The sequence below is a fragment of the Pseudoclavibacter soli DSM 23366 genome (assembly GCF_000423505.1).
In the GTDB taxonomy this organism is placed as follows: domain Bacteria; phylum Actinomycetota; class Actinomycetes; order Actinomycetales; family Microbacteriaceae; genus Pseudoclavibacter_A; species Pseudoclavibacter_A soli.
Map to the genome: position 1 here is coordinate 297,117 of NZ_KE384027.1, position 230,686 is coordinate 527,802.

The window sequence follows — 230,686 nt, forward strand, 5'->3', positions numbered from 1 at the left end:
TGCAGCTCACGGAGTAGTCCTTCCCCCCACCGGAGGGCGCCGCATTTCGTGTGCGGCGCCCTCCACCCCCATTCTTTTGTTCTTCTTGACTCATGAGGAGCCGCACCGTGAACGCGCAACTCGAAGTGGACGTGGTCGAGGCCTCGATCGCGACCCTGCGTGACTGGCTCGATACCGGCCGCACCACGAGCACTGAGCTCGTCGCGCAGTATTTGAACCGCATCTTTCGGTATGACATGGCCGGCATTCGGCTGAACTCACTGCCGTTGATCGCGGCAGATGCACTTGCCGAGGCCGCGCGCCTCGACCGTCTGCGCGAACAGGGGCGACTGATCGGCTCGTTGCACGGCATTCCGTTCACAGTCAAAGACAGCTACTTGGTGCGCGGCATGAGCATGGCCGCCGGCTCGCCGGTGTTCGCCGAGACTGAGGCCTATGAAGACAGCGCCACTGTCGAGCGTCTGCGCGAGGCCGGAGCGATCGTGCTCGGGCGCACGAACATGCCGCCGATGGCTGCTGGCGGCATGCAGCGCGGGCTCTATGGGCGCGCCGAGAGCCCGTACAGCCGTGACTGGTTGGCTGCGGCGTGGGACTCTGGCTCTTCGAACGGCTCCGGTGTGTCGACCGCGGCGAGCTTCGCCGCCTTCGGCATGGCCGAAGAGACCGTCTCTTCGGGCCGCTCACCGGCGTCGAACAATGGCCTGGCTGCCTATACCCCATCGCGCGGCGTGCTTTCGCTGCGCGGCAACTGGCCGTTGCACGCCACCAAAGACGTGGTGGTGCCGCATGCGCGCACCGTCGCCGATCTGCGTGAAGTGGTCGACGTGCTGGCCACCCCCGACGACGATGTGCGCGGTGACTTCTGGCGGCAGCAGTCAGCGGTGGCTCTGCCCGATGTCGACACTCGTGCTGGGCGCGGGCTGGCCGGCCTGCGCATCGGCGTGCTGAGCCCCTACGCAGGGGTCACCTCGGGCGAGTTGGCTGCAGTGCATGTGCGCCCGAGCATTCGACGGCTCATGGATGCGGCGCTCGCCGACCTGCGCAGCGCCGGCGCCGAGGTGGCCTGGGTCGATTTCCCACTGCGCGATCGCTATGAGGCCGCGCCTCGCAGTCTTGACCGCTTCGTGGCGGAGGGGCTGCTGCCGGCCGAGTGGATGCGCACCGAGTGGGAGGTGCTCAACCCGCTGATCACCGAGCGCTTCATGGGCGACTTCGACTTTTCCGGGCCGCATTCGCTCACCGAGGTCGATCCCGAGCTGGTCTTTCCCACGCGCCCCGATTCAGTAGATCGCGCACAGGGCCGCGAATACGGCTTCTATCGTGAGGCCGTCCCGCGACTGCGCGAGCAGGGTGTCGCCGGTCTTGACCGTGTGCCGCTGTTGGCTGAGGGGCTGCAAGGGCTGGAGCGCATCCGCCACCGCTGGCTCGAACAGTGGATGGACGAACTCGGGCTCGATCTGCTGGTCTTTCCGGCGAACTCTGACATCGGCGCCGCCGACACTGATGTTGACGCCGCCGAAGACGCCGTCGCCAGGCAAGACGGCACGGGCTTCTCGAACGGCAATCGGATGATTCGCCATCTCGGCATTCCCACGGTGTCGGTGTGCATGGGGGTGATGCCCGACACCGATATGCCGGTAAACCTCACGTTTGCCGGCCGTTCCGGCAGCGATGGCACTCTGCTTGCCGCGGCTGCCGAATACGAGCTGGCTTCGGTGCGGCGTCAGGCCCCCGGGCGCACGCCGGCGCTGCCCGCACTCACCCGGGTCGCCTCATCGCGCGCTCGCGGCGGGCTTGAGATCGAGCTCGATGCCGTGCTCTCGGCAGACGAACAGAGCCTCGAATACCGCATTCGCTGCGCCGAACCGCTCGATCGACTGCGCCTGAGCATCAACGGGCAGGTCGTGGTCGATCAGGTGGGCGATCAGCGTTCTGGCGGATGCTCGGTGGCCGACCAGCTCGACGAACGCACGCTCGGCGTGGTGCTCGTGGCGGCCAGTGGCGACCGGGTGGGCGCTGCGGTGGCGATCTGTGATCGGCGTCGCAGCGGTGGAGCCGGTGCTCTGTGAGCGAAACACTTGGGGTGCGTGGCGACCGCGACGTGCCCACCCTGCTGACCCGGGCATCCTGCCCGAGCCGATGAACTGGAGGAACTCATGTCGATTGTCGTGGCCTATCGCGATTCCACATCAGGGCGAGATGCGCTCATGCTGGGTGCACGCCTGGCCCGCACCACCGCAGACGAATTGCATTTGGTGACGGTGCTGCCCCCGGCAGAAGACGCGAAGAGCGCGAGCGGGTTCGACGCCCGTCGGAGTGCCGCGCAGCAGGCGCTCGACCGTGCGCGGGCATCGGTGGAGGCACCGACTGCAGCACATGGGCACGTGGTCATCGACCCATCGGTGCCCGCTGGTCTGCTCACCGCGGCGCACCAGCTCGACGGGCGCATCTTGGTGATCGGCACCGCACGCAATGGTCTGCTCAGCCGGTTCTCGCTTGGCAGTGTGAGTAACGTGCTGCTGCACAGCTCTGATGTGGCGCTCGCTCTGGCGCCCGACAATGCGCGCGAGATCGGCGCTGAGGTGCCCTTTGTGCGGGTGACCGTCGCCGTCGGCGATCTGGGCGGCAACCGCTCGATGTTCGACACGGCGACCCTGCTGGCCGAGCCCCAGGAGACTCCGGTGCGCCTGCTGACGTTCAAGACTGTGCCGGGGCTCGGCGATGACGCGCTGCAGCGAGCGCGCCATGCCCTCGACACTGCGGCCATCGAGCGCCTGCCAGAGAATCTGCGGGTGACCACGCAGGTGGAGGTGGCCGGACAGGTCGATCGAGCGGTCGATCAGGTCGAGTGGGATCCGGGGGAGATCGCGCTGATCGGCTCGTCGCGCTTGGCGCAGACGCGGCGCACCTTCTTGGGCAGCACCGCGGGCAAGCTCGTGCGCACGCTGCCGATTCCGATGATCATCGTGCCGCGTGACGAGCAGATTCGACAGTCGTGAGCGCGCATGAGACTTGTGAGTTGTCGACTCGGTCTCGTTGAGGTGTCGCGAACTGCGAGTTTGAGAGGTCTTTTTCGCTTTTTGTGACACCGGGAGCGCGAGAGGGCGCCTCAGCGCTGGGCAACGGTGTCGACGCACGCCAGAAACGCCTCGATCGCCGGGCTCATGCGCTCGGGCACGGTGACCACACTCAGCGTGGTCTTCGGCGCCCCGATCAGCGGCACGGCGGTCACCGTCGGCGGCTGCAGCACCGCCACCGACTCGGGCAGAATCGTGAACGCGTCGCCCGCCGCCACGAAGCTCAGCGCCGTCTCTTGATGAATCACCTGCTGAGCCGCGCGCAGATCGCTCACCTGGGCTCCGAAGAGCTCGCGAATGCGCTCGACGTAGCCGGGCATCAGGCTGTGCGGAAACCCCACCATCGGCAGCGCCACCAGATCGGCGGCGGCCACCTCGTCGCGCTCGGCGAGCGGGTGGCTCGAGGGCACACAGGCCACCAACCGCTCGGTGAGCACGTCGACGGTGTGCAAGGTCGCGGTGGGCTGCACGTCACGCAGGATGCCCAAATCGATTGTGCCGTCGAACAGCGCGTCGATCTGTTGCGCGCTGGTCAGCGGCTGCAGACGCAGGGTCACGTGCGGGCGCAGCTCGCGGAATCGCTGCGCGACAGCCGGCAGCAGCGTGTAGTTCGCCGAGCTGACGAACCCCACGGTGAGCCGACCGCGCAACCCAGCCTGCACATCCTGCAGGTCGACGAAACACGCATCGAGCTCGGGCAGCACCGCGGCCAGACGTGAGGCCAGCTCGGCCCCGGCCGCGGTGAGTTCGACATGTCGGGTGGAGCGGTGCAGCAGCGTGACCCCGAGCTCGGCCTCGAGGCGGCGGATCTGCACGCTCAGCGGCGGTTGCGAGATGTGCAGGCGCTGGGCGGCGCGGCCAAAGTGCAGCTCTTCGGCGACTACCTGAAAGTAGCGCAGCTGTCGCAGTTCCATGGGCCCTCCGTTGATTATTCGCGATTCGAGAATAATCATACGCAAACAAGTATTGGACACGGAACAATCCAACCGATGTACTGGATTCAGTCCCACACAAACGGGGACGGGAGGCGTACATCATGACCACATCGACCGCATCAACAGAATCTGCTCGCATCGTCATCGTCGGCGCAGGCCTCGCCGGCGCATCCGCCGCTTGGCGCCTGGCTCAGCAGGGCGAGCAGGTGCTGCTGCTGGAGCGCACTGCACCGGCCAACGCTCAGGGCAGCTCGCACGGGTCGGCGCGCATCTTCCGCTACCCCTACCTCGACCCGTTCTACACGCACCTGGTCAGCCTCGCCCGCACCGGTTGGGATGAGCTCGAAGCCGCCGGCGGTCAGCGCCTGATCACCCCCTCCGGCTCGCTCGACTCAGGTGAGATTCGCAACCCGCAGCGCCTGGCCGAGATTCTCGAGGCCGAGGGCGTCGAGCATGAACTGCTCAGCGCGGCCCAGGCCACCGAGCGCTGGCCGCAGTTCGACTTCACCACTGATGTGCTGTGGCACCCGGGCGCGGGCGTGATCGACGCCGAGACCACGGTCAACACGATGCTCTCGCTGGCCGAATCGCTGGGCGCGAAGGTGCTGCGCGACTGGGAGGTCGCCAAGGTGACACACGCCGACGGAGGCTACCGCATCACCTCGACGACCGGGGTCAGCGTCGACGCCGAGCAGGTCGTGGTCACCGCCGGTGGGTGGCTGCCGGCGCTGCTCGGCGAGCTGGGTCTGCCCGCCGAGTTCATCGAGCGGGTGCCCGAGTTCCAGGTGCGTCAAGAGAACGCCTACCATTTTCCGTACGCTGACGCCGCTGACGCTGGCGAGACCCCGGCTGACGGTGCGACCTCTTGGCCGACTTTCATTTACAAGGGGCACGACATTCAGACCTACGGCCTGCCGGGCGGCCGTGACGCCGATTTCCGCGGGCAGAAGGTTGCCGAATACAACGGTGGCCGGGTGCTGCCCTCGGCCCGCGACCAAGACGGCCTGATCGACCCGGTCAACCGCGCCCGGGTCACCGAGTTCGTCAAGGGCTTCGCCCCCGGCTTGGTGCCAGAGTCATACGCCGAGACCACTTGCTTGTTCACCAACGTGCCGGGTGAAGACATGCTCTTCGACCGTGTCGAGGGCATCACCATTGTTTCGCCCTGCTCGGGCCAGGGCGCGAAGTTCGCCCCGCTGCTGGGCGAGTTCGTCGCCGATCTGGTCACCGGCACCGGCGAGGTGCCCGAGCAGTTCCGGGCCCGCGGTCAGAAGTTCTGAACATGAGCACCCAGCCCACTGCCGCCCAGCTGCTCGCCGAGCTCGCCGAGATCGGTCGCGACCCCGTGCGCGGCGGCTACACCCGCCCGGTGTTCTCGGCTGCTGAGCGACAGCTGCGCGACTGGTTCATCGACCAGGCGCAGGCGCGTGGCCTCGACGTCGAGATCGACGGCAACGGCATTGTGTGGGCTTGGTGGGATGCCGTGGGCACCTCGCGTGCGCAGGCCATCGCCACGGGCAGCCACCTCGACTCCGTGCCGGGCGGTGGGGCATATGACGGGCCCTTGGGCGTGGTCTCGGCACTCGCGGCCATCGACGAACTGCGCGCTCGCGGTGTGCAGCCGAAGCGCGCAATCGCAGCTGTGGTCTTTCCCGAAGAAGAGAGGTCACGCTTTGGGTTGGCCTGCCTCGGGTCGCGACTGGCCTCGGGGGCATCCACCCCGCAGCAGGTGCGCGAGCTGCGCGACGCCGACGGGCACACTTATGCCGAGCTGGCGGTCGCCGCGGGCGAAGACCCTGCGCTGATCGGCCCTGACCCAGAGCGGTTGGGGCAACTCGCCGCCTTCGTCGAGCTGCACGTCGAGCAGGGCCGCGGGCTGGCCGATCTCGATCAGCCGGTGGCGATCGGTCGGGCCATCTTGGGGCACGGTCGCTGGCACTTCAGCATCACTGGGCGCGGCGACCACGCCGGCACCACTGTCATGGCCGACCGGCACGACCCGGTGGTGGTTGCGGCGCAGATCATTCTGGCCGCGCGCACCGAGGCGCTGGCCGCGGAAGGGGCCCGCGCGACGGTCGGCCGCGTCGAGGTGATTCCCGGCGGCACCAACGTGATCGCCTCGCGCGTCGAGCTGCGGCTCGACGTGCGCCACCGTGACGAAGCCGTGTGCGCATCCATCGTCGCCGCGGTCACCCGGGCGGCTGAGGCGGCGGCGGATGCCGAAGGCTGTCAGGTGCAGGTGGTCACCGAGTCGGAGAGCCCCACGGTGGTCTTCGATGAGGCGCTGCGCACCGAGCTCGAGGCGGTGCTGCCCCAGGCCCCGGTGCTTGACACCGGTGCCGGCCATGACGCCGGCGTGCTCTCGGCAGTGCTGCCGACGGCGATGCTCTTTGTGCGCAACCCCACCGGCACTTCGCACTCTCCGCTCGAGTCGGCAGTCGATGCCGACGTCGACGCCGGGGCACGGGCTTTGGCCGATGTGCTGCAACGACTGGTCACCCAGGAGGCGCCACCGCAGAGCATCTGAACCCGCACGCCCGATCAGCCGCGCAACCGAAACAGGTTCCGCGGCTGATCGGGCGCGTATTTTAGTCGCAATCGGCATGTCAGATCGAAACGGTCACGCAACGGTGACGCCACCGATACACGGTGGAAACATCCGCTCTTTCTAATGGAATGCAAGGCAGTCGCGTCAGTGGCTGTCACCGCAGATTCGCAGAGGAAGTGGAGCAGGAATGTCCCAGAACACGAAGATCGACATGCTGTATCTCAGTGAGCCAGACATGATCGAGGCCGGCGTCAAGAACATTGACGAGTGCATCGACATTATGGAGGAGGTGCTGATCCTGGTGGCCAAGGGGCAGTACCGCATGGCCGGTAACAGCGCCAACTCGCACGGCGCCATGGTCACCTTCCCCGAACACTCACCGTTCCCCGAGTTTCCCAAAGACACCGAAGACCGCCGCTTCATGGCCATGGCCGCCTACCTGGGCGGGCGTTTCGACACCGCCGGGGTCAAGTGGTACGGCTCGAACATCGAGAACCGTGAGAAGGGGCTGCCCCGCTCGATCCACCTGATCGTGCTCAACGACAAAGACACCGGCGCACCTTTCGCCATCATGTCGGGCAACCTCGAGAGCGCCTACCGCACTGCCGCGGTGCCCGGTGCTGCCGCCCGCAAGCTGGCCCCGGCCGACGCCAAGTCAATCGGCCTGATCGGCCCCGGCGCCATGAACAAGAGCGCGCTCGACACCTTCGTGCGGCTGCGCCCCACCCTCGACACCGTGCGCATCAACGGGCGTCGTCGCGCAACCTCAGAAAAGTACGCCGAGTGGGTGCGCGAGAACTTCCCGCAGTTCACCACCATCGAGATCGTCGACAGTGCCGAAGGTGCGGTGCGCGACTCTGACATCGTCAGCGTCGCAGTGACCGGCCTGGTCGGCTCTGAGAACTACCCGTACATCAACGGCGACTGGATCAAGCCCGGCGCGTTCTTGAGCCTGCCGGCCAACCTGAAGATGGACAAAGAGTACACGCTGAGCGGCAAGGCCCGCCTGGTGGCCGACGCAAAGGCGATCTACGAAGCTTGGGCCGAGGAATACCCGGCGCCCTCGCACGAGACCGCCTTCGGCATGATCGGCCTCTACTGGCAGGATCTCATCGAGCTGGGCGAGCTGCCGAGCGAGCGCGTCGTCAACATCGGCGACGTGTTCGAGGGCAACGTGCCCGGTCGCGAATTCGACGAGCAGCCGGTGCTGTTCAGCGTCGGCGGCATGGGCGTCGAAGACGTCGCCTGGGGCAAGACCGTCTACGAGCACGCGGTGGAGAAGGGGCTCGGCGTCAAGCTGAACCTCTGGGACACCCCGGCACTGTCCTGAGCATCGCGACCTAAGGAGACAACAACATGGACATCACATCACAGGTGAACACCGCGTGGATGCTCGCGGCCACGGTCGCGGTCACACTCATGCTGCCGGGTCTGGCGCTGTACTACGGTGGCCTCTCGCGCACTAAGAACATTCTGAACACCATCATGCTGGTCTTCGGCGGCTTCGCCGTGACCGCGCTGCTGTGGGTGCTCTTCGGTTACGGCCTCACCCTCGGCAACTCGGCCGGCGGGCTGGGCATCATCGGCGACCCGAGCGGCCTGTTCGGCCTCAGCTCGCTGATCGGTGCCGAGACGCCTGAAGGCGCGGTTCCGGCCATCCTGATCGCCGGATTCCAGCTCATCTTCGCGGGCCTGACCGTCGGCATCATCGCGGGTGCGGTCGAAGGTCGCATGAAGTTCTCGGCATGGCTGGTCTTTGCCGGGCTCTGGGCGACGCTGGTGTACTTCCCGGTTGCGCACTGGGTGTTCGCCTTCGACTCAGAAGACGGCAGCACGGTCGGCGGCTGGATCGCCAACCAGCTCGGTGCCCTCGACTTCGCCGGTGGCACCGCGGTGCACATGAACGCTGGCGTGGCGGCTCTGGTGCTCGCGCTGTTCCTCGGCAAGCGCAAGGGCTTCCCCGAAGTGGGGCGCCCCGGCAACCTGCCGATCGCAGTGCTCGGCGGCGGTCTGCTGCTCGTCGGCTGGTACGGCTTCAATGGAGGCTCGGCCGGCGGCATCAACGAAAGCGCCGGCGTCTCGATCACGAACACCTTGGTCGCCGCCTGCGTGGGGCTGATCGGCTGGCTGCTCGTCGAGCGTCTGGTCGGCGGACACGCCACCTCGCTGGGCGCAATCTCGGGTGTGCTGGCTGGCTTGGTCGGCATCACCCCGGCCGCCAACTCGGTGTCGGCCATCGGCGCCGTGATCATCGGTCTGCTCTCGGGTGCGCTGGCCTACTGGGCGCTGTCGCTCAAAGAGAAACTCGGCTATGACGACGCGCTCGATGCAGTGGCCATCCACATGTTCCCCGGCATCTTCGGCACGATCGCCATCGCGTTTCTCGCTGACCCGGCCACCCCGGCCGGTGCGGCCGGTCTGTTCTACGGCGGCGGCTTCAGCCTCTTCGCCGCGCAGATCATCGGCGTGGTCTCGGTGTTCGCCTACACCTTCGTGGTCACTGCGCTGATCGCTTGGGTGATCAAGGTCACCATCGGACTGCGCGTTCCCGACCAGGTCGAGACCACCGGTCTCGACGCAACCCTCCACGTCGAGACGGCCTACGATCTCGAAGAGGCGTGAGCCCGGCGGCCGGTCTCACTGTTCACGAAAGGACAATGACATGAAACTCATCACCGCAGTGCTGCAGCCAGGCACCCTGGAGCCGGTCAAGACCGCCTTGAACGCGGTCGGCGTCAAGGGCCTCACCGTCGTCGACGCCCGCGGCCATGGGTCGCAGATCGGCAAAGTCGAGGTCTATCGGGCCCGCGAGGTGCGCGTCGACTTCGTTCCCAAGATCCGCATCGAGACGGTTGTCGCCGACGAACAGCTCGATGCCGCTATTGAAGCGATCAGCGAGACGGTTCGCACCGGCTCCATCGGTGACGGCAAGATCTGGGTGACCGACGTGCTCGATGTCGTGCGAGTGCGCACCGGCGAGACTGGTGACGCAGCCGTGAACTGAGTCACCATTCGTCAGTAACTTTTGCTGACGAATACCTGGGCGCTGTAAACGTGGCCTGCGCACGTTTACAGCGCCCTTTCTTTGTCTAAAAAACAAATGTTTCAGAATCTCTCAGTGATTAAACGATCGAGAAACACGTTCGTTAATTGAGCCTCCTAAAGTGAATGACATGAAGTCGAACAGATGAGGAACATCCTCACAATCGACCGACAGGAGGAGAAGACATGACTGAGACACTGCCGAAGCCGTTCCGGGTGACCGAGGGATTCTGGAAGGATCTGCCGCAGATGCCGGTGAGCGAGTATCCCGGCACTGAGGGCTATATCGCCGACGTCTACCCCAACCCCGACGGGTCTGAGCTCGCCTCGGGCTACTTCCGCCTGGACCACACCGATGCGCCGCTCGACTACTTCTACGAATACGACGAGATGAAGGTCGTGCTCGACGGCGAGTTCCGTCTCGAGAACCCGGATACCGGGCAGGTGCTGATTGCCAAGAAATGGGATGCGATCTTCTTTCCGAAGGGCTCACGCATCATCTTCTCGACGCCCACCTCGGCATTGGCCTTCTACACCGGCCTGCGTTCGTTCGAGCCGTGATCTGACCGAACCGCTGAAGGAGCCATCATGCCAGTCAATCAGCTCACCACCTCGGTGCCGGCCTGGGAAGCGGTCGACACCGGAGATTTCTCTGAAGTGGTCGCCGAACTGCATGGCGACAGCGCCGCAACGGTGCTGGTGATCGCTCTCGATCATGGTGCTGAGCAGCTCACCGACGAGCTGACCCGGGCGTTGGAGAAACCGGGGCGCACGGTGCTGGCGACGTCGCTGTACGTCTCGGGCGTCGATGCCGAAGTGCAGCTTGATGACTGGCTTTCGAGGGCTTCGACAACCTGGCGGTTCGTACTCACCGGGGCTCCGGCTGCGATCATGTGGGCTCGCGCCCGCCTGTTCGCGGCCGGGGCAATGTCCGAAGAGGTGCACTCGATCAGCACCGCTGCCGAACGTGTCCGACGCGTCTTCTGTGCCCACTGCGGCAGCGTGCAGACGCTGCCGGTCTCGGTGGGCGACACCTACCGCTGCACCTGTGGAGTGCAGGTTTCGGTTTACTACCACTACTCCGTGCGCCAAGGAGGCTATCTCGCCTTCGAAGCGGAGTGAGCGCGTCAGCCGCACGCGCTGAAAGGGGGTGCACATGCCCGTGCAGACCATCACCGCCCGATCGCTGGCCAGGCCACCGGTCGAGCCCGACCAGCACCTGCGTCTGCGTGTCGCCGAAGTCAGTGCGCTCGGAGCGCGCACTCGGCACGTGGTGCTCGTCGCCGAAGACGGCGCCGCACTGCCAACCTTCGCACCGGGTGCCAGCATCGGCATTCAATGCGGAGCCGTTTGGAACTCCTACTCGCTGACCAACGACGGTCGCCTGCCCGAGACCTACGAGATCTCGGTGCAGCTGGCCGAGGCCGGGCACGGCGGATCGCGCTGGGTGCATCAGCTCGCCGTCGGCGACATGGTCGAGGCGACCACCCCGCGTGGCCGCTTCGCGGTGCCCAACGCCGCCCGTGCGATGCTGCTGGTAGCCGGCGGCATCGGGGTCACCGCAGTGCTCTCGCATGCGCGGGCCGGGGCCGCTCGTGGGCTGCCGACCACCGTGCTCTACGCGCATCGCGCCGGCGACGACGTGCACGAGCGCGAGCTCGCCGCGCTGCCCGGCGTCACCCTCAAAATCGCTGGCTCGCGCCGCCAGCTGTGGTCATGGCTGCCGGCGGCACTGCGCAGCCAGCCGATCGGCGCGCATCTGGCGGTGTGCGGCCCCGCAGAGATGATCGATCAGGTGCGCCAGGCCGCCCTCGAGGCCGGCTGGCTTGAGGCCCGCGTGCACTCAGAGAATTTCACCCCCGCAGAACTGCCCGCGGGAGACCCCTTCGCGGTGGTCGTCGCCGGTCGGCCAGAGCCCATCGCGGTGCCCTCTGGAGTGACCATGCTCGAGGCGCTGCTGGCCGCCGAGGTGCCGGTGCCCAACCTGTGCCGCCAGGGCGTCTGCGGCGAATGTCGACTTGCCGTGACCTGCGGCGAGCTCGAACATCACGATCTTTATCTCAGCGACGACGAGCACGACCAGGGGCGCAGCGTGATGCCCTGCGTCTCGCGCGGCGTCGGAACCATCACTGTGGAGGTGCGCTCATGACGATCACGATCTCACCTAGTCGACGTCCGGCCGACGTCACCGGCTACCCCTTTCCCTTTCCGCATGAGCGCTATCGCTACAGTGCCAACGTCGAACCGGCCGCGCGCGGTCGTGACACCGACGGCGGGCACTGGGGCGAGCACGTGCTCACCGTCGACGGGCAGTACGAATGGATGCTGGCCGAGCGCTCGAGCATCCTTGCGGTCGACCCCAGCCGGGCACAGTCGCTGCCGCACATGCACGATGCGACGTGGGATGCGCTGCTCTGGCTGCTCGGCACGCTCGCCTATGAGCAGCCCGAGACAATGACGCTCGAGGCGCTCGACGACGGATGGCTGCACTGGCGCAACGACCGGCTGGGCATTGACCACCGCTTTCGGCTGGGCCACGACGAAGATCTCGGCACCACGCCGCTCGAGTTCGCGGCGCGCAACGTGACCGAAGACATCCTGCTGCTCGACCAGCGCGACGGCCAGCTCTGGATCGACGCCGGAGTGGTGTCGTTCGCTGCCGACTGGTCGTTCGGGTTCGACGTGGGCATGAGCTTTCGGCAGATTCACGGCCCGGTGCCCCGGGTGCACGACGAGGGCATTGTCGACCGTGCGCAGCAGTTCATCATGCGGCTGCAAGAGGGGCACCCGTATCGGCGCACTAACTGGACGCTGTCGATCGACGCTCGCCTCGACCAGGCCACGGAGACTAGCCCGATCTGGCGCCCCGGCCGCGATGCGGTGGCCGGCGGTGAGCTTGACGAGGTCGGTGACCGACTGTTTCTGCGCACCGAGGTGCAGCACCTCATTCGTCTGCCCGGCAGTGGTGCGGTCATGTTCTTGATCGGCACGCACCTGCTCTCGTTTCGCGAGGTGGCGAGCGTGCCCGAATGGGGTGCTCGCCTGCACGACGTGCTCGCCGAACTGCCGGCCGACATGGCCGAGTACAAGGGCGTCACGCACACCAAAGAGGCCGGTGTGGCATGGCTCGAATCACAGGGGGTGGGCGCATGAGCACTACGACAACGCCGGCTCCGCCGGCCACGAGTCTGCCGATCTGGCCGGGTACACCGCCCGAGTACGATGACTCGTCGCGTGAGCAGATGGTCGTCGCCTGCGACGGCGGCGAACAGGTCGCCGAGGCCTGGGTGGCGCAGATTCGCACCCGGGGCTTGGAGCCGTTGCAGATTCATGTGCGCGCCCGCCCGGCTGCCGAGACGCACCTGTACGAGGCTGATCGCGACTTGATCGGGCTGCCTCAGCTGCGCCGCGTGCTGCAGACGGCCAACGTCGGGCTGCGGCTGCTGGTGGCCGGCTGCGAGTGGCAGGTGCTCACCGTGCTGCGGGTGGCCATCGAGTGCGGCATGATTCACGACGAGATTCGCGCGCACGCCACCGGCGACCCACAGCGCATCGTGGTGTTCTGCGTGCACTGCGAGGCAGAGTTTCTCTCGCCCAACGTGCTGGGCGGCGACCCCACCACATGCCCCAGGTGCAGACGGCACCTCGAAGTGCATCCGCACGTCAACAGCTCGGCAGCCCGATACCTGGGCAGCGACGCAGATGCGGGGGTGCTGCTGTGAACACGCTCACCAGAGTCGACCGGCTCATCGTCACCCGCATCGAGCGCCCCACCACGCGAGTGTGCGAAATTCACCTGCAGGCCGCAGACGGCGGCGAGCTGCCGGCGTTCGCTCCGGGCAGCAATCTGCAGATCAATGCCGGCGGCAAGTGGAACGCCTATTCACTGACCGGGCTGGGCGTGCGACCGCGCGAATACGTCATCAGTGTGCTGCGCCAGGGCACCGGCTCGTCATGGCTGCACGAGCACCTCGGCATCGGCACCAGTGTCGAAGTCGCCGGCCCTGAGAACGCGTTCGCCCCGGATCTCCGCGCACGCCGTGTGCTGCTGGTAGCCGGCGGAATCGGTGTGACGCCCATCCTGTCGTATGCCCGCGCAGCGCGCTTCTGGGGCTGGGAGGCGGAGGCCATCTACAGCCACAGCGCGGCCGAGGGAGCCTACGCCGACGAGCTGCGTGAGCTGACCGACGGCGCGCTGATCGAGGTGGAGCATCGCGACCAGCTGACCGCTGCGATGACCGATCGCTTTCAGAACCAGCCGCTGGGCACCAGCGCCTACGCCTGCGGGCCCGAGGGCATGATCGACCTGTTCACCAGCGTGGCGGTGGCGCAGGGATGGCCCACACAGCGACTGCATTCTGAACGTTTCAGCGCTGCCGAGCTCGACCCCGGCGATCCGTTCGACTTCAGAGTCGCCGGTGACGACACCCTGCACCATGTGCCGGCTGGCACGAGCCTGCTCGACCGCCTGATCGAACTCGGCCACGACGTGCCCTACATGTGCCGCCAGGGGGTGTGTGGTCGATGCCTCATCTCGGTCGAGGGTGGTGCGGTGACGCATCGCGACTTCGTGCTTGACGAACGAGAGCGGGCGGCCAATGACTGCATGATCAGCTGCGTGTCGCGCGGCTCAGGAGACGGACTGGAGGTGGTGGTGTGATGAACAGCAGCAGCGCACAGCGACGGATTGAGGGATTTCCCTGGCCGTTCGACCCCGATGAGCGCACGTTCAGATACTCGGTGAACGTGGCCGACGCCAAAGTGCCCAGGCAGACGGCCACCGGCAGCTGGGGCGCCAACATCATCGACATCGACGACGACTATTTGGCCATCGTGCAGGCCCGCGACAACGTGCTGCGAGCCGACCCCGGGCGCTGCGCGGTGCTGCCGCACATGCTGCCGGCCACCTGGGATCTGATGCTCACGCTGATGCGCGAGCTGGTTGACGGCTATCCCGAGGTGATGCACCTCGACGAGGTCGGCACCGACGGGTGGCGCTGGCGCAACGATCTGCTCGGCATTGACCGCACCTTTGTGTTTGGCGACCTGGCCACGCTGCCCGAGGGCCCGCTTGAGTTCATCGGGCGGCAGGTGCCCGATGACCTGCTGCTGGTCAGCGAGCGAGAGGGGCAGCTGTGGCTCGACGCCGGGCTGGTCACCTTCGCCAACGCGTGGTCGGTGAAGTTCGACGTGGGCATGAACTTCCACGAGATTCACGGGCCGGTGCCGCGACTCACCGGTGAGGGCACCACCAAGCGTGCGCAGCGTTTCATGATGATGATGACCGGCGACCGCATGTTCCGCCGAGTCAACTGGACCTTCTCGAGCATCGGCTCGCGCCGCATGGATGCGAGCCTCGAGACGTACGACCGCTGGGGCTGGGAGAAGACCCGCATCGTCAACGACGAAGACTGGGGTCGCGTACAGCTGCGGGTCGAACTCGAACATTTCATCCGCCTGCCGCTGACCGGTGCGCTGGTGTTCAACATCCGCACCTACATGCTCTCGCTGGCCGAGATCGCCACCGTGCCCGAATGGGCCGACCAGCTCGCCGACATCGTCGAAGAGCTGCCGGCCGACATCGGCACATACAAGGGGTTCGCCGATTGGGGAACTGACGCCATGCGCTGGCTTCGCGCACAGTCACACACAGATGCGGCCGCGCCAGCGGTCGCCGGATGAACGGAGACAGAACATGGAAGCTGCAGATCTCGCCTGGCTGCTGGCCGCGTTCGGATTGGTGTCCCTGATGTTCCCGGGGCTCGCCATCTACTACGCCGGCATGCTGGGAACAAAGAGCGCCCTGAACGCCATCGTCATGGTGATGAGTTCGCTGGGCGTCGCCGCCGTGCTCTACGTGCTGTTCGGGCAGGGCATGGTCTCGGGCAACTCGCTCGGCGGCCTCGGCATCATCGGCGACCCCTTCGAGCAGCCGCTGCTGTCGGCAGCACAAACCGATGAGGGCACCGGGGGAGCGGAGCTCGCCTACTGGGCGGCCTTCTTCATTCTCTTCGCCGCGATCACCATCGCCATCGTCTCGAGTGGTGCCGCCGGGCGCATGAAGCTCAGCGCCTGGTTGGTGTTCTCGGCGATCTGGCTGACCTTGGTCTACTTTCCGGTGGCGCACTGGGTCTTCGCAGTCAGCGACGAAGAGACCGGCCTAGTCGGCGGCTGGCTGCGCAACGTCGTCGAGCTGCACGACTTCGCCGGCGGCACCGCGGTGCACATGAACGCCGGCGTTGCCGCACTGGCGCTGGCCTGGGTGCTCGGGCCCCGTCGTGATCAGAGCGAGCGGCCGCACAACCTGCCGCTGGTGGTGCTCGGTGCGAGCATCCTCTGGTTCGGCTGGTTCGGGTTCAATGGCGGCTCGGCCGGCGGCGCGAACTTCCTGGCACAGTACGTGGTGCTCAACACCCTGCTCGCCGGCTGCACCGGCATGATCGGCTACCTGATCGTCGAGCGGCTGTGGCGCGGCCACGCGACCGCCCTGGGCCTGGTCACCGGTGTGCTGGCCGGCTTGGTGGGCATCACCCCCGCGGCGGATGCGGTGAGCCCGCTGGGTGCCTCGTTGCTGGGTGCGGCGGCTGGTGGCGTGGTGTGCTGGGCGCTGAGCTGGAAGAACAAACTGCATATCGACGACACGCTCGACGCCTTCGCCGTGCACGGTGTCGGTGGTGTTGTGGGCACCGGGTTCGTGGTGCTCTTCGGCTCGGCACTCGCCCCTGCCGGGGTCACCGGGGTGTTCTTGGGCGGCGACCCGTCGATCATCTGGCGTGAGGCACTCGCGGTGGCCGTCACCTGTGTCTACTCGTTCGTGATGACCGCACTGATCGCCTGGGTGCTCAAGAAGACCATGGGCATCCGGGTCACTGAGGCCGAGGAAGACGCGGGGCTCGACGAGTCACTGCAGGCCGAGACGGCCTACGTGCTCTGAGCCCGCAGAAAAAGACCTGCTGCCGGTGCAGCTCGAACGTCAGTGCTCGGGGGAAGCTGACGAGACGGGCCGCGCCGGCAGCAGCATGGCCGCGATCAGTGCGGCGATGCCGCACAGCGCGATGATGCCTACGCCGACACCCGGCCAGTCGAATACCTCGAAGGCGCGGCCGAGCAGCCAGCCGAACACACTGTTGCCGATGTAGAAGACGAGCTGGTAGATCGCGGTGGCCTGTGAGCGTGCCGGGCCAGCCAGCAGCGAGGTCATCGCTGAGGTGACCGGGCTGGTCACGAAGTACCCGGCGGTGAACACGGCCACGCCGATGACGATGATCACCAGCGGCGAGCTGAGTGTGAGGGCAGCACCTGCGGCCATCAGCGTGATGCCGATCATCAGCAGACGGCGATGGCCGATGCGGCCGGCGGCCGAGCCTGACCAGCGCGAAGTGAAGGTGCCCACGAGGTAGACCGTGAAAATCATGCTGGTGATCGCCGTGCTCAGACCGTAAGGCGCGGCCTGCAGGTGGTAGCCCAAAAAGCTGAACAGCGAGATGAACGAGCCCATCAGCAGAAATGGCTGTGCATAGGTGCCCCAGAGCGCGGGGGTGGTCAGCGCCATGCTGAAGCGGCGCCAGGCGGTGGGGGTGTCGTCGGAGGGCTCACCGCGCGTGCGCAGGCGAGACGGCAGGTAGCCGTGCGGGGCGGGCACGATGATCACGAACATGGTGCATGCGATCACGCAGAGCACTGCGACGGTCATCATGCCGATCTGCCAGCCGAAGTGTTCGCCGACCAGCCCCGATACCAAGCGGCCGATCAGGCCGCCAATGCTGTTGCCTGAAACGAACGCACCCGCGGCCGCGGTGACGCGGCGGGCGGGCAGCTCATCGGTGATGTAGGTCACGGCGATGGCTGGAATCGCAGCCAGGGCGAGCCCCTCGACCAGGCGAGAGCCGAGCACCAGCGGCAGCGAGTGCAGAAATGGGGTGATCAACCCGATCACGGCTGCCGTCACGGCAGACACCTTCATGATGCGCACGCGGCCCCAGCGATCGGCGGCAAAAGCCCAGGGCAGCACCCCGACGGCGATGCCGATGGTGGCCATCGAGATGGTCAGTGCCGCATGCGACGGGTCGATGCCGAAGTCGGCCGAGATCTCGGGCAGCAGTGACTGCACCCCGTAGAGCTGGGCGAATGTGGCGAAGCCGGCCGCGAACAGTGCGGCGACGATGCGGCGGAACAGGGCAGTGCTGGCGTCATCTGCTGAAGTGCCTGACATGAGCGGGGGTCTCCTTGAGATAGCGGATGTCGACGTGCGCGACCCGTTTACTGTACTCACCCCATGTTTCAGGCGATCGCACGCTGCTCAGTCAACCACCGCGATGCGTGCCCCGCCAGTGATCAGTGCGCCGTCGACAGACACCTCGTGGTGCAGCACGCCGTCGCAGGGGGCCGCGACCTGTGTTTCCATCTTCATGGCCTCCATTACGGCGACCACATCGCCCGCGGCAACGGCCGCACCGTCTTCGGCCTTCCAAGCGACCAAGGTGCCGCTGATGGGGGCCAGCACTGCGCCAGCGCTGGGCTCGGCGGATGCGCCAGTCGCCTCGGCGGCCATCGCTCTGTCGGCAGCCGGGGCGCTGAGCGATCCCAGCAGCCGCTGTGGGAGGCCAAGCGTCACCCGCCGGCCGTCGACCTCAACCCAGGTGCGGGTGAGCGGTTCGGCGGGCACTGGGTCTGAGACTGGCTGGTGCAGCTGGTCGAGCCAGGCGCACTCCGTCTCGATCCAGCGAGTGTGCACCTGAAAGTCAGCTGCGGTCTCGGCGGTGAACGCGGGATCGGTGACGATGCGACGATCGAAGTCGAGCAGGGTCGGCACCCCTTCGATCTCGAACTCTCGCAGGGCTTGGGCAGCTTTGCGCACGGCCTCGGCCCGGTCTCGCCCCCACACCACGAGCTTCGCCAGCAGCGAGTCGTACAATCCGCTGACCGTGCTGCCGGCCACCACTCCGGAGTCGAGGCGAACGCCTTCGCCGCCGGGTGCGTCGAAGCGAGTGATGCGGCCGGGGGAGGGCAGGAAGCCGCGACCGGCATCCTCAGCGTTGATGCGAAACTCGATAGCGTGCCCGTGCGCGGCTGGCGTCTGGTCGATTTCGAGGGGCAGACCGTCGGCGACGCGCAGCTGCTGGCGCACCAGATCGACGCCGCTGGTCAGCTCGGTGATCGGGTGCTCCACCTGCAGGCGGGTGTTGACCTCGAGAAACGAGACTGTGCCGTTGCGACCGACCAGAAACTCGACCGTGCCGGCGCTGACATAGTCGGCCGCCTCACAGATGCGTTTGGCGGCAGACTCGATCGAGGTGCGCTGTTCGTCAGTGAGAAATGGCGCGGGAGCCTCTTCGACGACTTTTTGATTGCGTCGCTGCAGCGAGCAGTCTCGCGTGCCCACGACCACGACTTTGCCGTTGGCATCGCCGATCACCTGAGCCTCGACGTGGCGCGGATGCGGCACATACTGTTCGATGAAGCACTCGCCGCGACCGAATGCGGCGACTGCCTCGCGCTCGGCAGAGGCGAACTGATCGACGACTTCGTCGAGACGCCAGGCCACCTTGAGACCGCGCCCGCCGCCGCCGAAGGCTGCTTTAATCGCGATGGGCAGGCCATGCTCTTCAGCGAAGGCCAGGGCCTCGGCGCCGTCGGCGACCGGGCCGGGAGTGCCCTGCACCAAGGGCGCGCCGACCTGCGCCGCAAGGCGTCGTGCAGTCACTTTGTCGCCGAGAGCGCGAATCGTCTCGGGCCGCGGGCCGATCCAGACCATGCCCGCATCGATGACCGCCTGGGCGAAGTCGGCGTTCTCTGAGAGAAAGCCGTAGCCGGGATGCACGGCATCCGCGTTGGCCCGGCGCGCAGCGGCAATGATCGCCTCGATGCTTAAGTACGTCTCGGCCGCGGTGGTGCCGGGCAGGGCATACGCCTCGTCGGCCACCCGCACATGCAGCGCGTCGGCGTCGGCGTCGGCGTACACGGCGATGGAGGCGACTCCATACGCGGCGCAACCTCGCGCGATACGTACGGCGATCTCGCCGCGATTGGCGATGAGCACTCTGCTGATCATGTCAGTTCTCCTTGCTGTCAGACGTCGGTGCGTCGGTCACCTGGCGGAATCGGATACGGGCACCGATGGGCACCTGACCGGCGAGATTGAGGTGGTACGACGCGACTGATCCGATCACCGGATAGCCGCCGGTCAACGGGTGATCGGCCATGAACAGCACCGGCTGGCCGCTTGGCGGCACTTGCAGAGCACCCGAGGCAGTGCCCTCAGACGCCAGCTCGCGGTGGTCACTGCGCACCAGGGGAGTTTCGCCGTGCAGGCGCAGACCCACGCGATTCGACTGGGGAGTAACCGACCATTCCTGAGCGAACAGGGTCGCCAGCGCATCCGCCGCGAACATCTCAGTGCGGGGCCCGAGCACGACGTCAAGAGTGACGGTCTCGTTGGGTGCAGGTAGCGCGGCGGCTGCGTCGCCCCCGGCTTCGCCCGGCCAGACCTGTGCGACCGCGGCGACGGCGCTGCGATGCACCGGCAGCACGGTGCCGGTGGCCAGCGGCTCGGGGCCGAGCCCAGAGAGTACGTCGGTCGACAGGCTGTCGAGCACGGGGGCGACGGCGAACCCACCGCGCACGCCCACGTAGGCCACACTGCCGCGCGTGGGGAAACCCACTTCGAGGGTTTCGCCATCGCGCAGGGCGAAGGCCTGCCCGAGCACAGCCGTTCGGCGACTGGCTCCGGCGTGGCCGGCGGCTGCGTGCACGGTGAGGGTGACCTCGGCGCCGGTCACCGCGAGCACCTGTTCGCCAGCGGCGCGCAGCTGCAGCCCGCCATGCGTCTCGATGCTGGCCACATCAGAGGCATTGCCGACCAAGCGGGAGGCCAGGCGTGCGGCATCATGATCGAGTGCGCCAGAGCGAGACACTCCCAGATCGGCGTGGCCGGCGCGGCCGAGGTCTTGCAGAGTTCCGCCGAGCCCCGGTTGCACCACGGTCAGCGCGTGGTCGAGCCTCGTCGAGGCGACCGCTGGGGCATCCACCGTGACTGTCGTGGGCTGCGGTGCGGCGTCGCTCGCGTCGACAAAGCGCACCCGCATGCCGGGGCGCAGGGTAGCCGGCGGGTCGAGTCGAAGATCGAACATGGGGAGATCGGTGGTGCCGATGATCTGCCACCCGCCCGGACTCACCCGGGGGTAGACGCCGCTATAGGTGCCGGCCAGGCCCACGGCACCGGCTGGGATGGCCGTGCGTGGTGTGGTGCGACGGGGCACGTCGAGACGCGGGTCGCCGCCGACCAGATAGCTGAAGCCCGGGGCGAAGCCGGTGAATGCGACGGTGTAGATCGATCCTGTGTGTCTGACGATCACCTCGTCGACGGTCATTTCGAGCAACTGCGCGACCTCTGCCAGATCGTCGCCGTCGTAGCGCACGGGCACGTCGACCAACGCGCCGTCGCTGCCCAGGGGCGCGCTCACGTCGCGCGCGAGCAGCAGGCGCGAGAGCTCCTCGGCATCGATGCGCGTGGGGCGAAAGCGCACCATGACGGTTCGCGCGGCCGGCACCAGTTCGAACACCCCCTCGATGGGGTCGTCGATCAGCGACTGGTTGAGCGCGACCGCCTGAGCGAGCTCGTCGACCTCGACCAACAGCACATCGGTGTTCACCGGAAGCACGCGCATGCTCAGACCTCGTACCGGGTGTCGGAGACGTCTGAAATGAACATGTAGCCGGGTGCGTGGGTGATGGCGAAGGGAATGCGCGAGGCCATCACCGCGGCCTGCGGAGTCACGCCGCAGGCCCAGAACACCGGCACCTCGCCGGGTCGAATCTCGACCGGATCACCGAAGTCGGGGTGTGCGACATCGATGATGCCGAGACCGGCTGGATCGCCCACATGCACGGGCGCGCCGTGCACCGACGGAAAGCGCCCCGAGATCGTAGCCGCCTCGGCCACGCGATCGGCGGGAATGGGGCGCATCGAGACCACCATCTCGCCGTGGAATGCGCCAGCCGGGCGACACTGCCGGTTGGTGCGATACATCGGCACGTTGCTGCCCGCGGTGATGTGGCGCACCTCGATGCCGGCGCGCTGCAGCGGCGTCTCGAAGGTGAAGCTGCATCCGATCAGAAACGCGACGAGGTCGGCATGCTCTGCCCAGGCAGCCGTTGCATCGGTCGGCTCGTCAACCAGCTCGCCGTCGCGCCAGACGCGATACTTCGGAATGTCGGTGCGTAGATCGGCCTCAGGGGCCAAAGCGGTGCGCCACGAACCGGCATCGGTCACGTCGAGCACCGGGCAGGGCTTTGGGTTGCGCTGCGCGTAGAGCAGAAAGTCGTAGGCATACTCGCGTGGCACGGCGAGCAGGTTGGCCTGCGTCATTCCGGCGGCGATGCCTGCCGTGGGGCGGCACTCCCCGGCGCGAAAGCGAGCGCGTGCTGCGGTGGCCTCGGCTTGAGCCTCGAATCGGGCGCTCATCGCGTGCCCTCGCCGTCAAGCGACGAACGTATCGCGATGTCGGCCTGCTGCAGACGGTCGCGCACCGCGCCGGCCATTGCCAGAGCACCAGGTGAGTCGCTGTGCACGCACACCGAGTCTGCGTTCAAGTGCAGCACCGAGCCGTCAATGGCGACCAGCGTGCCGTCTTGGGCGAGCCGAACGATGCGCTCGCCCACCGCATCTGCATCGCTGAGCACCGCACCGGCATCGCGTCGCGAGACCAGCGTGCCGTCTGGCTGATAGCCGCGATCGGCGAATGCCTCGGCAATCACGCGCAGCCCGGCCTGCTCGGCCACTTGTGCAAAGACCGATCCGGCGAGAGCCATCACCGCGAGGCTGTCGTCGTATTCACGCACTGCCTCGACGACAGCGGCCGACTGCACCGGATCGACGGCGATGCGATTGTAGAGGCCGCCATGCGGCTTGACATAGCGCATTCGCGTGCCAGCAGAACGAGCGATGCCGTCGAGTGCGGCGATCTGATAGAGCACGTCGGCGGTCAGCTCTGGCGAGGCGACGTCCATAGCCCGACGGCCGAAGCCGGCTAGGTCACGGTATGCAGGATGCGCGCCCACGACGACACCACGAGCCGCCGCAGCTTTTACCGTGTGCACCAGTCCGATGGGGTCGCCGGCGTGAAAACCGCAGGCGATGTTCGCACTGGTGACGATATCGAGCATGGCGTCGTCATCGCCGAGTGACCAGCGGCCAAAGCTTTCACCCATGTCGCTGTTGAGATCGATTGCCGTCATGATGACTCAATTCTGCCCCGAACGGGCGTGAGAGATGAGGTGGGCTCGGCAGGTGGTTGGGGGAGATGACCTGCCGAGCCCGGTCGGAGTCGCGTGCTGCCAGGTCAGAGACCCAGCAGGGCGAAGATCGGTTTGACAGACGAGATGCCCATCCACCAGGTGAAAGCGCAGACCAGCGCGCCGAGCACGAGCAGCCATTTGGGGTAGCGGTAATTGTCGAGCAGGTCGCGTCGGGCGAAGCCGATGTAGATCATCAGGGTGAGCCCGATCGGCAGGATCAGCCCGTTGAAACCGCCGGCGAACACCAGCAGCGCGGCAGGTGCCGTGCCCAGCAGCAGGTAGACGATCAGCGAGACGGCGATGAACACCACGGTGGTCAGGTTGCGGCGACGCGGTTCGAGGTACTTCTTGCTGAACACGCTGAAGAACGACACCGAGGTGTAGGCGGCGCCGATCGTCGAGGTGGTTCCGGCTGCCCAGAAGATCACGCCGAAGATGCGGAAGCCCCATTCGCCCAGGGCGACTTGGAATGCCTGAGCTGCGGGGTTCGCCGTCTGACTTGCCAGATCGATGGTCACGCCGCTGGCGGCAACGCCCAGGATGGCCAAAAACAGCAGGTACCGGATGATGCCGGTGATCGTCACGCCCCAGAACGAGGCCTGGCTGACCGCCTTGATGTTCTCTCGGCCGGTGATACCCGAATCGAGCAGTCGGTGGGCGCCGGCATACGTGATGTAACCGCCGACAGTGCCGCCGACGATCGTGGTCAGTGAGGCCAGATTGACGTTGTCGGGCATCACCGTCTCGGTGAGAGCGTGGCCGATCGGCGGATGCACCACGAAGAGCACGATCAAGACGATCGCGACTTTGACCACGGCGAGGCCGATGACCACGCGGTCCATCACTTTGCCGGCGCGCTTGTACAAGAAGATCGCGATGGCCAGCAGCGCACCAATCAGGCCGCCGATTTTGGTGTTGAGACCGATGGCCGCATTCAGGCCGAGGCCAATGCCGGCGATGTTGCCGATGTTGAAGACCAAGCCACCGAAGATGACGAGCACGGCCAGCAGGTAGCCGGTGCCGGGGATCGCCTCGTTGGCCAGCTCGCCAGCGGTTTTGCCCGAGACGCCGACGATGCGCCAGACGTTGAGCTGCACGATGAAGTCGATGATGATCGACAGCAGAATGCCGAATCCGAAAGCCGCACCCAATTGCACGGTAAAGGTTGCGGTCTGCGTGATGAACCCGGGACCGACCGCCGACATAGCCATCAAGAAGACGGCCCCCAGCAGTGAAGTGCGACGGTCTTTGACAAACTGGGCGGCGCTGCCGGCCGGTTGGGCTGGCACGTCTGCGGAGTGCTCTGCGCTCATTTTGCTCCATTCAATGGGGCGGGGGAGTGCCCCGCGGTCATCTTTGACTGTGCGATATCGTACAGGTTGTTCAACACTTGAGCATGAAACCTTGAGGTATTTATCGTATTTCGTTCATGTTACGAACAGATCACATGGTGTGCGGGAGCCCGACGGCGCGGCCACGACCGCACGGTCTCGGTAGAATGACGAGGTGACTGGAACGCTCTCGCCCTCCGTGCCGGAACGCGCTGCGCAGCAACTGCGCCGCATGATCACCGAGGGCGAGGTGGCGCCGGGCGACAAGCTTCCTGAGGCCGAGATCGCCGAGCAACTCGGCATCTCGCGCAACTCGCTGCGAGAGGTGTTTCGCCTGCTGGCTCGCGAGCGTCTGGTCGAGCACGAGCCCAATCGTGGCGTGTTCGTGAGCCGACCCGGTCTGCCAGAGGTCATCGACGTGTTTCGCGTGCGCGAGCTCATCGAAACCGACGCCATCGCTGGGGCGAACGTGGGGCATCCGGCATTCGAACGCATGCAAGAGTGCGTGCAGCGCGCCCAAGAGGCTGCTGCGGCACACGACTGGCGTGCAGTGGGCACGGCAGACGTGGCCTTCCACGAGGCCGTCGTGGCACTGTCAGACAGTCCGATTCTCGAAGACCTCTATCGGTCTCTGGCTGCGCAGCTGCGCTTGATGTTCGGGCTCATCGGCAGCCCGCAGTACATGCACGAGGCGTACATCGGTCGCAATGCACGCCTGGTCGAATTGGTGCAGGCGGGTGAGGGCGCGCAGGCCGCCGACGAGATGCGCGCCTACCTGCGTGATGCGCAACAGCAGATCGTCAGCGCCTACGTCTCAGGGCGAATCGCGACCCGGTGAGCCTGCCCCGAGCAGGGGCGGCCCGACCGGGGGCAACGAGGCTCAGCGCAGGTGCGCGAGCTGCTCGGCCAGGCCCGTGTAGGTCTCGGGGCGCAGGGCGAGCAGACGCTGTTTCGCCTCGTCGCCGATGTCGAGGCCCTCGACAAACTCGACCAGCTCGGCCTGACCGATGCGGCGACCGCGCGTAAGACCTTTCAGCAGGGTGTAGGGGTCGTCGATCTGCGAGCGACCGGCGGCCACCTCGGCGCGAATCACCGTCTGGATGGGCTCAGCGAGCACCTCCCAGTTCTCGTCGAGGTCGTCGAGCAGCACCTGGTCGGCCAGCTCGACCGAGTCGAGACCCTTGGCGATGTTGTCGAGCGCCAGCAGTGAGTGTCCGAAGCCCACGCCGATGTTGCGCTGCGTGGTGGAGTCGGTGAGGTCGCGCTGCATGCGGCTGGTGATCAGGGTGCTGGCCAGCGAGCCGAGCACGGCGTTCGACAGCTCGAGGTTGGCCTCGGCGTTCTCGAAGCGGATCGGGTTGACCTTGTGTGGCATGGTCGACGAGCCGACCTCGCCGGCCACTGGAATCTGGTGGAAGTACCCCATCGAGATGTAGGTCCAGAAGTCGGTGGCGAGGTTGTGCAGCACGCCGTTGAAGTGCTCAACCGTCGAGTAGAGCTCGGCCTGCCAGTCGTGCGACTCGATCTGAGTGGTCAGGGGGTTCCAGGTGAGCCCCAGACCTTCGACGAAGCGGCGTGACACGTCGGGCCAGTCAGCGTTGGGGTCGGCGACCACATGCGCCGAGTAGGTGCCGGTGGCGCCGTTGAACTTGCCTAAGTATTCCTGCCCTTCGACACGGGCGATCTGGCGGCGCAGACGGTGGGCGAATACGGCCAGTTCTTTGCCGGCGGTGGATGGCGTGGCCGGCTGGCCGTGCGTGTGCGAGAGCAGCGGCACGTCGGCGTAGCGCTCGGCGAGTTCGGTGATCTGGTCGACGACGGCACGCGCCTTGGGCAGCCACACCTGCGTCACCGCATCGCGCACGATCACGGCGTATGAAAGGTTGTTGATGTCTTCGCTGGTGCAGGCGATGTGCACGAGCTCGGCGCGGTCGGCCAGGCCGAGCGCCGGCAGATGCTCGCGGATGAACACCTCGACGCTCTTCACGTCATGCTTTTTGACGGCCTCGAGGGCGGCCAACTCGCGCACGCTGGTCTCGTCGAAGTCGGTGACCAGCGCACGCAGGGCATCCTGCTGCTCACTGGTGAGCGGCGAGGTGCCGAACAAGCCGTTGTCGGTCAGAAAGATCAGCCACTCGACCTCGATGTGCACACGCGCACGGTTGAGGCCGGCCTCGCTGAGGTACTCGCCCAGGGGTGCGACCACTCGCTGGTAGCGTCCGTCGAGGGGGCTGAGCGGCTGGTGGTCGAGTGTGCTCACGGTGAGACTCCTGTGTGTCTGTGCGGTGTGTGGGCGGGCGGTCGCCCAGACCAGTCTACGGCGGTGGGCGGGCATGCGAGACTTGGCAGATGAACGCGTCCCTCGTGATCCGACAGCAGCAGCTGACCACCACGCCCTGGCTCAACGGGCTGGGGTCAACGGCGACTGTGGTGCAGCATCCCTCGCACGCTGCGGCCAACGCCGTTGACTGGCGGGTGAGCCTCGCCACGATCGTCGATGCTGCGCCCTTCTCTGACTTCGCCGCATTCGATCGCTGGTTCGCCACTCTGGCGCCGGCGGGTCTCGACCTCGACGTCGATGGCGTGCGCCACGAGCTGCGAGCCGGCCAGCCGATTGCGTTCGCCGGCGAGGCTCAGGTGCGCGCGCATCCACACGGCGGCGCCGCGCTCAATCTCAACCTGATGGTTCGGCGGGATGCCCTGGGCGCCACCCTGCGTGAGCTGCAGCTCGACGCCGAGGCTGCACCGCACGAGGTGGCCGTTGCCCCGGGCGAGATGGTGGTGCTCGTCGCGGTGGCGGGGTCGGTGTCGATCGATGCGGGCGAGCGGGTCACTCTGCATGCGCATGACGCGCTCGTGGTGAGCGATCCCGCGGTGGCTGTGCGCGTACTCGGGCCGGCGCACCTGCTTGAGGCGCGAGTCACCCCGGTCGGCTAGCCGGTGGGCTGGCTCACGCGCCAGCCGCTATCGAGTGTGCAGAAAAGCTGCCTACGCCAGGCCGGATAACCCGCTTTTCTGCACACTCGGTGGCGCCGGTGGCCGGTGGTGCCGGTGACCGGCGCAGCTCAGAGCTTCGGCCGCCGAATTACGGGAATGGCCGTGGTGTCGAGCCTCGGGCCCGACGAAATCGCCAGGTCGGGCAGCACCCGCACCCCGAGTGCCGGCAGAATCACGGCGCACACCGCAAGCAACCCCGAGACCAACAGCGCGATCACTGGGCCCGCCACATCGATCACCGACCCGGCGATCGCCGACCCCACCGCGATGCCGCCGAGCAGCCCGCTGCCGAGCCAGCCGAAAGCCTCGGCCGCGTCGGCGGCCTTCAGCGACGACGACACCACGTTGTAGACCACCGCCAGCGACGAAGCGGTGCCGAACCCGGCCAGAAACAGGCAGGCGCCCATCCACCAGACCGTCGGAATGGCCGCCGCCGCGATGGTGCCCAGCGCCAGAATGACCTGGCGGCTGGCCATCGACCAGGGGCGCATCGGCAGGCGTGCGGTGAGCAGACCGCCGCTCATCGAGCCGAGCGCGAACACCGCGAGCACCAAGCCGGCCTCGAGCTCGTCGCCATGGAACACACCGACCACCGCGGTCTCGGCCGCGCCGTAGCTCATGTTCTGCAGCGTGGCGGTGAGCACGGCGATCAGCACGGGCCACTTCAGCAGCACGCCGCCGAGTCGCTTGTCTGAAGCGGCAAACCGGGCCGTGCGCATCTCGCCCGCGGTGAACAGCAGCACGCCGCCGAGTGCGCCGATGCCGGCGATCAGCACCAGGGTGAACAGCGACCCCATCAGCGGCACGCACAGGGTCACCAGCACTGGGCCCACCACCCAGATGAACTCTTGGGCCACCGAGTCGAGTGAGAACACCTGCGAGCTCATGCCCGCCGGCACCAGTGTCGGGTAGATCGACCGCACGATTGGCAGGATGGGCGGGTTGGTCAGCCCCATGGCCGCGGCGATGGGCAGATAGGCCCAGAGCGTCGCGGGAGCCATACCCAGAGCGATCGTGCCGAGTGCGTTGACGAGCACCGTGAAGCCGAGCATGCGGCGCGCACCCAGCGTGACCATCCATCGGCCCAACAGTGGCCCGGAGACGGCCGCACCCAGCGAGAACGCGGCGACCGTGAGCCCGGCTGCAGTGTAGTTGCCCACACGAGACTGCACATGCATGATCACGGCGATGCTGAGCATGCCCTGGGGCAGGCGTGCGAGCACTTGGGAGCCCATGAGGCGGGCGACTCCGGGCATGCGAAGAACATCGGCGAGGGAGGGCATGGGCATGATTGTCGCACAACAAAGCAGACGGGAATAGACTGGCAAGATGGATGACCCGCGAAAACAGGCGCCCAGCGCGTCGGCCACTGTCAGATTCCGTCCCGAGATCGTCTCCGCAGCCGCATATCGGCAGGGGCGGCCCGCTCCCGAGGGGGGCTTCAAACTCTCCTCCAATGAGAACCCGTTTCCACCGCTGCCCTCGGTGGTCGCTGCCATCGAGGGGGCCGCGCAGGAGGTCAACCGCTACCCTGATGCATCGGCGGCAGGCCTCGTCGCCCGGCTCGCCCGGCTCAATCACGTTGCCGATGAGCAGATCGCCGTGGGCCCAGGTTCGATCGCGGTGCTGCACCAGCTGGTCACCGCTGTGGCCGGCGCCGGCGACGAGATCGTCTACGCCTGGCGCTCGTTCGAGGGCTACCCGTCGGTGGTCACGCTCACCGGTGCCACCGCGGTGCAGGTGCCGCTCACCGCTGAGGGGGTACACGATCTCGACGCGATGCTCGCGGCCATCACCGATCGCACCCGCGCGGTGCTGCTGTGCAGCCCTAACAACCCCACCGGGCTCACCCTCGGGCATGACGACGTCGAGCGATTCGTGGCCTCGGCACCCCGCGACGTGCTCATCGTGATCGACGAGGCGTACGTCGAGTTCGTACGAGATGACGAGGCCGTCAACGGGCTCGCCATCATCGCCGACCACCCCAACGTGGTGACGCTGCGCACCCTGTCGAAGGCCTACGGGCTCGCGGGCCTGCGCGTCGGCTATGCCGTCGGGCACCCCGAGGTTATCGCCGCGGTGCGCGCCAGCGGGCTGCCCTTCGAGCTCAGCTCGATCGCCATCGAGGCTGCCAAGGCTGCGCTCGATGCCCGCGAAGACCTCACCGATCAGATCGACGAGATCGTTGCCCGCCGTCACCAGATCGAGGCAGGGCTCACCGACCAGGGATGGGCGCTGCCCGACTCGCAGGGCAACTTCGTGTGGCTGCCGATCGGTGCGCGCACCGAGTGGGCCGCCGACGTGCTCGAAGCGCAGGGCATCATCGCCCGCGTGTTCCCCGAGGGCATCCGCGTCACTGTGGGTGAGCGCGAATCTATAGAACCCCTCCTAACTGCCACGGCTGAAATTGTGCGTGGTTTGTCAGAAAGCGCCGAAACCGCCTCCTAAATTGGAGGTATGACCACACCTCTCGAGCCATTCGACGCCCGTGTCGGAGTGCAGTTCATCGACCCCGATGGTGCTTGGCATGACAACGACGTCAATGCCCCGTACCGCGAGCTGGTTGATGCGCTGAGCCTCGACGAGCTGCAACAGCTCTATCGCGATATGGCCGTGCAGCGTCGCCTCGACGCCGAGGCCACCGCACTGCAGCGCACCGGACAGCTCGCGCTGTGGGTGCCCTCGGCAGGGCAGGAGGGTGTGCAGGTCGGCGCTGGCAGGGCCACCCGACCTCAAGACTGGGTGGTGCCCTCATACCGCGAGCACGTGGTCGGCACCATCCGCGGCGTCGACTTCGTGCGCATTCTCAACATGCTGCGCGGCAACAGCCACGGTGGATGGGATTGGCAGACGACCCACTTCCACCTCTACACGCTCGTAATCGGCACGCAGTCATTGCACGGCACCGGGTATGCGCAGGGTGTGGCACTCGACGGGCTGGTCGGCACCGGCGACGTGACTCGTGATACCGCGGTGCTCACCTTCTTCGGCGACGGCGCCACCAGCGAGGGCGACGTCTCTGAGTCGTTCGTGTTCGCCGAGAGCCTGCAGGTGCCTGAAGTGTTCTTGTGCCAGAACAATCAGTGGGCCATCTCGGTACCGGTGAGCGTGCAGGCGAAGACCTCGCTCGCCACTCGCGCCGCCGGGTTCGGGCTGCGCTCCACGCTGATCGACGGCAACGACGTGCTCGCCGGCTACGCAGTCACACGTGCACAGCTCGACGAGGCTCGCGCGGGTCACGGGCCTGGGTTCATCGAGGCCGTGACCTTTCGCGCCGGGCCGCATACGACATCCGACGACCCCACCAAATACCGCACCCGAGAGATCGAGCAGGCGTGGGCGCTGCGCGACCCGATCACGCGCTACGCCACGTGGCTGCGCACGGCGCGCGATGTGAGCGATGCCTTCTTCGCCAAGGTTGACGAGGCTGCCGCAGACGAGGCCGCGCGCGTGCGTCAGGCCGTGCGCGAGCTGCCTGAGCCCGAGCCCGCGAGCATGTTCGCGCATGTGTACAGCGAGCCGCATCCGCTGGTCGAGGCTGAGGCGGCGTGGCTGGCCGACTACGAGGCGGGGTTCGCCGACCCGCAGGAGGGCGCCCGATGAGCGACGCACAGACTTCGAATGACCCGCAGCCGCGCGTGCGCGAGCTGCCGATGGCCAAGGCCATCAACGCCGGGCTGAAGGCGGCGCTCGCCGCAGACGATCGCACTCTGCTGTTCGGCGAGGACGTTGCCCGGCTGGGCGGTGTGTTCACGGTTACGGCCGGGCTGCAGCAGCAGTTCGGGCCGCGGCGCGTCTACGACACTCCGCTGTCTGAGGCTGGCATCGTCGGCACCGCGATCGGGCTGGCCATGCGCGGGTATCGGCCGATTGTCGAGATTCAGTTCGACGGGTTCATCTTTCCCGGGTTCGATCAGATCACTAGTCAGCTGGCCAAGCAGACCAACCGCCACGAGGGCACGATGTCGATGCCGGTGGTCATTCGGGTGCCCTACGGAGGCGGGGTTGGGGCCATCGAGCACCACCAAGAGAGCCCTGAGGCGTATTTCGCGCACACCCCCGGGCTGCGCGTGGTGGCGCCGTCGAACGCCAACGACGCCTACTGGATGATTCAGCAGGCCGTGGCCAGCGACGACCCAGTGCTGTTCTTCGAGCCCAAGCGTCGCTATTGGCAGAAGGGGCCGGTGTCGCTCGATGCCGCTGTGGCCGACCTGCACCGTTCGCGCGTGGTGCGTGCGGGCGACGACGTGACGCTGATCGGGTACGGGTCGATGCTACCGGTGCTGCTCGATGCCGCCGAGATCGCGGCCAGCGAAGGGGTGAGCGCCGAGGTGATCGACGTGCGCTCGATCTCGCCGATTGACTATGCCCCGCTGGTCGAGTCGGTGGAGCGCACCGGCCGCGCCGTCGTGGTGGCCGAGGCCCAGGGGTCGGTGTCGGTGGCCAGTGAGATCGCCGCGCAGCTCACCGAGCGGGCGTTCTATTCGCTTGAGGCGCCGGTGGCGCGGGTGACGGGCTTTGACGTGCCGTTTCCGCCCGCCAAGCTCGAGCACCTGTATGTGCCCGACGCCGATCGGGTGCTCGAGGCCGTCGATCGGGTGCTGGGGTACTGATGCGGATCGGGGCTGCAAACAGCCGATGGCCGCGTGCGCCGCGCGTTGAAGCTGCGTGCGAGAGAGATGACGTGCAACAAGAGATGAGGCAGTGACATGATCGAGAACTTCACCCTGCCCGATGTTGGCGAGGGGTTGACCGAGGCCGAGATCGTCTCGTGGCTGGTGGCTCCGGGCGACCGGGTCGAGGTCAATCAGTCAGTCGTTGAGATTGAGACGGCCAAGTCTGTGGTCGAGCTGCCCGTTCCCTTTTCGGGTGTGGTGACGCGGCTGCATGCCGAACCCGGCGAGACCGTTGAACTCGGCGATGTCCTGCTCGAGGTCGAGACTGCTGGTGCTCCTGGTGCCGGTGCTCCCGAAGCGGCCGCCGCTGCCGCGGCCGCCGCTGCCGCTCCCGCTGCCGCAGCTCCCGCTTCGTGCAGTAGGGGTGAAGAATCTGCCAAATCGACCGTAGGGGTGAATCAGGCTCACCCCCACAACACCTTTTCACCCCTACGGAGCGGCCCAGCCGACACGCCGCCGAATCTGGTGGGCTATGGCGCCAGCGACCGGCCCAAGTCGCGCCGCGCGCACCGGCAGGCGAGCAGTCTGGCGGCTCAGGCCCAGACCCAAGCCCCGGCTCAACTAGCTGGCAGTGCTGCGGCCCAAACACAAGCCCACGCCGAGGCCTCGGCCCCGGGGCAGGCAGACTCCGATGCATCTGCTCAGAACCACGCCCACACCCTGGCCCAGGCATTACGGCAGGCATCAGCCCAGACTGAGCCACACGCCGCTGGCCAGCGGCCCGAGCAGCTCCCGGCCCAAGCGCCAGCCCAGACTCACGCAGCCCAAGCCCCCGGGGCCCGCAGTGCAGACCGCCCCGCGGCCACCGTGCGCCCACCGCGCCGCGGCGGCATCCCGGTGATTGCGCGCCCGCCCATCCGCAAGCTCGCCAAAGATCTCGGCGTGCACCTGAGCGACGTCGCGGGCACAGGCCCAGCCGGCGAGGTCACCCGCCAAGACGTGATCGACCACGCCCAGCAGGCCAGCGTCTTCCGCAACATCGAGACCCCCGCGTGGCCGGCCGAGCGCGAACAGATCGTGCCGGTGGTGCCGGCATCAGGCGGCACCGCAGCCGACGATCGTGAAGAGATCGTGAAAGTGCACGGCGTGCGCCGCTCCATCGCCAAGGCGATGACCTCGTCGGCATTCACCGCGCCACATGTGACCGTGTTCGTCGAGGTCGACGCCACCCACACCATGGAGTACGTCAAGCGCCTGAAGTCGTCACCGCGTTTCGCCGACGTGAAGGTCTCGCCGCTGCTGATCATGGCGCGCGCGGTGATCTGGGCGGCGCAGCGCAGCCCCGAGGTGAACTCGAGCTTCGACGAAGAGCAGATCACCATCCACCACTACGTGAACCTGGGCATCGCGGCGGCCACCCCGCGCGGCCTGCTCGTGCCCAACATCAAAGAGGCTCAGCGGCTGAGTCTGCGCGAGCTCGCACAGGCGCTCGCTGATCTCACCGCCACGGCCCGCGCCGGCCGCACGCAGCCTGCCGAGATGTCGGGCGGCACCATCACGATCACCAATATCGGCGTGTTCGGCATGGATGCCGGAACCCCCATCTTGAATCCCGGCGAGGTCGCCATTGTCGCGATGGGGGCCATCCGTCAGAAACCATGGGTGGTCGACGGCGAGGTGCGTCCGCGCTACGTGACCACGGTGTCGGCGTCGTTCGATCACCGCGTGGTCGATGGCGATGTGGCGAGTCGGTTCACGGCCGACGTGGCCTCGGTGCTCGAAGAGCCTGCGCTGCTGCTCGACGAGTAACAGCCGGGCCGCGCCCCGGCTCAGCGCCCGAGATGCACGCCGCGCAGCTGGGTACCGTTCTTCGTCTGCCACACGGCCACCAACGGTCCGCGCTCGAGCGCTTTGCTGCGGCTGATCTTCAGCAGCGCGCCCTGCGGTGCAGTGGGGTCGAGCGCCTGCGCACTCACGACTTTCTCGTTGTCGCCGAACTTCGTGGTCGATGCGAGCAGCTTGAACGCCTGTTTCGAGAACGCTTTGAGGGCCTCGGGCGAAGCGGTCAGTGACTGTTCGATGTGCGCGCTCCACTGGGCGAATGCGGTCGGGTCAACGCCGGGTGCGGCGATCAGCACCGGAGTGGCGGGCTCATCATTGGTTCGGGTGACCTGAACCGGCAGCACGCGCCCCTCTGCCACGAATCCGGTCTGTCGAAAGGCCTCGTGATCGCCGCGGCTTCGGCTGGATGCGGTGGTCAGGTCGATGACCAAAGCGACCAGTGCCAGCCCGGCCAGAATGAGCGCCCCCCACGAGTAGATCCAGAGGAGAGCGGAGAACTCGCCCGTTTTCGCATCCGTCGTTTCAAAGAACAGTGACGAGAACGAGGCGCCGCTGGCTTTGTTGCTGGGCAAATTCAGCGAGCGCACCACCGAGATCACATTGCGTGCGGTGAATATCAAGGCGATGAGCAGCACTGCCAACGACACCAGGCGCCACGGCGATTTGCGGCGGGCGACCCCCGCGAAGAACGCGGGGTCATCTTTCAGCCGCTTCTGCAGTGCGGCGATTTCATCGGAGGCCGGTGTGGGAGTGACTGCTGCCGGCGAGGGCGCTGGTGGCTGCGCTGCAGCCATGTGGTCGGCAGGATGCTGCAGTGCGGCAGGCGGCTGTGTTGCGGCGGGTGGAGTGGCTGGCGTTGGCGCGGCTGGGTCTGTGCGACGGATGCGAGGTGGAATCTGTGACATGGGGGGCATTGCTTTCTGGGGGAGCTCTGCGGAGTGATGATCTGACGCAATGTCTACACTAGCGACACATGCGAAACGCCCCGCACATCCGAAGACATGCGGGGCGTTCTGTGAAAGAACCTGAGGCTCAGCCCTGACGGCCGTTCCAGCGGGGGTTCTTCTTGTTGATCACGTAGGTGTGGCCGCGGCGGCGAACGATCTTCGAGCCGGGCTTGTTCTTCAGTGACTTGAGCGATGCACGAACCTTCATGGTCACTCCTCTCATCTCGGTGTCTTGGCGCCCACCGAGGTCGGTGAACATGACAAAGCTTCTCGGGCAGACAACCCGACACACCACAATACCGTATTTTCCTGGCCACGTGCACCTTTGGTGTATATGCGCCGGCAGGATGCGCGCGCGACACCCACCCCCGCCGCTAATTGACACTGAGAATCACTAGTGATTGTCTGGATCGCAGGTGCGGATCAGCCGCGCCCCAAACGAAGGCGTGTGTGATGCAGACGAGTGTGCAGCATCCATCGGCCGCTGCCGGTGCGCGCCCCAGCACATCGCCCGCCGGGCACCGGTGGATGCCCACTGCACTCGCGCTGTCGGCCGTCGTCGCGCTCGCCGCGGTTCGACTGCTCGACCCGATGCGCGGGTTCGATGCGAGCGATGCGCTCAGCGACTGGGTCACCCTCTCGCTGAGTGTGTTGGTCGAGTCGCTGCCGTTTGTGGTGCTCGGCATTGTGGTGGCGATTGCGCTGCGCGTCTGGCTGCCGCAGGGATTGTTGCTCGAGCGGCTGCCGCGTTCTGGTGTCGCGCGCCGCCTGGTCATCTCGCTGATGGGCGTGCTGCTGCCGGTGTGCGAGTGCGGCAACGTGCCGGTCAGCCGCGGGTTTCTGCTGCGCGGGCTCGGTGTGGGCGACGCGCTCACGTTTCTGGTGGCGGCGCCCGTGGTCAACCCCGTGACCATCATCACCACCTACCAGGCGTTCGGGTTCGACGACGGTGTGCTGGTGACCCGCGGGCTCGGGGCACTCGCGATCGCGAATCTGGTGGGCTGGCTGTTCAGCCTGCACCCGCAGCCCGAGCGGCTGCTCGCCCCGGGGTTCGCCGCGCAGTGTCGCGTGGCCGGCGCCGAGCGCGTCTCGAACTCGTTGATCGGGCGGCTGCGCGCCAGCGGCGGTATCTTTCGCCACGAGACCGCAGACATGATGGCCGCCCTCGTGATGGGCGCCGCGATCGCCGGCGGCATTCAGGTGTTCGTGCCGCGCTCGACGCTGATCGCTCTCGGCGGCGACCCCCTGTGGAGCGTGCTCGCGCTCATGGCCCTCGCCTTCATCGTGTCGATCTGTTCGAACGTCGACGCATTCTTTGTGCTCGCCTTCGCCTCGGTGGCCCTGCCCGGCGGCATCGTCGCTTTCTTGATCTTCGGCGCGATTGTCGATGTGAAGATGCTCGCGCTGCTGCGCACCACGCTGAGCGGGCGCGCGCTCGCCCTGCTCACCACGGTGGTCACGCTGGCGACTCTGCTGATCGGGCTGGGGGTGAATGCCCTTGTCTGAGCGCTATGTGCCCTGGGTGCCCGTTGACGGTGCGCCGGATGCCACCCCACCAACGACCCCTGACCGCCAGCCGACCCCGGGCCGGGTCGAGGCCCCAGCCGAGGTTGACTCTCGGCACACGCACCTCGCCGAGCCTGATGCGTCTGGGCGCGGATGGCGGCACTGGCAGGGCATGGCCGTGGCCGTCGCGGGTGCCGGCTTCGTGCTCTGGCTGGCCGGCACCGGGCAGCTCGCGCTCTATATCCATCGGCGGTACGTGGTGTTCTCGGTGATCATGTGCGTGATCGCGCTGGCGTTGGCCGTGCTCGCCGTGGCACTGCCCGACCACGACCACGACCACGAGCACGAGCACACCCCGCGGGGCCGTCACCCGTCACGGCGACGCGTCGGGCGCGCCGTGACCGCCGCTGTGTCGATCGCAGCCATCGCCCTGTTCGTCACCGCCTCACCGCGAACCCTTTCGGCAACCAGCGCGGCGCAGCGGCAGGTCGGCACCGATGCATCCACCGTGGCCCTCGCCCTTGCACTGGCTGGGCAGGCCGACGACACTGCGGCGGCGACCGACTCGTTCACTATGCGCGACTGGGCGGCCACGCTCGCCGTGCGCACCGACATCGCGCACTTCGCTGGGCACACCGCGACCATCACCGGGTTTGTGGTGGCCGATGCCGACGACCCTGACATGTTCGAGATCACCCGCTTCGTGATCACCTGCTGCGCTCTCGATGCCCAGCCGGTGAGCGTTCCCGTGCGCGAGGAAGGCTGGCGCGACCGCTTTAGCGAGGGCGACTGGGTGTCGGGCACCGGCGGGTTCGCTGAGAACGCCAGCACCACCAGCACACAGGCCATCGTGTTCGCGCCCGATGACCTGCACCGCATCGAGGAGCCCAGTGACCCGTACCTCAGCTAACCGGCGCTCGCCGTGGCCGTGGCGCGTCGCCGTGGCGGCGGTGCTCGTGGCACTCGTCGCCGCCATCGCGGTGGTGCAGACTCGCGCGTGGGCCCGTACCGTGCTGCCCAGTGATCAGGTGGTGGCGGCGCTCACCGGCACCTCAGACGGCTACTTGTTGGTGCGCGGCGGCGCGTTCGATGGGCAGCACGGTACACGCCCCGACGACACCATCGTGACCGACGCCAGCGACGCCGGCCGAGAGCACGCCGTGTTCACCGCCGCGCGCATTCAACAGTTCGCCGCTGCCGACGGCTGGCTCGCCGTGGTCACGCTCGACAGCGCGGGCAGCGCCACACTCCTTGCCGTAGAGCCAGCCACCGGCCGCCAGGTGGCGCTGCCGCTGCCGTCGGTCGGCGTGGTTGACGGCCTGGCCATCGGCGGCAGCGCTGTGGCTGCCACGTTCACCGCCACCGACAACGCGGCGGGTGACGGCGTGGCCGAGGGCGGGCGCTTGCTCGTCTGGCAGGTGCCGGCAACCGGCGACCAGGCCGCGCTCGTGGTCGGGGCGGCCAGCACAACCAGCGCCACCGATGCCCGCTTCGGCGACGAGGTGGCCGTGACCGCTGACGGGCACTACGCCGTGCTGCGCCAGTTCGACGACACCCTGCTGCGCGTCGACCTCACCGGTGCCGAGCCCGACCTGGTGCTCGGGGTGTTCGCCGAGATGCAGAGCCTCACCGCTGACGGCCGGCTCGTGGTCGCCGATGCCGCGGGTGCGTTCAGCATGGTCGACGTGGGCAGCGGTGATCGACAGCGGCTGGTCACCGCGGTGCCGGCAGACCTTGACTCGTCGGCGAGGCTGCTGCGCCTGTCGGCCGCAGACTGGGGCGGGGCGGCGGTCTACGACACCGGCGCCGGCTACTCGGTGCAGGCGCTCACCGCAGACGGGTCGCGCCAGCTCGCCACCGTCGACCAGGTGGCAACGCAGCTGGTCTCGGTTTGCGCTGCGCCCGGCTCGCAGCTGGTGGCCGTGACCACTGCGCCCACCAATGCGCGCGACGATGAGTATCCGCGCGCCTCGGCCACCGATCGCACCAGCACCACGATCTACGACGCCGACACCGGGGCGCAGGTGACAGCCATCGATGCCTGGTCGGTGGGATGGTGTCAGCGCTACCAGCCGATCGCCGCCGGTTGAGTGGCGGGCCGTGGTCAGCATCCCTAATTGACAATGAGAATCAATAGTGATTGAGTGGTGGCACGAGTCAGAGCGCATCGGGCGCTCTGCGAGCCTCTAGAGAGTCACCATCAATGTCGCACGTACCCCTCTTCCGCGCCCTCAGCACCGCAGCGCTTGCCGCGGTCACCGGTCTCAGCCTGGTCGGCTGCGCCGCCTTCGACGAAGGGGGCTCGGCTTCGTCGAGCGGCGACGCGATCTCGGTGGTGGCCTCAACCACGCAGGTGGCTGACTTCACCCGTGAAGTGGTCGGCGACACCGGCGTCGCCGTCACACAGATCGTGCAGCCGAACCAGAGCGCGCACGACATCGAGCTCGATGCCAGTCAGGTTGCGGCCATCGACTCGGCCGATGCCGTGATCGTCAACGGTCTCGACCTCGATCATGTGGTCACCGATGCGGCCGCGGCCGACCGGGTGATCGATACCAGCACCGGGGTGACGCTGCGCACCGCAGCCGAAGACGAGCACGAGCACGAGGGCGAAGAGGCCGAGAGTGACGAGCACGACCACGGCGAGTACGATCCGCACATCTGGACAGACCCGGCCAATGCTGAGGTTCAGGTGCGCAACATCGCCAACGGGCTGGCGGCCATCGACTCGGCCAACGCCGACACGTACCAGGCCAACGCCGACGCCTACATCGCCAAGCTCGACACCCTGCAGACCTGGATCACCGACACCTTCGCACCCGTCGACCCGTCGCAGCGACTGTTCGTATCGACCCACGACGCCTTCGGTTACTTCGTGGCGGCCTACGACATCACCCAAGACGATTCGGTGCTCGGCAGCCTCGACGACAACGCTGAACCCAGCGAGGCCGCACTCACCACGTTGATCGACAGCATCAAGGCCACCGGCGTCAAAGCGGTCTTCGCCGAGGCGTCGATAAACCCTGCGCTGGCAGAGCGCATCGCCGACGGTGCCGGCGTCGAGCTCTACAGCGGCGACGACGCACTCTATGGCGACTCGCTGGGTGAGGCCGGCTCTGACGGCGACACCTATATTAAGGCGACCGTGCACAATGTGCGGCTGATCGCCCAGTCGTGGGGAGTGACGGCTACTGATCCAACCGGGCTGTGAGGCCTGGCAGCGACACGCCCCTCGCGCAAGGTGCGAGCGGTTCGCGATAATGGAAGATGTGTCCCATGATGAACCGACCATCGCCCTGCGCTTCAACAACGCCTCCTTCTCTTATGGCGGCCGCGCGCCGGCGCTGACCGGGGTGCAGGGCAGCCTTGCCGCAGGCGAGGCGTTGGCGCTGATCGGCCCCAACGGCTCGGGCAAGTCGACGCTGCTCAAAGGCATTCTGGGGCTGGTGCGCGCCAGCTCGGGCTCGGTCGAGGTGCTCGGCACCACACCCGTCGAGGCGCGCCCGCAGGTGGGCTATCTGCCGCAGTCGAGTGAGATCGACCCGGGGTTTCCGATCACCGTGCGCCAAGTGGTGGCCATGGGGCGGTTTCGCGCCGCAGACCGCCGCCCGCTCGGGTGGTTGCGCGGGCTGGGCCGAGCCGACCGCGCCGCCGCCGCAGACGCGCTGGCCCGGGTCGGCCTTGAGCAGCTCGGCTCGCGACGCTTCGGTGAACTTTCGGGCGGCCAACGGCAGCGGGTGCTGCTGGCGCGGGCGCTGGCGGCCGACCCGCGCATCCTGCTGCTCGACGAGCCGTTCAACGGCCTGGACGAGGCCAGCCGCGAATCGCTGGTGTCGACCCTGCGGCAGCTGCGCGGGCAGGGCGTGGCCATTGTGGTCTCGACGCACGACGTGAGCCTGGCGCGCGACGTGTGCGATCAAGTGTTCATCGCGGCCGGGCGGCAGATCGCGTTCGGCCCCATCGCAGACACTCTCACGATGGCCAACCTCGAACTCGCCTACAGCGGCGCCAGGTCGGCCTGATGTACGACCTGCTGATCATGCCGTTCGCAGAATATGGGTTCATGGCCCGCGCTCTGCTCGTGCTGCTCGCTCTGTCGGTCGGGGCCGGGGCGGTAGGCGTGCTGGTGAACCTGCGCGACCTCGAGTTCATCTCTGACGGCCTGGTGCATGCGGTCTTTCCCGGCGTAGCCGTGGGGGCCGTGTTCTTCTCAAACGACGGCATCACCCTGGGCGCGGCCATCGCCGGCACTGTGGCGGCCGTGGTGCTCACGGTGGCTGCCACACGATTCGGCACGGCGGATGCCCCGGTCGCGGTGGTGCTCACCGCCGCGTTCAGCCTGGGTGTGGTGGTGGTCTCGACCAGCAGCTACCCCGGACAGCTCGAGTCACTGCTGTTCGGCCAGCTGCTCGGCGTGCATCTCGACCAGGTGCGCGACACCGCAGTCATCGCAGTCGTCGTGCTCGTGATGCTGGGGCTCACCCGCCGCGCGCAGCTGTTTCGAGCCTTCGACCCCGACGGAGCACAGGCAGCGGGCTATCGACCACTGGCCACCGATCTCGTGCTGAACCTCGCCATCGCGCTGGTGATCGTCGCGGGCTCGCGCGTGATGGGCAACCTGCTGGTGTTGGCCATCCTGATTGTGCCGGCCGCGGCCGCGCGCAATCTCACCCGCACGCTCGCACCCATGGCCCTCGGTGCCATGGTGATCGCGGGGCTCGGCTCGTGGCTGGGGCTGTCGGTGGCCTTCGATGCTTCGATGCGGCGCGATCTCAGCCTCTCGCCGAGTGGCACGGTCGTGCTCAGCTTCATTGCGCTCTATGCCCTGTCGCTGGTCTGGCGCGGTGCCATGTGGGTGCTGGGGCGCAGGCGCGCCGGGCGGATGCCCCAACCTCACCCCGATGCCCCACGCCCCGCAGCCGCGGTGACTCATATTCCCGAGGAGGCATAGTGTTCGGCTACTTCGGCCTGGCCTATGTCGAGGCGGCTCTCGTGGGTGCGCTCGGCGGCCTTGTTGGGCTGCTCGTGGTGCTGCGACGGCGCACGTTCTTCGCAACGGCGCTCACTCACGCGACGTTTCCGGGCGCGATCGTCGCGGTGCTCGTCGGCTGGAATGTGCTGGTGGGCAACGCCCTGTTCGCCGTGGTGCTGACGCTGCTCATGCTGCTGCTGGCGCGCATCCCCAACCAAGGTGCGCAGGTGGCCAGCGGGGTGGTGCTCACCGGCGGATTCGCGCTGGGCACGGTGCTCGAGGGGCTCAACCCATCGCTGCCGGTCAAGGCACAGTCGTTTCTGGTCGGGTCGATTTTGTCAGTCGATGCCTCGGATGTCGCGGTCGCGGCCGGTCTGCTGGCCGTGGTGGCTGTGGTGATGTGGGCGCTGCGCCGCCGCCTGCTGTTCTCGAGTTTCGACGTGCAGGGGTATCGAGCGGCGGGCTACCAGCCTTGGGCCGTTGACGCGGTGGTGCTCGTCATCATCACGGTGACCGTGGTGGTGCTGATGCCGGCTGTGGGGGCAATTCTGGCCATCGCGATCCTTGCAGCCCCGCCACTGGCCGCACAGATGATCAGTGCCGATGTCACTCGCATGGTGTGGCTGTCGCCCACGATCGGGGCGATCTCGGGGGTGGCTGGGCTGCGGGTGTCGGCAACGTGGCCCGTATCTGCGGGTGCCGCGATCGTGCTGGTGGCCAGCGCGCTGCTGCTGCTGGCGGTACTCGGGCGGTGGGTGGTGCGCACGGAGCGGCGTTATTGGGCACGCAAACACAGCTGATTCGGGGTGTCGGCTGCTGTGACAAGGTGCGACAATGGAGGCCGTCGGGCCTGACGGCCAGCCACAGCAGTAGGGAGAAGCAGCCATGAACACCGAGACCAAGCGCCGATCCACCTGGCAGCAGGCCGCGATTCGCGAAGCCCTCGGCGAGGTCGGTACCTTCATCAGTGCACAGCAGCTGTTTCACCGCATGGCAGATGAGGGCTCGTCAGTCAGTGTCGCGACGATCTATCGCTCGCTGGCGCGCCTAGCCGAAGACGGGCAGGCCGATGTACACCTCGACCCTGACGGCCAGCAGCTGTTTCGCGCCTGCGACACCGCGCATCACCATCACCATCTGATCTGCCGCGAATGCGGTGCCACGGTCGAGATCTCAGCCGACCCTGTCGAGCGCTGGGCGCGCGAGACGGCCGCCGAGCATGGCTACGTCGCCGAGTCGCACGTGATCGACATCATCGGGCTGTGCCCCGACTGCGCTCGCTGAGCTGAGTGCTGGGGCTGGTGTGGGCGCGCATGATTTCAACGGCGCGCGCATGATTTCACCATTGAGAGAGTGATGGGGGTGAAATGCAGCGCATCCTGTCGAGATCGTGCGCGGGCGACAGGGCGCGCAGGCGAGCGAACGCTCGCATTGCGCGCAGGCGGGCGGATCCCATAGACTAACAAGGTTGCAGATCTTCCACGTCTGCATCGTGCACCGCGGAACCCCACGGTGCGCCGACAAGAGATCTTGGGCAGTCACCCCGCCAGGGTGGCTGCGGTACAGGAGGAAACCATGGCAGCAGTGTGCCAGGTGACCGGCGCCACTCCCGGCTTCGGTCACTCAATTTCACACTCACACCGGCGCAACAAGCGTCGGTTCGATCCCAACGTGCAGAAGAAGACTTACTTCGTGCCTTCACTGCGCCGCAAAGTGACGCTGAACGTCTCGGCCAAGGGCATCAAGGTAATTGACTCCCGCGGCATCGATGCCGTTGTGCAGGAGCTCATCGCGAACGGGGTGAAGCTCTGATGGCCAAGAAGTCAGATATCCGTCCTATCATCAAGCTGCGTTCGACCGCCGGCACCGGGTACACCTACGTGACCAAGAAGAACCGCCGCAACAACCCTGATCGCATCGTGCTCAAGAAGTACGACCCGGTCGTCCGCAAGCATGTCGAGTTTCGCGAGGAGCGCTAAGTAATGGCTAAGAAGAGCAAGATTGCGCGCAACGAGCAGCGCAAAGAGATTGTGGCGCGTTACGCCGAGAAGCGTGCAGCCCTCAAGAAGCAGCTGATCGACCCCAACTCGACCGACGAGCAGCGCGAAGAGGCTCGCGTGGGCCTGCAGAAGCTGCCCCGCAACGCCTCGCCCGTGCGTGTGCGTGGTCGCGATGCCATCGATGGCCGTCCCCGGGGCTTCCTGAGCTCCTACGGCATCTCCCGTGTGCGCTTCCGCGAGGCCGCACACCGCGGCGAGTTGCCCGGCATCACCAAGTCCAGCTGGTAGCGTGAATGGCGCTCAGATGATTAGTCTGGGCACCAGCCGCCTACGGCAAGCCAACAATTGAACCGAAATCTAGGGAGACCAAATGGCTGACAAGACTCTGAACCGCAGCGAGCTCGTTGCCGAGGTTGCAAAGAAGACCGGCGAAACCCAGACCGCCGTCAACGGCGTGCTCGACGCCGTCTTCGAGACCGTCGCAGCGAACATCGCCGAGGGTGTCAAGGTGACCGTGCCCGGCTGGATCGCTTTCGAGCGCACCGACCGCGCCGCACGCACCGGCCGCAACCCGCAGACCGGCGAGACCCTCAACATCCCCGCCAGCAAGGGCGTGAAGGTGTCGGCGGGCAGCAAGCTCAAGGCCGCGGTCAAGAAGTAATCTCTGACCTCGTTCAAACGAAACGGGGCGTGCCTTCGGGTGCGCCCCGTTTTCGTGTCTGTCGGCGGGTTTTCGGGGTCGTGCGCGGGCCCGACTGGTTCTACACAGGCGCAGGATGGGGTACAGAACGTCCACAGCCCGTGCCAGCGTCAGCTGCCTGTGGCCGAGGCGGGTAGGCTGGTGTGGTGCAGCGCAGAACCCTCCTCTCTCTGATCGTCGGCGTCATCGCCACCGGAATCGGTCTGGTACTCGCACTCGTGCACGGCGGTGCCGCCGCGCCCAACCTGCTGCTCGACCCGGGGCCTCTGGTGCGCTGGGGGCTGCCCGCGGTCAAGGCCGTGCACAACATCGCCATGGCAGTCACCATCGGCGCGTTGAGTCTCGCAGTGTGGGCGCTGTCACCACGCTGGAAGGCCGCGTACGAACGCGCCTTTTCGATCGCAGCCATCTCGGCCTCCATCTGGACGATCAGTGCGCTGCTGACGGCCATCCTCACGTATATCTCGATTGACGTCGATGCCTGGGGCAGCGACACATTCGGGCAGCGCCTGTGGCTGTTTCTCACTCAGGTCAACCTCGGCGAGTCGTGGCTGGTCGTCATCATCATCGCCGCAGTCGTCACCGTGCTCGCGGCCTTCGTGCGTGGCCCGGTCGGTGTGCTCTTCGTGGCGCTGGCGGCCTACATCGGCATCATCCCGCTCGCAGCCAGCGGCCATGCGAGCGGCACTGCCGGCCACAACCTCGCGGTCAGTGGCATGTTGCTGCACCTGGCCGGCTCATCGATGTGGCTCGGCGGGCTCGTCGCACTAGCGTTGATCGGGCCCAAGCTCGGTGACAACCTGCAGGCGGTCACCCAGCGCTACTCATCGATGGCGCTGCCCTCATTCATCGTCGTGGTGTTCTCGGGCGTGGTCAACGCGTGGCTGCGCGTCGGCAGCCTCGACAACCTCTTCGGCACCTCATACGGTCAGATCATCATCTGGAAGACGATCGGTCTGCTGCTGCTCGGCACCGCGGGTGCTATAAACCGGCTGCGTCTGGTCAACCGCCTGGCCGACTCCACCCGTGCGCGCTCCACCTTCGGCTGGATCGTCGCCTGCGAGTTTGCGGTCATGGGGCTGGTCTCTGGCTTCTCAGCGGCATTGGCTCGCACGGCCACACCCGTGCCACAAGAACTCACCAGCGACCCCACGCCCGCTGAGATTCTCACGGGTGAGCCCGTGCCCCCGGCGCCGCATTGGTACACGTGGTTCACCGACTGGAGCATCGACCCGCTGTGGCTGACCGTCGGCGTGTTCGCCATCTTCTTCTACCTCGCCGGTGCTTGGCGACTGCACCGCCGCGGCGACCGCTGGCCGTGGCATCGCACGCTGCTCTGGATCATCGGCATGCTGATTCTGATTCTGGTCACCAACGGCGGCACCAACCTCTACCAGACCTACCTGTTCAGCGTGCACATGACCATGCACATGGTGCTCACCATGGTGATTCCGCTGTTCCTCGTGCTCGGTGCCCCGGTGACCCTCTCCATGCGTGCGATCACCGCGCGCACCGATGGCTCGAAGGGCGGCCGCGAATGGATTCTCTGGGCAGTTCACTGCCCATGGGGGCAGTTCGTCGCGCGCCCGGTGGTGGCTGCCTTCATCTTCGCCTTCTCGCTGATCGTGTTCTACTACACGCCGCTGTTCGGCTGGGCCACCCGTGATCACTTGGGACACGAGTGGATGGTGCTGCACTTCTTGATGGCCGGCTACCTGTTCGTGCAGTCGCTGATCGGTATCGACCCGGGGCCCAAACGCCCGCCATACGCCGTGCGTCTGTTGTTCTTGGTGGTCACCATGGCTTTCCACGCCTTCTTCGGGGTGTTCATGATGATGGGCACCGGTCTGCTCGAGGCTGACTGGTACGGTGCCACCGGCCGCACTTGGGGGCAGAGTGCGCTGCTCGACCAACAAGAGGGCGGTGCAATCGCTTGGGGCATCGGCGAGTTCCCGACCCTGATTCTCGCCGTGGTGGTGGGCATTCTGTGGGCGCGCAGCGATGACCGCGAGAAGAAGCGCATCGACCGCAACGCCGACCGCACCGACGACGCCGAGCTCAACGCATACAACGAGATGCTCGCCCGCATGCAAAAGCGCGATACCGAGACGCAGCCCGAGCCCACGCCACGCGATGAGTGACGGTCTCGAGGCGCCCGCCGCCGGCGCTGCCGAGCCAGGCGAGATCACACTCACCAGCGAGCAGCAGGCGGTCATCGACGCCGCCCTGCGCGGGCAGAGCCTGTTCGTTACCGGTCGCGCCGGCACCGGTAAATCCACCCTGCTAACCCGCATGCTCGACGAACTGCCCGGCAAAACGGTGGTGTGCGCGCCCACCGGGGTGGCCGCACTCAACGTGGGCGGGCAGACCATCCACTCGCTGTTCGGGCTGCGCGTCGGCATTCAAGACGTCTCACGCATCTCGCGCTACCTGCGCGACGAGACCCGCGAGGTGCTCGCCGCGGTCGACACTGTGATCATCGACGAGGTCTCGATGGTGTCGGCCGACCTGCTCGACGGCATCGATCGCACGCTGCGCCTGGCCAAGCGCCGCAACCGCACACCCTTCGGCGGGGTACAGCTGATCATGTTCGGCGACCCCTACCAGCTCGCGCCCGTGCCACCGCGCTCGCCCGACGAGAAGGCCTTCTACCGCGAGCACTACGCCAGCCAGTGGTTCTTCGACGCGCACGTGTGGGCCGAGGCCACAGTCAGCGTCTACGAGCTGACCAGCATCCATCGGCAGCGTCACGACGGATTCAAGCAGCTGCTCAACGCTGTGCGCGAGGGCACCGTGCCCGACCACTGGCTCGCCCGACTCAACCAGATCGGCCACCGCACCCCGGCCGAGGGCGAGCCCATCATCACCCTGGCGACCACCAACCGCATCGTCGACGAGCGCAACCGTGCCGAGCTCGCGCGACTGCCCGGCAAAGCCAAGACCGTGCGGGCACAGGTCGAGGGCGACTTCGGCAACGCGTTTCCGGCTGATCCCGAGCTCGAACTCAAAGTCGACGCGCAGGTGATGTTTCTGCGCAACGACCCCGACGGGCGCTGGGTCAATGGCTCCATCGGCACGGTGGTGAGCATCCGCCCCGACAAAGTGGTGGTCGAGCTCGACGGCCAAGACGTCGAAGTCGAGCCCGTGGTGTGGGAGCGTTACGAATACACCTTCGACCCCGACGCCAAGACCATCGAGCAAGACCAGATCGGTGAGTTCACCCAGCTGCCGCTGCGCCTGGCGTGGGCAGTGACCGTACACAAGTCGCAGGGGCAGACCTACGATCGAGCCGTGGTCGACCTCGGCTCCCGCGCCTTCAGCCCCGGCCAAACCTATGTGGCGCTCAGCCGACTGACCACGCTCGACGGGCTGTACCTCGCCCGGCCGATTCGCCAGGGTGACATCATCGTTGACGAGCGGGTGCTCGAGTTTATGAAGACCGCCTCAGCCCCGATGTTCTAGCCGCTTCGCAGGCTGGTGGGTCGACGGCGCGGGGTGAGTGGGCATCCATGCATGGGGCCGCCGGATACCCACTCACCAGGGCTCAAAACCGCACCTTGGTACAATGGGTAACGAGCTGCACCTGAGCGGGTCGTCCGACACGGCCGATTTCGGGGCCCGAACACCGGGCACCGCGCCTGCAGCTGGCGGAAGTCGAACCGCGGGAAAGCCCCGCGGTCGCCCGCGGCACTGTTGCCGAAGTGTGATCCCGCGCCCGATGCGCCTGGTGATCGCCCGGCGATTTTCACCGTCCATGTTGCCCCCGTCATGGAAATTCCTGACGAGACTCTGCAACGTCGACGCAGCCGTTCCGTCCCGAGTTCAGCGAACAGAGGTCAGAATGAGTCAGCAAGACAAGTCATCGCACAGCGCGCCCAAAGCGGCGCGACCCCCACGTGCGCGCAAAACCCAGCAGCAGCGCCAGCCGCGACTGCGCCAAGACGACGTGCTCGTCGTCGAAAAGCGCCCGATGCGCCAGGCCATTTCGGGCACCGTGGTCGGCAACTTCATGGAGTGGTTCGACTTCGGCATCTACGGCTACCTCGCCGTGGTCATGACGAGCGTGTTCACCGAGGGGCTGCCCAAAGAAACCGGTCTGCTGATCATGCTGCTGGGTTTCGCGGTGAGCTTCGTGGTGCGCCCGCTGGGCGGCATGGTGCTCGGGCCACTCGGCGACCGCATTGGTCGGCAGAAGGTGCTGTTCATCACGATGGGCATGATGGCCGTCGCAACTGCGCTGATCGGTGTGCTGCCCACCGCCGCACAGATCGGGCTGTGGGCCACGCTGCCGCTGTACGCGCTCAAGATGGTGCAGGGCTTCTCGACCGGCGGCGAGTACGCCGGTGCCACCACCTATGTCTCAGAGTTCTCGCCCGACAAGCGACGCGGCTACTACAGCTCGTGGCTCGATGTGGGCTCGTACACCGGCTTTGCGGCAGGCGCGGCCACCGTCGCACTGACTACGGTGATCGTCGAGTCGAATTGGGGGCCGACCGCGATGCTCGACTTCGGCTGGCGCATCCCGTATCTGATCGCCATTCCGCTGGGCGCACTGGCGATCTTCCTGCGCACGCGCATTCCTGAGACCCCGCACTTCGACACCCCCGGCGATGAGGATGCGGTGGCCGCGCTGGCCGAGCGCGACGAGCGTTTCGCCCGCCACGGCTTGGGTGGCATCTTGAAGCACCACTGGAAAGAGGTGCTCATCGCGATGGCTCTGGTGGCCGCGCAGAACACGGCAGGCTACGCGTTGACCAGCTACATGCCGACGTACCTTGAGTCGGAGGTGGGCACGACGCCGACCATGGCCGCTGCGGCCACCGTGCCGGTGCTCGTGCTGATGGCTGCCGCGATGCCGTTCATCGGGCGGCTCTCCGACCGCATTGGGCGCCGACCCGTCTACGGCATCGCCGTGATCGGCACGCTGGTGCTGATGCTGCCAGCGTTCGCGGTGATGCACATCGGCACGTTCTGGGCGATCCAGGGCGCTCTGGTGATGGTGGCCATCCCGGTGGCCTTCTACGCTGCGATCGGTGCGAGTACGCTGCCGGCGCTGTTCCCGACGGCCTCGCGTTTCGGAGCGATGGCGCTGTCGTACAACTTGTCTGTGGCGCTGTTCGGCGGCACCACGCCGCTGTTCTCGCAGGCACTGATTCAGCTGACGGGTAACCACTACATGCCCGCGATCTACATCATGGTGTTCGCTGCACTCGGCGGTGTGGGCATCTTGGCGATGCGCGAGTCGGCCAAGCGCCCGCTGATTGGGTCGATGCCGACGGTGGCGACCGAGGCCGAGGCGTCGCGCCTCGTGGCGGGGCAGGAGCAGAATCCCTACCTCGACCTGTCAACGATGCCCATCGCCGTGGTGACCCCCGAGCAGGCCGCCGCCGATGCGGCTGGGCGCGCCGCGAGTGAGCCTGGTGCAGATCAGCCTGGTGCAGATCAGGGTGGCGCAGATCAGGGTGGCGCAGATCAGCCTGGTGCAGATCAGCATGGCGCAGATCGGGGTGGCGCAGATCAGCCTGGTGCAGATCAGCATGGCGCAGATCGGGGTGGCGCAGTGAAGTAGCCGCCGCGGTGCGCGTGAGCCTGCACAGGTGACACCTGTTCTCGGGGGCGACCTCGCGAGCAGGTGTCGCGGGCTCTGATGCTCACACTGGTGTCGCGAAGTGCGGGTTTGTCGTGGCTGAGTGGTGTTTCGTGACACCTGTGTGTGCGATGGGCGCGAGTGCGCTCTGCGGCTGGCGCAGGTGTAGGGAAACGGGGTTATTCGTGGCTGAGTGGAGCGGCTGACGGGAATCGAACCCGCGTATCAGGCTTGGGAAGCGTGCGCTCTACCATTGAGCTACAGCCGCGCGGCGTGTTGACGCGCCCTCAAGCGTAGCAGATGGGTGCGCGCGCTCGTTGGTCCCTGGGTTCTGGTCGGAAGCGCAACACCTCGTAGGGTGTGGTTGTTCAGATCACATCGTGAGGGGTTGCGCTTCCGTGGGTACAGGGTATCGGCATTTGGTGTTGGATGATCGGGTTCAGATCGAGAAGTGGTTGGATGCGGGGGTGTCTCAGGCGGAGATCGCTCGCCGGTTGGGGGTGCATCGTTCGAGTGTGTTCCGGGAGGTTCGGCGTAGGTCGTGGACGCCGTCGGACATGGCGGCCGCGTATGCGCCGTACCGGTACGCGCGCGGGTCGGCCGGTCCGTGGAATCAGCGCCAGTATCGGGCCTCGCGCGCGCAGGCGCACGCGGATCGGGCCAGGGCCTGCTCGCATCAGCCGTGGCGAATGCGAGACGACCGGCTGGTGGACTGGGTGGTCAAACGGTTGGAGAAGGGGTGGACGCCCCAGGAGATCTCGGGTCGTCTGCCTGTGGAGTTCGATGACGCGAAGATGCGGGTGAGCACGGAGACCCTGTATCAGTGGATCTACGCCCCAGCCCAGACGCATCGCGGTCTGTGGCAGTACCTGCCCCGCGGGCTGCGCAGGCGTCGGCGTCACGGTGGCCGGCGGGTGCATCACGAGCGCATCCGGTGGCGGGTCTCGATCCATGCGCGTCCGTGCGTGATCGAGGACCGTGCCCAGTTCGGGCACTGGGAGGCTGACAGCGTGCTGGGGTTGCGAGGCACCGGGGTGATACACACCGAGGTCGAGCGCACCTCCCGATTCCTGATCGCCGTGAAGCTGGCAGCCGGCACCGCCGACGCTACCGTGACCGCCCAGCGGAACATCTTCGCCGCCCTGCCCGCCCACGCGGGCCGCTCGATCACCTGTGACAACGGCACCGAGTTCGCCAGGCACTACGAGCTGGCCGACACCCTCGGGATCCCGAGCTATTTCGCCGACCCGTACTCGGCGTGGCAGCGCGGCACCAACGAGCACTTCAACGGCCGGATCCGCAAATACCTGCCCAAAGGCACCAACCTGACCGACCTCACACAAACCGAACTCGACGACATCATCACCGAGATCAACAACCGCCCCCGCAAAATCCTCAACTGGGCAACACCAGCCGAAATCTTCCAGCAGCTATCATCAGACCCAGACCACACACGTTGCGCTTCCAACTAGAACCCGGCGTCAGGGTGCATGATCGCTGGTCATTTGGCAGCGGTGCAGTGGCAAGCGACGGTACGCGATGGCGAACGACGGCGCGGCGCTGAGTGATAGTGTGGCAGCGCGCTTCGTTACGGGAGCAACAGGGGAGCGAATGAGCGAACAGCAGCAAGAACAAGAGCAAGAGTCATCGGGCCGCGCCCGGCCATACTGGATCTTCACATCGATCGTGGGCGGCATCACCGCTCTCGCTGCAGCGACGGCGTTCATCGTGCTGCCGATGCTCAATCGTGAGGCCGTTCCTGCTCCAGCGGCTGAAGCCTCGGCTTCGCAGGTGCCCGGGGTGCCGGCCAGCGCTGAGCCCAGCGCCTCGGCGAAAGCCAGCCCATCAGCGAGCGCCGCTGTTCACGAAATCGGCTCCACCTGCGCTCAGCTGGCTTCAGGCATCGGCACGCTCACAACGGATGCCGGGGTCGGCTTAACAGCCACGAACACCGGCAGCGATGATCGTGAGTCGACGGGCATCGCCAATGTGCGATTCAACGAGAACGCACTGCGCGACAGCGCCCGCCTGAGCTGCACCTGGACCACCGGTGGAGGGCAGGCGACGATCAACGTATCGGTTTATCGAGCCGCTGATCTCGACCTGTCACTGTTCTCAGCATGCCCGGCGCAGAGCAGCCTCAACTCAAGCACCGAGTGCCACGTCAAGCAGACCACCTATGCGACTGACGGGGCGAGCAAATTCTTGGTGGTGACCGCGTGGAGCGGTGAGGCCACTGCTGTGCCCAACGCGGTGGCGTCGAACATCGCCGCCGAGCTGGTGCGCACCAACGCGTGAGTGATCTGAGAGGGAGGACGAACATGAGCGAATCGCAGTGGAGGCCGAACGCGGCTGATGCAGGTGCCACGCCAGATCTCGCCGAGGAGACCACGGTCATCAACGATGTGCCCGAATCGATCACACAGCTGAACCAGGCGTTCGAGGCCACCACGATGATCAACTCGGGGCAGGATGCAGCATCCACCACCATCATCAACTCGACCAGCGACGCGGTGACTGCGATCAACGGGGCCGACGGCGTCGATACAGTGAGTGCCGGTTCGGCTGGGAGCACTGACGATGAGACCGTCGTGGTGCGCGTCACCCAGCACACCGTGCCGGCTCAGCCCGCAGCCTCGCAGGTGCCTGCGGCTGCGGTGCCTGCACCGCCGGTGTCTGCTCTGGCACCGGCAGCTGAGGTCGACCCGACCACGGCCGCTGCGGCAGCACTCGCAGCCAACCCGGCAGCCACACCCGAGCAGTTGCGCTGGGTCGCGCAGTACTTTCCGCAGTTTCACGCACAGCTCGCCGCCAATCCGACGCTCGACCAGCCCCTGCGCGACTGGCTCACCGCTCAAGGCGTAGCCCCGGCACTGCCTCAGCTGCCGGTCATCGGCCAGGTGCCGCAGCAGCCACATCGGGTGCCGCTGGCCTCGGTTGGCACGGTGGGGGCAGTGCATCCATCAGTCGTGGCCGCGCAGAGCGCACCTCGCAAACGCCCGTGGCTGGCGATTGTCGTGGCCACGCTGGTGGCGCTCGCTGCCGGTTTCGTGCTGCCGCTCGCCGCCTTCGCGATCATTGCGCAGCTGAACGGGCGCTAGGCGGAACGTCACAAAGGGTACAACTGGGACGCGGCCCAAGCCGCTTCACTAGACTGGAGCGCTGATGAACCATCACCTGCCGACTCATCCGACCGCCAGCGCTCCGACCCGTTCTCTCGAGGTCTTTCCGGCGCGCGGTCTTGAGCAGCTGCGCGCCAACGTTGTGTCGGTGCGCAAGCTGCTCAAACTCGACCCCGATTTCGTGACGGTCACCTATGGTGCTGCGGGCGGGCGTCAAGACGGCACGCGTGAGCTGGTCACCTGGATCGCCGAGACCGGGGTGCCCGTGTATGCGCACCTCACCTGCCAGGCCGAGAGCCTCGGCCAGCTCGACGAGACCATAGACGAACTGCTCGAGACCGGCGTCACCGGCATTCTCGCGCTGCGCGGCGATGCCCGCACCGACGGCACCGGGCTGGTGCTGCCCCATGCCACTGACCTGATCGCCAGGGTGCGTCAGCGTGCAGAGGCCGCCGGTCGCGAGGTGCAGATCGTGGTCGCGGCTTTTCCTACAGGGCACCCCGAGAGCCGCGATCTCGCCGAAGATGCGGCGACGCTCGCCCGCAAAGAGCAGGCCGGGGCAGACTTCGCGATCACGCAGCACTTCTTCGAGGTGGCTGACTATGAGCGCTTTCGTGAGCTCGCCGACCGCGCCGGAGCAACGCTGCCTGTGGTGCCCGGGCTCACTCCCACCACCACCGTTCGCCGGCTTGAGCGCATCGCGGAGCTCGCCGGACTCACCCCTCCGCCAGCGCTTCACGCTAGGCTGGAGCAAGCGCAAGATGCGCAGACTCGCCGCGACATCGCGGTGCAGACAACAGTGGAGCTGGCCGAACGGCTGGCGCGTGCCGGAGCCCCGGGCATCCAACTGTTCACAATGAATGACGAGCCGACGACCGCTCGCGTGTTCGACGCGTTGAACGGGCTGTTCGGCCACGACACCAAGAAGGAACCATGGCAGATCGACACACCGGGGCCGGCCTTGAGGGCGGCACCGCACTCGGATATCCACGCATCGGCAGACACCGCGAGCTGAAGAAGGCGCTCGAGCAGCACTGGTCGGGCAAGATCAGCGCCGACGAGCTCGGCGCCGTCGCACAGCAGATTCGCGCCACCACGTGGCAGCGCCTGCACGAACTGGGCCTCGAGGCGCACAACGCCTCGATCCCCTCCGACTTCTCGTACTACGACCAGGTGCTCGACGCCGCTGTGCTCGTGGGCGCCATTCCGCCGCGCTTCGCGCAATGGCAGGATGCTGACGGTCGTCTCAGCCTCGAGGGCTACTTCGCCGTCGCGCGGGGCGTGGGCAAGATCGCCCCGCTTGAGATGACCAAGTGGTTCGACACCAACTACCACTACCTTGTGCCCGAGATCGGGCCCGACACCGAGTTCAAGCTCTCGGGCGATCAGCCGGCCCTGCACTTCGCCGAGGCGCTGTCGCACGGGTTTGTCACCCGCCCGGTGATTGTCGGCCCGGTGACGCTGCTCGCGCTGGCCAAGCCGGCCGAGGGCGCACCCGAGGGGTTTGAGCCGCTCGATCGCCTCGACGACCTGCTGCCCGTCTACGCCCAGGTGCTCGCCGGCCTGGCCGAGCTCGACGCCCCGTGGGTGCAGCTCGACGAGTCGGCGCTGGTCAGCGAGCTGCTGCCGGTCGACCGCACCAAGCTCATCGCGGCGGCCAAGAAGGCTTACGAGGTGCTCGGTTCGCTCGAAAAGCGCCCGCAGATTCTGGCGCAGGCGTCATACGCCGCACTCGACGACGCACTGCCCGCACTCGCCGAGGCACCCATCGAGGGCATCGCGCTCGATCTGGTCGAGGGTGACGTGCCCACTGCGGGGGCTCCCGGCGTGACCGGCCTTGCCGATAAGGTCGTGGTCGCCGGTGTGATCGACGGTCACAACATCTGGCGCGCCGACCTGGCCAAAGCACTCGAGACTTTGCGTGCGATCGAGCCGCTGGCCGGCCGCGTCGTGCCCTCGAGCTCGACCTCTCTGTTCCACGTGCCGCACACCCTCGACGACGAGTCGAAGCTGCCCGATCACGTGCGCTCCTGGCTGGCTTTTGCCGCCGAGAAGGTCGTCGAGATCGTCTCGCTCGCTCGCGCCCTCGATGGTGACCAAGCCGGCGTGGCACAGGTGTTCGCCGACGCGGCCGAGGCGCTGGCCACTCGCGAGGCGCATGCCGGCGTGCACCGCGCCGAGGTGGGCAGCCGAGTCGCGGCCCTCACCGAGGCCGACTTCACCCGTGCGCCGTATGCCGAGCGTGCATCCGTTCAGGCCGCCGAACTCGAGCTGCCGCTGCTGCCGACGACCACCATCGGGTCGTTCCCGCAGACACCCGAGATTCGCCGCACCCGTTCACAGTTCACCAAGGGTGAAATCACTGAGGCCGAGTACGTGGAGCAGATCCGCGGGCACATTCGCGAAGTCATCGAGCTGCAGGAGCGCATCGGGCTCGACGTGCTGGTGCACGGTGAGGCAGAGCGCAACGATATGGTGCAGTACTTCGCCGAGAACCTCGACGGTTTCGACGTCACCGAGAACGGCTGGGTGCAGTCGTACGGCTCACGCTGCACGCGCCCGAGCATTCTCTGGGGCGATGTGGCCCGCCGCGGCCCCATCACGGTTGACTGGTCGGCCTACGCGCAGTCGCTGACCACCAAGCAGGTCAAAGGGATGCTCACCGGCCCGGTCACGATTCTCGCGTGGTCGTTCGTGCGCAACGACCAGCCCAAAGAGGTCACTGCCAACCAGGTCGCTCTCGCACTGCGTGATGAGATCGCTGACCTTGAGGGCGCTGGAATCGACATTGTGCAGGTCGACGAGCCGGCCATCCGTGAGCTGCTGCCGCTGAAGAAGGCCGATCACGCCGACTACCTGAGATGGTCGGTGGGGTCGTTCCGTCTGGCGACGGGTGGGGCGAAGACCCGCACCCAGGTGCACACGCACTTGTGCTACTCAGAGTTCGGGCAGATCATCGACGCGGTCGACGGCCTTGACGCCGACGTGACCTCGGTCGAGGCCGAGCGCTCGAAGATGGACATCGTTGCCGACATCAAGGCCGCCGGGTTCTCCCGTGGCATCGGCCCGGGTGTCTACGACATTCATTCGCCGCGCGTGCCCGATGTGAACGATGTCGAGAACCTGCTCGACATTGCCCTCGAGTCGATTCCGGCGCAGCAGCTGTGGGTCAACCCGGACTGCGGCCTGAAGACTCGCAAGTACGACGAGGTTGTGCCGGCCCTGACTCATCTGGTCGAGGCGGCACAAGCCGAGCGCGAGCGGCTGGCCAAGGCCGAGTAATCGCCTGACGCATTTGAGGGCGGGGTTCGGGGTTTCCCGGGCCCCGCTTTCGTGTGCCTAGAGGGTGTGGCGTGGTGTCTGGTGCGTGATGTCTGCAGGTGTGACGTGACGTCTGCAGCGGTGGGGTTTGTGGTGCCGACTTTGTGTTTGTGCTGCGGACTTTGCGTTGGTTGCACAGGTTGCGGTGGTTGCACTTGGTGGGTCGGTGGACCATGTGGGCCGGGCGCGGCAGCGGAGGCCGAGCGAGTATTCGGCAGACAAAAAGGGGCTCGGGAGAATCGCGCCCTCCCGAGCCCCTTCGAGGTCGGAATCAGTAGTCCGTGTCGACGTCGTTGATGCGCCAGGCCCCGTCTTCTTGAATCAGTGAGTACGTCTCTTTGATGTCGTACTCGTTCGAGCTGCCGGAATAGCTCGAAGAAGCCGTGTACTCATAAACCACAGTTGCGGAGTCACCGTTGATTGTCTCGCTGGTGATGTGGGCGTTGGTGATTTCGACGGCCGAAGACGGCGAGTCATCCGAAGACTTGCTCGACTCGCAGTTCTCGACGAATTGATCGCGGTATTCAGCAGAGACCAGCTGCCCGTAAGAGTTGCAATCGGTGGTCGACAGGTTCAGCCGAGCCGCGGTGTAGCGCTCGACGATATCGCTCGGCGACGACTTGCTCCAGACCAGCGCCCACAGCAGAATCAGCACGATCAGCAGCACTGCGACGCCCGCACCGATGCCGATGATCAGGCCTTTCTTGCGGCGGTTGCCTGTCGGTGCCTGACCGCCAGGTGCGGTGTTGGCCGTCCACTGGGCGCCATCCCAGTAGCGCTGCAGCCCGGGAGTGCCCTGCGGGTCGGGGTACCAACCGGCCGCCGGTGCGCCAACTTGTGCCGCGCCAGCTTGTGCTGCGCCGGCGCTCTGTGACTGCTGCCCCGGCACCCGAGCAGCAGGGATGCCCGGGTTCGGCTGGTCTGCCGGCCCCGGTTGCTGCGGTTGCACCGGTGGAATCGGTGGGATGGGTGGGACGGTCGACATCAGGCCTCCTGAGCTTCGGCGAGGCCGGGCGCCGTCGCGGTGCTACGAGTCTATGACTCAGCTATGAAGGCCTCAAGCAGCTCGCGGGCATGTTCATCAGGATGCTGCACCGCGGGCGACTTCATCAGGTAGGCGCTCGCTGCCTCGATGCTGCCGCCGACACCCCGGTCGAGGGCGATCTTGGCTGCGCGCACGGCGTCGATGATCACGCCAGCCGAGTTGGGGGAATCCCACACCTCGAGCTTGTACTCCAGGCTGACCGGAATGTCGCCGAACTCGCGTCCCTCGATGCGCACGAACGCGAACTTGCGATCATCGAGCCACGGCACCCAGTCGCTTGGGCCGATATGCACGTCGCGCTCGGGCAGCTGCTCGTGAATGTTGCTGGTCACGGCTCGGGTCTTCGAGATTTTCTTCGACTCAAGGCGCTTGCGCTCGAGCATGTTCTTGAAGTCCATGTTGCCGCCGACGTTCAGCTGATAGGTGTGGTCGATGGCCAGCCCGCGCTCCTCGAACAGGCGGGCCAGCACGCGGTGGCTGATGGTCGCACCCAGCTGGCTCTTCACATCGTCGCCGACGATCGGCACACCCGCAGCCTCGAACTTCGCGGCCCATTCGGGGTCGCTGGCAATGAACACCGGGATGGCGTTGACGAACGCGACCTTCGCGTCGAGTGCGGCCTGCGCGTAGAAGCGGTCGGCCTCTTCTGAGCCCACCGGCAGGTAGCTCACGAGCACGTCGACCTCGCGGTCACGCAGCACCTGGGCGACGTCGACCGGGGTCGCCGTCGACTCGGTCACGGTGTCGCGGTAGTATTCGCCGAGCCCGTCGAGAGTGGGGCCACGGTCGACGGTGACGCCGGTGGCAGCCACATCGGCGAACTTGATGGTGTTGTTCTCACTGGCCCAAATCGCGTCGGCCAGATCGAGGCCGACTTTTGCAGCATCGACATCGAAGGCTGCCACGAACTCGAGATCGCGCACTCGGTATTCGCCGAAGACGGTGTGCATGAGCCCCGGCACCGTGGCGTCGTCGGCGACGTCGTGGTAGTAGGTCACCCCCTGCACCAGTGAGTTTGCGCAGTTGCCGACGCCCGCGATCGCGACGCGAATAGTCATAGAGAAATCCTCCTGAGTGGATCGAGACAGCAGCATCACCGAAAACGTGCTGCAGCGGCGCCCTTGCGCGCTGCCTTCAGCAGTCTACAAGCGTGCTCTCTGGTCAGCTCAGTGCGGTGGATGCGGCAGTAACGATCCAGCGAACCTGCTTGCCGAGCCATCAGGGCAGATACGGCACAATGGATGGCGTGCCTTCCTCATCGCCCGCCGTCGCGCTCGAGCGCCCGACCGGCCAGCGTCGACTGGTTAGGCGTATCTTCTCGGCCCCGGCGCTCATCGTGCCCACCTTTATTGCAGTGCACATCTGGCTCGGCGTCTGGGGGCTCACTCACTACGGCTGGCCGTTCGGCGACGTCACGAGCGTGTATCACTGGTGGTCGTATCAGGCGGTGCGCGAAGGCACCTGGTTCGGGCTGACCGACCAGTGGGTCTACCCGCTGCTCGCGATGATCCCGATGCTGCTCACGCTGCTATTCTCGACCAGCTTCGGCCTTGACTACACCGTGACCTGGCTCGGTCTGGTGACGGTGCTCGATGTCGCCGCACTGCTCGTGTTCACCGAGGGGTTGCGCAATCGCCATCGGCTGCGTTTGGTGTGGTGGTGGATGGCCGCCCTACTTGCCCTCGGACCGGTCGCCATCGGTCGCATCGACGTGGTGGCGCTCGCGCTCGCGATCATGGGGCTGAGCCTGCTCGAACATCGCCCTCGCGCGGCAGGACTGCTGCTGGCTGTCGGAACCTGGGTGAAGATCTGGCCCGCGGCCTTACTGCTGGCTGGGCTCGCCGCCTTTCGGCGTGCTCGCCGCAGGCTCGTCATGCCCGGCGTGTGGCTGACCGCTGGGCTTGCCGCACTGGCGATGCTCGTCTCGGCCGTGCGCGGGCAGGGGCTCTCTGGGCTCGCCACGCTCTTCGGCTTCGTTCGTGGCCAGACCTCGCGCAACCTGCAGGTCGAGGCCGTGGGAGCGACTTGGGGGCTCTGGCAGGCACGTGCTGGCGATGGCTCGGTCGTCTACAACACCGAGATTTACACCAACGAGCTCATCAGTGACTCCTCAGTGGCCATCACTCAGGGCGTGACCGTGGCGATGGGGCTCATCGCTGCAGCGGTGGCTCTGTTGGCCCTCGTGCAGGTGCGCCGGTCGCGTGAGCCGAGGCTGGTGGCCGCGTGGGCATCCCTCGCGCTGGTGACCGCGCTGATCGTGTGTAACAAAGTGGGGTCGCCCCAATTCGAGGTGTGGCTGATCGCTCCGGTGCTGCTGCTCGGCGCGATGCGTGCACCGCACTGGTGGCGCCCCGCGGTGCTGGTCACGCTCATTGGTGTGCTCACCCAGGTGATCTATCCGTATTGGTACGGCTATCTGCTCAACCTCAGCGAATGGATGCTGTGGGTCATTACGGTGCGCAACCTCGCCTTGGTGGCGCTCATGGTGTGGGGCGTGGTCGGTCTGATGCGGTTGCCTCGCGTGCGGCGCTGAGGCACGTCACCCGTAGAGCTGCGCGTGTGTGCCGACCATCTGAAAGATGACGATCTCATCGCCGATGAGCTCGTAGAGCACGCGCAGATCGCCAGTCACGCTGAGGCTGTAGAGGTGTTGCAGGCGACCCGAGAGGCGGTGTACGCGCAGCAGTGAATTCATCGGGTCTTCTTGCCACAGCTCGAGTCGGCGCCGGGTGGTCTGCTGCAGCGGTTTCGGCAGCCGCTGATACTGCTTGCGAAACTGTTTCGAGAATCTAATCTGCATCGTCGTCGAGCCAGTCGAACGCCTCGGCGACAGAAGTGAAGGCTGGTGACACCTCGTCGCCTGCATGCGCCTGTGCCGAGAGCAGCAGCAGCTGAGCCTCAACCTCGGGGCGCAGGTGCGGCGGATCGCTGATGGTGATGCTGCGCGACCGCACGAATTCGCGCAGACCCGCACTAACGACCGTGCTGATAGGCAGCCCCAGTGACTTCGCGGTCTCTTGGGCCTGACGTTTCAGCTCGGGATCGATCTTGACGTTCAGCACAGTGCTCATAACCCAAGTGTAGATATTGGTTATCTTGCTGTGAAGTGCTGCGGCGGCGCTGAGGCGCGCTACGCGTCGAGAATGCGGCTCAGCTGTTCGCCCACCGCCTCAACCTCGATCAAGAACGAGTCGTGGCCGTAGGGGGAGTGCACCCGCACCGCCCGGTCGCCCGCGATATGCGTGTGCAGCCCGGCCACGATCGCGTCTTGCTCTTCGATGCCGTAGAGCCGGTCAGAGTCGATGCCCACGACCAGTGCCTTCGCGGTGATGCGAGACAGTGCCTGTGTCACGCCGCCGCGGTCGCGCCCGATGTCATGTGAATTCATCGCCTCGAGCAGCGTGATGTACGAGTTGGCGTCGAAGCGCCGGGTGAACTTGTTGCCGTGGAAGTCGAGATATGACTCGATGGCGAAGCGACCGCCGCGGCCCAACGGCGACACCCCAGACTGCGCCTTGCGGCCGAAACGCGTGTTGAACTCCTCGGCGCTGCGATAGCTGGTGACCGCCACGCGTCGGGCGAGCGCCAGCGCATGCCACGGGCCGCGGCCGGCTGGCAGATCGTAGTAGTCGCCACCCTCGAAGTCGGGGTCGGAGCGAATCATGTCGACCTGCACGGTGTTGACCGCGATGCGGTCGGCGCTGGTCACCGATGGCGCGGCGAGCACGGCGACGCGCTCGAGGCGCTCGGGAAACATGATCGCGAACTCGAGCGCCTGCATGCCGCCCATCGACGGGCCGATCACGGTGTGCCAGCGGTCAATGCCCAAGGTGTCGGTGAGGTTGCGCGCGGTGGTTACGACATCACGGATGCTGATGTACGGAAACTGCGAACCCCACGGTCGGCCGTTGGGCCGCGTGGTCGACGGGCCGGTGGTGCCCTGGCAGCCACCCAGGATGTTGGCACACACGACATGAAAGCGATCGGTGTCGATGGGCAGCCCGGGGCCGATCTGGGCATCCCACCAGCCGGCGGTTTTATGGCCCAGCTCGCGCACCCCAGCGGCATGCGAGTCGCCGGTGAGCGCGTGCAGCACCAGCACGGCGTTTGAGCGGTCGGCGTTGAGCTCGCCCCAGGTCTCGTAGGCCACGCGCACGTTGTCGAACGCGCCGCCGAACTCGAGCTGCTGGCCGCCGACGTGAACGAACTGACGGCGACCGGGTGGGTCGCCCACGAGCCACGCACCGGTGACCGGCGGTTTGCCCAGCGAGTGCTGCAGCACACGATCGGTGATCGGGGAGTACAGAGAGTTGTCGGCCTCGCCGCGCCACCCGCCGTACTGCTGCATCATCATGTGCTCGCCTCTGGATTTGGGGTAAATGGGGTCTCGCGAAGTCACCGTATTCTACCAGCCCGCGGTTCGGCATAGAGTAATTGCATGACTGATCAGACTCCCCCCGTACAGACCTTTGATCCCGCCGTCAGAACCGCCGTCGTCACCGGCGCGAGCTCTGGCATCGGCCGCGCCACCGCAGAGCTGCTGCGAGCCCACGGCTGGCAGGTGGTCGCCGTCGCGCGCCGCGCCGATCGGCTCGACGAGCTGGCCGCGGCAACCGGGGCCATCCCGTTCGTCGCCGATCTCACCGAGCAGTCTGAGGTCGACGACCTTGCGGCCTTGGTCGGTCAGCTCGGCCGCATCGACGCGCTGTTCAACATCGCCGGCGGCGCCATCGGCACCGAGACAGTTGAAGACGCCATCATCGACGACTGGGTGCGCACCTACGAGATCAACACCATCGCCACAGTGCGCGTCACCCGAGCCCTGCTGCCGGTGCTGCGCACGACAGCCGCCGAGCACGGCTGGGCGAGCATCCTCACCCTCACCTCGACCGCCGGGCTCATCTCCTACGAAGGCGGCGGCGCATACACCGCGGCCAAGCACGCCGAGCAGGCGTTCGTCGAGACGCTGCGCCTCGAGCTCAGCGGCGAGCCGATTCGCGTGATCGCGATCGCGCCGGGGCTCGTGCACACCCCGGAGTTCTCACTCAACCGCCTGCATGGCGACCAGGCCAAGGCCGACGCGGTCTACGCCGGGGTCGACCACCCACTCACCGCAGAAGATGTGGCGTTGGTCAACGTGCAGACAGTCGAGCTGCCGCCGCACATCAACCTCGACCTAGTAGTGGTGCGCCCGGTTGCGCAGTCTGCCCAGCACAAGCTGCACCGCGGCCCGCTCACTCCCCGCATCGAGCAGTGACGCAGGCGCGGCCGATCACAGAACTGGTGCACCCGAGCTGGGCGCCGGTGCTGGCACCCGAGGCTGAGCGCATCGCGCACATTGGCGAGTTTCTGCGCGCCGAAGCTGCTGCGGGGCGTCGGCATGCGCCTGACGGGCCCCACATTTTTCGCGCGTTTCAGCAGCCGCTGGGCGACGTGCGTGTGCTCATCGTGGGGCAAGATCCGTACCCCACGCCGGGGCATGCCATGGGGCTGTCGTTCTCGGTGCGCCCCGAGGTGCGGCCGCTGCCGAAGTCGCTGAACAACATCTTCACCGAGCTGCACGACGATGTCGGTGTGCCTCGGCCGGTCAGCGGCGATCTGAGCCCCTGGGAGCGCCAGGGCGTCATGCTGCTCAACCGAGTGCTCACCGTCGAGGTTGGCCGGGCCGGCTCGCACCGCGGCATCGGTTGGGAGGCAGTGACCGAGCGAGCCATCACGGCGCTTGCCGATCGCCGGCAGCCGCTGGTGGCCATCCTTTGGGGCAAGGATGCCGAAACCGCGCGCCCGTTGCTCGGCGACGCGCACGTGATCGCGTCACCGCATCCGAGCCCGCTGTCGGCCTACCGCGGCTTCTTCGGGTCGAAGCCGTTCAGCCGTGCATCGGCCTGGCTCGAGCAGCAGACCGGTCGTGGTATCGACTGGGCGCTGCCGGGTTGATCGTGCGCCCTCGCGCTGGTTTGGCGCACAGTGCGTCAGTGTTACGAAATGTGTTGACGAGAGCGTCATCGTGTCTGTGGTCACGTCTAGACTGCGTTCGCGGTATATCACCGCGACACGCGACTTCGGAAGGCGACACCCCACATGGCTGAGATTCACGACAGCATCCTTGAGACGATCGGCAACACCCCGCTCGTACGACTGGGGAGGCTGGCTGCCGAGACCGACGCAGATGTGCTGGCCAAGGTCGAGTTCACCAATCCAGCCGGAAGCGTCAAAGACCGTCTGGCCGCGGCCATCATCGAGGCCGCCGAGCGCAGCGGCGAGTTGAAGCCCGGCGGCACCATCGTCGAGGGCACCAGTGGCAACACCGGTATCGGGCTGGCGTTCGTCGGAGCGGCCAAGGGGTACCACGTCATCCTCACCATGCCCGAGACCATGTCGGTCGAGCGCCGCGTGCTGGCACGCGCCTACGGTGCCGAGATCGTTCTCACCCCCGGGGGCGAGGGTATGAAGGGGGCGGTGGCGAAGGCCGAGGAGATCGTTGAGAACAGCGACAACGCCATCCTCGCCAGCCAGTTCACGAACCCGGCGAATGCGGCCATCCACCGGGCCACCACGGGCCCCGAGATCGTGGACGCCACTCAGGGCCGCGTCGACTACTTCATCGCGGGCATCGGCACAGGTGGCACGCTGACCGGCGCCGGTCAGATTATCAAGGCTGCCAACCCCGATGCGATCATCATCGGCGTCGAGCCCAGCGATTCGCCGATCCTCAACGGCGGTGCTCCGGGCCCGCACAAGATCCAGGGCATCGGAGCCAACTTCGTGCCCGATGTGCTCGACACCGAGCTCTACGACGAGATCATCGATGTGGCATTCCCCGACGCTACGGCCACGGCACGAGCCCTCGCCAGCGCGGAGGGCATCCTCGCAGGCATCTCGGCGGGTGCGGCCACTTGGGCTGCACTCGAGGTGGCCAGGCGTCCCGAGGCCGCAGGCAAGACCATCGTGGTGATCATCCCGGATTCGGGCGAGCGCTACCTGTCGACGTCGTTGTACGCCGATCTGCTCGACTGAGCAGGCCCGGCCTCGAGCCGGCGACGGAGAGACCGGAGGGCGTTCATGGTGCGTGAAGACGATAGAGTCGTAGGAATGTTTCGCACAATCCGAGAAGACATCGAGAACGCGCGCGCCCACGACCCGGCCGCGCGCAGCTCCGCCGGCATCTTCTTTCTGTACTCGGGCCTGCACGCGATCTGGTGGCACCGCCTCTCGCACTGGCTGTGGCACCATCACGCCAAGGGGCTGGCGCGCACGCTTTCGCAGTTCTCGCGGTTTCTGACCGGCGTTGAGATCCATCCCGGGGCCACGATCGGCCGACGGTTCTTCATCGATCACGGCATGGGCGTGGTGATCGGCGAGACCACCGAGATCGGCGATGACGTGATGATCTATCACGGGGTCACCCTGGGCGGCACCAGCCTCGAGGCCGAGAAGAGACACCCCACCATCGGCGACCACGTGCTCATCGGCGCCGGGGCCAAGGTGCTCGGGCCGGTAGTCATCGGTGCGCACAGCTCGATCGGGGCCAACGCCGTGGTCGTGCGGTCAGCGCCCGAGCACTCGCTGCTCGTGGGCATCCCCGCGAAGCCGAGGCCGCGACGCAGCGAGCCGGCCGAACCTGCACCGGCAGACACCGCCGACGAAGGCGACGAGCTGCAAGACCCGGCGCTGTACCTCTAGCGCTGCTTAGTCGCGCTCGGGCAGGCGCGAGCTTTCGCCCAAGCGCAGGGCGTCTTCGCTCGAGGTCAGGCACGCGGGGCGTCGGTGCGCAGCTGGGCACCCGCCTGCAAGATGGTCTCTTCAGCCAGCACCTCGAGGGCGTCAACCGAGTCGAAGTCGTGGGCGAACTGGTGCTCTGGCACGCTCAGCTCGGTGCAGCCGATCACAGCCACGTCGGCGTGCTCGGCCAGAGTGCGGCGCAGGATGCTCAGGTACAGCTCGCGGTCGAGCGGCCGGTTGGCTTTCACCTGGTCGAAGATCACGGCATCGACATCGACCTGCACCTGCTCGGTGGGGTTGACCGCCACGAGCCCCACACGTTCGAACGCCTGCTGGTAGAGCCCAGACGAGACGGTGCCGCGAGTGCCCAGCACACCGACACGGGTGCCGGCGGGGTGCGTGGCTGCAATGCGCTCGGCGGTGAGCGTGATCATGTTGAGCACGGGCACGTCGCTGGCCGCGGCGATCTCGTCGTAGAAGAAGTGTGCGGTGTTGCACGGGATCGAGATGACGCGCACGCCGCGTCGGTTGAGCTCACGGATGTCGTCGAGGATGGGGGGCAGCGGGCTCGGCTGGCTGTGGTCGAGAATGTACGCCGTGCGATCGGGAATGCTGCAGTGCTGCAGCAGCTCGATGTCGAGATGGTCTTGGTCGGTGCTGACTGCGGTCTTGGCCGTCACTCGGTGCAGAAACAGAATGGCCGCATCTGGGCCCATGCCCCCGATCACTCCTACTGCTGGCTTCACCGTTCACTCCTCAGATCGCATCAAGTCTACGGGTGCCGCGTATTCGGGCGGGTTATGCCGTAGGGGTGAAAAGGTGTTGTAGGGGTGACTGTGCTTCACCCCTGCTGCACATTTGTCGATTTCTTCACCCCTGCGGTACGTCTCTGGGGTTCTTCACCGCAGCGGCTGGTCGCGGGGTGGGAAATGACCCGGGCGCTTTACAATGGCACGGGAAACGGCACGAGCCTCAGAACGGCCGACGCCAGTGAGGAACACATGACGCGAAGCGCACACCCGGATTTTCAGCCGGTGCTGCTCGGTACCGGAGCCAACGCCTACGGCCTGGCCAGAGGGTTCTTTGACGAGTTCGGCGTCACTTCGCTGGCAGTGGGATCGTTCCCACTGACCCCGACGCGCCATTCGCGGCTGGTCGAGGTGCGCACGGTCGACGACTTCACCTCTGACAGTGGTTTTCTGCGCGCGCTGGAGCAGGTTGCCGCAGAGCAGCGTGCGGCGCACCCCGATCGTCCGCTGCTGCTGATCGCGACCGGCGACACTTCGGCTGCGCTGCTGGCCAGGCACCGTGACGTGCTGCGCCAGTGGTATCTGACCTCGACCATCGACGGTGATCTGCTGCAGCGTGTCGTCGAGAAGTCATCGTTTTACGAGCTGTGCGCAGAGTATGGCATTGACCACCCGATCACCTCGGTATACACACACGAACAGTTCGAAGCGGGTGCTCCAGTCGAACCTCCCGCGGCGTTCCCCATTGCACTGAAAGCCTCGGACAGCGTGGCCTACCTCGATTGCCAGTTCGAAGGTCGCCGCAAAGCATACGTGTTGGAGTCACAGGCAGAGCTCGACGACGTTGTCGAGCGCATTTACACAGCCGGGTACCCGGGGGCGCTCATCCTGCAAGACTTCATCCCGGGAGACGACTCGAACATGCGAGTGCTGAACGCGTATGTGAACAGTGACGGCAGCGTCGCGATGATGAGCTTGGGCCGGCCGCTGATGGAGGAGTGGGCACCCGACCGGGTCGGCAACTATGCAGCGATCGTCTCAGGGGGTGAACCCGAGATCTATGCGCAGGCGGCCCACCTGCTGACGGCTTTGGGATACACGGGTTACGTGAATCTCGACGTCAAGCGCGATCCCCGTGACGGAAGTTTCAAGTTCTTCGAGATCAATCCACGGCCCGGAGGCAGCAGCTATTTCACTACCGTGGCCGGGCTCAATATGGCGCGATGGATCGTGCTCGATCTCATCGAACACCGGTATGCGCCCACAGTGCTGGGCGAGCGGCACCGTGTCTGGCTCGGGGTACCCCGCTCGATCGTGCGACGATACGCCCCCGCAGGCGCGCTCAGAGACGAGGCTCTGGCGCTTATCCGTCGAGGCGAGGTCGGCACCACGGTCTTCTGCCGGCATGATCCGAGCCCGCGGCGCACCCTAGACATGCTGCGCTACTGGCTGTCATTCCATCGCACCTATCGTCGGTGGGCGAAGTGACCGGGAAGGATGCGCCGTTCACGGCATGAACTGCGAAAGGCGCAGGAGGGGCTGAGGAGTGCCGTTGACTGTCTCGGCAGTGGCTGTCACACGAGTTGGTTCAGCGGCCGACCAGTGAGCGTAGTCGGCGCAGCGCGGCGTTCGCCGTGGGCAGCAGGCGCGTCCAGAGTGAGTAGCGCCACGAGAAGGGCACGTCGACGCCGGAGTGCAGCAGGTCTTCGTGTTTTGAGAACCCGCGTTTGAACGTCGAGATGCCGTCGTTGAGCAGTCCGTTGAGATCGTAGCGGGTCACGCCTTGCTGCTGCAGATCGGTGATGGCCGTCCACTTCAGCGCATAGTTCGCACGGAGGTGCTGGCCGACTTCGGTGACCCCACCGTAGAGTTCGAATGACGTGGATGCGCTCACGGCGTTCCAGAGGAAGGCCACGGGCTCGTCGCCCTGCCACGCGGCCCAGATGGGCGAATGCTCGCCGAGCTGCTCCTGCACCGCAAAATAGTAGGCGCGATCGTGCAGAGGGAACCCAGCACGCTGCGCTGTCTCATCGTAGACGTCGAGCAGCTTCGCAATCTCGTCGTGGTCGCGCACCCTGCGGTAGACGAGATCTTCGCGCTGCGACTTGTGCACGTACTGCCGGGTCTTTTTGGCCATGCCTGCCAGCAACTCTTCGGGGGTGAGGCGCAGATCGAGGATCAGCGTGCTGGGAATGAGCACATGACCGGCCTGGGCGCGGCCACCCTGCACCTCGAAGGGAACGTCGGCATTGATGTCTGGTTCAAACGTGATGCCGATGCCGCCGATCTCACGGCGCACATGAGCGGCCACGGCCGTGGCGATCTCACCGAGCCGGTCGGCGTCGCCGAACGGGCCGCGGGGCACATAGGCGATACGCGCAAAAGGCAGAGGCAGCCGTCGAATGAGCACCTGGGCCCCACCGATCGTGCGGTCTGCGGCTGCGTCACGCACCTCAAGATGCACGGCCTTCCAGCTGCCGCTGTGCGCCTTTGCTGCACCCCAGCCCCAGAGCTGCAGAGGGTGCCCCGCATGCTCGTCGACCAGAGCATCCCAATGGTCGCGGTCGGGCACCGCACGGACGACAAGGGAGGTATTGGAGGCAGTCGCGTTCACGCCAACGAGTCTAGTCGGGGAGTGTCGCGCCAGCCGATCAGCGTGCGTTCTGAGAGTCGATATCGACTGACGTGGCCTCGTCGGGGTGCACGATGGGCACCACCTGCGTGATGGGAGCACGAGGGATGGGCTCACCCACGCGCTTGGGAATGCGGTCGCGCAGATAAGTGATCTCGGTGAACCCGTGAGGCGCAGGTTTGCCGTCGGGGCCGAGGTTGACGAACACGATCTCGTTGATAGTGAGGATCGTCTTGCGGGTGATCATGTTGCGCACGATGCAGCTCATGGTCAGTGACGTGCGGCCGAACTTGGTGGCGACGAGCCCCATCTCGATGAGGTCGCCCTGCCACGCGCTCGAGACGAAGTTGATCTCAGAATAGAACTTGGTGACGCAGCGCTCGTTGCCGAGCTGTACGATCGCGTAGATCGCCGCCTCTTCGTCGATCCACTTGAGCAGGCTGCCGCCGAAGAGCGTGCCGTTGGCATTCAGGTCTTCTGGGCGCACCCAGCGGCGCGTGTAGAAGTTCATGTGGTGCTTGTTGCCCAGCGGACGATCTTCGTAGTGATCGGCCCCCTGGTCGGGGAATCCCTGTGCGTCATTGCTCATGCACAACAATGTAGCGCACTGGCGGTGGATGCGAACGCCAGATTCGCGCATCCACCCATGCCGCTTTCGTCATATATCATCACCCCGCGAATGTGCCCCGCGTCGCCAGGTCGTGCTTAGATCGTGGTCATGAGCCCGACGACGAATCCTCCGCTTCCACTGCTGGCGACCGTGCGCGGTCATGTCGGAGAGATCGTGCTCAACCGAGAACGGTCGATCAACGCAATTACCGGCGAGATGGTGGCGCTGCTGCATACGGCACTCGACGACTGGGCAGACGACCCCGAAGTGCAGTCAGTGGTGATTCGCGGCGCTGGCGCTCGCGGTCTGTGCTCGGGAGCTGACATTCGGCATCTGGCGCAGGCCTCGGCCTTCGATCGCCACGACTTCTTCTCGGCTGAATACGAGCTCGATCTGGCCATCGCCGAGTACGCCAAACCCGTGGTCACGTTTATGGATGGCATCACGATGGGCGCTGGGGTGGGTGTGAGCGCGCACGCGGCCTTTCCCGTGGTCACCGAGCAGTCGCGGGTGGCCATGCCCGAAGTGCGCATTGGCCTGGTGCCCGACGTGGGCGCCAACTGGATTCTCTCGCGTGCGCCCGGCCGACTGGGCTTTCTGCTGGCCTACACCGCCAGCGACTTCACCGGGGCCGACGCCATCGCGCTGGGGTTCGCCAAGCACTTTGTGCCGAGCGATTTTCTCGAGCAGATTGTCGAAGAGCTCTCGGCCGGGGTAGGCGAGGGCGAGGCAGCACGAGAACGTACCGCAGAGATCATCAGCCATGCCGAGGTGGCTGCGCCCAGCTCACCGCTGCTGGCACAGCAGCCCCTCATCGACGAACTGTTCGCCGACCCCGAACCGCTGACGGTCATTGAACGACTGCGCGCGCACGGAGGCTCCGACACCGCGGCGATCGCCGACCAGATCGAATCGATGTGCCCGTTCTCTGTGGCCGTTGCGCGCCACTCGCTTGAGCTCGCAGCCACGCAGACACTGGCCGAGGTGTTCGCCACCGATCTGCGGGTCTGCTCGGCGCTGACTGCCCGCCCCGACTTTCGCGAGGGTGTGCGGGCGCAGGTCATCGACAAAGACCGCAACCCCGTCTGGAACCCGGCGCATCTGACCCAGGTCACCCCCGAATCAGCGGCGGCATTCCCCGCCTGACCCAGATTCATCACATGAAGGTTGCGACATGCTGAATGTGCTGCAACCATATGAGGCATGGCCTCAAGACTGCGCACCACACTGTGAGCGTGCAGGTCGACCACCTCAGCATTCAGCGTGAGGGGCAGGCGCACCCGGCGCCACAACAGGTCAGTCTCGAGCTGCACCCCGGCGAGGTCACTCTGCTGCTGGGCCCCTCAGGTGCGGGCAAGTCGACGCTCGCCCTCGCCCTCGACGGGTTGATTCCCCACGAGATTCCCGCCGATCTCACCGGCAGCGTGCGCGTCGACGGCCTCGATGCCGGCACCACACGAGTGGCTGAGCTCGCCCGCCACGTGGCCATGGTCTTTCAAGACGCTGACGCGCAGATCGTCACGGCCACCGTCTACGAAGAGGTCTGCTTCGGCGCCGAGAATCTCTGTCTCGATCGCGAGACCATCGCACAGCGGGCCGACCACGCGCTGCGTCTCGTGGGGTTGTGGTCTCGTCGGCGGGATGACCCGGTCACCCTCTCAGGCGGCGGTCGCGCCAGGCTCGCCATCGCTTGTGCACTCGTGCTGGGGTCGCCCACCATCGTGCTCGATGAGCCTACGGCGAACCTCGACCCGGTGGGGCGGGCAGATGTGTTCGCGCTGCTCGGCAAGCTCGCTGACGAAGGGCGCCACTCGATTCTGCTGATCGAGCACAACCTGGATGCGGCGGCGGCGATCGTCGACCGCGTGGTGGTGCTCGACCACGCCGGATCAGTTGCCCTGGATGGTACGGTCGACCAGATGCTGCGCGGGCAGGCCGCCCAGCTCGAAGCCCTCGGCGTCTGGCTGCCCGTCTCGGCGCAAGCCGGCCGGCTGCTCGGCTTTGACCCGCTGCCGCTGACCCCAACAGAGCTCGCCGCCTCGATCGGCGACGCCATCGACAGTGGGCGTCTGCCGAGGCGCGAGGCGAGTGGGACGGTGGGTGAGGTGGCGGCGTTGGGCAAGCCGGCCATCCATGCGCAGCATCTGAACGTGCATGCTGGTCGCGACCGCACACCACTGCTCACCGATGTGTCGCTGGCGGTGCCGCCCGCGTCGCTCACCGCGATCGTCGGGCACAACGGCGCCGGCAAGACCACGCTTGCGCAGCGCCTGGCCGGCGTGGTCGACCCCGGGCGCGGTGCCGTCGAGGTGTTCGGACGCGATGTCTCGCGCATGCCGGCACGCGAGCTGGCCGCCACGGTCGGGTTCGTGTTTCAGAACCCCGAGCACCAGTTCATCACCGAGTCGGTTGCGGCAGAGCTCGCGCATGGGCTGCGGCTGCAAGGGCTCGCCGATGACGAGGTGCGCCAGCGCGTTGACGCGATGCTCGATCGGTTGCAGCTGCGTGAGCTGCGTGACGTGCACCCCTACCTGCTCTCGGGCGGGCAGAAGCGTCGCCTGTCTGTGGGCACGGCGCTGATCACCGGGGCGCGCGTGCTGGTGCTCGACGAACCGACGTATGGGCAAGACCAGGCGCGAGCGGCCGAGCTGGTGCGCCTGCTCGAGCAACTCGTGGCCGAGGGCACCACCGTGGTGATTGTCACCCATGACATGCAGCTCGTGGCAGAGTCGGCCACACATGTGGCCGTCGTCGACGACGGCAGACTGACTGCGTTCGGGCGCACCGCGCAGGTGCTGGCCTCGCCGCAGTTCGCCGCCGCCGGGCTGCTGCCCCCTCCGCTCGGGCAGGCCACCGCACTGCTCGACGCCGACACCGGATGGCGCGGCATCACCCGGCTCGCCGATCTGCGGCAGCTGCTGGCCGACCCCGGGGCACCAAGTGAGCCCGCAAGCGAGGCGGGGGCTGCGGCGCAGGGTGAGCCGCGCATCCACCGTGACAAGGCAGACGCGGCTCTGACAACCGCGCGCCTGCGCGACCCTCGCGTGGCGAGCGCCTTCGACCCCATGCAGCCGGTGCCCCCTCGTGGGCTGCTCGCCCGGCTCAACCCGGTGGCGAAGCTGCTGGCCGCAGCACCGCTGATGCTCGGCGCCCTGACGCTCGGCAGCGTGCCGGCGCTGATCGCGCTCGTGTGCCTGGCCTGGCTCGTGCTCGCGGCGGGGTCGGGGGCCGGGTGGCGCAGACTCGCAGGCATCCTGACGACCACGGCTGTTGCGGTCACCGTTTTCGCCGTCAGCGTCGGCGCCTGGATCGCGCCCGAGCGGGTGAGCGACCATACGGTGCTCTGGCAGATTGGGGGCTGGGCATTCGAGCGCGGCCAATGGATGTTCGGCCTCGTCGTCACCCTGAAGGTCGCCATGATTGCCATGGCCAGTCTCATTCCCGGGCTCACCACCACCGGAAGCGACACGGTGCGCGGCCTGGTGCGCTGGGCTCACCTGCCCTATCGGTTTGGGTATACGGCGCTCGCGGCGATGCGGTTTGTGCCTCGCATCGGGCACTCGCTCGAGCAGATTCGCAAGGCGCATCGGGTGCGCGGCATTTCGGCCGGGCGGGGCCCTGTGGCCGCGCTGCGTCGTGGGGTAGGGTACGCGCTGCCGCTGCTGGCCGACGGCATCAGGCATGCTGAGCGGGTCGCACTGTCGATGGATGCCCGCGCGTTCGGCGCCGAACCCTCGCGCACCGAGCGCTACGACCTACCGTGGCGCTGGTTCGACTGGGCGTTCGTGCTGGGGTTGTGGGGTGTGGCTGTTGCGCTGTTGCTGGTGCTGCACTGAGGCGAGTGTGGGTAGGCGCGTGATTTGTGCGTCGATCTCGGCGGCATATGGCGCGCATGCCTGCGTTTACGACGCAGAGACTTCGGCTGGGGCGCGTCTCGCCGCCCACTAGACTGAAACCTATGCTGCTTTCTGATCGCGACATCCGTCAACAACTGTCTGCCGGGCGAATCGTGCTCGAGCCCAGCGAGGCGCACTTGGTGCAGCCGGCCAGCGTCGACGTGCGGCTCGACCGCTACTTTCGGCTGTTCGACAACCACAAATACCCCGTGATTGACCCGGCCGAGGAGCAGTCTGAGCTGACCCGCCTGATCGAGGTCGACAAAGACGAGCCGTTCGTGCTGCACCCCGGCGAGTTCGTGCTGGGCTCCACGTTCGAGCACATCACCCTGCCCGACGATATCGCGGCCAGGCTTGAGGGCAAGAGTTCGCTCGGGCGGCTCGGCCTGCTCACGCACTCGACTGCCGGGTTCGTCGACCCCGGGTTCTCGGGGCACGTGACTCTCGAACTGTCGAACATGGCGACGTTGCCGATCAAGCTGTGGCCGGGCATGCGGGTGGGGCAGCTGTGCTTCTTCCAGCTGTCGAGTGAGGTCGAGCACCCCTATGGCTCCAAGCAGTACGGGTCGCATTATCAGGGGCAGCGCGGGCCGACCGCGTCGCGCTCGTGGCTGAACTTCTCACGGGTCGACGTGAGTGTGACCGACGCGGGTGCAGCCGGGCAGTGAGCTCGCGAGTGCGTCAGTCTGTTGCCGTCAGGCTGTGAAGAGGGCAGCGTCTTCTCGTCAGAACGCAGCGTTGCACGCTGCCTGCGGGTGCGCCCATCGCTGCAGGGCGCACGTTTGAGCGCGCTTCGTGCACTGATACCGCGCGAATGATTGCGAGAACGACCCACAAATCGACCGACAGCTTTGGGCGGCGGCATGGAGACCCAAGCGGCTCCCATCCCCGGCGAAGGGTCAGAAGAGGCTACTCGTCGTCGAGTGAGTCGTCGTAGTCGTCGCCTTCTTCGGCCTCGGCGTCGCGTGCGAGCTCGGCGTCGATGGACTGAATCAGGTCATCAGGGTCGTCGACCAGCAGCTCTTGGAAGGTCTCGTTGTCTTCGAGCGCCTCGAGCCCGGCTTCGATGGCCTCGTCGACGGTGGCTCCGTCGTCGATGGCCTGCCACAGGCGCTGCTTGTACTGGTGCAGGGCGGTTTCGACGGCCTCTTCGTCGGCGTAATTCTCAGACATGACTTAATTCTTGCACCACTCAGCAGGCGACACGCGAGAAGTTCGCGCCTCGTTGTCGGGTGCCCGTTGCGGTGCGAGTTTGCTGTATCGAGTGTGTAGAAAAGCGGTCTACGTGGGCGCGTATTCACCGCTTTTCTGCACACTCGGCGCCTGGGCGTACGCGCCTCGGAGCACGTGCATTCTGCGGTGGCGTGTGCGGTGCATGCCGTCAGCTGGGCACCCGTTCGCGCCGAGGTCGCAGGTCAATGCCGAACGATATCGCCCCGATCACGACGCCGGTCAAGGTGATCCATACGCCGAGCTCAAGCGTGCTCAGATACCCGGCACCTGAGGCGACGACCAGGCCGCCCAAGAACGCGCCCATCGAGTTTGCCATGTTGAACGCCGCGTGGTGGCTGGCTGCGGCGATCGTCTCGCTGCCCGGGGCCACCTGCATCAGGCGCGACTGCGCCGGTGGGCCGAGCATCGACGAGCCCACGCCCATGATGAACACGAAGAGGAACAGCACGAAGAAGCTGCCCGGATAGCGCAGTCCCAGCACGAACTGCCCGAGCAGCATCATCACGAGCATGATGCCGAACGCCGTGAACACCGTGCGCGCGATGCTGCGGTCGCCCATGCGGCCGCCGAGCAGGTTGCCCACTGTCATGCCCAGACCAGTGACCACCAAGACCAGGGGCACCCAGCTCTCGGGCATGCCAGCCACTTCGGTCGCGATCGGCGAGATGTAGCTGTAGAAAGCGAACCATCCGCCGAAGCCGATGGCGCCCATCGCGATGGTCAGCCACACCTGTAGGCGGCGGTAGGCGCGAAACTCGGTGAGCACGCTGGCGTGTGGATTGCCGGGTGCGGCAGGCACGAACAGCGCCACTGCGACGAAGGTTAGGGCGAATACACCGGCGACGATCAGATATGCGGAGCGCCATGAGGTCTGCTGGCCGACCCAGGTGCCGAAGGGCACGCCGATCACGTTGGCCACGGTGAGACCGCCGAGCACGAAGGCGCCGCCGCGTGACTGCGATCCGGGGCCCATCAGCCGTGCGGCCACGATCGAGGCGACACCGAAGTAGACGCCATGCGGCAGCCCGCACAGGAATCGCCCGATCATCACCGCGTTGAAGGTGGTGAGCATCGTCACGATCAGGTGGGCGACCACGACCCAGGCGAGGATCACCAGCAGCAGGCGTTTCTTCGGCCAGCGTGCCGTGAACGCGGTGATCAAGGGAGCGCCGACCACCACGCCGGCGGCGTATGCCGAGACCAGGTGCCCTGCGGTGCCGTTGGCGACCTCGGGGTCGGTCGTGGCCAGCTCGGGCAGCAGGCCCTGTGCCAGCTGCGGCAGGATGCCCATGGTCACGAACTCGGTAGACCCGATGCCGAAGCCGCCGAGTGCGAGGGCCAACAGCGCGAGACGCCGGCGTGAGGGCGGAAGTGCGATGGGGGAGAACGTCACCCGCTCAGTGTAGTCGGAGGAGACCGCGCGTTCGTTGGTCAGCGGGTGTGCTCGTTGGTCAGGGCGGTGGGGTGCAGTGACCAGCGATAATGCAGTGTGGCGAGGGAACGCGCGGTTGCGAGCTGGGGTGGGTACAAAACAGCGGGTGACCGCTGTGCGCGACCACCCGCTGTGGAGTGTGGAGTCAGGCCTCGAGCCCCAGCGCCTCGGCAGTCGAGGCGAAGGTTTTGGCGGCCAGATCGGCGTTGTCGCTGAGCGCGGTGCCGTAGGTGGGCACCAGCTCGGCGATGGCCTTGGACCATGCACCGCCGAACTGCTCGGGGTACGCCTGAGCCAGCAGCTTCAGCATGATCGGCACGGCGGTCGAGGCGCCCGGCGAGGCGCCCAGCAGACCGGCGATCGAGCCGTCTGAAGAGGCCACGACCTCGGTGCCGAACTGCAGCACACCGCCCTTGCCCTGCTTCTTGATGACCTGCACGCGCTGGCCGGCGACGATGAGCTCCCAGTCGTCGCCATTTGCCTCGGGGTAGAACTCTTTGAGCGCTGCAACGCGGTGCTTCTGGGTCTGCGTGACCTGGCTGACCAGGTACTTCTCGAGATCCCAGTTTTTGAGGCCGACGTTGAGCAGCGGGCCGAGGTTGCTGGGGCGAATCGACGACGGCAGATCAAGCCACGAACCGGTGCGCAGGAACTTCGGCGACCAGCCGGCGTAGGGGCCGAACAGCAGGTGCTGCTCGCCGCCCACGAAACGGGTGTCGAGGTGCGGCACCGACATGGGCGGCGCCCCGACGGCCGCCTGGCCGTAGACCTTCGCATGATGCTTCTTGGCGACCTCGGGGTTCTTGGCGCGCAAGAACTGCCCGCTGATGGGGAAGCCTCCGAAGCCCTTGATCTCGGGGATGCCCGACTTCTGCAGCAGGTGCAGTGCGCCGCCGCCCGCACCGACGAACACGAACTTAGCGGTGTAGGTCTCGCGTGCGCCGTTGGAGCGGTGCTTGACCGAGACCTGCCAGCGGCCGTCGTCGAGGCGCTTGAGCCCGGTGACCTCGGCGCCGTAGCTGATGGCGGTGCCGCGCTCGGCGGCGAACTTCAGCAGATCTTTGGTGAGGGCGCCGAAGTCGACGTCGGTGCCGGCCACGGTATGGGTGGCCGCAACCTGCTGGTCTTTGTCGCGCCCGTTGATCAGCAGGGGAGCCCACTGACCGATGGTGCGCTTGTTGCCGCTGAACTCCATGCCCTGGAACAGCGGGTTGTCTTTGAGGGCCTCGTGGCGAGCCTTCAAGAAGTCGGAGTGCTCTTTGCCGATCACGAAGCTCATGTGCGGCACGGTGTGGATGAAGTGATCGGCTTCGAGTGCACCGCGGCGTACCAGCTCGGCCCAGAACTGACGTGAGAGCTGGAACTGCTCGTTAACCGAGACGGCCTTGGAGATGTTGATGCTGCCGTCTTTGGCCTGCGGCGTGTAGTTGAGCTCGCACAGGGCCGAGTGACCGGTGCCGGCGTTGTGCCAGGGGTCTGAGCTCTCGCGGCCGGCGCCGGGCAGGCGCTCGAAGACCTCAAGAGACCAGTCGGGCTCGAGGATCTTCAGAAATGCGGCGAGCGTCGCGCTCATGATGCCGGCGCCGATGAGCACGACATCGCGATCGTTCCGTGAAAGTGGTGTGGTCACTGCTGGGTCTCCAGATTCGCATAGCCTCCGCTGGCTGCGCTGCCAGCGCGACGCGGGCGGACGCCAGCGTCGATGTCGGCACGGGCCGACACCTTAGACATCATACTCTTCGCGCTGACACGACTCGTTCGATCGGTCGTCGACTGTGTGCTGTCAGAGGCGTCGGCGGCAGGATGCCCGGGTACGGCCAATCGCTCGGCTCGCCCGGTGCCTCACCGCGCACGGTCGGCATAGAAGCTCTCGCGCAGCTCGGTGCGTGTGCTCGCGCTGCGACCGTTGCGACGGTACTTCTCGCGACTGCGCCGCAAAAACGTGCGTGCAGTCTCGTAGGCGACGCCGAGGTCGTCGGCGACCTCTTGAATGCTGGCGCCATCGACGAAGAGCCGCACGGCCCGAGCCTCGGACGGGCTCAGCCGTGTCTGCTGCCGTATGGCCATGAAAAACCTGCCTTTGTGGGATGTGCCCCCATGGTAGGCAGCCAGCCACTTTCGGCGGAGTCTCAGCGGAAGATTGCGTAACACAAGCCCCGCCGAGCACTCAGCAGCAGGTTCAGTGCAGGGTCTTGGCGACCAGCTCGCCGATCTGCACGGCGTTGAGTGCGGCGCCCTTACGCAGATTGTCGTTGGTGATGAACAAGGCGAGGCCTCGGCCATCCGGCGCGCCCTCGTCTTGGCGAATGCGGCCAACGTAGCTGGGATCGGTGCCGGCGGCCTGCAGTGGCGTGGGCACCTCGCTGATCTCGACGGCGGGTGCATTGGCCAGAATCTCGTAGGCCTGCTGCGGGGTGATCGGGCGCTCGAACTCGGCGTTGATCGACAGCGAGTGACCGGTGAACACCGGCACGCGCACGCACGTGCCCGAGACCAGCAGGTCGGGGATGCCAAGGATCTTGCGGCTCTCGTTGCGCAGTTTCTGCTCTTCGTCGGTCTCGAGGCTGCCGTCGTCAACCAAGTTGCCGGCAAGCGGCACCACGTCGAAGGCAATCGGACGCACATATTTATTGGGCGCCGGAAATTCTATGCTCGCGCCGTCGAAGGTGAGCTGTGTGATGTCTTGAGTGGTGGCCGCCTGCACCTGGTCGGCGAGCTCGCGCACGCCGCCGAGGCCAGAGCCTGAAACCGCCTGGTAGGTGCTGACCGTCAGGCGGCGCAGGCCGGCGGCCTCGTGCAGCGGCTTGAGCACGGGCATGGCGGCCATCGTGGTGCAGTTGGGGTTGGCGATGATGCCCTTGGTGAGCTGCTCCAGCGCGTCGGGGTTGACCTCGCTGACGATCAGCGGCACGTCGGGGTCGCCGCGCCATGCCGAGGAGTTGTCGACGACGACGGCGCCTGCGGCAGCGAAGCGCGGGGCGTGCTCACGGGATGCCGCACCACCGGCCGAAAACAGAGCGATGTCGATGCCCGAGAGGTCTGCCGTGGTGACGTCTTCGACGATGATCTCGCGGTCGCGCCAAGTAAGCACGCGACCGGCCGAGCGCGGCGACGAGAAGAACCGCAGCCCAGCGATGGGAAAATCACGCTCGTCGAGCAGCCGGCGGATGACCCCGCCGACCTGGCCGGTGGCGCCGACGACGGCGACGTTGAGTGGGGTGCGTTCGTTGGTGCTCATCGACCTGTTCCTCCGTAGACCACGGCCTCGCCTGAAGCGTCAAGACCGAATGCGGTGTGCACAGCCTGAACTGCCTCGGCGAGACTGTCAAGGCGGGTCACCACTGAGATGCGAATGTCAGAGGTCGAGATCATCTCGATGTTGATGCCGGCATCGGCGAGTGCGCCGAAGAAGCGCGCTGAGACGCCGGGATGCGTGCGCATGCCAGCGCCGACAATCGCAAGTTTGGCGATCTGGTCGTCGTAGACCACCGAGTCGAACTCGAGGTCTTCACGGTGTCGATTGAGCGCGGCCACCACCCGCGGGCCGTCGCCGATGGGCAGGGTGAACGAAATGTCGGTGCGGCCGGTTGCCGCAGCAGAGATGTTCTGCACGATCATGTCGATGCTGGTGCCCTCGCCGGCGACGATGCCGAACAGCTCGGCAGCGCGGCCGATTTTGTCGGGCACGCCGACCACCGTGATCTTGGCCTCGTCTTTATCGGTGGCGACGCCGGTGATGATGGGTGCTTCCACGTTGTCTCCCTCTTTGTGGTCTGCGACGATGGTGCCGATCTTGCTGCTGAACGATGAGCGCACGTGCAGCTTGACACCGTGGCGGCGCGCGAATTCGACGGCACGAATGTAGAGCACCTTGGCGCCGGCCGAGGCGAGTTCGAGCATCTCCTCGGCGGTGACGAAGTCGAGCTTGTGTGCGCTCGGCACAATGCGGGGGTCGGCGGTGAAGACGCCGTCGACGTCGGTGTAGATTTCGCACACGTCGGCGTTCATGGCAGCGGCCAGAGCCACCGCAGTGGTGTCAGAGCCGCCGCGGCCGAGCGTGGTGATGTCGCCGGTCTTGCGGTTGAAGCCTTGGAACCCGGCCACAATGGCGACCGCGCCGTCTTCGAGCGCGGCGAACACGCGAGTGGGGGTGACGTCGACGATGTTGGCGTTGCCGTGAATGGCATCGGTGACCAGACCGGCCTGTGAACCCGTGAATGAGCGTGCCTTCTGGCCGAGCTGGATGATGGCCATCGCCACCAGCGACATCGAGATGCGCTCGCCGGCGGTGAGCAGCATGTCGAGCTCGCGGCCGCTGGGCGCGGGCGAGATCTCGTGTGCCAGGTCGACCAGCTCGTCGGTGGTGTCGCCCATCGCGCTGACCACGACAACGACGTCGTTGCCGGCCTTTTTGGTCTCGACGATGCGTTTGGCGACGCGTTTGATGCCCTCGGCATCAGAGACGGAGGAACCCCCGTACTTCTGAACGATGAGTGCCACGAATGTGTCCTTGCTTGTCTGGAGTGCGGCGTATGCCGTCTTCCAGTCTAAAGGGGATCAGTGCTCGCCCGCAGCTCGTACGCTGCGGCGCCCCTCGAAGGCACGGCCCAAAGTGACCTCGTCGGCGTACTCGAGGTCGCCGCCGACTGGCAGCCCAGAGGCCAGGCGCGAGATGGTGATGTCGAGGTAGCCGAGTTGGCGGGAGAGATATGTGGCGGTGGCCTCACCCTCGAGGTTGGGGTCGGTGGCGATGATCACCTCGGTCACCGTGCCGTCGGCGAGGCGCGGCATGAGACTCGCGATGCGCAGCTGCTCGGGGCCGACACCGTCGATGGGGCTGATAGCGCCGCCGAGCACATGGTAGAGGCCGTGATATTCGTGTGTGCGCTCGATGGCGGCAACATCTTTGGGCTCTTCGACCACGCAGATCACCGTCTGATCGCGCTTGGGGTCTTCGCACACACTGCACAGCTCGTGTTCGGTGAGGTTGCCGCACACCTTGCAGAAATGCACGTGAGTGCGCACCTGGGCGAGGATCTGCGCCAGATGCGTGGGGTCGTAGTGCTCATCTTGCACGATGAAGAACGCGATGCGCTGCGCCGACTTGGGGCCGATACCCGGCAGCTGGCCGAGTTCGTCGATCAGGTCTTGGATCAGGCCTTCGTACACGGCGGGCTACTTCTCGTCGACGGGCTTGGCGCCCAGGATGTCGCGGATCACCGGTTCGCCGTACTGGGCCCGATGCCGGGTGCCGTTCGGCGGCGCTGGCGATGTCGGGGTCGCAGGCGGGGCCTGGCGAGGCTTTGCCGGTGTCGTGGGAGCCGGGTGCTGCGGTTCGTCGGCAGGATGCCCGGGCTCGTATTCGTCGTCGGCCGGCGGTTCGGTGGGCAGGTCGTCGGGCCACGGCTCGGCCGCGGCAGGCGATGGCTGTGTCGGCTGCGCCTGGGCGCGTGGTGCTGCGGGAGATGCCGGTGTCGGAGATGCCGGTGCTGCCGGAGATGCCGGTGCTGTCGGAGTCGAAGCGCTGCGCGGGGCAGCGTCGGGCTGCGGCGTTGGTGTGGTCTGTGGTGCCTGTGCGGCAGCAGCGGGTTGGGTATTCGGGTGCTCGGGTGCTGCCTGCTGCTGCGGCGCAGCAGCCCGCTGCAGGGCAGGCCGCTGCGAGCCGGCGGCATGAGCACGGAACTTCATGCGCACCCCGAACAGCTGATGCAGTGCCTCGCGCACGGCATCGGCGGTGGTGTTCTGTGTGCCGGGCGTGCCTTTGAAACTGTCGGCGTCGGTGTGCGAGCGGAACTCGAGGGTGAGTACATCGTCGGCGTAGGCCTGCGGGGTGGCGTTGATGGCGACCACCCACGCACGACGGTTGGTGTCGGCGAGGCGGGTGAGCACCTGCTCCCAGCCATTGCGAATCTGCTCGATGCTGAGTGCTCTCGGTGCGGCCGTCGGCGCCGGCTGGGAGGGCTCTGCCAGCTGCGGCTGCGGCTGTGCTGCGGCGGGCTGCGTCGTGGGTTTGGCTTTCACGGGAGCTGCGGCCTTCGGCGCGGGGTGCTGGGGCTCGGTCTGGGGTGTTCGGGGAGCCTCGGCAGAGGCAGGCGCATGTGCTGCCGATGCGGCAGGCTGTGCTGGTGCAGCTGGTTGCGCAGGCGGTGTTGTGGTGATGCGTTGCGCTGGCGCTGCGGAAGGAGCATCCGTGACGCCGATGCGGCGCTCGAGGCGATCGATGCGGCTGAGCGCGCCGAGCTCATCGTCGCTGGAGGCCGGCACCAGCAGACGCGCGATCATCAGCTCGAGCTGCATGCGCGGGCTGGTGGTGCCGGTCATGCGGTTGACGGCGTCGTCGACGATCTGCGCGGCTCGGGTGAGCTCGGCGTTGCCGAACTGGCCGGCCTCGCGCTGCAGGGTCTCGATCTCGTCGTGGCTGATGCCGCGCAGGATGGCCGGGGCCTGTTCGCCGGCGGCCTGCACCACGATCACATCGCGCAGTCGCTCGAGCACATCTTCGGCGAAGCGGCGTGGGTCTTGCCCGGTCTGCACGACCTTGTCGACGGCCAGGAACAGTCGCTCTGACACTCCGGCGCCGATGGCGTCGACTACCTCGGTGATCAGGTCGGTGGGGGTGTAGCCGAGCAGGCCGATGGTGCGCTCGTAAGAGATGGTGCCTGCCTCGGAACCGGCGATGAGCTGATCGAGCACCGAGAGGGTGTCACGCACCGAGCCGCCGCCGGCGCGCACTGCCAGAGGCAGCACGCCGGGCTCGGCCGTGATCTGCTCGGAATCGAGGATCTTGTCGAGGAAGGGGAGCATGGTCGCTGGCGGCACCAGACGGAATGGGTAGTGGTGGGTGCGCGAGCGGATGGTGCCGAGCACCTTCTCGGGCTCGGTGGTGGCGAAGATGAACTTCACGTGCTCGGGAGGCTCTTCAACAAGTTTCAGCAGCGCGTTGAACCCACCCGAGGTGACCATATGCGCCTCGTCGATGATGAAGATCTTGAAGCGATCGCGGGCGGGGGCGAACACGGCGCGCTCGCGCAGGTCGCGGGCGTCGTCGACGCCACCGTGGCTGGCCGCGTCGATCTCGATGACGTCGAGTGAGCCGGCCCCGCCGGTGGCGAGTTCGACACAGCTCGGGCAGACGCCGCACGGGCTGTCGGTGGGGCCCTCGGCGCAGTTGAGGCAACGGGCAAGGATGCGCGCAGAGGTGGTTTTGCCACACCCGCGCGGGCCGGAGAACAGATAGGCGTGATTGACGCGATCGGTGCGCAGCGCGGTCGACAGCGGAGCCGTCACCTGCTCTTGACCGATGAGGTCGGCGAAGGTGTCGGGACGATAGCGTCGATACAGTGCAGTGGCCACACGACAAGAGTAGCCGCTCCCACCGACACGCACCGAGGCAGAGAAAAGACTCCTCGTGCACCCGACAGAGCCCGGTTACCCTTGCTGCGTTTCCGCCCTGGGGGAGTTGGCCTGGATGTCGTCACACGAGGAGCCGCCACTCAGTCTAGGAGATAACGGGGCGTCACGCGAGCCGGGCCGCTTCTCCAGCCGGAACGCGAGGACGGGTGAGAACTTTCCGGAACAGGGTGAGGTGGCAAGTCAACACGGGTGAGAGCTGAATCGGCGACCGGGTGAGTGAGGGTGAAACCTCGGATGAAAATCCATCGTTTCGACAATTCCGGCGCTCGCCTCCATGAATACTGACTGCTGATCAGGCGCGTTCGTGCGCCCTGAACGGTCGTTTCCGCGGCCGTGAGACACCTTAGGGGAGCAGTCCATGTCCACTCTGTTCATGCCGAGCCTGCATGCGTCCGTCGACGCTCGAGTCGCCTGGTACCGGAGGCCGATGGCCATGCTGCTGGCCCTGCTCATCGCAGTGGCCGGGCTCGGCACCCTGCCCGATGCCGTGGCCGCCAGCGCCGATGAGACCTCTCCGCTGCAGGTGACCAAGAGCGGGCCGTCGAATGCGGCTCCCGGCGACACCGTCACGTATCGGGTGAAGCTCGAGAACACCGGCTCCAACACGCTGTACAACGTGCTGCTGGCCGACTTGCTGCCGGCAGGGGAGACCTATCAGGCGAATTCGACCAAGGTGGATTCCCCGTATGCCTTCGGCAACCCTTCGACGTACGCGGTGACCGAGACCACGGGCGAGCCGGCGCAGACGACCGAGACAGGGCAGACGCTGCTGGTATGGCCCAATGAGCTGGATCTTGCTGCAGGGCAGTCGATCCAGCTTGAATACACCGTGACCCTCGGCGCTGATGTGGAGACGGGCAGCACAGTCACCAACAGCCTGCAGGCCTTTGCCAGCAGCAATCCGCGAACCATCCCCGAAGTGGACACCAGCAAGGTCACCGCGGGCGCAATCGACCAGAGCGCGCTGGGCAGCGCGATCACGAACAGCGACCTTTCGAGCGATGTCGCCGAACAGGCGACGACGCTCAGTTCGGTCACTCTGTTGAAAGACAAGAGCTCGGCGACGTCTGACGAACCGGCGAGCGGCGGCACGGCGTGGCTGCGTGGCGTGCACGAGAACAAGCGTGAGGTGCCGCTGACGGTCAAGAACTCCGGCACCAGCGAGGTGAGCTACCAGCTGGTCGACTTCCTGCCGGCGGCCTTCGAATTCCTCGACGGCACGTCGACCTCAACGGAGTCGGAGCCCGAATGGGCCGACGGCACCGACGGTCAGACGCAGGCCGACAGCACCGGTGCGGGAACGTCATCCTCGGTGACCACCGACCCCACGTCACCTGCCGCGACCGCTGCCGTCGCCTCCGTCGAGACGTTGGTCGCCACCGCTGAGGATGCCGCGAAGTACGGAGTGACCGAGGGATCCACCTACACGAAGATCACCTGGAACGTGACGGTGCCGGCGCAGTCGACGGCCACGGTCACATACTGGGCGGGCATCCCGCTGCAGGAGAACACCACCGACTGGAATGGCGAGGACTCAGGAGAAGGCACTGCGCCGACCGGCACCGCGCAGGCGTCCAACCTCGACAACAACTCGGGCACGTACACCCGAGACCTCGTGGGTGAGAGCCGCACGAACGTCGCCGCGCTCGTCGCGGCCGATGATTCCGTCGTGGTCACAGACTCGCAGATCTACACGATCGCCGATGCCGTCGAGAGCAAGAGCGTCGTCAATGAGAGCGGCAACGCGGTGGACGCCCCCAACACGCGTATCGGTCAGGATGCCGCCTGGGACTTCCGCCCCGGGCAGATCACGTACTTCAGCCTGACAACGACGCTCAGCGAGTACGTCGGTGCGGATGCCGGCGACGGCACCACACCATCCATCGTGATCACCGATGAGCTGCCCGACGGCATGCAGCCGATCGCTCAGGCCGATGGCGACGCCGTGGACCAGGCACTGGATGCGGCATTCGGCGCCAGCGGTGCGCTCAGCTCGATCAGCGACCAACGCTACAGCGGAACGAAATCGCTCGTCACGACGACGGATCCGACTACGGACCCGGCACTGACGCTGGAGTACACGAGCGCCACGTTCGACTCCGCAACGGGCAAATGGACCATCACCCTGGAGCCGACGAGCAGCACTCAGGATCTCGTGCGCGGCGAGACCGTGACGGTGCGCATCCCGGTGTACCAGCAGACGGAGTACTCGGGCGCAGACGATTCGCGTCTGGGGCAGGACATCGTCGCCTACGATCAGTTCACGAACAGCGCCTCGGCGACGGTGCAGACAGAGGCCGGGGTCGACGAGGAGACAACGGGCGTCAAAGAGCTCACGGCGACTGACTCCGCCGATCTGCAGGCGATCACGCCGACCATCGACAAGCGGGTGCTCTCTCGTGACGCCACGAGCGATTTCACCACCAAGTTCGGCGCCGGAACACTCACAGCCACCGATGAGAGCGCGTTCGCTGACTCGACATCGACGACGTTCGAGCAGGGGGATCTTGTCTGGTTCAAGATCTCGTTCGACCTGGCCGACCCGACGCTGTCGCTGCGCGACACGCAGCTCACCGACTTCCTGCCACAGGGCTCGAAGCTCTATGGTTGGACGTTCGCCACAGACAACACCGCACCGACAGACAACTGGACGGCCACCGGTGACGATACCAAGGCGGTGGGTGCGGGCTCGGTCGTCGCAGATCAGAACATCACGAGCACACTGGTGTGGAAGGCCGGCGATACATACCAAGAGCTCAGTGGAACCGAGAACCGCAAGCTCTCGGTGATCGTGGGCGTGGAACTCACCCAATCCGGTGCTTCTCTCGACAATCTCGCCAAGGCATCGGTCACCAACACGAAGGCCGCCGTGGTGACCTTCCGCGACGAGGCCGCCTTCGAGGTCGATGAGGCGCCCAGCGTGGCGCTCATCAAGGATGTCGTCGGGATCGGCAGCGGCTCGTGCACCGCTGGTTCGGTGATCTCCGATGGCGCGCAGGTCACCAGCGGCCAATGCGTCACCTACAAGGTGACGGCGACCAATACCGGTGCCCAGACCGTTCTCGACCCGACCATCTGGGATGTGCTGCCCACTGGGTTCACGAACGGCGCGGTGTACTCGAACTCGTCGCTTAGCTCCGCGGTGACGACCAACTCCGATTCAGATCCAGACTCGACGCTGAAATGGGCGCACTCGGGAACGATCGCAGCAGGTGCATCGGTCACCTACTACGTCACGGCCACGGCACCGGCAGATCCCGAAGTCAACACGACCTTCACGAACACCGCCGGCGTACGCGATTTCGCGACAGAACTCGACTACGACGGCAGCGACGCCGACACTGACCTCGATCAAACCACCTGGTACCCTGCTGAGAACATCGACTCCTCGGTGGTGGACAGCAACGCATCGAAGGCGAAGGACACCGCCACGGTGAAATCGCCGAACGTGTCACTGTCGAAGACGGTGACCAGCGGCCTCAGCCAGAACAACAACAACCAGGCGAGCAACCCCGACACCAATGGCTATGGGCCAAGCGCCCAGGCAGTGGTCGGCGAGAAGGTGACGTTCAAGATCACGCTCACCGTTCCTGCGAACACCACGGTGACCGGTGGGTCGCTCAAGGATGCAGTGGCGAACGCGGCCTCCACGTATCCGCAGATCACCATCGACCCGAACACCATCACTGTCACGAAGGACAGCAGTGCGATCACGACCCCGTTGTTTACCGGCACGAGTTCGACGGACTTCACCTGGGGTCAGGACTTCAGCAATACGACTGATGCTGATGTGACATATGTGCTCACGGTACCGGGCACGGTCACCGGCTACTCTCCAGTGACCAATGGCAGCAGCAAGAACGTCACCACCTCGGCAAAGAACACCGCGACATTCACCTCGAAGAACAACAGCGGCATCAGCAGGACCGCCACGGTGCAGATCGTCAATCCGAACCTGACCGCGTCAAAGACAGCCTCACCAGACACCAGCATCGGAGCCGGACAGACCGTCACCTTCACCGTGAAGGGCACGAACCAGTCCACCAACAGCGGGGTCAATACGCCCGGGCTGAAATCGGCAAAGCTCGTCGACACCCTGCCGGGGGGACTCACCTATACAGGCGTCGGCACGGTGACCCTCGGGTCCAGCACGTTGACTGAGAATACTGACTACACCGTCGTCACCTCGAACATCGGCACCGGCGGGGCGACCTCGACGGATGCGGGCAGCCCGAGCACGGTCACCATCCAGCTGAAGCCCGGGGTGGTCGTTGCCGCCGGACAGACCCTCAGCGCCACGTTGACGGTCACCACCCCAGACCCGGTCACCGCATCGGCGACCTATGACAACAGCGTCTCCTTCGAGGGCGACTCACTCACCGCTGACGAGGCGACCGCGCAGAGTGGCACCGCACAGCACTACGCCACCACAGCATCCAAGCAGATCACGGTCAACGGCGCCACCAGCGACAAGGCCATCACGAGCGTCTCGCCGAGTGCCGACGGCACCGGGCTGACCGACGCCAGCGGAAACATCACCACGGACACCTCCAGCAGCACGGCGAAGGTCACACCCGGGCAGACCGTCACCTACCAGGTGAGCGGCACCATCCCCGCGAACACCGAGACATTCGACACCACCATCGTCGACACCCTGCCGGCGGGAGCCGAGTTCGTCAGCGCGACCATCACTGGCCCCGCCGGAGCGCTGAATATCGGCTCCGGCGACAGCGACGTGACGCAGATCGTCAACGGCCAGACCATCGGCTGGGCGGTCGGTCATGTCGCCGCGGCCGCCACGGAACAGACATACACGGTCACCGTGCAGGTGCGATTCACAGCTGACCTCAACGGGTCGACCAACAGCGCGGTCGTCGCGGGCAAGACGCTGACCAACACCGCGCAGACGAAGTGGAACCTGAGCGACAAGACCGACCCCACCGACCCGACGGCGAGCCTCGACAAGTCCTCGAGCACATCCCAGGCGAGCGTGACCGTCGTTGAGCCGAAGGTGACCCTCGGCAAGACGGTGAGCAGCAGTCAGGTCGAACTCGGCAGCACCGTCACGTTCGCACTGACCGCGACGAACACCGGCACCTCGACCGCCTACGACTTCGTCGGCACAGATACCCTGCCCGAGCAGTTCGACGCCTCGACGCTGAAGTTCTACAACGGCGCGACCCAGGTCACGGATCTCTCGTCACTCGGCGTGACCGTTGACACTGCGACACGGACGATCACGTGGAACGCCGGAGACATCGCCGTCGGCACGGCGAACGCGAAGACGCTGACGTTCACGGTCGTCTTCGGCGCGGATTCCTCGAAGATCGCTGACGACTCCGACGACAGCACGACCGGTCTGAGCGCGAAGTACACGAACACGTTCACCGGCACGTACAGCTCACTCGACGGGGATGACACGGATGCGAGCTATGAGCGCGACTACACGCCGACGCCCGCCACCGCTGACGTGCAGGCGAAGCTCCCACACCTCAGCCTGACGAAGACACCGACCAGCGGTGTCGCCTACCGCGGCCAGAACTACACCTGGACACTCACGGCGACCAACTCTGGGCAGGGCACGGCGAACGACGTGCAGGTGCTCGACCGGCTGCCGGATCAGTGGAGCTACGTCTCCACGGGCACGGTGACTGTCGCCGGCAGCGCTGTCGACGCCTCGACGATCAGCACGCCGAGCAGCGGGGATACGGGCAGGCTCACCTGGAGCGCGACCTCCGGCAGCGGCTGGACTCTCGCATCCGGCCAGTCGATCAGCATCCAGGTGACGGCGAAGCCCGCCGAGGACGCAGCGCTGAGCACGTACACGAACACACTCGGCGTCTCGCTCACTGATGCGAACGGCAGCCAGACGAATGCCTCTGCGGGCACGAACGGCGGCACGAGCTCGACTTGGGGCACCGACAGCTCCTACGCCGATGAAGATGCCACGGCAGACGTGACGCTGCAGTCCGCGGATCTGCAGGTGGCCAAGACCGCTCAGGGCGATTGGACGCCAGGGCAGACCTTCGGCGGGGACGGCAGCGCCCCCAGCTGGCTGGTGACCGTCACCAACAAGCAGAGTAGCTCGGCTGCGGCCGTCGGCCCGTTCACGCTGACGGATCTCGCTGATCTCAGCGGTCTGACCGCCGGCACCGTGACCGCTGCGCAGGTGAGCGGGTGGACGGTGACCGCGCCGGACGGCTCCACCGGATCCATCAGCGGCTCCGGAACCGACAGCGACCCGTACCTGGTGACGTGGGGGTCTGCCACTCCGACGCTCGCGCAGGGCGCATCGTTCACCGTGCGCATTCCGGTGACCGTCGACGCCGCGGCGGTCGGCACCGCGAAGAACACCGCGACGGCGACCGCACAGACGGCGGATCCCACGCCGAGTGACAACACCGACACTGCGGAGAAGACGCTTGCGCCAGTCGCCGACTTGGGCATCAGCAAGACGACGAGTGCACCGACCAGCGGCGTCAAAGCCGGGCAGTCGGTCACCTGGACCATCACGGTGACGAACCACGGTCCGTCTCGTTCCGTCGCGAGCAGCGCTGCACCGATCACCGTGACCGATGCGCTGCCCGACGCCCTCGATCTCACGAAGGATGTCACCCTCACCTGGCAGGGCGACTCGGCGGGCACACTGACCCGTGATGCCGCAGCGGTGACCGCGCAGATCACGCAGAGCCTCGATGCGGGTCAGTCCGTGAGCTTCACGGTCACCGGCACGCTCAAGAGCTCCTCCACCGGCACGGTGGAGAACACCGCGACGGTCACTCCGGGTACCACGCCCGAGGATGCGACCGGGGGCGCCGGCACGCAGCCGAACCAGGACACGGCATCCGATGCCATCGACACGACGACCACGCTGCAGGCGGGCAAGGATTTCGCGCAGGGCACGACCCAGCTGACCGCCGGATCCACCGGCACCTATCGGCTGAGCGTGACCAACACCGGCACAGCGGATGCCGTGAACGTCACCCTCGATGACACCCTGCCCAGCGAGCTCACATACCAGTCATGGAGCGCGGTCACCGGCGGTGGCACATGGACGTTCGCTCAAGACGGTGCGAACGCCCGGCACCTGACCTGGACGCTCAGTGGCTCTCTCGCCCCCGGCGAGACCCGCAGCGTCGAGGTGACCGTTCTCGTGGCCGCCGATGTGGCCGCCAGCACGACGATCACCAACACGGTGACCGCCGACGCGGACAACGCCGAACCCGATGACTCGGGGAAGAACTCCGACTCTGACGCGAAGGCCGACCTGTCGATCGCCAAGACGCACAGCGGCAACGCGATCGCCGGCCAGGATCTCACCTACACCCTGACCGTCACGAACAACGGGCCGTCCGTCGTGCCCGTGGGCAAGACGATCACGGTCGCCGACACTCTTCCTGCAGGGCTCACCTACGTGAGCTCCGAGGGAGCGGGCTGGACGGTGTCACAGGGCGCGGATGACGCGCAGGCGCTCACCTGGACGAGCACTTCGGGGCTCGCGGTGAACGCGACCAGCACCATCCAGGTCACCGTGCACCTTGACACCGAACTGCAGGGTGCGGTCGACAACACCGCCACGGTGGACGGCCCGACCGACCTGCCCGATCCCGACCCGAGCAACAACTCCAGCACAGATCCGGCGACGGTGATCAGCAGTGCCGATGTCACGATCGACAAGACGGTGACCTCCTTCGACCCGAGTCGAGACGGCAAGCCGGTCGCCGGCGGCCAAGTCACCTACACGCTGAAGGTCACCAACAACGGGCCCTCTACGGCGCGGAACGTGACGGTGACCGACCCGTCGATCACTGGTCTGCAGATCACCTCGATCAGCGGCGGCAGCGACTGGACGCTCACGGGCGGCACGCTGACCTACACCGGCAATGGCGGGCTGCTCGAACCCGGCGTCGGTGTCGCCAGCGACATCACTGTCACCGGAACGATCGCCGCGGATTATGCCGCCGGCCTCGCCGCCGACGCGTCGAAGGCGCTCGTGAACACGGCGAACCTCGGCTGGGATGACTCCAGCGGCCCGCACACCGACTCGGATGACGCATCCGTCGACGTGGTGGCCGACGCCGATCTGCAGATCGTCAAGACCGCAGTCGATGAGAGCGGGCAGGAGATCTCCTCCGTCACCGCGGGCACCAGCCTGCGCTACCAGCTGCAGGTGAAGAACAACGGCCTCTCCGACGCTGACGGCCCGGTGACGATCATCGACACCCTGCCAGCAGGCACGACCTATGTGTCGTTTGCGGACACGACCGGCACCTGGACGCTCGCGGGCAGCCCGGCGGTCTCCGTCGACGGCACCACGACCCTCGCGTTCACCAGCGCGAGCGGACTGGGCGCCGGCCAGAGCGCTCCCGTTCTCGTGATCGCCACCGAGGTCGCCGCTGACGCGTACCTGACCAGCGCGACCACGGCGGGCACTGAGACGCATGCACTGACGAACACCGCGACGGTCAGCTCGAACACTCCGGACACTGACACGACCAACAACACCGATGACGCCACGGTCGACGTCACCGAGCAGGCCGACCTGTCGGTGACCAAGACGCACGAGGCATCTGCAGTGCACATCGGCGACACGCTTCCGTTCACGATCACAGTGACCAACCACGGGCCCTCTGCCGCCCGCGGTGTGACAGTGAAAGAGACTCTGCCGGCCGGCCTGACCTTCGTCGGCCTGCAGACGCCAGCCGAGGGGCAATCCTCGGCATGGCAGCTGATCGGTGATCCGGTCACGAACGAGGACGGCACCACCACGGTGGAGTTCGAGCTCGTGACTGACGCCGGCACGCTCTCCCCTGGCGTGACGGCGCCCGAGCTGAAGCTCGACACCGCGGTCGCGGTTGGCTCCTATCCACGGGTGGTCAACAGCGTCGACGTGGCCAGCGACACCCCTGAAGCGGACATCCCGGATGGACAGGATGATCCGTACCCCAACCACGCCGACGACCCCGTCGACGTGCCGTCGCTGGCCACGCTCGGCGTCACCAAGACGCATGAGGGCGAGCTGAAGATCGGGCAGAAGGCCGTCTATGTCATCACGGTGACCAACAGCGGGCCGACCGAGGACACCGGGGCGGTCACCGTCACCGATGAGCTGCCTCAGGGGCTGACCTACCGCAGCGCCGACCAGAGCGGCGTCTCGGTCTCGGGTCAGACGGTGACCTGGCTGCCGGATGCCCCGATCGGCGTCGGCGAGTCCCGCACGCTGCGTCTGACCGTGTCTGTGGGCGAAGCCGCCGGCGACCATGTGGTCAACACCGTGACGGTGACCAGCGACGCCGAGCAGACGCCGGATGCCGTGCTCACCGCGAGTGACGCGGCTGACGTGGCCGCAGCAGACCCGCTGGCCCGCACCGGGCTCGAGTTCAGCATCCTGCTGAGTGGATTCCTGCTGCTGGTCGGTGGTGCCGCCGTGACGATGCTGCGCGATGCGGGCCGCTCCCGCGGGCGACGCGCACGTTGAGTGCCGGCCGATGCCGGAGACGGGCCGATCTCCCCTGTCGGCTCGTCTCCTGCAGCATCGCTGCAAGTCCGGTAGACTTGTGGGGTTGAGCTGCGATGTCCGGCGGCTCGAACTGGAGGATTCGCCTAGAGGCCTATGGCGCACGCTTGGAAAGCGTGTTGGGTTCACGCCCTCACGAGTTCGAATCTCGTATCCTCCGCCACATCTGCAGCAGACCGCCGCATGGCGGTCTCAGGCTTGGACGCGCGCGGTGGCAGGCGCGCTGAGCTGAAGGAGACGCCAACCATGGACTATCCCGGAAGCCGCCCCGAGGGCCGGGCCGTGCGACAGCGCGTGCTCGAGCAGCTCGATGCGTCGGCACCGCTGACCATCATCGAAGGCGTGCCCGGCAGCGGCAAACAGGCTCTCATTCGTCAGCGTTGCGAGCAGCTGCGGCAGATCAGCACCTGCGCGGCGGCGGATTCGCCCGCCGGGCCGCATGCGGCCCGGCGCAAGGCCCCGATCGTGCTGATCGAGTTTCCGCAACGGGCCCTGGGCGACGCGCACGCGCTGGGCTTCGCGGCCGCTGCGTTCGCCGAGCAGCTGGGCGTGCCCGCATCCTCCGCCATGCGACACCACGCCACGCTCGACGCGCTGCTTCGCGGGCAGGTCGACGCGTCTCAGCTGGAACGCGCTCTGCCGAGCTTTCTGCGTGACCTGCAGGGGCTGCAGCTCTGTCTGGTCAACTACGAATGGCAGGCCTCGTCCGCGATCGACCGATTGATCGTCGCCTCGGTCGCCGCCGGAGCCGACGTGCTCTGCTCTCTTGTCGATGCCTCGGATCTGCGCGCGGCAGCCTCCGTGTCCTCTGTCGCGACCACCGTCATCACCGATGACCAGCTGGTGTTCACCCCGCAGGAGATCGGCCTTCTGGCGGCGTCCTTCGGGCTCGACCCCACGCCGGAGCTCACAGCGCGGGTGCACGAGCTGACCGCGGGGCATCCGCTCGCCTCCTCGATGCTCATGCTGCGCGCGCTCGGCATCGAGCGCATGGTGCTGGACGGCTCCCAGGTGCGAGCGGTTATCGGCGGCGTGGAGCGAGAGTGGCGTCAGGTCATCGATCTGCGCACACCGACCTCGGAGGGTGCATCGGCGCGCCGCCACATCGACGCAGACACGGTGAACCTCGCACTGCTGCGATCCGCCGGTGGCATGCTCAGCTACGCGGTCATCCCGTTCATGGAACTGCTCGCGACCAGGCAGGGGCGAAGCCAGTTCATGAGCATGCTGCGCGACTTGGTCGCCGTGCCAGCGGTCGATCTCGACGCCCTCGCCTCGGTGCTTCCGGGGGCCCTGCGCGCCGTCGAGCGGCTGCGCCTGGCCGGCTACGCGCGCATCGAATACGTGGCGGGAACCGCCGGCATCGTGCACTGGCATGAAGGCATGCACATGGTGCTGCGCGACTGGCTGCACAACCTGCCGCGCGCCGAGCACCAACAGCCGGGCAGTGGTTTCGCGATGCGGCTGGTGAGCTGGTACGGCGAGCACGGGAGGCCGCAGGACGGCGCCCAGCTGCTGCAAGACCTCGGCGACGTCGACGTGCTCGAGAGCTTCGTGGGTGCACACCTGATCGACATGGTGTGGACCCGCCGGGTGCAGGGGTTCACCCCCGTGCTCGCACTGCCAGATGCCCAGCGGGCGCAGCTGCCGACAGCGACGGTGCTTGCGGCACTCGAGTCGTACCGCAGCATCCGACAGGATCGAGAACTGGCGCGCCGCACGCTGTCGATCTTCCCGCTGCTTGAACAGCGCATGCGCACCGGGAGCGTGCTGCAGCGGCTCAACAGCGCGCTGGCGCTGAGCGTCGGAGCCGCGGCGCTCGACCGGTGGGAGTCGTATGGCTCTGCATTGCGCTGCTGCGCGGACGCAGTGGCCGAGGCCGGCCTCGCCGGCCAGCTCGACAGCCACTCCGCGGCACGCGCAGACCTGATCCTGGGCGTGCTCGCACTCATCCGCGCAGACGTCTCCCTTGCGCGAACGCTGCTGCTGCGCGCGCTCGCCGAGGGTGTGCAGCACCAGGGGCGGGCCGTCGCCGTGCTCTGCCTGCGCGTGCTGGAAGGCTATTTCGGGCAGCGACTTCTAGGCGGTTCGGAAAGCGCGCAGGCCGTGCAACGAGCGGAAGATCTCACCGGTGGCCCCCGAGACGGCGCCAGCTGGGGCGCCATCGACGAATTCGTGGCGCTGGCGCAGGCCTGGCAGGCCGTCTGGAACGGAGAACCCGGGAGCGGCCTTGAAGCACTGCGTCAGCTGATCGAGCGCAACGGACGTCTGCTGACACAACCATTCATCGCGTGGAGCTACACGCTGCTTCTGCTGCTCGACGGGCAGGCCCAGGCCGCATACGGGGTCTGGGAGGAGGTGGAGCGGCGCCTCGGCGCCGATGCCCCGATGTCGGGCCGCAGACTGCTGGGGATGGCCCTGGCCGGGTTCGCCTCCGGGCACGCGGCGGAGGCGGTGGCGCTGGTCGAGCGCCATGGTGACGGCACGGGGCTGCACGCCGTTCTGGCGAGGGGACTCGTCGCCTTCTCAACCGGCCGGCCCCTTGACGAGTCGGAGCTCTCCGTCGACGCGGGCCCGGCTATGGTGTCGAGGGCCGAGACCCTGCTGCAGGTGCTGCTCGCCGGTCGCAGCATCCAAGACGGCGACACCTCCGGCGCCCTCGCCCGGCTGCGGTCGGTCGAGGCGTCGTCATCGGAGGCCGATATGGCGTTCGCCCTGCGCTTCGCGCCGCGCGAGTGCCTGGCGGCGATGCGGCAGCACCTCGGCGATCAGCTGCCCGGTGATCTGCTGCGGCTCACCGACGAGCTCATGGACGCTCCCCATGTGCTGGTCGTGTCAGCGCCTCGGCCCCAGCTCACCCCGGCCGAGCAGCAGGTGCTCGCGCTGGTGACGGAGGGGCTCACCAACAAGGCGATCGCAGAGCGCCTGTTCTTGTCGGTGAACACGGTGAAGTCTCACATGCGGTCGCTGTTCCGCAAGCTCGGCGTCAGCAGCCGGGCTGAGGCGCGAGCCATTGGCCGCTCGCTGCTGCAGTGAGCGCGTGGCCGATCAGCGCTGGGGGCGCAGCAGGAAGTTCACGACGCCCAGCCCGATGAACACCAGGCCCATCAGCAGCACGAGCACCGTGCCGGCACCGATCGAGACGCCGTAGCCGGAGTATGAACTGATCTGCGAGATGGCCACCAGCGCCACGATCACGGAGACCGCACCGGTCACCAGCGTGACGACTCCGAAGGCGGTCTTCGTCCAGGGCGCGTGCACCGCGAAGGTCACCACGCTCGCCGCGATCGCCAGCAGGTACAGCGGCAGCAGGAAGACACCGTCGCCCTGGATGAAACTCGCGGAGAAGCTCGCCGAGTTGCCGAATATTGAGTAGCTCGCCGAGACCGCGGGCAGGAAGAGACTGATGAAGCCCAGCAGCGATGCGGCGATCACGCCGAGTTCGGGCCAGTGCGCCTTGATGAAGCCGCCGGGGTCTTTCTGCAGCTGCCCGAACGACTGCTGCAGGTTGGCACCCGCCTGGCTGTAGTCGTACTGGGGCTGCTGGCCGTACTGCTGCTGATCAAACTGCTGCTGGCCGTACTGGGGCTGGCTGTACTGCGGCTGCTGGGCCTGGCCGTATGGCTGCTGTTGCTGCTGCCCGTACTGGGGCTGGCTGAACTGGGGTTGCCCGTACTGCGGCTGCCCGGGATAAGCCTGCGGCTGGGTGGGCTGCTGCGGCTGTGCTGTCGGCGTCGCGGGCTGAGTCTGCGGATCGCCAACGCCCGACTGCTCGGTTGCCGACTGCGCGGTTGCCGACTGTGCAGGGCCCGACTGCGCTGTGACGGACTGCGCTGGGTCTGCCGGCTCAGTCGCCGCAGGGGCCACAGTGCCGCGCTGGTGGATCCAGGCGGCCAGCTCCGGATAGATGTTGGGGTTGGCGAGGATGGCCTGATGCAGATCGGGGCGCACATTGGCGATGTGCGCCAGCGTCGTGGCGTCGGTCTCGGCACTGCTCGCCTCGGCTGCGGTGAAGCTCTCTGGCTGTCGCTCGGTCATCCCATGTCTCCGTTCGCTCGGGTGTGTGGCATTCGGGGCGCTGCGCAGGCTGAGGGGCGTCAACGGCATCCGCTGCCAAGGGTAGCCTAACAGCGGGAGCCGACACGGCATCCCTGCGAACGTCTTCGGGCCGCGCGGCTGCGTCAGGCGCGGTCGCCGGCGGGGAGTGCCGCCTCGATGGCGGCGATCACCTCGGGCGCGTCGGGGCGGGTGCGTGGCCGGAAGCGGCGGATGACCGGGGCGGCGTCGCCGACGGCCGGCGCGATCACGAACTTCTCGAAGTTCCACTGCACGCGGCCGGCCTTGCCGGCATCGTCCGGCACCTGAGTGAGCGCCTGATACAGCGGGCTGCGGTCGCGACCGTTCACCTTCGTCTTCTCGAACATCGGGAAGGTCACGCCATACGTGGTCGAGCAGAACGTCTGGATCTGCTCGGCGTCGCCGGGCTCCTGACCCAAGAACTGATTGCAGGGGAACCCCAGCACCGTGAACCCGCGGTCTGCGTAGTCGCGCTGCAGCTGTTCAAGCTGTTCGTACTGCGGGGTCAGGCCGCACTTGGAGGCCACGTTGACGATCAGCAGCACGCGGTCGCGCCAGTGCGCCAGCGTGGTCGGGGTGCCGTCGATGAGGGTGAGGGGAATGTCGAAGATGTCGGCCATGCGGGGAGTCTACGCGCCGGAGGCCCGCCCGCAGAAGTCATGGCGCCGGCCGGTGCGGCACAGGCACTCAGAAGTCTGCGACGATCTCGAGGATGGCCTCGCCGTAGACGGCCAGCTTGGCCTCACCGACGCCGCTGACCTGGCTCAGCGCCTGGGTGGACGCCGGCTGCGCCGCGGCGATCGCCCGGAGCGTCGCGTCGGTGAACACGATGTAGGCGGGCACGCCCTGCGCCTTCGCCGTCTCGGAGCGCCAGTGCCGCAGGCGCTCGAACAATGGATGCAGCGCCTCGGGCAGGTCGGCCACGGCTGCGGCCGATCTGGGGCCGCGTCGTGAGCCCCGCTGGGCGGCGGCGCCCAGATCGCGGCGCAGCTCGAGCGCCTGTTCGCCCTTCAGCACGGGGATGGCCGCCTCGGTGATGCCGAGGGTCGCGTAGCGGTCGGGGCTGGTGCGCAGATAGCCCAGCGCGAGCAGCTGACGGATGACCGCCCGCCACTGCGCCGGCTGCAGCTCGGTGCCGATGCCGAACGTGGAGAGCTCATCGTGGTGATAGCCGTGCACCCGGTCGGTCTCGTGGCCGAGCAGGATGTCGATCAGGTGCCCGGCGCCGAAGTGCTGGCCCCGTTCGCGCTGCAGGCGCACGATGGTCGACAGCAGCTTCTGCGCCGGCACGGTGGCGTCGAAGCGCTCGGGCGGGGTGAGGCACGTGTCGCAGTTGCCGCAGGGGGCGCTCGCCTCGCCGAAGTGGGCGAGCAGGCGCACGCGTCGGCACTCGAGGGTCTCGCACAGCGCCAGCATCGCGTCGAGCGCGCGGGTCTGCGCGCGCTTGTGCATGGGGTCGCCGGCGCCCCGTTCGATCATCTGGCGCTGTTGCACCACATCTTGCAGCCCATAGGCCAGCCACGCGGTGGCGGGCAGTCCGTCGCGGCCGGCTCGGCCGGTCTCTTGGTAGTATCCCTCGATGCTCTTGGGCAGGTCGAGGTGGGCGACGAAGCGCACATCGGGTTTGTCGATACCCATGCCGAAGGCAATGGTGGCCACCATGACCAGGCCGTCTTCTTGCAGAAACCTCGCCTGATTGGCTGCCCGCAGCTCATTTGGCAGGCCGGCGTGGTAGATGAGTGCGGCGATGCCTCGTTCGTTGAGCGCATCAGCCGTGCGCTCAACACTGGCTCGGGAGAGACAGTAGACGATGCCCGCCTCGCCGGCATGCTCGTCGCGGATGAAGCTCACCAATTGCTCGACTGGGCGGTGCTTGGGCACGATGCGGTATTGAATGTTGGGGCGATCGAAGCTCGAGACGAAGACCTGCGCGTCTTCGAGGTGCAGCCGATCGACGATCTCGGCGCGAGTGGCCGGGGTGGCAGTTGCCGTGAGTGCGATGCGCGGCACGGTCGGCCAGCGCTCGTGCAGCACCTCGAGCTGCAGGTAGTCGGGGCGAAAGTCGTGGCCCCACTGCGCGACGCAATGCGCCTCGTCGATGGCGAACACCGAGATGGCGAGCCGGTCGAGCAGCTCGAGCGTGCGCTCGGTCGATAGGCGTTCGGGGGCGAGGTAGAGCAGATCGAGCTCGCCGGTCAGGGCCGCCTGCTCGATGCGGCGCTGCTCGCCGACGTCGAGCGACGAGTTGAGCGCGGCGGCGCGCACCCCGTTGGCCCGCAGGGCCTCGACCTGATCTTGCATCAGGGCGATGAGCGGTGAGATGACCACACCGACGCCGCCGCGCAGCAGTGCGGGCACCTGGTAGCAGATCGATTTGCCGCCGCCGGTGGGCATGAGCACGAGAGCGTCGCCGCCCTTGGCCACGCGCTGCACGATCTCGCCCTGCTGCCCCCGAAACGCGTCATAGCCATAGACCTGGTGCAGCACCCGGCGGGCGCGCTGCATCAGGGGCGATGCAGTGGGCGCTGCAGCCGAGGCGGGGAGATCTGAGGGCATGGGGACATCGTACGCGGGGCATCCGACATGCGGGGAGTGCAGCACGATGTCTGCAGGGGCAGCGCGATGTCTGCAGCGGTGTCGGCGTGGCTGCGGACATCTGGTCGGTGGTGCAGACATTGCGTTGGCCTCCGGCGCTTGGCATCCGGTGCTTAGTGGTCGGTGCCCGGTGCTGCAGACATTGCGTTGGTGTCAACCGAGGCCGAGCGCATCCACCCGTCAAGGTATATGCACATGCATGTAAATGTGCTACCGTGAGCGAAGAGGTTGTGTCGACAATCGATGAGAGGGAAAGGACCACTCATGCAGTACGGACTCTTCAGCGTCAGCGACGTCACCCGCGATCCGGTCAGCGGGGTCACCCCCACAGAGCACGAGCGCGTCAAGGCGCTGGTCACCATCGCCGAGAAAGCCGAAGACATCGGCCTCGACGTATTTGCGGTGGGCGAGCATCACAACCCTCCGTTCATCTCGTCGTCACCCACGACGCTGCTGGCCAATATCGCCGGGCGCACCAAGCGCATCCTGCTGTCGACATCGACCACGCTGATCACGACCAACGACCCAGTGCGCATCGCTGAGGAGTACGCGATGCTGCAGCACGTGGCCGACGGGCGCATGGATCTCATGCTGGGCCGCGGCAACACGGCCCCGGTCTACCCGTGGTTCGGCAAAGACATCGCCGAGTCGCTGCCGATGGCGCTCGAGAACTACAACCTGCTGCACCGCCTGTGGACCGAAGACCGCGTCGACTGGAGCGGCCAGTACCGCACCCCGCTGCGCGGGTTCACCTCGACACCGCGCCCGCTCGACGGGGTGCCGCCGTTCGTGTGGCACGGCTCGATTCGCACGCCCGAGATCGCTGAGCAGGCGGCATACTACGGCGACGGCTTCTTCGCCAACAACATCTTCTGGCCCAAGGGTCACTACCAGCGCTTGATCCGCTTCTATCGGCAGCGCTTCGCCCATTATGGCCACGGCACCGAGGCGCAGGCGATCGTCGGCCTCGGCGGGCAGTTCTTCATGCGGCGCAATTCGCAGGATGCGGTGCGCGAGTTCCGTCCATACTTCGACAATGCGCCGGTGTACGGCCACGGCCCCACGATGGAGGAATTCACCTCGCAGACGCCGCTGACGGTGGGCAGCCCGCAGCAGGTCATCGACAGCACGCTCGAGTTTCGCGAGGCCTTCGGCGACTACCAGCGTCAGCTGTTCTTGATCGATCACGCCGGGCTGCCGCTGAAGATCGTGCTCGAACAGCTCGATTTGTTGGGCGAGATTCTGCCGACGCTGCGTGCCGAAACGGCAGCGAGGCAGGCGCCGGGCACGCCCGAGGGGCCCACGCACGCGTCGCTGGTCGCCGCGAAGTATGGCGACGGCCCGGTGCCCGAGTTTCGGCCGAGCGCGAACCGCGGCGACAACGTCACAGGTGGTTCGCCCTATATCGGTGAGCGCTCCAGCATCGACCTCGACGCGGAGCAGGCGTGAGCACAGCTGCCGATCGAGCGGCGGTCGGCGCCTGGGAGTCGCTGCTGCGAGCCCAGGTCGCCCTGTGGCGACGCTTCGGCGCAGAGCCGATCTGGTCTGAGCTCTCAATGAAGGAGTACGACGTGCTCTACACGCTGGCTGGCAGCGCGTCGGGCCTGCGACTGAGCGAGCTGGTGGATGCGGTGCTCGCGCCCCAGCCCTCGCTCTCGCGCATGGTCGACCGGCTGGTGGCCCGGGGGCTGGTGGTCAAGCAGCGCGATGCCGACGATGCGCGCGGAGTGCGTATTCAGCTGACCGATGCTGGGCGTGCGGCGCAGCGCAGGGTTGGCCGGGCTCACGCGCGCAACATCGCTGAGGTGGTGGGCGGTGCCCTCGACGAGGCTGAGCTGGCGAATCTGAGCGAGCTGTGCCGCAGGCTGCGCACCGCGGTGACCGCAGAAGGCGCCAAAGATGCCCAGGCAGATCGAGAGACTCAGAAGTAGAGGAGTGGTGAGATGACGACGAAAGACGAGGCTGGTGCCGAGGTGCGGCATCCATTGGTGGTGCTGGTGTCTGCTGGCAGCGGGGTGCCCTCGAGCACCGACATGCTGCTGCAGGCGATCGCTCAGCAGGTGCAGGCACGATTCGGCGAGGTGCGCATCGAGACGGTTTCGCTGCGCGAACTGGCGATCGACATCGCGAAGGGCTTGGTGTCGAACTACGTCTCGCCCGAGCTGCAGCAGGCGTTCGACCAGGTGGCTGCGGCCGACGCGCTGGTGGTCGCCACGCCGATTTATAAGGCGACCTTCAGTGGGCTGTTCAAGTCGTTTTTCGACCTGCTCGACAAAGATGCGTTGTATCTGACTCCCGTGCTGCTGGCGGCCACTGGGCAGTCGACGCGACATGCGCTGGCGCTGGACGACGGCATCCGGCCGCTGTTCGCGTTCATGCGGGCGCTCAGCGTACCCACCTCGATTTACGCGACGCCGGGTGACTGGAACAACGGTGCGGCGGCGCTGCATGCTCGCATTGAGCTGGCCGTCGCCGAGCTGGGGCGTCTGCTGTCAGGTGCTGGTGGTGCGGGGGTCACTCGCGGCGTTGATGCTGAAGCGGCAGATGCTCAGGGCAGCGCTTCGGTGGATGCCCCGGTGCGGCACGCTGATCGCGAGCAGTCGGTCTCGGGCGACGACGAGATTCGGCTCGACACCGACCTGATGCGACTCGCGACCGGTGGTGGCGCGGAATAAGCGCCAGAAGGCTTTGCACGGGGTGCAGTGGGTGTTTCGCAATTCGTGACACCTGTGTGTGCTGCGGGTCTGAGGTGTCACGGATTGTTGTTTTGGCGCCGGTTTCTCGCGTCTCGTGACACCTGTGTGTGGTGCGGTGGGTCTTTCTCGCGTCTCGTGACACCGGTGTGGTCAGTTGGGGCGCCATCCGCGCGAGAGCAGGGCGTCAGTGATGCGTGCGACGGCCTCGGCGCCATCGTCGCGCATCGCAGGGGCGTCGATGCGAACGACCAGGATGCCGCTTGCAGTGAAGCGCTCATAACGCCGCAGGTCGGCAGCGAACTGCTCGGGCCCGCGGTGATGGGCGCCTTCGTATTCGATGCCCACGCGGAAGGCTCGAAGGAAGAGATCGAGGACTCCGAGCAGTCGACCCGCGCTGTCGAAGACCGCGGTGTTGATCTCTGGTTCGGGCAGACCTGCGCGAAGCATCATCAGACGCAGCTGTGTCTCACGCGGAGACTCGACACCCGGCCTGATCAGCGGCAGTGCGGCGCGCAGCTGTCGAATGCCGATCATGCGCGAGCCGTCGGCGACTGCTTGCGCGAGTTGGTCCTGCGTGGCGAGCGGGCGTCGGTGCCCGGGCACGATCGTCGCGGCGACTTCTGCCAAAGGATCGCAGATCAGATAGTCGGCTGCGGCGACGAGTTCGTCGCAGGTGAGCCAGCGGGCGAGCCCCAGCCACGTGTCGACGGGGCTGCAGACGGGCAGACCCCTGATGGAATGCGTTGCGAGTGCGCTACGGCCTCGATGTCCGCTGACTTGTGACAGGCGCAGGGGACGCTGTTCGTTGGGGGTCGTCACATGCAGCGGAAGCGTCTGCTCATATCGGCGGGGCAACGGGATGTGCCACAGCTGCGCGGCGGTCAGATGGCTGAACGCTGCGTTGTCGGGGAGTGCGAGCGAACATGCCCGGCACCAGTTCTCGAGGGTTGCAGGAAGTGTCTTGGCTACACGCACCCCGGGGAACGGCTGTTCGAGATCTGCCGCTCTCAAGCGAGAAGGGGTGATGTCGTGCGCAAATGCCTCGTGCACATGAAAAGGTCGAGCACTCAGCAGCGGCGGCAGCGGGCGAGGTGTGCGGGTCATCGCATCAGCATCGTTCGTTCTGAGATGGTGCACCGGCAGAGTCCCGGAGCTGTGGAGAGATTCGGCGCCGACCACGCCTGTGTGAAACGTCTGTGCGTGACGTGGCGGGGCGGGGGATGGGCGCGCATCGTTGCGGTGTCACGAAGTGTGGGAATAGTGAAGTCTGAGTCGCATTTCGTGACACCTGTGTGTGCTTCTGCGGGGCATGGTCCCAGGGGTGTCACGAAGTGTGGGAATGGTGGGCTCTGAGTCGCATTTTGTGACACGTGTGTGGGGCTCGAGGCTCGAGGTACCCCTGTAATCACGCGCCCAGTCGGGCTACTTCTCTGAAACATGAGTGAACTATGCTCAACTTTTTGTCACGAGCCTTGACAAATGGATGCGCATGCGTAAAGTTGAGTGCAGGCGACTCAAGGAGGGTCGCTGAACGAGACTTCACGACAGACAGAGGCCCGGGGCACCGGGCAAGAAAGGACACAGAATGTCACGAGCAGTAGGAATTGACCTCGGCACCACCAACTCAGTGGTGTCGGTGTTGGAGGGCGGCGAGCCCACCGTCATCGCAAACGCAGAGGGTTTCCGTACCACGCCATCCATCGTCGCCTTCGCCAAAGACGGCGAGGTGCTCGTTGGTGAGACCGCGAAGCGTCAGGCCGTCACCAACGTCGACCGCACCATTGCCTCGGTCAAGCGCCACATCGGCACCGACTGGAAGACCAACGACATCGACGGCAAGAGGTACACCCCGCAGGAGATCTCCGCACGCATCCTGCAGAAGCTGAAGACCGACGCCGAGAGCTACCTTGGCGACAAGGTCACCGATGCCGTCATCACCGTGCCGGCGTACTTCAACGACTCACAGCGTCAGGCCACCAAAGAGGCCGGTGAGATCGCCGGGCTCAACGTGCTGCGCATCATCAACGAGCCCACCGCAGCCGCACTGGCATACGGTCTTGACAAAGGCAAAGAAGACGAGCTGATCCTCGTGTTCGACCTCGGTGGCGGCACCTTCGACGTGTCTCTGCTGGAGGTCGGCAAAGACGATGACTTCTCGACCATTCAGGTGCGCGCCACCTCGGGCGACAACCACCTCGGTGGTGACGACTGGGATCAGCGCTTGGTCGACTACCTGATCAAGAAGTTCAAAGAGTCGACCGGCGTCGACGTCTCGAGCGACAAGATCGCCCTGCAGCGACTCAAGGAGGCCGCTGAGCAGGCCAAGAAAGAGCTCTCGAGCCAGAACAGCGCCAGCGTGCAGCTGCCGTATCTCTCGCTCACGGAGAACGGCCCGGCCAACCTCGATGAGACCATCTCGCGCGCCAAGTTCGAAGAGCTGACCGCTGATCTGGTCGAGCGCACCGCCAAGCCGTTCCACGACGTCATCAAAGAGGCCGGGGTCAAGGTCTCCGACGTCGATCACGTGGTGCTCGTCGGCGGTTCGACCCGTATTCCCGCGGTCGTCGAGGAGGTCAAGAAGCTCACCGGCGGCAAGGAGCCCAACAAGGGCGTCAACCCCGATGAGGTCGTCGCCGTGGGCGCGGCCATCCAGGCCGGCGTGCTGAAGGGCGAGCGCAAAGACGTGCTGCTGATCGACGTCACCCCGCTGAGCCTCGGCATCGAGACCAAGGGTGGCATCTTCACCAAGCTGATCGAGCGCAACACTGCCATTCCGACCAAGCGCAGCGAGACCTTCACCACCGCTGAAGACAACCAGCCGTCGGTGTCGATCCAGGTGTTCCAGGGCGAGCGCGAGTTCACCCGCGACAACAAGAGCCTCGGCACCTTCGAGCTGACCGGCATCGCACCGGCTCCGCGCGGTGTGCCACAGATCGAGGTGACCTTCGACATCGATGCCAACGGCATCGTGAAGGTTTCTGCCAAAGACAAGGGCACCGGCAAAGAGCAGGAGATCACCATCCAGGGCGGCTCGGGTCTGTCGCAGGAGGACATCGACCGCTTTGTGAAAGAGGCCAAGGAGCACGAGGAGGAGGACAAGCAGCGTCGCGAGGCCGCAGAGCAGCGCAACAACGCCGAGCAGCTCGCCTACTCGATTGAGAAGCTCATCAAAGACAACGATGAGAAGCTGTCTGACGAGGTCAAGACCGAGGTCACCGCTGACGTTGAAGAGCTGAAGAAGGCACTCGAAGGCTCTGACGACGATGCCGTCAAGGCGGCGTTCGACAAGCTCAACGAGTCGCAGGTCAAGCTCGGCGAGGAGATCTACAAGGCCGCTCAGGCAGATGCCTCGAGCGAGTCGGCTGACGGTGGGTCAGCCGCTGGCGGCTCCGGCGATGACGACGATATCGTCGACGCCGAGGTCGTCGACGATGACGACGACAAGAAGTAAGGCGGTCACTGATGGCTGACGACAACAAGAACGAACAGCAGTCAGCCGGTGTCGATCCTGCCGATGTGCAGGGTGCTGAGGAGGCGCTGGATGCTCAAACGGCATCCGGCGCCCCCGGCGCATCTGAGCCGGAGACCGAAGAGGTCACCGAGGCGCAGGAGCCCACTGGCGAAGCCGCTGACGCGGCTGAGGGCGCCCAGCCCGCGAGCCGCGAAGACAAGCTGCTCGACGAGCTGCAGCGTCTCGCCGCAGAATACAAAAACTATCGTGCTCGCACTGAGGCCCAGGCAGTCATCGAGCGGCAGCGTGCTGCCGGTGAGACTGCCAAGCGCCTGTTCCCCGTGTTCGACGATCTCGATCGTGCCGAACAAGCCGGCGACCTGGCCGAGGGGTCAGCGTTCGCAACCATCGCATCCAAACTGCGTGGCGTGGCCGAGGGGCTGGGGCTGGAACGCTTCGGCGCCAAGGGCGAGCCGTTCGACCCCAAGGTGCACGAGGCAGTGCTGCAGCAGCCCAACCCCGATGTCACCGAATTGGTGATCGGCGAGGTGGTGACTCCCGGGTATCGCATCGGCGAGACCCTGCTGCGCGCGGCCAAGGTGGTCGTGTTCGCACCCGCGGAATGACAGAAGGAGGCGGAACGCATGGCAAGTCAGGATTGGCTTGATAAAGACTTCTATGCCGTGCTCGGAGTGTCGAAAGACATCTCCGACGCCGACCTGAAGAAGGAGTATCGCAAGCTCGCTCGCAAGTATCACCCCGATGCGAATCAGGGTGATGCGAAGGCCGAGGCGAAGTTCAAAGAGATCTCCGAGGCGTACAGCGTGCTCTCTGACCCGAAAGAGCGCAAGGAGTACGACTCGCTTCGTGCCATGGGCGCCGGGGCCCGGTTCAGTGCCGGCTCCGGCGGCCCAGGCGGCCAGGCGGGGTTCGACGATCTGTTCGGCGGCCTGTTCAACCAAGGTGGCGGCGGAGGCGGGCAGCGAGTGCGCTTCTCAACCGGCGGCGCACCGGGCGCTGGCGGCTACGAAGATCTCTTCGGCGGCCTGTTCGGTCAGGCCGGTGGGTCTGCCGGGTTCTCGCGTGGGTCTGCGCCTGGTGAAGACGTTGAGGCGCGTGCTCGCCTGAGCTTCGAACAGGCGGTCAACGGCGCGACGGTCTCGCTCGGCACTCCGCAGGGCAAGACGGTCAAGACCAAGATCCCCGCCGGGGTGCATGACGGGCAGAAGATTCGTCTGCGCGGCAAGGGCAACCCCGGGCGAGGCGGGGGCCCCGCCGGTGACCTGATCGTGCACATCTCGGTGGGCACGCACCCAGTGTTCACCCGCGAGGGCGACAACCTCAAGGTAGTGTTGCCGGTGACCTTTGCAGAGGCCACGCTCGGTGCCACCGTCGAGGTGCCCACGTTCGGTGGCGCACGCGTCAAGGTCAAGGTGAAACCCGGCACACCCTCTGGGCGCGTGCTGCGCATCAAGGGTCGTGGGGTGAAAACCGCCAAGCGCACCGGCGACCTGCTCGCCGAGGTGCAGGTGGTGGTGCCCACCTCACTCAAGCCGAAGGCTCGTGAGGCACTTGATGAGTTCGTTAAGGCCGTTGCCGAAGACGACCCCAGAGCCGAGCTGTTTGAACGCGCAGGGGAGTAGTCAGCCATGACTGACGAGACCACTGCACTGTTCGGCATCTCGGCTGCAGCCGAGCTGGCCGGCATGCACCCGCAGACGCTGCGCCAGTACGACCGCATCGGTCTCGTGCGCCCACAGCGCACGGCCGGGCGGTCACGCCGGTACACGCTGCGCGATGTCGTGGTGCTGCGGGAGGTGCAGCGACTCTCGAATGAGGGTGTGAGTCTTGAGGGCATCCGCCGGGTCATTGAGCTCGAAAACCAGGTGCACGCGCTGCAGCAGCGGGTCAGCGAGCTGCAGACCGCACTGGCTGACGCGCTCATTTACCGGCCCGGTGGGCGCACCTTTGCCGCGGGTGCCGAAGGCGAGATCGTCACCCTCGACCAGGGGCGGCGCCGAGTGCAGACCAACGGCGGCGAACTGGTGATCTACCGGCCGATCAGCGTCGAGGTGCACACCACCGAGACGTCGGTCTGATGCGGTGACACAGAGCACAGGGCGGTGGCGCAACAAGCGCTGCCGCCCTTTCTGCGTGTCTCTGTGCGCTGAGGGGGAGGAGGCGCTGCATCATCACCCGTGCACGCCATCACCCGTGCACGCGGTCGTACGACCACTCGCGCTCGGTGAGCATGCGCGCAGCCGTCAGGCCCACAGCGAGCGCGACCACCGTGAACAGCGCCTGCACCCCGTAGGTGCCTGCGGCGACCATGTCGCCCTGGTTGAGATACACGAGCGCGCGGTACGCGCTCGACCCCGGCACCATAATCAGCACGGCGGGCACGGTGAGCGCGATGCGAGCCGCGTCGAGCCTCGTTGCCACCACATAGGCGAGCAGCCCCACCAGCAGCGCGCCGCAGAGGGTGGCAACCTGGTTCGGCCATCCTGCGTCGGTTGTGGTCAGGCGCAGGGTGTTTGCCACCGTGCCGATGCCCGCCGCACCCAGTGCGAGCGTGAACGGGGTGTTGAACATCATGGCGAAGCCGGTCACTGCGACGAAACCGGCCAGCACTCGCGAGGCGATCAGCACCCACAGCGGCCATTCGGGTGCGGGAGCCACCGTCGGCTGCAGATTGAAGGTCAGCGCCACCGCCCAGGCCCCGAGTGAACTCGAGAGCAGCACGAGCACGGCGAAGATGAGCCGGCCGATGCCAGCGCTCAGGTCAAGGCGCCCGAGATCGAGCGCGGCGGTCATCAGCGGAAAACCCGGCACCAGCAGCAGCAGCGCCGAGGTGAACCCGGCGTCATGCAGCGCGCTCTGCTGTCCGCTGACCACCGAGAGCAGCCCAGTGAACAGCACGTAGCCGAGTGCGGCGGTTAGGCCGCACAGCGCGTACATGGCTAGCTGGTTGATGCGTGCGCGAATGAGCATGGTGCGCAGCCACTGAGTGATCGCGACCGACAGGGCGACGCCGACGCACTCCTGCCAGCCGCCGTTGTTGAGAAAGGCGAACCCCGAGCAGGCCATGATCGCTGCGACCATGGTCAGCCAGGTGGGGTAGTGGCGTGGTCGCGCCGCGATGCGGTCGAGCCGACGATTGAGCTCTTCGGGCAGCATGCCGGCGGGCATGTGATGCGAGAGGCGTTCGAGCTCGACGATGCGGTCGGCGTCGACGGTGCCGATGCGCACCTGTGCGACGCGGGTGCGAAAGATCTCGCCGCGGAAGAACGTGGTGACGATCTCCGTGGCGGTGATCTGGGTGTGCAGATTCGTGATGCCCAAGGCACGCGCTGCGCGGCTCATCGCCTGTTTAATGCGAAACGACCCGGCTCCCGCCTGCAGCATCATCGACCCGAGCCGCATCACCGCATTGGATTTGCCGATGAGGTGGATGGGTTCGAGGGAGATCTCGTTGGTGGGAGTCGGGTCGTTGGGGGACATGCCTCATATTGTGGCACCCCAGCGGGTCACTCGGAGGCCGGAGCCTGTCCGCCGCCCGGGAAGGAGTCGGTCGCATCACCGGTGGTGATCGACTGCGCAGTGATGCTGTCGTTGTCACTCTCGCCACGCACGCTGATGGTGTCACCTGTGCTCAGTGCGTCGACGCTGCTCGACGTGCTCTCAGTCACAGAAGTGTCGCTGCCGACAGTGATCGTCTTGGTCTCGCCGTCATCGGTCTCGATGGTGATCGTGTCGCCGTCGATCGAAGTGATGGTGCCCGAAGTGAACCCGGACATAGCAGCCTGGCCGCCGCCCTCGCCGGATTCGCCGCGCGGCGCGCCGCCCTCGCCCTGACCGCCGCTCGGCATGCTGCCGCCCTGGCCGCTGGGCACCTGTGAGGCCTGCGTCGACGAATTCTGCGCCACGAGCGTGCCGCCGAGGAAGCCCAAGCCGATCAGCACGACGGCGGTGAGCCCGCCGGTGAGCCATTTCCCCACCTTGGACTTCTTGGCCTTCGCCCCGGGTGTGGGCTGAACGGGTGTGGGGGCCGCCGCGTTCGCGGGCTGCTGTGGAGTCTGGTCAGTCATGGTGTTCCTTGCTGTGTTCTGGGGGTCTGGATGAAAAGTGTGCTCGTCGCTGCCGTCACCGTGATGTGCGTTGGCTGCGATCCTGCTGTGCGCCTACGTGGCGCGCAGGGCTTGGATCGGCCGCAGCGACGCGGCTCGGGCTGCGGGATAGGCGCCGAAGAACACGCCGATCGCCACTGAGACCCCGAGCGCCAGCGGCACCGACCAGCCGAGAATCACCGGCTGGGTGCCGTTGATCGTGAAGTTCGAGCCGATGTAGGCGAGCACGACTCCGACGATGCCGCCGGTGAGCGTCAGCAGCGCTGCCTCAGTGAGGAACTGCGCCAAGATCACACCCTTGGTGGCACCGATCGCCTTGCGAATGCCGATCTCGCGGGTGCGCTCGGTCACTGTCACGAGCATGACGTTGGTGACGCCGATGCCGCCGACCAACAGGCTGATCGCAGCAACCGCGCCGAGCAGTGTCGTGAAGCTCGCTGCGCTCTCAGCCTGCGTCTCGAGCAGCGACGACTGGTTGACGATCTGGTACGGGGTCGAGCTTGATGAGTTCGATGAGCTGGTGGATGCCCCACTTGCACTGATCGAGCCGCTGTCAGAGACCCCGAGCAGCTGGTTGAGCATCACTTCGAGTTCCCCCTCAGCAGCGTCGACCGAGTCGGCATCGGTGGCGGTGACCGTCAGCGTGCTGATGTCGTCGAAGCCAGTGAACGAGCGCTGGATGCGCGTCAGCGGCGCGATCACCACCGAATCGGCATCAGTGCTGGTGGTCGACGACTGGGTGCTGAGTATGCCGGTCACGGTATATGCCGCGCCGTCGATGTCGATCGTCGAGCCGAGCGCTGCACGTGAAGACCCGAACAGGTCGGTGGCCACGCTTTGCCCGATCACCGCGACCTTCGATGCCAGGGTGACGTCGGCATCCGTGAAGGCAGACCCAGACTCGACCGAGTATGTGCCGATCGTGAAGTAGTCGGCGGTGGTGCCGATGATCGACACGCTGTCGGCCGAGTTGCCGTCGGCGATCACCGTCTGTGAGGTGCTCACTTGGGGCACCACTTTGTCGACGTGGCCGAGCCCCGCGTTGGCGATCTGGTTGCTGATCTCAGTGGTCAGCGTGCTGGTTGCCTGGCCGGTCGAGCGCACGGTGAGCGTGGTGGTGCCCAGACTGCTGATCGCATCTTGAATCTTCGACGCCGACCCATTGCCCACGGCCAGCAGCAGAATCACGCTGGCGACGCCGATGAGTACGCCGAGCATGGTCAGCAGCGATCGCAGCGGGTTGGCGGTCACCCCGTGCAGTGCGGAGCGGAAGATCTCTGCCGGGTTCATGCGTGGGCCTCCAGCCGGCGGGTGGCGCGCTCGGCGGCGCGCGCAGTGGTGCGATCGGCGACGATGCGACCGTCGCGCAGGGTGAGCACGCGGTCGGTGTGCTCGGCCACGTCGTCTTCGTGGGTGATCATGACGATGGTCTTGCCGGCGACGGCGAGCTCGTCGACGAGGGCGAGCACATCGTTGGTCGACACGCTGTCGAGGTTGCCGGTGGGCTCGTCGGCGAACAGGATGGCCGGCTCACCGACCAGCGCCCGCGCGATTGCCACGCGCTGCTGTTGACCACCCGAGAGCTGTTGCGGCAGATGGTCGGCGCGCTCGGCGAGCCCCACCCGGCCCAGCGCTGCGGCAGCGCGCCGGTGTCGCTCGGCGCGAGCCACCCCGGCGTAGACCAGGGGCAACTCGACATTGGCCTGAGCGCTCATGCGCGGAATCAGGTTGAACGACTGAAACACGAAGCCGATCTTGCGGTTGCGCACATGCGCCAGGTCGTTCTCGCTGAGGTCGTGCACGTCGATGCCGTCGAGCAGATAGGTGCCTGACGAGGCCACGTCAAGGCAGCCGAGCACATTCATGATCGTCGACTTGCCCGAGCCGGAGGGGCCCATGATCGACACGTACTCGCCGCGGTGCACGGTGAGGTCGATGCCTTTCAGGGCATGCACGGCGTTCTCGCCGCGCCCGTAGACCTGCTGCACGTCGTGCAGCTCGAGTACCACGTCATCGGCTGGATGCTCCTCGGTCGCCACGCCGGCCACCTCGATCACCTGCGTCTGTGCGAGCTGCTCGAACAGATCGTCACTGGCCACCGGGGCCTCCGCCCTGAGGCATCGAGCCAGAGCCGGAGCCGCCGCTGAAGCCGCCGCCGCTGCCGCTGTTGGGCATCGAACCGCCGCTGAAGCCTGATCCGCTGCCTGACGAGCCGCTAGAGCCGGAGCTCGAGCTGCTCGACTCGGTCACCGTGCCGATCACGATGGTCTGCCCCGAAGTCAGCCCTGACGTGATCACGGTGCCCTCGTCGCCGACGAGCCCCGTGGTCACGGTGACGGTCTGTGAGGTGCCGTCGTCGCCGACCACCTCGACCGTTGAGGTGCCTTCGGTGCCAGTGGTCACTGCAGCGGCCGGCACGTAGAGCGCGTCGGCGTCGGAGCTCGCGGTGGTGATGGTCACGTCGGCCGTCGACCCGATGTGCGCGCCCTCGGGCACGCTGTTGAGGGTGATCGTGGTGGCGAAGGTCACCACTGAGTTACTGGTGGTGCCGGTGGGCGAGATCGCGGTCACTGTGGCGTCGACTTCGGTGTCGTCAACGGCGGGCAGCGTGACCTTCGCCGCCTGGCCGACCGACACGGTCGAGATGTCGGCCTCGGGGATGGTCGCTGCGACGGTATAGGCCGACACGTCGGCAATGGTCACCACAGATGAGCCGCTCGATGAGCTTGAGCTGCTGGTGGTGCCGCTCGACTGCGTGCTGCCACTGGCCGATGACCCGCTTGACGAGTTTGACGATCCGCTGCCGCTGGTTGAGCCGACGCTGCCGTTGACGGCGATCACTAAACCAGAGATGGGCGCGGTCAGAGTTGCTGCGGCGAGGTCTTCTTTGGCCTCGGTCAGGGCGCGGGTGGCGGTGGTGACGGTGCTCTGGGCCTGCTCGACGCTGCTCTGTGCTGAGTTCACCTCTTGCGTGCTCACTGTGGTCGTGCTCGTGCCGGTGCGCTCGTCAGTGGTCGTGGTACCCGCCTGTGCACTGGCAAGGGTCGATTTGGCTCGACTCAGTGCGCTGTTCGCATTGGTAAGCGTGGTTTGTGCGTCGCTCACCGCGGTTTTCAGATCGTCTGTCTCGAGCGTGGCAATGGACTGCCCCTTGGTGACGGTGTCGCCAACAGCCACATCAATGGAGGCGATAGTGCCAGAGGTGGCGAAGCTCGCCTCAGATTCACTGGCAGCGGCGAGGTTGCCGCTGGCGGTTATGCTCGTGGTCACCGTGCCCTGCTGCACCGTTGAGGTCAGTTGGGTGGCGCTCGACGTGGTCGAGGAGCTCGGATGCAGCACGAACCAGGTCACGGTGCCGATGACGAGCACGCCGGCGACGAGGCCGCTGTTGATCAGCAGGGGTCGGGAAAGTCTCATGCTGCCAGCGTGGGGTGCCTGGCTGTCACCATCTTCGCGACAGCATATAGGCAGGCTGTGAGTATGGCCGTGATGGCATATGAATCTCGGCACACTCAGGGCACGCACAGCCGCAACCTGCGCATTCGGGGCGAGAATAGTCGCTCCCCGTGTGCAAGGAGGACGCATGAAGGCTTCGCAGCTGGTGCAACAGGTTGACCGCGAACACCGCCGACGCGAGCGCTTTGGACGCGGTCTCGACACCGTGATGATCCCGGCGCGCAACTTCTCATATGAGTGGGGCGTGATTCTCTACGACTGGATGAGCGGAGCTCCCGTGCCCACCCGCGCGAGACTCGGGGCACTGAGCACCGCATATGTCGAGTGGTTCGAGGCGACCGCCGATACACTCACCGCTCAGCTGGCCGCGACCCAGGGCATCCTCGGTGATGACGACCTGCTGCAGGCGATGGCAGAGTTCGGCTTTCATCGCCTGAACGCGCGCTGCCAGCCCATGTGGGCGGCCCTGCTGCATCGCCAGGCCACCGGGGTGCGGCGAGAGGATGCGCTGGTTGCGCAGCGCGATCTGCGTCGCGATCTCGTCGCGCTGCGGGCAGCACATGCTCAAGTGCGCATGGTGTTGGCCGACGACGAGCAGACGCTGGCCGAGCTGGCCCGTTGGAGTGAGACCGTCGAGCATCAGCTCGAGACCTTCATCGCGCTGCTCGACGTGTGCGGCCGCGCCGAGCCGATGATCGTGCTGCCGGCTCCAGTGCAGTTCAGCGACAACGGTGAGCATTCCATCGACGCAGTAGTCGTCGATCTGCGCACGTCATCGGTGGTGGGGCTGCGCAGCGATCAGGCAGATGCTGTGATCGCGTCGCTGCGGCCGGTGGCGGCGATCTCGGCGAGCAGCTCGTCGCGCGTGACGGCGTAGTCGCTCAGTGCAGCTGCGGCTCGGTTGCGGGCGGCTTCGGCCAGCAAATAGTAGGGCAGCGCCGCCTGCTGAGTTTCGCGAGCCTGACGGTCGGTGACGGCGACTGCCAGCACGTGGTCGGCGAACAGCAGGTCGTCGCGGTGATCGCCCAGCAGATCTTGCAAGGCCTTTGCCGCGGCAATGACCGCAGGATGTTCGGGCGCGATGGCCTCGTAGGAGTACCGCAGGGCGCGGGCATCTTTGCGTACCAGATGCAGCGCCGCTTCGAATGCGGCCAGTTGCGCGGGCTCGCCCCCGACCTCGTCAAGGGTGCGCCAGATCGCCACGGCGTCGGCATCGTGTGCGATCAGGCGCGCGGTGGCCTCGGCCAACAGGTCGGGCAGCACCTCGGCAGCCGGTCTGCGGCCCATGGCGCTGGCACGGTCGGTGTCGTCGAGCGCCGCCAGTGAGAGGTGCACGCGGGTGAGTCGCCCGCTGTCGAGCTGGGTGGCCAGGCGGCGCTGCGCAGCATCGTGCGCCTGCCATGCCGGCTCGGCCAGGCGCCCGACGAGGCGTCGTGTCTTCGGCACCTCGGGCAGACGGCGCAGCTGTTGCTCGGCATAGCGGGCGCGCACCTCAGCATCGCGCACCGCACCCAGATCGCGACCCACTGCCCGCAGGCGATGCAATGCACGAGTGACCGCTGCCGTCTCGAACACGCTGCCGAACACGTCGAGCAGGCTGCGCAGGCGGCGCACCAGAATACGCGCCTGATGCACGGCGTCGGGCTGATCGGCGACGGCTTCGCGCACGCGGGGGTCGAGTGCTGCGGCGATCTCGTCGAGGGAGTGAGCGACTGTCTGAGCAGCGGTGCGTGTGCTCGGTTGGTCAGCCGGGTCGAGACCGAGCGCTCGCTGCAGCTTGGCCACCGCACTCGACGGGCGGGCGCCAGCGCGGGCCAGGCGATGCTGCAGGCGGTCGAGCAGCAGTGCACCGGGGCTACCGGCCTGATCGTCGAGGCGTTCGGCCAGCTCGGTTTCCCACTCGCGCCACTGCCGCACGGTACCGTCGCGCAGATCATCGGTGTGCACCTGGTCGTCGGCGATCTCGGCCAGCTGGCGGTCGTGCGCATCGAAGAGCACCGTCGCGGTGCGGGTGGTGCGAATGCGGGCAACCGGGCGCAGGGTAGCTGCGTCAACCCATTCAGACACGGCTTCGATGAGTCCGGCGGGCGGCTGTTCGGGCGCTTCGTCATCGATCGGCCAGTGCCGCTCGATGCGCCCGTGTGCACCAGTGGTCTTCAGATGCCAGCCGGCGTCGTGGCCACCGGTGCGTCGCCGCACGGCGATGCGCCCGGTGATCAGCGTGAGGCCGTCGGTGTCGTAGTAGGTGGCATCAAGGTGAGCCGGAGCATCCTGCCGAATGCGGGCGACGCCCGCGACCGTGCTGAGGTCGGGCAGCACCGCATCGATCGGCACATCGAACTTGCGCTCGATCTCAACGTGGCGTTCACCGGCGACAGGGGTGCTCATGTCTCTCAGCGTAGTCGGGTGCGCAGGTCATGCAAGCACGCGTGTTACCAGCTGGCAACATCGCTCTGCGACACTGAGCCTCAGCAGGCGGTCTTCGATCGGGGGACAGTGATGAGTGAACTCTTCGCAGGGTACGACGAGTGCGTCAGAACGCACGCCTTCGGTGGCGAGGCGTGGGATGAGATGTTCACGTCTCTGCCCGATGCCTCGGGGGCGCACGGCCAGGTGCGCGACCGCTACCGCAGCGTGCACGACGTGTTCGAACAGCTGAGCCGCGAAGAACTGCAGGCCCGCGTCGACTCACTGGCCAACTCGTATCTGACCCAGGGCGTGACCTTCGACTTTGCGGGTGAGGAGCGGCCGTTTCCGATCGACCCGGTGCCGCGCATCATCGAGGCGCAGGAGTGGCAGCGGCTGGAGCGCGGCATCGCCCAGCGAGTGCGGGCGCTCGAGGCGCTGCTCGACGATGTGTACGGGCCGCAGCTGTCAGTGGCCGACGGGGTCATTCCCGCGCATCTGATCGCTTCGTCAAAGCACTTTCACCGGCAGGCCGTCGGGGTGCAGCCACCGAACGGCGTGCGCATCCAGGTGGCCGGCATCGACCTCATTCGTGATGAGCAGGGCACGCTGCGCGTGCTTGAAGACAACGTGCGAGTGCCCTCTGGGGTCAGCTACGTGATCTCGAATCGCAGCGTGATGGCCCAGTCGCTGCCCGAGCTGTTCGCTCAGCAGACCGTGCGACCGGTGACCGAGTACGCTACCCGGCTGCTCGGGGCACTGCGCGCCGCCGCGCCAGATCCGGCGGCCGACCCCACGATCGTGGTGCTCACACCGGGCATCTACAACTCGGCCTACTTCGAGCACGCGCTGCTTGCTCGGCTGATGGGCGTCGAGCTGGTTGAGGGCCGCGACCTGTTCTGCACGGGCGGGCGGGTCTACATGCGCACCACGGCCGGCCCGCAGCGCGTCGACGTCATTTACAAGCGCGTCGACGACGAGTTCATCGACCCGCTGAACTTCCGCGCCGACTCGGTGCTGGGCTCGCCGGGCATCATGCTAGCCGCACGGCTCGGTAACGTGACCCTCGCCAACGCCGTCGGCAACGGGGTGGCCGACGACAAACTGATGTACACATACGTGCCCGACCTCATTCGCTACTTTCTGCACGAAGAGCCGCTGCTGCCCAACGTGCCCACCTGGCGGCTCGAAGACCCCGAGCAACTTGAAGAGGTGCTCGATCGACTCGACGAGCTCGTGGTCAAACCCGTCGACGGGTCGGGCGGCAAGGGGCTGGTGCTCGGCCCCCAGGCCAGCCCGCACGAGCTTGCAGTGCTCAAAGAGAAGCTGCTGCACGACCCGCGCGGGTGGATCGCCCAACCGGTTGTGATGCTCTCGACCATTCCCAGCGTGGTCGGCGGGGGCATCCGGCCGAGGCATGTCGATTTGCGACCCTTCGCCGTCAATGATGGCAACGACGTCTGGGTGCTGCCCGGAGGCCTCACCAGGGTGGCGCTGCCCGAGGGGCAGCTGGTGGTCAACTCGTCGCAGGGCGGCGGCTCGAAAGACACGTGGGTGCTGGCCGGTCCGCTTGACGAGCTGCGTCTGTCGGGGGCTGTGACTTCGCCACGCAGTGTGCCGGAACCCGGGCGAGAGGCCGTGCCGCTGACCGGGCTGCTCGACCCCGAACAGGGCCCGGCCGCAGAGCCAGGGCTGCGCCGTCAGCAAGAGCAGGAGCAGCAGCAGGCCGCTGCCGCACCATGTCGAAGGGAGGACGACCATGCTGTCACGAATCGCTGAGAGTCTGTTCTGGATCGGCCGCTATATCGAGCGCTCCGACGGCACGGCGCGTCTGCTCGACGTGCACCTGCAGCTGCTGCTCGAAGACCCCTGGGTCGAAGAGTCGAGCGCCTGCGAGGCGCTGCTCGGCGTGATGGGCTCAGCACCGCAAACGTTCGCCACCCTGCGTCGCAGCGACGTGCTGCGGCTGCTCGGCACCGACCGCACCCAGCCCTCGTCGATCGGCTCGTCGTTGTGGGCGGCCCGCGAGAATGCCCGTGGCGCTCGTGACGTGCTGCCGACCGAGGTGTGGGAGGCGATCAACACCACCGTCACCCGCTCGCCGCGACAGGTGCAGCAAGAGAAAGCGCACGACTACTTCAGGTGGGTGCGCGAGCGTGCCGCGCTGGTGTTCGGGCTCATCGAGTCGAACGTCAGTCGTGATGACGCTTGGCGACTGATCACCTTGGGGCGCTGCCTCGAACATGTCGACATGACGGCGAGACTGCTGGCCACGCGGTCGCTGACTGAAGCCAGCGGACCGTCGTGGACGACCATCCTGCGGTCGTGTGGAGGCTACCAGGCGTACCAGCACACCTATCGCGGGCTGCCGAGCGCGCAGCATGCCGCAGAGTTCCTGCTGCTCGACCGCTTGTTTCCCCGCTCGATCGTGTTCTCGCTGAATCTGGCCTCAGAGTGTCTGCGCGGGCTTGACCCCACGCCTACTCGAGTCGGGGTCGGCGCCCGGGCCCAGCGCGCCTTGGGGCAGATTCGCAGCGAACTCGAGTATGCCGCCATCGACGATGTGCTCGCTGATCTGCCGGGGTACATGGCGCTGGTGCAGACCGCGACATTGGGGGCAGCCGAGGGTATTCGCGACCGGTTCTTCCCGGTGAATCCGGATCCGAGCTGGGTGGGAGAGAGCGCATGAGAAGACTTCGCATCGTACATCGCACGGGGTACACCTACGACGCACCGGCCAACGCCTCGTACAACGAGGCCCGTATGCTGCCGGCCAACGGCGGCGGCCAGTTCGTGATCTCGTCGCGGCTGAGTGTGCCCAACCGGGTGTCGCAGCACGACTACGTCGACTACTTCGGCACCCGAGTCAGCAGTTTCGAGGTGCTCGCACCGCATGACGAGCTCACCCTGGTGGCGTCGAGCCTGGTCGAGGTGCGCCCGCCCGAGCCGGTGACCGGCGGCGCCGGATGGGGTGACCTGGCTCGCCTGTCGCAGGCCACCGTCACCGTCAGCGAGCAGCTGCTGCAGACTGATCGCACCCGCCCGCCGGCCGAGTTGGTGGCACTGGCCGAGCAGGAGCGGGGGCGAAGTGCGACTCCGGCTGAAGCGGCCATGGGCATCCTGACTCGGGTGGGTGACGCGGTCGAGTACGTGCAGGGTGTGACGGGCGTGACCACCAGCGCCGCACAGGCGTGGTCGAAGCGCAAGGGTGTGTGCCAAGACATTACGCATATCGCGCTGGGTGCACTGCGATCGGCGGGCATTCCGGCCCGGTATGTGTCGGGGTACCTGCACCCGAAGGCCGATGCCGCCATCGGCGAGACGGTCGAGGGTGAGTCGCATGCCTGGGTCGAGTGGTTCGACGGGGTGTGGCACGGGTTCGACGCGACCAACGGCATCGACATCTGCGACAGGCATGTGCAGGTCGGGCGCGGGCGCGACTACACCGATGTGGCGCCATTGCGTGGGGTGTACTCAGGTGAAGGCGCGTCGCATCTGTTCGTGTCGGTGCAGATCACGCAGGAGGGGTGAGCCGAGCCGATCAGCTGAGCCGAGCATCCTGCCAAAAAAGTTGAGTCACTTTCGCTCAAGTTGGGAATAATTGCTGCGAGCGCACGTTGTGTTCTTCTGTACGTCACACACGTGGCAGCGACCACCGGTGACACAGAAAGGATGATTCATCATGGCAATGGTTTTTGACCCGTTCCGCGAGATCGATCGTCTCGTCACGGGAGCAGCGCAGCAGGGCCCCAAGGGCATGCCCGTCGATCTGTATCGGGAGGGTGACCACTATGTTCTGGTCGCCGATATTCCCGGTGTCGACCCGGGGTCGATTGACGTCGACCTTGACGGCCAGCAGCTGTCGATTCGCGCCGAACGCTCGGCACGCAGCGGAGAGGCGGTGCAGTGGATCGCGCATGAGCGCCCGGCCGGCACCTATCTGCGGCAGTTGACCTTAGGCGACGGGCTCGACGTCGAGCGCATCGCGGCCACCTACGAGAACGGTGTGCTCACCCTCACCATTCCGGTGAGCGCGAAGGCGCGCCCGCGCAAGATTCAGGTCACCAGCTCGCCGGCCGCTGAAGTGCCCACTGTGGTGTCAGCAGAACCCCACGAGGCAGTGGCTGAGGCCGACGGCAGCGCTGACGCTGCGGTCGAGGCAGATGCCGCACACTGAGTGGTAGCGCGCGAGCACTGAGACTTCTGCGAGGTTCCCCCTCCTCGCAGAACAGGCAGAGACGGGAGTCGGCTTCGGCTGACTCCCGTCTCTGTGTCTGTAGCTGCCTTCGCGCCCGATGTCAGCGGGCCTGTGTTGCACTGTGTTGCGCTGAGTGTCGCCCGCGGTCGTGCGACGTTGAGGCGTCTTTGGCAGGATGCCCGGTGCCGGTTCGCCTCCAGCACGTAAGATTCCTCTGATGAGCTCCTCACTGCTGCACAACCTGCGTCGGCTGCGCGAACCCGCGCGAGGATTCTGGCCGTACTTTTTCGCCGGACTGCTCAGCGCACTGGTGGCCGGGCTGATCGCATTGGCCATTCCGCAGGTGCTGCGCTGGATGGTCAACGGCCCCCTTGCCGCCGATGTGACAGGTGCTTCGCTGTGGTGGGGTGTGGCCCTCGTGCTCGGTCTCGGCATCGGTGAAGCGGCACTGATCACCGCACGTCGACGGCTGCTCATCACGCCTGGCGGAGTGTTCGAACGCAACCTGCGTGTGCAGCTGTATCGGCATTTGATGACACTGCCACCGAGCACCGAGCAGCGCTGGAGCCCCGGGCAGCTGCTGTCCCGATCGATGGGCGACATTCGCCGCTTCAAACGCTGGCTGACCTTCGGCGCGGTCATGATCGTCGTCAACATCAGCACCATCGCGGTCGGTATCGTCGTGCTGCTGGCCGCAGACTGGATGCTCGGCGCGGTTTTCGTGGCGGCGGCCGTGCCCGCGTTCGCGATCAGCCTGCGTGCCCGTCGTGAGTACCACCTGCTCGCGCGCCGCAGCATGCAGCAGAGCGGCGACATCGCCAACACCGTCGAGGAGTCGGTGCACGGCATTCGCGTGCTCAAAGCATTCGGGCGCAGCAGCGAGGTGCTCGCCGCCTTCACCGATCAGGCAGCCGAGTTTCGCGGCACCGAGCTGGCGAAAGCACGCTCGCGGGCGATCGTCACCCTCGTGATGACGCTGCTGCCGCAGATTGCTCTCGGCGTGATTCTCGTCATCGGGCTGCTGCAGCTGGCAGACGGCACACTGAGCGTCGGCGCCCTGCTGGCGTTTTTCGCCACTGCTGCGCTGCTGTCCGGCCCACTCGAGCGACTGAGCGAGCAGTTCGCAATGACCCAAGACGCAGCATCGGCAAGCGACCGCTATCTCGAGGTGCTCGACGCCCCTGACCCGCTGCCCGACCCTGCGCATCCGATGCCGGTGCCGAGCGGCCCGGGCCGGGTCGAGTTCGATCACGTCAGCTATCGCTTCCACGATGAGCCTCCGGGGCACAGCGTGCTGACCGACATCGACCTGACCATTCGCGGCGGAGAGACGCTGGCGCTCATCGGGGCCACGGGCTCGGGAAAGACGACGCTCGCTCAGCTCATCCCGCGTTTCGCCGATGTCACTGCCGGCGGCATCCGGATTGACGGGGTGGATGTGCGCGCGCTCACTCGGCACGATCTGCGCGGTCTGATCTCGATCGCGTTCGAAGATCCGGTGCTGTTCTCGGCCACCGTGGCCGAGAACGTGCGATTTGGCGCACCGGAGGCCTCTGACGCCGAGGTGCGCGAGGCGCTCGAGGTGGCCAGTGCCGATTTCGTCGACGACTTGCCCAATGGGCTCGATACCCGCATCGGCGAAGAGGGGCTGAGCCTCTCTGGTGGGCAGCGGCAGCGGCTGTCGCTGGCCCGGGCCGTCATCGGCCGACCGCGTGTGCTGGTGCTCGATGATCCGCTGAGCGCCCTCGATGTGCGCACCGAGGCTGCGGTCACCGAGCGGCTGACGGGCTTTCTGCAGCAGACGACCACTTTGGTGATCGCCCACCGGCCATCGACGGTGGCGCTGGCCGACCGGGTGGCGCTGCTTGACGGCGGCCGCATCATGCATGTCGGTGCCCATCGAGAGCTGCTGCGCGCCAGTGCCCGCTATCGCGAGCTGGTCACTGGTCTCGCCGAGCCAGTCGGTGGCCGATGATGAGCGTGATGACCGGTGTCGAAGGCGAGGACCGCATCCAGCTGGGGCGACAGGATGCTCGAACCGTGCGCCGTCGCTCCTTCCGCCTGTTGGGCTCGTTGCTGCGCCCCCAACGTGCGCGGGTGGTATGGCTGGCCGTGGTTATCCTCGTGGCGCAGGGAGCCAAGGCTGCTGGGCCACTGATCCTCTCGATCGCGATCGACCAGGCGCTGCCCAGAGTGATCGCCGGAGACGAGCGGTGGGCCTGGTGGTCGGGCGGAGCGTATGTGCTGGCCGGCGTGCTGGCCGCCGTGGCCGGGTGGCAGGGCATCATGCTGACCGCTCGGGTGAGTCAGAATGCGCTGCTCGATCTGCGCCGCAGGGTCTTTCTGCAGGTGCAGCGGCTCGACCTGGGGTTCCACGAGACCTATACGTCGGGTCGGGCGATCTCTCGGCAGACCTCCGACCTCGACTCGATCCGCGAGCTGCTCGACGGCGGGGTCAACCAGCTGCTCTCGAGCTTTGTCTACATGGCCTTCGTTGCGGTGACGCTGGTGAGCATCGACCCGGTCAGTGGCCTGGTGCTCGCCGTGGCCGTGCTGCCGGTGGTGTTGGTGACCCGGTGGTTCCATCGCGTTTCACAGGTGCATTACCGCCGCACTCGTGTGGCCAGCGCCAACCTCATCGTGCAGTTCGTTGAGACGATCACCGGCATCCGTGCCGTGCAGGCGTTCCGTCGGGAGGCGGCAGTCACCGCCGAGCATACCCGGCTGGCCGACGAATACCGCTCAGCCGATCAGCGGGCGCTTGCCGCCAACGGCACCTATGACCCGGCGCTGGTGCTCATCGGCAACGTCACCGTCGCCGTGATGCTCGCCGTCGACGGGCTGCGGGTGGCCGGTGGGCACATCGCCATCGGCGTGCTCATCGCTGCGGTGCTCTACGCCAAGCAGTTCTTCACACCGGTCGAGCAGATGGCGCGGTTCTACAACTCGCTGCAGTCAGCGGTCGCCTCTCTGGAGAAGATCTCCGGGCTGCTCGAACAGCGGTCGGCGGTCACCGAACCCGTGCACCCGAGAGCCCTGCCCTCTGGTGCAGACGTGGTCGAGCTCGACGCGGTGACCTTCCGCTATCCGTCGGCTGATGCGGCCCAGCCAGCCCAGCTGCGCGATGTCACCGTGCGCATTCCCGCCGGGCAGGTGGTGGCACTGGTCGGCAGCACGGGAGCGGGCAAATCAACCGTGGCCAAGCTCGTGGCCAGGTTCTACGATCCGAGTGCCGGGCAGGTGCGCATCGGCGGCGTCGACCTGCGCGAAGTCGCCGACGACCAGCTGCGCCGCTCGGTCGTGCTCGTCACGCAGGAGGCGTATCTGTTCAGCGGCACGATCGCCGAGAACATCGCCATGGGCAGGCCAGGCGCGTCGCGTGACGAGATCGAGCGTGCCGCCGGGCAGGTCGGGCTCGACGAATTCGTGCGCGGACTGCCCGACGGCTACGACACCGACTTGGGGCAGCGCGGGGCGCGTCTTTCCGCTGGTCAGCGCCAGCTGCTCTCCTTCGCACGGGCGGTGCTGGCCGACCCGCAGGTGCTGATTCTCGACGAGGCGACCAGCTCACTGGATCTCCCTGGAGAGGCGCTTGTGCAGCGCGCCCTGCACACCCTGCTGGCCGGGCGCACTGCGGTGATCATCGCGCATCGGCTGTCGACGGTTGAGGTGTCTGATCGCGTGCTGGTCATCGAAAGCGGGCGCATCGTCGAAGACGGGGCGCCAGCTGAGCTGGTCGCCGCCGGCGGGCGGTACGCCGAGCTGCATGCCGAGTGGGTAGCCAGCACCGGAGGCTGAGCGTCGGTCGACCCAATAAACTGGCAGCATCCACATCTCAGTGACAGGAGCGCCCGGTGAGCTTCAAAACCACGTTCGCCCGCGCGAGCATTCGCACCTACCGCTGGATCACCACGGTGCTGGGCGCGCGCTTCGACCTGGTCGGGTTGGTCTTCGGGCTCAACCTCTTCTGGATGTCGCTGACACCCTCGCTCATGCCGCGCGACTGGTACTGGCAGGGGCTGATCAGCGGCGTGCTCATGATCGTCGGCTACGCGATCGGCGTCGCGGTGCGCCAGGTGGTGCGTTGGATCATCCCGCTGTTGTGCCGTTGGTGGCCCACCGCGTGGCGCTGGTCGCCGCGCACGTCGCGGCGCATCGGGCTGGGCTTCATTCTGGGCATGTTCCTGATCAACCTGTACTGGCTGATCGTCTATGTGCGGTGGCAGCAGAGCGTGTATCCCTCCAGCGGGTTCGTCCGCCCCGACGACAGCACGGTCGGCAGCATGGTGACGACCACGCTGATGGTGTGCACCACCCTCGCGCTGGCCTGGGGCGTGCTCGCGGTGTTCCGACTGGTCACCAGGCTCATCGGCGTGCTCTGGCACTTTCTGCTGGGCCGCCACGGCATCCACCGGCTGCCATCATTCATCGGCTACACCGTCAGCGTGCTGGCCGTTGCGTTGGTGGCGATGCTCGTGTTCAACACTGCGCTGCGCCCCTTCGTGCTCAACGTGGTCGACGGGTTCTACACCGCCAAGAACTCACGCACGGCCGAGGGCGTCCAGCAACCGACAAGTCCGTTGAAATCCGGCAGCGATGCGTCGCTGGTGTCGTGGGACGAGCTCGGCTGGCCGGGCAAGCAGTTCGTGGCGGGGTCGCCCACGACCGACGACATCCAGCAGTTCAACCCCGGTGAGCCCACCACCGAGCCGATCCGCGTCTATGTGGGCAAAGAGTTCTCTGACAACATCACGGCCCAGGCGCGCATCGCCGTGGCCGAGCTCGAGCGCACCGGGGCGTTCGACCGCGAGGCCGTGCAAATCGTCGTCACCACCGGCACCGGCTGGGTGAACTCGAAGGCTGCTCGGCCGCTTGAGTACCTGTACAACGGTGATATCGCGACCGTCGCCATTCAGTACTCGTATCTGCCCAGCGCGTTCTCGCTGCTGCTCGACCGTGATCGTGTGGCCGAGGCGGCCACACAGACGATCACCGGGGTCAAGCAGGCCATCGCCGATCATGCGGCGGCCTCCGGGCACTCGCCCAAGCTGTACATCTTCGGCGAGAGCCTGGGCAGCAACGGCATCGAGCAGTCGGCGCCGAGTCTGGCCGACCTCGTCGCAGACACCGACGGGGTGCTGCTGGCCGGCCCGCCCGGGTTCAACCCGCTGCATCAGCGGCTGACGGATGCCCGCGACGGCACCGCTGCGTGCGTCCAGAGCGAGGGCGTGCAGGTGCAGTTCATCAGCGGGTCGGATGAGCCGGACGACTGCAGCTCGCCCACGCAGCTGCTCTACCTGCAGAACACCTCCGACGCTGTGGTCAAGTGGAATGCGAGCCTGGCCTGGCGCGAGCCCGCCTGGATCACGGCGGAGCAGGCGGCGGGGCAGCTGAGCCCCTATGTGGTGTGGCGACCGGGCATCACGTGGGTGCAGGTCACGCTCGACATGCTCATCTCGAGCTGGGCACCCGATCGGTACGGGCACAACTACGGCTCCTCCGCGGTGCGCGCCTGGCTGCATCTGACCGACGCGCAGTGGAGCGAGGAGCGGATCGAGCAGCTGGAGGCCACCATTCAGTGAGCTGGGCGGGCCGGGGGCCTTCCCGCTCGTTCGAGTCCCACGCCCCAAGTCGGTTGCGCTCGCCGCGGAGGCCAGTGCTCCGCGACCTGTCACCGGGTACGTGACGCACTGTTGCAACTCGGTTCGAGGTGCACGGGTGACCTGTTTATTCTCGGTTCACGAAGCCTGATCGACAACGATCAGCGAACCACCAGCTCCGCGCCAGTGACTCGCCCCGCCGGGCGAGGCGTTCACGGCGCCGGAAGAGAGGCAGCAGTGAGCCAGAGCGTCGAACGCGTCATCCCCGTCGCCGGGGTGATCACTGCGGGCACCTACCCGGCGGATGACCCCGTGGGCGGGCTCGAGCGCGTGCTGCGCCTGATCGAACGTGTCGAGCGGCTCGGCTTCGACACCGTGGGGGTGAGGCAGCGTCATCTCGAGCGCGGCATCTCCTCGGCACTGACCGTGCTGGCCGCGGCATCCCAGCGCACCACGCGCATCACCCTCGAGACCAACGTGGTGCCGCTGGGCTTCGAGACGCCCTTCAGACTCGCCGAGGACTTCGCCACCGTCTGGGCGCTGGCCGCGGGCCGCCTGCACGTGGGGGTGAGCTCCTCGGCCCCGCACGCCGACCTGCTCGCCTCCCTCAACCGCATCGCCGCGCTCGCCGACACCGACCCGTACCCGTTGATCGAGCGATTCCTCGAGGCTCTGCGCGGTCACACGCTCGGCGCCCAGCCGCTGCCGACACCCTATGGCGCAGAGGAGCACCCGCATGTGCAGCCGCACGTGCCGGGGCTCGCCGACCAGGCCTGGCTCGGCGGGGGCTCGAACCGCTCGGTCGACTGGGCGGCCGCCCACGGGCTCAATCTGCTGCTCGGCAATCTGACGGATGCGGAGGGCGACGCCGGGTTCCACGCCTCGCAGCGGCTGCGCATCGAGGCTGGTTCTCGATGTGGCGCACCACATCCGCGCTCGCGGCGATCGTGCGCTGCTGCATGCGGCCGCGGCCAACACCGGGGCGATCGCCGCCTACGAGAAGCTCGGCTTCGCGCTGCGCCGGCGCAACGCCTCGAAGGCGTACCGCATCCCCGGTGTCGCGGGGGAGTGAGCACGCCGGCGGTCTCTCGCATCATGCCCTTCAGCGTGAGGAGCGCTGCCGGATCCAGTCTTCGACGACCTCGGCAGCCCGGGTCGGGTCCTCATGCTCCCAGAAGCGGAGAACCGTCCAACCGGCCTGCTCCAGCAGTGTCCGGTCCCTCAGGTCACGTTCTCGGTTTCGAGCGAACTTGCGAGCCCAGAAATCGACATTCGACTTGGGCATCGTGGCGTGGATCGGGCAGGAGTGCCAGTAGCAGCCATCGACGAAGATGGCCAGCCGGCGATGAGTGAAGACGATGTCCGGACGAACGTGGGCGGTCGGATCGACAGTGATTCGATAGTCGACGCGAAATCGGAGGCCTCGGCGGAACAGCTCGCGCCTCAGAGCGATCTCGGGAGCGGTGTCTCTTCGTCGGTTGGCTCGCATCGTGGCCCTCGCGTTGGCCGATGAAGTGCCGGGCGTCTCCTCTGCAGTCACCCTCCCACGGTACTGCTACCGTGGACGCATTCATGGCACGACCGTTCTCGAGGAGGAAACGAGATGACGAATTCCGACGCGCGCGGATACTCGATGGAGTCGACGGCACCATCACCGCTGGCGGAGCGCGCCCTCGCGGAGGTGGAGAAGTCGGAGCTCTCATTCGCGAAGACACTCGCGGCGAACGACACCGGGGCCACCGGTGGTCACCAATCAGGTGTCCTGATAAACAAGCGCGGCGGCCGAGTGCTCTTCCCCCAAGGGGAGCCCGAGACCTCTCCAGTCACGGAGGACATCGAGATCGCCTGGCAGCCGGCAGGCACGGTCACTCAGTCCAAGGCGAAGTGGTATTCCTCGAAAGGCGAGTATCGCGTCACCGGCGGTTTCGGCAAGGTGATCGGAGCGGAGAACGCGGGAGACCTCTTCATCCTGATCCGCGTGGACGAATCCGAGTACCTCGCATTCGTGCTCTCCACCGAGGCCGATATCGAGTTCTTCCGCTCCAGCACGGGCATCTCCCCGGCGGAGTCGAGCGCTCTACTTGAGGCCGGTGCAAGGAGCGATAATGGCGGGATCGGAGCCGAGATCGACGAGGATACGCTGATCTCCCTCTTCGTCAGCGGTCTGGATGATGCGTTCCCCGCGGGTTCGCAGGTCGCGGCGGAGGCGCGGAGGATCTGCGAGCTGCTCGGCGGAGGCGTCGGGGACGCGATCGCGCGACCGGATCGGCGTCTTCTCGAATGGGTGGATCTCGAATACCGTCTCTTCCAGCGCATCGAGGAGCATAACCTGCTGCCAGTCGTCAGGAGCGGGTTCCGCACGCTGCAGGAGTTCATCGATCTCGCGAACAGCGTCAAGAATCGGAGAGCTTCGAGGGCGGGGCATTCCCTCGAGTACCACGTCGAGGCCCTTCTGATCGCGAATCGGGTGGCCTATACCGCGCAGGGGAGGACGGAGCTGCACAAGCGACCGGACTTCCTCCTGCCGTCCGAGGACGCCTACCACGATCCGGCCTATCCATCGAAGGCTCTCTCGATGCTCGCGGTCAAGACCACGTGCAAGGACAGATGGAGGCAGGTGATCTCCGAGGCCGATCGCATCCAGGTGAAGCACCTGCTGACGCTGCAGCAGAGCATCAGCGCGCACCAGATCGAGGAGATGACCGACGCTGGCATTCAGCTGGTGGTGCCGCGGCGATTCCATCCGATGTACCCTGCGGAGTCTCGCAGTCGACTGATGTCGGTGGAGGCCTTTCTGCGCGACGCTCCGAAACTGAGCTGACGCACTGACCTTCAGCCGTGTCGGTGGTCTGTGCCACGATTCGGACATGACTCCTCGACACTCCGCAGCCCCTGCCCTCATGGGGAAGATCATGGGACATAATGTCGGTATGATTTCCCCAGATATGCTCCAGTCCGCGCCCTCCGCAGTGGAGATGCTCGCGGAGCTGAGAACCATCTACAGCGTCGAACAGATCGCCTCCAGACTCGGTGTCAGCCCGAAGACCGTGGAGCGATGGTCTCAGGGGACCTCCTCGTGCCGCAGCGGTTATCTGCCGGCGCTTCGAGAACTGCTCGACCCCCCCTTCGCACATGAACTCTCCACGGGGAGGTTCCGCACGATCGATCTGTTCGCGGGCATCGGCGGCATCCGCGCGGCATTCGCGCAGCACGGGGGCGAGTGCGTCTTCACCAGCGAGTGGAACACGTTCGCGCAGAAGACCTACCGTGCGAACTACGCCGATGGCGAGCCCCTGGTCGGTGACATCGTTCCGTATCCGGCGTCGCAGATCCCGGATCACGACGTGCTTCTGGCGGGCTTCCCTTGCCAGCCGTTCTCTATCGCGGGCGTGAGCAAGAAGAACTCGCTCGGGCGCGCACACGGGTTCAAAGACAAGACGCAGGGCACGCTCTTCTTCGACGTCGCGAGAATCATCGACGAGAAGAGGCCGAAGGCCTTCCTGCTCGAGAACGTGAAGAACCTCCGCTCGCATGACAAAGGACGCACCTTTGAAGTGATCCGCTCGACGCTCGTCGAAGAGCTCGGCTACGATCTGCACGTTCAAGTGCTCGATGGACGTGACTTCGTGCCGCAGCATCGAGAGCGCATCATGATCGTGGGCTTCCGAGAGCCGCAGTCCGATTTCAGCTTCGATGACATCCGCCGACCGGAGCGTCGTCCGATCCTGGCCGACATCCTCCACCGCACTGATGGCACCGAACCGTACCTGCCATGGGACGGTGACCGATTCTTCGACCATGAACACGCGCGGGTGCTCGAGAAGTACACGCTGACTCCTCGGCTGTGGGCCTATCTGCAGGGTTATGCTGCAAAGCACCGAGCAGCCGGAAACGGCTTCGGCTTCGGCCTCGTGGGGCCGCAGGACACGTCGCGGACGCTCAGCGCCCGCTACTACAAAGACGGCTCCGAGATCCTGATCTCACAGGGTGACGACCGTCGTCCTCGGCGCCTCACCCCACGAGAGTGCGCCCGTCTGATGGGGTATCCAGACACCTTCCAGATCCCGGTCTCCGATACGCAGGCCTACCGTCAATTCGGCAACTCGGTCGTGGTTCCCATGATCAGCGAGGTCGCCCGACTCATCGCGGAGCGAATCGCCCCCTCCAGCGCCGATGGCGCCCGTGGCGCGGGGCGTGATGTGGTGGCGCGCATGCGAGGCACAGCCGGGCCGGGTCCCTCGAGCGATGAGGTGCTCGAACTGCTGCGCGGGGAGTGACCGGATGAGCTGGGCGTGATGACCCCGTTCACCCGGCGTTCACCCGGCCGGCGGCGCGGCGCCACCTGGTGCTCGCCTGCGTGCCACCGCCGGCTCCTACGCTGAGCGCGCGGTCGCCCGAGACCGCCGCGGTCGACTGAGGCCGCGCAGCCACCCGCGCGCCGCCATCGGCCGCGCCATCGCCGGAGGTTCCGAGTGTTCCAGCGCCGCAGACCCACCACCATCGCCCATCGCGCCCTTGCCGCCGCGGCCATCGCGCTGCTCACCGGCGGCGGAGCACTGCTCGGCCCCGTGGCGGCGCAGGCCGACGCGCTGGCCGAGACCGGCGCATCCACCGGGGAGGGCAGCGTGCAGTACCTGGCTGCGCAGGCCGATGACTTGGTCGATGTGCGCATCAGCGATGTGCATCCGACGCAGCCTTCGCTCGGCTATGACGAGGTCTATTACAAGCTGGGCCGCTACACGCTCGGCAAAGACGAAGACAGTGGGAAGTCCAACAAGAAGTTCGACGACTGGTGCGAGACCAACGGCCAAGGGGAGGCCGCCTCAGTGTCTGAGGGAGCAACTTTGGCAGACACCTCCTCGTTCAGCTGTGAGATCGCAATCGGGGAGGAGACCGAAGACAGTATCGCCGAGATGAAGACGGTCGTGATCGGCCCCGGCGGCACGCTGTATCTCACCGATGGACACCACACGCTCACCTCCTTCGCAGAGCTGACTTCCGACGGCGGCGAAGACATCCACGTGCGCCTAAAGGTTCTCGCCAACCTCAGCGACCTCTCGTCACGCGAGTTCTGGCAGACGATGGTCGACAACAAGTGGACCTGGCTGAAAGACGCCAGTGGCAACACCATCACGCCGGCACAGCTGCCGACCAGTGTCGGGCTGAGCAACTTCCAGAACGACGAGTACCGCAGCCTGCTCTACTTCGGCCGTGACATCGGCTATGAAGCCGGGTCGATTCCGTTCCAGGAGTTCTACTGGGGCGACTGGCTGGCCAACACTGCGCAAGTCGACATTGACGACTGGGACAGCGATGCCGAAACTGCGCTCGCGACGGTGGAATCGGTGACTGAAAAGCAGGTGGCCCTGGCTGGTGACGAGCCGGTCAGCGGCGGTTTCACGGCGTCAGCTCTTGGGGTATTGAGCAAATGGAACAACGGCAAGAACGCCACCAAGGGTGAGTTCGGTGATCTCGCTGCGCCGTACAGCGAGTCGAAGCCGGGCAAGATCGCCTACATGTTGCAGTACCGAGCCGCACTGCAGGCCAAGGGCATCAACCCGGACAGCGGGGCAGCACTCATCACCGTTGACGCCTCGCGCGGCACGCTCGTGGCTCCGGCGCAGAGCAGCCCGGGCGCGACAGTGACGGTCAGCGGCACGACCAACACACCTGAGGCTGTGGCCGACATCGAGCTGCACTCCGACCCGATTGTGCTTGCCACCGTCGTCACTGACGATCACGGCGCGTTCAGCACTCAGATCACGTTGCCGAACACTGTGGCGCTCGGCACCCATGAGCTGGTCGCCACGGTTGCTGGTCAGGCGGTGACTCAGACGGTGCGGGTTGCCCTGACCGACCCACCGACCAGCAGTGATGGCACGAGCAGTGACCAGGATTCGGCAGCGGTCGCGGCCGGTGATGAGACGACCGCCGTGGCTGGTGCGGCTGCAGCCTCCGGCGAGCAGCGGTTGGCTGCTACAGGCACTGATGCCGACGCGATCTCGATCGTGCTGGCTCTAGGCATGCTCGTCGTGACCCTTGGCGTGGCGCTGGTGGTTGCCGCGCGCTGTGAGCAGACTGCTCAAGAGAGCCACGACGTTGCCCCAGTCAGTGGGGCGTGACAGGCTGGAGATGCGCAGCGTGCACCAGACTCGCTGCTTTGCCAAACTGAGGAGGCCGTTGTGTCTGTTGTCGTCATCAATGCCCTGACCGTTCCCGAGGGCCAGGGGCTCGAACTCGAGAAGCGCTTCGCCGCACGCAAGCACGCTGTCGACGGGCAGCCCGGGTTCGAAGGCTTCCAATTGCTGCGACCCACTGCTGGCGAGTCGCGCTACTTCGTGGTGACGCAGTGGGCCACACAGGCCGATTTCGAGGCGTGGCGCGACAGCGAGGCCAATCAGAAGGCTCATGCACACAGCGGCGGAAAGACCCCGGTCGCGCATGGCGCCGAGCTGCTCGAGTTCGAGGTCGTCGATCTCGCCGCGCTTGCAGAGTGAAATCCTGCATCTGTGTAATGGCTGCTCGTGTGCCGCTGACGACCTCACGCTCGCGGCACGCCCATGAGTGAGCGACGTCGAGCGGCCTTACCTGAGGCCTTCGGAACTCGGGGGCCTCACCTGTCTCTGAGCGCTCCCGGGTTGAGGAACTGGCGGCCCCACAGGGAGCTCCGCTGGGTGTCGGTGAGGTGCGCGAAGTCTGCAGCCTCACTCCAGTTGTCTCGAATGGTGCCCACAATATAGTCGATTTCATCGTGAGCTTCGGCGCGAGTGACGCTCATATCGGCAGCATGTTTGGCGAGCAGGTTGAGGTTGCTTTCCCTCTCTCCGTTGCGCCCATAGGCGATCGCCTGTGATGCGGTCTCCCCTGAGCGTGACGTGGGGCTCAAGTCATATGCTGGCGTGAGGGTGAGTGCTGCCCCGTTCCAGAATGCAGAATGGTTGCGGACATGATCGTCCGTGTTGCCAATCGCGATGTTGAATGCCACACGACGAAACAGTTCACGCGCGGGATCATTATCCGAGTGGGTGCGAAGCGCTTCCAAGATGTCCGGATACGTTCCGTATCGCGCTGATACTTCATCCAGCCCCAGAAAAGTCAACGCGGTGACCACATGCTTTCGAGTGCCATCTGGCGGGCGGTCAAAACGGCGCATGAGGATCACCTCTTTTCCGAGCGATCGAACCACGGTTGTGTCTACCGTCTCGATTCCCACCTTCTTGGCAAGGAACATGCTTGCCGCTTCGGCACCAACCACTGGGTAGTGATCACTGCTTGAAGAGAACTTTGCCATCCACGGCTGACCGTCTACGGTGATAGTCGCTTTCGGGCGTGCGCCACCAACGCTTGTCCCATGCACAAGCGCGCGGTCAAGCTCCGCGGGAAGGGGCACACCCTCTTCTATGAGTTCAGCGGCTCGTTGAAGCTGCTCCAAGGTTGCAGGGTCTGGCGAGCGCGGCACATACTCAGCCGAAGATCGCTGCACATCGAGTGCGCCAATTCGGTCAGAGCCGGACCGCAGCAGATAATCGAGTTCACGGAGACCGGCGCTGTTGTCGGGAACTGCGCCGTGTTGCCCGGTCGTTTCGAGAATCACTCTGCGCCCCCACCCGTCAGGCGCTGCGTCTTGTACTTCGCCGGGAATCAGTGCATACCCCGATGACAGATACCGTGTCGGCGCAAGTGGCAGGCCAAATAGCGCCATTGCGTCGCCCCGCTCAAGGTAATGCCTCCCGTACTGGAATGCGAGACTCCCGTTGCTTTGTTCTGTGAGCATGCCGCATGGCACGGGAGACGTCTCCCCGGGTAACCAAGTCCAGACGAATCCGGTTCGTTCAGAAGTCAAGGTCGGACTCCTTGACACGTGTCGTTGGTGGGCGAACTCTGCTGGGCATCAGGGCGACAGTCTTGCGCAGCTGGTCAACAAACCGGCCGACTTCCTGCGGGCCAGACGATGAGAACAGGGGGTACCCAGCGGCCTCGGCGACAGCGAACGCGCTGCCCATAGTGATGTTCGGGCTCCCCTGCTCCACCTGAGCGACCGTATACCGGGAGACTCCAGCACGCACACCCACCTGAGCCTGCGTGAGATGGCGCTCGATGCGGTGGAATTTCACCTGCGCGCCGAACACCCCGAGCGCATCACGCACATAGGGGGAGGGGGAGAGTTTCTTCTGCATTGTCTACACCTCCAATGTGGCGTTATTTTAGCATAAGCTGCCTATATGCTCATGTCACACCATACACAGTGCATGCTACCCGCACGGCTCTGGCTCGGCCTGCCCCGCATCGTGACACAACAAGGTCATCTGCGCGCTGATCGCGGCGGTGGATTGCTACGTTGGTTTCGCATTCGCCAACCCGCAGCATTCTGATGAGAAGAGCAGCAAGACCATGACCGAAGACGCCAGCACGATCCGCCGAGTCCCCCTGCCCCAGGCATTCCCCGACGCCAGCGAGGCGAAGACCTACGCCGGGCCGCTGGGGCTCGTCGGCAACACCCCGCTGGTGCGGGTGAATCGCCTGACCGAGGGGCTGCCGGGCGAGGTCTACGTCAAGCTCGACCAGTACAACTTCGGCGGCTCGTCGAAAGACCGCATCGGCATCAACATCGTGCGAGAGGCCGAGGCGCATGGCGAACTCGCGCCCGGGCAGCGCATCATCGACAACGGTCGCGGCAACACCGTGCTCGGCTTGGCCTTTGCCGGCATCGCAACCGGACATCCAGTGACCATCGTGAAGACCACATATCTGTCTCCCGAGAAAGAGCGGCTGCTGCGCTTCTTGGGCGCGGATGTGGTGCCCGGTCGATCCGACGTCCCGCTTTCTCATCCCGATAACTGGCAGGCTGTGGCCAAACGTCATGCGGATGAAGACCCCGAGACCTGGTGGTCGCATCAGAGCGATATCTCGTATAACCCCGCAGCTCACTATCAGTCGACCGGGCCCGAGATCTGGCGGCAGACCGAGGGGCGAGTGACCCATTTTCTCGCGGCGCTCGGCACTGGCGGCACCACGAAAGGCGTCGGCACTTACCTCAAAGAGCGCAACCCAGATGTCACGATCATCGGCACCGAATTCGCCGAGAAGCTCAACGACCCGAACTTCAACCTGCTGCCCGCGTTTCGTCGCGATCCAGGGTGGGAGCAGCTCGAACGCAACTGGTCAGCCAACACCGACCTCGACGTGCTCGACGACATCCGCTCACTGCCGACCGCCGAGGTGATCGACTTCGGCTGGCACGTCGCACGCACCGAGGGCCTGGTGCTCGGCATTACTTCGATTCTCAGCTTGAAGATTGCGCTCGATCTGGCTCGCTCAGCCGGCCCTGAGTCAGTCATCGTTTCGTTCTCGGCTGACTCGGGGCGCGACTATCTCGAGCAGCAGTACAATGCTGATTGGCTGCGTGAGAACGGGTATGCCGAGATCGCCGACAAGTACGATCCGCAGCTACACTCACAGGTATGATCGAACGCCGCCGACTCCAGATCAAGGGGTTCATCGGGGTGCTTGTGGGCATCCTCGCCGGACTTTTGGTGCGCAATGCTCTCGTGGGCGTGGTGGTCGGCGTCATTGCAGCGTTCATCTTATGGATGCTCGATCCAGATTCCGACGACTACCATTCCCAGCGCACGCGCTGAGCGTGCTCTGAGCATCAGTCGTTGGTGCAACAAAAAAAGATGGTGCACAATCTAATCGCGTGCCATACTTATGGCATGACCGAATCACCGGCAGCCGCCCGTCTCGACACGATGCTCTGCTTCGCGGTGTACTCGCTGCGTCGCGACTTCGACCACGCATACCGTGAGATTCTGCGCCCGTTCGGACTCAGCTATACGCAGTATGTGGTGCTTGTGGCGTTGCTGCGTGAGAGCGGGCTGACCGTCGGCCGATTGAGCGAGCTGCTCGGCCTCGACTCGGGTACGCTTTCGCCGCTGCTGAAACGCCTTGAGGCCCGAGGGTTGCTTGAGCGTTGCCGCGACAGCGAAGACGAGCGCATCGTGCACGTCGAACTCACCGAAGCGGGTGAGGCGCTGCGCGCCGACCTCGATGACGTACCCCGTTGTTTCGGCCAGAAACTTGGCATCACTCGAGAAGAGGCAGATGCCTTGATCGCCCAGGCACACGGTCTGAGCGAGCATTTGAAAGAAGGTACCCCCGCATGAGTGCTCCCGAAAAGATCCTCTACACCGCCGAAGCGCTGTCGACCGGAGACGGCCGCAACGGCCACGTCGCCACCACCGACGGCCGCATCGATCTCGACTTGGCCATTCCCGCAGAAATGGGTGGGTCGGGCAAGGGCGTCAACCCCGAGCTGCTGTTCGCCGCTGGTTATGCCGGCTGCTTCCACTCGGCACTGCTGTCGGTCGCGCGCCAGCAAAAAGTCACCCTCGAAGACGAGACCGTCGGCACCCGCGTGGGCATCGGCCCCAACCGCCAGGGTGGCTTCGCTCTCGCGGTTGAGCTCGAGGTCACCATTCCGAACCTGCCGCACGAGCAGGCTCAGGCGCTCGCCGAGACGGCGCACCAGGTGTGCCCCTACTCGAACGCGACTCGCGGCAACATCGACGTGAAGCTCACCGTGACCGACGACTGATCGGCCAGACTCGCGCCTTTCCCGTTCAACCCAACGCGCCCGCTGCGTAGGCATTGCCTACTCCAGCGGGCGCGTTTTGTCGGTACGAGCTTCGGTCGCCATGCCCGCTACAGCGCTGGCATACCGTCCTGCCCAGCGATCACATGAATCGTGCGCGTGACGGCCACAAGATTCGCGTAAACGCGCGGGTATGTCTCGCAAAACGAGTGCAGGAATGCCCATCGCTGGGCAGGGCGGTACGGCTAATCGCACGGTGGCCGCGCCAGCACGGGTTCGGGCTGCGCTGACGCTTGATTGCAGAGCGTTTCACCGAGACTGTCGTCAGCCACAGTCGCGGAGTACGGTAGCGCTCGTCGTGCGTGAGGGCACGAGCAATCGAGGCGAAAGGGGCCGAGCTTGGCTGACGAAGAGATCGCGGTGCGTCTGATCAAATCAGGCGAAGAGCAAGAGGTCGCCGAGAGTCTGTTGGCCGCATACGAATCAAGCTACGAGATCAACGCCGAGTACCGCGCCTGGATTCTCGACGTGCCGGCCCGCGTGGCAGACAACGAGGTGTGGGTCGCTCGAGGCGTCACCAGCGGGCAGCTGTACGGGTCGTTCGTCGTGCGTCGACCGGGCGCCGAGGCGCTGCTCGATCACACTCAGCCAGACGAGTTCGACTTCAAACTGTTGGGTGTTGACCCTGGCGTGCGTCGTCACGGCATCGGCGCCTACCTGGTCGGTCAGATCATCGAGCTGGCCCGTCAGCGGGGCTTCACCCGTGTGGTGCTCAACAGCGTCGACTACATGAGGCCCGCGCATCGCCTCTACGAGCGGCTCGGCTTCGAACGGCTGCCCGAGCGCACCAAGGTCAAAGACGACGGCACCGTCGTCTACGTGTTCGGGCGCGACATCGGCGCGTCGACAGAAGGAGATCGCTCATGAGCGGCATTCACGACAGCATCCTCGATCTGATCGGCAACACCCCGCTGGTGCGGCTCGAGCGGCTGCGCGAGCGCCACGGGTTCGACGCGAGGGTGCTGGCAAAGCTCGAGCGTGCCAACCCCGCGGGCAGCTCGAAAGATCGCATCGCGCTCGCGATGATCGAGGCTGCAGAGGCACGCGGTGACCTCACGCCCGACTCGACCATTGTCGAACTCACCAGCGGCAACACCGGCATCGGCATCGCCGCGGTCGCCGCGGTGAAGGGTTACAAGACGAAGATCATCATGAGCTCTGCAGTCAGCGCCGAGCGCGCGAAACTGGTGCGGGCCTATGGTGCTGAGGTGGTCATCCTTGATGAGAACGAGATTCCCGACTCGCAGCGTCGGGCTGAGGCAGACCGCATCGCAGCCGAGACTCCCGGCGGCGTGCAGCTGATTCAGGGGCGCAACCCAGCCAATCCTGCGGCGCATGTGGCCACGACCGGCCCTGAGATCTGGCGCGACACCGAGGGGCGGGTGGATGTGCTGGTCGCCTCGGTCGGCACTGGCGGCACACTCAGCGGCACGGCGCGATATCTGCGTCAGCGCAACCCCAAATTGCATGTGGTGCTGGTCGAGCCGACGTGGGAGAGCATTCCCACCGAAGAGCACCCTCATCCAGCACGACGCATCGACGGCGTGCACCGCATCTCGGAGGTCGATGCCGATGTGCTGCCGCTGACGCTCGACCGCAGCCAGGTCGATGAGTCGATCGAGGTGTCGATCGACGACGCCTACGCAGCCGCACGAGAGCTGGCCGCACATGAGGGCATCCTCGCCGGCACGTCGTCGGGCGCCGCCACGTGGGCTGCTGTGCAGGTGGCTCTGCGTAATGAGCGAGCCGGGCAGACGATCGTCGTCGTGCTGCCAGACACTGGCGAGCGCTACCTGTCGACGGGCCTGTTCGGCTGAAGCGCTGCACGTGTTGATAAGTGTGACGCCATCTCGACACCGGGGCTGGCGGAACACTTAGGCTCGCTAAGATCACGAAAGGATGCCACATGAATTCCGCCCCGCAGATCGCCCTGGTATCGGGTACTTTCAGCTCGCCCTCGAAGACTTCGGCGCTGGGTCAGGCTGTCGCCTCCGCGGTGCAGCGCACCTATGGCGGTGCGGTGCACACGACAGAGGTTGCCGGGCTGCTGCGGGAGTTCGGCATCTCGTTGACTACCGGCTCGACCACAGCGACGCTGCAGCGCCACATCAGCGCGGTTGAGCAGGCCGACATCGTGATCGCGGTATCACCGGTGTTCAAAGGCAGCTACTCAGGGCTGTTCAAGCACTTCTTTGACCTGCTCGACCCCTACGCGCTCACTGGGCGTCCGGTGATCTTGGGCGCCACTGGGGGCAGCGAGCGCCATTCGTTGGTGGTCGACTATGAGCTGCGCCCCTTGTTCAACTACTTCAACGCGCACGTCTCTCCTGTGGGGCTGTTCGCCACCGACGCCGATTTCGTCGACTACGAGATCATCACACCTGCACTGGTGCAGCGGATTGACCGTGCGGTGAACTCCCTCGCCCCGTTGCTGCAGCGCGACGACGAACCGATCGCGGCGGCTGAGCGGTAAGTATTTCATCGCGCACGATGCGGCGCGCGACCCACCACACAGGTGTCACCGATTGCGGATAACCGCGGGGAGTTATCGCATTCGGTGACACCTCTATTGGGTTAACGAGCCAATGCCGACAGCTCGTCGCGCTCGGCGGCGGTCAGCGGAGCCACCTCGAGTGCGGCGATGTCGTGCTGCAACTGGCCGACCGAACTCGCGCCGAGAATCACCGAGGTCACTTCGTCGAAGGCGAGCAGCCAACGCAGGGCGAGTTGGGCGATGGAAGCTCCACGGGCATCCGCAGCCTGCTGCAGCGCCTGGACGACTCGCAGGTAGTGATCGTCGATGAATCCGGGCTTCAGGAAGTCGCTCCACGTTGAGCGTGACCCCTCGGGCACCGTGCCATCAAGATACTTATCGGTGAGCAAACCCTGGGCCAATGGTGAGTAGGTGGCTGCACCGATGCCGTGCTCGCGCAGCACATCGAAGAGTGGGCGATCGTCGAGGGTATCTGCGGCGCCGAATGCCGCGCGCTGATCAAGCAGCGAGAACCGCGTTTGATGGATGAGTAATGGCACTCCAACCTCATTCAGCCCGGACGCGATTTGCGCAGTTTGTCCAGCGGAATAGTTTGAGACCCCGATGTAGAGGGCCTTGCCTTGCTCGTGGATCCAGCGGAGCGCATCTACGGTCTCTTCGATCGGCGTCTCGGTATCGGGGCTGTGGTGGTAGAAAACATCAACGTAGTCAAGGCGCAGGCGGCGAAGGCTGTCATCGATCGATGAACGCAGGTGCTTGCGAGTGCCGCCACGCCCATACGGGCCGTCGAAGATTGGATTGCCGGCCTTGGTGGTGATGATCAGTTCATTGCGGTGGTGCTGCAGATCACGCTGCAGAATATCGCCGAGAGCTATTTCTGCGCTGCCTTGTGGTGGCCCATAACGGTTCGCATTGTCAAGATGTGTGATGCCGGAATCGACTGCGGTCAGCACGAGATCTCGCTGCAGGTCTCGTGAATGCGTATGGCCAAAAGTGTGCCAGAATCCGAGTGCGAATTCGCTCAGTGGCAGACCTGAAGACCCGGCGCGTCTGAGACCGACGTGAGGCGGTGTTGACGGTGATTCTGCGGTGGACGGTGACATCTGGCTACCTCTCTGTCGATGGAGAATGCGAACGCACTCGTATCGAACCTTACGGTCATCTGGATTGCGAAGCCGCAGTATTGCGCGAGAATATGCGAGAGAAATCTACTGTTTCTGGGGAGATGGTGTGTACCCCAAGAGGAATAGGAAAATGGAACGAAATACACGTACACTGTTGACATCGAAATACCGATCACCAACTGAGAGGAGTGCGCATGGCTCGCACCAAGGCAGACCCCAACCGCACATACGAAGTGGTCATCAACGAGTTCCAGATCGCGCGCGCTGAGGCTGACACACTCAAAGAGCAGAGCAAAGCGGCCAACGCCAAGGCTGCGAAGCTGAAGGCAGAGGCAACGCGTTTGAAGAAGCGTGCCGTGGCCGTGGCTGAGAAGAAGCTGGCGCAAGCCAAGAACGAGTACGAACGAGTGCTCACCCTCGTCGACAAAGAGAAGTGAGACTCGCGTTCACCGCTCGCGCACCGCAGTCGCGAGTCGGTGAACGATCTCGCTGATCACCGGGCGTGGTGTGGCGAAATTGACGCGCACGAACTGTTCGTAGCCTTCGCCACACTGCTCACCGGCGGTCAGCGCTACTTTTGCGTTTCGTGAGAAGAACGTACGCAGACTGGGCGTGATCTGGTACGCGCTCAGATCGATCCAAGCAAGATACGTCGCCTGCGGAATGACGATGTGTGCCTCTGGCAGAAAGTCGGAAACGAGGCGCACAAACAGATCTCGGTTGCCCTGAAGGTGTGTGCGCAATTCATCGAGCCATTCTCGGCCGTCGTTCAGCGCAGCCGCTGTCGCAATGATTCCTAAGAACCCGGTGGTGTGCTCGATCCATCTGCCGGTGCGGCGCCACACTTCGAGATCGTGGTCATTCGTATACACGAGCTGAGCGGTTTTCAACCCGGGGATATTCCATCCTTTCGACACCGAAGTAGTGGTGATCGTGTGCCGAGCGGTTGCTTCAGAGAGCGAGGCATAGGGGATGAAAGGGCGATCATCGAAAATCAGGGGTGCCCATACCTCGTCAGCCCAGACACGTGCCTCATGGGCCGATACCACCTGTGACAGCGCCAACAGATCGGCACGATCGAATACTTGTCCGGTGGGGTTGTGCGGGTTGAGCAACAGAACGAGCCCGGCTCCGGCAGAGAGTGCGCGTTCGATGCCGGCGAGATCGAACTGCCACCGGCCCTCAATGTGCAGCAGTGGAACCTGAATCACTTCGCGACCATGGTCGCGAATCAGATCAAAGATCGGCATGTAGGTCGGCGTCGGCACGATGACGGGCGACCCGGGGCGGGTATGGCGCTCGAGAACCACCTCTAAACCGGTGAGCACTTCTGGAATGAGCGCGACCTGGCGACGATCGATCTGCCAGCTAAATCGATCATGCAGCCACGAAACCACTGCGTCGAGTGCGGCCTGCTTCTGCGTGCCAGTGCTGTAACCGAAGTTCTGGGCATCGATCTGAGTGCGCAGGGCATCGAGCACCGCAGGGGCGGTGCCGTAATCGGACTCCGCGACGAAAGTGCCGATCTGCCCTGGGATGGCAGTCCATTTGTTTGCACCTGCGCGAATGAGTCGGTCGATGTCAACCTGTTCGAAATCCGTCATGGTGCGAGATTCTACGCGAGGCTGTGATCATAATGCCCGCGTGAACTTCGCGCTTCGTCATGGTGCGTGACCGGGGCGAGAACGCGTGAAGTGACGCCATGTTTCTTCAGCTCTCGGCTCTGTCACGTCACCTGTCTAGCCTGATCGCATGACGACTTCTTCGAATTCGCAAACGTTGCGGGCACCCTTCGACCGCGCCGAGTACATCGCTGCCTGGGAGCAGTGGCATCGCGAGGTCGAGCATCGCCGGGCCGATCCGCACGGCTTTCTCGCAGTGACCGATCTGGTCTGGCTCGACGAGCACCCCCAGCGCATCGAGGGCCTCCCCGGGCAGTGGCGAGTCGATGACGACCACGCCGAGGTCGTGCTGAGCGCAGACGAGGCACAGGCCACCCCCACCATCGACGTGCCCGACACCGTGGCGGCTGGCCGCACCGAGAATGCAGACGGCACGGTCGCCTATGCCTTCGCGCCCATCGCCGAGCGCGGTGGCGTCACGGTGCACTTCGGTGACATCGACATCGAGGTGGCTGTGCGCGGTGGCCACCTGATCGTGCGGCCGCGAGACCCGCGCAACCAACTGCTGGCCGACTACCATGGCACGCCCGTGTACCCGCCAAATCCCCGATGGATCGCCCACGGCCGTTTCGAGCCCTTCGACACGCCCCAGCCAACCACGGTGGGGTCTGCAGCCGAGGGCATTGAGCACGTGTATGAGGCCCCCGGGGTGATTGAGTTCGAGCTGCGCGGTGAGACGTTTCGCCTCACCGCCTTCAACGGGCATACCCCGGGATCGCTATTCGTGCTGCTCACCGATGCCACGAGCGGCCTGACCACGTATGCGGCCAATCGCAGCCTGCAGGTCGCAGCACCTGCTGCGGACGGATCGGTCACTCTCGACTTCAACCGGGCTACCAACCTGCCCTGTGCGTACACCGACCATGCGACCTGTCCGCTGCCGCCAGCGGGCAATCACCTGCCCATCGGCGTCGAGGCGGGGGAGAAGACCCCGCTCGAGCGCGGCTGAATCAACCGCCACGCCATCCGCAACCAGCGACAGATCTGCCGCACTTCAGAAAGATACCCATGCGATTCCAACTGCTCGACATCATTCCCTACCGCGTCAACCCGATCACCGGGCGGGTTGTCAGCCCCGCCGATCGCTTCGAGCAGACGCTGCTCACTGCGCGTCGGGCCGAGCAGCTCGGCTTCGACGCGTTCGCCGTTGGCGAGCGCCATGCCGGGCATTTTCTGTCGTCGTCTCCGACGGTGCTGCTCGGAGCCCTTGCGGTGGCGACCAGTCGCATTCGCCTGAACACCGGGGTAACCGTGCTCAGTCTGCTCGATCCGGTGCGGGTGGCCGAAGACTACGCCACCGTCGACCAGCTGTCGCGTGGCCGTCTCGAGATCACCATCGGCAAGGGCAACGAAGTGCAGCAGTACCCATTGTTCGGGCTCGAGATCGACGATCAGTGGGATCTGCTGGCCGACAAGTACGCGTTGCTGCGCGAGCTGTGGCGCACCGAGGGGCTCACTTGGCCCGGCACCGAGCACACCAGAGCCATCACGCAGCCGACCACGACCCTGCCCAGGCCTTACGCGGGCGCCCCGCGGGTGTGGCACGGCTCAGCGACCACACTGACCTCGGCCGCGCTCGCCGGTCGCTGGGGCGACCCGCTGATCAGCGCCAACGCGATTCAGCCGCTCAAGCCCTACACGGTGCTGGTGCAGCATTATCGAGACGAGTATGCCCGCCACGGGCACGATCCCCGCTACGCTTATGTCGGTGCCGGTTCGGGTGCGTTGTTCATCGCCGATACGTCGCAGCAGGCCAAAGAGCTCTACGGGCCGGTCTATGAGGCCATCGTCAAGGCCACCAATGTGCCGGGCAACAACACGCCCTTCCGTGACATTGATCACGCGGTGAATGAAGGGCCCGCACTGGTGGGCAGCCCACAGCAGATCGTCGACAAGATTGGGCGCTTTCATGAGGCGTTTGGGCACGATCTGCAGTCGGTGTCGCTGCCGACGACGGTGCCCTTCGAGCAGCAGCTCGACACCCTCGAGCGCTTTGCCGCCGACGTCGTGCCGGCAGTGCGAGATGCCTTTCCGACCACGCTGTGGGGCCCAGACGATCCGTACAGTTCACGGCCGTCATTCGCGGGCGCGAAGGCCGCGCCGGATGCCGAGGCTGGCTCCCGGCCCTCGGCCGAGCCGATCGAGGCGTACGCCGACGCCATCGCGCATCCGGTGATCTGATGGCTGGCGGTACAGCGCCTCGGGTGCCACTGTCAGTGCTCGATGTGGTGCCGATCGTCAGCGGCTCGACCTCCGCCGAGGCCGTGCGCAACGCGCTCGACCTGGCCCGACAGGCCGAAGGCCTGGGCCTCGCCAGATACTGGCTCACCGAACACCACCTCAATGAGGGCATCGCCGGTTCGCAGCCGCACGTGCTGCTGGCCGCCCTCGCCCAGGTGACCGAACACATCCGCTTGGGCACGGCGGCCACGCTGGTGGGCAACTATCATCTGCCGCAGGTCGCCGAGACCTTCGGCGTGCTCGATGCACTGGCACAGGGGCGAGTCGACCTTGGGCTGGGGCGCTCGGGCAGCATCCCGGCGGCGAGCCCAGAACATGCCGAGGCCGCCGGCGCGGCACCAGTGTCGACACGTGGCGATCACGTCGTGGAGGGCATCGTGTTTCCGGCCCCACGAACACCGAACTGGTTCGGCTCTGACCGGTTCGAGCTCACGCGCGAGCTGTTCGGCCGCACCGCCGGCGATACCTCCGACTTCGACGCCGTGGTCGATGCGCTGCTCGAACTGTTCGCAGGCACCTCGACTGACCCACGCGTGGGGCGATATGTGGCCCCACCCGCTGCTGGTGCGCATCCGCAGCTGTGGCTGCACGGGTCGAGCGCGGGCATCAGCGCGCGTGTCGCCGGCGAGCACGGGCTGCCCTTCGGGTCGAACTATCACACGGCACCGGCGAACAGCCTCGACGCGATCACCGAGTATCGTCGGCATTTCCGGCGATCACGCTGGCTCGATGCGCCATACGTGATCGTGTCAGCCGATGTCGTCGTGGCCGATGACGCCGCCACCGCCGAGCACTTGGGGCAGGGATATGCACAATGGGTGCACTCCATCCGCGACCGTCGGTCAACCGGCGCGATCGCCTATCCCACGCCAGAGGAAGCCGCTGCCGCACCACTCGACGACGAGGCGCGTGTGCTCGTGCATGATCGGGAGACCACCCGGTTCGTGGGCGCGCCTGAGCAGGTCGTCGAGCGCCTTGCCGCTCTGCAGCGGGTAACGGGTGCCGACGAGCTGCTGATCACCACAATCGTGCACGATCATGCGCTGCGCGTGCGCTCCTATGAGCTGCTTGCGGAGGCCTGGGGAGCAGCAGACGCACCGCTGCAGGCCACGCTGTGAGCGACAGACGCCGCACCGTCATCGTGCTCGCGTGCTGTTTGGGTGCGGGTTTCGGTACGCTGCTCGACTCGGCCGCCACCACTTACGCGGTGCCGAGCCTGCAGCAGTCACTTGGTGCAACGACTCAGCAGGTGCAGTGGTTTCTCGCCTCATACTCGCTGACCTTCGGTCTGGGGCTGGTGCCGGCCGGCCGGCTGGGCGACCGACTCGGCCGCAAAGCACCGCTGCTGTTCGGCCTCGCCCTGTTCTTGGGCGGCGGGCTGCTCTCGGTCTTCGCCGCTCAGATCTGGTGGAGCGTCGCCGGGCGTATCGTGCAGGGGTTCGGCGGTGGCACGATCAGCGCACAGGTGCTGGGGCTGATCCAAGACGAGTTCGAAGGGATGGCCAGACTGCGCGCGCTGTCAGGGTACGGCATGGCGTCGGCTGCGTCGGCGCTCGCCGGGCCCCTGCTCTCGGCGCTTGTGCTGCAGACACTGCCCGCCGACTGGTCGTGGCGGGTGATCCTTGGCCTGAACATCCCCTTCATCACCGCGACGCTGCTGGTCACACTGCTTTACCATCCACTGCCTCGCGACGGCCAGCTTGCTCAGACAACGCGGCGCCTGGGGCTCGACCTGCCTGCCGTGGCATTGCTCGGTGTGTTGGTGACCGTCATCACCCTGCCCGTGGTCGATCCCGTGCTCAGCGACTATTCGCTGTGGCTGATGCTTGTGGTGCCGCTGCTGGTCGCCGTATTGGTCTGGTGGGAGCGGCGCTGTCTCGCCGCTGGGCGGCTGCCGCTGTTCGTGCCGGCGCTGGTGCGCTCTCGCGGCTTTGTGATCGGGTGCGTCGTGGCGATGTTCTGGTTCGGTGCGATCCTTGCCAAGTCGACGGTGCTCACCCTCTACCTGCTCGAGCATGCGGCCCTCACCCCGCTGTGGGTGGCGACACTGTTCATTCCGGGTGCACTGGCACGCATCTGGGCGTCGGCGCAGGGCACACGTGCGTTCCGTCGATTCGGTGCGCATGCTGTGCCCCTGGCCCTGGGCGTCGAACTCGCCGCCGCGGCGCTGCTGCTGGTCGCAACGCTTGGCACTCCGAGCACTGCGCGCCTGATCTGGGTGACTGTGGCCTTCAGTGTTGTCTCCGGCCTCGGATCAGGCATCACCGAGCCCGTGCTGCGGGCGGTCACTTTCGCACATGCGCCCGCCCAGGCAAGGGGGGTGGCGGCGTCGTTCTTCCAGCTGGTGCAGCGACTGTCGGCGACATTCTTCGTGGCTCTGGCCACCGGGTTGCTGCTGGCCGGCGGCGAACTCGGGCTCACGTTCGGTGTGATCGCCGGCGGCGCAGGCACACTGGTCGCCGCAGCGTTGAGCCTCGACCGCACCTATCGGGTGCAGCCCGCCCGCTGAGACGCGAGGCCTACGCGCTCACCGTGTGCTGATGCAGGCGCTGTCGCACATGTCTGAGAGCGGCCAAGTGCGCTTCGAGGCGTTCGGCCACGACTGGGCGCTGTTCGGCCACGGCGAAAGGATGCGCGATCGGTGCGAGCACCGCATTGGGGTCTGCCGCAGGGTCAGGTCGCACAGTGACCACGGCACCTATCAGGCGGTGGTCGTCGCGCCGTTCCACGACCCACAGCTCATGCTCATGTGCGAGTGCCGACAGCTGCTCGGGTGCGCCGAGGCCCGCCGCAGCCCAGATTGACGGCGCGGTGTGCTCATACTCGTTGGGCCTGGCCAGGCGCACGAGCAGAGGGTCGCTCGGCGAGAAGTCATAGACGAACACGGCCAGCGGCTCACCGCTGAGCGAGGGCTGCGTCTCTCTTTCGGGAGCTCGTTCGAAGCCCAGGCGATGATAGAGCCGCTGCGAAGTAAAGTTGCGCGGGCCGGTGTCAAGCACCAGGGCGTGGGCTCCGGCTGCCGCGGAACGCTCAATGGCCGCGCGCATCAGCTGCCAGCCTGCTCCGGTGCTGCGCGCCTGCGGTAGCACTGCGAGCAGACGAAGCTCTGACTCGGCGGCAGATCGAGCCTGGCGGCTGAGCGCGGCATCGCCGGGCAACAGAGTGGCCGTGCCGATCAAGTGGCCGCCATCCTCAGCGACCAGCAGCGTGCCCTGTCGGGCTCGGGCCTCGGCATCGAGCAGCAGATGCAGTCGTTCTGGTGTTGGTCGTCGTGCACCCGGTGCGGCATGGCCGAAGCCGGCATATGTGAGTCGGCCGATCTCGTCGAACTCGCCAGGGCGAGCCTCTCGTACAGCAGTCATGACATCCAGTTTGCGCCAAATCTCAGCCAGTCTCTGCCTTCTGTGAAACAGGGCGTCGCGCAGGTCACAGACGGTAATACGAAGAAATGCAGTGAGAGAAAACGACGATCCATTGGACACCCATGCCAGCATGAACGACGTCAAAACATCGACTGCTGCCAGAGACAGCTGCCGCACAGGGCGAGCAGCGAGGGCTCACGAGATGAGCGGAGAGGGGCACAACATGACTGTTGTCGAAGAGAGCGCGGTTCGGGTGGCCAAAGGTGCCACCTCTGTCGAACCCGAAGAAACTGATGATCAGGTGCGACCACTGCGCGTAGTCCCGATCCGGCACTGGGGGCGCTGGATTCTCTCGGCGCTGATCCTGTTCGTCGTCGCACAGTTCGTGTGGTCGCTGTTCACAAACTCGCGGTACGGCTGGAACATCGTCGGCGAGTACTTCTTCGACCCCTTCGTGTTGCAGGGGTTGAGACTGACGCTCTTGCTGACGCTCATCTCGATCATTGGTGGGTTCGTCCTCGGTACGGTGCTTGCGGTATTCCGGCTCAGCGGTTCGCCGCTGCTGAATGCCGCGGCATGGTGGTACATCTGGTTCTTCCGCTCCGTGCCGCTGCTCGTGCAGATCCTCGTGTGGTACAACTTGGGCTACCTCTACCCCACGCTGGGGCTGGGCACGCCATTCACCAACGATTTCTGGCTGGTGGAGTTTCCAACCACGACCCTGCTGACGGCCTTCGCGGCCGTGGCAATCGGTCTGACGCTGCATCAGGCGGCATACTCAGCTGAGATCATCCGTGGTGGCATCCTCTCTGTCGATCATGGCCAGAAAGAGGCAGCAGCAGCGCTCGGCATTCCACGCAGCGTGCGCTTCTTCCGCATTGTTCTGCCACAGGCGGCCAGAGCCATTCTCCCCGCAGCGTTCAACGAGTTAATCGGTCAGGTTAAAGGCACGTCGGTGGCGTTCGTGGTCGCTCTGCCTGAGCTGTTCTACAGCGTGCAGGTGATCTACGGGCGCAACCAGCGGGTGATTCCGCTGCTGCTGGTGGCCGTCGTCTGGTATGCGATCATCACGACAGTGCTGTCGATCTTCCAGTTCTACATCGAGCGGCACTTCTCGAAGGGCAGTCTGCGTGAGCTGCCACCGACACCACTGCAGCGCGCCCGCACACAGTTGGTGGCGCTGTGGCACAGGCTTGGCGACGATTCCGCGAAGTCCGCGACTGAGGTGAAGGGACAGGTGCAGGCATGAGCACGGTGGCAATCGAACGCGACGGCGAACAGACACAGACGGTCGGTCTGGTCGAGGTCAGCCATGTGAGCAAGTCCTATGGTGCTGTGGAGGTATTGCACGACGTCTCACTGACGGTGCACCCCGGCGAGACGGTGGCCCTGATCGGCCCCTCCGGGTCGGGCAAGTCGACGCTGCTGCGCACCATCAACCATTTGGAGACGGTCGACAGCGGAGCAGTGACGGTCGATGGCCAGTACATCGGCTATGAGCGCCGGGGTGATCGCCTGTATGAAGTGCCAGAGCGCGAAGTTCTGCGGCGTCGCACGCAAGTGGGCATTGTCTTTCAGCAGTTCAATCTGTTTCCCAACCTGACCGTGCTTGAGAACATCACGTTGGCTCCGGTCTCACTCGGCCGGGCATCAGCCGAGCAGGCCGCGGCCCAGGCACGCGAGCAGTTGGCTCGGGTGGGTCTCGCTGACAAAGCCGACCGGTACCCGAGTCAGCTCTCTGGAGGGCAGCAGCAACGCGTGGCGATCGCCCGGGCGCTGGTGCTCAAACCCAAAGTGCTGCTGTTCGACGAACCGACCAGTGCACTCGACCCAGAGCTGGTCGGAGAGGTGCTCGATGTGATTCGCGTTCTGGCCAGACAGGGCACAACGCTGATCATTGTCACCCACGAGATCGGCTTCGCCAGAGAAATCGCAGACCGTGTGGCCTTTCTCGAAGACGGCCGCATTCTCGAGATCGGCACACCAGAACAGGTCCTGGTACATCCGACGAATCAACGAACCAAGGAATTCGTCGATCGGGTGCTCTGACCCCGCGACCCGGCGGAGCATGCGCGTCGAGTTGAACAGACCATCACAGAAAACCATTGAAGGAAAGCAGGAACTACATGGCAATCACAAAGAAGCAGGGAGGCTTGATCGTCGCAGCGGTTGCGGTCGTGGCCTTGGCCACTGGCGGTATCTGGGCCGGCGTGAAAGGGTTCGGCGGGAGTTCTGGCGAAAGTACGGAGTCACAAGTAGCCAGTGCGGTCTCGTTCGACCTCACCTCGCAGAACGCAGCCGACCGACCGCACATTGATGCGGTACCCGAGGCTGTCGAGGCGCTCAAAGAGAGTGGGTTCACGCCCATTGAAGCCGGCAAGCTGACCGTCGTCGGCACGGCTGGCTCAGGCGGGGCTCCGCTGGGCCTGTTCGCCTCCGACGACAACTCCACCCGAATCGGCAGCGAGGCGGATTTCGGCGCGCTGATCGCGGAGGGCCTCGGGCTTGAGTACCAGCAGGCGGTGACCTCTTGGTCAGACTGGCCACTGGGCATCCAGTCTGGCAAGTATGACTTGGTCACCTCGAATGTCACGGTGACTGAAGAGCGCAAAGAGCTCTACGACTTTGCCACCTATCGTGTCGATCTGCTGGGCTTTTATGTGAAGTCTGACAGCTCGATCTCCAGCATCCAGTCGGCCGAGGACGTCTCGGGCCTGAAGATCATCGTCGGTTCTGGCACGAACCAAGAGAAGGTGCTGCTGAGCTGGAATCAGACGCTCGAAAGCGAGGGCAAAGACCCTGCCGAACTGGTCTATTACGACGACGACTCGGCAGCAACGCTGGCGATTCAGTCAGGTCGTGCCGACGCGACGTTCGGCCCCAATGCTACGGGCGCGTTCAAGGCCGCATCGACCGCTGAGACCAAACTCGTCGGCACCGTCAACGGTGGCTGGCCCGAGACCGCGGAGATCGCTGCGGCCACGAAGAAGGACAACGGGTTGATCAAGGCCGTCAACATCGTGCTGAACAAAGCGATCGAAGAAGGCCAGTACCAGCAGATCCTCGAACGCTGGGGGCTGACAGCAGAGGCCGTCACCGAGTCTCGAATCAACCCGCCGGGGCTTCCCAAGAGCTGATCTCAGACCGCTCGTCGAGTCTCGCCCGCCACGATTGTTCAGAATCCGGCGGGCGAGACTCGACCCGGTTAAACTGCATGCCTGGCGCACACTTCGCCCGCACCAGCCCACAGGAGACTCAACTATGACCACATTGCTCGCCCGTTACGCTCGTCGACCGAGATTCGTGGCTGCGCCCACGCCGCTGCAGCGCCTCGACCGGCTGCGCGACGCACTCGGTGGTGCTGGTCAGGTGCCCGAACTGTGGATCAAACGCGACGACCTCACCGGGCTCGCCGGAGGCGGCAACAAAGCTCGTAAACTCGAATTCCTGCTAGACGACGCCCTCGCACAGGGTGCGGACACCGTGGTTACCATCGGCGCCGTGCAGTCGAACCACGCCCGACAGACCGCTGCCGCCGCCAACCGTGTCGGGCTCGCCGCACATCTGGTGCTCGAGGTGCCCGAGGGTGCCACCGACGAGTACCTGAACAATGGCAACGCACTGCTCGACGATCTGCTCGGCGCCGAGATCACACTGGTGCCAGAGGGCGACGACTCCTCGGCTGCGGCGGATGCCGTGGTCGCCAGGCTCCGATCGGCCGGTCGCGCACCCATACTCATCCCGGTGGGCGGTTCATCGCCCCTGGGCAGCCTCGGATATGTCGAGGCGTTCACTGAGCTGGTCGACAGCGGCCTCGATCTCGATGCCGTGGTGGTGGCCAGCGGAAGTGCCGGCACACAGGCAGGGCTTGTTGTTGGGGCGCAAGTGCATCGGGCATCCACCCGCATTATCGGCGTGACCGTCTCACGCAGCGTTGCCGACCAACAGCCCAAAGTGCTGAGTCTGGTGGAGCAGACCCTGCAGTTGCTTGACGTCGACCCGGGGCAGGCGGCTGCGCGCGTCGAACTCGACGACCGGTTTGTGGGGCCGGGCTATGGTGTGCCCACCGATGAGATGCGTCGGGCAGTGCGACTGTTCGCCGAGACCGAGGGCATTCTGCTTGACCCGGTGTACACCGGCAAGGCCGCTGCGGGCCTGCTGCAATTGGTGCGCGAAGGGGCCTTTGCCGCTGATCAGCGGGTCGCCTTTGTGCACACCGGCGGCACACCGGGGCTCTACGCCTACCGGTCTGCGCTCGTCTGAGTCACGTTGGGCTGGGTGGCCTCACGCAGTGTCGTTGTGGGCTGGTCTAGCGGCGGGCCTCAGTCGACGCGCAGCACCACGTCGGCGAGCGCACCGGCGGTCAGTGCGATCGACTCGAGGTCGACCCGCTCGTTATTGCCGTGCAGGCGCCGACGAAACTCGGCCAGCCCGAGGGCTCTCGAGAACAGCCCGAACCCGTAGACGTGGGTGCCGTTCGGGCGCAGGAATCGTCCGTCGCTGCCGCCCGGGCCGATGACCTGTGCCGGCACGGCGCCCGGGTAGACGCGTTGGAAGGTTTCGGCGATACGTTTGGTCAGCTCGGAGTCTGCCGGCGAGGTGCTGCCGGGCTGAAACCCCACGCCCTCGACGACGACGCTATCGGCCCAAGGCGCCAGAGCTTTGGTGAGAAACGCCTCGACATCTGCGGCTGTCTGCCCGGGCAGCACCCTGATGTCGAGGTCGACGGTCGCGCTGCCGGGAATGACATTGTGTTTGTCGCCTGCGCGCACGATGTTCGGCGACACCGTCATGCGGGTGAGGGCGTGCCCCAGCGGCGCCAGCTCACCGAGTTCGGGAAGCGCCGCGTCGAGGGTGTCGACATCGAGCAGACGGGCTTCGAGATCGGCTTCGAGCTGCAGACCGTGCACCAGGCTGACCCAGTGCGGCAGAATCTGCGGGGGAGCGGGCTCACGCAGCAGGTGCAGCACGATCTCGGCGGCGATTCCGGCAGCGTTGCGCGAGCCCCAAGGCACAGAACCGTGGCCTGGGATGCCGGTGATGCGCAGACGACGCCCGGCCCCGCCCTTCTCTCCGACGCCCAACGTGATGCCCGGATGCGCGCTGTCACGGTCGAGCAGCACGCCGCCCTGCTCAGTGAGCGCGTCGTCTACCGTGAGCAGCTCAGGTCGGTGCTTGGTGATCCACTCGGCGCCCCAAGCGCCGCCGGCCTCTTCGTCGGCCAGTGCCGCGAACAGGAGATCGCCGGCAGGCCGCAGCTCTGGGTGCGCCAGCGCAATACGGAAGACCGTGGCGAACGATGACGTGAGCGTGAGCATGTCGATGGCGCCGCGCCCCCAGACGTGACCGTCGGCGATCTCGGCGGCGAACGGGTCGTGTCGCCACCCTGCGGCATCAGCCGGCACGACGTCGAGATGGCCGAGCAGAGCGAGCGATCGGGCCGTTGGGTTGCTGCCATGCAGCCGCGCGATGATGGATGCCCGGCCCGGTTTGGGCTCGATGATCTCGACGTCGACTTCGGGCAGGTCGAGCAGCTCGCCAAAGAACGCCTGCAGCGTGCGCACGCTGGTGAGCTCGTCGCCCGAGCCGACCGTGCCGTCGTTCACCGCGGCATTGCGAATCAGGCGCTGCAGCAGAGCGGTAGTGTCGGCCGCGAGATCGGCCGCGGCGGGGTGATCGCTGAGAAGAAAAGGCTCCGGCATAGGGTACAACTTACCCTGTGCCGCGTCAGCGGCTGCCGAACGATGCACCGTGTGACGCTCTGTTGCGCAGCAATGCGGCGCTGTGGGGTACTCCGTCTTAGTCTGACTCCGGCTTCTCCAACACTCGTCGGTGAAGCTTCGAACTTCAACACACCTCTGAAGGAGTACCAGCATGGCGACATCGTTCACGCTCGGTCTGCACGTCGACGGCGACGGCTCACATCCCGCCGCCTGGCGCGACGCCCGGCACACGCCAGACCGGCTGTTGGCCGGCGCACACCCGGCGCACGTAGCCTCGCAGGCGCAGAGCGCAGGCTTTTCGTACCTCACGTATGCGGGTTCGCACCTGCCGCCGAGCGACGGCGCCGACGTGCGGGGGCGTTTTGACGCCGTGCAGTCTGCCGCATTCACCGCACCGCTGACTTCGAGCATCGGGCTCATTCCGCAGGTGCCGGTGACCTATATCGAGCCCTTCCACACCGCCACTCAGGTCGCCAGCATCGATTATTCGTCGCATGGTCGTGCCGGCGTGCTGTTCTCCGCCGAGAACTCGGCTGAGGCTGCGGCGCAGTTCGGGCGCGAGGCGCTCACCGCTGACGAGCTCGCTCAAGAGGTCGTCGACGTGGTGGCGGTCAACCGCCTGCTCTGGGACAGCTGGGAAGACGACGCGGTGATTCGCGATCTGCCGACCGGTCGCTTCTTCGACCGCGACAAACTGCACTATGTCGATTTCGCCGGCGCGGGTTTCACCGTGAAGGGGCCGTCCATCATCCCTCGCCCACCGCAGGGGCAACTGCCCGTGCTGGTGCCGGCCGAGCATGCCGCTGGTGTTGACGCCGATGCCGTGCTGGTGCCGGTCTCTGCCGATCTGGCTCAGGCAGCCGAGGCCGCTCGCGCCGACCGCAATGTGCGAGTGATCGCCGACCTTGAGATCGCGCTCGACTCGCGCGGCGAGCTCGGTGCCGACCGACTGGCCCGATTGGATGCCCGCACACCTTGGGCTGCCGGGGCGGCTCAACGATTCACCGGCTCGGCTGACGAGCTGGTCGCTCTGCTCACCGAGCTGTCCGCCACGGTTGACGGCGTGCGCCTCATTCCTGCGAGCCTCGCGATTGATCTCGACGAGCTCGCCTACGCGGTGCTGCCCCAGCTGCTTGCAGCTGGCGTGCTCGTCGCACCTCGCCCCGGGCAGACGCTGCGCGAGACCTTCGGTCTGCCAGTCGCCGCCAACGTGTTCGCCGCAGAAGGAGCCAAGTGACCATGGGTCAGAACAACAGCACACACCAGATTCAGTTCGGCGTCTTCTTTCAGGGCGTCAACTTCTCGACCATCTGGCACTGGCCGCAAAGCGGCGATCAGGTCGCCTTCGAATCGTTCCGTCGGGTGGCGCAGACCGCCGAGCGAGGCCGCTTCGCCGCCGTGTTCGTAGGGGAGGGGCTGCGCCTGCGCGAGCACCTCGGCCGCCTGCACAACCTCGATGTGGCCGGTCGCCCCGACGCACAAACGCTTGACGCGGCACTGGCCGCCGTCACCGAAAAGATCGGCGTGGTCTCGACGCAGAGCACCACCTACAACGACCCGGCAGACCTCGCCTACCGCCTGGCCAGCCTCAACCTGCTCTCTGGCGGCCGCAACGCCTGGAACATCGTCACCACGCACAACGCCTGGACGGGTGAGAACTTCCGTCGCGGCGGCTACGTCAGCGGTGAAGACCGCTACCGTCACGCGGATGCGTTCATTCAGGCGGTCAAGGCCATTTGGCGCAGCTGGGAGACCGGCACGGTTGCTGACTCCGCTGCCGCTGACGACTGGAGCACGGGCATTCCGCAGCACGTCGAGGTGCACAATGAGTTCTACGATCTCGACGTGCGGCGCACTCTGCCGATCACCCCCGGTGGGCGCCCAGTGCTGTTCCAAGCGGGCGACTCCGCTGAGGGGCGCGATCTGGCAGCCAAACACGCCGACGTGATCTTCTCGGCCCACCCCGAGTTCACCGACGCCACCGAGTTCGCCGCGGACATCGCTCGCCGCGTGGAGGCTGCCGGCCGACCCGCCGGAGCGGTCACCGCGTTCCCCGGCAGCACCTTCGTGATCGGCGACACCGATGCCGAGGCACGTGAGAAGTACCGCGAGGTGCGACTCGCGCAGATCACTCCGCAGACAGCGATCGCCTACCTCGAGCAATTCTGGGGGCGTGACCTCAGCGAGTACGATCCCGACGGCCCGCTGCCCGAGCTCGACCCCGCCGTCGAGGTGTCAAACGAGACACGCGGCAGTGGTTTTCAGAATGCCCGGGCCCGCGAGGTGGCCGAGCAGTGGCGCGCGCAGGCGGCTGACAACGGCTGGAGCATCCGCGAGTTCGTGATTCACCACACCGCACGCGGCAACGACGACAACGGATTCGTTGGCAGCGTGCAGACCATCGCCGACAACCTGCAGCGCTACGCCGACACCGGCATCGTCTCGGGCTTTAACATCACGCCGTACCTGACACCCACGGGGCTCGACGAGATCGTCAACCAGCTGGTGCCCGAGCTGCAGAGCCGCGGCATCTACCCGACTGAGTACGCCGGTGACACGCTGCGCGAGCACCTGGGGCTCTCACCCGAGCTGCCGTAACCCAATGTGCCGGTCGGGGGTGAACCTCGACCGGCACTCATCGGCCGCTGCACGCACGCCGTGCCTGAGCCACAGCGAATCGCTCGGTCAGCTGGCGTCGCCGGTGGTGGGCAGATCGTCGAGGCGCACCGTCGGCGCCGGGTGGTACTTGTGAGCCCACTCAATGCGGCGACGCTGGCGCCAGAAGCGCAGACGAGCTCGCAGACCCTTGGGGCGCTGCCGGGCAGCAGTCGGCGTGATGCGCTTCTCGAAGGCGAGGTGCACGACCGTCTCGGGGTCGGCATCCACATCGAACAGCGGGGTGAAGCCCGTGCGCAGATACAGATGCTTGGCCTCGGGCTGGCGCGGGCCGGTGGTCAGGTACACCCTCGAATAGCCGCGTGACGCAGCCTCGTGGTCAAGGGCCGCAAGCACGCGGCGCGAGAGGCCCTGGCGACGGTGTTTCGAGGATGTCCAAATGCGCTTGTACTCGACTGTGCGTTCATCGAGATGCATGAAGGCCCCACCGGCGATGGCCTGGCCGTCGCGCACGATCAACAGGGCGAGCCCGAGCGGCGGCTCGAATACGAAGGGCGGAAACAGCTCGATCTCGCTGGGGGCGTCTTCGGGCTGTTCGAAGCCATCGAAGTCGGCATAGCGCGTGGCGTACTCGTAGTCGAGTTCGTCGAGCAGTGGCTTGGCGAGGTCATCGGCCAGCGACACCACGACCACGCGGTCATTTGTCGACTGGGGGTCAGCAGGGGTAGCACGCACAGAATCGGAGAGATCAGTCATGACAGGAATGCTAGTCAGGGTACGAATCGCGACGTGCGTCATGACGTCACGTTGCACCTGGAATGGTGCCACCGTGTACCCTCACCTAGCCTTGTGCTGTTCTGGAGAGGATCAGGCATGAGCAACACGGCCCGAGTGGTGATCATCGGCGGCGGCCCACGCGGCATTGGCGTGCTTGAGCGGCTGATCGAGAACGCACGCCGAGACGCCCCCGACACTGCACTTGAGGTGCGTCTGATCGACCCGTACCCCGTGGGGCCCGGGCGAGTCTGGCGCCGTGACCAGTCGGGCGAGCTGCGGCTGAACTCGCTGGCCGGTGAGGTCTCGCTGTTCACCGACGTGACGTCGACCATCGACGGGCCGGTGGCCCCCGGGCCGAGCGTGGCCGAGTGGGCCGAACAGGTGCGCACCGGCGTCATAAAGGTGCCCATCGACGATGCCGGGGTCATCGCCGAGATCGAGGCACTGACCCCGCGCAGTTTTCCGACGCGACGCCTGCATAGCCACTACCTCGACTGGTTCACGCAGCGGGCCATCGCCCGTGCGCCAGAGCACTGGCACATCGTCACCCAGACCGGCACGGTCACCGCGGTGCGCGACGCGGCCAACGGCGCAGAGCATCCACTTGAGGTCGACGTGCATGAGAGCGCGAGCGAGGCTGCCACACTGGGGGCCGACGCTGTGATCTATGCCGTGGGGCACGTTGATGCGCAGATCGCGCCGCGGCATCGCGCGATCGCCGAGCAGGCCTCGGCGCTGGGGTTGCGCTATCTGCCCCCGGCCTACGCCTCAGATCTCGACCTGTCGAACATCGATGAACACGACACCGTGCTGTTGCGCGGCAGCGGGCTCAGCTTCGTCGACTTGGTGGTGCGCCTGACCGTCGACCGGGGCGGGCGCTATACGTTCGACCCCGAGGCGCCACTCGGCCACCGCGTGACGTATGCGGCGACGGGGCGTGAGCCGCGCATCCTCACCGGGTCACGGCGCGGGGTGCCGTATCACGCTAAGACCACCTCGCATCTGCAGGGCGAGAACCACGGCTTCGCCACCGAGTTCTTCACTGCCGACTGGCTGCGCGAGTATCTCGACACGCATGAGCAGGTCGATTTCGTCACCGAGGTCTGGCCTGAGATTCAGCACGAGCTTGCCCATGCCTATTACCGGGAGCTGTTCAGCGGGCACCCAGATCGGGTCACCGGCACGTGGGCTGAGCTGCAGCAGCTGTTTGCCGAGGGTGAGCGATTCGACGGGCCGGTGATCGCCGGCTGGCTCGCCGATCACGTCGCCGATGCCGACCGCATCGATTTCGAACGGCTGCAACGGCCGCTGACCGGCATTCACGAGACTGATACCGACCACTTGCAGCAACGGCTGCGCGAGTATCTGCTCGACGATCTGCTGCGCCATGAGAGCGACGAGTACAGCGAGCAGACCGCACTGGTGCAGGCGATTATCGGGGCGACGTTCGTGCTCGGCGAGCAGGTCGCTCACCCCGCCTGGAGCGATGCCACCCGTGTCGAGCAGCTGACCGGCTTCTGGCACAACCTCTTCAGCTTCATCGCCAGTGGCCCACCCGGAGAGCGCCTCGAACTGCTGATCGCTCTGGTCGATGCCGGCGTGCTCGAGTTCTTAGGCGTGCTCGGCGAGGTCGAGCTCACCGACTCGGGCTATGTGGTGCACAGCGAGACGCTCGGCGACACGCGCACCGCCAGCGTGCTGGTCGAGGCCTACCAGCCGCAGTGCTCGGTGTCGGCCTCGGCCAACCCCGCACTGACCGACCTGCACCTGAGCGGGCAGGGGCACGAGCGCGCGTTCGGCGAACCCGATCGGCTCCGCACCAACGGCAAGCTCGTGGTGCAGCCGGGCACCCTGCACGTGGTCGCAGTCGACGGCACCGTGCTGCCGAGGCGCTGGGCCAGCGGCGAGTTCACTGACGGTGGTCGCTCGGCGGCGTTCGCCAGACCCGGCACCAACGCGCTGACCTTTCGGCTCAACGACCGGTTGGCCCGCGAGGTGCTCACAACGGTGGGGCTTCTCGAGGGTACGGTGGATGCCGAGGGCGGCCGGGCTGCCGACCTCCCGCTGGTCGACATCGGGCCCGCGGCCATCGATGCGGTGGCAGCTCGCGAGGCGCTCGCGGCCACCGCGGCACATGACGGGCATCAGGCCAGAGAGAAAGAGAGCATCCGCTCATGACTGATAACCTTCCGCTGCGACGCCTGGGCTTTCTCACCCTCGGGCTGTTCGACGAGCACGATCCGCGCGGCGGGCACGAGACCACACTCGAGGTGATCGAACGCGGCGAGCGGCTGGGCTATGACTCGGCCTGGCTGCGACAGCGGCACCTGCAATACGGCATCTCTTCGCCAGTGGCGGTGTTGGCTGCGGCCAGCCAGCGCACCTCGCGAATCGATTTGGGCACTGCCGTGATTCCCCTTGGCGTCGAGAATCCGCTGCGCCTAGCCGAAGATCTGGCCACGGTCGATGTGCTCTCGGGCGGTCGTCTCAACCCCGGGGTGAGCGTGGGCACACCGTTTCACTACGACGACTGGAAGCATGCCCTGTACCCCGAGAGCTTCGATACCGAAGACTTCAGCTACCGACGGGTCGAACGCCTGATCGAAGCAGTGCGCGGCGATAGGGTCAGCGACTTCGCCGGAGCCGACGGCATCGTCGAAGAGTTCTCTGACCGGGTGCAGCCGCATGCCGAGGGTCTGGTCGATCGCCTCTGGTACGGCGCCGGCTCTGAGCGCTCGGTACGCTGGACCGCCGAACACGGGCTCAACCTGCTCACCTCCAGCGTGATCAGCGGAGAGCTCGGTGACGACTTCGACGAGAACCAAGCCCATCAGATTCAGGTGTACCGAGACGCGTATCAGGGCGCTGGAACGCCACGGGTGTCACAGGGCCTGGTGGTCATCCCGACCGACAGCGCCACCGGCGACCAGGTGCGCAAATACGAGGCCTACGTCGAGAAGCGACTGCCGCGCACGCAGGTGGGGCACGGCCCCAAGAACACGCTGTTCTCGCGCGACTTCGTCGGCACTTCTGCGCAGATCGCCGAGCAGCTTGCCGAGCTTGAGGCCTTCCGGCTGATCGATGAGGTGGCCTTCGCGCTGCCGTTCAGCTTCGAGCAGGCCGACTACGACCAGATTATCGAAGACATTGCCGGCGAACTCGGCCCCAAGCTCGGCTGGAGCCCTTCGGCCTGAGCCGAACCGGGCATCCACCACGCCAACCAAGAGAACGGAACACCTGATGAGCGAGCAGACACTGCCCACGGTCGAGCTGGGCGACGGGCTGACCACCACTGTGCAGGGCTACGGGGCCATGAGCCTGAGCGACGCCTACGGAGCCATCGACGACGAACAGGCGTGGCATACCCTGCAGCATGCCGTTGCGCAGGGCGTCACCTATCTCGACAGTGCCAACATCTATGGCGACGGGCGCAGCGAGCGCACCATTTCACGGCTGTTCGCCGGGGCCGGGGCGCGCGTGCGCGACTCGGTGCAGGTTGCCAGCAAGGTCGGCATTCTGCGGGTCGGCGGGGCCGGCAGTCGCAGTGTGCGCGGCGATCGCGCGTATGTGCGCGAGCAGATCGACGGCACGCTGGTGCGGCTCGGCACTGACCACGTCGACCTGTACTACCAGCACCGGGTTGACCCCGAGGTGCCGATCGAAGAGACCGTAGGCGCCATTGCCGAGCTGGTGACCGAGGGCAAGGTGCGCCACATTGGGCTGAGCGAGCCCACCGGAGACGAGATCCGCCGCGCTGCGCAGGTGGCACCGATCGCTGCAGTGCAGACCGAATACAGTATCTTTGCGCGTGACGTGGAGCACTTCGTGCTGCCAGCGGTGCGAGAGGTTGGTGCGGGGTTCGTGCCGTACTCGCCGCTGAGTCGCGGTCTGCTGACCGATGACTGGCGCACCCTCGACAACGCGGCACCGAATGTGCGCGCGATCTTTCCGCGACTCGGTGGTGAGAACCTCGCCATCAATCAGGGGCTGGTGCAGATCGTGGCCGATGTGGCCGCGGAGGTCACCCGCGCTCGCGGTGTTGAGGCCAGTGCGCCGGTGTCTGCTGGTCGGGTGAGCGTGGCGCAGGTGGCCTTGGCGTGGCTGTACGCCAAGGCGCGTGAGCTCGATGTGCGCATCTCGCCGATTCCGGGCACGCGCAGCCCCGAGCGCATCGATGAGAATCTCGGTGCCTTAGACGTGGTGCTCGACGCCGACCAGCTGCGCAGGCTCGACGCGCTGGCCGCGCAGGTGGCTGGGCCGCGATCGGCCAACCCGGGCTGGACATCCCAAGGTCGCGAAGGCCTGGGCAACGACTGATTGCCCGGGGTCAGACGCCCACGGCTGAGCCGAACAGGGCACCCACCGCATACGTGACGGCCATGGTGAGCATGCCCATGCCGACGTTGCGGGCGATCGCTTTGCCGAGGGCTGCCTTACCCAGGGCGGCGCTGACCCAGCCCGTCAGCAGCAGGCCGACGGCCACCGCAGCTACGACGAGCCAGACGCGGGTAGCGGCGTCGACGGGCAGCAGCACGACGCCCATCGGCAACAGCGCCCCGGCAGTGAAGGCGATCATCGACGAGAGTGCCGCAGCCCAGGGGTTGGTGAGTGCATCGGGGTCGATGCCGAGTTCGGCGTCGGCATGTGCACGCAGGGCATCGTGTTTGGTGAGGTCGCGTGCGACCAGTTGTGCAACTTCAGGAGTGACGCCGCGCTGCACGTAGAGGTCGGCGAGCTCGTCGAACTCCTCGTGCGGCATGGTTTTGAGCTCCCAGCGCTCTTTCTCGAGCAGGGCCTTCTCGGTGTCGCGCTGGGTGCTCACCGAGACGTATTCACCACCGGCCATCGAAAAGGCACCGGCCACCCAAGCGGCGAGTCCGGCCGTGATGATCGCGATGAGATTTGTGGTGGCACCGGCCACGCCGATGACCACGCCCGCCACCGAGACGATGCCGTCGTTGGCACCGAGCACGCCGGCGCGCAGCCAGTTGAGCTTAGCCCCGACCTCTTCGAGATGCTCTTCGCCCTCGTGTGCGGGTCGTGCGTTGTCTGCCATGGTCATCTCTCTGCGAGCCATTCGGTGATGCTCGCACCGTTCGCACTGTGCCGACTGTTGGGGCAGCGGCGCTTGGGGCACAAGCTCGTTGCAGAGATCATAGCCAGTGGCTGTGGGCGACGTCGAATCAGCGGGGTGGCCACGGCCACCGAGTGTGCAGAAGAGCGGCCTACGTGCCACGGGGTAGGCCGCTCTTCTACGCACTCGATGTGCTGGGGAGGCCCAGGTGGGATCAGTCGCGCGGGCGCAGATCGACCCGCCGTAGCAGCTGTGCATTGAGTGCGACCACCACGGTCGACGCCGACATCAGCAGTGCACCGACCGACATCGGCAGCACGAACCCGATGGGTGCCAGCACTCCGGCTGCCAGCGGCACCGAGATCAGGTTGTATCCGGCAGCCCACCACAGGTTCTGCCGCATCTTGCGATACGTGGCCTCAGACAGTGTGCGCACCGCGATCACACCGCGCGGGTCGTCGCTGGCCAGGATGACTCCGGCCGATGCGATGGCCACATCTGTTCCGGCCCCGATCGCGATGCCCACATTCGCCGCGGCCAGCGCAGGAGCGTCATTCACGCCGTCACCGACCATCGCCACCTGGCGGCCCTCTCGCTGCAGCTGAGCAACCTTCTTGGCCTTCTGCTCGGGCCGCACCCCAGCGAACACGCGATCGATGCCGAGCTCGGCGGCCACGGCGTCCGCCACCGGTTTCGCGTCACCGGTGATCATCACTACCTGCACGCCCTCTTCGTGCAGCTGTCGCACAGCGGCGCGAGATTCGGGCCGGATGCCGTCGGCCAGCTGCAGCACCCCGATCACCGTGTCTTCGTCGAGCACGTGCAGCACTGTGCCCGCAGCACCCCACGTGGTGGCCTCGGGCAACGGCTCGGCATGGTGCTGTTCAAGCAGCAGCGGGCCGCCCACGCTGATGCGATGCGGTGTGCCGCCAACAGTCACCGTGGCCACCACGCCCACTGCCGGTGACGAGCTGAACTGATCTGCTGTGGGCACGTCGAGCCCACGGGCATGCGCTGCAGCCACGATTGCGCAAGCCAGCGGGTGCTCCGAGTCGGACTCGGCTGCGGCAGCCAAAGCGAGCACGGCATCCTGCGCCGTCGTGCCGGCAGGGGCGTCGAACCCGGGGGCAGCGGCCAAAGCCGTGACCGTCGGCTCGCCCTTGGTGAGCGTGCCGGTCTTGTCGAACAGCACAGTGTCGACCGTGCGCATCGCCTCGAGTGCGAGCCGGTCAGAGATGAGCACGCCACTGCGGGCTGCGCGCTCGGTGGCAATCGACACCACCAGCGGAATGGCCAGCCCGAGCGCGTGCGGGCAGGCGATCACCAGTACGCTGATCGTGCGCACGATGGCCTGGTCGGGCTGACCGACCAGCGACCAAATCAGTGCCGTGAGTGCGGCGGCGCCGAGCGCGAACCAGAACAGCCAGCCGGCGGCGCGGTCGGCCAGCCGCTGCGTGCGAGATGTCGATGACTGCGCTTCGGCGACCAGACGGCGGATGCCCGCGAGGGTCGTGTCTTCGCCGACGGCCGTGACCTGTGCGTGCACTCCGGAGTCAGTGGCGACGGTGCCGGCCACGAGGTGGTCGCCGGAGGTGCGCCGAACGGTGGCCGACTCGCCGGTGATCATGCTCTCGTCGATGGCGGCCGAGCCCTCGACGACCGTGGCATCGGCCGGCACGCGCCCGCCCGGGCGAATCACTACGATGTCGCCGACGCGAAGGTCACCGGGCGCGACCCGCTCGACGGTGTCGCCGGTGACGCGCTCTGCTTCGTCGGGAAGCAGCGCGGCGAGAGTGTCGAGCACCGAGGAGGTCTGGGCCAGTGACCGCATCTCGATCCAGTGGCCGAGCAGCATGATCACGATGAGCAGCGCGAGCTCCCACCAGAAGTCGAGCTGATCGTCAAGCAGGTGCAGGGCCGACAGCCATGAAGAGACGAAGGCAACGGTGATGGCCAGCCCGATCAGCAGCATCATGCCGGGCTGTCGGCTGCGGATCTCGCTGACGGCGCCGGTCAGAAACGGGCGGCCGCCCCAGACGTACATGACCGTGCCGAGCACAGGGGTCACCCAGCTCAGCCAGGTCTGCTCGGGCAGCGAGTAGCCGACGATCATGGCGAACATGTGCGAGAGCGCGACCACCGGAATCGACAGCGCCAGCATGATCCAAAACAGCTGGCGAAAGCGTGCGACATGCGCGTGCATGTCGTGGCCGGAGTGGCCCGTCATGTCGTGGCCCGACATCTGCATACCAGGCATCTGCATGCCGGGCATGTTCGCCATGTCGTGGTGGCTATGGTCGCTGTGGCTGTGCTCGTGGTTCATGTGCATCTGCTCGGGGTCGCTGCTCATAGGTCGAGCATATACCCGGGTGGGGTATAGGTCCACCCCTGCGGAGGCTTCTGTGGACACCCTCGTGCACCATGGCGCGCACAGGCAGGCCACAGCCTCGACCAATATGTTTCGCGACAACGAATGGATGCGCGGGTCGCGCGGCACGACGGACGCCGCAGCCCCAGCCGAGGCCGCGCCGGGTCGATCCCCATCACGTTTGCCGACTTCGGCGTGACCGCCCCGAGCCTGGGCTTCGTCTCAGTCGAAGATCACGGCGAGGTGGAGTTTCTGCTGAACCTTGCTCAGGCCTAGGCGCGGGCGCGGGCGCGGTGACGCCGAATCGTCACAATCACTCGAGCGACGAGGGCAACGACGGCCGCAGCGATGCCCCCGACGGTCAGCCAGGTCAGCAGCTGCTCGGTCAACCGTGTGACGATCACCTCGCTGGCGTCGCCCAGCTGGGTCTCGAGCCTGCGGGCGGTGAGCCACGTGCCAGCGCGACCGAGAGCAAAGGTGGCGACGAGTGTGACTACGGTCCAGGCGGCCCAGCGGCTGAGCGCGAGCCATTTGTCGCGCACAGCGAGCAGCACGCCGAGCACCAAGCTCAGTGCTGTGACGATGATCAGTGGCACGCCGGCAGCATCGATAAGCTGCACCGGAGCTGAGGCTTGGGCAATGCCTGTCTCAGGGCCGACGGCAACGGTGATGTCGATGTCGCCCGAGGGCAGCAGCGCGGCCAACGTGCTGCGGTTAGCGGTGAGCTGGTCGCGCACCGCTTCGGCGAGACCACCCAGTTGAATGCCGAGTGCACCGTTCGCGTGGGGCTCGCTCTGCCCGCGCAGCTCGGCGAGGTTCTGCGTCAGCGAGTCAGAGAGCACCTGTCGCCAGATGCGCTGCGTGGTGTCTGCATCGAGTGCCGCGTTCACCGCATCTGAGGTGATCGTGAACACTTGGTTGTGTACGTCTTGCAGAGTGGCTGAAGAATCAAGCCCCAGAAGTGCAGCGAGTGCCCGGAACTGCAGAGTGCCAGCCTCTGGAATCTCCACTTTCGAGAGCATCGCATTGCCGGTGCGGGTTGCCAGCATGGTGCGCACTGCCGGGTCGTTGATCAGGTCGGCGTTGTCGGCCACGAAAGTGTCGGTGTCGAGCACGTGGGTCTGCAGCCAGGCCGCGGTGATCGACGCTGGGGCGCCGAAGGCGGCGATCACCAGCAGGATCGCCGAGAGCACCTGCCGCAGCCGCTGTACGGGTGAGACCGGCGGCTTCTCAGAATTGGCGCTGGCCGTCTCCAGAAGCTCGTCGATGCCGACCTCTCGATCGGTGCGTCGTGACATGCGCTGCTCCAGACTCTTCGGTGGATGTGCGAGCCCTCGGCTGGGTCGCTGGTCTGAGGCCAACTCTAATGTGCATCCTTGCCCCGGCCAACCGGGTGTGGGAACTGAGTGGCATTGTGCGCTGTGACAATTTTCAGCTGCGAAATGAAGTTGAGCGGAATAGACTCAAGTTGTCCGATGTTCGATTGGTTGTGAACTTGACGTCGTGGGCCTGAGAACCCCACGGCGGTGCAGACGAGACGACAGGGCTCGCTGCACGAGAGGAGACAGACATGGCACAGCAGCCACAGGGGCGTCAGCCCAACCAAGAAGAAGAGAAGTCCGCGCTCGAGCAGTACGGTACTGATCTCACTGAGATCGCGAAGGAGGGCAAGCTCGACCCGGTGATCGGTCGTGATGCTGAGATCCGTCGGGTCTCGCAGGTACTCACTCGCCGCACCAAGAACAACCCGGTGCTCATCGGTGAGCCCGGCGTCGGCAAGACCGCAGTGGTCGAGGGTCTGGCGCAGCGCATCGTGAAGGGCGACGTGCCCGACTCGTTGAAGGGCAAACGACTGATCTCGCTTGACCTTGGCGCGCTGGTCGCCGGGGCGAAATACCGCGGTGAGTTCGAGGAGCGCCTGAAGAAGGTACTCAAAGAGATCAAAGACAGTGATGGGGGGGTTGTCACCTTCATTGATGAGATTCATACGTTGGTGGGAGCAGGGGCTGGCGACGGTCAAGATGCGGCCAACATGCTCAAGCCGATGCTGGCCCGTGGTGAGCTGCGCTTGATCGGCGCCACTACGCTCAATGAATACCGCGAGTACATCGAGAAAGACTCGGCCCTCGAACGCCGCTTTCAGCAGGTGTATGTCGGTGAACCGAGCGTCGAAGACACGGTGTCCATCCTGCGTGGCCTGAAAGACACCTACGTGAACTTCCACGGTGTGCGCATCACCGACGGGGCGCTGGTCGCCGCCGCGCAGCTGTCGAACCGCTACATTCCCGATCGTCAGCTGCCAGATAAGGCCATCGACCTGATCGACGAAGCTGCCTCGCGTCTGAAGATGGAGCAGGAGTCGAACCCCGAAGAGATCGACGCGCTCAATCGTGAACTCGTTCGGCTGAACATCGCCGAGGTCTCACTGCGCAAGGAGAAAGACCCGGCCAGTCAAGAGCGGCTGAAAAAGGTCACCGAAGATAAGGCGAAGGTCGAGAAAGACCTCGCCGAGCTGCAGAAGCGCTGGGAGAAAGAGCGCCAGGTCTTCCAAGGGGCAAAGCAGCTGCGTGAGCAGAAAGCCGACATCGAGCAGCAGATCGAACGCACGCTCAATGAGCAGCAGTCCACTGGGTCCAATGATCCGTCGATCTGGAAACGTCTCGCTGAGCTCGAGGGCAAGCGCAAGGCTGTCGAGGCGAGCTTGGCACAAGCCGAAACAGCTGAGCAGACGGCTGACGAAAAGGGCGAGCGCATGGTGAGCACTGAGGTCACCGAAGACGACATCGCCGAGGTGGTGGCCGCCTGGACAGGCATCCCTGTGGGCAAGCTGTTGCAGGGCGAGAGCGAGAAGCTGCTGAACCTTGAGGCCGAGTTGGGCAAGCGTCTGATCGGTCAGAAAGAGGCCGTCAAAGCTGTCGCTGAGGCGGTTCGGCGCACGCGTGCCGGCATCGCCGACCCCAACCGCCCGACCGGTTCGTTCCTGTTCTTGGGCCCCACCGGCGTCGGCAAGACCGAGCTGGCGAAGGCGCTCGCCGAGTTCCTCTTCGACGACGAGCGTGCCATGGTGCGCATCGACATGTCAGAGTATGGCGAGAAGCACACCGTCTCACGGCTGGTCGGTGCCCCTCCGGGGTACGTCGGCTACGAACAGGGCGGGCAGCTGACCGAAGCCGTGCGGCGTCGCCCTTACTCGGTGGTGCTACTCGACGAGGTCGAGAAGGCGCACCCCGATGTGTTCGACATCCTGCTGCAGGTGCTCGACGACGGCCGTCTGACCGATGGGCAGGGGCGCACGGTCGACTTCCGCAACACGATTCTGATTCTGACGTCGAACCTCGGCAGCCAGTTCTTGATCGATCCGGGCATCAAACCTGAGGCCAAACGCGAGCATGTGCTCGAGGTAGTGCACCAGACGTTCAAGCCCGAGTTCTTGAACCGGCTCGACGACATCGTCGTGTTCAACGCGCTGACCAAGCCCGAGCTCACGCAGATCGTCGACCTGTACATTCAGCGGCTGGGGCACCGCCTCGCGTCTCGGCGACTGCAGCTGGCAGTCACGTCAGACGCCAAGGCCTGGCTGGCAGACAAGGGCTACGACCCGGTGTATGGTGCCAGGCCGCTGCGTCGCCTGGTTCAGCGTGAGATCGACGATCGACTGGCCAGCAAGCTGCTCTCTGGCGAGATTCACGACGGCGAGAGCGTACGGGTCACGGTTGACCCCGACGGCGATGGCCTTGAGGTCAACGCTGACGGAGTGGTGGAGCAATAACCGGATCGGGCAGGTAGACGCTGCCTCCGCTGGCGGTGAACTCGGCGCTCTTGAGCGCCATGCCGGCGATGGCCGCCTGAGCATCCGCGTCGCCATAGGCGTCGCGGATGTCCTGCGAGATGCGCATCGAACAGAACTTCGGTCCGCACATCGAGCAGAAGTGGGCGGTCTTCGCCGGCTCTGCCGGCAGCGTCTCGTCATGAAAGCGCTCGGCCGTCTCCGGGTCGAGACCCAGCGCGAATTGGTCGCGCCACCGAAACTCAAAGCGAGCCTTGGACAACGCATCGTCCCGACGCTGCGCACTCGGATGTCCTTTCGCCAGATCTGCCGCATGTGCCGCGATCTTGTAGGTGATCACCCCCGTTTTCACGTCATCGCGGTCGGGCAGCCCGAGGTGCTCTTTGGGAGTGACGTAGCAGAGCATTGCGGTGCCATAACGGGCGATCTCGGTGGCGCCGATCGCTGAGGTGATGTGGTCGTAGCCAGGTGCGATATCGGTGACCAGCGGCCCCAGCGTATAGAAGGGTGCACCATCGCACAGGCGCTGCTGGCGTTCGACGTTCTCGCGCACCAGATGCAGCGGGATGTGCCCCGGGCCTTCGACCATCACCTGCACGTCATACTCCCATGCGCGGTGGGTGAGCTCGGCGAGCGTGTCGAGCTCGGCGAACTGTGCCGCGTCGTTGGCATCGGCAATCGAACCCGGGCGCAGCCCGTCACCCAGCGAGAACGCCACGTCGTATTGTGCGAAGATCTCGCACAGTTCGTCGAAGTGCGTGTACAAGAAGTTCTCCTGATGGTGTGCCAGACACCATCCGGCGAGAATTGACCCGCCGCGCGAGACGATGCCAGTGACACGGTCGGCGGTCAGCGGCACATAGCGCAGTAGCACCCCGGCATGTACGGTCATGTAGTCGACTCCCTGTTCGCACTGTTCGATCACGGTGTCGCGATAGATCTCCCAAGTGAGTGCCTGGGCATCGCCGTGCACTTTCTCGAGCGCCTGATAGATGGGCACGGTGCCGATTGGAATGGGCGCGTTGCGCAGAATCCACTCGCGCGTGGTGTGAATATCGTCGCCGGTTGACAGATCCATCAGCGTGTCGGCGCCCCACTTGGCAGCCCACTGCAACTTGGCCACCTCTTCGGCGATCGAGCTGGTCACTGCCGAGTTGCCGATGTTGGCGTTGATTTTCACCGAGAAGGCTCGGCCGATGATCATCGGCTCGCTCTCGGGGTGATTGATGTTGTTGGGGATGATCGCGCGCCCGCTGGCCAGCTCGCTGCGCACGAGTTCGACGTCGCAGCCCTCGCGCAGCGCGACGAAGCGCATTTCGGGGGTGATTTCACCGCGTCGGGCATAGTGCATCTGCGTGACAGTGTGGCCGGGCTTCGCTCGCAGTGGCTGATGCGTGCGACCGTGCCACTGCAGCGAGGGGGAACCTCTGCGCACAGCAGATCGGCCGTCGTCGACCAGCTGACTGCCGTGCTCGACATGCGGCTCGACGTCACCGCGTGCGTCGATCCAGGGCTGACGCTGTGGTGCGAGACCTACCTCGGGCACGCTGCCGGGGCCCGCCGTGCGGTAGACGTCGAGTGGTGCGTTCGGTCTGCCCTGGGCATCGTCGCTCAGTGTGATGCGGGTGACCGGAACGCGGATGCCGTGCTGGGCATCCTCAAGCCAAGCCAGTGAGTGCGCCTCGTGCTGGCGCAGGCTGGCCGGGTCGGTGGTGTCGGTTGGTGTGTGTTGTTGAGTGCGCGCAGACATGCGTCGATCCTCACTTCCTCCGCCGGTATGAGCCGGATCAGGTTCGACGGTCCCGGGCGAAGTCAGCCCGGTCTCAGCTCCTTGGGGGAGCACCCGTGTGGTCTGGATCAGTGTATCGCAGCCGACGACCGACTACGGTCGGGTGGTTGCGGCGTAGCCGGTCGCCCAGCGTTCGATCGCGGCAAACGCGCGGTCGCGCACGCTGCGACGCGAGAGAAACACATCGTGCACGGCGTCGTCGACGCGGGTGACGGTGACCTCGTGGCCCAGACGCAGCGCTCGCCGGGCCACGTCTTCGACGTTGATCACGCAGTCGCTGTGGCGCATCGACTCACGCCACGTCGACGAGAGCGTGCTGGTTGACGACAGCAGCGTGAGAATGGGCGCCTGCACGTCGAGCCCCTCGGCTACGCGTCGATGCCCTGCGAGCACTGCCGACAGCCACACCGAGGGCACGCCGAAGCCCCGGTTGCGTCGCCACGTTTCGTTGTAGTGCCACTCGCCGTCGAACTCGTCGCTCACCGTGCGGGCATAAAAGCCCAGATCAATGCTCGGCAGGGTGAACGAGGGATCGACGCGTGTCTGCAGATCGAGCACCGGGGCGAGCACCTGGCGACCGACGGCGCGGGCCTGCAGCTCGAGCCAGGGGCTGTTGAGCAGCAGCGCCTGTGCCCGGCCCGGGTGCCGATCGGCCCACAGGCTCAGCACCAGACCGCCAGTGGAATGCCCGAACAGGGCCAGGCGTCGCCCGGCCAGTGCCGATGTGTCACGAGCCATGGCAGTCAGAGCCGCCTCAATGTCACGGTCGTATTCGTCGAGGTTGGTGATCAGCCCCGGGGTCTGTCCCTCGCGCAGGCTGCGGCCGTATTTGCGCAGATCGAGTGCGTAGAAACGCGCTCCGCGCTCGGTGAACCACTGCGCCACATGTGCTTGAAAGAAGTAGTCGTTCCAGCCGTGCACGTAGAGCACATCCCAGCCCTCGAACGCTTCGCGAGGATGGCGAGGGTACGGCAGACGCCGAATGATCGCGGCAGTCTCGCGCGGGTGGTGACGCACCAGAGTGGCCACCACGTCGCCCTCAGCATCCACCCCGAGTGGCAGGGTGAGAGCCTGAAAGTCTGGTCCCAGCACATCGGGCTGCCAGTCGTCGGTGTTGCGTGGCGAGCTCATGTTGTCGATTATCGCAGGAAGCATCCTCGGAAAACCGTGCGTCATGCGCACTTGGGCGGTCGGTGCGGTGCACTAGTGTGTCAGTGTGACTGCGACGACCACAACAAGCGTGCCCATCCGGGTGCTGGGGCTGGCCCCCGACCTGGTCGACTACCGCGAGGCCCTGCAGCTGCAGGAGCGCACCGAGGCCCAAGTCAAGGCCGGGGAGTCTCACGGAGCCGTCTACCTGCTCGAACACCCGGCGGTCTACACTGCCGGGCGACGCGCCGACCCCGCCGAATACCCCACCGACGGCACCCCGGTGGTGCCGATCAACCGCGGTGGCAAGGTGACTTGGCACGGGCCGGGCCAGCTCATTGGCTACCCGGTGTTCGAGCTGCGCGAGCATCTGCGTCTGGTGCCATATGTGCGGGCCGTCGAGCAGGTGCTCATCGACACGCTCGGCGAGCTCGGCGTCACCGCCTTCCGCGTTGAAGGGCGCTCCGGCGCCTGGGTCGACACCGGGCTGGTGCAGCCCGAAAAGATCGCCCAGATCGGCATTCACGCCTCCCGCGGCGTCACCACGCACGGGTTCTCACTCAACTGCAGTACCGACAATGAGGTGTTCCACAGCTTCATTCCATGCGGCATCACCGACGCCGGGGTCACCAGCATCTCGCAGGTGCTCGGCCGCACCGTCACCCCGGCAGATGTCGTGCCCATTGTCACCCCGCATCTCGAGCGTCTGATCCAGGAGGTCGCCGTCTCATGACTCCCGCGCTGCCCGAACACGTTGCTCAGCTAATGGCTGGCGGCGTCGACTCCGCCGCGGGCTGTGCCTGCGGTGGGTCGCACGAGCCCGGCACCGGCCACGGCTTCGCCACCCACGCGGCTGGGGCCTGCGGATGCGGTGGGCACGCGGGTGGGGCATCCACCGGGCCTGCGGCCCTCGGCATGCCGACCATGCCGTCGAAGCAGCAGAACACCGCACGACCCGGCGGGCCGTCACGCGGCAACCTGCGGCAGTTTATGGCGAGCCCCGATCGCAAGCTGCGGCGCGTCGAGCAGCGCAACGCTGAGACCCCCATCGAGAAGAAGCCCGGTTGGATTCGCACCCTGGCCAAGCAGGGGCCTGAATACAAAGAGCTGCACGGGTTGGTCAAAGACGAGGGGCTGCACACCGTCTGTCAAGAGGCCGGCTGCCCCAACATCTACGAGTGCTGGGAAGACCGCGAAGCCACGTTCTTGATCGGTGGTGCGATCTGCACGCGTCGCTGCGACTTCTGCGACATCATCTCGGGCAAACCCGAGCCGCTCGACATGGATGAGCCGCGGCGCGTCGGCGAATCGGTCGCACGCATGGGGCTGCGCTACGCAACCATCACCGGGGTCACCCGCGATGATCTGCCCGACGATGGAGCGTGGCTGTATGCCGAGACGATTCGGCAGATTCATCAGCAGAACCCGGGCACTGGCGTCGAGGTGCTCGCCGACGATCTGCGCGGCATTCCCGAGCGGCTGCAGCTGATCTTTGACGCGCAGCCCGAGGTGTTCGCCCACAATCTCGAGACGGTGCCGCGTATTTTCAAGAGTATTCGTCCGGCGTTCCGCTATGAGCGCTCGCTCGACGTGCTGACGCAGGCCCGCGCGGCCGGCATGATCACCAAGTCGAACCTCATTCTCGGCATGGGCGAGACCCGCGAAGAGATCTCGCAGGCACTGCACGACCTGTTCGACGCTGGCACCGACATCATCACGATCACGCAGTATCTGCGCCCGTCGAAGCTGCATCATCCCATCGATCGCTGGGTCAAGCCCGAAGAGTTCGTCGAGCTCAAGGCCGAGGCCGAGCAGATCGGCTTCCCGGGGGTGCTCGCCGGGCCGCTGGTGCGCTCGTCGTACCGCGCAGGGCGACTGTGGGCATCCACCATGCAAAAGCGCGGGCGCGACATTCCGCCGCATCTGCAGCATCTGGCCGATGCCGCGGCGCAGCCCGGCGGCTTCCGTCAGGCCGTCTGAGCCGGCGATGAGCGGAGTCTTCGTCGGCTTCGGCGTCATCGCGATCATAATCGCGGTCGGCTTCGGTCTCGGTCGAGGCGGCGTGTTGGGGCCGGATGCCCGACCGGTGCTGTCGAAGCTGATCTTCTACGTTGCACAGCCGGCACTGTTGTTCAGCCTGATCGTCAAGTCGCAGCCGCAGGATCTGCTCACTCCCGCGCTCGGCGTGCAGATCATTTCGGTGGCTGCGGCGATCGTGGTCTATCTGGTGGTCGTGCTGCCGATCTGGCGGCCTGCGGGCGGCGAGACCATCATCGGGGTGATGTCGGCGTCATATGTCAACATCGGCAACTTGGGTATTCCGATCGCGGTATATGCGCTCGGCGACTCATCGCAGATCGCGCCGATCATGCTCTTTCAGATGGCGCTTTACACGCCGATCGCGATGATCTGCCTCGACATCGCCGACGGCGGGGGCGCGGGCCTGTGGCCGACGCTGCGGCATGTGCTGCTGAACCCGGTGCTGATCGCCAGTGTCGTCGCCATCGCGGTGGTGGTCATCGGTGTGCCGGTACCTGAGGTGGTCTACGAGCCCATTCATCTGATCGCCGGCATCTCGGTGCCGACCATGCTGATCAACTTCGGCATGTCGCTGGCTGCCAAACGCCCGTTCTCGGCCGGCAGCCCGATCGGCCGCATTTCGGTTGCCGTGCTGGTCAAGAGCTTTGTGCAGCCGGCATTCGCCTGGGTGATTGCCACCCAGCTGTTCGGGCTCACCGGTCATGCACTCATGGTGGCGGTGGTGATGGCTGCGCTGCCCACGGCGCAGAACACCTACAACTACGCGACGCAGTACGGGGTTGGGCAGACACTGGCCCGAGACACGGCCTTCACCAGCACACTGCTGTCGGTGCCGGTGGTGGCAACGATCGTGGCGCTGCTGTACTGAGAGGGGGCCGTTTTCACCCCGCTGTGCACAATTTCGCGCGCGAAGCGTGCTGTCCTGTGCCCGTTTTCACCCCGCTGCGCACGTTTTCACGAGATTGACGTGGTCAGCGGCGATATCGTGCACGTTTGGGTGAATTTGCTGACGGCGGCCGTGGGGCATTGCCGGCATTTTGCACGGGGCGAATCTGGTGACGGGGTGGCGCGAGGTGGCAAGTCTCGTGCACGCGTCTCTTGCACAGCCTGACGAGCACCGAAGCCCTCCTGCAACGGCAAGCCACTGGCTCGCGCCTTACGAGGCGCTGGCGATCTTCTGCAACACATCGGCGTGCACCGCCGGCCAATCGAACAGGATCTGCCGGTAGCTGTATCGCGCGGGCACCTTGCCGATGGCGGTGATCATCATGTCTTTCTGATAATCGCGATCGCGCTGCTCACGGGTGAGATGCGTCGACCCGTTGATCTCAATCGCGAGAATGCCGTCGACCAACAGATCGATGCGCGTGCCGTCTGGCAGTGCCACCTGCGACTCGACGTGATGACCAGCAAGGGTCAGCAGCACACGCAGGATGCTCTCCAGCCCTGATTCAGCGGCGGTGTCAACGTATCTCAGAATGCGTCGCCCACAGGGCGAGCCGCTGAGCGCACGGATGAGGTCGGCATGCGTCAGCGACAGCACGGCATGTCTGCCGAGATAGCGGTTGTTCACGCGAGATCGGGCCAGACGCAGCAGAGAGTCGACGACAGCCACCGCCTGCTCGAATGGGACCTCGAAGAGGCCATGGAGCACAGCAGCATGAGGAGGCAGCACTCCGAAACCCAAATCGGTGGCGGGAATTCGCGGGTGCTGATGCCAGCGCACGGGGACATCCCTGTGCTGTGCGCTGAACCCCTGACCGCTGCTGAACACCGGGGCGATGCCATGCTGAGCCGTCGCGGGAAGAGCCAGCGGCAACGACGTGATCTGCCGGTGCGCGATGGTGACGCGAGGCGTGTGCAGGTGTACCGATGCCTCGGGCGGCAGCCACACGCGGTTCGTGTTGGTCTCGAGCAGTTTCAGCGCATGCAGACCGGTGAGCTGGCCGCCGCCGATGAGGGCCTGGCGAACCCAAGGATGGGCATCGTCGCGTGCGTACCAGCCTGGGCGCAGTCGGGTCAGCCGCCCGGTGCGCATCAGCGCCTCGATGGCGCGCCGGGAGTACCCTGCGTCGTGCAGTGACTTGGCGCTGTATACCCCGTATGGGCTGAACTGTGGCATGCATCCACTGTGCCTGTCTGGGGCGGGCACCGGTCGGGCTCAGCGCCGGCTGTGGACGAATTCGGCAGTATCTGCGACTGTGTAGAACCGGTGGGATGTGGTACCGGGCACCGTTTCACCCCGCTGCGCAGGATTTCACCGCAGGAGCGCACAAATGGGTGAAATCATGCACGCAGCGGCGAGATGCTGCACGGCGGCCAGCAGCCGCGTCAGAACACCATCGGTCGGTCATCGTCATCACCCGGCAGCTCGACGACCACCGGCACGTGGTCGCTCGGCTGCACCCCTTCACGCGCAGCGCGGTCGATGTAGGCATTTTCGACCTGAGCGGCGAAGGCTGGCGAACCCAGCACAAAGTCGATGCGCATGCCCTCGTCGCGAATAAACCGCAGCTGCTTGTAATCCCAATACGTGTAACCCGTAGGCGCAAACGGCCGTACCACATCGGCGAATCCGGTCTGCTCGAACGCCGAGAAGGCGGCTCGCTCCGGCGCCGAGACATGCGTCTTGCCCGCGAATGCGGCCACATCCCACACATCACTGTCGAGCGGCGCGATGTTCCAGTCGCCGACCAGCGCGATCTGGGCGTCTGGGTCGGCAGCAAGCCAACCGGCGGCATCCTCGCGCAGCACGCGCAGCCATTCGAGCTTGTAGGCATAATGCGGGTCATCGAGCTCCCGCCCGTTCGGCACGTAGAGGCTCCACACCTGCACGCCGTCGAAGGTGGCCCCGATGGCCCGCGCCTCGACCACGTCGCGAAAGCTCGGCTGCCCGGCAAAGCCGATCTGCACATCCTCGGCCGCAATTCTGCTGATCAGTGCCACGCCGTTCCACTGATTGAGCCCGTGCATGTGCACCTCGTAGCCGCGCTCTTCGAACGCCGCGAACGGAAACTGCGACTCGCGACACTTAATCTCTTGCACGGCCAACACGTCGACGTCGTTTTCGTCGAGCCATTCGGTGACCCGGTCGATGCGGGCCCTGATCGAGTTCACGTTCCAGGTTGCGATGCGCACGGCCCCCACTGTACCAATGGGGCGGCAGGATGCCCGGGCCGCCACCCCCACAGCGCACGCCGCGCCCCTCCCGCACTGGCCCGCTCGCGCTTGCGTAGAATGAGACGCATGACCTCAGCACGCGACCAGCTCATCTCGTACATCAACTCCGACGCCGTGTTCCATGGTGACTTCACGCTGGTCAGCGGCAAAAAGGCGACCTACTACGTCGACCTGCGCAAGGTCAGCCTCGACTATCGGGTGGCCCCGCTGATCGGGCAGGTCATGGTCGACCTCATCAAAGACATTCCCGATGTCTATGCCGTCGGCGGTCTCACGCTTGGCGCCGACCCCATCGCCACCTCGATCTTGCATCAGGGCGCGGCGCAGGGCCTGGCCTACCACGCATTCGTGGTGCGCAAAGAGCCCAAAGACCACGGCCGCGGCCGTCAGATCGAGGGCCCCGAGCTCGCCGGCAAACGGGTCATCGTGGTCGAAGACACCTCCACCACAGGCGGTTCGCCGCTCAAGGCGATCGCGGCGCTGCGCAAGGCCGGGGCCGAGGTCGTCGCCGTAGCGGTCGTCGTCGATCGGCACACGGGTGCCAAAGAGGCGATCGAGGCCGCGGGCATCCCGTATCTCGCGGCGATCAGTGTCGACGAACTCGACGTCTGAGACACGCGATCATGAATGCGTCATGCACTGTTCACCGCCCAGTTGGCACAGTGTGAGAGGCTGGCACCGATGACACCGCAGACGCAGAACCCGCAGAACGAAGCCCAGCTCAGTCGCGCGAGCATCCAATCGTGGCTGACCGACATGGATGGCGTGCTCGTCAAAGAGGGGCGCGCACTTCCCGGCGCGGGCGAGCTGATTCGCAGCTGGCGTGCGCAGCACAAACCGTTTCTCGTGCTGACCAACAACTCCATCTACACGCCGCGCGATCTGAGCGCGCGCCTGCATTCAATGGGCATCGACGTCGCCGAAGACGAAATCTGGACTTCCGCGCTGGCCACGGCTCACTTTCTGGCCGCTCAGAAGCCCGGCGGCAGTGCATACGTGGTGGGCGAGGCCGGGCTGACCACAGCCCTGTACGAGGCCGGTTTTGTGCTCACTGATCGCGACCCCGACTACGTTGTGGTCGGCGAGACCCGCACGTACTCGTTCGAGGCGATCGCCAAGGCCATCCGGCTGATACTCGGCGGTGCTCGGTTCATCAGCACCAACCCCGACCCCACGGGGCCGGGCCCTGAGGGGCCGCTGCCGGCGACCGGGGCCATCGCCGCACTGATCTCGAAGGCAACCGGGGGTCGCGAACCCTATGTGGTGGGCAAACCCAACCCGATGATGTTCCGCTCGGCGATGACACGCATCGATGCACACTCCAAAACCACCGGCATGATCGGCGATCGCATGGACACCGATGTCGTCGCCGGCATCGAGGCCGGTCTGCACACGGTGCTGGTGCTCATCGGCATCTCCGACCTCGCCGAAGTCGAGAAGTATCCGTTCCGGCCCGACGAGGTGCTGGGCTCAGTGGCCGAACTCATCGAAGAGCCCACCGCTGCGGGCGATACACTCGACGGGTGACCGACCAGCCGAGCCAGAGCATCCCACACACCAGCACCCCAGAACACACCACGCACGGGGTGGGGCCGTGGCCCGGTGGCCCTGAGGCGTGGCCCGACGACCCGCACTACGACCCTGAGCTGCTGGCGAACGGCGACACTCGCAACGTCATCGACCGCTACCGCTACTGGTCGATGGCCGCGATCGTCGCCGACCTCGACACCAGGCGTCACCCGTTTCATGTCGCCATCGAGAACTGGCAGCACGACCTGAACATCGGGTCGATAGTGCGCAGCGCCAACGCATTTCTGGCCGAGCGGGTGCACATCGTGGGCAATCGCCGCTGGAATCGCCGGGGAGCAATGGTCACCGACCGCTATCAGCACGTCGATCATCACGCCACCATCGACGAGTTCGTGGCCTGGGCCAAGCAGGCCCAGCTGCCGGTCATTGCGATCGACAACGTCGAAGGCTCGCAGCCCATCGAGCGCATCGAGCTGCCCGAGCGCTGCGTCTTCTTGTTCGGCCAAGAGGGGCCGGGGCTGAGCGCCGCTGCGCTTGCCGCGGCGGATGCGGTGGTCGAGATCACCCAGTTCGGCTCCACTCGGTCGATTAATGCGTCGGCGGCTGCGGCGATCGTGATGCACGATTGGGTGCGTCAGCACGCCCGCATAGACGGCGAGTGACGCTGCGTAGAAATAGTATTGCGGGTATAGTAAAAGATCCCCCGGAGGGTCGATGGCGCCCCTCACCGCTTCTCATGACAGAAAGCCGATGATATGGTCCAGCACATCGAGTCCGTTGCGCAGTGGGTGCAGCAGTTCGCCGACATCCTGCAGCCCGAGCGCATCCAATGGGTCGATGGCTCTGCTGAAGAGTGGGAGACGCTGACCCAGCAGTTGGTCGATGACGGCACCTTCATTCGTCTCAACCCCGAGAAGCGCCCCAACAGCTTCTTGGCGCGTACCGACCCCACCGACGTGGCACGCGTCGAAGACCGCACGTTCATCTGCTCTGCCCGCGAAGAAGACGCCGGCCCCACCAACAACTGGCGTGAGCCCGGCAAGATGCGCGAAGAACTCATTGAGGTGTTCCGCGGCGCCATGCGAGGGCGCACGCTCTACGTCATTCCCTTCTCGATGGGGCCGATTGGCGGCGATATCTCGCAGGTGGGCATTCAGCTGACCGACTCGCCCTACGTGGTGGTCAGCATGCACCTGATGACCCGCGTCGACAACGACCGCGTTGCCGAACAGATCGCCAACGGCGCCGAATGGGTGCCGGCAGTGCACTCCGTGGGCTACCCCCTGATCGACGAAAACGGTGACGCCCGCCCAGACGTGCCCTGGCCGAGCAACCCGACCAAATACATCGTGCAGTTTCCTGAGACCCGCGAGATCTGGTCGTATGGCTCGGGCTACGGCGGCAACGCGCTGCTGGGCAAGAAGTGCTATGCACTGCGCATCGCCTCGGCCATGGGGCACGACCAAGGGTGGCTCGCCGAGCACATGCTGCTCATCCGAGCGACCAGCCCGGCAGGCCGCAGCTACCACATCACCGCGGCGTTCCCTTCGGCCTGCGGCAAGACAAACTTCGCCATGATGCGCCCAACCCTGCCCGGCTGGAAGGTCGAGACGCTGGGCGATGACATCGTCTGGATGCGCCCCAAAGCAGATGGTCGGCTCTATGCGATCAACCCTGAGAATGGCTTCTTCGGCGTGGCACCGGGCACGGGCGTGACCACAAACCCCAACGCCATCGAGGCACTCAGTGAAAACGTCATCTTCACCAACGTCGCACTCACCGATGACGGTGATGTCTGGTGGGAGGGGCTCACCCCCGAGGTACCCGAGCATCTCATCGATTGGCGCGGTCGCGACTGGACCCCTTCGTCTGAGACCCCGGCGGCGCATCCCAACTCCCGCTTCACTGTGCGGGCCGACCAAGCGCCGTCAATCGCGCCCGACTGGGACGAGCCGGCGGGCGTGCCCGTTGACGCGGTGCTGTTCGGTGGTCGCCGTCGCACGAACACTCCGCTGGTCGTCGAGGCGCGCTCCTGGCGCGACGGTGTGTATATCGGTGCCACTATGGCCAGCGAGCAGACCGCCGCGGCCGAGGGTACGGTCGGTCAGCTGCGCCGCGACCCCTTCGCGATGCTGCCGTTCTGCGGTTACAACATGGCTGACTACTGGGGGCATTGGCTCGAGATCGGCGAGACGCTCGGCGAGGGAGCGCCACACATCTTCGGTGTCAACTGGTTCCGTCGTGCCGCCGACGGGTCATTCCTGTGGCCGGGGTTCGGCGACAATTCGCGTGTCATCGACTGGATCTCCAAGCGCTTGGAGAACGAGGTGACCGGCGAGTCCTCGCTGTTGGGCATCCTGCCGAAGCATGAAGAGTTCGAGCTTGAGGGCACCGAGGTGTCTGACGAGGATTGGCAGGCCCTGTTCGCACTCGACCCGGAAGCGTGGCTGCACGAGACTGACGATGTCGAGCGCTACTTCAAGATCTTCGGCTCACGTGTGCCACAACCATTGCGTGCACGTCTCGAAGAGTTGCAGGCTGCACTCGAAGCGGAGGCAAACCGCTAAGCTGATTCACAGGTCTGCTCGACCCCACAACGAAGAGAGGTTCAGACATGTCAGATCCCCAGCTGCTCGCCGAGGCCAGCAACCCCAGCACGCCAGCCGCTCGGCTGGCCGAGCTGGTCGTGCAAGACCCCTCCTTGGGGGCGCTAATCGCCCGACATCCAAATGTGTATCCAGGGCTTCTTGAGTGGCTGGCATCGAACGGCGACCCGGCTGGGCAGCGAGAGGCTTCTGCCGCTCTGGCTGGGCGCGCGCCCGGTCGGGCACCCCAGCTGCCGCCCGTGGCAAAGGCTCCGAGTGCTGCCGCAGCGCCAAGCGCACCCGCGCAGCAGCAGTATCAGCAGCCGCAAGCGTCGCCGAGTGGCCAGCCGACATTCGGCCAACAGGGCGCGGACGCGTCAGCAGGCCAAGAGCTGCAGTGGCATCCGGGTACCGACGACGCCCCGCGCAAACGGCGGCCGTGGGTGCTGATCACTGCCATTGCCTTGGTTGTGGCTCTCGTCGTCGGCGGTGGCGCTTGGTGGTGGTTCGGCCTGCGTGATTCCGGCGGGGTGGGCAGCGCTGGTCAGGCAACCCCAGAAGAGGCCGCCAAAACTCTGCTCAGCTCGCTTTCTGACAAAGATCTGTTGACCGTTGTCGGCGCAGTCGCACCGTCTGAGGCGAATGTGCTCACGCCTCTGACTGAACAGCTTGAGCAAGGGCGCAGCGCGTCCAATACCCAAGACATTGCGCGCCTGAGTGCTGAGGCGCTCGATCTCGTCGAGATCAAGACAGACGGGCTTGAGCTCTCGACAGAAGATCTCGATGGTGGCGCCGGCGAGGTGTCTGTGACTACGGTCACGGCAGGTACGCTCACAGTCAGCACCACCGATGAGCAGCAGCTGGCCGAGAAGATCGCCGAGCTGCAAGAAGCAGTCGACCCGACGAGTGCCGAAAGTGCTGACGAGATTCGTGGCGATCTCGACCTGCCACACACCTCAGATTTCGCTGACTTCTCCAGCGACTACGGGTACGACTTTCCGATCGTCACCGTCAAAGAGAACGATCAGTGGTACACCAGCCTGATGCTGACAGCGGCCGAGAACGCCTTCCAGTCGGCCAAGCAGTATGACTCCTCGCTCAAGCACGGCACACTCGTGACCGCAGACCAGACGGTTCGCAGTGAAACGCCGGAGGCTGCGCTGAAGGCGAGTGCCGAGGCGATCGTCGATGGCGCCAACACCGGTGACTACAGTGAGATTGCGCGCACGCTGCCGACGGCAGAGCGCCGACTGGTCAGCCTCTATGGCGACAGCGTCTTCGATGAAGTGGGCAGCACCCCGTCGGTTCTCAGCCTTGACGCCGACGGGGCGAGCACCGAGATCGACGGAGACAAAGCGAAGGTACTGCCCGACGACTACACCTTCTCGTTCTCCTCGGGGTCGCAGCGCATTGAAGTCATTTGGTCGAAGCTCGAGTTCACCATCAAAGTGACCAGCAGCTCGTACTCCTCGTACAACAACAGCGTGACTGTCGATTTGGCGGCTCCCGCAACCGCATCTGAACTGGGTCTCGACCAAGTGTCACTCGTGGCTGTGCAAGAAGACGGTTCGTGGTACTTCAGCCCCTTGGCCACACTTGCAGAGATCGCCCAGGTGATTGTGCCCAAGGTGACCCAGCTCTCCGACGACGGGCGGCTCGACAGCGTGCTCGAAGAGTATGGCGAAGACATCCAGCAGCAGCTCTACGGATACTGAGGTTGGCCCTCGAGATGGCCGACCTGTCATGAGGTGTCGCTAGACTGGTCGAGGTCGGTCGCAGTGGCCGATGAGATCACAACACACGTGAGGGGTGCAGCATGCCTGCCATTGTCCTGGTCGGTGCTCAGTGGGGCGACGAAGGAAAGGGCAAGGCCACCGACCTGCTCGGTTCCAGCGTCGACTACGTCGTCAAGTTCAACGGTGGCAACAACGCCGGGCACACGGTGGTCATCGGCGACGAAAAATACGCCCTGCACCTTCTGCCATCGGGCATTCTGAGCCCCGGCGTCGTGCCGGTGATCGCCAACGGTGTGGTGGTCGACATTGAGGTGCTCTTCCAAGAGCTCGATGCGATCGAGGCGCGCGGTGTCGACACGTCGAAGCTGCGGGTGAGCGCCAACGCGCATGTCATCACGCAGTACCATCGCACGCTTGACCGTGTCTCAGAGCGATTCTTGGGCAAACGTCAGATCGGTACCACCGGCCGCGGCATCGGCCCGGCGTATGCCGACAAGATCAACCGTGTGGGCATCCGTGTGCAAGATCTGTTCGACGAGAACATCCTGCGGCAGAAGGTCGAAGGCGCGCTCGAGCAGAAGAACCAGCTGCTCGTCAAGCTGTACAACCGCCGTGCCATCGACCCCGACGAGATCGTCGACGAACTGCTCAGCTATACCGATCGGCTGCGCCCGCTGGTGCATGACACCTCGCTCGAGCTCAACCAGGCTCTCGACGCAGGCAAAACCCTCCTGTTTGAGGGCGGTCAGGCCACCATGCTTGACGTTGACCACGGCACCTACCCCTTCGTCACTTCGTCGAACCCCACATCGGGCGGGGCCTGCACGGGTTCAGGCGTTGCGCCAAACCGCATCGATCGCGTGATCGCCGTCGCCAAGGCCTACGTCACTCGAGTGGGGTCGGGCCCGTTCCCCACTGAGCTGTTCGACGAGTCGGGCGAATATCTGCGCAAGACTGGCTTTGAGTTCGGCGTCACGACTGGCCGCCCGCGTCGCACCGGATGGTACGACTCATTGGTTTCGCGTTATGCCGCCCGCGTCAACGGCGTCACCGACTTCGTGCTCACCAAGCTCGATGTGCTCACCGGCATTGAAAAGATTCCGGTGGCGGTCGCCTACGACGTCGACGGTCAGCGCTTCGACGAGATTCCGGTCAACCAGAGTGATTTTCACCACGCCAAGCCGATTTACGAGTACTTCCCGGGCTGGAGCGAAGACATCACCACGGCACGCAGCTTTGAAGAGCTGCCGGCAAATGCCCGTGCCTATGTCGAACACCTTGAAGAGCTCTCTGGTGCACGCATCTCGGTCATCGGCAACGGTCCCGGTCGCGACTCAGTGATCGAGCGGCACAGCCTGCTGCACGACTGATGACCACGTGGGCCGATGTCGCCGACGAGACCCCGCTGGCACTGACGCGTCGGGCGCGAAAAATGGGGCGCATCCTCGCCGATGAATACCCCGAGGCCCATTGTGAGCTCGACTTCGCGAACCCGCTACAGCTGACCGTGGCCACCGTGCTCTCGGCACAGTGCACCGACAAGCGGGTGAACATGGTCACGCCCGCACTGTTCGCCAGGTACCCAACGGCCAAAGACTATGCCGAGGCCGACCCCACCGAGCTGGAGTCATACATACGATCGACCGGGTTTTACCGGGCTAAAGCCCGTAACATCATCGGGTTGGGGCAGGGGCTGGTCGAACGTTTCGGCGGACAGGTGCCCCATACCCTCGATGAGCTGGTGACACTGCCTGGTGTGGGTCGCAAGACGGCGAACGTGGTGCTCGGCAACGCCTTCGACGTGCCCGGGCTCACCGTCGACACGCACTTCGGCCGCTTAGTTCGACGCTTCGGCTGGACCGCCGAGACTGATCCAGTGAAGGTCGAGTTCGCGGTTGCGGAGCTGTTTCCCCGGCGTGACTGGACCGCCCTGTCTCATCGTCTGATCTGGCATGGGCGTCGCATCTGTCACGCTCGCAAGCCCGAGTGCGGCATCTGCCCTTTGGCGCGCCTGTGCCCCTCAGCAGCTGCCTGACGCTCATCAGACGATGTTCAGCGTTGCATGTGCTGGCTGTCGGTCGTGAACCACCGGCGGTAGAGTCTGCGGCATGAGCATCCTCATCTCCCTCCTCGTCTTCGCCCATATTCTCGGTGCTGCCGCTCTCGTCGGCGGCTGGCTGGCAACATTCAAGACCCCCACTGTCACACTGTGGCAGTGGATCGGCGCGCTGGTGCAGCTCGTCTCAGGTCTGGCTTTGGTCGGTATCTTCGAGGCCCAAGGCAGCGACCTCAACCACGCCAAGATCGCGGTGAAGCTGCTGCTGGCCATCGGCGTCGCAGTCGCCGCGTTCATCGGTCGGCGCAAGGCAGTGCGGGGCGAGACCGTGCCCACTGGGCTGGCTCATGCCGTGGGCGGCCTGGCCTTGATCAACGTCGCAGTGGCCACGCTCTGGCACTGATCTCGGTCGGCCCAGCGACTGAGAGCGGCGACGCGAACCCAGTCAGCCAGCGATCAGGTGAGTGAACTCATCGGGGTGGCGTTCAATCCACTTCGCCGCGTAGGGGCAGCTTGCGGTGACCTTCACGGGTGGCGTGCGGCTACGCAGTGCGGTGAGCGCGCCGTGGACCAAGCGCCCAGCCAGCCCCTGCCCAGCGAACGTCTCGTCGACCTCGGTATGCGTGAGGTCAACGAGCTGAGGCGCACCGCCGCTCAGGCTGTAGACGAGCTGACCAGCCGGGTGGCCATCGACCTGCAAGATGAAGGCTTGGCGCTCTGGCGCATCCACAATCGTGATTTCGGGCTGAGGAGACGACGTTGTGCTCATGCGGTCAGCATACGTGAGTCGACGCACTGTCTGCACTCGCGGCTGGTTGGCCGCTGCCGACATTGCGCTGACCGCGCCGCCATATCTCTGCGCGGCAAGGATGCCCGCGAGAGTTTTAGGCGAAATGACGCGGCAGGGTGCCCTGGTGCGTGGCGCGCAGGGCGTCGACGCTGATATCAAACAGACCCTGCACCTCGAGCGCATCACCGTCGGTGACCCCGATGCGCATCAGCGGGTAATCGCGGGCACTCACGAGCCCCTCGAAGCGAACCGCGTCTTCGCGAGCCACCGAGACCAGCACGCGGCCGGTCGACTCTGAGAACAGAGCGGCAGTGGCATCGATGCCGTCGCGACGCTGCAGCTCGTCAAGCCACACCCGTGCACCCACGCCAAAGCGCAGCACACCCTCGGCCAAAGCCAGGCCGAGGCCGCCTTCACTCAGGTCGTGCGCGGAGGTCACGAGGCCCTCACGGGCGAGTGCCGCCAGCACCTCGGCGAGATGCCGTTCGCCGGCCAAATCGACCAGCGGCGGGCGACCGCCCAGGTGATCGAAGAGCACACCGGCCCATGCGGAGCCGTCGAGCTCGTCGCGGGTGGCACCGAGCAGGTAGAGGTTCTGACCCTCGTCTTGCCAGCCGCTCGGCACGCGGCGTGCGACGTCGTCGATCAGCCCCAGCACGCCGACCACCGGCGTCGGGTGAATCGGGGTGTCGCCGGTCTGGTTGTAGAAGCTGACATTGCCGCCGGTCACCGGAATGCCCAGCTCGCGGCAGCCTTCGGCGAGGCCAGCCGTGGCCTCGGAGAACTGCCACATGACCTCGGGGTTCTCGGGGCTGCCGAAGTTCAGGCAGTCGGTGACGCCAGCAGGCACAGCACCGGTCACGGCCACGTTGCGATATGCCTCGGCGAGGGCGAGCCGAGCGCCCGCCCGCGGGTCGAGCTGGGCGTAGCGGCCATTGGCATCGGTCGCGATGGCGAAGCCGAGGCCGGTCTGCTCGTCGACGCGGATCATGCCGGCGTCTTCAGGGAAAGAGAACGCCGTATTGCCGAGCACGTAATAGTCGTACTGGTCGGTGATCAGCGAGGTATCAGCCTGGTTGGGGCTGGCAAGGATGGCCAGCAGAGCATCGCCGAGACCCTCACCTGAGTTGTCGCGTGCGAGGTCGGCCGTGGTGTCAGCCTGCAGCTCGTCAAGCCATGCGGGGCGGGCCACCGGGCGGTCATACACCGGGCCGTCGACTGCGACAGTGTGCGGTGGCACGTTGACGATCTCGACGCCGCGCCAGTTGATGACCAGTCGGTCGCCGTCGGTGACCTCGCCGATCACGGAGGTTTCGACCGCCCACTTCTCGGCGACGGCCAAGAACTCGTCGAGCTTGTCGGGCGCGACGATGGCCATCATGCGCTCCTGCGACTCGCTCATCAAAATCTCTTCGGCGGTGAGCGTGGGGTCGCGCAGCAGCACGTTGTCGAGCTCGATGTACATGCCGCCGTCACCGTTGGCCGCCAGCTCGCTGGTGGCGCAGGAGATGCCGGCTGCGCCGAGGTCTTGGATGCCCTCGACCAGGCCCTTGGCGAACAGCTCGAGGCACAGTTCGATCAGCAGCTTCTCGGCGAATGGGTCGCCGACCTGCACAGCAGGGCGCTTGGTCGGCCCGCCTTCGCTGAAGGTGTCAGAAGCCAGAATGGAGGCACCGCCGATGCCGTCGCCGCCGGTGCGGGCGCCGAAGAGCACCACCTTGTTGCCGGCGCCGCGGGCGTTGGCCAGGTGCAGATCTTCGTGACGCAGCACGCCGACCGCCAGCGCGTTGACCAGGGGGTTCGCCTGGTACGTGGCGTCGAAGACCGTCTCACCGCCGATGTTCGGCAGGCCCAGGCAGTTGGCGTACGAAGAAATGCCGCGCACCACGCCGTCGACAACGCGGCGGGTATCGGGGTGCTCGACGGCGCCGAAACGGAGCTGGTCCATGACCGCGACGGGGCGTGCGCCCATCGAGATGATGTCGCGCACGATGCCGCCGACGCCAGTGGCCGCACCCTGGAAGGGCTCGACGAAGCTGGGGTGGTTATGGCTCTCGACCTTGAAGGTGACGGCCCAACCGTTGCCCACGTCGATCACACCGGCGTTCTCGCCGATGCCGACCATCACGCGCTCGCGCTGTTCGGCTGTGGTGTCGCCGAACTGGCGCAGGTACTTCTTGCTCGATTTGTACGAGCAGTGCTCGCTCCACATCACCGAGTACATGGCCAGCTCGCCTGAGGTGGGGCGGCGGCCCAGAATCTCGCGGATGCGACCGTACTCGTCTTCGGTGAGGCCGAGTGCTGCGAAGGGCTGCTCGGTATCGGGAGTGGCAATGGCGTTTTCGACCGAATCGGGCTGGTGCACGGGCACGGCGGCTGTGCTCTCGGCGTCGGTCTGGGGGTGCTCTGAAGTGCTCATTCGCGAATTCCTGCGTCGGCGGTGTGTGGGGCTGCTGCTGTGGTGGCGGTCTCGTCGTCGAAGACGGGATCGATACCCAGCCAGGTCAGCACCGAGGTGAAGAAGGTGAGGCCGTCAACGCCGGAGCGCATGCGGTAGGGAGTGTCGGGGCCGAAACCAGCCACGATGGCGTGCTCAGGGTGGGGCATGAGCCCAACCACATTGCGAGCTTCGTTGGTGATGCCGGCGATGTCGTTGACCGAGCCGTTTGGGTTGACTCCAAGGTAGCGGGCGACGATACGCCCGTCGCCCTCAAGCTGCTTGAGCGTGTCGTCATCGGCCACGTAGCGACCGTCGGCGTTCTTCAACGGGATGATGATCTCTTGACCCTGCTCATACCCGTTGGTGAACGCGGTATCGGCCGCCTCGACGCGCAGCTGCTGGTCGCGACGAATGAAGTGCAGGTGCTCGTTGCGCACCAACGCGCCGGGCAGCAGATGCGACTCGGTGAGAATCTGAAACCCGTTGCAGATGCCCAACACGGGCAGCCCGTCATGGGCGGCCTCGATGATGGAGGTCACGATGGGCGACTGCGCTGCAAGCGCACCCGCGCGCAGGTAGTCGCCATAGCTGAAGCCGCCGGGCAGCACGACTGCGTCAACACCAGAGACGTCAGTGTCGGCATGCCAGAGCGGCACGACCTCGGCACCGGCGTAGCGGCCCGCCCGCTGCGCGTCGACATCGTCGAGCGAACCGGGGAAGGTGACGACCCCGATGCGTGCGGCGGCCATCAGGCTTCGGCCTCGTCAGCGATGCGCACGCTGACCACGTCTTCGATCACCGGGTTCGAGAACACATCGGCGGCAATCTCAGAGATGGCAGAAAGGGTCTCTTCGGTGATCGGGCCGTCGACGCTCACCTCGAAGCGCTTGCCGATGCGCACATCGGTGACCTCGGTGTGCCCGAGCCGGTGCAGCACGCCGGCGACAGCCTTGCCCTGAGGGTCAAGAATCTCGGGCTTCGGAACGATTTCTACAATGATCTTCGACACTGGGTGGGCTCGCCTTACCGTGAGTGATTGTTGCGTCGTGTGACGCCACCATTCTAGCCCACGGCACCGAGGCGTGGCGTCAGCCCTGGGTCAGCAGCTCGAACAGCTCGCGGTAGCGTGCAGCGGTCTGCGACACGATCTCGGCGGGCAGCTCGGGAGGGGTGCCGGTGCGATCCCAATTGTCGAGCAGCCAGTTGCGCACGATCTGCTTGTCGAAGCTCTCTTTGCGACGGCCTTCAGCCCACGCCTGCTGGCTCCAGTAGCGCGATGAGTCAGAGGTCAACACCTCATCAGCGAGCACCAGGTGGCCGAGGTCATTGCCGAATTCGAACTTGGTGTCGGCGAGGATCAGGCCATGCGCCTCAGCCACAGCAGCGCCCTGCGCGTAGATCGACAGCGAGGCGTCACGAATGGCGGCCGCAGCATCCGCCCCGACCAGCTCAACCGACTGATCAAAGGTGATGTTCTCGTCGTGCTGGCCGGCCGGCGCTTTGAACGCCGGAGTGTAGATCGGCTCGGGCAGGCGGTCGCCGAATGACAGGCCGGCAGGCAGCTCGATGTCAGTGACCCGGCCGGTCTGCTGGTACTCCTCCCAAGCGCTGCCCGCGAGGTAACCGCGCACGACGGCCTCAATGGGATACATGTCGAGACGTTTGGCGATGATCGCCCGCCCGGCCACGGCGTCTGGCACATCAGTGCTCAGAATGTGGTTGGGAAAGTCGATGCGGTCGAACCACCACAGAGCCAAGCGATTGAGCAGCTCGCCCTTGTCTGGGATGGGCGGCTCAAGCAGGTGGTCGAAGGCGCTGACCCGGTCGCTGGCGACCAGCAGCAGCTGATCGGCGGCCTCAAGTGACTCGCTGCTCAGGGGAATGTAGAGTTCGCGAACCTTGCCGGAGTACACATGCTTCCAGCCGGGAAGTTCAATCGGGGTGTTGACAGGTGACATGACTACCTCTCCAGGAGATCTGCGCGGGTGCGCTCGGCGGATGCGATGTCGTTGCGGTGATGCGAGCCGTCGAGGTGGATTTTCGCGAGGCCAGCATACGCTGCGCTTCGTGCCTGCTCGAAGTCATCGGCGACGGCCACGACGTTGAGCACGCGGCCGCCGGTGGCAATCAGCTCACCGTCGCGCACCTCGGTGGCGGCATGGATGACCGACACGCCTTCGCCCTCGGCGTCGGCCACTCCTGAGATGACTCGGCCGGTCTGTGCGTGCTCGGGATACCCCTCGCTGGCAAGCACCACCGTGATCGCGTGCTGGCTTGAGAACTGGGGCTCGTCGACCGAGTCGAGGCGACCTTCGGCCGCGGCCAGCAGCAGGTCGGCGAATGACCCCTGCAGGCGCGGCAGCACGACCTGGGTCTCGGGGTCGCCGAAGCGCGCGTTGAACTCAATAACGCGCACGCCCTTGGCAGTGACGATCAGGCCGGCGTAGAGCAGGCCCACGAAGGGGGCGCCCTCCGCGGCCAGTTGAGTGACCGTGGGCTGAGCCACGCGCTCGCGCACCTCGTCGACGAAGCCGGCCGGCAGCCACGGCAGGGGAGAGTAGGCGCCCATGCCGCCGGTGTTCGGCCCCTGATCGCCATCGAATGCGCGCTTGTAGTCTTGGGCCGGGGTCAGCGGCACCACACGAGTGCCGTCGGCCAAGAAGAACAGCGAGATCTCTTGGCCATCGAGAAATTCTTCGATGAGCACGCTCTGATCGATCCAGTGTTCGGCGTGTGCCAGTGCGGCATCGCGGTCGCTGGTGACGATCACGCCCTTGCCGGCGGCCAGCCCGTCGGCTTTGACCACGTAGGGGGCGCCGAAGCGGTCAAGCGCATCGGCGACCTCGGCGATGGTGGTGGCTCGCACTGCGCCAGCAGTCGGCACGCCAGCGGCCTCCATGATGCGCTTGGCGAAGCTCTTTGAGCCCTCTAACTGGGCGGCGTTGCGATTCGGTCCGAAGACCGGCACGTCGAGTGCGCGAACAGCATCAGCCACACCCGCAACCAGTGGAGCCTCGGGGCCGACGACCACGAGATCGGGCTGCAGATCGCCGACCAAGGCGACCACGGCATCCGGCGAACTCGCGTCGATGTCGACGACGGGTACATCGGCGGCGATGCCGGCGTTGCCGGGGGCAGCGGTCACTTCGTGGGTTTCGGGGTCGGCCAGCAGTCGGCGGATGATGGCGTGCTCGCGAGCGCCGGAGCCCAGAATGAGAATCTTCACTCTCTCAGGGTACCCGACGCGCGCAGAGCTCAGAACAGCGTCAGCCGTGCCAGTACAGTCTCGGGAACCGCCGACGCCGGGATCTCGGCGAACCAGAAAGCGCCGCCGACGGCGGGCAGATCTACAGCATCTTCGTGCCACAGCGAAGCAGGCACCACATCGGCGTGTTCACCGTCGAGGTAGTGTAGCTGCTCGGCATCTCGGATCAGCAGAGCCCAGCGCTGATGCCCGGCAACATTGGCGATGGGGGTATAGACCCCGGGGTCGACCTTGGCCGGCCCGTTCGTCTGTGGCCATCGTTCGTCGAGTATCACGCCGCTGACGGCCTCGGCCGGCAGACCTTGGATCCAGTTCGCGATGTACGGGGTGTAATCGTCGATGTCTTCGGGCGTGATCTCTGCAATGTCGCCAACTCCGGCCAGCTCGTGCGCCCAAGCGAGCCATACTCGCGGTGAGGGCAGTTGCACGAGCACCGGCGTACCGACGGTCTGCCCGATGACAGAAACCAGCTCCAAGAGACGCTCAGCGAGATCCTCATTGGACAGCATTGTGCGGAGTGCGTAGCCGATGCGGGAACGGGCACCCATGGCGTCGACGATGGCAGGGTGTTCATCAAGGTACGCCTGCATAGGTGAGCGGAGGTCGAGCACCACAGCATCGGAGTGCAGCAGTGACTGGGCCTGCCCGTAGTGGTTGGCGACCTCCTGCGGGCTCGACCACGGCACCTCGCGTCCCTGCCGGAGTACTGCCTGCGCATAGGCCTGTGAATCGAGTACGAGGGCACGCAGGCGAGGTGAGTAGGGGGTGCTCAGCAGCGTCTGGAAAGTTGTGTCGGTCATGGAGTGCTCCTTTGAGATGTTGTCGGGGTGGGGAGCAGGGGGCGACCGGCGCGTTTGCCGTTCACCCCCTGCTGCGTGGCCGACCCCAGATGAGATCAGTGCTTGGCCTGCTGATGATCGTCGTGTCGATCCTCGAGCTCGCGCACGCGCGACTCGAGGCGCGCGATTTTCAGCTCATCCGGATCAGGCATCATGATGATCGGCAGCCGGTCGATGGTGTCTTTGACTCGCACCGGGCCCCGATTCGTGAAGTGCGTCGCGAACAGCTCGTCGTCCTCGTCGCCCCAAGAACCGTAGTAGAGCAGGTTGTCGCCGGGCTCGTCGGTCACGAAGTCCTCGACGAACTCGGCATACGGGCGTCCTCTGGAGATCCTGGCCGCCCGCTCCCGCGCACGCAGCTTTTCGGTGGCCTCCTGATCGACAACGAGGGTCTGCTCGTCCCAGACCACACGGTAGATCTCAGTCGCGACATGCGGCGAGATGCGATCGAGTTCCAGATCGGCGATCACGTCGGCGGGGTCTCGCTCGAGCGGATCGCCATAGCCGCCCCCTGTACCCTGGCTGATCATGTAGAGCTCACCGTCTTTGGCGATGTCGTACTGCAGCCCCATGTGGCTGGTGGTGTACGACGCACCCTCGAACGGCTGCTCGTTCATGACCCGCTCGATCGACAAATCGAACTGCGAGGGGTCACGGCGGAGCACGTCGTAGACATTGACGCCCTTAACCCGGCACAGTGGGTAGGTGTTGCTGCCATAGCCGCCGAACGCGCCGGTGATCGAAGGGAACTTCGCACCCGAGGTCACGGTCATGAATCCCCACAACGGTGTGTTCTCAGCTGCGACGATCATCTCGTAGCCCATACCGCCACGGAACTTGCCGAAGCCCTGGTTGTCGCGCACGATGCGCTTCGACACCAGCTGCATAAACGGCACCTCCTCCTCCATGACCTCCTGCTCTGCAGTGTCAGCCATGGCGCAGAACAGCGGGGACACGGCATCCTCACCATCACGGAAGGCCTTCGCGCCGCCCCCCATGCCGTTGAGGTCGGCGCAGAGGTTGCCGACTTGGTCGCCGTGTTGGGTGACACCGCCCCACAGGAAGGTGTTGATCTGGTTGAACCACGGCGCGATGACGTTCGAGAACTTCTCGGGGTTGGAGAACTGCAGCTTGGCCCAGGGATTCTGCAGAGCAGAGAACCCGCGGAACGAGGCCTGCAGCGACTGTCCCATCGGAGCGTCGTACCCTGCGTCGGCCCAGGTGTGTTCGTCGGAGATGATGTCGATGCACGACATCGCCGAGGTGCAGCGGGGGAGATCCGGCCACCAGAAGGCGAGAATGGCCTGCATCATCATTGACTTCACCGAGCACAGCGGGGAGTTGATGGCACGGTTGAGGATCTCTGAACCAGTGCCGCGCAGATCGATTGTCATCTTGTCGCCCTTGACCGTGATCGCGCAGGCCATCTTTATCAGGATGTTCTCGCGCAGCGTCGAGTCCATGAACTGATTAAAGCGCACGGTGCCATCTGGCAGTTCGCTGATGCGCCGTCGAACCTCGTTGTCCACGTCTTCGACAGTGATCCGCAGGGCGGCCACGAAAGCCTCCAGCCCCACTTCGTCGATCACAGTGTCGATGCGTTCGATGATGCGGTTGACCGCACCCATTTTGACCTTCATATCGGCGAGCTGCAGTTTTGGATCGCGTACCGAATGTTGCAGGAACGTCAGCAGATCGCGGCGCAGCTGACCTCCCTCCACGACTTTGAACGGCGACATGCGCAGCCCGTCATCAAAGGCAGACTCCGACCCGGAGGGCATGCCTCCGGGTTCGATGGCACCGTTCTCTCCTTCGTGAATGGTGGCAGCGACCCAGGCAATGATGCGACCGTCACGCATGATCGGCGTGATCATCGACTGATCAGTGTTGTGCACGTTGCCGAACCGGGCGTCGTTGTGGATGAAACCGTCGCCTGGGTTGATGCCGACGGTCGGCTCATCTTTCCAGTACTTCATGATGTACCGGATCGGATGGTGCAGAATCGCAGAAAACGCGATCACCCCATGACAAGACAGGTAGGCGACATCGCCTTCGGCAGTGTAGATGGCTGTTGTGAGGTCGCCCCACTTCGCGCCTGGAGCGGCACCCATGGCCTCGCACATTTCATAGCCCTCATCGAGGGCGCCCGCTATACGTTTGCGAATGCGATCGACCTGCAATGGGTCGATGCCCTTGGCCATACACTCGTCTTCAAACTCACTGCGGGTCGTGATGCTGTGACTGCGCATGATCTCTGGGTCAGGGCCCAAGAAGAGCGTTGTCTCGTCCATGAACTCCTGCACCCACTGTTGCTCCTGTGGGGTCAGCTCGGCACGGGGTGTGCCCTCTGCAGCCGGACGGCCGCCGGTGATGTCTGCGATGGTCATGATGAACTCCTCGAAGTGTTGGATGCTGCCTTTGCGCCGAGATCGGCGAGGTCGGTACCGTGTTTCAAAAACCAGACGGCACCTTGAACGGTGGGCTCGAGTCGCCATCCCGGTTCGACGAGGTACGTCGTGCTCTCGGTAGTGACGATCGCTGGGCCGTGGATCACGCTGTGCTCCGTGAGTGCTGTGGCGTCATACACAGCGGTTTCGAGCGGTCGATCATGACCGACGAAGTGCGCGAGACGCGTCGCCTTCGGGGTCGGCTCGGTGCGTGGGACCGAACTCACCAGGTCGTCGAAGCGCACGGTCTCACCGTCGACGAATGAGGCAACGCGCACAGCCTGCACGCGGATGCCCGCTTCCGGAGCCTGCGAACCCTCGCCGTAGCGCTGGCCGTAGATCTCCGAGAAGGTGCGGATCATGTGCAGCACATCTCCCACGTTGTGCATACGGGTGATGTCGAACGAAACTGCAGTGGTCACCAGCTGATTGCCGTAGCGCAGATCCATTTCGAGCCGGTGTCGCACTTGGCTTTCGTCGATGCCCTGACGCTTCAGATCGGCGACGCCCTGTTTTTCGAGGGCCTCGGCGATGGCGTTGAACTCGTCATAGCGTTCGTACAGGCTGCGATTCGTCGGGTTGTACAACACGATGTGCACGCTCTTCTCGTGGAAATGCAGCTGACGCATGTTTCCGGCACCGCAAGCCGAGAACACTGAAGAGAACGGCGGCGCGAGCACTCGCGTGATACCAGCCTGATCGGCGATACCGCACGCGTGAAGTGGGCCGTTGCCGCCGTAGGCCAGCATAGTGAAGTCCTCTGGCAGATAACCGCGCACGCGCAGCTCCTTGGCGATGCCGATGGCCATCTGCTCGTCGGCGGCCGACTTCACCACCTTGGCCGCCTCCACGGCGGAGAGATCCAGCGCGTCGCCGAGTTCCTCCTCCATGATGAATCTGGCCCGCCGCTGGTTCAGCTTGATGAAGCCGTTGGCGTAATCATCCGGATCGAGGTAGCCCAGCAACAGGTCGGCATCGGTTACCGTCGGGTGTAGTCCGCCGCGGTCATAGCAAGCGGGCCCGGGGGTAGAACCAGCAGACTCCGGCCCGATGCGCACAGCCTGGTGGATGCGGTCATAGCTGGCGATCGAGCCTCCACCGGCCCCTAGCGTGAGCAGGTGGATCATCGGCACTGACACCAGCCATCGGTCGATGGTGGGCTGGAAGTCATAGTGCCTCACCCCTCCTTCGGGGATGAGTCCGATGTCGAAGGAAGTGCCGCCCATATCGGTGGTGATGATGTTGCCGATGCCGGTAGACGCGGCCAGCGATTCGCCTGCGCCCACACCGGCGATGGGGCCGGAGTGGATGGTCTGCAAAGCGTCGGTGGAATTCATCTGCGCCATACCGCCGCTGTTGTGGATGAGCAGCATGGGGCGTCGGTAGCCGGAGTCGCGCAAATTGTTGCCCAGCTGTGCGAAGGCGTGAAACATGATTTCGTGCAAGAACCCGTCGATGATCGTCGAAGTCGACCGCACGTACTCTCCCTTGCGCCCGGAGACTTGGTGACCGAGCAGAACAGGAATGGCTCCCAGCTGATGCGCGGGGTACTCATCGAGGATGATCTCCTGGATGCGCAGCTCGTGCTCGGGGTTCTCGGTTGAGTTCACTAGCGACACCACGATGGCCTCGGCTCCGACGTCGATGAGCTCGCGAACCTTCGTGCGTACGTCGGTTTCGTCGAGATCGACGACGATCTCGCCAGCGGAGTTCACCCGCTGGCGCACCGAGCGCACGAGCTCTCGGGGAACCAGAGGGTCAGGACGCTCCGCCGCGGGCAGGTTCTGCTGGGCGCTCGGGTCGAGCCCCTCGCCGTAGCCCCGGCCGCGGGAGAGGTGAATGGTGTCCTCGAATCCGTGGGTCACCAGAGCGGCCACGCGGGGGCCCTTGCGCTCGATGAGCGCGTTGGTGCCGAGTGTCGTGGCATAGCGCACCGAATCCACCCCGGTGAGCACCTCGTCACGGCCGAGTCCAGCCCGCGAGCAGGCGAGGTCGAGGGCCTCATTGAATCCCAGGGCCAGATTCTGATGCGTGGTGAGCGCCTTGGCCTCGACGTACTGGTCATCCCAGACGAAGAAGCAGTCGGTGAAGGTGCCACCGATGTCGACCGATACGCGTCTCATGCCGCACCTCCCTGCGATCCATGGGCGTGACGTTCGCCCTCCGGCTCTGAGCCGTCCTCCGGGCCGTACTTGACGACCTCCTCGGGGTCGACGCCACGTGCTGCCCACTGCTCGCGCAGCGCGTCGACGTCCCATTCCATGTCGACGACGGGGGGATGCCCCGGTGGCAGATACTCGGTCTCCATCTGGGTGCCGCAGCCAGGGCAGTAGTACTCCAGGATCCGGCAGTAGGTCGGGTCGGGTGAGAACGTGAACTCGTATCTCTCCGGGTCGATGATGGGTTGGTGGATCTCCCTCGGATCACGGTCGTAGACGAGCGTGCCCTCCTTGTAGTTGCCGCGGGCGCTGCCGAGGTCGTGTCCGCATCGTCGACACTGCCACTTCTCTGTGTCCAGGTCGATGAGCAGATACTCGGTCATCGGTACTCGCATGTGCTTCTCCTCTCTGTGAATGGGGGTGGGAATTCAGGACGCCTGGACCGGGGTCTCGTCTGTCAGCAGCAGATCGCCGGCCGCGGTGACCTCGAAGCGCCATCCGCCGAGGACGCGGGCGGTGTAGAACGGCCCCTCGACGATGGCGGGCCCGTTGGCGCGGGCCCCGGGCTGTTGCTCCTCGAGGCGGTAGACGGGCACATCCTCGACCAGTGTCGCGTCAGCCCGCACAGAGCGCGTCGTGGCCGCCCGGGCCTCGACCGGCTCCGGGCGCTGCGCGGCGTCGATCTCGACGTGCGGCAGCTCCCGCGCGGCGGTCAGCGAGAGCGTGGCGACCTCTCCGTCGGCCAGCTCCAGCGCGTCTTCGGGCCGGTAGTCGACGACGCGGGCGTCGGTCTCGTCGTCGGCACGCTCAATGGTCACCGTCGTGCTGATCGTGCACTCTGAGAGGTCGTGCCCCTCCTGGAACATGTCGCGTTCTGCGCGCTTGAGCAGGCGTCGATACTGCTCTTCGAGATCTTCGGCAGAGGTCGCGTCGAGTGCCACCTCGTAGGTCTGGCCGATGTCCGAGAACCCGATGCCGAACGCCGAGAACACCGCGGCGAGTCGGGGGATGAGTACCTGGCGCACCCCCGCGAGGCGTGCCGCACCCGCGGCGCTCATGGGACCGGCGCCGCCGAAGGCCGCCACCGTCGTGTGGTCGGCGTCTTCGATCCGGTCGGCGAACGCGTTGGCGATCGCCTGGAAGTATGCCGCCTCCATCTGCACCAGGGCCTCTTCGAGTGTGATGCCGAGCGGGTCGGCGACGGTCTTCGTGATGACCGCGCGTGAGCGCTCGGCGTCGAGGGCGAGTGCACCGTCGAGGTAGGTGTCTGCGTCGAGCACCCCGAGCAGCAGGTTCACGTCGGTGATGGTGGCGTGCTCACCGCCGAACCCGAAGCAGGCCGGTCCGGGGGCGGCGCCGACGCTGCGCGGGCCCACGGTGATCCGACCGTCGCGGGCGGCGATGATCGAACTGCCGCCGACGCCTGCGGAGTGCACGTCGCTCAGCGGGAACGACACCGAGACACCGCCCACGGTGCCGCGACGCTGCGTGACGATCTCGGCTGAGGTGACCACGCCCACATCGGTGGTGGTGCCTCCGACGTCGATCATCAGCACGGTGTCGAGACCGTAGGCGCGGGCCAGGGCCCTCGTCCCTTCCATGCCTCCACGAGGCCCGGAGGAATAGGTTTTCAGAGCGACCGACTTGGCCACGCGGGAGGATGCACCGTCATTGCGGTAGATGAGCAGCGGGTTGCGCACACGGTGGTCACGGAGCCTGTGCTCGGTGTTGTAGAGGAATCGCTCGATGGTCGGGTGCAGGAAGCTGTTGAGCACCCCCGACCACATCCGACGCGCGGTGTCGCGATCGGCCACGAAGTCGGAGGAGTACAGCACGGGCACCGAGCCGAGCAGGTGCCGGGGGAATGCTCTCAGCAGCACCCGACGGATGCGTGCCTCCTCGGCGCCGTCCAGGCCGCCTGCCCCGATCACGATGCGGGCTGCACCGTCGATGGTGAGCCTGTTGACCAGGGGCACGATGTCGGCGGCGAGTCGCTCGTCATCGACGGAGAGATCGATCACCGCGTGGCGTTCGCCGATCAGATCGTCGAACACCTGGCGCTCTGCGGGGGTGTCACGCATCGCCTCGATGGTCGCCGCGTCATCGCTGATCACGCCGATCTTCGGCCCCTGGCGCTCCACCAGAGCGTTCGTGCCCTGCGTGGTCGAATAGCGGATGTGGTCGGTGCCGTGCAGCAGTCGGGGCAGATCCTCTCGGTCGAACAGTGTGGTCGAGGCCTTGGCGAGCCCGTCGAACAGGCACTGTGAGAGATCGAAGGGTGTAGTGAGCGTCTTGGTGTAAGTCACCCGCCCCTCGTCCCACACACAGATGTCGGTGAGCGTGCCCCCGTTGTCAATGTTGATCAGCCGTCCCATCGAATGCTCCTTTGCGCTGGATGAACGTGAATCGTCGGTCTGTGGTTGTCGGGTCCACGCCGTCGGCGCTCCAGATGACCCTCGATGATCAGTGTCGTGCGGCGGTCGGTGGGCGAACTGTCCGAAAATGAGACAGCGCCGTCGCTGACGTATACGGTTCGACATCGTCGGGCTCGATGGGGTAGTTTTCGTCCATCCGTTCACGGTGACAAAGGAGTCAGCTCATGAACGAGACTTCATCGGTGCCCCACGCCCACGAGGGCGGCCGGGCGCACGCGGTCGTCGACGAGGGATTCGTGCGCGCATCCTGGCGGCGCTCGCAGCTGGCCGGCGTGCAGCAGGGCGGGAAGGAATCGCCGTTTCTCGGCAAGGTCGACGACTCACGCCTGCTGCGCTGCGCCGGCGAGCCCTTGGCCAGACTCCGGGAGACGATCGAGCATCTGCCGGTCTCGATCGCGCTGTCTGACAACAGGGCCCGCATCCTCACCAGGTTCGACAACTCCACCAAGGTGGGCTCCGCCCTCGATGCGGTCAGTTTTGCGCCGGGATTCGATTACGCCGAGACCGCGATCGGCACCAACGGCATCGGCACCGTGCTCGCCTCCGGGCGTGCCGCGCACATTGCGGGGGAACACCACTTTCAGGAGCGGTTCATGCGTCTGACCTGTTCCGGCGCCCCCATCCGTGACCCGCTGACCGGCCGCATCGAGGGGGTGCTCGATCTCAGTGGCATCAGCACCGACGCCTGTGTGGTCATGCACTCGCTGGTGCGCTCGGGAGCCCGGGAGATCGAGCGTGCTCTGCTGCTCGATCGCAGCGTCGCTCAGCGGGCGATCTTCGAGCGCTTCGTGCTGGCTGACGCGCGGGGCCAGCACGCTGTGTTCGCGGCAGGGGAGCGGCTGTCCATGGCCAACGCCGAGGCGCAGCGTGTGTTCACCGTGACCGAGCAGCAGTGGATCGGCCAGCACGCCCTCTTCGTGCTCGAGGGAGGGCGCGATCGCAGAGAGGAGCTGGAGCTGCCCACCGGTGATCCCGTGCGTCTGGTGTGCCGAGTGGTCACCGTCGCCGACATCGCTGTGGGGGTGGTCTGCGAGGCGCGACGCGTGAACCGAGCGGTGCGGCGGCAGCTTGAGGCAGGCCCGTCGGATGCTGCCAGGCTCGGCACGCCGGATGCTGCAGAGCTCGGTGCGACGCCGAGCGTGCAGCAGGCCTGTACGCAGATCGAGCGCCTGATCAGTGCCGCACGGCCGGTGATCGTGCTCGGCGAGCCCGGAACGGGCCGGGTGTCTCTGGTCGAGAGCATCTGGCGGCGGTGCCGACCTCAGGGGCGCGTGGTGTGCCTCGATGCGGAGTCGCTCAACCGGGGTGAGTGCGCAGTGCGCCCGTCTGCACAGGCGGCAGACCTGCTGGTGCTCGTCCGTGATGTGCAGCGACTCTCGCCGGCAGGCGATCGAGCGCTCGACCGTCTGCTGGGTGACGAGGGCGAGCTCTCCGGGGCCGCGGTGGCCGCCACCATGACCGTGCTGCCCCAGGGCGTCCCCGAGGGCGCGGCTGCCGAACTGGCCCGCTTCGAGGAGACCGTGACGGTGCCGGCGCTCAGACATCGCCGAGCCGACATCCCGCTGATGGTCGGTCGCATGCTGGAGCGTCGGGGGTTCGGTGGGCGCAGCGCGCTCAGCCCCGAGGCGATGCGGGTGCTGTGCGCGCACGACTGGCCAGGTAACCTGCATGAGCTCGAGCAGGTGGTCGATCATGTGCTCGCGCGGCGGCCAGTCGGGCGGATCCCGCCCGAAGACCTTCCGGCCTCGTGTTTCACGCAGGGGCGCATCCCGCTCGGCGAGCTTGAACGCGCGGAGCGCGACGCGATCGTCGCCGCACTGCGCGAGCAGGGCGGCAACCGCAGCCGGGCGGCGGTCGCACTCGGCATCTCGCGCTCGTCGCTGTATCGCAAGCTTCAACTGTTCGGCATCGCGGAGTGCTGATGCCAGAGCTCGCGAGAGCCGCGTCCGTCCTCCGCGGGCGGCGCACGCTCCTCGGTGGCGACGGCACGGCATAGAATCTGGGCATGGCCATCAGACGCATCGACGAACGCACCGGGCTCGAGGCCTATCGGGCTGCGACGCGCGGGGCGGCGGTCAGTGACGTTGATCGCACCACTCTGGCCTGCGCCGTTCGCTTTACGCTGCAAGAGCTCGCGGCCGACCAGCCGGGGCATGCGGTGGAGGTTCGGGTGCCGCCGTTCGGTGCTGTGCAGTGCATCGAGGGGCCGCGGCACACCCGTGGCACACCGCCCAATGTGATCGAGACGGATGCACAAACCTGGCTTGATCTCGTGGCCGGTCGACGCACGTGGCAGGACGCAGTCGCCGGCGGGTCGGTCGATGCCTCCGGGGCGCGAGCAGACCTCGGGCATCTGCTGCCACTGCCGGGTATGGCTCGGCCGTTGGGCTGAGCGTGGTCAGGCGCGCTCGTGGAGTGGGGTAGTTTTAACAGGTGAGCGAACAGACGCAGCACGTACAGGTCGAAGTGCGCAGTGCCCCCAAATTTCTCACGTTTGCCGTGTTCGGCGCCGTCATCGGTGTGGTCGCGGCGGCGGTGATCACTCTCGTCTCCGGCGGCGGAACCTCTTCTGAAGAGTCTGGTGTGCGACAGGTCTCCACACTGCAGGCTTTTGGTCTGCTGGCCCTGGCTTTGGCTGCCGCAGGAGCAGTTCTCGCGCTCGCGGCGGCACTGATCGCCGAGCGAGTGCTGCGCAGTCGCACGAGTGTGGCCTTGGCCGTACACGAAGTCGTCGAACCTGATGCCGGCGAGTCTGCCCCTGTGGGTGGCGTGAGCGCTGCTGAGGGTGAGACAATTGATCTTCCCCAACACGATGATGACCGGCCAGCCGAGGCGACGGCTGACCGCCCGTCGTCAGACAAGGAGTGACCGTGGCTCGCGGTGACGGCATGCTCAATCACGACCTGCTTCCAGACGAGAAGGGGCCACAAGACGAGTGCGGCGTGTTCGGCGTCTGGGCGCCGGGCGAAGAAGTTTCTAAACTCACGTATTTTGGCCTGTTCGCATTGCAGCATCGCGGCACCGAGTCGGCGGGCATCGCCACCTCAGACGGTCATCAGATCACTGTGTACAAAGACATGGGTCTCGTTTCGCAGGTCTTTGATGAGTCATCGCTCAATTCTCTGGTCGGCCATATTGCGGTGGGCCACAATCGCTATTCCACCACGGGTCGATCCACATGGGCCAACGCTCAGCCGACCTTGGGCAAGACGGCCAACGGCACGGTTGCGCTCGGTCACAACGGCAACCTGACCAATACTGCCGAGCTGCTGCGCCTGCTGCACGATCTGCACCCAGATCAGCGTTTCGGCGAGCTCTCGCACGGCAACACCACCGACACGGCAGTGCTCACCGCGCTGCTCAGCGGCGATCCCGACCACACGCTCGAAGCCACGGCGATGCAGATTCTGCCGCAGGTACGCGGAGCTTTCTGCCTAGCGTTCATGGACGAACACACGCTCTATGCGGCACGTGACCCGCAGGGTGTGCGCCCGTTGGTGCTGGGTCGACTCGAGCGCGGCTGGGTTGTGGCCAGCGAGACCGCAGCCCTCGACATCGTCGGTGCGTCGTTCGTGCGCGAAGTCGAACCCGGCGAGCTCATCGCCATCGACGAGAACGGGGTGCGGTCGCAGCGTTTCGCCGAGAAGCATCGGGCGGGCTGCGTCTTCGAATACGTCTACCTCGCTCGGCCCGACACCACCATCAACGGTCGTTCGGTCAATGCCTCCCGCATCGAGATGGGCAAGGCGCTGGCACGTGAATATCCGGTCGAAGCTGATTTGGTCATCCCGACGCCTGATTCGGGCACACCCGCAGCCATCGGCTATTCGCAAGAGTCGGGCATTCCCTATGGGCAGGGTCTGGTCAAGAACGCCTATGTCGGGCGCACGTTCATTCAGCCCTCGCAGACCATTCGTCAGCGGGGCATTAGGCTGAAGCTCAACCCACTGCGTGAGGTCATCGCAGGCAAGCGCCTCGTGGTTATCGATGACTCCATCGTGCGCGGCAACACTCAGCGCGCCGTGGTGGCTATGCTCCGTGAGGCTGGTGCCTCTGAGGTGCACGTGCGCATCTCGTCGCCGCCGATCACCTGGCCGTGCTTTTACGGCATCGACTTCGCCTCGCGAGCCGAGCTGATTGCCTCGGGTGCCTCCATCGAAGAGATCGGCCGTATGATCGGCGCCGACTCGCTGGGCTACATCAGCAAAGACGGCATGATCGCCGCCACTGAGCAGTCTGAATCTGAACTGTGCACGGCCTGCTTCACCGGTCACTACCCGATCCCGCTGCCTGACGAGAGCGAGCTCGGCAAAGACCTGCTCGAGCAGCCGCCGGCATGCAACCCCGGACCAGACAGCGAACTCGACTCGCTGGTCGATGCCGCCTCTGGCATCACCCATGGTCAGCTCGGTCACACGCAGACCGTCCATCACGCCTGAACACCCACACTGAGAGAGAGCACCCTGTGAGCCTGTATGCCCAAGCCGGAGTCGACACCGAAGCCGGAGACCGCGCGGTCGAACTCATGAAAGCCTCTGTGCAGGCGACACACGGGCCGCAGGTCATCGGCGGCGTCGGCGGCTTTGCCGGGTTGTTCGACATCTCAGCAGTTAAAGGGCTCGAGCATCCGGTGCTCGCCACATCGACCGACGGAGTGGGCACCAAGGTCGCCATCGCGCAGGCGATCGACAAGCACGACACCATCGGACAAGATCTTGTCGGCATGGTCGTCGACGACATTGTGGTCGTGGGCGCGCGCCCGCTGTTCATGACCGATTACGTGGCCACCGGCCAGGTGGTGCCCGAGCGCATTGCCACCATCGTCGACTCCATCGCCCGTGCCTGCGCGGCAACCGGCACCGCACTGATCGGTGGCGAGGTCGCTGAGCATCCTGATCTGCTGGGCCCTGACGAGTACGATCTCGCCGGCGCAGCGGTCGGCGTGGTCGACTATGAGCGTCGTCTCGACCCCGCGCGAGTGCAGGCAGGCGACGTGCTGATCGCCTTGGCGTCCAGTGGTCTGCACTCGAATGGCTACTCATTGGTGCGGCGTGTGCTGGCCGATGCCGGTCTGCAGTACACCGATACGCTGCCCGAGTTCTCTCACACCATCGGCGAAGAGCTGCTCGAGCCCACTCGTCTCTATGCGGCTCCGGTTGTGCAGGTGCTTGGCGATGCTCAGCTGGGCGCAGGTGTGCACATGCTCAGCCACATCACCGGCGGGGGCATTGCCGCCAATCTGGCTCGCGTGCTGCCGGCTGGGCTCTGGGTCGAGGTTGACCGCTCCACGTGGCAGCCGCCTGGGGTGTTCAGCGTGCTGGCAGATCTCGGTGGTTTTGGTCTGCGCGAAGTCGAAGACACCTGGAACTTGGGCCTCGGCATGGCCGCCTTTGTGGATGCCCAATTGGCCGACGAGATCATCGCGGCGTTCGAGCGCGCGGGTGTGCCGGCGTGGCAGGTGGGTGTGGTCAGCGACCAAGCCCGAGATCTCGAGGGCTTTACCGTGGGGGCGAAGGGTGTGACTGCGGGAGCGGTGCGCTTGGTCGGAGACTATCGCGGCTGAGGCCGCGCGGCGTCAGCGCTCGTCGTCTTCGTCGGGGTCGTCTTCGGCCGGGTAGTCGTATTTGCTCCACTCATCAGTGGGGAGCTCATCATCATGACCATGCCCGGTCAGCTCGCGTTCAAGGGCGGCGTAATCGGTCGCCGGCACGTTGTACTTCAGTTGTCGGGCAACTTTGGTGTGTTTCGCCTTCTGGCGGCCGCGTCCCATGAACGAGACCTCCTGTCATGCTCAGATTCGACGACGTGCACCAGAGTAAGAATGCACAGAATGCCTAGCAGTCTACCACGCGCGGCACCGGCCGCCGAGATTCTTGGCGACCAACGACGTCACGGCAGGTGACAGTGCCGACTCTGGTGAGCATCCGCAGTCATACCGATGTGGAAGAATGCAGATATGGTCGGCTCAGTCTCGCGAGCCACCGGTGAGGATGACATGTTCCGTCTGGCCAAGCTGAGTCTGGCGAATCGCGCGTTGATCGCCCTGGTCACCGTGGTGATCGCTTTCTTTGGCGTCTACGCGATGACCAACGCCAAACAGGCGCTCATGCCCAACATTCAGCTGCCGATCGTCGTCGTGCAGACCAGCTCGCCGGGCAACGCGCCTGACGTGGTCGACGCACAGCTCTCGACACCGATCGAGAGTGCGCTGCAGAGCATCGACATCATCGACTCCACGTCGTCGACGTCGAGCACCGGGTCTTCGGTGGTCACCGCACGATTCGCCTTCGGCACCGATACCGTCGCTGCCGAGCAGAAAGTGCAACAGGCGGTCAATCGAATTTCCAGTCTGCTGCCCGAGGGCTCTGACCCGATCATTGCCACCGGCTCGACCGACGATATTCCCGTGGTGCAGATCGCCGCCACATCGACCACGCTGAGTGCTGTCGAGATCGGTGAACGGCTCGAAGACGGCACCACGAATACGATCGAGCATATTGACGGCGTCGCCGCAGCGACCGTCGTCGGAGCCGGCTCCCGCGAGGTGCGAATTGTGCCCGACGATGCCGCCTTGGCCGAACGCGGCCTGACCACCGCATCCATCACACAGGCCCTGACCACCAACGGCACTGTGGCCGGTGCTGGGCAGGTGACCGAAGGCGACCGTGACCTCTCGGTGCGGGTCGGGTCTAAATTCACCTCGATCGACGACCTCAATGCACTGCCACTGCTGCCGGTGACCACGTCTGCCTCGACCGCCTCGTCGGCCACAGCGACACTGCAAGAGACGACACTCGGCGAGGTCGCCACGGTATCGCTCGAGCAGCAGCCGGTCACCAGCATCAGCCGAGTGAACGGTGACACCGCGGTCACGGTGCAGGTGACTAAGCGTGCCGATGGCAACACGGTTGACGTCTCGCAGCAGATTAACAAGCAGCTCTCTGACCTGCAGGCACAGCTTGGCGGAGACGTGCAGCTGACGGTCATCTACGATCAGGCGCCCTTCATCGAGCAGTCGATCGAGTCGCTGTCAACCGAAGGGCTGCTCGGCCTTGGGTTCGCAGTGATCGTGATCCTGCTGTTCTTGATGTCAGTGCGCTCAACCATCGTGACGGCGATCTCGATCCCCACGTCACTGCTGGTCACCTTCATCGGCATCGAATTCGCCGGGTACTCGCTGAATGTGCTGACCTTGGGCGCGCTCACTATCGCGATCGGCCGAGTGGTCGACGACTCGATTGTGGTCATCGAGAACATCAACCGGCATCTCGAGTTGGAGCGGGGAGAGAATCGACAGACGATCATTCTGCATGCAGTGCGCGAGGTTGCCGGTGCAGTCACCGCGTCGACGCTGACCACCGCGGCGGTGTTTTTGCCAGTTGGCTTTGTCAGCGGTGTGGTGGGGGAGCTCTTCAAACCCTTCGCCTTCACCGTGGTCATCGCGCTGGCAGCATCACTGTTCGTCTCGCTGACCATCGTGCCCGTGCTGGCCTACTGGTTCCTGCGGCCGAAGTCGCGGCACTCCAATGCGCAGAACGACCCGGCCTCGGTGATCGAGCTCGCCGAAGAGCCCAAGACGCGTTTGCAGCGCTGGTACGAACCCGTGCTGGAGACCACGCTGCATCACCCCTGGACGACTCTCGTCTCAGCAGTCGTTGTGTTGGCCATCACGCTCGCGCTGACCCCGCTGCTCGAGACCAACTTCATCGGTGACTCCGGAGAGAACTCCGCGTCGGTATCGCAGACGCTGCCGAGCGGCACCACTCTCGAGGTGGCAAGTGCACAGGCGCAGAAAGTCGAAGATGCGGTGTCAGCCGTGCCTGGCGTTGAGACGGTGACTGCAACGATCGGCACGACTGGGCGGCTTACTACCTCGAGCTTTCTCGGCGGTGCCGAGGCGAGCGCCACATTCCAGATCGCCTTTGACTCCGATCGTGATGCCGAGCAGGTGCAGACCGATCTTCGAGCCGCGCTCGACTCGCTGACTGACGCGGGCGACCTGTCTCTGACGATGGGTGACTCCTCGGGCGTCTCGTCAAACGTCGAGCTCGACATTCAGGCTCCTGATGACGAGCGCCTGCGACAGGCGACCGATGATCTGACCACACGTCTGAGCGACCTCGACGAAGTGGCTGCGGTCGAGAGTGATCTGACCAGCACCATCGATACGGTGCATGTCGATGTCGATCGCGCACAGGCGGCAGCACATGGCATCACCGAGACGCAGATCGTGAGCACACTCGCACAACTGCTCGACCCGAGCCAAGTCGCCGAGGTCACGCTCGACGAGCAGAATGTTGCCGTGGTGGTTCGCTCTGACGACCAACCAACGACCATTGACCAGCTGCGCGACGTCGACATCACTACACCCGCCGGAGTGGTCAAACTGTCAGATCTCGCCTCCGTCGACCAGCAGCAGGTGGCTGCATCGATCCACAGTATTCGTGGCCAGCGCTCGGCGACCATCACCGTCACCCCGGTCGGCGATGACCTCACCAGCGTGTCGAACGCAGTGAGCCAGGTCACCGATGAAGTGCAGCTGCCCGACGGCGTCTCAGTGTCGACCGGCGGTGTGCTGGCCGACCAGTCCGATGCGTTCCACAGTCTGGGCCTCGCGCTGTTGGCGGCCATCCTCATCGTGTATGTGATCATGGTTGCGACCTTCCGCTCGCTGCGCCAACCGCTGCTGCTGCTGATTTCAATTCCGTTTGCCGCCACCGGTGCACTGCTGCTGCAGCTGATCGCCGGGGTGCCACTCGGTGCTGCTTCGCTGGTGGGCGTGCTGATGCTGATCGGTATTGTGGTGACCAATGCGATCGTGCTGATCGATTTGGTCAACCAGTTCCGAGCTCGTGGAGTGCCGGTGCGAGAAGCGGTTGTCGAAGGCGCATCGCGCCGTCTGCGGCCGATTCTGATGACAGCCGCGGCCACAGTGTTCGCACTGGTGCCTATGGCCATCGGCATGACCGGGCACGCCGGGTTCATTTCGCAGCCACTCGCTCTCGTGGTCATCGGTGGGCTGGTCTCATCCACCGTGCTGACGCTGCTGGTGCTGCCGGTGCTGTACTTTATGGTCGAAGGGCGTTCAGAACGCCGGGCGAGCCAAAAGGCCCTGGGCGAACCGAAGGAGGCAGTTGATGAGTGAATCGGCGTCAGAACCGCAGGAGGCATTGCGCCTGTCTGTGCTCGATCTGATTCCCGTTCGCACTGGCCAGAGCACACCACAGGCGTTGCAGGCCTCGCTACAGCTGGCTCAGACCGCCGATGCCCTGGGCTTTCACCGATATTGGGTCGCTGAGCATCACAACACCGCCGGTGTCGCCTCGACCACGCCTCCGGTGATTTTGGGGCTCATCGGCTCGGTCACCAATCGCATTCGGCTCGGCTCTGGCGGCGTCATGCTGCTCAACCATCAACCGCTGGTCGTCGCCGAGCAGTTCACGCTGCTGGCACATGCCTTTCCAGGGCGCGTCGACCTCGGAATCGGTCGAGCACCAGGCACCGACCCGGTCACCTCGTTTGTGCTGCGTGCCGGCAGCGATCAGCGTCAGCAGGTGGCCGAGTACCCGCAGCGGGTCACAGAGCTGCTCGAACTGTTGGCCGGGCAGTTCAGCTTCGAGCTGGCGGATGGCCGACTCTATCCAGTCGCCGCCTCGCCGACACTTCCCGCACGGCCTCCTGTGGTGTGGCTGCTGGGCTCCTCTGAGTACTCGGCGCGGCTGGCCGCAGAGCTCGGTGTGCATTACGTGTTCGCACACCACTTCTCGGGCGGCGACGCCACGGGAATCGTTGACAGATACCGATCTGCGTACTGTGGCACAGATCAGCCGCGCACATTCATTACTGCAAACGTGCTGATTGCAGACTCCGATGAGCAGGCGCAGCAGCTGGCCCTACCCCAGCTCATCGGCATGGCTCGACTGCACACTCAAGGTGGCACTGGTCCGCAGCTCACCGTTGAGCAGGCGGCGCGGGCCGAACTCACCGACGAGCAGCGTGGTCTTGTCGAGCGCATGCGCTCGAGGTGGGTGATTGGCACCGCTGAGAGCGTGGCCGAGCGCCTGCGGGCGACTGCGACCCATTTCGGAGTCGACGAGATCATGGTGCACCCCATTGGTGGCGCTCGTGAATCCGAACCACTCACTGAGAATGCTGCGCGAACCGGCACGCTGCAGCAGCTCGCTGAGGTCTTTGCGCTGAAGTGAGCATCCTGACGATGTCGCCCCGATGACCATCGTGTGAACCATTCACGGGATTGTGACATTCGCGGTTGCCAAGCAGACGAATGCGTCTACACTGAGCACTACGGTTTGTGTTTTTCGCCGTACCGTGTGCCTGGGTCTTTTCTCGGTCTCACAACGGCGGCAGAGTGATCTGCCGCTGAAGTGCAAAGCAACAACACCGCACAAGTCGCCTCGAAGGTCGAGGCGCATTTGCAAGAAAGATCACAACGCATGACTACCGGTACCGTGAAATGGTTCAACGCTGAAAAGGGCTACGGCTTCATCTCCCCCGACGAGGGCGGCGAAGACGTGTTCGCGCACCACAAGAACATCGTGGCGACGGGCTACCGCAAGCTCGATGAGAACCAGAAGGTCGAATTCGACATCGTTAAGGGCGACAAGGGCCTGCAGGCTGAGAACATCAAGGCTCTCTGACTCTTCGCACCACGCAAAAGACCCCGCCATGTGCGGGGTCTTTTGTTGTTCACGCTGATCGTTTCAGCGTCGCGCCTCAAGGCGGTTGTCGGGGTCGAGTGTGTTCAGCAGACGCTCTGTGATCGCGAACAGCTGATCGACCTGCTCGCTGCTGAGCTGGTCGATCACGTAGTGCCGCACATTGGCCACGTGACCAGGGGCAGACTCGACCACTTTCTGCCAGCCTTCTTCGGTCAGCCGGGCGATGGTGACGCGGCGATCGTCACTGCACGAGGTGCGCTCGACGTAGCCGCGCTTCTCGAGCCTTGAGACCACGTGTGAGAGCCTCGGGAGGGTGGCGTTGGTAGAAGCGGCCAGCTGGGTCATTCGCAGGGCGCGTTCGGGCGATTCTGAGAGCTTGGCCAGCACGAGGTATTCGAAGTGGGTCAGGCCGGCGTCTTTGATGAGCTGCGCGTCGAGTGCTCCAGGGAGCAGCTCAACAACCGCTTCGAGCCGCAGCCACGTCTTCAGCTGCTGGTCAGTGAGCCATCGAGTGTCGGACATGCCGCAATTGTAGCACTAATAGTTGCATGAACAATTGTTTTTTTGGGGGGGGCAGGCGGAAGTGGTGGCTCCGACGGGCGTCGATCCCGTGACCTCTCGATTTTCAGTCGAACGCTCTACCAACTGAGCTACAGAGCCGTGGATGCACAAGCACCCGGCGAGAAGACTGGCGAAATGCCTGTCGCCTCTTTCGACACAAGAGCCCTCCCAAGTGAGAGGGCCCTTGTCATCGAGCGACCCTGACGGGACTTGAACCCGCGACCTCCGCCGTGACAGGGCGGCGCGCTAACCAACTGCGCTACAGGGCCAGACTGCACTACGAGACTCTATCATCTCGTGACCCCAACGGGATTCGAACCCGTGTTACCGCCGTGAAAGGGCAGTGTCCTAGGCCACTAGACGATGGGGCCGCAACCGAGTTACAAGAACTCGGTCAGCAGTACCGACGACCTACTCTAAACGAAAACTCGCTCGATATGCAAAACGAGCGAAACTGAGTAGTCAGGAGTCGTCGTGTTCGACGCGAAAGACCCGCACTGCGTCGCGGTTTTCTGGGCGTTTGGTCGCGACACGCCGGTACGTGATCGTTGACTGTTCGGTGGGCTGCTCAAGTGTCGGGATGGCCGGCGCCGAGGCATGCTCATGCGGGGCACCTGCCACGATGATGAGGTCGCGGTCACCGTGATCGTTGGCGGCATGTACTGCCTCGACCAAGTCGTGCTTGACGATCGCCGCGTAGATACGTTCATGATCGGCAAGCTTCTCTTCGGGGGACGAAGACTGCACGCGGCCATCCCTAATGCCAGCCTTGACCGCGTGGGCGAGACCGTTGTAAAGCTCGGTGAGCAGGGGATTGCCGCTGGCCTCGACGAGCGCCAGGTGGAAAGGCCCTGGCGGCTCCATCACCTCGGCATCACGTTCGACGTCTGCGCGCTCTTGTTCAATGGCCTCGCGCAGCTGCTTGAGATGCTGGTCGCTGAGATCGAGTGCGGCTTTGCGTGCTGCCTCGATCTCAAGGGTGCGGCGGATGCTGAGGACGTCTTCGATGGCCTTCTCACCGAGGTAGTCGGTGAGCACCGCGCTGACGGGGCTGGTCGAACGCACGAAGGTGCCGCGCCCTGGTGCTGTCTCAAGAATGCCCAAACTCGCCAGAGAGCGCACTGCCTCTCGGATGGTGCTGCGCCCGACGTTCAGCGTTGCGCTGAGTTCGGGCTCAGTGGGGATCTTTGTGCCCACAGGCCATGTTCCGCTGGTGACGTTGTCTCGTAGCCAGGCGATGACCCGAGAGGCCCGCTTCGACCCTGTGGTGTGCATGTCGGCTCCTCGCTCGTTGCTGTCTATCCTAAGGAGCCAGTCAAATCGGGGCGAATCGTGCCGTCATGCCCACTTCTTGTCAGCTGTGAACTTGTCATAATCTGGGTGTGGTCGCGGGGCAGTCGTATGGTTACGTGTAGTCTTTCGGCGTTGTGGAGATTTTCGGAGGGTGACCTGGGCATGAGGATTCGCACACGTGGATGGCGGCTGTTCGGCAGTCTGACGCTTTCGGCGACCCTGGCGATCGGCGTTTCCGTGCTTACCCCTCCCACTCCGTCGTATGCGGCCTCTTACCCCTCTTGGGACGACATCAACAATGCCAAGCAGAATGAGTCGGCTAAGCAAGCTCAGATCACGCAGGTGCAGTCACTGATTGATGGTCTCAACAGCCAGTACGATGCCGCAGTGGCTGCGGTCGCCGCTGCGCAGAGCGATCTCGACCAGGCCCAGGCGGCCCTTGATGCTCAGCAGGCCGTCTACGACGACCTGCAGGTGCGACAGCTCAATGCGCAGGCGCAGGCTGACCAATCCAAAGCCGAAGCCGGAGCAGCCATCGCGCAGATGTATCGAAGTGGCGGTACGAACAACTCCAGCGTCAATATCTACCTCTCTGGTGATGAAGCCGACGAAGTGCTGTATCAGCTTGGAGTGATGGGGCGTGTTGGGGAGCGCAGCAGTCAGCTGTATGAGAGCGCCGTGACCGATGCCAACACAGCTTCGGCACTGCAGACTCAGGCACAGAGCGCGCTAGACCAGCTGACTGCGTTGGCTGACACTGCAGCGCAAAAGGCTCAGGCGACCCAAGAGGCACAGGCTGCCCTTGAAGACAACCTCGCCGAGCAGCAGAGTCACGCAGCAGAGCTCACTGCTCAGCTGTCATCGCTGCAAGGCGAGACTGCAGAGCTCCAGGCGCAACGTGCCGCCGGAATCAAAGCAGAGCAGGCGGCGCGTGCCGCGGCGGCTGCGGCAGAAGCTGCACGCAAAGAAGCCCTCGCGAATCAGCCCGGCGGTTCCTCGAGTGGTTCGTCTTCGGGCAGTTCGTCTTCGGGCAGCCCGTCAGCGACGACTCCGACCGCCCCGTCAAGCAGCGGCGTCGGCTTTCCGCTGCCGTATCTGAAAGCCTCCAGCGGCTACGGATTCCGCGTGCACCCGATCTACGGCACAGTGAAGTTCCACTATGGCACCGACTACTCGGTGCCGACAGGCACCGCGGCTCTGGCCATCGCCAACGGCACGGTCACCACTGTGGCCTTCCAGTCTGCGCGCGGCAACTACGTCGATGTTCGTTCAGTGGTCAACGGACAGACCATCTACGCGAGATATCAGCATCTGAGCGCCTTCAACGTCAGCGTTGGCCAGAGCGTCTCCAAAGGGCAGACCATTGCTTACACCGGCAGCACGGGCGCCTCAACAGGGCCGCATCTGCACTTTGAAATCCATATTGGCAGTATCAACTACGGCAATTACACCAGTGCTGGAACGAGCGTGAACCCGGTTTCCTGGCTCGCCAGCCACTGATCGCACGAGACACAAATCGGGCTCCGCCGTCAGACGGAGCCCGATTTACGTTCTTGCTGCGCAGGGTCAGTGCGACTGCTCTGCCTTGAGGCGGTCGAAGCCCTCTTGGACCTCGCGCTCGGCAGCCTCAGCGCCCTCCCAACCACCGAGGGTCACCTCTTTGCCCTTCTCGAGGTCTTTGTAGTGCGCAAAGAAGTGCTCGATGCGGTCTTTGAGCTCCTGGGGCACATCAGCGATGTCTTGGATGTGATCGAAGCGCGGGTCTTTGGGCACCGCGATGATCTTGGTGTCGATGCCAGCCTCGTCTTTCATGTTCAACAGGCCGACCGGGCGCACCTTGACGCCGACGCCCGGAAATACGGGGATCTCAGTCAGCACCAGCACGTCAACTGGGTCGCCGTCCTGGCCGAGAGTGTTCTCGAAGAAACCGTAGTCGGTCGGGTAGACGAAGTTCGTGAACAGCACGCGGTCGAGGTAGACGCGACCGGTCTCGTGATCGACCTCGTATTTATTGCGCGACCCGGCGGGGATCTCGATGACTGCGTCGTAGAACGCCATGTGATTGCTCCTTGTGGTTCGAATCGGGATTCGCTTGCGGTTGGCGGTGCAGTGGCAGGTGCCATGCCGTGGCCATCCGACCCGTTGCTATTAGATTAGTGCACGTGAGTCGACTGAACACCGCTGATGGCCGTGCCTGAACGCCGCCCGCGCCTCGATGCTGCAACTGGGAGCATCCGGCATCAAGTGCGCCTGTTGCTGCAGCAGCAGCACCCGACCGCTGTGCTCGTCGCGTTGAGCGGCGGCGCTGACTCGGTCGCCCTGACTGCCGCGGTCGCTCACGTGGCTCCGAAGCTCGGGGTGCGCTGGCATGCGGTGACGGTTGATCACCAACTGCAGCCTGGCAGCGCTGAAGTCGCCGAGCGGGCTCGCCGCACAGCCGCGCACCTGGGCGCCAGCACTGCAGCGGTGTTGCCTGTAGAGGTGGCTTCAGGTGGCAGCCTCGAAGAACAGGCGCGGGTGGCGCGTTACGCAGCTCTCGAGCGGCAGCGGCAACGCGTCGGAGCCGATCTCGTCTTGGTCGCCCACACGCTCGACGATCAGGCCGAGACCGTGCTCTTGGGCCTGGCCAGAGGGTCGGGAACACGTTCTTTGGCGGGAATGCGTCGTGTGTCGGGCACCGTGGCTCGGCCGTTACTGGGCGTGCGCAGGGAGCTGACCCGGGCATCCTGCCATGCGCAAGGCCTGCCAGTCTGGGACGACCCGCAGAACCTTGACCCGGCATTTCTGCGGGTGCGGCTGCGCCAGCATGTGTTGCCAATGCTCGAGCGCGAGCTGGGTGGTGGCGTCGCGGCGGCGCTGGCCCGTACCGCGGCTCAGGCTGCCGATGACGACGACCTGCTTTCGCAACTGGCCGGCGAAGCCTTGGAACGGGTGCGTGCTGACGATGGTGCACTCGACGTCGCAGCGCTGCAGGCCCTGCCGGCTGCACTGGCCACGCGGGTGATCAAGGATGCCGTCGGCGCGCGCTGCGGCCGTGGCCTGAGTGCTCGGCATGTCCACGAGGTGTATCGACTGGTGTGTGACTGGTGCGGCCAAGGCCCCATCGACGTGCCGGGCGGTCAGGTCAGGCGAGATCGCGGGCGACTGGTCATCGCGACTAAAGTGGGGAACACAACGCACGCGGAGGAGCACACCGAGCATGGAACTGTCTGATATCGCCGACGACCTGAAAGAGGTGCTGCTCACCCCTGAGCAGATCGACGAGCGCATTGCTGAGATGGCGCGCGAAATTGAGCGCGACTACGCAGGCAAAGACGTGCTGCTGGTGGGGGTGCTCAAAGGCGCGGTGATGGTGATGGCCGACCTGTCTCGCGAACTCAAGCTGCCGGTGAAGATGGACTGGATGGCCGTGTCATCGTACGGTTCGGGTACCAAATCGTCTGGCGTCGTGCGCATTCTGAAAGACCTCGACACTGATCTGCACGGCAAGCACGTGCTCATCGTCGAAGACGTCATCGACTCTGGGCTCACTTTGTCATGGCTGAAGCGCAACCTGCGCTCGCGTGGCACCGAGTCGATCGAGATCTGCGCGCTGCTGCGCAAGCCAGAGGCGCTCGCCGTCGAGATCGATGTGAAGTATGTCGGCTTCGACATTCCCGTCGACTTTGTGATCGGTTACGGACTTGACTTCGATGAGCGTTACCGCAACGTGAAGGGCGTGGGCATCTTAAAGCCCGAGGTCTACAGCTGATCTCAGAGCTCCTGCCAAGCGCATCGCTGCCCGCTCACAGCGAACACGCAGTAGGACGATGGCTCGCGTCAAGTAGCATGGGTGATCAGTACTTCTCAGGACGAAAGGGTGAGGCGCACGCCCGCATCTATGAACACTCTGAAACGCATCGCGAAGGGTCCCATCTTCTGGATCGTCGCCGCACTGGTCATCGTGCTGATCGGCATGAATATCGCATCGGCGTTCGGCGGCTACCAGAAGATCACCACCTCTGAGGGGCTCGATCTGCTCAAGCAGAATAAAGCCACCGAGGCGATCATCATGGACTCCGAGCAGCGGGTCGACCTCACACTCAGCGAAGGGTATGAGAATCACGGCACGCAGGTGCAGTTCTACTACTCGCAGGGGCGTGCTGCCGACGTGGTCAAGGCCGTCGACGACTCAAGCCTGAGCGACGGTTACGACGACACTGTCACTCAGCCCAACGTGTTCACCAACATGTTGGTAACGCTCATTCCGTTCCTGCTGATCGGCGTCGTGTTCTGGTTCCTGCTCTCACGTATGCAGGGCGCCGGCGGCGGCGGCGTGATGAACTTCGGCAAGTCGAAGGCCAAGATGGTCAGCAAAGACCACCCGCAGGTCACGTTCAAAGACGTCGCCGGTGTCGACGAGGCACTGGGCGAGCTTGAAGAGATCAAAGACTTTCTGCGCGAGCCAGAGAAATTCCGCGCCGTGGGCGCACGCATTCCCAAGGGTGTGCTGCTCTATGGCCCCCCTGGCACGGGTAAAACACTGCTGGCTCGTGCTGTGGCCGGCGAAGCCGGAGTGCCCTTTTTCTCGATCTCTGGCTCTGACTTCGTCGAGATGTTCGTGGGCGTTGGCGCCTCGCGCGTTCGCGACTTGTTCGAACAGGCCAAAGAAAACGCGCCGGCCATCATCTTCATCGACGAGATCGACGCCGTTGGTCGCCATCGCGGTGCCGGCATGGGCGGCGGTCACGATGAGCGCGAACAGACCTTGAACCAGCTGCTGGTCGAGATGGACGGCTTCGACCCCAATACGAATGTGATCCTGATCGCGGCCACCAACCGTCCCGACATCCTCGATCCGGCGCTGCTGCGCCCGGGGCGTTTCGACCGTCAGGTCGCCGTCGAGGCGCCCGATATGGAGGGGCGCAAGAAGATTCTCGAGGTGCACGCTGCCAATAAACCACTGGCGCCCGATGTCGACTTGGGCCTGGTTGCCAAGCGCACCCCCGGATTCACCGGTGCCGATCTGGCCAACGTGCTCAATGAGGCCGCCCTGCTGACAGCACGCTCCAATGCGCAGATCATCGACAACCGCGCGCTCGACGAAGCGATCGACCGCGTGATCGCCGGCCCGCAGAAGCGTTCGCGAGTCATGCGCGACCACGAGCGCCTGGTCACGGCCTATCACGAGGGCGGGCACGCATTGGTGGCAGCGTCGCTGAACCACACCGACCCAGTGACCAAGATCACGATCCTGCCGCGTGGGCGTGCCCTCGGCTACACCATGGTCATGCCCGCCGACGACAAGTACTCCGTGACTCGCAACGAACTGCTCGACCAGCTTTCTTACGCGATGGGCGGGCGAGTCGCTGAAGAGATCGTGTTCCACGATCCCACCAGCGGTGCCTCGAACGATATCGACAAGGCAACCTCGACGGCACGCAAGATGGTCACCGAATACGGCATGAGCGCGGCACTCGGCACGGTCAAGCTCGGTGAGTCAGACGGCGAGGTCTTCCTCGGCCGCAGCATGGGCTCCACCCGCGACTACTCTGACGGCGTTGCCGAGCAGATCGACGTCGAGGTGCGACAGCTGCTCGATAATGCCAACACCGAGGCTTGGGAGGCTCTCACCACCAACCGTGCCGTGCTCGACCGCTTGGCCACTGAGCTGCTCGAACACGAGACCCTCAACGAGCCAGAGCTCGAGCGAATCTTCGCCGATGTCAAAAAGCTGCCCGAGCGCAGCCAGTGGCTGTCGAACCCGGATCGTCCAGTCTCTGACCAGCCGCCGGTGCCGGTGCCGGCCAAGGTTGCCGCCGACCCCGAGATCGTCGAGACTGAGGCAGCCGAGCACTCGGCGCCTGCGAACGGCGACGACGAGAAGCACTAAATGATCGACCAGGCCGGAGTCGCCCGGGCAACCCGAGACTACCTTCGTGCGGTAGGGCTCGACCCTGATGATCCCGTGCTGCGAGAGACGCCACAACGGGTGGCTCAGGCCGCTGTCGAGCTGTTCGCCGGGGTGGGGGCCGCCCCCGAGTCTGTGTTTGCCACCACGCTTCCCGCGCCGTCAGGAGATCTGGTTGCGATGACGGGAATCCGCGTGCGGTCGGTCTGCGCTCATCATCTGCTGCCCGTCTATGGCACTGCCAGCATCGCCTACCTGCCAGGAGACCGCATCGCCGGGCTGGGAGCGCTGCCCAGACTGGTCGATCTGCTCGCTTCGCGACCGCAGCTGCAAGAGGGGCTCACCGCCGACTTGGCAGAGGCGCTGCAGCAGCATTTGGGCGCCCGCGGGGCTCTGGTGGTGTTGCGCACCCATCAAGACTGTGTGAGTGCCAGAGGTGCGCGGCAAGACGACGCACACACCGTGACCGTTGCAGCCCGGGGAGAACTCGACACCCCGGCGGGGCGCCAGCTGGCCCTGGCAGCGCTGCAGCTCGATGAGCGAGAGCGGTGATCATGGCCGATCTGTCTCTTCCGCTGGTCATGGGGGTACTCAACGTCACGCCCGATTCGTTCAGCGACGGCGGCCAGTGGCTGCAGCCGGATCGAGCGCTTGACCACGCTCGAACGTTGGTTGCCGAAGGCGCGGGCATCATCGACGTCGGCGGTGAGTCCACGCGGCCGGGCAGTATCCGAGTCGACGTGGCCACCGAACTCGACAGAGTGCTGCCCGTCGTCGAGCGCTTGGTTGCCGAGGGTATCGAGGTCAGCGTTGACACCATGAACGCCGAAACCGCGGTTCGTGTCGCGCAACTGGGCGTCCGATACATCAACGATGTCTCTGGCGGGCTGGCCGACCCCGATATGCTCGCGGCAGTCGCCAACACTGATGCGGTCTATATCTGCTCGCACTGGCGGGGGCTGCTGGCCGACGCGGATGCTGCAGCCACGTACCATGACGTCACCGAAGAAGTGCTCGCTGAGCTGTCTGCACGGCTCGACGCAGCGCGCTCAGCAGGCATTCCCGACGAGCGGCTCATCAGCGACCCGGGGCTCGGCTTCAGCAAACGCACTGACCACAACTGGCAGCTGCTGGCAAACCTCGATCGCTTTGTCGGGCTCGGGCTGCCGGTGCTGGTGGGAGCGAGCCGCAAGCGCTTCATCTCAGAGACCGTGCCGCAGGCGCTGCGCACCGGGCCCACGGCAGATGCCACACTGGCGAACCAAGCGCGTGATGCTGCCACGGCTGTGGTTGCTGCCATGCTCTTCGACCGCGGCATATGGGGGTGGCGAGTGCATAATGCGGCAGCCACCTCGGCTGCGCTCGCGGTCGCACATGAACTGAGGAGGCGTGGTGCCTGAGTCGAAGACGGGGTGCACGCTCGACGTAATTGCATTGCGCGGCATTCGGGCACGCGGCCGCCACGGCGTGTTCGAGGCAGAACAGCAGTTGGGGCAGACATTCATTGTGGATGTCGACCTGTACGTTGATCTGGCTCGAGCCGCAGCCACAGATGACTTGGCCTGTACCGTCGACTATGGCGCCGTCGCGCTGCGCGTGGTCGAGCGCATCACGGGTGCACCGGTGGCGCTCATCGAACGCTTGGCTGCGCTGATTGTCGACGATCTGCTGGTCATCGACGGGGTGCACGAGGTCACCGTCACCGTGCACAAACCGCAGGCCCCGATCACCGTGCCCTTTGATGACGTGAGCGTTCGTCTGCATCGCGCTCGTGAGTATCGAGGGGGCGCAGATGCCTGAACCAGTCGCTCGTCGTGCCGTCATCGCGCTGGGCAGCAACTTGGGACAACGGCATGAGACACTCGACTCGGCGGTTGCTGCGCTGAGCGAGCTTTCGCAGATCACGGTGCAGGCGGTTTCGCCCGTGCACGAGACCGTGGCCGTCTCGCTCGACGGCCCCGATCCGGAGCGTCCGCGTTTCGCCAATGCCGTCGCGGTGGTGACCACCACGTTGACTCCTGAGCAGCTGCTGGCACAGCTGCAGCGCACCGAGCGAGAGCACCACAGGGTGCGGCACGAGCGCTGGGGAGACCGCACCCTCGATCTCGACCTTATCGACTATGAAGGTGAGACTCGAGCATCCACCGCGCTGACCATCCCGCACCCGCGCGCGGCCGAACGCGCGTTCGTGTTGGAGCCTTGGGCCGATATCGAACCCGAGGCAGTGCTCGCAGGCACGCCGATTCGGCAGCTGCTCGAAAAGCTGCGAGCGCAATCCCCCGAGGAGACGCGATGAAACCGCTGAGGATCACTCGCCTGGCTCTGATCGCGGTGATTTTTGCGGGCTTCGGCTGGGCCGCCCAGACCAGTCTGTCGCGATTCGGCTGGCCGCAGATCGTGCCACCGTGGTCGCTTCCCGTGGTGCTCGTGCTGATCATCGTCATCGAGCTCGCGCTCGCTTGGCACGTACGATCACGGGTGCATCGCCGCGTAGAAGAGCGGCGTGAGCACGGCGAAGCACACACAGAACCAGTCGACCCCTTCTTTGCGCTGCGGGTGCTGCTGCTGGCCAAGGCCTGCGCAGTCACTGGAGCTGTGCTCGGCGGCCTGCTGATCGGGCTGCTGGTCTTTGCGCTGTTGCCGCCGGCGAGTCCGTCGACGGCGACGGTGCTGCCTTTGGCGGTGACTGCCGGGGTCAGCCTGTTGCTGGCCGTCGCCGGCTGGGTCGCTGAACGCTGGTGTCGACTGCCGCCCGACGACCCAACCTCGGGGTCTGAGTCGGGTACGTCGGGCACCGACCCATCGACCGCTGCCGCACGGCAGACGCTGCGTGCACGGGAGCACCGCTCATGAGCCAGTCTGGCAGCAGACTCGATGTCGGCGTTGTCGGCGCCGGACGGGTCGGCACCTGCTTGGCTCAGGCGCTCGCTGGTGCCGGGCATCATGTGGTCGCGGTCTCAACAGCCTCAGCCGATCACCGCGAGCGGGTAGAGGCGGCTCTGCCGGGGGTGGCGATCGTCGACGAAGCAAGCGTCATCTCGCAGGCCGACCTCGTGCTGTTGGCGATTCCTGGCGACCAAATTGCCGCATTCGTCGAAGGCAGCGCGGCCGCTGGCGTCTGGCATCCCGGGCAGATCGCTGTGCACACGGCGCCTGAGCTGGGGCACCGCGTGCTCGACCCGTTGGCCGCTCAAGGAGTCATCCCACTCGCGGTGAGCCCCACCATCGCCTTCAGCGGCACCAGCATCGACGTTCGACGGCTACGTGACGAGCCCATGATCGTGACCGCACCGCCAGCCGTGCTGCCAATCGCACACGCGCTCGTCATCGAGATGGGCGGCGATCCGATCGAGATCAGCGACGCCGATCGCCCGGTGTATGCTGAAGCGCGAGAGGTCGCGGGAGGCTTCTCGCGTGCCATCATCGATCAGGCAGCACGTCTGCTGCGTGAGATCGAGGTCGCCGACCCGGCCGCTGTGCTGCGGTCGGTCGTCACGACGAGCGTGGCTGACGCCCTGGACCGCTCTCGCTGGCCCGACGATCCGTTGAACCCGACGAACGAGAGATGAGCGACGTGCCTGCAGCCGAACAGTCCTCGACAACCCCGGTGACCACGCCATCCTCTGCGTCATCGCCAGTGCTCACCCATAGTGTTGCCGACGCGCGTGCCGCCGTACGGAGGCTGCGCGAGCGCGGTCTGAGCGTTGCGTTGGTGCCTACGATGGGCGCTTTGCACGCCGGCCACCTGTCATTGGTAGAACTCGCGCGTACTCAGGCCGATGTCGTGGTGGTCTCGATCTTCGTGAATCCCGTGCAATTCGGCCCAACAGAAGACCTCGCGGCGTATCCACGCACACTCGACGACGATGTTCGGCTGTTGGCCGGGTCGGCCGCCGTGGTTTTTGCGCCGAGCGCCGAAGAAATGTACCCCGACGGCTGGCCGCAGACGCTGGTGACACCCGGAGAGATCGCCACCCGATACGAGGGAGCTCTGCGCCCCGGACATTTCGCGGGTGTGCTGACCGTGATCAGCAAGCTCTTTCACATCGTGCAGCCCGACATCGCCGTGTTCGGTGAGAAAGACGCACAGCAGCTGGCGGTCGTGCGGCGCATGGTGGCCGATCTCGACGTGCCGGTGCGCATCGTCGGGGCACCGATTCGACGTGACACCGACGGCATTGCGCTGTCGAGCCGCAACCGCTACCTCTCGGAGAGTGAGCGTGCCACTGCGCTGTTTCTCTCGCGTGCAATCACAGCGGTGGCCGAGCAGGCTCGCGACGGTGTGTACCCGAGCGCCGCGCGCGCAGTGGGCATCAGCCTGCTCGAAGCTCAGGCAGGCATAGAGATCGACTACCTCGACATCGTTGACGAGAGCACGTTCACCGCAGTCGATGACGACTTCACCGGCGATGCCCGAGTCATCGTGGCCGCCCGAGTCGGCACCACGCGACTGATCGACAATACCCCCGCGCACTTCGGCGCAGGCACAGAGGAGACCGCATGAGCGACGCAACCGCAGAGCTGAGCGCCGAGCAGCAGCTCGCCGCCGACACCAACGAGCAGCGTGAGGTGCGGTTAGCTAAGCGCGACCGGCTGATCGCCGAGGGCGAGGCCTACCCAGTCAGCGTGCCGGTGACCACCACGATCGCCGCAGTGCGTGCCGCGCATCCTGACCTCGAGGCCGGTGCTGAGACCGATGACGAGGTCGGCATCGCCGGGCGCGTGGTGCATGTGCGCAACACCGGCAAACTCTGCTTCGCGGCCATTCAGGCGGGTGACGGCACCCGTATTCAGATTATGGTCAGCTTGGCCGCGGTGGGGGAGACTTCGCTCAAACGCTTCAAGGAGCTCGTCGACTTGGGCGACCACCTGTTCGTGCACGGGCGGGTCATCGCCTCGAAGCGCGGCGAACTCTCGGTATTCGTCGATCAGTGGCAGATCGCCTCGAAAGCCATTCGGCCACTGCCGAACCTGCACAGTGAACTCGGCGAAGAGTTTCGGGTGCGCAACCGCTACCTCGACCTGATCGCACGCCAACAGGCCCGACAGATGGTGATCACCCGGGCAGCGACCAACGCATCGCTGCGCAGCACCTTCGCCGCGCACGGCTTCACCGAAATCGAGACGCCGATGCTGCAGACCGTGCACGGCGGTGCCTCGGCGCGCCCGTTCACCACGCACTCCAATGCCTTCGACACCGAGTTGTTTCTGCGCATTGCGCCCGAGCTGTTTCTGAAGCGGGCACTCGTGGGCGGCATCGATCGTGTCTTCGAGATCAACCGCAACTTCCGCAACGAGGGCGCCGACTCGACGCATTCGCCTGAGTTCGCGATGCTCGAGGCCTATGAGGCCTACGGCGACTACAACTCGATCGCAGATCTCACACAGGAGCTGATTCAGAATGCTGCCCGCGCGGCCAGCCCTGATGGCTCGCAGACGGTGACTTGGGCCGACGGCACGCGCTACGACTTCTCTGGCCAGTGGGATCGCATCGACCTGTACGGCTCGCTCAATGAACAGCTGGCCGCCGCCTACACCGGCGAGGGGCAAGCCCCACAGATCACCGTCGAGACCCCGATCGACCAACTGCAGGCCCTGGCCGACGCTGTCGACCTGAAGCTCGACCCCAAGACCGCAACGCACGGCAAGTATGTCGAAGAGCTCTGGGAACACTACGTCAAGCCCGGGCTCGAGCGACCCACCTTCGTGATGGACTTCCCGCTCGACACTTCGCCGCTGACCCGTCAGCACCGCTCGAAACCCGGTGTGGTCGAAAAGTGGGACCTCTACGTGCGCGGGTTCGAGCTGGCCACCGGGTATTCCGAACTCGCCGATCCTGTCGTGCAGCGTCAGCGTTTCGTCGAGCAGTCACTATTGGCGGCCAAGGGCGACCCAGAGGCCATGCAGGTCGACGAGGAGTTTCTCGCCGCGATGGAATACGGCATGCCACCAGCTGGCGGCATGGGCATGGGCATCGACCGACTACTCATGGCACTGACCGGCCTGGGCATTCGCGAGACCGTACTGTTTCCGTTGGTGAAGTAGGCGACATGACCACGAACGAACTCATCATCGCCATCATCTGGGGGCTCACCCCAACCGTGCTGGTCGGCGTGATCTTCTACATCGTCTTTCGCGCGGTGCTGCACTCAGACCGCAACGAGCGCAAAGCCCAGGCTCGCATCGAAGCAGCCGAGCGCCAGCGCTTCGAGCGCAAGTACGGGGCTTCGCCCAAGCCAGCGCAGGATGCCCCCAACGGCGGCCCCTCGGCCGACGTCGACACCAAGGCCTGAGCTGGCGCGCCCGTGACCGCGTGCAGTGCCGAGCGCTGACCCCACGGCACTGTGCCGGCTGGAGTCGCCGTGTGCTTAGCCCACGGCACTGTGTTGGTTGGAGTCGCCGTGTGCTTAGCCCACGGCACTGTGTTGGTTGGAGTCGCCGTGTGCTTAGCCCACGGCGAACACAGGCATGTTCGCGCGGGGTTTCTGGTTGGATGATTCATAACCGGACTGCTCGCACCGGCGAGCCGTGAGGAGATGGCATGTTCGAACGTTTTACCGACCGCGCCCGTCGGGTGGTGGTGCTGGCCCAAGAAGAGGCCAAGATGCTCAACCACAACTACATCGGCTCGGAGCACCTACTGCTCGGGCTGCTGCACGAAGGCGAGGGCGTCGCGGCGAAGTCACTCGAGCAGGTCGGCGTCACACTCGATGACGCCCGCGAGCAGGTCGAAGACATCATCGGTGTGGGGCAGCAGCCGCCCACCGGGCACATTCCATTCACCCCGCGCGGCAAAAAAGTGCTCGAGCTCTCCTTCCGCGAGGCGCTGCAGCTGGGGCACAACTACGTCGGCACCGAGCACATTCTGCTCGGTCTCATCCGCGAGGGTGAGGGTGTTGCCGTGCAGGTGCTCGTCAAGCTCGGTGTCGACTTGGGGCAGCTGCGTCAGACCGTGGTGCAGCAGTTGGCCGGCTACCAGGGTGGTGGCAAAGACCCTCAGATGGCTGGCGTGGGCGCCGACGGGGCACCGCAGCAGCAGGGCTCGCAGGTGCTCGACCAGTTTGGCGAGAATCTCACCCAGAAGGCTCGCGACGGCAAGCTCGACCCGGTCATCGGGCGCGAGCGCGAAATTGAGCGCGTCATGCAGGTGCTCAGCCGTCGTACCAAGAACAACCCGGTGCTCATTGGCGACCCTGGTGTCGGCAAGACCTCCGTCGTTGAAGGTCTGGCGCAGGCCATCGTTGCCGGCGAGGTGCCCGAGACGCTGAAAGACAAGCAGCTCTACACCCTCGACCTGTCTGCCCTGATCGCCGGATCGCGCTACCGCGGCGATTTCGAAGAGCGCCTGCGCAAGGTGCTCAAAGAGATCAAGAACCGCGGCGACATCATCATCTTCATCGATGAGATCCACACGCTCGTCGGTGCCGGCGCCGCTGAGGGTGCAATCGACGCAGCCAGCATCCTGAAGCCCATGCTCGCTCGCGGCGAGCTGCAGACCATCGGCGCAACCACCACCGATGAATACCGCAAGTACTTCGAGAAGGACGCTGCACTCGAGCGTCGCTTCCAGTCGGTGCAGGTGCGCGAGCCGAGCTTGCAGCATTCGATCCAGATCCTCAAGGGTCTGCGTGAGCGCTACGAGAAGCACCACAAGGTCAAGATCACCGACGGCGCGATCGTCGCCGCAGTCAACCTGTCGGCTCGCTACATTCAAGATCGTCACCTACCTGACAAGGCAATCGACCTGATCGACGAGGCAGGCGCACGGCTGCGCCTGAGCGTGCTTTCAGCGCCGCCTCAGCTGCGTGAGTTCGACGAGAAGATCACCAGCGTGCGTGCGGCCAAAGAGCAGGCCATCGAAGATCAAGACTTCGAGAAGGCTGCCAGTCTGCGCGACGAGGAGAAGCAGTTGCTCGGTGAGCGGCTGAAATCTGAGAAAGAGTGGCGCAAGGGTGATACCGAGGTGCACGCCGAGGTCGATGAGGGTCTTATCGCCGAGGTGCTGGCACAGGCCACCGGTATTCCGGTGTTTAAGCTCACCGAAGAGGAGTCGTCGCGGCTGCTGTTCATGGAGGAAGAGCTCGGCCAGCGTGTCATCGGACAGCGCGAGGCCATCAAGGCTCTCTCGCGCAGCATCCGTCGCACCCGTGCCGGTCTGAAAGACCCGAAGCGGCCGAGCGGTTCGTTCATCTTCGCCGGCCCCACGGGTGTCGGTAAGACCGAGCTGGCCAAGGCGCTCGCCGAGTTCCTGTTCGACGACGAAGACGCACTGATCTCGCTCGATATGTCTGAATACGGCGAGAAGCACACCGTGTCGCGCCTGTTCGGTGCCCCTCCCGGCTTCGTCGGCTTCGAAGAGGGCGGTCAGCTCACCGAGAAGGTGCGTCGCAACCCCTTCAGCGTGGTGCTGTTCGACGAGATCGAGAAGGCTCATCCCGACATCTTCAACTCGCTGCTGCAGATCCTCGAAGAAGGGCGCCTGACCGACGGTCAGGGCCGGTCGGTAGACTTCAAGAACACCGTGATCATCATGACCACCAACCTGGGGTCGAAAGACATCGCCGGCGGCCCGGTGGGCTTCCAGATTGAGAACAACGCGACGGTCACCTACGACACCATGAAGGGCAAGGTCACTGAAGAGCTGAAGAAGCACTTCAAACCCGAGTTCCTCAACCGTGTCGATGACACCATCGTGTTCCCGGCGCTCAAGAAGGAAGAGCTGCTGCAGATCGTCGACCTGTTCATCGCTCGCCTCAACGATCGTCTGCTCGACCGTGACCTGACCGTCGAGGTGAGCCTGCCGGCCAAGGAGCGTCTGATCGACATCGGCTACGATCCGGCGCTCGGCGCCCGACCGTTGCGTCGCGCCATCTCAGTGCAGATCGAAGATCAGCTGTCAGAGCGCATTCTGCGGGGCGAGATCACTGCCGGTCAGAAGATCTCGATCGATCTCGATGACCAGTCGCAGTTCACGTTCGCGGTAGTTGACGGCGAAGGCCCCGAGCCTGAGCAGGGCAAGATCGCAGCCAGCCAAGTGCTGTGATCGCTGCAGATCTGTGAACAAGAGCCCCGACTCATTGAGTCGGGGCTCTTGTTGTCGCGGTAGGCTGGTGGCCATGCCACTGGTCATCCGCCCCGCCCGCACCCCCGACATTCGAGCGATCGCGGGGCTGATCGAGCCCTATGTTGCTGAGCGTGTGCTGCTCGGCAAAGAGCTCGTGGTGCTCTACGAAGCCACCCAAGAATTCGTCGTTGCCGAACTCGACGGCCGCATCGTCGGCGCCGGGGCGCTGCATGTGTTCTGGGAAGACTTGGGAGAAATCCGCACGCTGGTGGTCGATCGCACGTTGCAAGGCCACGGCGTGGGGCGCCACATCGTCGAACGGCTGGTCGAGCAGGCCGAGGGCCTTGGCATCTCTCGCCTATTCTGCCTGACCTTCGAAGTCGAGTTCTTCAAGCGCAATGGATTCAACGTGATGATCGACCCAGGAATCGACCCTGAAACCTACGTCGAACTGATCCGTTCGCCTGACGAAGGCGTGGCCGAGTTCCTCGAGCTGCAGCGGGTCAAACAGAACACTCTTGGCAACACGCGAATGATTCGACACCTCCGTTAAACTGTGGGGTATGAACACACCCCGCCGCAGGCACTCGCCGGCGATTTACCGTCGTCGACGCATCGCACTGCTGATTCTGCTGGTGCTGATCGCACTGGTCATCTGGGGCATCACCAGCTGCGTGACACGAGGCGACGACAGCGCATCCACCAATACCAACGCCACTGAAAGCGCAGCTGTGCCGACAGCCACAGCTGCCGCCTCGCCGAGTGCTTCGGCAGACGCTTCTGATAGTGACGATGCGACGAGTGATGACTCGCCAGACGCTGACGTCGCGACCTGTGCCGCCGGAGACCTGAGCGTTTCGGTGAAGACCAGTGCATCGACGTATTCGTTTTCTCAGCAGCCCCAGTTCGTGTACCAGGTGACCAATATCTCAAGCGTGGCCTGCAGTGCGAATGTCGGCACCACGCAGCAGCAGCTCGTGGTCGGCAGCGGGCAGGCGGAAATCTGGAAGCTGACCCCCTGTATCGCCAACCCTGCAGACGCCGTCGAGGTGCTGCAGCCTGACGAGCCGGTGAGCGGCACCGTGACTTGGGATCTTTCGTTCAACGACGGCACAGCGTGCACCAAGACTCGCCAGGCATCGACGGCAGGCACCTATTGGGTGCAGGCGTCGATCGGTTCGGTGTCTTCGTCGCAGTATGCCTTTGTGCTGCAGTAAGGGCGACAGCTTAGCGTTGTAACGCAGCGGAGAGTGCCTGGCGCAGGGTGTCGGCTGACTGATGATCGACTATTGACGAATAGCCGAGTCGGGTGGCCTCGGCGCTGCGCTGAGCTGCCTGCGTGCTGCGCCGCACCTGCCCGGCCAAGCTGATCTCGCCGAAGGCCGCAGTCTGCGGGCGCACGGCACGATTGAGCACCGCCGAGGCGATGGCCAAGGCGATGGCGAGGTCGGCGGCCGGGTCGCTCAGGCGCACCCCACCGACCGTTGACACATAGATTTCTTTGTCGCTGATGCGCAGCCCGGCACGGCGTTCGAGCACCGCGACCAACATGGCGACTCGCGAACCGTCGACCCCGTTGGTGACGCGCCGCGGTTGTGGGGCTGAGGTGTCGACGACCAGCGCCTGCACCTCGACGGGGAGTGCGCGGCGGCCCTCCATGGCGATCGTGACTGCAGTGCCCGGCACATCGGTTGCGCGGCTGAGAAACAGCCCGGATGGGTCGGGCACCTCATGGATGCCGTCACCGGTCATCTCGAAGCAGCCGACTTCGTCTACGGCGCCGAAGCGGTTTTTTTGTGCGCGCACGAAGCGCAGAGAGGTTTGGGAGTCGCCTTCGAACTGGCAGACCACGTCGACCAGATGCTCGAGCAGTCTGGGGCCCGCGATCGACCCGTCTTTGGTGACGTGGCCCACGAGCAGCAACGGGATGTTCCATTGTTTGGCCGCGCGGGTGAGCGCATGGGCCACGGCGCGCACTTGGGCAGTGCCGCCGGGGATGCCCTCGACGGTGGGGTCGGTGAGTGTCTGCACAGAGTCGATGATCACCAAAGAAGGTTCGGCGGCCTCGACCTGGGCGAGCGCAGAGAGCAGATCGGTCTCGGCAGCGAGCAACAGATGCTCGTGCAGTGCGCCAGTGCGCTCGGCGCGCAGTCGCACCTGCCCGGCCGACTCTTCGGCGGTGAGATAGAGCACGGTGCGCCCATCGGCGGCCCAGCGTGCAGCAACCTCAAGTAGCAGTGTGGACTTGCCCACCCCGGGTTCGCCGCTGAGCAAGATGGCCGCGCCCGGCACGATGCCCCCGCCGAGCACGCGGTCGAGCTCGCCGATGCCGGTGGGTACGTGTGTGGCGTCGTGGGTGGTGAGTTCGGTGACTGGGCGCGCGAGGCGGTCTTCGGGGAGGGCGGGGAGCACCCGTGCTGGCTCGGCGACCGTTGTGCCGTTCAGCCCGCGACGTGACCCGCCCGCGCTGACCAAGCCGGTGCGCGTGCCAACTTCGACGACGCTGCCCCAAGACTGGCACTCGGGGCAGCGCCCGACCCACTTGGTGCAGCGATAGCCGCACTCGGTGCAGTGATACGGAGCCGGGGTGTTTCGAGCCATGTCATCACTCTACGGGCGACCACCGACATGAACGACCCGCCATGCACAGGCTCGGTGGCTCAGGCCCGAAGATCATCTCCGAGCGGGCGCAGACGACGTGCTGCGACCTCGCGCACCACCTCGGTCACCGCATCGAGTGTGGGAGACGACAGCCTCCATCGTTGCCAGTGCAGTGTGACATCGACGAAACGTCCGGCATCCAGCGCGACCAGTGCATCCGGAGCGAAATCGGCAATTTGCTGCTCAGGCAACAGCCCCCAGCCGAGCCCGGCGGCGATAGCCTGCGCGAAATCGGCTGAGGAGGGAATGTAATGGCTCGGCGGGGGAGTGCGCCAGCCGAGCTTCTCACGCAGATAGTGGCGCTGCAGCATGTCGTCGCGATCAAAGTTGACCATCGGCGCGCGGCGATCGATCAGAAAACCCGCCTCTTGGCTCGACCAACGCGAGACCAGCGCCGGGGAGGCTACGGCTCGATAGCGCATCACACCGAGCGCGGTGCTGGTGCACCCCTGCACATTCGCCGGGTTTGAAGTGATGGCCGCCATCACCTCGCCACGCCGCAGCGATCGAGCACTGAGCTGCTCGTCTTCGCGTCGCACGTCGAACAGCGCGCCAGTGCGCTGTGTCGCCTCGCTCAGCGCCGGCACGAACCAGGTCGCCAAGCTGTCGCCGTTGACCGCCACTGGCAGCAGCGTCTCACCGGCGTCGCTGGTGCTGGTCAGTGCGGCTGTGGCATCTTGCGCCAGCAGCACCAGGGCGCGCGCGAAGCGCAGTGCCAGCAGCCCGGCGGCGGTGGGCGTGACCGGCTGTCCGCGTTCGACGAGCACGCTGCCGGTTGCCTCCTCGAGCGCGCGCACGCGCTGCGACACCGCTGAGGGGGTGATGTGCAGCACTCGGGCGGTCGCCTCGAAACTGCCCTCGTCAACGAGCGTGACCAGAGTCTGCGCCTGGTCGAGCTGGAAGGCGAACATGTCAGACTCCGTTCTCGGGCATCCTGCCGAACTGCTATGAAGTAATGCTTCATCAACATTAGAAACATTAGCTGTACTTTGCGTTGAGCGCATCGCACCATAGATCTCGTGCTCACTTCATCACTGCTGCTTTCGCTCGCCCTCGGCCTGACCACTGGGCTGTCGCTGATCGTTGCGATCGGCAGCCAGAACGCGTATCTGCTGCGTCTGGGCGTCACCTCGTCGCGGCGGATGATGCTGCCTGCTGTCACGGTCTGCGCGCTGTCAGACGCGGTGTTGATCAGTGCGGGCGTGCTCGGCGTGGGTGCGCTGATCGAGAGCGCACCCACGGTGATGTTCGTCGTCAGGATGGCCGGTGCGGCCTTCTTAGCCGGCTACGGTCTGTTCGCGCTGCGGCGCGTGGTGCATCCGGTTGCGCTGAGCGATGACGGTCAGCCGCCGGCGGCCAAGTCTCTGCTGTCGGTGCTGCTGACCGTGCTGGCGTTCACCTGGCTGAACCCCCATGTCTACATCGATAGCGTCGTGTTGCTGGGGGCCCTGGCGCATCAGCAGACGCATCCGCTGTGGTGGGCGGCTGGCGCGATTCTCGCGAGTTTCGTGTGGTTCGCAGCACTTGGATTCGGGGCACGTGCGCTGCGGCCGCTGCTGGCGCGCCCGCGTGCATGGCAGGTGCTCGACGCGGGTATTGCGGTGATCATGTTCGTGCTCGCGGCTCGGCTGCTGATCAGCGCCTGACTGCAGTTGCGGCCGCCTCGGTTTTCGTTTTGCGGGCGCTTTACGCTACACTCGACGACGGTGACGTGTCTGAGCGGCCGAAAGTGCATCACTCGAAATGATGTGTAGGGCAACCTACCGCGGGTTCAAATCCCGCCGTCACCGCCACGATCGAGGGCCCTGTTCCCCATATGTTTACTGGGGAGTGGGGCCTTCGTCGTTCTCGTTTGGCACCTGCGCCATCGCTTGCCACGGTGCGCGTTCGCTCGCCAGTGCAGGTGGCGCTGCTGACCAACGAGAACACGTGGTGACCAGCGAAGACGCACCCAGCACATGGGCGTACAGTAGTCGCATGAATGCCACCGTCCCCCGGCCGACCAGCTTGGTCGGCGCGCACATCAGACTCGACCCACTCACCGAAGACGACTTGCCGGCACTGTTTGCGGCGATCGGGCATCCTGAAATCTTCGCCAACGGCTACGGCGGAGGCTCGGCGAACTACCATGCCGACCTTGCCGGTTTCATCGACTGGGCTCATGGGTACTACCACTGGGCCGAGGGTCGCCCCTTCGCGGTGCGCTTGGTTGGTGGCCCCGACGACGGTCAACTTGTGGGCACCACGTCGCTGACCGAATTCGAGCCCAAGAAAGAGCGGCTGCACCTCGGCTGGACCGCCTATGACCCCCGCGTCTGGGGCACCGTGGTCAACCCTGAAGCGAAATTGCTGCTGCTCACGCATGCCTTCGACAGCGGTTTCGGGCGAGTAAAGATCCAGGCGGATGCTCGCAACGAGCGCTCGCGGCGGGCGATCCTCAAACTGGGAGCCACCTTCGAAGGCATCACGCGACGCGATCAGCTGCGGGCAGACGGCACATGGCGCGACGCCGCAGTGCACTCGATCATCATTGATGACTGGCCCGAGGTGCGCGAACGGCTGACGGAGCGTGTCGCTTCGTTCGGTGACGCTGCCGTGGTGCTCGACAAGTAGGGCTTCGGCCTACCCTCGGGGTGCTGCCAGCAGGGCTCGTACCGTCTGTTGTGCGGCCGCAAGGTCAGCCGACATGTCATGGTCGCGCAACGCTGAGCCGTAGTAGAGTCCGTCGCTGATCAGCAGAATCGTGCGGGCCAGCGCCTCGTCGGGCACGGTCTCTTCGATGAGGGCGAGCCAGAGCTGATCGGCCTGAGCCAGCGAATCGCGTGCCGCAGCGCTGCCCTGAGCCAGTCGCACCGCAGCGATCAGCGCTTGATCGAGTGGCGACCCCTGGCTGACCGAGGTGCGCAGCAACTCGTCGATCGGCTGCGACGATGACTGCCGAATCGACTCGGCATCAGCTGCAGTGAGCTCGACAAAGCGGGCCAAGAATGCCTCGAGCAGATGCTGTTTCGAGGGAAAGTGATACAGCAGCCCGCCCTTCGACACCTTCGCGCGGGCGGCGGCGGCCTCGAGTGTTGCCAGGCGCTCGCCCCCTTCGATCACCAGTTCGGTGTAAGCATCAAGGATGCGGCTGCGCGTGTCGTTGCTGGAACTCATCAACCCCATAGTGCCTGTCTCTTCTGGTGCACGGCAACCTGCCGCGGCTTTGGCTCTCGCTAACTATACCGTCCGTACGGTACAGTAGCAGTGTCGTTCGAATGTAGAAGGAGTGTGCGACATGACGCTGAGCCGAAAGCTCAGGGAGCCACAGGAGCGCAGCGCATCGTTTGCGCCGCAGTCGCAGCATGGCGAATCATCCAGCGCGGCCCGGGCGGGTGCGCGTCAGTGGGCGGGGCTGGCAGCACTCATGCTGCCGGTGCTGCTCGTCTCGATCGACAACACCGTGCTCTCGCTCGCGTTGCCGAGTATCGCCGAAGCGCTGCAGCCGAGCGCCACCGGGCAACTG

At 65.6% G+C, this 230,686-nt stretch carries 201 protein-coding genes, 6 tRNA genes, 1 other RNA gene, 5 pseudogenes and 1 riboswitch (2 of these 214 only partly in view); of the genes and pseudogenes, 137 read left to right on the forward strand and 76 right to left on the reverse strand.

Annotated elements, in window-relative coordinates:
• The 3 genes from G557_RS0108915 to G557_RS0108925 all read left to right on the forward strand — a co-directional run.
• Positions 1-17 carry the 3' portion of an ABC transporter substrate-binding protein gene (locus G557_RS0108915; protein ID WP_028245756.1) on the forward strand. 1,543 nt of this gene lie to the left of the window's left edge, so 17 of the gene's 1,560 nt are visible here — the last part of the coding sequence; its start codon lies off the left edge, out of view; it ends in the stop codon at positions 15-17.
• Between the two features lie 90 nt (positions 18-107).
• On the forward strand, positions 108-2,069 hold the full coding sequence (locus G557_RS12745; protein WP_051224945.1) for an amidase: 1,962 nt from the start codon (positions 108-110) through the stop codon (positions 2,067-2,069).
• Between the two features lie 87 nt (positions 2,070-2,156).
• Complete coding sequence (locus G557_RS0108925; RefSeq protein WP_028245757.1) at positions 2,157-2,999, forward strand: universal stress protein; 843 nt, start codon at positions 2,157-2,159, stop codon at positions 2,997-2,999.
• Between the two features lie 110 nt (positions 3,000-3,109).
• Here G557_RS0108925 and G557_RS0108930 read toward each other — a convergent pair whose 3' ends face one another.
• Complete coding sequence (locus G557_RS0108930; protein WP_028245758.1) at positions 3,110-3,991, reverse strand: LysR family transcriptional regulator; 882 nt, start codon at positions 3,989-3,991, stop codon at positions 3,110-3,112.
• Positions 3,992-4,113: 122 nt separating this feature from the next.
• Between G557_RS0108930 and G557_RS0108935 the strand changes: the two genes are divergently transcribed.
• The 13 genes from G557_RS0108935 to G557_RS12755 all read left to right on the forward strand — a co-directional run bounded on the left by G557_RS0108935 (position 4,114) and on the right by G557_RS12755 (position 16,536).
• Positions 4,114-5,292: an FAD-dependent oxidoreductase gene (locus G557_RS0108935; protein WP_036962003.1), complete on the forward strand. Its 1,179-nt coding sequence runs from the start codon at positions 4,114-4,116 to the stop codon at positions 5,290-5,292.
• Between the two features lie 2 nt (positions 5,293-5,294).
• Entirely contained in the window at positions 5,295-6,539 is a 1,245-nt protein-coding gene (locus G557_RS0108940) for an allantoate amidohydrolase (protein ID WP_028245760.1), read from the forward strand.
• Between the two features lie 208 nt (positions 6,540-6,747).
• The gene (locus G557_RS0108945) at positions 6,748-7,890 is read left to right on the forward strand and encodes a tyramine oxidase subunit B (protein WP_028245761.1); all 1,143 of its coding nucleotides are present in this window, start codon (positions 6,748-6,750) and stop codon (positions 7,888-7,890) included.
• Between the two features lie 26 nt (positions 7,891-7,916).
• A complete protein-coding gene (locus G557_RS0108950) occupies positions 7,917-9,182 on the forward strand; it encodes an ammonium transporter (RefSeq protein ID WP_028245762.1) in 1,266 nt (421 codons plus the stop codon).
• 40 nt (positions 9,183-9,222) lie between these two features.
• Positions 9,223-9,564: a P-II family nitrogen regulator gene (locus G557_RS0108955; protein WP_028245763.1), complete on the forward strand. Its 342-nt coding sequence runs from the start codon at positions 9,223-9,225 to the stop codon at positions 9,562-9,564.
• 224 nt (positions 9,565-9,788) lie between these two features.
• Complete coding sequence (locus G557_RS0108960; protein ID WP_028245764.1) at positions 9,789-10,163, forward strand: cupin domain-containing protein; 375 nt, start codon at positions 9,789-9,791, stop codon at positions 10,161-10,163.
• 27 nt (positions 10,164-10,190) lie between these two features.
• Positions 10,191-10,724 carry a dimethylamine monooxygenase subunit DmmA family protein gene (locus G557_RS13520; RefSeq protein ID WP_028245765.1) on the forward strand — a complete coding sequence of 178 codons (534 nt, stop codon included), beginning with the start codon at positions 10,191-10,193 and terminating at the stop codon, positions 10,722-10,724.
• Positions 10,725-10,758: 34 nt separating this feature from the next.
• Positions 10,759-11,751 carry a PDR/VanB family oxidoreductase gene (locus G557_RS0108970; RefSeq protein WP_051224946.1) on the forward strand — a complete coding sequence of 331 codons (993 nt, stop codon included), beginning with the start codon at positions 10,759-10,761 and terminating at the stop codon, positions 11,749-11,751.
• On the forward strand, positions 11,748-12,755 hold the full coding sequence (locus G557_RS0108975; protein ID WP_028245767.1) for a heme-dependent oxidative N-demethylase family protein: 1,008 nt from the start codon (positions 11,748-11,750) through the stop codon (positions 12,753-12,755). The genes G557_RS0108970 and G557_RS0108975 overlap by 4 nt, the downstream gene beginning before the upstream one ends.
• On the forward strand, positions 12,752-13,324 hold the full coding sequence (locus G557_RS0108980; protein ID WP_028245768.1) for a dimethylamine monooxygenase subunit DmmA family protein: 573 nt from the start codon (positions 12,752-12,754) through the stop codon (positions 13,322-13,324). Before G557_RS0108975 ends, G557_RS0108980 begins: the two co-directional genes overlap by 4 nt.
• A complete protein-coding gene (locus G557_RS0108985) occupies positions 13,321-14,262 on the forward strand; it encodes a PDR/VanB family oxidoreductase (RefSeq protein WP_028245769.1) in 942 nt (313 codons plus the stop codon). The genes G557_RS0108980 and G557_RS0108985 overlap by 4 nt, the downstream gene beginning before the upstream one ends.
• Positions 14,262-15,284, forward strand: a complete 1,023-nt coding sequence (locus G557_RS0108990) for a heme-dependent oxidative N-demethylase family protein (RefSeq protein WP_051224947.1) — start codon at positions 14,262-14,264, stop codon at positions 15,282-15,284. The genes G557_RS0108985 and G557_RS0108990 overlap by 1 nt, the downstream gene beginning before the upstream one ends.
• Positions 15,285-15,297: 13 nt before the next feature.
• Entirely contained in the window at positions 15,298-16,536 is a 1,239-nt protein-coding gene (locus G557_RS12755) for an ammonium transporter (protein WP_036962332.1), read from the forward strand.
• A gap of 39 nt (positions 16,537-16,575) precedes the next feature.
• Here G557_RS12755 and G557_RS0109000 read toward each other — a convergent pair whose 3' ends face one another.
• The 6 genes from G557_RS0109000 to G557_RS0109025 all read right to left on the reverse strand — a co-directional run bounded on the left by G557_RS0109000 (position 16,576) and on the right by G557_RS0109025 (position 24,211).
• Positions 16,576-17,814, reverse strand: coding sequence for an MFS transporter (locus G557_RS0109000; protein WP_036962008.1), 1,239 nt, complete (start codon positions 17,812-17,814; stop codon positions 16,576-16,578).
• 87 nt (positions 17,815-17,901) lie between these two features.
• The gene (locus G557_RS0109005) at positions 17,902-19,653 is read right to left on the reverse strand and encodes an acetyl/propionyl/methylcrotonyl-CoA carboxylase subunit alpha (protein WP_211220541.1); all 1,752 of its coding nucleotides are present in this window, start codon (positions 19,651-19,653) and stop codon (positions 17,902-17,904) included.
• 1 nt (position 19,654) lies between these two features.
• The gene (locus tag G557_RS0109010; protein WP_028245773.1) at positions 19,655-21,268 is read right to left on the reverse strand and encodes a 5-oxoprolinase subunit B/C family protein; all 1,614 of its coding nucleotides are present in this window, start codon (positions 21,266-21,268) and stop codon (positions 19,655-19,657) included.
• 2 nt (positions 21,269-21,270) lie between these two features.
• On the reverse strand, positions 21,271-22,065 hold the full coding sequence (locus G557_RS0109015) for a putative hydro-lyase (RefSeq protein WP_028245774.1): 795 nt from the start codon (positions 22,063-22,065) through the stop codon (positions 21,271-21,273).
• Positions 22,062-22,838 (reverse strand): LamB/YcsF family protein, encoded by a 777-nt coding sequence (locus G557_RS0109020; protein WP_028245775.1) that lies wholly within the window; start codon positions 22,836-22,838, stop codon positions 22,062-22,064. Before G557_RS0109020 ends, G557_RS0109015 begins: the two co-directional genes overlap by 4 nt.
• A 104-nt stretch (positions 22,839-22,942) precedes the next feature.
• Entirely contained in the window at positions 22,943-24,211 is a 1,269-nt protein-coding gene (locus tag G557_RS0109025) for an NRAMP family divalent metal transporter (RefSeq protein WP_211220542.1), read from the reverse strand.
• A 193-nt stretch (positions 24,212-24,404) separates the two neighbouring features.
• Here G557_RS0109025 and G557_RS0109030 point away from each other — a divergent pair, with 193 nt between their 5' ends.
• Positions 24,405-25,067 (forward strand): GntR family transcriptional regulator, encoded by a 663-nt coding sequence (locus G557_RS0109030; RefSeq protein ID WP_028245777.1) that lies wholly within the window; start codon positions 24,405-24,407, stop codon positions 25,065-25,067.
• A 42-nt stretch (positions 25,068-25,109) separates the two neighbouring features.
• On the opposite strand, the gene purB is transcribed toward G557_RS0109030, so the two are convergent.
• A complete protein-coding gene (gene purB / locus G557_RS0109035) occupies positions 25,110-26,489 on the reverse strand; it encodes an adenylosuccinate lyase (protein WP_028245778.1) in 1,380 nt (459 codons plus the stop codon).
• Positions 26,490-26,578: 89 nt separating this feature from the next.
• Here purB and G557_RS13525 point away from each other — a divergent pair, with 89 nt between their 5' ends.
• Entirely contained in the window at positions 26,579-27,166 is a 588-nt protein-coding gene (locus G557_RS13525; RefSeq protein ID WP_051224949.1) for a HutD/Ves family protein, read from the forward strand.
• Between the two features lie 128 nt (positions 27,167-27,294).
• Here G557_RS13525 and G557_RS0109045 read toward each other — a convergent pair whose 3' ends face one another.
• Positions 27,295-28,509, reverse strand: coding sequence for an MFS transporter (locus tag G557_RS0109045; RefSeq protein WP_028245779.1), 1,215 nt, complete (start codon positions 28,507-28,509; stop codon positions 27,295-27,297).
• Between the two features lie 46 nt (positions 28,510-28,555).
• On the opposite strand from G557_RS0109045, the gene hisC reads away from it, so the two are divergent.
• The 4 genes from hisC to G557_RS0109065 all read left to right on the forward strand — a co-directional run bounded on the left by hisC (position 28,556) and on the right by G557_RS0109065 (position 33,651).
• Positions 28,556-29,674, forward strand: coding sequence for a histidinol-phosphate transaminase (gene hisC, locus G557_RS0109050; protein ID WP_051224951.1), 1,119 nt, complete (start codon positions 28,556-28,558; stop codon positions 29,672-29,674).
• A gap of 9 nt (positions 29,675-29,683) precedes the next feature.
• Positions 29,684-30,829, forward strand: a complete 1,146-nt coding sequence (locus tag G557_RS0109055; protein ID WP_028245781.1) for a thiamine pyrophosphate-dependent enzyme — start codon at positions 29,684-29,686, stop codon at positions 30,827-30,829.
• Positions 30,826-31,839: an alpha-ketoacid dehydrogenase subunit beta gene (locus G557_RS0109060; RefSeq protein WP_028245782.1), complete on the forward strand. Its 1,014-nt coding sequence runs from the start codon at positions 30,826-30,828 to the stop codon at positions 31,837-31,839. Before G557_RS0109055 ends, G557_RS0109060 begins: the two co-directional genes overlap by 4 nt.
• 96 nt (positions 31,840-31,935) lie before the next feature.
• On the forward strand, positions 31,936-33,651 hold the full coding sequence (locus G557_RS0109065) for a dihydrolipoamide acetyltransferase family protein (RefSeq protein ID WP_028245783.1): 1,716 nt from the start codon (positions 31,936-31,938) through the stop codon (positions 33,649-33,651).
• 20 nt (positions 33,652-33,671) lie between these two features.
• Here G557_RS0109065 and G557_RS0109070 read toward each other — a convergent pair whose 3' ends face one another.
• Positions 33,672-34,589: a hypothetical protein gene (locus G557_RS0109070; RefSeq protein ID WP_028245784.1), complete on the reverse strand. Its 918-nt coding sequence runs from the start codon at positions 34,587-34,589 to the stop codon at positions 33,672-33,674.
• A 127-nt stretch (positions 34,590-34,716) separates the two neighbouring features.
• Positions 34,717-34,839, reverse strand: coding sequence for a type B 50S ribosomal protein L36 (ykgO, locus tag G557_RS0109075; protein ID WP_028245785.1), 123 nt, complete (start codon positions 34,837-34,839; stop codon positions 34,717-34,719).
• A gap of 245 nt (positions 34,840-35,084) precedes the next feature.
• Between ykgO and G557_RS0109080 the strand changes: the two genes are divergently transcribed.
• The 15 genes and pseudogenes from G557_RS0109080 to G557_RS12780 form a co-directional block, all read left to right on the forward strand.
• The gene (locus G557_RS0109080) at positions 35,085-36,137 is read left to right on the forward strand and encodes a permease (RefSeq protein ID WP_028245786.1); all 1,053 of its coding nucleotides are present in this window, start codon (positions 35,085-35,087) and stop codon (positions 36,135-36,137) included.
• Positions 36,124-37,047 carry a TIGR03943 family putative permease subunit gene (locus tag G557_RS0109085; RefSeq protein WP_084627111.1) on the forward strand — a complete coding sequence of 308 codons (924 nt, stop codon included), beginning with the start codon at positions 36,124-36,126 and terminating at the stop codon, positions 37,045-37,047. Before G557_RS0109080 ends, G557_RS0109085 begins: the two co-directional genes overlap by 14 nt.
• Complete coding sequence (locus G557_RS0109090) at positions 37,028-38,227, forward strand: hypothetical protein (protein ID WP_028245788.1); 1,200 nt, start codon at positions 37,028-37,030, stop codon at positions 38,225-38,227. Before G557_RS0109085 ends, G557_RS0109090 begins: the two co-directional genes overlap by 20 nt.
• Before the next feature lie 113 nt (positions 38,228-38,340).
• Positions 38,341-39,348 carry a metal ABC transporter substrate-binding protein gene (locus G557_RS12765; RefSeq protein ID WP_036962017.1) on the forward strand — a complete coding sequence of 336 codons (1,008 nt, stop codon included), beginning with the start codon at positions 38,341-38,343 and terminating at the stop codon, positions 39,346-39,348.
• Positions 39,349-39,406: 58 nt separating this feature from the next.
• Complete coding sequence (locus tag G557_RS0109100) at positions 39,407-40,159, forward strand: metal ABC transporter ATP-binding protein (RefSeq protein ID WP_211220543.1); 753 nt, start codon at positions 39,407-39,409, stop codon at positions 40,157-40,159.
• Positions 40,159-41,088, forward strand: coding sequence for a metal ABC transporter permease (locus G557_RS12770; protein WP_051224953.1), 930 nt, complete (start codon positions 40,159-40,161; stop codon positions 41,086-41,088). The genes G557_RS0109100 and G557_RS12770 overlap by 1 nt, the downstream gene beginning before the upstream one ends.
• Positions 41,088-41,909 (forward strand): metal ABC transporter permease, encoded by an 822-nt coding sequence (locus G557_RS12775; protein WP_051224954.1) that lies wholly within the window; start codon positions 41,088-41,090, stop codon positions 41,907-41,909. The genes G557_RS12770 and G557_RS12775 overlap by 1 nt, the downstream gene beginning before the upstream one ends.
• An 85-nt stretch (positions 41,910-41,994) precedes the next feature.
• Positions 41,995-42,393 (forward strand): Fur family transcriptional regulator, encoded by a 399-nt coding sequence (locus tag G557_RS0109115; RefSeq protein ID WP_028245790.1) that lies wholly within the window; start codon positions 41,995-41,997, stop codon positions 42,391-42,393.
• A gap of 291 nt (positions 42,394-42,684) precedes the next feature.
• Positions 42,685-42,921, forward strand: a complete 237-nt coding sequence (gene rpmB / locus G557_RS0109120) for a 50S ribosomal protein L28 (RefSeq protein WP_028245791.1) — start codon at positions 42,685-42,687, stop codon at positions 42,919-42,921.
• Positions 42,921-43,088: a 50S ribosomal protein L33 gene (gene rpmG, locus G557_RS0109125; RefSeq protein ID WP_028245792.1), complete on the forward strand. Its 168-nt coding sequence runs from the start codon at positions 42,921-42,923 to the stop codon at positions 43,086-43,088. The genes rpmB and rpmG overlap by 1 nt, the downstream gene beginning before the upstream one ends.
• Before the next feature lie 3 nt (positions 43,089-43,091).
• Entirely contained in the window at positions 43,092-43,397 is a 306-nt protein-coding gene (gene rpsN / locus G557_RS0109130) for a 30S ribosomal protein S14 (protein ID WP_028245793.1), read from the forward strand.
• An 82-nt stretch (positions 43,398-43,479) separates the two neighbouring features.
• On the forward strand, positions 43,480-43,770 hold the full coding sequence (locus G557_RS0109135) for an HU family DNA-binding protein (protein WP_028245794.1): 291 nt from the start codon (positions 43,480-43,482) through the stop codon (positions 43,768-43,770).
• A gap of 185 nt (positions 43,771-43,955) precedes the next feature.
• Entirely contained in the window at positions 43,956-45,950 is a 1,995-nt protein-coding gene (locus G557_RS0109140; RefSeq protein ID WP_245542790.1) for a bifunctional copper resistance protein CopD/cytochrome c oxidase assembly protein, read from the forward strand.
• Complete coding sequence (locus G557_RS0109145; protein WP_051224955.1) at positions 45,943-47,271, forward strand: ATP-dependent DNA helicase; 1,329 nt, start codon at positions 45,943-45,945, stop codon at positions 47,269-47,271. The genes G557_RS0109140 and G557_RS0109145 overlap by 8 nt, the downstream gene beginning before the upstream one ends.
• A 379-nt stretch (positions 47,272-47,650) precedes the next feature.
• Positions 47,651-49,174, forward strand: a pseudogene (locus G557_RS12780) (MFS transporter); the annotation flags it as partial.
• A gap of 91 nt (positions 49,175-49,265) precedes the next feature.
• Here the strand turns inward: G557_RS12780 and G557_RS14455 are convergent.
• A pseudogene (locus G557_RS14455) lies at positions 49,266-49,406 on the reverse strand (pentapeptide repeat-containing protein); the annotation flags it as partial.
• A gap of 184 nt (positions 49,407-49,590) precedes the next feature.
• Positions 49,591-49,664: transfer RNA gene (locus G557_RS0109155), tRNA-Gly, on the reverse strand.
• A 154-nt stretch (positions 49,665-49,818) separates the two neighbouring features.
• Here G557_RS0109155 and G557_RS12785 point away from each other — a divergent pair.
• The 5 genes from G557_RS12785 to metE all read left to right on the forward strand — a co-directional run bounded on the left by G557_RS12785 (position 49,819) and on the right by metE (position 55,800).
• Entirely contained in the window at positions 49,819-50,868 is a 1,050-nt protein-coding gene (locus G557_RS12785) for an IS30 family transposase (protein WP_281167728.1), read from the forward strand.
• Positions 50,869-51,007: 139 nt separating this feature from the next.
• Positions 51,008-51,694, forward strand: a complete 687-nt coding sequence (locus G557_RS0109165; RefSeq protein WP_028245797.1) for a hypothetical protein — start codon at positions 51,008-51,010, stop codon at positions 51,692-51,694.
• A 23-nt stretch (positions 51,695-51,717) separates the two neighbouring features.
• A complete protein-coding gene (locus tag G557_RS0109170) occupies positions 51,718-52,497 on the forward strand; it encodes a variant leucine-rich repeat-containing protein (protein WP_028245798.1) in 780 nt (259 codons plus the stop codon).
• Between the two features lie 64 nt (positions 52,498-52,561).
• Positions 52,562-53,533: a methylenetetrahydrofolate reductase gene (locus G557_RS12790; RefSeq protein WP_051224957.1), complete on the forward strand. Its 972-nt coding sequence runs from the start codon at positions 52,562-52,564 to the stop codon at positions 53,531-53,533.
• Positions 53,452-55,800, forward strand: a complete 2,349-nt coding sequence (gene metE / locus G557_RS12795; RefSeq protein WP_051224958.1) for a 5-methyltetrahydropteroyltriglutamate--homocysteine S-methyltransferase — start codon at positions 53,452-53,454, stop codon at positions 55,798-55,800. Before G557_RS12790 ends, metE begins: the two co-directional genes overlap by 82 nt.
• A 310-nt stretch (positions 55,801-56,110) precedes the next feature.
• Here metE and G557_RS13530 read toward each other — a convergent pair whose 3' ends face one another.
• Positions 56,111-56,824 (reverse strand): DUF2510 domain-containing protein, encoded by a 714-nt coding sequence (locus G557_RS13530; RefSeq protein WP_051224959.1) that lies wholly within the window; start codon positions 56,822-56,824, stop codon positions 56,111-56,113.
• A 50-nt stretch (positions 56,825-56,874) separates the two neighbouring features.
• Positions 56,875-57,942: an inositol-3-phosphate synthase gene (locus G557_RS0109190; RefSeq protein WP_028245799.1), complete on the reverse strand. Its 1,068-nt coding sequence runs from the start codon at positions 57,940-57,942 to the stop codon at positions 56,875-56,877.
• Positions 57,943-58,130: 188 nt separating this feature from the next.
• On the opposite strand from G557_RS0109190, the gene G557_RS0109195 reads away from it, so the two are divergent.
• Positions 58,131-59,417 carry a glycosyltransferase 87 family protein gene (locus G557_RS0109195; RefSeq protein ID WP_169337772.1) on the forward strand — a complete coding sequence of 429 codons (1,287 nt, stop codon included), beginning with the start codon at positions 58,131-58,133 and terminating at the stop codon, positions 59,415-59,417.
• A gap of 6 nt (positions 59,418-59,423) precedes the next feature.
• Here G557_RS0109195 and G557_RS0109200 read toward each other — a convergent pair whose 3' ends face one another.
• Genes G557_RS0109200 through metX form a run of 3 tightly spaced genes read right to left on the reverse strand, consistent with a single transcriptional unit; the run spans position 59,424 to position 61,238 of the window.
• Positions 59,424-59,684, reverse strand: a complete 261-nt coding sequence (locus G557_RS0109200; protein ID WP_036962018.1) for a type II toxin-antitoxin system RelE/ParE family toxin — start codon at positions 59,682-59,684, stop codon at positions 59,424-59,426.
• Positions 59,674-59,955: a hypothetical protein gene (locus G557_RS0109205; protein ID WP_028245802.1), complete on the reverse strand. Its 282-nt coding sequence runs from the start codon at positions 59,953-59,955 to the stop codon at positions 59,674-59,676. The genes G557_RS0109200 and G557_RS0109205 overlap by 11 nt, the downstream gene beginning before the upstream one ends.
• Positions 59,956-60,014: 59 nt before the next feature.
• Positions 60,015-61,238 (reverse strand): homoserine O-acetyltransferase MetX, encoded by a 1,224-nt coding sequence (metX, locus tag G557_RS0109210; RefSeq protein WP_245542792.1) that lies wholly within the window; start codon positions 61,236-61,238, stop codon positions 60,015-60,017.
• A gap of 84 nt (positions 61,239-61,322) precedes the next feature.
• Between metX and G557_RS0109215 the strand changes: the two genes are divergently transcribed.
• The 4 genes from G557_RS0109215 to epsC all read left to right on the forward strand — a co-directional run bounded on the left by G557_RS0109215 (position 61,323) and on the right by epsC (position 64,567).
• Complete coding sequence (locus tag G557_RS0109215) at positions 61,323-62,141, forward strand: SDR family oxidoreductase (RefSeq protein ID WP_051224961.1); 819 nt, start codon at positions 61,323-61,325, stop codon at positions 62,139-62,141.
• Positions 62,138-62,821: a uracil-DNA glycosylase gene (locus G557_RS0109220; RefSeq protein WP_028245805.1), complete on the forward strand. Its 684-nt coding sequence runs from the start codon at positions 62,138-62,140 to the stop codon at positions 62,819-62,821. Before G557_RS0109215 ends, G557_RS0109220 begins: the two co-directional genes overlap by 4 nt.
• Positions 62,822-62,965: 144 nt before the next feature.
• A complete protein-coding gene (gene cysK, locus G557_RS0109225) occupies positions 62,966-63,901 on the forward strand; it encodes a cysteine synthase A (protein ID WP_028245806.1) in 936 nt (311 codons plus the stop codon).
• A gap of 75 nt (positions 63,902-63,976) precedes the next feature.
• Positions 63,977-64,567: a serine O-acetyltransferase EpsC gene (epsC, locus tag G557_RS0109230; RefSeq protein ID WP_036962020.1), complete on the forward strand. Its 591-nt coding sequence runs from the start codon at positions 63,977-63,979 to the stop codon at positions 64,565-64,567.
• Positions 64,568-64,632: 65 nt separating this feature from the next.
• On the opposite strand, the gene cuyB is transcribed toward epsC, so the two are convergent.
• Positions 64,633-65,352 (reverse strand): cysteate racemase, encoded by a 720-nt coding sequence (cuyB, locus tag G557_RS0109235; RefSeq protein WP_028245808.1) that lies wholly within the window; start codon positions 65,350-65,352, stop codon positions 64,633-64,635.
• A gap of 255 nt (positions 65,353-65,607) precedes the next feature.
• On the opposite strand from cuyB, the gene G557_RS12805 reads away from it, so the two are divergent.
• Positions 65,608-66,843, forward strand: a complete 1,236-nt coding sequence (locus G557_RS12805) for a carboxylate--amine ligase (protein ID WP_036962023.1) — start codon at positions 65,608-65,610, stop codon at positions 66,841-66,843.
• 100 nt (positions 66,844-66,943) lie between these two features.
• On the opposite strand, the gene G557_RS0109245 is transcribed toward G557_RS12805, so the two are convergent.
• On the reverse strand, positions 66,944-67,969 hold the full coding sequence (locus tag G557_RS0109245) for a lipid II:glycine glycyltransferase FemX (RefSeq protein WP_051224964.1): 1,026 nt from the start codon (positions 67,967-67,969) through the stop codon (positions 66,944-66,946).
• A gap of 37 nt (positions 67,970-68,006) precedes the next feature.
• Entirely contained in the window at positions 68,007-68,498 is a 492-nt protein-coding gene (locus G557_RS12810) for an acyl-CoA thioesterase (protein WP_084627154.1), read from the reverse strand.
• Between the two features lie 207 nt (positions 68,499-68,705).
• Between G557_RS12810 and G557_RS12815 the strand changes: the two genes are divergently transcribed.
• The 3 genes from G557_RS12815 (at position 68,706) to dcd (ending at position 73,161) form a co-directional block, all read left to right on the forward strand.
• Positions 68,706-69,743: an enoyl-CoA hydratase/isomerase family protein gene (locus G557_RS12815; RefSeq protein WP_036962025.1), complete on the forward strand. Its 1,038-nt coding sequence runs from the start codon at positions 68,706-68,708 to the stop codon at positions 69,741-69,743.
• Between the two features lie 89 nt (positions 69,744-69,832).
• Positions 69,833-72,433: an energy-coupling factor transporter ATPase gene (locus G557_RS13825; protein WP_245542793.1), complete on the forward strand. Its 2,601-nt coding sequence runs from the start codon at positions 69,833-69,835 to the stop codon at positions 72,431-72,433.
• 122 nt (positions 72,434-72,555) lie between these two features.
• Positions 72,556-73,161 (forward strand): dCTP deaminase, encoded by a 606-nt coding sequence (gene dcd, locus G557_RS0109265; protein WP_028245810.1) that lies wholly within the window; start codon positions 72,556-72,558, stop codon positions 73,159-73,161.
• A gap of 241 nt (positions 73,162-73,402) precedes the next feature.
• Here the strand turns inward: dcd and G557_RS0109270 are convergent, their stop codons facing one another.
• The 9 genes from G557_RS0109270 to ffs all read right to left on the reverse strand — a co-directional run bounded on the left by G557_RS0109270 (position 73,403) and on the right by ffs (position 82,649).
• Positions 73,403-73,666, reverse strand: coding sequence for a hypothetical protein (locus G557_RS0109270; RefSeq protein WP_028245811.1), 264 nt, complete (start codon positions 73,664-73,666; stop codon positions 73,403-73,405).
• 208 nt (positions 73,667-73,874) lie between these two features.
• Positions 73,875-75,119 (reverse strand): MFS transporter, encoded by a 1,245-nt coding sequence (locus G557_RS12825; RefSeq protein WP_156877149.1) that lies wholly within the window; start codon positions 75,117-75,119, stop codon positions 73,875-73,877.
• Between the two features lie 184 nt (positions 75,120-75,303).
• Positions 75,304-76,788, reverse strand: a complete 1,485-nt coding sequence (locus tag G557_RS0109280; protein ID WP_028245812.1) for a malate:quinone oxidoreductase — start codon at positions 76,786-76,788, stop codon at positions 75,304-75,306.
• A gap of 212 nt (positions 76,789-77,000) precedes the next feature.
• On the reverse strand, positions 77,001-77,225 hold the full coding sequence (locus G557_RS0109290) for a sigma factor-like helix-turn-helix DNA-binding protein (protein WP_028245813.1): 225 nt from the start codon (positions 77,223-77,225) through the stop codon (positions 77,001-77,003).
• Between the two features lie 112 nt (positions 77,226-77,337).
• Entirely contained in the window at positions 77,338-78,396 is a 1,059-nt protein-coding gene (locus G557_RS0109295; RefSeq protein ID WP_028245814.1) for an aspartate-semialdehyde dehydrogenase, read from the reverse strand.
• A complete protein-coding gene (locus G557_RS0109300) occupies positions 78,393-79,658 on the reverse strand; it encodes an aspartate kinase (RefSeq protein WP_028245815.1) in 1,266 nt (421 codons plus the stop codon). The genes G557_RS0109295 and G557_RS0109300 overlap by 4 nt, the downstream gene beginning before the upstream one ends.
• 57 nt (positions 79,659-79,715) lie before the next feature.
• On the reverse strand, positions 79,716-80,327 hold the full coding sequence (gene recR, locus G557_RS0109305) for a recombination mediator RecR (RefSeq protein ID WP_028245816.1): 612 nt from the start codon (positions 80,325-80,327) through the stop codon (positions 79,716-79,718).
• 6 nt (positions 80,328-80,333) lie between these two features.
• Positions 80,334-82,511 (reverse strand): DNA polymerase III subunit gamma and tau, encoded by a 2,178-nt coding sequence (locus G557_RS12830; RefSeq protein ID WP_084627115.1) that lies wholly within the window; start codon positions 82,509-82,511, stop codon positions 80,334-80,336.
• A 41-nt stretch (positions 82,512-82,552) separates the two neighbouring features.
• An RNA gene (ffs, locus tag G557_RS13830) (signal recognition particle sRNA small type) lies at positions 82,553-82,649 on the reverse strand.
• Between the two features lie 280 nt (positions 82,650-82,929).
• Between ffs and G557_RS0109315 the strand changes: the two genes are divergently transcribed.
• From G557_RS0109315 to G557_RS14335, 3 genes are all read left to right on the forward strand, one after another.
• Positions 82,930-92,049, forward strand: a complete 9,120-nt coding sequence (locus tag G557_RS0109315; RefSeq protein ID WP_084627116.1) for an isopeptide-forming domain-containing fimbrial protein — start codon at positions 82,930-82,932, stop codon at positions 92,047-92,049.
• Between the two features lie 114 nt (positions 92,050-92,163).
• Positions 92,164-92,251 (forward strand) — tRNA-Ser (locus G557_RS0109320).
• A gap of 83 nt (positions 92,252-92,334) precedes the next feature.
• Positions 92,335-95,124 (forward strand): helix-turn-helix transcriptional regulator, encoded by a 2,790-nt coding sequence (locus G557_RS14335; RefSeq protein ID WP_028245818.1) that lies wholly within the window; start codon positions 92,335-92,337, stop codon positions 95,122-95,124.
• 12 nt (positions 95,125-95,136) lie between these two features.
• Here G557_RS14335 and G557_RS0109330 read toward each other — a convergent pair whose 3' ends face one another.
• The 3 genes from G557_RS0109330 to recQ all read right to left on the reverse strand — a co-directional run bounded on the left by G557_RS0109330 (position 95,137) and on the right by recQ (position 98,721).
• Positions 95,137-96,126 carry a variant leucine-rich repeat-containing protein gene (locus tag G557_RS0109330; protein WP_028245819.1) on the reverse strand — a complete coding sequence of 330 codons (990 nt, stop codon included), beginning with the start codon at positions 96,124-96,126 and terminating at the stop codon, positions 95,137-95,139.
• 143 nt (positions 96,127-96,269) lie between these two features.
• Positions 96,270-96,785 carry a glutathione peroxidase gene (locus G557_RS0109335; protein ID WP_028245820.1) on the reverse strand — a complete coding sequence of 172 codons (516 nt, stop codon included), beginning with the start codon at positions 96,783-96,785 and terminating at the stop codon, positions 96,270-96,272.
• A gap of 67 nt (positions 96,786-96,852) precedes the next feature.
• On the reverse strand, positions 96,853-98,721 hold the full coding sequence (recQ, locus tag G557_RS0109340; protein WP_211220545.1) for a DNA helicase RecQ: 1,869 nt from the start codon (positions 98,719-98,721) through the stop codon (positions 96,853-96,855).
• A gap of 303 nt (positions 98,722-99,024) precedes the next feature.
• Here recQ and G557_RS12840 point away from each other — a divergent pair, with 303 nt between their 5' ends.
• The 3 genes from G557_RS12840 to G557_RS12850 are packed head-to-tail and all read left to right on the forward strand — an operon-like array spanning position 99,025 to position 101,435.
• The gene (locus tag G557_RS12840; RefSeq protein ID WP_036962029.1) at positions 99,025-100,209 is read left to right on the forward strand and encodes an LLM class flavin-dependent oxidoreductase; all 1,185 of its coding nucleotides are present in this window, start codon (positions 99,025-99,027) and stop codon (positions 100,207-100,209) included.
• Positions 100,206-100,691, forward strand: a complete 486-nt coding sequence (locus tag G557_RS12845; protein WP_051224965.1) for a MarR family winged helix-turn-helix transcriptional regulator — start codon at positions 100,206-100,208, stop codon at positions 100,689-100,691. Before G557_RS12840 ends, G557_RS12845 begins: the two co-directional genes overlap by 4 nt.
• Before the next feature lie 12 nt (positions 100,692-100,703).
• Positions 100,704-101,435 carry a CE1759 family FMN reductase gene (locus G557_RS12850; protein ID WP_051224966.1) on the forward strand — a complete coding sequence of 244 codons (732 nt, stop codon included), beginning with the start codon at positions 100,704-100,706 and terminating at the stop codon, positions 101,433-101,435.
• Between the two features lie 171 nt (positions 101,436-101,606).
• On the opposite strand, the gene G557_RS0109360 is transcribed toward G557_RS12850, so the two are convergent.
• Positions 101,607-102,560: a hypothetical protein gene (locus tag G557_RS0109360; RefSeq protein ID WP_028245822.1), complete on the reverse strand. Its 954-nt coding sequence runs from the start codon at positions 102,558-102,560 to the stop codon at positions 101,607-101,609.
• A 481-nt stretch (positions 102,561-103,041) separates the two neighbouring features.
• On the opposite strand from G557_RS0109360, the gene dnaK reads away from it, so the two are divergent.
• From dnaK to G557_RS0109380, 4 genes are read left to right on the forward strand one after another with little or no spacing between them, the layout of a single operon-like run.
• The gene (dnaK, locus tag G557_RS0109365; protein WP_028245823.1) at positions 103,042-104,907 is read left to right on the forward strand and encodes a molecular chaperone DnaK; all 1,866 of its coding nucleotides are present in this window, start codon (positions 103,042-103,044) and stop codon (positions 104,905-104,907) included.
• Positions 104,908-104,918: 11 nt separating this feature from the next.
• A complete protein-coding gene (locus tag G557_RS0109370) occupies positions 104,919-105,533 on the forward strand; it encodes a nucleotide exchange factor GrpE (RefSeq protein ID WP_028245824.1) in 615 nt (204 codons plus the stop codon).
• An 18-nt stretch (positions 105,534-105,551) separates the two neighbouring features.
• On the forward strand, positions 105,552-106,550 hold the full coding sequence (locus G557_RS0109375) for a DnaJ C-terminal domain-containing protein (RefSeq protein ID WP_028245825.1): 999 nt from the start codon (positions 105,552-105,554) through the stop codon (positions 106,548-106,550).
• Positions 106,551-106,556: 6 nt separating this feature from the next.
• Positions 106,557-107,006: a heat shock protein transcriptional repressor HspR gene (locus G557_RS0109380; RefSeq protein ID WP_028245826.1), complete on the forward strand. Its 450-nt coding sequence runs from the start codon at positions 106,557-106,559 to the stop codon at positions 107,004-107,006.
• 109 nt (positions 107,007-107,115) lie between these two features.
• Here G557_RS0109380 and G557_RS0109385 read toward each other — a convergent pair whose 3' ends face one another.
• The 5 genes from G557_RS0109385 to G557_RS0109405 all read right to left on the reverse strand — a co-directional run bounded on the left by G557_RS0109385 (position 107,116) and on the right by G557_RS0109405 (position 112,451).
• On the reverse strand, positions 107,116-108,408 hold the full coding sequence (locus G557_RS0109385; protein WP_028245827.1) for a threonine/serine exporter family protein: 1,293 nt from the start codon (positions 108,406-108,408) through the stop codon (positions 107,116-107,118).
• A gap of 26 nt (positions 108,409-108,434) precedes the next feature.
• Positions 108,435-108,995, reverse strand: coding sequence for a DUF5666 domain-containing protein (locus tag G557_RS13540; RefSeq protein WP_028245828.1), 561 nt, complete (start codon positions 108,993-108,995; stop codon positions 108,435-108,437).
• Between the two features lie 93 nt (positions 108,996-109,088).
• Positions 109,089-110,324, reverse strand: a complete 1,236-nt coding sequence (locus G557_RS0109395) for an ABC transporter permease (RefSeq protein ID WP_028245829.1) — start codon at positions 110,322-110,324, stop codon at positions 109,089-109,091.
• A complete protein-coding gene (locus G557_RS0109400) occupies positions 110,321-111,133 on the reverse strand; it encodes an ABC transporter ATP-binding protein (RefSeq protein ID WP_342662187.1) in 813 nt (270 codons plus the stop codon). Before G557_RS0109400 ends, G557_RS0109395 begins: the two co-directional genes overlap by 4 nt.
• A complete protein-coding gene (locus tag G557_RS0109405; RefSeq protein WP_036962039.1) occupies positions 111,123-112,451 on the reverse strand; it encodes an efflux RND transporter periplasmic adaptor subunit in 1,329 nt (442 codons plus the stop codon). The genes G557_RS0109400 and G557_RS0109405 overlap by 11 nt, the downstream gene beginning before the upstream one ends.
• A gap of 166 nt (positions 112,452-112,617) precedes the next feature.
• Between G557_RS0109405 and G557_RS0109410 the strand changes: the two genes are divergently transcribed.
• Positions 112,618-113,367: a hypothetical protein gene (locus G557_RS0109410; RefSeq protein ID WP_028245832.1), complete on the forward strand. Its 750-nt coding sequence runs from the start codon at positions 112,618-112,620 to the stop codon at positions 113,365-113,367.
• Here G557_RS0109410 and G557_RS13545 read toward each other — a convergent pair.
• Entirely contained in the window at positions 113,289-114,878 is a 1,590-nt protein-coding gene (locus G557_RS13545) for a CYTH and CHAD domain-containing protein (protein ID WP_051224967.1), read from the reverse strand. The genes G557_RS0109410 and G557_RS13545 overlap by 79 nt on opposite strands.
• A 111-nt stretch (positions 114,879-114,989) precedes the next feature.
• On the opposite strand from G557_RS13545, the gene G557_RS12875 reads away from it, so the two are divergent.
• From G557_RS12875 to G557_RS13840, 9 genes and pseudogenes are all read left to right on the forward strand, one after another.
• The gene (locus G557_RS12875; RefSeq protein ID WP_051224968.1) at positions 114,990-116,675 is read left to right on the forward strand and encodes a circularly permuted type 2 ATP-grasp protein; all 1,686 of its coding nucleotides are present in this window, start codon (positions 114,990-114,992) and stop codon (positions 116,673-116,675) included.
• Positions 116,656-117,585: an alpha-E domain-containing protein gene (locus tag G557_RS0109425; RefSeq protein WP_028245833.1), complete on the forward strand. Its 930-nt coding sequence runs from the start codon at positions 116,656-116,658 to the stop codon at positions 117,583-117,585. The genes G557_RS12875 and G557_RS0109425 overlap by 20 nt, the downstream gene beginning before the upstream one ends.
• Complete coding sequence (locus G557_RS0109430) at positions 117,582-118,427, forward strand: transglutaminase family protein (protein WP_028245834.1); 846 nt, start codon at positions 117,582-117,584, stop codon at positions 118,425-118,427. Before G557_RS0109425 ends, G557_RS0109430 begins: the two co-directional genes overlap by 4 nt.
• 151 nt (positions 118,428-118,578) lie before the next feature.
• A complete protein-coding gene (locus G557_RS12880; RefSeq protein WP_084627118.1) occupies positions 118,579-119,073 on the forward strand; it encodes an Hsp20/alpha crystallin family protein in 495 nt (164 codons plus the stop codon).
• A 238-nt stretch (positions 119,074-119,311) separates the two neighbouring features.
• On the forward strand, positions 119,312-121,069 hold the full coding sequence (locus tag G557_RS0109440; protein WP_245542794.1) for an ABC transporter ATP-binding protein: 1,758 nt from the start codon (positions 119,312-119,314) through the stop codon (positions 121,067-121,069).
• A gap of 8 nt (positions 121,070-121,077) precedes the next feature.
• The gene (locus tag G557_RS0109445; RefSeq protein ID WP_342662188.1) at positions 121,078-122,892 is read left to right on the forward strand and encodes an ABC transporter ATP-binding protein; all 1,815 of its coding nucleotides are present in this window, start codon (positions 121,078-121,080) and stop codon (positions 122,890-122,892) included.
• A 56-nt stretch (positions 122,893-122,948) separates the two neighbouring features.
• The gene (locus tag G557_RS0109450; protein ID WP_028245837.1) at positions 122,949-124,676 is read left to right on the forward strand and encodes an alpha/beta-hydrolase family protein; all 1,728 of its coding nucleotides are present in this window, start codon (positions 122,949-122,951) and stop codon (positions 124,674-124,676) included.
• 348 nt (positions 124,677-125,024) lie between these two features.
• A pseudogene (locus G557_RS14460) lies at positions 125,025-125,498 on the forward strand (LLM class flavin-dependent oxidoreductase); the annotation flags it as partial.
• A gap of 79 nt (positions 125,499-125,577) precedes the next feature.
• A pseudogene (locus tag G557_RS13840) lies at positions 125,578-125,766 on the forward strand (GNAT family N-acetyltransferase); the annotation flags it as partial.
• 30 nt (positions 125,767-125,796) lie between these two features.
• On the opposite strand, the gene G557_RS0109465 reads toward G557_RS13840, so the two are convergent.
• Entirely contained in the window at positions 125,797-126,234 is a 438-nt protein-coding gene (locus G557_RS0109465; protein WP_028245839.1) for a very short patch repair endonuclease, read from the reverse strand.
• 63 nt (positions 126,235-126,297) lie between these two features.
• On the opposite strand from G557_RS0109465, the gene G557_RS0109470 reads away from it, so the two are divergent.
• The 4 genes from G557_RS0109470 (at position 126,298) to G557_RS0109485 (ending at position 131,191) form a co-directional block, all read left to right on the forward strand.
• Positions 126,298-127,515, forward strand: a complete 1,218-nt coding sequence (locus G557_RS0109470) for a type II restriction endonuclease (protein ID WP_051224970.1) — start codon at positions 126,298-126,300, stop codon at positions 127,513-127,515.
• Between the two features lie 109 nt (positions 127,516-127,624).
• The gene (gene dcm / locus G557_RS12885) at positions 127,625-128,971 is read left to right on the forward strand and encodes a DNA (cytosine-5-)-methyltransferase (protein ID WP_281167729.1); all 1,347 of its coding nucleotides are present in this window, start codon (positions 127,625-127,627) and stop codon (positions 128,969-128,971) included.
• Positions 128,972-129,166: 195 nt separating this feature from the next.
• A complete protein-coding gene (locus G557_RS13845) occupies positions 129,167-130,816 on the forward strand; it encodes a ParB/Srx family N-terminal domain-containing protein (RefSeq protein WP_084627120.1) in 1,650 nt (549 codons plus the stop codon).
• A 60-nt stretch (positions 130,817-130,876) separates the two neighbouring features.
• Positions 130,877-131,191: an antibiotic biosynthesis monooxygenase family protein gene (locus G557_RS0109485; RefSeq protein ID WP_028245841.1), complete on the forward strand. Its 315-nt coding sequence runs from the start codon at positions 130,877-130,879 to the stop codon at positions 131,189-131,191.
• A 116-nt stretch (positions 131,192-131,307) separates the two neighbouring features.
• On the opposite strand, the gene G557_RS0109490 is transcribed toward G557_RS0109485, so the two are convergent.
• Both G557_RS0109490 and G557_RS0109495 read right to left on the reverse strand, forming a co-directional pair.
• Positions 131,308-132,468, reverse strand: coding sequence for a type II toxin-antitoxin system HipA family toxin (locus tag G557_RS0109490; RefSeq protein WP_084627121.1), 1,161 nt, complete (start codon positions 132,466-132,468; stop codon positions 131,308-131,310).
• Between the two features lie 58 nt (positions 132,469-132,526).
• Complete coding sequence (locus tag G557_RS0109495) at positions 132,527-132,871, reverse strand: helix-turn-helix transcriptional regulator (RefSeq protein WP_028245843.1); 345 nt, start codon at positions 132,869-132,871, stop codon at positions 132,527-132,529.
• 214 nt (positions 132,872-133,085) lie between these two features.
• Between G557_RS0109495 and G557_RS12895 the strand changes: the two genes are divergently transcribed.
• The 7 genes from G557_RS12895 to G557_RS0109530 all read left to right on the forward strand — a co-directional run bounded on the left by G557_RS12895 (position 133,086) and on the right by G557_RS0109530 (position 137,818).
• A complete protein-coding gene (locus G557_RS12895; RefSeq protein WP_156877150.1) occupies positions 133,086-134,159 on the forward strand; it encodes a PLP-dependent cysteine synthase family protein in 1,074 nt (357 codons plus the stop codon).
• A complete protein-coding gene (locus tag G557_RS14030) occupies positions 134,156-134,332 on the forward strand; it encodes a hypothetical protein (protein ID WP_156877151.1) in 177 nt (58 codons plus the stop codon). The genes G557_RS12895 and G557_RS14030 overlap by 4 nt, the downstream gene beginning before the upstream one ends.
• Positions 134,333-134,407: 75 nt before the next feature.
• Complete coding sequence (locus tag G557_RS12900) at positions 134,408-134,857, forward strand: MarR family winged helix-turn-helix transcriptional regulator (RefSeq protein ID WP_036962052.1); 450 nt, start codon at positions 134,408-134,410, stop codon at positions 134,855-134,857.
• Complete coding sequence (locus G557_RS0109515) at positions 134,854-135,288, forward strand: organic hydroperoxide resistance protein (RefSeq protein ID WP_028245844.1); 435 nt, start codon at positions 134,854-134,856, stop codon at positions 135,286-135,288. Before G557_RS12900 ends, G557_RS0109515 begins: the two co-directional genes overlap by 4 nt.
• Before the next feature lie 396 nt (positions 135,289-135,684).
• Entirely contained in the window at positions 135,685-136,212 is a 528-nt protein-coding gene (locus tag G557_RS12905) for a GNAT family N-acetyltransferase (protein ID WP_051224974.1), read from the forward strand.
• Positions 136,209-137,162 carry a PLP-dependent cysteine synthase family protein gene (locus tag G557_RS0109525; RefSeq protein WP_028245845.1) on the forward strand — a complete coding sequence of 318 codons (954 nt, stop codon included), beginning with the start codon at positions 136,209-136,211 and terminating at the stop codon, positions 137,160-137,162. The genes G557_RS12905 and G557_RS0109525 overlap by 4 nt, the downstream gene beginning before the upstream one ends.
• 89 nt (positions 137,163-137,251) lie before the next feature.
• Positions 137,252-137,818 (forward strand): CE1759 family FMN reductase, encoded by a 567-nt coding sequence (locus G557_RS0109530; protein ID WP_028245846.1) that lies wholly within the window; start codon positions 137,252-137,254, stop codon positions 137,816-137,818.
• 101 nt (positions 137,819-137,919) lie between these two features.
• Here G557_RS0109530 and G557_RS0109535 read toward each other — a convergent pair whose 3' ends face one another.
• The gene (locus G557_RS0109535) at positions 137,920-138,942 is read right to left on the reverse strand and encodes an aldo/keto reductase (protein WP_028245847.1); all 1,023 of its coding nucleotides are present in this window, start codon (positions 138,940-138,942) and stop codon (positions 137,920-137,922) included.
• 215 nt (positions 138,943-139,157) lie between these two features.
• Between G557_RS0109535 and G557_RS0109540 the strand changes: the two genes are divergently transcribed.
• Positions 139,158-139,400 (forward strand): hypothetical protein, encoded by a 243-nt coding sequence (locus G557_RS0109540; RefSeq protein ID WP_028245848.1) that lies wholly within the window; start codon positions 139,158-139,160, stop codon positions 139,398-139,400.
• Between the two features lie 9 nt (positions 139,401-139,409).
• Here G557_RS0109540 and G557_RS0109545 read toward each other — a convergent pair whose 3' ends face one another.
• Positions 139,410-140,567: a MalY/PatB family protein gene (locus G557_RS0109545; RefSeq protein WP_028245849.1), complete on the reverse strand. Its 1,158-nt coding sequence runs from the start codon at positions 140,565-140,567 to the stop codon at positions 139,410-139,412.
• A 148-nt stretch (positions 140,568-140,715) separates the two neighbouring features.
• Between G557_RS0109545 and G557_RS0109550 the strand changes: the two genes are divergently transcribed.
• Genes G557_RS0109550 through G557_RS12915 form a run of 4 tightly spaced genes read left to right on the forward strand, consistent with a single transcriptional unit; the run spans position 140,716 to position 145,395 of the window.
• Positions 140,716-141,594 carry a DUF1684 domain-containing protein gene (locus tag G557_RS0109550; protein WP_028245850.1) on the forward strand — a complete coding sequence of 293 codons (879 nt, stop codon included), beginning with the start codon at positions 140,716-140,718 and terminating at the stop codon, positions 141,592-141,594.
• A gap of 59 nt (positions 141,595-141,653) precedes the next feature.
• On the forward strand, positions 141,654-142,826 hold the full coding sequence (locus G557_RS12910) for an LLM class flavin-dependent oxidoreductase (RefSeq protein ID WP_051224975.1): 1,173 nt from the start codon (positions 141,654-141,656) through the stop codon (positions 142,824-142,826).
• Positions 142,827-142,849: 23 nt separating this feature from the next.
• Positions 142,850-144,004 carry an LLM class flavin-dependent oxidoreductase gene (locus G557_RS0109560; RefSeq protein ID WP_245542795.1) on the forward strand — a complete coding sequence of 385 codons (1,155 nt, stop codon included), beginning with the start codon at positions 142,850-142,852 and terminating at the stop codon, positions 144,002-144,004.
• Positions 144,001-145,395, forward strand: coding sequence for an MFS transporter (locus G557_RS12915; protein ID WP_051224976.1), 1,395 nt, complete (start codon positions 144,001-144,003; stop codon positions 145,393-145,395). Before G557_RS0109560 ends, G557_RS12915 begins: the two co-directional genes overlap by 4 nt.
• A gap of 10 nt (positions 145,396-145,405) precedes the next feature.
• Here G557_RS12915 and G557_RS13850 read toward each other — a convergent pair whose 3' ends face one another.
• Complete coding sequence (locus G557_RS13850) at positions 145,406-146,248, reverse strand: GNAT family N-acetyltransferase (protein WP_084627123.1); 843 nt, start codon at positions 146,246-146,248, stop codon at positions 145,406-145,408.
• Between the two features lie 223 nt (positions 146,249-146,471).
• Here G557_RS13850 and G557_RS12925 point away from each other — a divergent pair, with 223 nt between their 5' ends.
• The 4 genes from G557_RS12925 to G557_RS0109590 all read left to right on the forward strand — a co-directional run bounded on the left by G557_RS12925 (position 146,472) and on the right by G557_RS0109590 (position 150,511).
• Positions 146,472-147,497, forward strand: coding sequence for an amino acid ABC transporter permease (locus tag G557_RS12925; RefSeq protein WP_051224977.1), 1,026 nt, complete (start codon positions 146,472-146,474; stop codon positions 147,495-147,497).
• Positions 147,494-148,297, forward strand: a complete 804-nt coding sequence (locus G557_RS0109580) for an amino acid ABC transporter ATP-binding protein (RefSeq protein WP_051224978.1) — start codon at positions 147,494-147,496, stop codon at positions 148,295-148,297. The genes G557_RS12925 and G557_RS0109580 overlap by 4 nt, the downstream gene beginning before the upstream one ends.
• A gap of 77 nt (positions 148,298-148,374) precedes the next feature.
• Positions 148,375-149,385, forward strand: coding sequence for a transporter substrate-binding domain-containing protein (locus G557_RS0109585; RefSeq protein ID WP_084627124.1), 1,011 nt, complete (start codon positions 148,375-148,377; stop codon positions 149,383-149,385).
• A 124-nt stretch (positions 149,386-149,509) separates the two neighbouring features.
• Positions 149,510-150,511, forward strand: a complete 1,002-nt coding sequence (locus tag G557_RS0109590; RefSeq protein WP_028245853.1) for a D-cysteine desulfhydrase family protein — start codon at positions 149,510-149,512, stop codon at positions 150,509-150,511.
• A gap of 59 nt (positions 150,512-150,570) precedes the next feature.
• Here the strand turns inward: G557_RS0109590 and G557_RS0109595 are convergent, their stop codons facing one another.
• Positions 150,571-151,950, reverse strand: a complete 1,380-nt coding sequence (locus tag G557_RS0109595) for a M20/M25/M40 family metallo-hydrolase (protein ID WP_028245854.1) — start codon at positions 151,948-151,950, stop codon at positions 150,571-150,573.
• A 172-nt stretch (positions 151,951-152,122) separates the two neighbouring features.
• On the opposite strand from G557_RS0109595, the gene G557_RS0109600 reads away from it, so the two are divergent.
• Entirely contained in the window at positions 152,123-153,208 is a 1,086-nt protein-coding gene (locus G557_RS0109600; RefSeq protein WP_028245855.1) for an LLM class flavin-dependent oxidoreductase, read from the forward strand.
• 2 nt (positions 153,209-153,210) lie between these two features.
• On the forward strand, positions 153,211-154,569 hold the full coding sequence (locus G557_RS0109605) for an NtaA/DmoA family FMN-dependent monooxygenase (RefSeq protein WP_028245856.1): 1,359 nt from the start codon (positions 153,211-153,213) through the stop codon (positions 154,567-154,569).
• An 87-nt stretch (positions 154,570-154,656) separates the two neighbouring features.
• Here G557_RS0109605 and G557_RS12930 read toward each other — a convergent pair whose 3' ends face one another.
• Complete coding sequence (locus G557_RS12930) at positions 154,657-155,343, reverse strand: GNAT family N-acetyltransferase (RefSeq protein WP_211220546.1); 687 nt, start codon at positions 155,341-155,343, stop codon at positions 154,657-154,659.
• Positions 155,344-155,460: 117 nt separating this feature from the next.
• Between G557_RS12930 and G557_RS12935 the strand changes: the two genes are divergently transcribed.
• From G557_RS12935 to G557_RS0109625, 3 genes are read left to right on the forward strand one after another with little or no spacing between them, the layout of a single operon-like run.
• Entirely contained in the window at positions 155,461-157,542 is a 2,082-nt protein-coding gene (locus G557_RS12935) for an FAD/NAD(P)-binding protein (RefSeq protein ID WP_051224979.1), read from the forward strand.
• The gene (locus tag G557_RS0109620) at positions 157,539-158,558 is read left to right on the forward strand and encodes an LLM class flavin-dependent oxidoreductase (protein WP_028245857.1); all 1,020 of its coding nucleotides are present in this window, start codon (positions 157,539-157,541) and stop codon (positions 158,556-158,558) included. The genes G557_RS12935 and G557_RS0109620 overlap by 4 nt, the downstream gene beginning before the upstream one ends.
• Before the next feature lie 46 nt (positions 158,559-158,604).
• Complete coding sequence (locus tag G557_RS0109625; RefSeq protein ID WP_028245858.1) at positions 158,605-159,681, forward strand: aldo/keto reductase; 1,077 nt, start codon at positions 158,605-158,607, stop codon at positions 159,679-159,681.
• Between the two features lie 10 nt (positions 159,682-159,691).
• Here G557_RS0109625 and G557_RS0109630 read toward each other — a convergent pair whose 3' ends face one another.
• Together G557_RS0109630 and G557_RS0109635 are read right to left on the reverse strand one after the other, a co-directional pair.
• Positions 159,692-160,420, reverse strand: coding sequence for a VIT1/CCC1 transporter family protein (locus tag G557_RS0109630; RefSeq protein ID WP_028245859.1), 729 nt, complete (start codon positions 160,418-160,420; stop codon positions 159,692-159,694).
• Positions 160,421-160,652: 232 nt separating this feature from the next.
• On the reverse strand, positions 160,653-162,788 hold the full coding sequence (locus G557_RS0109635) for a heavy metal translocating P-type ATPase (protein ID WP_425414040.1): 2,136 nt from the start codon (positions 162,786-162,788) through the stop codon (positions 160,653-160,655).
• Between the two features lie 177 nt (positions 162,789-162,965).
• Here G557_RS0109635 and G557_RS14035 point away from each other — a divergent pair.
• Positions 162,966-163,082: pseudogene (locus tag G557_RS14035) on the forward strand (YceI family protein); the annotation flags it as partial.
• Here the strand turns inward: G557_RS14035 and G557_RS0109645 are convergent.
• On the reverse strand, positions 163,079-164,104 hold the full coding sequence (locus G557_RS0109645; RefSeq protein WP_028245861.1) for a hypothetical protein: 1,026 nt from the start codon (positions 164,102-164,104) through the stop codon (positions 163,079-163,081). The pseudogene G557_RS14035 and the gene G557_RS0109645 overlap by 4 nt on opposite strands.
• A gap of 272 nt (positions 164,105-164,376) precedes the next feature.
• Here G557_RS0109645 and G557_RS12940 point away from each other — a divergent pair, with 272 nt between their 5' ends.
• A complete protein-coding gene (locus G557_RS12940; RefSeq protein ID WP_051224980.1) occupies positions 164,377-166,575 on the forward strand; it encodes an ATP-dependent Clp protease ATP-binding subunit in 2,199 nt (732 codons plus the stop codon).
• Here G557_RS12940 and thiC read toward each other — a convergent pair.
• Complete coding sequence (gene thiC, locus G557_RS12945) at positions 166,547-168,343, reverse strand: phosphomethylpyrimidine synthase ThiC (RefSeq protein ID WP_036962065.1); 1,797 nt, start codon at positions 168,341-168,343, stop codon at positions 166,547-166,549. The genes G557_RS12940 and thiC overlap by 29 nt on opposite strands.
• Positions 168,341-168,450, reverse strand: a riboswitch (TPP riboswitch). Its footprint overlaps the gene before it by 3 nt.
• A gap of 25 nt (positions 168,451-168,475) precedes the next feature.
• A complete protein-coding gene (locus tag G557_RS0109660) occupies positions 168,476-169,513 on the reverse strand; it encodes an alpha/beta hydrolase (protein ID WP_028245862.1) in 1,038 nt (345 codons plus the stop codon).
• 85 nt (positions 169,514-169,598) lie between these two features.
• Between G557_RS0109660 and lipB the strand changes: the two genes are divergently transcribed.
• The 3 genes from lipB to G557_RS0109675 all read left to right on the forward strand — a co-directional run bounded on the left by lipB (position 169,599) and on the right by G557_RS0109675 (position 172,439).
• Positions 169,599-170,264, forward strand: coding sequence for a lipoyl(octanoyl) transferase LipB (gene lipB / locus G557_RS0109665; RefSeq protein WP_245542797.1), 666 nt, complete (start codon positions 169,599-169,601; stop codon positions 170,262-170,264).
• A gap of 257 nt (positions 170,265-170,521) precedes the next feature.
• The gene (gene lipA / locus G557_RS0109670) at positions 170,522-171,511 is read left to right on the forward strand and encodes a lipoyl synthase (protein WP_211220558.1); all 990 of its coding nucleotides are present in this window, start codon (positions 170,522-170,524) and stop codon (positions 171,509-171,511) included.
• A 7-nt stretch (positions 171,512-171,518) separates the two neighbouring features.
• The gene (locus G557_RS0109675) at positions 171,519-172,439 is read left to right on the forward strand and encodes an AEC family transporter (protein ID WP_028245865.1); all 921 of its coding nucleotides are present in this window, start codon (positions 171,519-171,521) and stop codon (positions 172,437-172,439) included.
• 288 nt (positions 172,440-172,727) lie between these two features.
• Here the strand turns inward: G557_RS0109675 and G557_RS0109680 are convergent, their stop codons facing one another.
• Positions 172,728-173,693 (reverse strand): endonuclease domain-containing protein, encoded by a 966-nt coding sequence (locus tag G557_RS0109680; RefSeq protein WP_028245866.1) that lies wholly within the window; start codon positions 173,691-173,693, stop codon positions 172,728-172,730.
• Between the two features lie 209 nt (positions 173,694-173,902).
• Positions 173,903-174,709: an exodeoxyribonuclease III gene (locus G557_RS0109685; protein WP_028245867.1), complete on the reverse strand. Its 807-nt coding sequence runs from the start codon at positions 174,707-174,709 to the stop codon at positions 173,903-173,905.
• A 108-nt stretch (positions 174,710-174,817) separates the two neighbouring features.
• Here G557_RS0109685 and pyrE point away from each other — a divergent pair, with 108 nt between their 5' ends.
• The 8 genes from pyrE (at position 174,818) to G557_RS0109725 (ending at position 183,061) form a co-directional block, all read left to right on the forward strand.
• A complete protein-coding gene (gene pyrE, locus G557_RS0109690; protein ID WP_028245868.1) occupies positions 174,818-175,363 on the forward strand; it encodes an orotate phosphoribosyltransferase in 546 nt (181 codons plus the stop codon).
• Between the two features lie 69 nt (positions 175,364-175,432).
• Positions 175,433-176,278, forward strand: a complete 846-nt coding sequence (locus tag G557_RS0109695; protein ID WP_051225023.1) for an HAD-IIA family hydrolase — start codon at positions 175,433-175,435, stop codon at positions 176,276-176,278.
• A complete protein-coding gene (locus G557_RS0109700) occupies positions 176,275-176,943 on the forward strand; it encodes a TrmH family RNA methyltransferase (protein ID WP_051224981.1) in 669 nt (222 codons plus the stop codon). The genes G557_RS0109695 and G557_RS0109700 overlap by 4 nt, the downstream gene beginning before the upstream one ends.
• A 93-nt stretch (positions 176,944-177,036) precedes the next feature.
• On the forward strand, positions 177,037-178,848 hold the full coding sequence (locus tag G557_RS12950; RefSeq protein WP_036962067.1) for a phosphoenolpyruvate carboxykinase (GTP): 1,812 nt from the start codon (positions 177,037-177,039) through the stop codon (positions 178,846-178,848).
• 47 nt (positions 178,849-178,895) lie between these two features.
• Positions 178,896-180,581: a variant leucine-rich repeat-containing protein gene (locus G557_RS0109710; RefSeq protein WP_028245871.1), complete on the forward strand. Its 1,686-nt coding sequence runs from the start codon at positions 178,896-178,898 to the stop codon at positions 180,579-180,581.
• Between the two features lie 101 nt (positions 180,582-180,682).
• Positions 180,683-181,972, forward strand: coding sequence for an adenylosuccinate synthase (locus G557_RS0109715; protein WP_028245872.1), 1,290 nt, complete (start codon positions 180,683-180,685; stop codon positions 181,970-181,972).
• Positions 181,972-182,637, forward strand: coding sequence for an endonuclease III (nth, locus tag G557_RS12955; protein ID WP_051224982.1), 666 nt, complete (start codon positions 181,972-181,974; stop codon positions 182,635-182,637). Before G557_RS0109715 ends, nth begins: the two co-directional genes overlap by 1 nt.
• Before the next feature lie 73 nt (positions 182,638-182,710).
• Positions 182,711-183,061: a hypothetical protein gene (locus G557_RS0109725; RefSeq protein WP_028245873.1), complete on the forward strand. Its 351-nt coding sequence runs from the start codon at positions 182,711-182,713 to the stop codon at positions 183,059-183,061.
• 42 nt (positions 183,062-183,103) lie between these two features.
• Here G557_RS0109725 and G557_RS14040 read toward each other — a convergent pair whose 3' ends face one another.
• The 11 genes from G557_RS14040 to G557_RS0109780 all read right to left on the reverse strand — a co-directional run bounded on the left by G557_RS14040 (position 183,104) and on the right by G557_RS0109780 (position 196,973).
• Positions 183,104-183,427, reverse strand: coding sequence for a GNAT family N-acetyltransferase (locus G557_RS14040; RefSeq protein WP_028245874.1), 324 nt, complete (start codon positions 183,425-183,427; stop codon positions 183,104-183,106).
• A gap of 115 nt (positions 183,428-183,542) precedes the next feature.
• Positions 183,543-185,867 carry a phosphoribosylformylglycinamidine synthase subunit PurL gene (purL, locus tag G557_RS0109735; protein WP_084627128.1) on the reverse strand — a complete coding sequence of 775 codons (2,325 nt, stop codon included), beginning with the start codon at positions 185,865-185,867 and terminating at the stop codon, positions 183,543-183,545.
• Positions 185,864-186,637 carry a phosphoribosylformylglycinamidine synthase subunit PurQ gene (gene purQ, locus G557_RS12960; RefSeq protein ID WP_084627129.1) on the reverse strand — a complete coding sequence of 258 codons (774 nt, stop codon included), beginning with the start codon at positions 186,635-186,637 and terminating at the stop codon, positions 185,864-185,866. Before purQ ends, purL begins: the two co-directional genes overlap by 4 nt.
• Complete coding sequence (purS, locus tag G557_RS0109745) at positions 186,637-186,897, reverse strand: phosphoribosylformylglycinamidine synthase subunit PurS (RefSeq protein ID WP_028245876.1); 261 nt, start codon at positions 186,895-186,897, stop codon at positions 186,637-186,639. The genes purQ and purS overlap by 1 nt, the downstream gene beginning before the upstream one ends.
• A gap of 79 nt (positions 186,898-186,976) precedes the next feature.
• Entirely contained in the window at positions 186,977-187,846 is an 870-nt protein-coding gene (locus tag G557_RS0109750; protein ID WP_028245877.1) for a phosphoribosylaminoimidazolesuccinocarboxamide synthase, read from the reverse strand.
• 2 nt (positions 187,847-187,848) lie between these two features.
• The gene (gene purD / locus G557_RS0109755) at positions 187,849-189,114 is read right to left on the reverse strand and encodes a phosphoribosylamine--glycine ligase (protein WP_028245878.1); all 1,266 of its coding nucleotides are present in this window, start codon (positions 189,112-189,114) and stop codon (positions 187,849-187,851) included.
• Between the two features lie 29 nt (positions 189,115-189,143).
• On the reverse strand, positions 189,144-189,953 hold the full coding sequence (locus G557_RS0109760) for a hypothetical protein (RefSeq protein ID WP_028245879.1): 810 nt from the start codon (positions 189,951-189,953) through the stop codon (positions 189,144-189,146).
• 95 nt (positions 189,954-190,048) lie between these two features.
• Positions 190,049-192,379 carry a hydantoinase B/oxoprolinase family protein gene (locus tag G557_RS0109765; RefSeq protein WP_028245880.1) on the reverse strand — a complete coding sequence of 777 codons (2,331 nt, stop codon included), beginning with the start codon at positions 192,377-192,379 and terminating at the stop codon, positions 190,049-190,051.
• Positions 192,376-194,562 carry a hydantoinase/oxoprolinase family protein gene (locus G557_RS12965; protein WP_051224984.1) on the reverse strand — a complete coding sequence of 729 codons (2,187 nt, stop codon included), beginning with the start codon at positions 194,560-194,562 and terminating at the stop codon, positions 192,376-192,378. Before G557_RS12965 ends, G557_RS0109765 begins: the two co-directional genes overlap by 4 nt.
• The gene (locus G557_RS0109775; protein WP_245542798.1) at positions 194,559-194,981 is read right to left on the reverse strand and encodes an acetone carboxylase subunit gamma; all 423 of its coding nucleotides are present in this window, start codon (positions 194,979-194,981) and stop codon (positions 194,559-194,561) included. Before G557_RS0109775 ends, G557_RS12965 begins: the two co-directional genes overlap by 4 nt.
• 45 nt (positions 194,982-195,026) lie before the next feature.
• Positions 195,027-196,973 carry a hydantoinase/oxoprolinase family protein gene (locus G557_RS0109780; protein ID WP_028245882.1) on the reverse strand — a complete coding sequence of 649 codons (1,947 nt, stop codon included), beginning with the start codon at positions 196,971-196,973 and terminating at the stop codon, positions 195,027-195,029.
• A 224-nt stretch (positions 196,974-197,197) separates the two neighbouring features.
• On the opposite strand from G557_RS0109780, the gene G557_RS12970 reads away from it, so the two are divergent.
• From G557_RS12970 to purM, 5 genes are all read left to right on the forward strand, one after another.
• The gene (locus G557_RS12970) at positions 197,198-198,955 is read left to right on the forward strand and encodes a sigma-54-dependent Fis family transcriptional regulator (RefSeq protein ID WP_051224985.1); all 1,758 of its coding nucleotides are present in this window, start codon (positions 197,198-197,200) and stop codon (positions 198,953-198,955) included.
• Positions 198,956-199,038: 83 nt separating this feature from the next.
• Positions 199,039-199,425 (forward strand): sterol carrier family protein, encoded by a 387-nt coding sequence (locus tag G557_RS0109790; RefSeq protein ID WP_028245883.1) that lies wholly within the window; start codon positions 199,039-199,041, stop codon positions 199,423-199,425.
• 41 nt (positions 199,426-199,466) lie between these two features.
• Positions 199,467-199,901, forward strand: a complete 435-nt coding sequence (locus G557_RS13550) for a hypothetical protein (protein WP_051224986.1) — start codon at positions 199,467-199,469, stop codon at positions 199,899-199,901.
• A gap of 20 nt (positions 199,902-199,921) precedes the next feature.
• Entirely contained in the window at positions 199,922-201,472 is a 1,551-nt protein-coding gene (gene purF / locus G557_RS12980; protein WP_245542812.1) for an amidophosphoribosyltransferase, read from the forward strand.
• A gap of 26 nt (positions 201,473-201,498) precedes the next feature.
• Entirely contained in the window at positions 201,499-202,596 is a 1,098-nt protein-coding gene (gene purM / locus G557_RS0109805) for a phosphoribosylformylglycinamidine cyclo-ligase (protein WP_028245884.1), read from the forward strand.
• 12 nt (positions 202,597-202,608) lie between these two features.
• On the opposite strand, the gene G557_RS0109810 is transcribed toward purM, so the two are convergent.
• Entirely contained in the window at positions 202,609-202,803 is a 195-nt protein-coding gene (locus G557_RS0109810; protein ID WP_028245885.1) for a DUF3073 domain-containing protein, read from the reverse strand.
• A 186-nt stretch (positions 202,804-202,989) separates the two neighbouring features.
• On the opposite strand from G557_RS0109810, the gene G557_RS12985 reads away from it, so the two are divergent.
• The 3 genes from G557_RS12985 to G557_RS0109825 all read left to right on the forward strand — a co-directional run bounded on the left by G557_RS12985 (position 202,990) and on the right by G557_RS0109825 (position 207,691).
• Positions 202,990-206,178 carry an efflux RND transporter permease subunit gene (locus G557_RS12985; protein WP_051224987.1) on the forward strand — a complete coding sequence of 1,063 codons (3,189 nt, stop codon included), beginning with the start codon at positions 202,990-202,992 and terminating at the stop codon, positions 206,176-206,178.
• Positions 206,171-207,238, forward strand: a complete 1,068-nt coding sequence (locus tag G557_RS0109820) for an LLM class flavin-dependent oxidoreductase (RefSeq protein WP_051224988.1) — start codon at positions 206,171-206,173, stop codon at positions 207,236-207,238. The genes G557_RS12985 and G557_RS0109820 overlap by 8 nt, the downstream gene beginning before the upstream one ends.
• A gap of 249 nt (positions 207,239-207,487) precedes the next feature.
• Complete coding sequence (locus G557_RS0109825; RefSeq protein ID WP_028245887.1) at positions 207,488-207,691, forward strand: cold-shock protein; 204 nt, start codon at positions 207,488-207,490, stop codon at positions 207,689-207,691.
• A gap of 63 nt (positions 207,692-207,754) precedes the next feature.
• On the opposite strand, the gene G557_RS0109830 is transcribed toward G557_RS0109825, so the two are convergent.
• The 5 genes from G557_RS0109830 to G557_RS12990 all read right to left on the reverse strand — a co-directional run bounded on the left by G557_RS0109830 (position 207,755) and on the right by G557_RS12990 (position 209,548).
• Complete coding sequence (locus tag G557_RS0109830; protein ID WP_028245888.1) at positions 207,755-208,234, reverse strand: MarR family winged helix-turn-helix transcriptional regulator; 480 nt, start codon at positions 208,232-208,234, stop codon at positions 207,755-207,757.
• A 62-nt stretch (positions 208,235-208,296) separates the two neighbouring features.
• Positions 208,297-208,372: transfer RNA gene (locus G557_RS0109835), tRNA-Phe, on the reverse strand.
• 96 nt (positions 208,373-208,468) lie between these two features.
• A tRNA-Asp gene (locus G557_RS0109840) sits at positions 208,469-208,542 on the reverse strand.
• 29 nt (positions 208,543-208,571) lie between these two features.
• A tRNA-Glu gene (locus tag G557_RS0109845) sits at positions 208,572-208,644 on the reverse strand.
• Between the two features lie 91 nt (positions 208,645-208,735).
• Positions 208,736-209,548 (reverse strand): FadR/GntR family transcriptional regulator, encoded by an 813-nt coding sequence (locus G557_RS12990; protein ID WP_051224989.1) that lies wholly within the window; start codon positions 209,546-209,548, stop codon positions 208,736-208,738.
• A gap of 180 nt (positions 209,549-209,728) precedes the next feature.
• Here G557_RS12990 and G557_RS0109855 point away from each other — a divergent pair, with 180 nt between their 5' ends.
• The gene (locus G557_RS0109855; protein WP_028245889.1) at positions 209,729-211,066 is read left to right on the forward strand and encodes a peptidoglycan DD-metalloendopeptidase family protein; all 1,338 of its coding nucleotides are present in this window, start codon (positions 209,729-209,731) and stop codon (positions 211,064-211,066) included.
• A gap of 66 nt (positions 211,067-211,132) precedes the next feature.
• On the opposite strand, the gene G557_RS0109860 is transcribed toward G557_RS0109855, so the two are convergent.
• Positions 211,133-211,624, reverse strand: coding sequence for an inorganic diphosphatase (locus tag G557_RS0109860; protein ID WP_028245890.1), 492 nt, complete (start codon positions 211,622-211,624; stop codon positions 211,133-211,135).
• Positions 211,625-211,750: 126 nt separating this feature from the next.
• Here G557_RS0109860 and tilS point away from each other — a divergent pair, with 126 nt between their 5' ends.
• The 15 genes from tilS to G557_RS0109935 all read left to right on the forward strand — a co-directional run bounded on the left by tilS (position 211,751) and on the right by G557_RS0109935 (position 225,737).
• Positions 211,751-212,779 (forward strand): tRNA lysidine(34) synthetase TilS, encoded by a 1,029-nt coding sequence (tilS, locus tag G557_RS12995; RefSeq protein ID WP_245542799.1) that lies wholly within the window; start codon positions 211,751-211,753, stop codon positions 212,777-212,779.
• Positions 212,766-213,317 (forward strand): hypoxanthine phosphoribosyltransferase, encoded by a 552-nt coding sequence (hpt, locus tag G557_RS0109870; RefSeq protein WP_028245891.1) that lies wholly within the window; start codon positions 212,766-212,768, stop codon positions 213,315-213,317. The genes tilS and hpt overlap by 14 nt, the downstream gene beginning before the upstream one ends.
• A 129-nt stretch (positions 213,318-213,446) precedes the next feature.
• Positions 213,447-215,438, forward strand: coding sequence for an ATP-dependent zinc metalloprotease FtsH (gene ftsH / locus G557_RS0109875; RefSeq protein WP_028245892.1), 1,992 nt, complete (start codon positions 213,447-213,449; stop codon positions 215,436-215,438).
• A complete protein-coding gene (gene folE, locus G557_RS0109880) occupies positions 215,439-216,008 on the forward strand; it encodes a GTP cyclohydrolase I (protein ID WP_028245893.1) in 570 nt (189 codons plus the stop codon).
• A gap of 2 nt (positions 216,009-216,010) precedes the next feature.
• Positions 216,011-216,856, forward strand: a complete 846-nt coding sequence (gene folP, locus G557_RS0109885; RefSeq protein ID WP_028245894.1) for a dihydropteroate synthase — start codon at positions 216,011-216,013, stop codon at positions 216,854-216,856.
• Positions 216,849-217,256 (forward strand): dihydroneopterin aldolase, encoded by a 408-nt coding sequence (gene folB, locus G557_RS0109890; protein WP_036962446.1) that lies wholly within the window; start codon positions 216,849-216,851, stop codon positions 217,254-217,256. The genes folP and folB overlap by 8 nt, the downstream gene beginning before the upstream one ends.
• Positions 217,249-217,752: a 2-amino-4-hydroxy-6-hydroxymethyldihydropteridine diphosphokinase gene (gene folK / locus G557_RS0109895; RefSeq protein ID WP_028245896.1), complete on the forward strand. Its 504-nt coding sequence runs from the start codon at positions 217,249-217,251 to the stop codon at positions 217,750-217,752. The genes folB and folK overlap by 8 nt, the downstream gene beginning before the upstream one ends.
• Positions 217,749-218,309, forward strand: coding sequence for a DUF3180 domain-containing protein (locus tag G557_RS13000; RefSeq protein WP_051224990.1), 561 nt, complete (start codon positions 217,749-217,751; stop codon positions 218,307-218,309). Before folK ends, G557_RS13000 begins: the two co-directional genes overlap by 4 nt.
• Positions 218,306-219,025 (forward strand): DUF2520 domain-containing protein, encoded by a 720-nt coding sequence (locus tag G557_RS13005; protein WP_036962070.1) that lies wholly within the window; start codon positions 218,306-218,308, stop codon positions 219,023-219,025. The genes G557_RS13000 and G557_RS13005 overlap by 4 nt, the downstream gene beginning before the upstream one ends.
• On the forward strand, positions 219,022-219,960 hold the full coding sequence (panC, locus tag G557_RS13010; protein ID WP_084627133.1) for a pantoate--beta-alanine ligase: 939 nt from the start codon (positions 219,022-219,024) through the stop codon (positions 219,958-219,960). The genes G557_RS13005 and panC overlap by 4 nt, the downstream gene beginning before the upstream one ends.
• A complete protein-coding gene (lysS, locus tag G557_RS0109915) occupies positions 219,957-221,501 on the forward strand; it encodes a lysine--tRNA ligase (RefSeq protein ID WP_028245897.1) in 1,545 nt (514 codons plus the stop codon). Before panC ends, lysS begins: the two co-directional genes overlap by 4 nt.
• Before the next feature lie 5 nt (positions 221,502-221,506).
• The gene (locus tag G557_RS13015) at positions 221,507-221,749 is read left to right on the forward strand and encodes a hypothetical protein (protein WP_051224991.1); all 243 of its coding nucleotides are present in this window, start codon (positions 221,507-221,509) and stop codon (positions 221,747-221,749) included.
• A gap of 248 nt (positions 221,750-221,997) precedes the next feature.
• On the forward strand, positions 221,998-224,499 hold the full coding sequence (locus G557_RS0109925; protein ID WP_028245898.1) for an ATP-dependent Clp protease ATP-binding subunit: 2,502 nt from the start codon (positions 221,998-222,000) through the stop codon (positions 224,497-224,499).
• Positions 224,500-224,572: 73 nt separating this feature from the next.
• Positions 224,573-225,073, forward strand: a complete 501-nt coding sequence (locus tag G557_RS0109930; RefSeq protein WP_036962072.1) for an amino-acid N-acetyltransferase — start codon at positions 224,573-224,575, stop codon at positions 225,071-225,073.
• Positions 225,074-225,083: 10 nt separating this feature from the next.
• Complete coding sequence (locus tag G557_RS0109935; RefSeq protein WP_028245900.1) at positions 225,084-225,737, forward strand: hypothetical protein; 654 nt, start codon at positions 225,084-225,086, stop codon at positions 225,735-225,737.
• 10 nt (positions 225,738-225,747) lie between these two features.
• On the opposite strand, the gene radA is transcribed toward G557_RS0109935, so the two are convergent.
• On the reverse strand, positions 225,748-227,121 hold the full coding sequence (gene radA / locus G557_RS13020; protein ID WP_036962078.1) for a DNA repair protein RadA: 1,374 nt from the start codon (positions 227,119-227,121) through the stop codon (positions 225,748-225,750).
• A gap of 59 nt (positions 227,122-227,180) precedes the next feature.
• Positions 227,181-228,092 (reverse strand): LysR family transcriptional regulator ArgP, encoded by a 912-nt coding sequence (locus G557_RS0109945; protein WP_028245901.1) that lies wholly within the window; start codon positions 228,090-228,092, stop codon positions 227,181-227,183.
• 108 nt (positions 228,093-228,200) lie between these two features.
• On the opposite strand from G557_RS0109945, the gene G557_RS0109950 reads away from it, so the two are divergent.
• From G557_RS0109950 to G557_RS0109960, 3 genes are all read left to right on the forward strand, one after another.
• Complete coding sequence (locus G557_RS0109950; RefSeq protein ID WP_028245902.1) at positions 228,201-228,827, forward strand: LysE/ArgO family amino acid transporter; 627 nt, start codon at positions 228,201-228,203, stop codon at positions 228,825-228,827.
• 59 nt (positions 228,828-228,886) lie between these two features.
• Positions 228,887-228,974 (forward strand) — tRNA-Ser (locus tag G557_RS0109955).
• A 184-nt stretch (positions 228,975-229,158) separates the two neighbouring features.
• Positions 229,159-229,794 carry a GNAT family N-acetyltransferase gene (locus G557_RS0109960; protein ID WP_028245903.1) on the forward strand — a complete coding sequence of 212 codons (636 nt, stop codon included), beginning with the start codon at positions 229,159-229,161 and terminating at the stop codon, positions 229,792-229,794.
• 9 nt (positions 229,795-229,803) lie between these two features.
• Here the strand turns inward: G557_RS0109960 and G557_RS0109965 are convergent, their stop codons facing one another.
• Positions 229,804-230,337 (reverse strand): TetR/AcrR family transcriptional regulator, encoded by a 534-nt coding sequence (locus G557_RS0109965; RefSeq protein WP_036962459.1) that lies wholly within the window; start codon positions 230,335-230,337, stop codon positions 229,804-229,806.
• Positions 230,338-230,458: 121 nt separating this feature from the next.
• Here G557_RS0109965 and G557_RS13025 point away from each other — a divergent pair, with 121 nt between their 5' ends.
• Positions 230,459-230,686: the start of an MFS transporter gene (locus tag G557_RS13025; RefSeq protein ID WP_084627134.1), read on the forward strand. The gene runs 1,341 nt beyond the window's last position; the window shows 228 of its 1,569 coding nt (coding positions 1-228); it begins with the start codon at positions 230,459-230,461; the stop codon falls past the right edge of the window.

What these genes read in the sequence shown, in the direction of transcription:
- G557_RS0109820 (WP_051224988.1), top strand. Translation starts at nt 206,171, where the DNA reads ATGAGTGAATCGGCGTCAGAACCGCAGGAGGCATTGCGCCTGTCTGTG.
- G557_RS0109490 (WP_084627121.1), bottom strand. Translation starts at nt 132,468, where the DNA reads ATGCTCACAGAACAAAGCAACGGGAGTCTCGCATTCCAGTACGGGAGG.
- recQ (WP_211220545.1), bottom strand. Translation starts at nt 98,721, where the DNA reads ATGCCCTCAGATCTCCCCGCCTCGGCTGCAGCGCCCACTGCATCGCCC.
- G557_RS0109780 (WP_028245882.1), bottom strand. Translation starts at nt 196,973, where the DNA reads ATGGGACGGCTGATCAACATTGACAACGGGGGCACGCTCACCGACATC.
- G557_RS0109020 (WP_028245775.1), bottom strand. Translation starts at nt 22,838, where the DNA reads ATGACGGCAATCGATCTCAACAGCGACATGGGTGAAAGCTTTGGCCGC.
- thiC (WP_036962065.1), bottom strand. Translation starts at nt 168,343, where the DNA reads ATGTCTGCGCGCACTCAACAACACACACCAACCGACACCACCGACCCG.
- G557_RS0108975 (WP_028245767.1), top strand. Translation starts at nt 11,748, where the DNA reads ATGACGATCACGATCTCACCTAGTCGACGTCCGGCCGACGTCACCGGC.
- G557_RS0109635 (WP_425414040.1), bottom strand. Translation starts at nt 162,788, where the DNA reads ATGAGCAGCGACCCCGAGCAGATGCACATGAACCACGAGCACAGCCAC.
- cysK (WP_028245806.1), top strand. Translation starts at nt 62,966, where the DNA reads ATGGCTGAGATTCACGACAGCATCCTTGAGACGATCGGCAACACCCCG.
- lipA (WP_211220558.1), top strand. Translation starts at nt 170,522, where the DNA reads ATGGCGAGCCCCGATCGCAAGCTGCGGCGCGTCGAGCAGCGCAACGCT.
- metE (WP_051224958.1), top strand. Translation starts at nt 53,452, where the DNA reads ATGGCAGATCGACACACCGGGGCCGGCCTTGAGGGCGGCACCGCACTC.
- rpmG (WP_028245792.1), top strand. Translation starts at nt 42,921, where the DNA reads ATGGCCAAGAAGTCAGATATCCGTCCTATCATCAAGCTGCGTTCGACC.
- G557_RS0109135 (WP_028245794.1), top strand. Translation starts at nt 43,480, where the DNA reads ATGGCTGACAAGACTCTGAACCGCAGCGAGCTCGTTGCCGAGGTTGCA.
- pyrE (WP_028245868.1), top strand. Translation starts at nt 174,818, where the DNA reads ATGACCTCAGCACGCGACCAGCTCATCTCGTACATCAACTCCGACGCC.
- G557_RS0109550 (WP_028245850.1), top strand. Translation starts at nt 140,716, where the DNA reads ATGACGACTTCTTCGAATTCGCAAACGTTGCGGGCACCCTTCGACCGC.
- G557_RS13525 (WP_051224949.1), top strand. Translation starts at nt 26,579, where the DNA reads ATGAACGCGTCCCTCGTGATCCGACAGCAGCAGCTGACCACCACGCCC.
- G557_RS0109165 (WP_028245797.1), top strand. Translation starts at nt 51,008, where the DNA reads ATGAGCGAACAGCAGCAAGAACAAGAGCAAGAGTCATCGGGCCGCGCC.
- G557_RS0109330 (WP_028245819.1), bottom strand. Translation starts at nt 96,126, where the DNA reads ATGACCGAGCGACAGCCAGAGAGCTTCACCGCAGCCGAGGCGAGCAGT.
- G557_RS12880 (WP_084627118.1), top strand. Translation starts at nt 118,579, where the DNA reads ATGGCAATGGTTTTTGACCCGTTCCGCGAGATCGATCGTCTCGTCACG.
- G557_RS12755 (WP_036962332.1), top strand. Translation starts at nt 15,298, where the DNA reads ATGGAAGCTGCAGATCTCGCCTGGCTGCTGGCCGCGTTCGGATTGGTG.
- lysS (WP_028245897.1), top strand. Translation starts at nt 219,957, where the DNA reads ATGAGCGACGCAACCGCAGAGCTGAGCGCCGAGCAGCAGCTCGCCGCC.
- G557_RS0109580 (WP_051224978.1), top strand. Translation starts at nt 147,494, where the DNA reads ATGAGCACGGTGGCAATCGAACGCGACGGCGAACAGACACAGACGGTC.
- G557_RS0109410 (WP_028245832.1), top strand. Translation starts at nt 112,618, where the DNA reads ATGAAGGCTTCGCAGCTGGTGCAACAGGTTGACCGCGAACACCGCCGA.
- metX (WP_245542792.1), bottom strand. Translation starts at nt 61,238, where the DNA reads ATGATGATGCAGCAGTACGGCGGGTGGCGCGGCGAGGCCGACAACTCT.
- tilS (WP_245542799.1), top strand. Translation starts at nt 211,751, where the DNA reads ATGGCCGTGCCTGAACGCCGCCCGCGCCTCGATGCTGCAACTGGGAGC.
- G557_RS0109085 (WP_084627111.1), top strand. Translation starts at nt 36,124, where the DNA reads ATGCCCTTGTCTGAGCGCTATGTGCCCTGGGTGCCCGTTGACGGTGCG.
- G557_RS0109370 (WP_028245824.1), top strand. Translation starts at nt 104,919, where the DNA reads ATGGCTGACGACAACAAGAACGAACAGCAGTCAGCCGGTGTCGATCCT.
- G557_RS0109015 (WP_028245774.1), bottom strand. Translation starts at nt 22,065, where the DNA reads ATGAGCGCCCGATTCGAGGCTCAAGCCGAGGCCACCGCAGCACGCGCT.
- G557_RS0109115 (WP_028245790.1), top strand. Translation starts at nt 41,995, where the DNA reads ATGAACACCGAGACCAAGCGCCGATCCACCTGGCAGCAGGCCGCGATT.
- G557_RS12940 (WP_051224980.1), top strand. Translation starts at nt 164,377, where the DNA reads ATGGCACAGCAGCCACAGGGGCGTCAGCCCAACCAAGAAGAAGAGAAG.
- G557_RS14040 (WP_028245874.1), bottom strand. Translation starts at nt 183,427, where the DNA reads ATGAGCACAACGTCGTCTCCTCAGCCCGAAATCACGATTGTGGATGCG.
- G557_RS0109005 (WP_211220541.1), bottom strand. Translation starts at nt 19,653, where the DNA reads ATGATCAGCAGAGTGCTCATCGCCAATCGCGGCGAGATCGCCGTACGT.
- G557_RS0109540 (WP_028245848.1), top strand. Translation starts at nt 139,158, where the DNA reads ATGGCTCGCACCAAGGCAGACCCCAACCGCACATACGAAGTGGTCATC.
- G557_RS13005 (WP_036962070.1), top strand. Translation starts at nt 218,306, where the DNA reads ATGAGCCAGTCTGGCAGCAGACTCGATGTCGGCGTTGTCGGCGCCGGA.
- G557_RS0109405 (WP_036962039.1), bottom strand. Translation starts at nt 112,451, where the DNA reads ATGAGACTTTCCCGACCCCTGCTGATCAACAGCGGCCTCGTCGCCGGC.
- G557_RS0109385 (WP_028245827.1), bottom strand. Translation starts at nt 108,408, where the DNA reads ATGTCCCCCAACGACCCGACTCCCACCAACGAGATCTCCCTCGAACCC.
- G557_RS0108980 (WP_028245768.1), top strand. Translation starts at nt 12,752, where the DNA reads ATGAGCACTACGACAACGCCGGCTCCGCCGGCCACGAGTCTGCCGATC.
- G557_RS12965 (WP_051224984.1), bottom strand. Translation starts at nt 194,562, where the DNA reads ATGAGACGCGTATCGGTCGACATCGGTGGCACCTTCACCGACTGCTTC.
- G557_RS12985 (WP_051224987.1), top strand. Translation starts at nt 202,990, where the DNA reads ATGGTCGGCTCAGTCTCGCGAGCCACCGGTGAGGATGACATGTTCCGT.
- G557_RS0108960 (WP_028245764.1), top strand. Translation starts at nt 9,789, where the DNA reads ATGACTGAGACACTGCCGAAGCCGTTCCGGGTGACCGAGGGATTCTGG.
- G557_RS0109715 (WP_028245872.1), top strand. Translation starts at nt 180,683, where the DNA reads ATGCCTGCCATTGTCCTGGTCGGTGCTCAGTGGGGCGACGAAGGAAAG.
- G557_RS12990 (WP_051224989.1), bottom strand. Translation starts at nt 209,548, where the DNA reads ATGCACACCACAGGGTCGAAGCGGGCCTCTCGGGTCATCGCCTGGCTA.
- G557_RS0109680 (WP_028245866.1), bottom strand. Translation starts at nt 173,693, where the DNA reads ATGCCACAGTTCAGCCCATACGGGGTATACAGCGCCAAGTCACTGCAC.
- G557_RS0109445 (WP_342662188.1), top strand. Translation starts at nt 121,078, where the DNA reads ATGACCGGTGTCGAAGGCGAGGACCGCATCCAGCTGGGGCGACAGGAT.
- G557_RS0109375 (WP_028245825.1), top strand. Translation starts at nt 105,552, where the DNA reads ATGGCAAGTCAGGATTGGCTTGATAAAGACTTCTATGCCGTGCTCGGA.
- G557_RS13545 (WP_051224967.1), bottom strand. Translation starts at nt 114,878, where the DNA reads ATGAGCACCCCTGTCGCCGGTGAACGCCACGTTGAGATCGAGCGCAAG.
- G557_RS0109595 (WP_028245854.1), bottom strand. Translation starts at nt 151,950, where the DNA reads ATGCCGGAGCCTTTTCTTCTCAGCGATCACCCCGCCGCGGCCGATCTC.
- G557_RS0109440 (WP_245542794.1), top strand. Translation starts at nt 119,312, where the DNA reads ATGAGCTCCTCACTGCTGCACAACCTGCGTCGGCTGCGCGAACCCGCG.
- dcd (WP_028245810.1), top strand. Translation starts at nt 72,556, where the DNA reads ATGCTGCTTTCTGATCGCGACATCCGTCAACAACTGTCTGCCGGGCGA.
- G557_RS0109645 (WP_028245861.1), bottom strand. Translation starts at nt 164,104, where the DNA reads ATGTCACGACGCACCGATCGAGAGGTCGGCATCGACGAGCTTCTGGAG.
- G557_RS0109925 (WP_028245898.1), top strand. Translation starts at nt 221,998, where the DNA reads ATGTTCGAACGTTTTACCGACCGCGCCCGTCGGGTGGTGGTGCTGGCC.
- G557_RS0109965 (WP_036962459.1), bottom strand. Translation starts at nt 230,337, where the DNA reads ATGAGTTCCAGCAACGACACGCGCAGCCGCATCCTTGATGCTTACACC.
- G557_RS12840 (WP_036962029.1), top strand. Translation starts at nt 99,025, where the DNA reads ATGCAGTACGGACTCTTCAGCGTCAGCGACGTCACCCGCGATCCGGTC.
- epsC (WP_036962020.1), top strand. Translation starts at nt 63,977, where the DNA reads ATGTTTCGCACAATCCGAGAAGACATCGAGAACGCGCGCGCCCACGAC.
- G557_RS0109960 (WP_028245903.1), top strand. Translation starts at nt 229,159, where the DNA reads ATGAATGCCACCGTCCCCCGGCCGACCAGCTTGGTCGGCGCGCACATC.
- G557_RS0109790 (WP_028245883.1), top strand. Translation starts at nt 199,039, where the DNA reads ATGGCCATCAGACGCATCGACGAACGCACCGGGCTCGAGGCCTATCGG.
- ftsH (WP_028245892.1), top strand. Translation starts at nt 213,447, where the DNA reads ATGAACACTCTGAAACGCATCGCGAAGGGTCCCATCTTCTGGATCGTC.
- G557_RS0109065 (WP_028245783.1), top strand. Translation starts at nt 31,936, where the DNA reads ATGATCGAGAACTTCACCCTGCCCGATGTTGGCGAGGGGTTGACCGAG.
- G557_RS0108945 (WP_028245761.1), top strand. Translation starts at nt 6,748, where the DNA reads ATGTCCCAGAACACGAAGATCGACATGCTGTATCTCAGTGAGCCAGAC.
- G557_RS0109270 (WP_028245811.1), bottom strand. Translation starts at nt 73,666, where the DNA reads ATGTCTGAGAATTACGCCGACGAAGAGGCCGTCGAAACCGCCCTGCAC.
- G557_RS0109335 (WP_028245820.1), bottom strand. Translation starts at nt 96,785, where the DNA reads ATGGCCGACATCTTCGACATTCCCCTCACCCTCATCGACGGCACCCCG.
- G557_RS0109760 (WP_028245879.1), bottom strand. Translation starts at nt 189,953, where the DNA reads ATGACCGACACAACTTTCCAGACGCTGCTGAGCACCCCCTACTCACCT.
- G557_RS0109945 (WP_028245901.1), bottom strand. Translation starts at nt 228,092, where the DNA reads ATGTTCGCCTTCCAGCTCGACCAGGCGCAGACTCTGGTCACGCTCGTT.
- G557_RS0109825 (WP_028245887.1), top strand. Translation starts at nt 207,488, where the DNA reads ATGACTACCGGTACCGTGAAATGGTTCAACGCTGAAAAGGGCTACGGC.
- G557_RS0109775 (WP_245542798.1), bottom strand. Translation starts at nt 194,981, where the DNA reads ATGACCGAGTATCTGCTCATCGACCTGGACACAGAGAAGTGGCAGTGT.
- G557_RS0109725 (WP_028245873.1), top strand. Translation starts at nt 182,711, where the DNA reads ATGAGCATCCTCATCTCCCTCCTCGTCTTCGCCCATATTCTCGGTGCT.
- G557_RS0109630 (WP_028245859.1), bottom strand. Translation starts at nt 160,420, where the DNA reads ATGGCAGACAACGCACGACCCGCACACGAGGGCGAAGAGCATCTCGAA.
- G557_RS0109935 (WP_028245900.1), top strand. Translation starts at nt 225,084, where the DNA reads ATGAACACACCCCGCCGCAGGCACTCGCCGGCGATTTACCGTCGTCGA.
- G557_RS12815 (WP_036962025.1), top strand. Translation starts at nt 68,706, where the DNA reads ATGAGCCCGACGACGAATCCTCCGCTTCCACTGCTGGCGACCGTGCGC.
- G557_RS12805 (WP_036962023.1), top strand. Translation starts at nt 65,608, where the DNA reads ATGACGCGAAGCGCACACCCGGATTTTCAGCCGGTGCTGCTCGGTACC.
- G557_RS0109315 (WP_084627116.1), top strand. Translation starts at nt 82,930, where the DNA reads ATGTCCACTCTGTTCATGCCGAGCCTGCATGCGTCCGTCGACGCTCGA.
- G557_RS14030 (WP_156877151.1), top strand. Translation starts at nt 134,156, where the DNA reads ATGATCGAACGCCGCCGACTCCAGATCAAGGGGTTCATCGGGGTGCTT.
- dcm (WP_281167729.1), top strand. Translation starts at nt 127,625, where the DNA reads ATGATTTCCCCAGATATGCTCCAGTCCGCGCCCTCCGCAGTGGAGATG.
- G557_RS0109930 (WP_036962072.1), top strand. Translation starts at nt 224,573, where the DNA reads ATGCCACTGGTCATCCGCCCCGCCCGCACCCCCGACATTCGAGCGATC.
- G557_RS0108930 (WP_028245758.1), bottom strand. Translation starts at nt 3,991, where the DNA reads ATGGAACTGCGACAGCTGCGCTACTTTCAGGTAGTCGCCGAAGAGCTG.
- G557_RS0109530 (WP_028245846.1), top strand. Translation starts at nt 137,252, where the DNA reads ATGAATTCCGCCCCGCAGATCGCCCTGGTATCGGGTACTTTCAGCTCG.
- G557_RS12925 (WP_051224977.1), top strand. Translation starts at nt 146,472, where the DNA reads ATGACTGTTGTCGAAGAGAGCGCGGTTCGGGTGGCCAAAGGTGCCACC.
- purQ (WP_084627129.1), bottom strand. Translation starts at nt 186,637, where the DNA reads ATGGCCGCCGCACGCATCGGGGTCGTCACCTTCCCCGGTTCGCTCGAC.
- G557_RS12950 (WP_036962067.1), top strand. Translation starts at nt 177,037, where the DNA reads ATGGTCCAGCACATCGAGTCCGTTGCGCAGTGGGTGCAGCAGTTCGCC.
- G557_RS0109515 (WP_028245844.1), top strand. Translation starts at nt 134,854, where the DNA reads ATGAGTGCTCCCGAAAAGATCCTCTACACCGCCGAAGCGCTGTCGACC.
- G557_RS0109810 (WP_028245885.1), bottom strand. Translation starts at nt 202,803, where the DNA reads ATGGGACGCGGCCGCCAGAAGGCGAAACACACCAAAGTTGCCCGACAA.
- G557_RS0109535 (WP_028245847.1), bottom strand. Translation starts at nt 138,942, where the DNA reads ATGTCACCGTCCACCGCAGAATCACCGTCAACACCGCCTCACGTCGGT.
- G557_RS0109190 (WP_028245799.1), bottom strand. Translation starts at nt 57,942, where the DNA reads ATGACTATTCGCGTCGCGATCGCGGGCGTCGGCAACTGCGCAAACTCA.
- G557_RS13520 (WP_028245765.1), top strand. Translation starts at nt 10,191, where the DNA reads ATGCCAGTCAATCAGCTCACCACCTCGGTGCCGGCCTGGGAAGCGGTC.
- hisC (WP_051224951.1), top strand. Translation starts at nt 28,556, where the DNA reads ATGGATGACCCGCGAAAACAGGCGCCCAGCGCGTCGGCCACTGTCAGA.
- rpsN (WP_028245793.1), top strand. Translation starts at nt 43,092, where the DNA reads ATGGCTAAGAAGAGCAAGATTGCGCGCAACGAGCAGCGCAAAGAGATT.
- G557_RS0109750 (WP_028245877.1), bottom strand. Translation starts at nt 187,846, where the DNA reads ATGTCACCTGTCAACACCCCGATTGAACTTCCCGGCTGGAAGCATGTG.
- G557_RS0109070 (WP_028245784.1), bottom strand. Translation starts at nt 34,589, where the DNA reads ATGTCACAGATTCCACCTCGCATCCGTCGCACAGACCCAGCCGCGCCA.
- G557_RS0109200 (WP_036962018.1), bottom strand. Translation starts at nt 59,684, where the DNA reads ATGCAGATTAGATTCTCGAAACAGTTTCGCAAGCAGTATCAGCGGCTG.
- G557_RS0109545 (WP_028245849.1), bottom strand. Translation starts at nt 140,567, where the DNA reads ATGACGGATTTCGAACAGGTTGACATCGACCGACTCATTCGCGCAGGT.
- hpt (WP_028245891.1), top strand. Translation starts at nt 212,766, where the DNA reads ATGGAACTGTCTGATATCGCCGACGACCTGAAAGAGGTGCTGCTCACC.
- dnaK (WP_028245823.1), top strand. Translation starts at nt 103,042, where the DNA reads ATGTCACGAGCAGTAGGAATTGACCTCGGCACCACCAACTCAGTGGTG.
- G557_RS0109470 (WP_051224970.1), top strand. Translation starts at nt 126,298, where the DNA reads ATGACGAATTCCGACGCGCGCGGATACTCGATGGAGTCGACGGCACCA.
- G557_RS0108970 (WP_051224946.1), top strand. Translation starts at nt 10,759, where the DNA reads ATGCCCGTGCAGACCATCACCGCCCGATCGCTGGCCAGGCCACCGGTC.
- G557_RS12900 (WP_036962052.1), top strand. Translation starts at nt 134,408, where the DNA reads ATGACCGAATCACCGGCAGCCGCCCGTCTCGACACGATGCTCTGCTTC.
- G557_RS0109860 (WP_028245890.1), bottom strand. Translation starts at nt 211,624, where the DNA reads ATGGCGTTCTACGACGCAGTCATCGAGATCCCCGCCGGGTCGCGCAAT.
- G557_RS0109055 (WP_028245781.1), top strand. Translation starts at nt 29,684, where the DNA reads ATGACCACACCTCTCGAGCCATTCGACGCCCGTGTCGGAGTGCAGTTC.
- G557_RS12970 (WP_051224985.1), top strand. Translation starts at nt 197,198, where the DNA reads ATGAACGAGACTTCATCGGTGCCCCACGCCCACGAGGGCGGCCGGGCG.
- G557_RS0109295 (WP_028245814.1), bottom strand. Translation starts at nt 78,396, where the DNA reads ATGAGCACCAACGAACGCACCCCACTCAACGTCGCCGTCGTCGGCGCC.
- G557_RS0109855 (WP_028245889.1), top strand. Translation starts at nt 209,729, where the DNA reads ATGAGGATTCGCACACGTGGATGGCGGCTGTTCGGCAGTCTGACGCTT.
- G557_RS0108935 (WP_036962003.1), top strand. Translation starts at nt 4,114, where the DNA reads ATGACCACATCGACCGCATCAACAGAATCTGCTCGCATCGTCATCGTC.
- G557_RS13540 (WP_028245828.1), bottom strand. Translation starts at nt 108,995, where the DNA reads ATGACTGACCAGACTCCACAGCAGCCCGCGAACGCGGCGGCCCCCACA.
- G557_RS0109205 (WP_028245802.1), bottom strand. Translation starts at nt 59,955, where the DNA reads ATGAGCACTGTGCTGAACGTCAAGATCGATCCCGAGCTGAAACGTCAG.
- G557_RS0109590 (WP_028245853.1), top strand. Translation starts at nt 149,510, where the DNA reads ATGACCACATTGCTCGCCCGTTACGCTCGTCGACCGAGATTCGTGGCT.
- G557_RS13530 (WP_051224959.1), bottom strand. Translation starts at nt 56,824, where the DNA reads ATGTCGACCGTCCCACCCATCCCACCGATTCCACCGGTGCAACCGCAG.
- G557_RS0108950 (WP_028245762.1), top strand. Translation starts at nt 7,917, where the DNA reads ATGGACATCACATCACAGGTGAACACCGCGTGGATGCTCGCGGCCACG.
- G557_RS13015 (WP_051224991.1), top strand. Translation starts at nt 221,507, where the DNA reads ATGACCACGAACGAACTCATCATCGCCATCATCTGGGGGCTCACCCCA.
- G557_RS0108925 (WP_028245757.1), top strand. Translation starts at nt 2,157, where the DNA reads ATGTCGATTGTCGTGGCCTATCGCGATTCCACATCAGGGCGAGATGCG.
- G557_RS0109360 (WP_028245822.1), bottom strand. Translation starts at nt 102,560, where the DNA reads ATGACCCGCACACCTCGCCCGCTGCCGCCGCTGCTGAGTGCTCGACCT.
- G557_RS12895 (WP_156877150.1), top strand. Translation starts at nt 133,086, where the DNA reads ATGACCGAAGACGCCAGCACGATCCGCCGAGTCCCCCTGCCCCAGGCA.
- folK (WP_028245896.1), top strand. Translation starts at nt 217,249, where the DNA reads ATGCCTGAACCAGTCGCTCGTCGTGCCGTCATCGCGCTGGGCAGCAAC.
- G557_RS0109215 (WP_051224961.1), top strand. Translation starts at nt 61,323, where the DNA reads ATGACTGATCAGACTCCCCCCGTACAGACCTTTGATCCCGCCGTCAGA.
- G557_RS0108940 (WP_028245760.1), top strand. Translation starts at nt 5,295, where the DNA reads ATGAGCACCCAGCCCACTGCCGCCCAGCTGCTCGCCGAGCTCGCCGAG.
- G557_RS0109060 (WP_028245782.1), top strand. Translation starts at nt 30,826, where the DNA reads ATGAGCGACGCACAGACTTCGAATGACCCGCAGCCGCGCGTGCGCGAG.
- G557_RS0109495 (WP_028245843.1), bottom strand. Translation starts at nt 132,871, where the DNA reads ATGCAGAAGAAACTCTCCCCCTCCCCCTATGTGCGTGATGCGCTCGGG.
- G557_RS0109000 (WP_036962008.1), bottom strand. Translation starts at nt 17,814, where the DNA reads ATGTCAGGCACTTCAGCAGATGACGCCAGCACTGCCCTGTTCCGCCGC.
- G557_RS0109010 (WP_028245773.1), bottom strand. Translation starts at nt 21,268, where the DNA reads ATGCGCGTGCTTCCGGTGAACACCGATGTGCTGTTGGTCGAGGTCGAC.
- G557_RS0109080 (WP_028245786.1), top strand. Translation starts at nt 35,085, where the DNA reads ATGCAGACGAGTGTGCAGCATCCATCGGCCGCTGCCGGTGCGCGCCCC.
- G557_RS0109045 (WP_028245779.1), bottom strand. Translation starts at nt 28,509, where the DNA reads ATGCCCTCCCTCGCCGATGTTCTTCGCATGCCCGGAGTCGCCCGCCTC.
- G557_RS14335 (WP_028245818.1), top strand. Translation starts at nt 92,335, where the DNA reads ATGGACTATCCCGGAAGCCGCCCCGAGGGCCGGGCCGTGCGACAGCGC.
- G557_RS0109765 (WP_028245880.1), bottom strand. Translation starts at nt 192,379, where the DNA reads ATGACCATCGCAGACATCACCGGCGGCCGTCCGGCTGCAGAGGGCACA.
- radA (WP_036962078.1), bottom strand. Translation starts at nt 227,121, where the DNA reads ATGGCTCGAAACACCCCGGCTCCGTATCACTGCACCGAGTGCGGCTAT.
- G557_RS0109605 (WP_028245856.1), top strand. Translation starts at nt 153,211, where the DNA reads ATGGGTCAGAACAACAGCACACACCAGATTCAGTTCGGCGTCTTCTTT.
- G557_RS0109600 (WP_028245855.1), top strand. Translation starts at nt 152,123, where the DNA reads ATGGCGACATCGTTCACGCTCGGTCTGCACGTCGACGGCGACGGCTCA.
- purL (WP_084627128.1), bottom strand. Translation starts at nt 185,867, where the DNA reads ATGAGCACTTCAGAGCACCCCCAGACCGACGCCGAGAGCACAGCCGCC.
- G557_RS0109625 (WP_028245858.1), top strand. Translation starts at nt 158,605, where the DNA reads ATGAGCGAGCAGACACTGCCCACGGTCGAGCTGGGCGACGGGCTGACC.
- G557_RS12875 (WP_051224968.1), top strand. Translation starts at nt 114,990, where the DNA reads ATGAGTGAACTCTTCGCAGGGTACGACGAGTGCGTCAGAACGCACGCC.
- G557_RS0109145 (WP_051224955.1), top strand. Translation starts at nt 45,943, where the DNA reads ATGAGTGACGGTCTCGAGGCGCCCGCCGCCGGCGCTGCCGAGCCAGGC.
- G557_RS12930 (WP_211220546.1), bottom strand. Translation starts at nt 155,343, where the DNA reads ATGACTGATCTCTCCGATTCTGTGCGTGCTACCCCTGCTGACCCCCAG.
- G557_RS12850 (WP_051224966.1), top strand. Translation starts at nt 100,704, where the DNA reads ATGACGACGAAAGACGAGGCTGGTGCCGAGGTGCGGCATCCATTGGTG.
- G557_RS0109695 (WP_051225023.1), top strand. Translation starts at nt 175,433, where the DNA reads ATGACACCGCAGACGCAGAACCCGCAGAACGAAGCCCAGCTCAGTCGC.
- G557_RS0109380 (WP_028245826.1), top strand. Translation starts at nt 106,557, where the DNA reads ATGACTGACGAGACCACTGCACTGTTCGGCATCTCGGCTGCAGCCGAG.
- G557_RS0109710 (WP_028245871.1), top strand. Translation starts at nt 178,896, where the DNA reads ATGTCAGATCCCCAGCTGCTCGCCGAGGCCAGCAACCCCAGCACGCCA.
- G557_RS0109025 (WP_211220542.1), bottom strand. Translation starts at nt 24,211, where the DNA reads ATGAGCGCAGAGCACTCCGCAGACGTGCCAGCCCAACCGGCCGGCAGC.
- G557_RS0109675 (WP_028245865.1), top strand. Translation starts at nt 171,519, where the DNA reads ATGAGCGGAGTCTTCGTCGGCTTCGGCGTCATCGCGATCATAATCGCG.
- G557_RS0109170 (WP_028245798.1), top strand. Translation starts at nt 51,718, where the DNA reads ATGAGCGAATCGCAGTGGAGGCCGAACGCGGCTGATGCAGGTGCCACG.
- panC (WP_084627133.1), top strand. Translation starts at nt 219,022, where the DNA reads ATGAGCGACGTGCCTGCAGCCGAACAGTCCTCGACAACCCCGGTGACC.
- G557_RS12810 (WP_084627154.1), bottom strand. Translation starts at nt 68,498, where the DNA reads ATGAACTTCTACACGCGCCGCTGGGTGCGCCCAGAAGACCTGAATGCC.
- G557_RS0109830 (WP_028245888.1), bottom strand. Translation starts at nt 208,234, where the DNA reads ATGTCCGACACTCGATGGCTCACTGACCAGCAGCTGAAGACGTGGCTG.
- folP (WP_028245894.1), top strand. Translation starts at nt 216,011, where the DNA reads ATGGCCGATCTGTCTCTTCCGCTGGTCATGGGGGTACTCAACGTCACG.
- rpmB (WP_028245791.1), top strand. Translation starts at nt 42,685, where the DNA reads ATGGCAGCAGTGTGCCAGGTGACCGGCGCCACTCCCGGCTTCGGTCAC.
- G557_RS0109395 (WP_028245829.1), bottom strand. Translation starts at nt 110,324, where the DNA reads ATGAACCCGGCAGAGATCTTCCGCTCCGCACTGCACGGGGTGACCGCC.
- G557_RS13000 (WP_051224990.1), top strand. Translation starts at nt 217,749, where the DNA reads ATGAAACCGCTGAGGATCACTCGCCTGGCTCTGATCGCGGTGATTTTT.
- G557_RS0109425 (WP_028245833.1), top strand. Translation starts at nt 116,656, where the DNA reads ATGCTGTCACGAATCGCTGAGAGTCTGTTCTGGATCGGCCGCTATATC.
- purF (WP_245542812.1), top strand. Translation starts at nt 199,922, where the DNA reads ATGCTCAATCACGACCTGCTTCCAGACGAGAAGGGGCCACAAGACGAG.
- G557_RS13850 (WP_084627123.1), bottom strand. Translation starts at nt 146,248, where the DNA reads ATGACTGCTGTACGAGAGGCTCGCCCTGGCGAGTTCGACGAGATCGGC.
- G557_RS0109620 (WP_028245857.1), top strand. Translation starts at nt 157,539, where the DNA reads ATGACTGATAACCTTCCGCTGCGACGCCTGGGCTTTCTCACCCTCGGG.
- G557_RS12935 (WP_051224979.1), top strand. Translation starts at nt 155,461, where the DNA reads ATGAGCAACACGGCCCGAGTGGTGATCATCGGCGGCGGCCCACGCGGC.
- G557_RS0109660 (WP_028245862.1), bottom strand. Translation starts at nt 169,513, where the DNA reads ATGAGCTCGCCACGCAACACCGACGACTGGCAGCCCGATGTGCTGGGA.
- G557_RS12790 (WP_051224957.1), top strand. Translation starts at nt 52,562, where the DNA reads ATGAACCATCACCTGCCGACTCATCCGACCGCCAGCGCTCCGACCCGT.
- G557_RS0109430 (WP_028245834.1), top strand. Translation starts at nt 117,582, where the DNA reads ATGAGAAGACTTCGCATCGTACATCGCACGGGGTACACCTACGACGCA.
- G557_RS0109585 (WP_084627124.1), top strand. Translation starts at nt 148,375, where the DNA reads ATGGCAATCACAAAGAAGCAGGGAGGCTTGATCGTCGCAGCGGTTGCG.
- G557_RS12770 (WP_051224953.1), top strand. Translation starts at nt 40,159, where the DNA reads ATGTACGACCTGCTGATCATGCCGTTCGCAGAATATGGGTTCATGGCC.
- G557_RS0108955 (WP_028245763.1), top strand. Translation starts at nt 9,223, where the DNA reads ATGAAACTCATCACCGCAGTGCTGCAGCCAGGCACCCTGGAGCCGGTC.
- G557_RS0109525 (WP_028245845.1), top strand. Translation starts at nt 136,209, where the DNA reads ATGAGCGGCATTCACGACAGCATCCTCGATCTGATCGGCAACACCCCG.
- nth (WP_051224982.1), top strand. Translation starts at nt 181,972, where the DNA reads ATGACCACGTGGGCCGATGTCGCCGACGAGACCCCGCTGGCACTGACG.
- G557_RS12765 (WP_036962017.1), top strand. Translation starts at nt 38,341, where the DNA reads ATGTCGCACGTACCCCTCTTCCGCGCCCTCAGCACCGCAGCGCTTGCC.
- ykgO (WP_028245785.1), bottom strand. Translation starts at nt 34,839, where the DNA reads ATGAAGGTTCGTGCATCGCTCAAGTCACTGAAGAACAAGCCCGGCTCG.
- G557_RS12910 (WP_051224975.1), top strand. Translation starts at nt 141,654, where the DNA reads ATGCGATTCCAACTGCTCGACATCATTCCCTACCGCGTCAACCCGATC.
- G557_RS0109290 (WP_028245813.1), bottom strand. Translation starts at nt 77,225, where the DNA reads ATGGCCATACGGCAGCAGACACGGCTGAGCCCGTCCGAGGCTCGGGCC.
- G557_RS0108990 (WP_051224947.1), top strand. Translation starts at nt 14,262, where the DNA reads ATGAACAGCAGCAGCGCACAGCGACGGATTGAGGGATTTCCCTGGCCG.
- folE (WP_028245893.1), top strand. Translation starts at nt 215,439, where the DNA reads ATGATCGACCAGGCCGGAGTCGCCCGGGCAACCCGAGACTACCTTCGT.